The following is a 227347-nucleotide window of genomic DNA, read 5'->3' as shown; positions in this document are numbered from 1 at the left end:
TTTCGAGGACATGGGTTGGCCCTTGTTGCGGGTCTGGGCGAACGAGCGGCGTGAGGAGGCTGAACTGACAGGCCACTGGCGCGGCACCGCCCTTGAGCTGTGGTGCGCCTTGTTCTTCGAGCGGCGCCGCTATCGTCATGGTGGGGACGGCGATCCGACCGGATCTGACCTAGAGCTCCTTGATAGGCTCTGTGCCACCCTGCGTGAGAAGTTACAGAGGATAAGCGCAGATGAGCGAGCACTTATCCTCCACTTCATGACACAGACATACCGTCCGAAGCGTCTGCTCCACTAAGGGTGGCCTATGCTGGGCAACATCATCGATCATCGAACTGACCCGACGAATCCGCATATCGATGCCGTCTTCGAGCCCTCCATCAATGACGATGGCCGACGAGGGGACGGTATCAAGCATTTTGACTATGACCGCACGGTCACCAGCGGAAAATATTTCTCGGTAACCTGGCAGTATGACACGTCGATCCGTGATGCTGTCATACGCGCTGAAACCGAGTGGCCGTTCGAGGTGACAGTCTATGCCTACGATCAGGGCTCAGCCCCGGCAGGGTAGGGAGTGAAGCCGGCCGCAAACCCTAACGAACTCTGCGCGTTCAGGTGGCCAGAACTCCAGTAACAAAAGAGCTATGTGATCTTCTTGCAACCCATTGTAAGGTCTCGCAAAATTTTTGGAATCTTTGCTCGGAAATCCATAATCGTCACCTTCGGCTTCCATAAATGGAAACCGATCAGAAATAGGCGGCAGAGTTCTCATCCCCAGAGCTGGATCAGGCCGAGAACCGAATTCTGAGAGCAGTGCTCTCTCGGGAGAGGTAAGCAATTTGCAGGTGTAGGTGTCGCGATCGAAGGAGCGGGATGCCAGTGATTTGCCGGCACTCAAATGCCTCAAGTTGCAAGGGATTAAATTCTTAGGAACATCGCTTACGTTTGATATTGGCATGCTGTTCGTCGCCTTCAGCGCGGCCCAGTAGGAGGCATTTCATTCGGCGGGATAGCGGGTTACTTTTCCCGAAAATCTAGTGCAGGGTGGCTCTCAGATTAGCGCAGAATTTGCAGTGTCTGACACGCCAATGTGACAAAGGACGATCTCAAATGTGCAATCGTCTGCCATAACTTACTGTAATCTATAGTCTTTTACCAAGCCGCAAAAAAGAAGGTGGACCAGAGAGTAGTATAATTATAAATAGCGCTGTGTGACAGCGGGGCGGTTCATGCCTAGTGCCGGTATCAGCGTCGAGCAGATCCTCAAATCGGAAGGGCCATGCCTTTCCTCTCGAGTATGTGCGGTACTCGAAGCACGCGGGATTACACCGCAGGCGGCCCGACAACGGGTATCCCGCGCGAATGGTCCCGTGAAACGCCTTCAGGGATTGGTGTTCCCTCGCGGGGTGCGCTTCCTTTATCACCAATCTGCGTTCAACTCGCCGGCCTACTGGGAGGCGCTAGTCCGGGACATCAGCGAGGCAGGCCCTGCTTACGCCCCGGCGCTCGGCGCGCTCGCAGCACGCGGGGGGATCGTGCCGCTCGCGCATTTTGACATTGTTAGTGGGGCGCCAGTACTCCAGCGCGGCCAGATCGCCAGTGCGACTGTGTTGGAGAGGCTGATGGCAGTTCGCTTGGTCGAGCAATGCGAGGTGCCCGGGATTGGCCTTTGCGTCGCACTTGCGGGCAATGGGTTTTTCGACCGTATAAGCGACACCCAGCTGAAGGCCCGGCTCCTCACCGAGAAGATCCTGCTGCTCGCGGTCAAGGATTGGGCGCGTAAACTCGGTATGGCAAGCTACGACAAGATTGCACATCGCATGGACGACGGTTCCGATCCGCCGAAAGTTGGAACATTCCGCTGGGACCTCGCTGGCCCATCGTACCTTGGCCCGATGACGCGGCGCGAGGTAAACGGCAAGCCGAAGCCAGGATTCCTGGTTTGCGACGCGCTAGTGGGCAGTGACGTTGATGAGATCGCCATTTCAGCCTTCGTACGTAAGTATCAACTCCTCAGCTATTTGCGTCGAGTGCCGCCGGTGCTCCCGTTGCTCATCGCTGATCGGTTCACGCGCGAGGCATTTCGCCTTGGCCGGTCGCACGGGATCATGATGGCGACTCCGGGAACGCTCTTCGGACGCGAAGTAGCACAAGGCTTGGCGTCTCTGCTCGTGACCTTAAACAAGGCCGCTGCTGTCGCTGCAAAGAACCCAGAGGTCGTGGGCGAGCTTTTCGATAAGCTTTCGAGTATCGAGGGTGCAGCAGCGAACCTGCGGGGTGCGCTGTTCGAAATGCTGGTGGGCCACTGTGTCCAGAAGCGCGAAGATGGGCTCATAGATATCGGCAAGCGTTTGGTCGATAAGACGACGGGCAGGGATGCCGACGTTGACGTGTTTCGCGTAAAGGAACACCGTGAGGTCTGGTGCTACGAGTGCAAGGGGCACCAGCCGACCGAAGTTGTCGGGTTGCCGGCCGTGGAGCGCTGGCTAAAAGACCGTGTGCCTGTCATGCACGCTGCGCTGAAAGGCGAGGAACGGTTTCAGGGTTGCATATTCCACTACGAGTATTGGACTTGCGGCAGCTTCTCCCCAGAGGCGACTGCTTTTCTGAACGCGGCTGCAAAACAGATCAAGAAGTATCGAATTGCTTGGCAGGACGGGCCGGCTGTACGCCAGTACGCAGCGAGCATTCGGCCGAGCACAGTTCTTAAGGTTCTGGACGAGCACTTCTTCAAGCACCCAGTGTCCAAACTAGACCGCAGGTACGATGGCTACGCCTCCCTGCGCGAGATTACACTGGATATGGAGTTGGAGGATTTTGGGGACAACCAAGATTGGGATGACGAAGACCTTGAAGCGTAACCAGTTGGCGCTTGATACAGCTGCCAAACTATCGCTTTAGACAAGCGTGCATGGGCACCTCCAACCCACCAATGGCAAGCCATAGCCGCTGTCAGAGAAAGTAATGGCCAAGTTCCGTGCCACACTCTGAAGCGCGAAGGCTGAAGGGCTGCTGGATGACGATGATCTGGACGACGAGGACAAACGAGGCATCGAACCTAGCTGTTCGTGCCTTGAACACCGTGGATTCGGAGGAATATCGCCGGTGATTTCCCGTCGAACTCGCCAGGGATTAGGTTCACGCTGATCGCCGCGGTATGATCGCACTTGAGGTTATCGAGACATCGGAAAACTGCTCCCGCTCCCTATCAAAGAGCGTCCCCGCTTTGAAGTAGCAGCGCTGGACAAATTCCATTGTCGCGCCTCCGGCCTCTTCGCAGACGTTGAAGAAATGCTTCCGAAAAGCGGTGGCATTCTGGTGGTACGCATCAAGCGGCACCATGACCGTCCAGATCAGCGTCCGGAGCTGGAAGAAATATTCGACCCTAATCTGTTCATCGTCCTGGATCTCCGTCGATATGAGCTCCAAGTCCTCAGCACCTTCGAGATCCTCGACTGAGAAGCTCTCGATAGCGTTCAAGCAGTGCTCGGGGATGTCCGCGGCACTGAGAAAGCTCCTCACCCGGTCCAGCGATAGTCTCCCTAGCGCTGCGACCGCGGCATCACTTCCCATTGACTCCAGCTCCTCACCCCATGACTCGAGAAAGAGCTCGCGCTGTTCCTCGGTCAATACGCGCTTTCGCCCGTCGAGCTCCGAAGCGGGCACCGAGTCGGCCAGGAGCTTACTCTCCTCGTCGGACAGCCTGAGGGTGATATCGCCCCACGGGTTGCGCTCGACATCGCCCTTCAGCCTCACTTGGCCAAGAGCCTTAGCGCCGAGGAGGCTGACAGTCCCATTGGCTTGCATTTTTGGGATCGCGCTTTTGACACGCAGACGAATGGCCTCCCAGATCAATGTGACATAGGAGGGGCCGCCCTCGAATGAAGACGACAGAATTCCCACTAGATTGCCGTCGGCGTTGACGACCGCGCCACCACTCATTCCGCCCGCCGTGTCCATGTTCACTTCGAAGCAGGGGGACGCCATGCGCTCGCCGCGACCATTAGGGTAGGCTGCCGTCACCAAGCCGGACGATATCAAAGGCGTGACGAGCGCTGCGCTGTCCTCGATCGCTTGGTGCCGAAATCCAATCGCCCAGAGCCGCTCGCCAATGAGCGGGAGCGCGACCTGCATAGGGGCGACCATGAGCGGGAAATTAGAGTGAGCCTCGGAATTTAGGGTGCAGCTCACGAGGGACATCTCAGAAAAGACTGTTCGGCGCTCATCGAATTCGCTTCGCTTCGACAATGTAACAACGTCGATCGGGAGCCACGCACGCGTCCCACTGGGCAGAAATGTTAAAAAGACCGGGCCGACACCTTTCCGCGGAAATTCATCGAGCACATGGGTCGCCGTTACCAGCAGCCCCGGACCGATCATCACGCCACTACCCAGCACGGTAAGGCCTTCCTCGTCCAAGCGAGCGACAGCAACGAGCGCATCGCCGGCCTCGTGTAATGAGTGTAGAGGACCTATGCCGTCTTCAGCCGTGAAGATAGCTGTCCTCCAGGACAGTTCCAGATCAGATAGAGCCGGGTTTGCTGGTGTAATAAGCACGGAATGGGGCAAGCGATAAGGCTCCTGCTGAGGTCTAGAGCATCGGGCCCAAAAGTGGGTTTGCACTTTTGGGGTTGACCGGATGCTCTCTTCTAGAGGGAGCGCATCGTTCGTTGTGGAAAACCGGGTCCACAATTCCGACCAATTCTGCGCTAGCAAGAATCGGGAGTCACATGGGCTATCTTTTCGCACTTGGTATCAGTCATTCAGGTCAACTTACCTCGTATAATGGACGCTTCAGCACTTACTGAAAGCAGCCAACGTATGGCTCCATGCCACTCCAATCAGGCTCGACGGTGGTCCAAAAGAGTAGTACAAATGCTTGCGGTAGGCGGCACATAAGCTATTGGTTTTATTCGGAAATAGGGAGAGGTCGTACAATCCTCTCCTGGGCACCAACTTTCTCGTTGGTGTCGTCCGTGACAGACCAACACATCCTTAGAACAAGATTTCAAGGCTTCTGCGGGATCCCTGCTTTCATACCGGGATCTCACGCATGACGGTTTCCGATAGCTTGTCGTTATAGATCTGCGGCTCGCGGCCCGTCTCGCGAAGCGTGCCTGTCAAGGCGCGCGATCGACCATCACGCTTTCGATATTCATTCGCGCCTCGGGAGCCGTCACCGGCTGATCGGGCTCATTGGCTGCTGTCGCGATTGTGGCCTCTGTCCTCGAACAGGCAGACGAGAATGAAGAGGCTGAGAACCGCCGTCAGTTGGGCGATGTTCTCGATGAAAGCCGGCAGACTGTCGCGAAAGGGTCCGCTGGCGAGGACCGAGAGTACCAGGATGGGAACGGCCGCCCAGATCATCATGCTCACCTCCAAGGCCGAGAGAGTTACCTAACGCGACCTTCCTGAACGGAATCTGTATGGCCGGGCGCCGTGCCGGTGGCGACGTCTCCGCCGTGATCTTCAGATCCGGCCCGCCTCGGGCATGGCCAACATTTGCATTTGCTCTGGATTGAAGGGTTTTGGGTTCTATAACCCTGCGCCTTGTGAATTGCGGAGGAAGCGCCCTTGTCGACGTCCAGGTCCGGGACTCCCGAAATCTTCGTCGGCAATGGCGAGATGGCCGCGCTGATGCGGGCCAAGGACTGGATCCGGACACCCCTGGGCCCGCCGGAGCAATGGCCGGAGGCACTGAAGGTCGCCACGCGGATTCTGCTGACGTCGCGCTTCGAGATGTGGCTCGGCTGGGGTCCGGAGATCGCCTTCCTCTATAACGATGCCTATCGCCCTACGCTCGGTCTCAAGCATCCCGATTCCCTGGCGAAGCCCACCCGCGAGCTCTGGGCCGAGATCTGGGAGGACGTCGAGCCCCGGCTGCGCGAGGTCTATGAACGCGGCGAGGCGACGTTCGACCGCGCCCTGCTCCTGATCCTGGAGCGCAACGGCTACCCGGAGGAGACCTATCACACCTTCTCCTACAGCCCGGTGCTCGATGACGATGGGCGTGTCGGCGGCGTGTTCTGTGCGGTGTCGGAAGACACCGACCGCATCATCAACGAGCGCCGCCTCAGTTCGCTGCGCGTGCTCGCGAGCGGGTTGGCGGCGGCCGACAGCCGCAAGGCGGTCCTGCAGGCCGCGCAGGCCGGCCTCGCGGCCAACCCGCAGGATCTGCCCTTCACGCTGACCTACCTGTTCGAGGACGACGGCGCGGCCCGGCTCGCCTTCACCACGGGCTTCTTCAGCGGACACGCCGCCGCGCCCCAGTACCTCGATCCGTCCGCGCCGAGCCCTTGGCCGCTCAACCGACCCGAGGCGGTGATCGAGCTCTCCGGCGTCGCGGACCTGCCCATGGGAGCCTGGAGCCGTCCGCCGGCCCAGGCCGTCGTCGTGCCGCTGATCGGGCAGGGCAAGGAAGCGCCGATCGGGGCCATGGTCGTCGGCCTCAATCCTCACCGTCCGTTCGACGCCGAATATCTCGGCTTCCTCAAGCTCGTGGCCGGGCAGGTGTCGTCGAGCCTCGCCAGCGCCGATGCCTACGAGGCGGAGCATCGGCGGGCTCTCGCCCTGGCCGAGGCCCTGGGCATGCGCCAGCAGGCCGCGAAGGCCCTGGAGGAGATCAATGCGCGGCTGGAATCCGAGGTGGAGCTTCGCACGGCCGAACGCGACCGCTTGCGCGCCCTGTTCCAGCGCGCTCCCGGGTTCATGTGCGTCCTGCAGGGGCCTGAACTCGTCTTCGAATTCATGAACGAATCCTACCAGCAGCTGGTCGGGCACCGCGACCTCACCGGGCTTCCGGTTCGAAAGGCGCTTCCGGAAATCGCAGGCCAGGGATTCTTCGAGATCCTCGACGAGGTCTATCGGACGGGCGAGCCATTCGTCGGCCGCAACATGCCCGTCCATATTCAGCGCGAGCCCGGCGGCCCGCTGGAACAGCGATTCGTGAACCTGGTCTACCAGCCGATCGTCGAGGCCGACGGGTCCGTCTCGGGAATCTTCGCCGAGGGGCACGACGTCACCCACCAGATGCGGGCCGAAAATGCGCTGCGCCAGCTGAACGAGACCCTGGAGCAGCAGGTCAAGGAACGCACGCACGAACGCGACCTCGTCTGGCGCATGAGCCAGGATCTCTTCGTGCTCTGCGGCTTCGACGGACATTACCGCAGCCTGAATCCGGCATGGATGGAGGCGCTCGGCTATCCGGCCGCGGAGCTTATCGGCATGCCGTTCGATGCTCTCGCCCATCCGGACGACGTAAGCGCCGTCAGAACGCAGTTCGACCGCCTTGCGGAGGGCCAGACCGTTCGCGACTTCGATATCCGCATGCGCAGGAAGGACGGCGAATACCGCTGGTTCAGCTGGTTCTGCGTGCCGGAGGGCGATCAGTTCTACGCGGCGGGCCGCGACATCACCGAACGCAAGCAGCTCGAGGAGCACCTGCGAAACTCACAAAAGATGGAGGCCCTGGGGCAGCTCACCGGCGGCGTCGCGCATGACTTCAACAACCTGCTTCAGGTCATCAGCGGCAATCTGCAGCTTCTCTCCAAGGACATCGCAGGCAACACGCGCGCCGAAACGCGGGTCCAGAACGCACTCGCCGGCGTATCGCGCGGCGCCAAGCTGGCCGCCCAGCTCCTCGCTTTCGGCAGACGTCAGCCGCTGGAGCCCAAGGTCGTCAATATCGGGCGCTTCATCAAGGGCATGGACGACATGTTGCGCCGGGCGCTGGGCGAGGAGATCGAAATCGAGACGGTGGTCTCGGGGGGATTGTGGAACACACAGGTCGATCCGGGGCAGATCGAGAATGCGATTCTGAACCTGGCGATCAATGCCCGGGACGCCATGGACGGCCGGGGACGCCTGACCATCGAAGCCGGCAATGCCCTGCTCGACGACCGCTATGCCCTCCAGCACGACGTGGGGGCCGGTCAATACGTGATGCTCGCGGTGACGGATACCGGAAGCGGCATCCCGCCCTCGATCCTGGACCGGGTGTTCGATCCCTTTTTCAGCACCAAGCCGGAAGGAAAGGGCACGGGACTCGGCCTGTCGATGGTCTACGGTTTCGTCAGGCAATCCGGCGGACATATCAAGCTCTACAGCGAGATCGGCCAGGGCACGACCGTGAAGATCTATCTCCCGCGGGTGCATGACCAGGAGGATGTGCTCACCGATCTTCGCACCGTGCCGGTGCAGGGCGGAACCGAGACGATCCTGGTGGTGGAAGACGACGACGAGGTCCGCGAGACCGCGGTCGCGCTCCTGTCGGACCTCGGCTATCGCGTGCTCAAGGCCCGCGACGCCACAAGCGCCCTGAGCGTGATCGAGAGCGGGCTGGACATCGATCTCCTGTTCACGGACGTGGTCATGCCCGGGCCGTTGCGGAGCCCTGAACTGGCCCGCAAGGCACGGCTGCGCCTGCCTCATATCGCAGTGCTGTTCACCTCGGGCTATACGGAAAACGCCATCGTGCACGGCGGTCGCCTCGATCCCGGCGTGGAGCTTCTGCCGAAGCCGTATTCGCGGGAGGATCTGGCCCGCAAGATCCGGCATGTCCTGGCCAATCAGCAGCAGCGCAACCGCGCCGCGTCTCCTCCGCCGCCCCATGTCGAGGCGCGGGCGGAAACGGCCGGAAACGCCACGCGTTGGACCGTTCTGCTGGTCGAGGACGATGATCTGATCAGGAGCAGCACGGCCGAGATGCTGCTCGATCTCGGCCATGAGGTGGTGCAGGCCAAGGATGCGGCGTCGGCCCTGAAGGTGCTCGAAACCGAGGCCGTCGACCTTCTGGTCACCGATGTCGGGCTTCCCGATTCGTCCGGGACGAAGCTGGCTCAGCAAGCCGTGGAATCCCGCCCGGGCCTGGGTCTGGTCTTCGCGACCGGAGACGAAGCCTTGCCCGTCGAACAGAACGCGGCGCGCGCGGTGCTGCTGGTCAAGCCCTATGGCGACCAGGATCTGGCGCAGGCTCTGACCGCTGCCGTTTCCAGAGCAAAGTCCGATGCGGCGGAATGAGCCGCTGCATCGCTAAGGTCGGTCGTACCGCCAAGCAGGCACGCTTCGACCGATTCCGGTCTGAGGCGAACGGCCGTCGGGCTCGACATCGGGGATCGTGAGGCCTGTGAGAGAGTCACGCATGTGTGATTCTCCCTCCCTGGTAGCGCCCAACCGGCGGTCTATATGCCCCGTCAGAGGATGCTCTCTCAGACGTGCCGTTCGGCGCTGCGCTTGAGGCTGGGCAGCATGGTTGGGTGTGCGCATGGCGAAGCCTTCAAAGCGCCGATCCAAGGTCCTTGGCGGAGCGGTCCGCCTCCTCGTCGCCTGTGTTCTTCTTGCTGCCGCGTACGGGATCTGGATCGCCGTCGACCGGTCCCAACCGCGTCAGAACACGGCGCGGCAGGACCCGCTCCCCGTGCCTGTCCAGGTCGCCGCTGCGGCGCGTTCCAAAGTGCCCATCTACGCCATCGGTCTGGGCTCGGTGCAGGCCTACAACACCGTCACGGTCCGCTCGCGCGTCGACGGGGAAGTTCAGAAGATCGCCTTCGAGGAGGGGCAGATGGTGAAAGAGGGCGATCTGCTCGTTCAGATCGATCCTCGGCCCTTCCAGGCCATGCTCGACCAGGCCGCCGCCAAGAAGGCGCAGGATGAAGCGCAGCTCGCCAACGCCAAGCTCGACCTCGCCCGCTACAACGAACTGGCGACGCGCAGCTATGCATCCAAGCAGCAGGTCGACACGCAACAGGCCACCGTCAACCAGATCACGGCTCAGATCCAGGGCGATCAGGCGCAGATCGACAGCGCCCGGACGCAGCTCGGCTACACCACGATCCGGTCGCCCATCGCCGGGCGCACGGGCTTGCGTCTCGTCGACCAGGGCAACATCGTCCGGACGACGGATCCCGGGGGGATCGTGACGGTCGCGCAAATCCAGCCGATCTCGATTCTCTATACCTTGCCGGAGCAGATTCTGCCGGCGGTTCAGAAGGCGCAGGCGGCGGGGCCGGTGGCGGTGTGGGCGCTGGCGCAGGGGGAAAAGTCCGTTCTGGCGCAAGGCACGCTGGCGCTGGTCAACAACGAGATCGATCAGGCGAGCGGCACGATCAAACTGAAGGCTTCCTTCGAAAACAAGGACCAGGTCCTCTGGCCCGGACAATCCGTAACCGTGCGAACTCTTCTCGAGAGCATGGATGCGCTCACCGTGCCCGCCGATGCCGTTCAACGGACACAGCAGGGGCTCGCGGTCTATGTCGTCCGGGCGGATGACACGGCTGAGTTTCGCCCCGTTGACGTCGGCCCGATCACGCAAGGCGTCGCGGTCATCAAAAGCGGCCTGTCCGAAGGCGATCAGGTCGTGACCTCGGGTCAGTACCGGCTCCAGCCCGGAGCGAAGATCCACAAGGCGGAGGACCGGCCATCGCAGGCGCCGGGCACCGCCGGAAACGCGAAAACGCAGAGCGTCTCCACCGATTAGGGAGGCCATCCATGGCCTATAGCCCGAGCACAGAAGGCGTCTCCGGCAGCCGCGGCGGCATCTCCGGTCCCTTCATCCGCAGGCCGATCGGAACCTCGCTTCTCATGCTGGGACTCCTCTTCGTGGGAGCCGTCGCCTATCCCTTCCTGCCGGTCGCGCCGTTGCCGCAGGTCGATTTCCCCACCATTCAGGTGAGCGCGGCTCTTCCGGGAGCCAGTCCGGAAACCATGGCGTCCTCGGTTGCGCAGCCTCTGGAACGGCAATTCTCGCAGATCCCGGGCGTGACGCAGATCACCTCGACGAGCACGCTCGGGACGACGGCGATCACCGTTCAGTTCGAGCTCAGCCGCAATATCGACGCGGCCGCGCAGGACATTCAGGCCGGGATCAATGCGGCGAGCGGCCAGTTGCCGAAGAACCTGCCGAACGCTCCCGTCTATCGCAAGGTCAATCCTGCCGATGCGCCCATCCTCATCATCGGTGTCGGTTCGGACACGCTGCCCCTCTCCGAGGTTGACGACAACGCGGATACGAAGATGGCCCAGCAGATCAGCCAGATGCCGGGCATCGCGCAGGTGAATATCGGCGGCGAGCAGAAGCCGGCCGTGCGGGTTCAGATCGATCCTGCCCGCCTGGCCGCAAAGGGGCTCTCCCTCGAAGACGTGCGGGACAAGATCGCCGTATCCACCGTCGACAGTCCCAAGGGCAGCATCAACGGGGCGACGCGGTCCTTCACGATCTACAGCAACGATCAGCTCGCCGCCGCGGCCCAGTGGAACGACGTCATCGTGGCGTACCGCAACGGCGCGCCGATCCGGATCCGCGACATCGGACAGGCCGTGGACGGCCCCGAGGATACGCTCAAAGCCGCATGGGCGAACGGCCGCCGCGCGGTTCTCCTGATCGTGTTCAAGCAGCCGGGCGCCAATGTCATCGAGACCGTCGACCGCGTCAGGGCCGAGCTGCCTCGCCTCCAGGCTGCGCTGCCGCCGAGCATCAAGGTCGATGTCCTGAGCGACCGCACGCAAACGATCCGCGCCTCGGTGGCGGACGTGCAGATGACGCTGCTGTTGACGATCGCCCTCGTGGTGATGGTGATCTTCCTGTTCCTCAGGAGCCTGTGGGCGACCATCATTCCGAGCGTGACGGTGCCGCTGGCGCTCCTTGGAACGGCGGCGGCGATGTATGTCCTGGGCTACAGCCTCGACAACCTGTCCCTGATGGCGCTCACGATCGCGGTCGGCTTCGTCGTCGACGATGCGATCGTGATGACGGAGAACATTGTCCGCCATCTGGAGGGTGGCATGACGCCCATGCAGGCAGCGCTCAAGGGCGCTGGGGAGATCGGATTCACGATCATATCGATCAGTCTGTCCCTCGTGGCGGTCTTCATTCCGCTGCTGCTCATGGGCGGCGTTGTCGGTCGCCTGTTTCGCGAATTCTCCGTGACGGTGACGATGACCATCGCCATTTCCGCCCTGGTGTCCCTGACGCTCGCGCCGATGTTGGCCTCGCGCTTCCTGAAGGACGAAAAGCATGCACGCCATGGCCGCCTCTACATGCTCATGGAGGCGATGTTCGACGGCATCCTGCGCGCCTACGAGCGAGGGCTCGACCGGGTTCTCCGGCACTCCGCCCTGACCTTGCTCGTCTTCTTCCTGACGGTGGCGGCCTCGGTCTATCTCTACGTCATCATCCCGAAAGGCTTCTTCCCGCAGCAGGACACCGGCCTCATCACCGGCATCTCCGAGGCCAGCCAGAACGTCTCCTTCAAGGAGATGTCGCAGATTCAGCAGGCGTTCGGCGGAATCATCGCCCAGGATCCCGACGTGGCGAGCGTCGCTATGTTCGTCGGCTCGGGAGGAGGGCAGAGCCTCAACAATGGCCGCGTCTTCATCGCTCTCAAGCCCCGCCCGGAGCGGAAGTCGTCCGCTGCGCAGATCATCAATCGCCTGCGCCCGCAGATCGCCAAAGTCCAGGGTGGAGCCCTGTTCCTGCAGGCGGCGCAGGACATCAATGTCGGCGGGCGTCCGACGCGGACACAGTTCCAGTACACGATCCAGGACGCCAATCTCGCGGAGCTCGACGAATGGGCTCCGAAGCTTCTCGAAAAGTTCAGACAGCTCCCCGAGCTGCAGGACGTCGCGACCGACCAGCAGACGAATGGAGGCACGCTGACCCTCGAGATCGACAGGGATCAGGCATCCCGCTTCGGCTTCGATCCGCAATTGATCGACGATACGATCTATGATGCCTTCGGTCAGCGGCAGGTGGCGCAATACTTCACGCAGCTCAACAGCTACCACGTCATCCTGGAGGTCCTGCCTGAGCTGCAGGGCAATCCGGAGACGCTGGAGCAGATTCACCTGCGCTCGCCGCTGACGGGGCAGCAGGTGCCGCTCTCCGTCCTGGCCCGGTGGACCACGCGTCCGGTCGCCCCCCTCTCGGTCAGCCACCAGGGTCAGTTTCCGGCCGTCACCCTCAGTTTCAACCTGGCGCCGGGGATTGCCCTGGGGCAGGCGACGGCGGCCATCGAGCGCGCCCGCCTGGAGATGGGGGCGCCGGGCGCGCTGATCGGAAATTTCCAGGGGAATGCCCAGGCGTTTCAGCAATCGACCCAGTCCACGCCGTATCTGATCGCGGCGGCGCTCGTGGTCATCTATGTCATCCTGGGCGTCTTGTACGAGAGCTACATCCACCCTCTGACGATCCTGTCCACGCTTCCGTCGGCGGGCCTCGGTGCGCTGGCGACGCTGATGCTGTTCCATGTCGACTTCAGCCTGATCGCCCTGATCGGCGTCATCCTGCTGATCGGAATCGTGAAGAAGAACGGCATCATGCTCGTCGATTTCGCCATCGAGGCCGAGCGGGAGGAAGGCCTTTCGCCCAAGGAGGCGATCCGCAAGGCCTGCCTTCTGCGGTTCCGGCCCATCATGATGACGACGATGGCGGCCATCCTGAGCGGCCTGCCGCTGATGATCGGCGCGGGCACCGGCGCAGAGATCCGGCAGCCGCTCGGATACGCCATGGTCGGCGGTCTGGTGGTCAGCCAGGCCCTGACGCTTTTCACGACGCCGGTGATCTATCTCTATCTCGACCGCTTCTCCAGGTGGCTCGCGCATTCGTTCAGGAGGGCTCCGGCAGCGGCCGGATCGGCGCAGGCGGAAACCTGAGACACGGTTCGATGGAGGCCGGATTATTCCTGGCCGCGCTCGCGCCGGCGCCGCTCCACCTCCTGCTTGATCAGCACATCCAGGATTTCGCTCGGCACTGCCTTCGAGGGGCGGCTGTTGATGGCGCGCAGGCGCTCGGTGTCGAATTTCGGCTCGCGGTTGACGGTGAGCAGGCCGTTGGTCTCCTGGGCGGTGTCGGCCAGCTGCGTATAGCAGAAGCCTGCGAGGGCGGTGGACGCCAGGAGAGCATCGACGAGTTCCTCGTAGCGCGCGAGCAGCGCGTCGGCGCTGGCGAACTGGCCGTAGCCGAACCAGTCCTCGCTGGCTTCGGGCACGAATCCGAGTCCGCCGAACTCGCTGATGACGATCGGCTCGTCGGTCATCTCGGCGCCTTCTCCGAGCAGGGGATGATGATGCGGGCGCACATGGCGGAACGTGCGCTCGATGGTTTCGCGATCCGCGTAGCGTTCGCGCAGCATCTCGCCGGTGGGTGCGTAATCGTGCACGCCGAACACGTCGCCGACCGCATGCTGCCAGCCGTCGTTGCCGATCACGGGGCGCGTGGGGTCGAGCGCCCGGGTGAGGTGATAGAGCGCCCGCACGAAATCGCGCTGCTGGGCCGAACGGTCGAGATCGGGCACGCCCCAGCTCTCGTTCAGGGGAACCCAGGTGATGATGCAGGGATGATTATAGTCGCGCCTGACGGCCTCGAGCCACTCGCGCGTCAGCATCTCCGCCGCGCGGTCCGAATACACGTAGGCGTTGGCGGCCTCGCTCCAGACGAGCATGCCGAGCCTGTCGCACCAGTAGAGGAACCGGGGATCCTCGATCTTCTGGTGAATGCGGATGCCGTTGAAGCCCAGCGATTGAGCAAGCTCCACCTCCCGCTTGAGCGCATCCGCGTCCGGAGCGGCGAGAAGCGAGTCGGGCCAGTAGTTCTGCGCCAGCACCAGCCGCAGAAAGATCGGGATCCCGTTGATGATGAAGCGCCCGTCGCGGGCCTCGATCCGGCGCAGGCCGAAATAGCTCTCGACCCGGTCGACGACCGCGCCGCTATCGTCGAGCAGCTCTATCGCGGCCTCGATGAGGTTGGGATGCTCCGGCGCCCAGAGCAGCGTGCGGCGTCGGCGGATCGCCGCGTCGTTGATGTCGAGGAGGAGATCGCGCCGGAGTTCGCGGCTGGGCAGGAGGCATGTGTCGTCGATCAATGTGCGCGTGGGCCGGTCACCCCGCAGCCGCACGCGAACGCGCCAGCCTTCGGGAGGCGGCCGGTCCAGCCTGAGGACCAGCCTTACGCCGAACCGGTCGACATCGGGCGTCCAGCGGAGCTCCGCGATCGCCACCCGCGGCACCGGTTCGAGCCAGACCGGTTGCCAGATGCCGGTCGTGCGATGATACCAGATATAGCCGGGCTGTTCCTCCCAGTATTGCTTGCCGCGCGGTTGCTGTAGGTCGCGCGGCTCGTCTTCGGCGCGCACGACGATCACCTGGGGGTCTCCAGGGACGAGCAGCGAGGTGATATCCGCCGAGAACGGCGTCTGTCCGCCGACATGCTCGACCGCCATGCGGCCGTTGACCCAGACGATGGCCCTGTAGTCGACCGCCCCGAAGTGGAGCAGGAGCCGGCTTCGGCGGACGTCTTCGTCGATGTGGATTTCGCGACGGTACCAGACCACCCGGTGAAAGCCCGTCTCGTGGATGCCGGATCGTTCGCTCTCGGGCGGGAAGGGGACCGTGATCTCGTGCCCGAAAGGCTCCGTCCGCTCGAACCAGCGCTCGACGAGCCCGCAATCGCCGTCGTCGAAGGCGAAACCCCAGGGACCGCACAGATCGATCCAGCGATCGCGGCGCAGGTGCGGGCGGGGATGAAGATCAGCCGGGGAGATCGTCTCATTCATCTCGTCTGCTCGCTGTTCCTGAGGGCCGTCAGTACCGGCCTTTCATAATGCGATGATCGGCGGGAGGAGTGGTCAAGGTCAGGCGATGCTGCGCCGGCTGTGCTTGTGAGCCTGCCCTGTCGCGAGCCGAATCCGCCTCGCGCGGGGGCGCAGTTCCGCATCCTGTTTCGCCGTTGCGATCCTCCTGGCCGAGGGTGTCCCGATCGGCGCCGACCTGCCGTGCGGGTCGGGAGGGATCAGTCTGGTTCGGCATGGCTTGCCTCCCCTGTGGTCGGACCGTGCGGTTGAACGCTGGAACGACGCTCCGTCGCCAACCAACGCGCGAGGGCGGGGGAGGTTCTTGAGCGGCGGACCGGGTGCAACTTTCTCGCTCCGGAGCCGTTTCCTAGGCTGGATCACATGCGGCCGAGGTTCGTCCACGGCCCAACCGCTGTGCTGCAGTGGAAGCACTGACGCCCAAGGGATGGCCTCGGCATGACCCAAGCGCTCCCGTCACGATCCCAGCTCCGCCGCTTGACCGCGCCCGATGCATTCTGGTGGTCCACCGGCATCGAGGACACCTTCATCACCGCGCCGCATCCCGTGACCGGCAGGACGCTCGACGAATATGAACTGACGGGCCATTACGACCGATGGCACAGCGATCTCGGCCTTATGGCCGAACTCGGCGTGCCCTGCGCCCGCTACGGCGTTCCTTGGCATCGCATCCAGCCCCAACCGGACATCTGGGATTGGACATTTCCGGACGAGACCCTGGAGCGGCTGCTCGAACTCGGGATCGAGCCTCAGGTCGACTTGGTTCATTACGGCCTGCCGTCCTGGATCGAAGGCGCGTTCCTCCATCCCGACTATCCGAAGCTCGTCGCCGAATACGCGGCACGCCTCGCGGAGCGCTTTCGCGGGCGCATCACCTGGTACACGCCGCTCAACGAGCCCCGCATCACAGGCTGGTATTGCGGACGCCTCGGCTGGTGGCCGCCGTTCCGGCGCAGCTGGCCCGGCTTCGTGGCGCTGATGCTGGCGATCGCCAAGGGAATGGTCGAGACCGTGAGGGCGCTGGAGAGTGTCGATCCGGAGATCGTTCCCTATTTCGTCGACGCCACCGATCTCTTCGACACGGACGACCCCATCTTTGAGAGCGAGGCCCAGCTTCGGCAGGAGATCGTCTTCCTCGCCCTCGATCTCGTCTCGGGGCGGATCGGCGAGCGTCATCCGCTGTGGTCCTGGCTCTTGAAGAATGGCGCGCGCGAGACCGACCTCGCCTGGTTCCACGATCATGCCGTCGCGCTTCCGGTCATCGGCCTGAATCTCTACCCGATGTTCACGCAGAAGAAGCTGCTGCGGGATGCCGGGGGGCGCTTTCGCATCCGCATGCCTTACGCGGGGGCCGATCTCGTGATTTGTCTCGGCCGTCTCTACTTCGAGCGGTACGGCGTGCCGCTGATGATCTCGGAGACGGCCTCCATGGGCTCTCTGCGCCGCAGGCTCGACTGGCTCGAGCGTTCGGTCGCGGCGACGCGGCAGCTGCGCGCCGAAGGCGTTCCGCTCGTGGGATATACCTGGTGGCCGATGTTCTCCCTCGTCACATGGGCCTATCGCCAAGGCCGCCGCCCGGTGACGGACCATCTGGCTCCGATGGGATTGTGGGACATCGTTCCGGACGAGGAGGATCCCCTGCGCCGGGTGCAAACGCCCGCAATGGAGGCCTACCGGAAGCTCGCAAGGGGCGGGATTGAAGCTGTCGGCATGCTGTCGGTTGCTTCGGCTCCTGTAGCCGCATCGCGGTGAAAAGACAGAGGAATGCAGAATGTTTCGCAGCTTCTTTCTTGCCGGCTTCGAAGGGTCGACAGGCTATAACCGCCATGGACACTGGTTCGACCAGGTCGTCGCGACGGGACACGACAGAACCGTCGACGAGGATTATCGGCAGCTCGCGGCGCTCGGGCTTCACGGCGCGCGCGAGACCATCCGGTGGCCGCTGGTCGATCGGGGCAAGGGGCGCTACGACTTCTCGACGGTCGAGCCCTTCGTCGCGGCGGCGCGGCGCCACGGCGTCGAGGTGATCTGGGATCTCTTCCATTACGGCTATCCGCGGGAGCTCGATCCCCTGAGCGGGGATTTTCCGAAGCGCTTCTCCGACTATTGCTACGCCATCGGCCGCTACATCGCCCGGCGCACGGAGGGCACCTGCGCCTTCACTCCGGTGAACGAACCCTCGTTCATGGCCTATGCCGGGGGAGAGAAGGGGCTGTTTGCACCCCACGTGACGGGGCGCGGCTGGGATCTGAAGGTCGCGCTCGCCCGCACCGCGATCGAGGGTATCAACGCCCTCTGGGCGGCCTGCCCCGAAGCCCGCATCGTCAATGTCGATCCCCTGTGCCGGGTGGCCTGCCCGCTCGATCGTCCGCACCTGGAGGACGAGGTGCGCGACTTCAACGAGCGTCTCGTGTTCCAGAGCTGGGACATGCTGTGCGGGGCGCTCCTGCCCGAACTCGGCGGCAGCCGCGAGCATCTCGATGTGGTGGGCATCAATTACTACTGGACGAACCAGTGGGAATGGGGCGGTCTCGCGCGCGAGGATGGCGTGATTCCGCCGCTCGCCGACGACGATTCGCGGCGCTGGTCCTTGGGCGATCTCGTTCGCTCCGTATGGGAGCGTTACGGGGGAGAGGTGATGATCACGGAGACCAGCCATATCGGCGACAATCGCGCCCGCTGGCTGCACGAAGTCGCGAAGGAATCGGAGGCCCTCCTGCGCGAGCGCGTTCCGATCCGGGGCGCATGCCTCTACCCGATCCTCGGCATGCCGGAATGGCACGACCCCGACATCTGGACGCCGATGGGCCTCTGGGATCCGGTGTGCCACCGCGACCCTTGCGGAGAGCGGCTGATCTGCGGGCCCATGCTGGAGGCGCTTCGGTCCGTGCGCCACCTCGACCGGCTACACCACGCCGTCCTCACGCGCGCGGGCAGGGCTGTCGGGGATGGGAAGGGCGCAACGCGACCGATGGCGGCCGAATAGGTCCTGGAGCTCCCATCGCGAAACCCGGGACGGATACGCTCTTCGCCCATGCGGGAGTGCTTCTTCACGAACGGCGGATCAGCGCGCGGATTCGCGAGGGCGGATGCTCTCGTAATAGCGCGATACGGCGTCGATATCGTCGGAGGTCAATTTTCCGGCGATCTCCCGCATGACGGCGGACATGTCGTTCTTGCGCGTTCCCGATTTGAAGGCCGACAGCTGCCCCGATGCATATCCGGCCCATTGGCCCTCGAGCCCGGGATAAAGGGGAGGCTCCCCGACTCCGTCCGGCCCATGGCAATTGCCGCAGGCCTGCACCCCGACTTCGCCGTTCCCGACCGAGGGAATGCCGCTCAGCGCAAGATCATGCCCGCGCTTTTCCATGTCGGGGCGCAGCTGACCCGGAGCCGCCAGTCGGTTCGGCAGGCCCGCGTAATAAGCTGCCGCATCCTGCCTTTCCTGCTCGGAGAGCGCCTGCGCGATCGGCGTCATGAAATCGTTGGGCCGCGATCCGTCGGCATAGTTCTGCAGCTGCTTGTACAGATAGGCGGCGGATTGGCCGGTCAGCCGTGGGAACGGCCCCGTCGAATTGCCTTCGCCGAATGGGCCGTGACACTGGCTGCAGGGCGCGGCTCCGTTCGGGTTGCCCTGAGCGGCAAGGGTTGCGCCGCGCTGCGGGTCGGGAGCCGAAAGAGCCTGGGCGCGGACGCCGCTTGCAACCGGCAGGCATGCCGCCGACGCGGCGACGAGGAGGAAGGCCGGTCTCATGGCTGCACCAGAGCGGCAGGGGCGGAAAGATAGTGATTCTTGATCGCATCGGCCGTCCAATAGGCGAGCGCTCCGACTGTGTCCGTCGGGTTGTAGGACGCATTCTGCGGGAACAGGGCCGAGCCGGTCACGAAAACGTTCGGCACATCCCAGCTCTGTCCATAGCGGTTGCAGGCGCTCGTCTTCGGGTCCGTTCCCATGATCGCGCCGCCCGTATTGTGCGTCGTCTGGTACGGCACGACCGAGTAGGGCGCGGTGCGTGGATTGACGACGATCTGGCGTGCGCCCATGCGCTCGGCGATCTCTCCCGCGCGGGATGTCACATAATGGGACATGCGCAGATCGTTCTCGGGAAAATCGAACGTGATCCGCAGGAGCGGCTGACCGAACGCATCCTTGTAGGTGGGGTCGAGGTCGACGTAGTTCGTGCGCCGTGCGCAGGATTGACCATGCACCTGAAGGCCGCCCGAATGGTTGTAGTGCCTGGCGACGGCCTGCTTCCATTCCTGGCCCCATCGCGGCGTTCCCGGGGGAACGGGATGATACTCGATCGGCCTCGCACCCGTGGTGTAGGCGCAGATATAGGCGCCGCCGATGAAGCCGAGCTTCGCGTGATCGAAGTTGTCGCTCACGTAGTCGGAGATCACGGTGCCCAATGCGCCCGCGCCCATGAACTGGTTGAGTTCGACGTCCTCGTCGTAGAAGAGCGAGACGGACCCCATGGTCTGATAGGCATAGTTGCGCCCGACATTGCCCTCGCCCGTGGAAGGGTCGTAGGGCTTGCCGATGCCGGAGAGCAGCATGAGCCGCGGATTGTGGAACGCGAAAGCCGAAAGCACCACGAGCTCGGCGGGCTGTACGGTTTCCTGTCCGGTCGTGAGATCGATATAGGTGACGCCCGTCGCATACTTGCCGTCCGGCGTCAGGTTGACCCGCGTCACGTGCGAATTCGTGCGCAGCTCGAAATTCGCCTGCTGCAGCACCACCGGCAGCAATGTCGTCTGCGGGCTCGATTTCGCGAAGTGCTCGCAACCGAAACGCTCGCAATAGCCGCACACCATGCAGGGTTCGAGCCGCACGCCTTCGGGGTTGGTGTAGGCGCGCGTCATGTTGGAGCTGGGCACCTGATAGGGGCTGTAGCCGAGCTCCATGGCGGCCTTGGCGAAGAGCACGCCGAGATAGGCGGGAGCCGTGGGCGGGTTGGGATAATCGCGGCTGCGTTTTGCCTCGAAGGGATTGCCGCCGGGCCTGATCTCGCCGCCGACATTGCCCGCATAGCCTCCGACGCCGAGCAGATACTCGAACCGGTCGTAATGCGGCTCCAGGTCCTCGTAGGACAGCCCCCAATCCTGGATCGTCAGTTCCTCCGGAATGAAGTCGCGTCCGTAGCGCTCCTCGTGATGGCTGCGCATGCGGAAGTCTTCGGGCTGGAACCGGAAGGTCTGTCCGTTCCAGTGCACGCCCGCACCGCCGAGATCCGTGCCGGGCAGGAACGAGCCGAGCTGGCGCATGGGGAGAGCCTTCTGGTCCGGCGTGTTCCTGAACGTCACCGTTTCCTGGGACAGGTCCTGCATGAGCCCGTGCCGCACCGCAAAGGCGAGTTCGTCGTGCATGCTCGGGCTTTGAAAATCCGGCACGGTGTTGCGCGCGCGGCCTCGCTCCAGGCCCACCATCTTGACGCTGCTGTCCTTGAGTTCGCGGGCGATGATGGCGGCGGTGAAGCCCATCCCGACGAACACCACATCGACGGACGGAAGGGTTCTAGCCACGGCGATGCACTCCGCTGTTGAACTCGGGCAATCCTCCCGGCATGGGGTGATGCTCCTGTCTCGACTGCGCGATCGACATCGGCTCGCGCGTGAAGCGCTGGCCGTGGTCGGTGTAAATGCCGAGATAGGTGGCGTAGGCGCCGGGAAAGCCGATCATGCGCCAGCCCACCATGTCGCGATTGCCGCCATACATGGGGTCGGAGAAGAAGCCCTCGATGGTGTTGGCGAGAAGAGTCTCGAAGAACACGTCCGACGGTACGCCGGACAGGTCCATCTTGCCGGCTTCGAGATCGCGCAGGACCCCGTCCTGATCGTCGGGGCCGAGGCGGGAGAAAGCGGAAGCGGGCGCATTCTTCGCGCCGGTTGGGGCACGCGTTTTCAGTTGCTCGTCCAGGCTCGTGATCGAGGTGCGGTAGAGCTGCGCGGGCGTGAGCGCGAGTTGATAGCCCTGGCTCGGGAGTCCGGTTTCCCACGGACCGGAACGGTAGAGGCGCGCCCCCTGTCCGTAAGCGCCCGCGAGCTGAAGGTCGATATAATTCGGCACGCCCGCGCCCACGGCGCCGGTCCATTGCGGATCGGGCGGGATCAGCCTGTCGACGGCGGATTCGATGAAAGCGGCCTCGAGGGCGTTGAAGAACCGGTAGGGCGCGCGCTTAGCCGGCCTGGGCTGCGCCTGCTGCCGCGCAGGAGGATGAGGCGGGCTTTGCCGAGGCTGGGCTTTGAGTTCCGCGGGAAGGGCGGCGCTCGCGCCGATCACGCCTGCTGCGCGGAAAAGATTACGGCGGGAGATGTCGCTCATGCTCGGCTCCGTGTCGGAACGGCTGACGTCGGACGGCTCTACTCGGAAAATCCCTTCGGCAGCGCGGCGGGACTGGAACGGCCCGCGCATCGGCTCCGCGCCGTTTCATCCTGGATGGCATCGCAGGCGAGCTGGACCTGCGGGATCGTCACGGGCCCCGCCATGCCGAAGACGTCCGGCGCGCGGGAGCGCATGTCCTGCGGGAGCGGCTCGCCCTGAACGGATTTGCCGGAGGGCACCGAAGCCACGTCCTCCGTGGAAAGAAGAGGAGGGGGATGCGGGCTCGTGTGCGGGGCCTGGGTCGAGGTTGTGCTTTCCTGTCCCTGGGCGAAAGCAGCGCCGCCGCATGCGGCGGTCATGAACCATCCGACGAGCACCGGCAGCAGGAAGGACCTTGGCATTGGACCTGAAGACTGGGCAATGGGCACGGCAGTCATGAGGGGCTCCCCATGCGCGGCAAACACAATCATTGCGCGGGCCGGAGTGATCCTGTGTCTAGAACGAACGAGGTGCTCGATTGATCCCGTCTTCGGCTCAGCCAGAGGGGGTAGGGCAGAGGCGATGAGATCGCATCGCCCCAATCACCGGCACGGCTCGGTGGATTCGAGACAGAGCGTCAGACGCGTCAGGGCCTCATGCCAGGCGTCGATGGCGGCGGGCCGGTTGTCGGGCGAGGCCATCCGCATGGCCGAGTAGGCATCGCGGATGCCGCTCAGACGCTGGCGCAGCCCGCCGATGTTGCTGGCCTCGTCGCTGTATCGGGCCACGATGGACCGCGGCATCGCGGCGATCTCGAGCAGGCACTCGTTGATCATGCAGGCGATATTGGCCTCCGGCGGAATTCCCTGGCTGCTCTCGACGCGCTGAAAAATATCGTAGTTCTGCCCATCGGACGTCGTGAGAACGAAGAAGCCGCCATACCCGCTCTCGATATTCTCCACGACGGCGGGGCGACCCGCTCCACCCGCCTGTGCAGAGGCGCATGAAAGCCAAAGGGACAGGACCAACGCGGGGATCGCGCAAATCGCCGACAGCACGCGTCCGAATGCGGCATCACCCATTGATCGCACCTCCTCGGAGGGATGTGGATGATGAGCGATCCGGGTCAATAGACGGCGGAACGCTTATGCGGAAACCGATTGAGAGACCGCTATCCTGGACCGGGGCAGCGGGTCGTCCGCTACCCCGTTTTCGACAGGAACAATACTCTCCTCGTAAGGTTGAATTCCAACGCGAGAGATATGACTGCGGATAGGGATCCGCACGCTTGGCGTTTGCCTCAAGACATCAAACACACCAGGGGAGCGCAGATGCGAGAATTTGCGCCATCCAAGCAGTTCGAGGCTCTCGGCACGTGGAGGGCTCTCCTGCTGGCTTTCGCTGTTTCTTGGTGCCCGCTCGGCCCTTCGCTGGCGCAGTCTCCCCCCGGCCAATCCGCACCCGACCTCGCTGCCCTGTCGCAGGACGACAAGCAGTGGCCGATGGCGATGAAGAATTACGCCGCGACGCGTTTCAGCGGTCTCGACCAGATCAATGCCGGCAATGTCGGGCAACTGAAGCTCGCCTGGACGTTCTCAGTCGGCGCCGACCGTGGGCAGGAAGCCGCTCCTCTCGTCGTTGACGGCACGATGTACGTGGTGGCGCCTTATGCCGGTCCCTATCCGAACCGGGTGTTTGCGCTCGACGCCACAACGGGTGAGCTGAAGTGGTGGTATGCGCCCAAGCCCAATCCTGCCGCGGAAGGCGTCGCCTGCTGCGACGTGGTCAACCGGGGCCTTGCCTATGACAACGGCAAGATCTTTCTCAACACGCTCGACCTCCACACGGTCGCTCTCGACGCGCAGACGGGGAAAGAGCTATGGGTGGCCACGCTCGGGGACATCAATCTCGGCGAGACGGTGACGATGGCGCCGCTCGTGGCCAAGGGAAAGGTCCTGGTCGGCAACAGCGGCGGTGAAATGGGCGTTCGCGGCTGGTTGACCGCCCTCGATGAGAATACGGGAAAGATCGTCTGGCGCGCCTATGGAACAGGGCCGGATTCGGACGTGCTCATCGGCCCCGACTTCAAGCCCCGTTACGACTGGATGAGGGGCAAGGACCTCGGCGTGAAGACCTGGCCGACCGATGGGTGGAAGACGGGCGGGGCAACCGTCTGGGGGTGGCTCTCCTACGATCCCGAGCTCAACCTTGTCTATTACGGAACGGGCAATCCAGGCCCGTGGAATTCCAATCAGCGGCCCGGCGATAACCTCTGGGCCGCGACCGTGTTCGCGCGCGATATCGACACGGGAGCCGCGAAATGGGCCTACCAGACCGCCCCTCACGATCTCTGGGATCATGACAGTGTCAATGAAGCTGTTCTCATCGATCTTGAGATTGACGGCAGGATGCGCAAGACGCTCATCCATCCGGGCCGGACCGGCTACATGTTCGTGCTGGATCGGACGAACGGGGAGGTGATCTCAGCGGAGCCCTACGAGACCGTCACGGTCTACAAGGGCGTCGACATGAAGACTGGGCGTCTTGAGCCGAACCACGAGAAGGAGCCGACCCTCGGAAAGATTGTCGAGGACGTATGCCCCGCGCCGCCCGGTGCGAAGGACTGGCAGCCGAGCGCCTGGTCGCCGCGCACGAAGCTCCTGTATGTGCCGCATCAGCATCTTTGCGCCACCTTCAAGACGGGAGAGGCCGGCTACATCACAGGCACGCCCTATGTGGGCGCGACGGTGGACATGTATGCGGGGCCGGGTGGCCATCGCGGCGAGTTCATGGCCTGGGATCCGGTCAAGAAGACCAAGGTCTGGGCCATCACCGAACGCTTTCCCGTCTGGAGCGGAGCGCTGGTGACGGCGGGCGACATCGCGTTCTATGGAACCATGGACCGTTGGCTCAAGGCCGTGGACGCCAAGAGCGGCAAGGTCCTATGGCAGTTCCGCGGCGGATCGGGCTTCATCGGTCAACCGGTCACCTACATGGGCAACGACGGCGTGCAATACGTCGCCATCATGTCCGGCGTCGGTGGATGGCCCGGCGTGGTGGCCAACGCGGAGATTGATCCGCGGGTGAGGAACGGAGCGCTTGGGTTCACGGGCGCGATGCAGGATCTGCCAGCCCATACGGTGGGGGGCAGCTCACTCCTGGTCTTCGCGTTGCCGCCAAAGGCCGAGGCCGGCGGTACGGGTGCGGCCCCTGCAGGCGTACCTGCACCCGTAGCTCCCACTGCCCCACCCACTCCAACTCCTGCGGCTCCTGCGCAGCAAAACGGGTCCGGTCAGTGATCGACTTCAGGGAGGTCGGGATGGTCGGTTCATCGAAGGCAAGGCTCTTTCGGATGAGCGGCATCGGACCGATGACGGATATCGGCCGAGTGCTCCTGTTGGGTCTCTTCGGGCTGATCTCTTGGGCCGCAGGTGTTTCGGCTCAGCAGCCGGAGCCTCCACCCCCGCAGGCGCCCCCGCCTGCGGTCGGGCTGCCGACGGAACCCAATCCGGCTGAGACCCCCGAACCCAAGCCTCCCCAGTCGTCGTCGCCACAGCAGGGGCAGGGCACGCTCGGCATGGGCGTGCCGACGCAATCCTACACGGGCGCGAGCGGAGCGGCGAAGCTCCTCGCGACGCCGGTCTCGCGCCTCTTTCCGGGCAACGTGCCGATCAAACCCAGTCTTCAAAGTCCCGTAGGCGACAGCCAGGAGGCGGCACAGCGCGGCATGCAGTATTTCCGGGCGTTCAACTGTGTCGGGTGCCATGCTCCCAACGGCGCCGGCGGGATGGGGCCGTCACTCAGCAACAGCACCTTCATCTACGGCTCGGAGCCGGCGCAGATCTACCTGACCATCTACCAGGGCCGCCCGCGCGGCATGCCATCCTGGGGCGGCATGCTGCCCGATACCGCCATCTGGGATCTCGTTGCCTATGTCCGGAGCATCAGCCGGGAACCCTCCCAGCAATGGGGCAAGACCGTGTCGCCACAGATGCCGCAGATCGAGCAAGTGCCCGCGGAATACGTCAGCACCGTCAATCCTTGGGAGCACACCGAGGCGTTCAGCAATGGCCAGAAGCCGAACAGCGCGAAATAGGGAACGCGCCCGTTTCAGGGAAGGGCGGGCGAGGCACATCGCCTTCCTGGCCACGCCTCCCCTGGTCCTGACATTCTTGCCCTCGCACGTGCGAGCCGATGCGCCGATGACGTATCTGCGCACATTCGGCGGCTTCAAGGGTGAACAGATCACGACGTTGATCTGGGGGCTGCTGATCCTGTCGATCGTCGTGGTCGTGATCACCAGCGCGCTCGTGCTCGTCGGCATCCTGATCCGGCGCTCGCCCAGGCCTGCGTCGGCGGCGGGCCGGGAGCCCGTCGGGGAGCATGGCAATGGATTGGCCTGGATCTATATCGGCGTCGGCGTTTCCACGATCGCCCTCATCGGGGCGATGGTCTGGAACGGCTACACCATGGCGGCCGTCAACCGGCCGCCCCGTGATCCTGCCGTCACGATCGAGGTGCGGGGGCATCAATGGTGGTGGGACGTGCGCTACATGAGCAAGGACAGCTCGCGCATCTTCGAAACCGCCAACGAGATCCACATCCCTGTGGGAGAGCCGGTCGAGTTCCGGCTGACCACGGTCGACGTGATCCATTCGTTCTGGATACCGGCGCTCGGCGACAAGGTCGATCTGATCCCCAACCAGACCAACAGCCAGTGGCTGGAGGCGTCGCAGCCGGGAATCTATCGCGGCCAGTGCTCGGAATATTGCGGCCAGCAGCATGCGCATATGGGGCTGATCGTCGTGGCCGATGAACCGGCCGATTTTCAGTCATGGTGGGACAGGCAGCTTCAGCCCGCCGCCGCGCCCGCAGGCCAGCAGGCCGAGCAGGGGGAAACCCTGTTCGTCCTGCGCTGCGGCGCATGCCACAGCATCCGCGGCACGCGCGCCGGCGGACGGCTGGGCCCCAATCTGTCTCATCTGATGAGCCGGAACGCCATCGCGGCAGGCACCCTGCCGAACAATCCGGCCTATCTTTCGGGATGGATCGCCAATCCGCAGACCATGAAGCCCGGCAATCTCATGCCCAATCTCGATCTGTCGGGCCCGGAGCTTGCGAGCATCCGCACCTATCTCGAGGCGCAGAAATAGGGAGAGACCCCGTGGCGGTTGGAACATACGAACGCTCTCCCGGAATGAGAACCGCCGACGACGAATCGACAGTCGGGTCGAAGCTAGAGCGGATCTGGAAGACGAAGCCCGGACTCGGCGGATGGCTGTCCACGGTGGACCATAAGGAACTCGGCATCCGCTACATCGCCACGTCGTTCGTGTTCCTGATCCTGGGCGGCATCGAAGCGCTGGTCATGCGCGTGCAGCTCGCCCAGCCGAACCTGCATGTGCTGACGCCGGAGCAGTACGACCAGCTCTTCTCGATGCACGGGATCACGATGATCTTCCTCTATGCGCAGCCGGTTCTGACCGGCTTCAGCGCCTATCTGTTCCCGTTGATTCTGGGCACCCGCGATCTCGCTTTCCCGCGCCTCAACGCCTTCTCCTATTGGGTTTATCTGGCAGCCGGGCTCTTCATGTATGCGAGCTTCCTTGTCGCGTCCGCGCCCAATGACGGGTGGTTCAATTATCCGCCCTACGCCCTCAAGCCCTATAATCCCGGCCCTAACATGGATTTCTATGCCCTGGGCATGATCCTGCTCGGGATCTCGACCACGGCGGGCGCCATCAATTTCCTCGTCACGGTCCTGCGGACCCGGGCTCCGGGCATGTCGATCAACCGCCTCCCGATCCTGACATGGGGCACCACCACCACGTCGGTGGGAATTCTTCTGTCGATGCCGGCGGTGAGCCTCGCCTTCTTCATGCTCTGGCTCGACCGGCAGTTCGGAACCCACTTCTTCGATCCGAGCGCGCGCGGGCAGCCGCTGCTGTGGCAGCACCTCTTCTGGCTCTTCGCGCATCCGTGGGTCTATATCGTCGTGCTTCCGGCCATGGGCATCGTCTCCGATGCGCTGCCGATCTTCTGCCGCCGTCCACTCGTGGGCTACACGGTCGTCGTGCTCGGCACCGTCGCCACCATGGTGATGGGCTTCGGCGTGTGGCTGCACCACATGTTCGCCACCGGCCTGCCGTTCCTGGCCCTGTCGTTCTTCAGCGGCGCGTCGTTCGTCATCACCGTTCCGAGCGCCGTCGCCGTCTTCGCCTGGATCGCGACCATCTGGACAGGTCGGCCCGTCATCACCACGGCCTTCCTGTTCTTTGCTGGCTTCATCTCGATGTTCGTGATCGGCGGCGTGTCGGGCGTGATGACGGCCTCGGTCGCGGCCGACCGTCAGCTCACGGATACCTATTTCGTCGTGGCGCACATTCATTACGTGCTGATCGGCATCAATCTCTTTCCGGTGATGGGCGGCTTGTACGTCTGGTTCCCCAAGATGACGGGCCGCCTGCTGAGCGAACGCTTGGGCAAGTGGAATTTCTGGACCGTTCTGATCGGGTTCAATCTGGCGTTCCTGCCCATGCACTGGACCGGTCTCGCGGGCATGCCGAGGCGCATCTACACCTACCAGGAGGGCATGGGCTGGGACACGGTGAACCTGACCACCTCCATCGGAGCCTTCGTTCTCGCGGTCGGCGTGCTGCTCCTTCTCGTGAACATCGTCGTGAGCCTGCGCCACGGCGCTGTCGCCGGACCCAATCCCTGGGACGGGCCGACGCTCGAATGGGCAATTCCATCCCCGCCGCCGCCATACAACTTCGCCGTCATTCCCGCCGTCGCGAGCCGCCACCCGCTGTGGGAGGACAGGCTGGCCGAAGGGATGGGGCATTCGTCCGTCCATCGCGGCCTGGTCCTCGACGACGGGAAGGAGATGCTCGCGACGACGGCCCTCGATGCCGAGCCCGACGCCATTTTGAAACTGCCTGAGGATTCCTACACGCCGCTCGTCCTCACCATCGTGATGACGGCCGGTTTCGCGGGCCTTCTGCTGCACTGGTGGGTGTTCGCGGGGATCTGCGCCTGGCTCGTGTTCATGAGCATCCTGATATGGCTGTGGCCCGAGCCCACGCTCGGCCAGACGGCGAGGTGGCACTGATGAGCGACGCTGTTCTCCAGGCTGGGTCCACGCGCATCGAGCCGCTGCCCGTCGGCAGCATCGGCCACAAGGCTTCGGGCTGGTGGGGCATGCTGACTATCATCATGACGGAGGGTGCGCTCTTCTCCTACCTGCTCTTCAGCTATTATTATTTCACCGTCCAATACGGGCGCGAGTGGCTGCCGAGCGAACTGCCCAAATTCCGGCTGTCGCTTCCCAACACCATCATTCTGCTCGTGAGCAGCCTTGCCGTCTGGTGGGGCGAGCGCGGCGCCAAGCGGGGCGCGCGAGGGCAGCTGCTCCTCGGGCTGCTCGGCGGCTTCATCCTCGGTGCGGCCTTCGTGACGATCCAGCTCTTCGAGTGGAAGGACAAGCCGTTCACGTATTCGTCGAGCTCCTACGGCTCGCTCTATTTCACCATCACCGGCTTTCACATGGCGCATGTGATCGCGGGCCTCGTGATGCTTCTCGCCCTGCTCGTCTGGTCGCTCATGCGCTATTTCGATGCCGAGCGCAACGCGCCCGTCTCGATCGGGGCGATCTACTGGCACTTCGTGGATGCCGTTTGGCTGACCGTGTTCTTCAGCCTCTACATCACACCATATCTGGGGTGAGCCATGCCCGAGACCGTGATGAAGGCCTACCATATCGAGCACCCCGCTCCTCACGGCGGCGCCGTCGGCATGGGCCTGCTCTGGACCGGCCTTCTCGCTCCTCCGGCCGCCTGGAGCATCCAACTGCTCGTGAACTATGGTCTTGCGAGCTATGCCTGCTTCCCCCGCGAGTTCCTGCGGGCGACGGTGCTTCCCGGGTGGGAGTGGGTGATGGCCGTTCTCGTCGCCGTGAACATCGCCGCCCTGGCGATCGCCTGCGCCGGAACGGCGATCTCCTACAGGAACTGGCGGCGAACGAGCGAGGAGGCGTCAGGCGATCATCACCGTCTGCTGCAGGCGGGCGAAGGCCGCACGCGCTTTCTCGCCGTGTGGGGCATCTGGTCCGGCGTCTGGTTCGCCATCGCCATCATCTTCGATACGATCGCTGTCTTCTCGGTGCCCCTATGCGGACGTTGAGGTTCCCCACGCTCCTGGCCGCCGCCTGCGCGATCGCGCAACCCGCCTGCGCCCATGCTTTCCGCCCGGACGGCAGCCTGTCCTGGAATGGCGAGGGCTGGATCGTCGCGTCGCTTGCGCTCGCACCCGCGCTCTATGCGCTCGGCGTCCGGACCATGAAGGCGCGGATGCGCTCCCGGCATCCCATCGGGCGGGCCGAGATCCTTGCCTTCGCAGGCGGCATCGCGTCCCTCGTCGCGGCGCTGCTCTCGCCTCTCGGCACGGTGAGCGAGCAGCTTTTCTCAGGACATATGCTCCAGCACCTCACTCTCATGCTGGTCGCCGCGCCGCTTTTCGTATGGTCGCGGCCCTTGATCGTTTTTCTCTGGGCGTTGCCGCGCGGCGGAAGAAAGACGCTCGGACGGCTCTGGGGGCGCGGTGGCCTGGGACGCTTCTTCAAGCTCCTCACGGCGCCGCTGTCGGTCTGGATCTGGTTCTGCGGTCTCTTCGCGTTCTGGCATCTGCCCAAACCTTACACCTGGGCGCTGGAGAGCGAGTCAGTGCATATTCTCGAGCATCTCTGCTTCTTCGTCAGTTCCTTTGCGTTCTGGTCCGTGGTGATCGAGCCTTCCGGGCGCCGGCGCCTCGACTACGGGGCGACGCTGCTCTTCGTCGCCACCGCCGCCATTCTGAGCGCTCTGCCCGGCGCGCTGATGGTCCTGACCTCGCGGGCCTTCTATCCCGTGCACGCAGAAGGAGCCGCCCGATGGGGGCTGACTCTCCTGGAGGATCAGCATCTGGCAGGCCTGATCATGTGGATCCCGGCGGGCTTCGTCTACATGGCCGCCATCGCCATCCTCTTTGTGCTGTGGCTGCGTGCCGCCGAGAAGCGCGCCGTGGCCAACATGCACCGGATCGCCGCCCTGACGTCGACCTTGGCTCTGCTTCTCCTCGTCTCCGGCTGCGAGGAGGTTACGGGCGAGACATCCGCTGCAAGCATGACAGCCTCTCCGACGAGTTTCGGGGGCGACCCTGGGCGCGGAGCCGCCGAGATCGCCCGGGTCGGTTGCGGATCCTGCCACACCATTCCCGGAATCACCGGCGCGAACGGGCTCGTCGGACCCCCGCTCACCATGATGGGGCGCCGGATCTATGTGGCGGGGCTTCTGCGCAACACGCCGGACAACATGATCACGTGGCTGAGAGACCCGCAGAGGATCGTTCCCGGCAACGCCATGCCGAACATGGGGCTGCAGGACCAGCAGGCGCGCGACATCGCGGCCTATCTCTATACCCTGCAATAGGGAGGAACGATCGATCATGCCCTTGGCCGAAGACAGGACCGCCCGCACTGACCGCCCTGGTCCCTGGACTCTGTGGGTCTGGTGTCTCTCCCGGCTCGGGAAGCTCGATTGGGTAACGGCGCTCGCCCTCCTGCTCACCGTCGCAGGATGGAGCCTGATATGGGCACGGGCTCTTCTGATTACCGAGGCCGTTCCCCTCTGGCTCGGATCGATCATGTTCGTCTGCGGACTGGCGCTGATCCCGTTCATGCCGGATCCCTGAGGCCGCGTGATCGCTCTCGGCCGAGAGCGATCATCCGCCATGCTGCTTCCTGAGCCGGTCGAGAAGGGTCATGACGGGGCCGGCGCTGATCCCATAGACGAAGACCGAAAGAAGCACGGCGAGCGCTGTGATCCTCCAGAGCCGCTCCGGATCCGCCGCGTGGCCTTCATTGATCGCGTAGGCCGTGTAGTAGAGCGAGCCGAGCCCCCGGATGCCGAAGAAGCCGATTGCGAGACGCACGGGCATCGGGCGTCCGGAACCGATGAAGGCGAGGAGCATGGCGAGCGGGCGCAGAAGGAAGAGAACCATCAGCGCAAAGACGACCTCGCTTGCCGAGAGCGAGGCAATCACCCCCTCGGCGAGCGCGCCGCCGAACAAGGTCAGGATCAGGATCGAGACGAGCTGCTCGATCTGTTCGGCCGAGCTGTGAATGTCGCGGGTATAGGTGATGTTCTTCGTCGTGTTGCGGATCGTCGCGGCTGCCGTGAAGACGGCCACGAACCCATAGCACCGCGTGACCTCCGCCGCGCCGTAGACGAGGAGCGCGACTCCGACCGCAGCCAGGCCGTTGTTGGATTGGGAGAGGCGAAACTGCTCCGGAAGATGCTGGTTGATCCATGTGACGGCTCGGCCGATGGCGAGTCCCAGACCGATGGCCGCGCCGATCATCCAAAGGTCGTCGACGAGAATCCAATGCCCGAACCATCCGGGCTCGCCTGAGCCTTTGAGAAGAACGAGGCCCAGGGTCACGAAGGGATAGGCCAGACCGTCGTTCAGCCCTGCCTCAGAAGTCAGCGCGAATCGAACCTCCCCTTCCTCGCCGGTTCCCGGCGGGCCGACCTGCACGTTCGACGCGAGAACGGGATCGGTCGGCGCGAGGATGCCTGCGAGCAGGATCGCCGTTGCGAGCGGAAGATCGAGCAGCCACAGGCCGCAGGCGGCAATCGCGGCGATGGACAGCGGCATGCCGAGCCCGAGCGTACGCCAGGTGCTCGACCAGGTTTTGAGGCTGAACGGACGATCGATCTTCAGGCCCGCTCCCATGACAGCAATGACGAGGACGAATTCCAGCAGGACCTCGGCGAGCTTGCTGTAGGTGGCGAAGAATCGTCCAGCCGGCATGGAAAAGAAGAAGGCATAGCCGAACGCGACGGCGAGCATCGGCATGCTCAGGGGAAATCTGCGCAGGAAAACAGGGAGCCAGACGACGCTCAGGACGATAAAGCCAAGGGTTAGAAAGCCGAAGAGCTGGACCTGATGCGCCATGTGAAAGCCCAGGATGCGTGGTCTCGAAGGGCATAGACCGAAAATGCCTTGCTCCGGGAGAAGCCCGTCTTCAGGAGTATCCGGTCGATCGGCACTTGTGGGGCGACGCTCACCATCGCTAATTCCCGGGTTCGGAATCCGTCGACGTGCAGATTCCTCCGATGGGACATTGGGCGACGTCTGCGGTTCTGACCCAGACGGGTCGTGCCGTGAGCGGACGGCTGCAGAAGCTGGAGTCGCGAACGTAGCGATCGTAGGTCGTGGGTCCCGTATGCAGAACGATCGCTCCTCGGGACGCGACGAGCTGTCGGGCCTGTGCGCATGTCATGTTCAGCGTTGTGGCGTATGGCTGCGCCATGACGCCTGTCGACAGGCTCGCGAGGGTGAGGGAGGCGAGAAGGGCTTTCATGAAGCGGATCCCGACGGCTGCCTGGAGAGAAGAAGGAAACACGCCCCGACTCCTCGCTGTTCCCGCATGCGGGATCACAGACGGGTCCCTTCGCCGCTTCATGAGTCGCCGTGTTCAGGCCCTATCTGAGCGAATCGCCCTGATTTCCGTTCGATGAGCCCCCGGAAGCCGCCTGGAAGGCGGCGAGGGATTCGTCGAGATGCCGGGGCGACCGCGTCCCGGTCAGGATGACGCCCTTGAACGATTGCTCCAGGATGAAGGCGAGGGCCTCCCTCAGAGGGCCCGCTCTGTCGCCGGCCTCGTCCGGGATCATCCGGCCCATGTCGAAGGGGCGGTTGACCAGCACGCGCATGCCCGCGTCCTGCGCCATGGCAAAGGCGGGCGCCATGTTCGGGGACAGCCGGTTGTAGGGAAGCTGGATGACGGCGTAGGCTCCCGATGCGCAGGCAAGGCGCGCTGCATCGAGATCGCTGACGCTGGCTCCGAAGGTCGCGACGCCGTTGGACCGCGCATAGGCGATGGCTCGCTCTACGTCCTTCGACGCGAGAGCCGCCGCGCTCGCCTTGTGGATCTGGAGGAGGTCGATGCGCCCGAGCCGCTCCAGGCTCCTGTCCAGGCTCCGGCACAGGGCATCGTAGGAATGGTCCGTGAAGCCGCTCTGCTCCGCGGCGTTCCAGTGCTCGCCCATCTTCGTGCTGACGGTGAGCTGCGAGGCCCCTGCTCCCTGGCTTCTCAGAAAGCTCCCGAAAATCCGTTCGCTGGTACCGTAGGCCGGGGCCGTGTCGAAGAACGTGATCCCTTGCGAGACCGCGTGATGGAGGAGGGCAAGCGCATCCTCCTCCGTCGGCGGCTTTCCCTCGCGATAGCCCCACGCCCGGCCGATGGACAGGAGACCGAGGCCCAGGCTGACGGGAGCGATGTCCATGGTGCCGTTCATGGCTGCGCGACTTTCGGGTGGAAGAAGGATTGCGGCTTCACATCCTCCATCCGGAAGACGCCGCTCCCCGCGATGACCTGCCCGGTGCCGAGGCGGAGATTGCGGGCCGTGCCGTGGCCCTTCAGGAGGGCGCCGCGGCGGTCGGGGTCCGGATCGCGGAACGATCCGCCGGCGGCGAGAGTGCAAGTGTCGACCGCGATCGGGCCGAGGAGCTGGCTGCCGGATCCCAAAGTGGTGTCGCCGAAGACCGAGGCGCCGCCCTGATAGCGGCCGTGATCCCCGATGGCGATGCGCGCGCCTGGGCGGTTGGCCTTTGCGGTGAAGCCTCCGCCTTCTCCGAAAAGATTGAAGCCGCCGATCGTGAGCGTGCCCGTTTCGGCGGCAAGCCAGGTGTTCGAATGGAACGTGTTGCCGTCGCCGATGAGCAGCGCGCCGGGAACCGAGCAATGAAGGGTCACGCAGGGATAGAACACGTTTCCTGTTCCGATCCGCGCATGGGCGCAATGAGGGTGGAGAAAGGATCCAGGACAACGTTGCCCCGCTCCGCGAGGGCCAGCACCGCCTCGATACCGAGAAGACCGAGAGCGCGGCGTGCCTCGTCGATTGTTGCGATCACGCTCGATCCAGGCTCCATCGCTTCCTTGCGCTCCCTCGGCGAATTCCAGGTCGTGAGCGAGTTAAGACGCGCAGCGCCACGGCTGCAAGCGGGTTCAGTCGCTCACAGCTGATGGGCTGTCGCTCATTGCGGACGGGGTGCCGGCATCCAGGGGCTTGGAGGGAGGCTGGGCGCGATCAGGCTCACGCCGAAGACGTCGCAGAGCCTGTCGGGGCTCAGCACCGCATCGGCCTGGCCTCGCGCCACGAGGCGGCCCACCTGCATGAGAACCAGGCTGTCCCCGGCATCGGCGGCGAGCTGGAGGTCATGGAGCACGGCGAGGATGGTCAAGCCGTCCCGCGCAAGGCTTCTGGCTGCGTTCAGCAGCGCGAGCTGGTGCTTGAGGTCGAGGCTGGCGATGGGCTCGTCGAGAAACAGGACCTGCCGCGTCTCGACGGTGCGGCCCGCTTCGAGCTGGGCCAGGACCCGCGCGAAATGGACCCTCTGTCGCTCGCCGCCCGAGAGCGTCTGATAATTGCGGCGCGCGAGGTGCGCCACGTCGGCCTGTTCGAGGGCGCCGAGGACGATGCGCTGCCGGTCGCCGCGGCTCAAGCCGCGGCCGATGCCTTCGACCCCGAGCCGGGTGACCTCGAAGGCCGAAAAGGGAAAGCCGAGCTCGGAGGCCTGCGGCATGACGGCCCGTCGATGGGCCAGGCGCCACGCCGGGATCGTGCGAAGCGGGCGTCCATCGAGCAGGACCTCGCCCTCGCTGGGAGAGAGCTCGCCGCACAACACCCGCAGGAGAGTCGATTTTCCCGCGCCGTTGGGACCGACGACGATGGTGACCGTCCCGCTCTCGACGACCAGGTCGATGCCCTCGATCAGCGCGCGTCCGCCAGCCTTGTAAGTGACGGCTCTTGCTTCCAGGATCGCGCTCACAGGACGATCCTTCCCTGACGGCGCAGCAGCAGCCACAGGAAGAACGGCGCGCCGAAGGCGGCGGTGAGAATGCCGATGGGCAATTCCGCGGGCGCCGCGACGGTGCGCGCCACGGTGTCGGCGGCCACGAGCAGCGCGGCGCCGAGGAGCGCGGAGGCCGGCAGCAGCATGCGGTGGTCGGGCCCCGCGACGAGACGCAGGACATGCGGCACGACGATGCCGACGAAGCCGATCATGCCGGCGCAGGCGACCGATGCACCGACGGCAACCGCCACGAGCAGGATCGCCGCCGCCTTCACCCGCTGCACCGGCACGCCGAGGTGAAAGGCCTCCGCTTCTCCGAGAGCGAGCGCATTGAGGCCGCGCGCCAGGAAGGGCGTGACGACAAGAACCGGAAGGATCAACGGCGCCGCGACGGCGACCTTGGTCCATGTGGCGCCGCTGAGCGAGCCGAGGGACCAAAATGAGAGATCGCGCAATTGCCGGTCGTCGCTGAGATAAGCGAGAAAGCCCATGAGGGCCCCCGACAGCGCGCCGAAGGCGATGCCCGCGAGCAGCATCACGGCGATCGAGGTGCGCCCCTGACGCGTGGCGACGAGATAGAGACCCATGGTGGTGATCAGGCCGCCCGCGAAGGCGCCGATGGGTAGCGCGCTGAAAGGAAGCGGACCGATCAAGGGCGCAAGCAGAGTATCGCCGACGACGATCGTGGCGGCCGCGGCGAGCGCCGCGCCTGCGGACACGCCGACAAGGCCGGGATCGGCGAGAGGGTTGCGGAAGAGGCCTTGCATGAGCGCGCCGGAGCTGCTCAGCGCCGCGCCGATCAGGAGCCCGAGCAGCAGGCGAGGCAGACGCACCTGCAGGATGATCAGCGCATCGCCGGACGATGCGGACGAGTGCCCGGTGACGATGCTCAGAACGCGCCGCAAGGGAACGCCCGTCGCTCCCGCGCCCAGGGCCGCGATGCCGGTGAGCGCGAGCAGAAGAACGAGCGCCGTCATCAGCAGAGGATTGCGGCTTTGCACCGGCGCGAAGCCGTGTCCGCCCGTCGCAAGCCTCGTCATGGTTGTCCGGCCTCGCCGATCTGATCGGGGTGCAGGGCGGCCATGAGATCGCGCGCGGCGGCTGGCGTCCGCGGTCCGAATCCGAGGAGATAGAGCGAATCCATCACCACGAGCCTGCGTGTCCCGGCGGCGGGCACGGCGGCGAAAGCCGGGAGCGCGAAGGGGTCCTGCGCCGCGCCGCCGGGGCCCTGGTCCATCATCACGATGGCTTCGGGAGCGGCCGCGATGAGGCCTTCATCGGACATGGGCTTCCAGCCGCTCAGCGAGGATGCCGCGTTGGTGGCCCCTGCAAGGGCCAGGATCGCGTCCGCCGTCGTGTTCTGCCCGCCGACGAGAGGGCGGCCGTTCTGAAGCGACAGCACGAACAGCGCGCGTGCGGGACGCGTGATGCGAGCCTTCGCCTCCGCCAGTTGCGTGAAGGCTTCCTCGATCTCGCGGATCAGGGCCGCGCCGCGCTCAGGGAGACCGAGCGTTCGTGCGATCACTTCGACGCGCGCGACGATTCCCGCGGCGCTCGGCTGGTCGGGAACACGCACCACGGTCACGCCCGCCTGCTCGATCAGGCGAAGCGCATCGGGCGGGCCCGCGCCTTCCGCGGCGAGCACGAGCGAGGGAGCGAGCGACAGCACGCCCTCCGCGCCGAGGGCGCGGACATAGCCGACATTCGCCTTCGTCTTGAGAGCCTCGGGAGGATAGAGGCTGGTGGAATCGACCCCGACGATCTCGGAATCCTGCTTGAGCCGGTAAAGGATCTCGGTCACCGCGCCGCCGATGCTGACGATCCGGCGGGCGGGGGCTGCGGCCCTGGCGTGACGCGCAACGAGCATCACGGCGGGGCTGGCGATGAGGGCGCGGCGGGAGAGCGTCATGACAACGGTCCTTACTTCGTCAGAATGAGTTTGCCGTTCGCCGTGACCCGCAGGCGATAGCGCTCGCCGCGATGCACAAGCACCACCTCGCGTTCCGTCCCAATCAGGCTTGCGACGTCGATCTCCCGCATGGGGGCAGGCCTGTCGCCCTTGGAATCCGATGGAGGCAGGGTGTGCACGGCTTTCTCCAGTTTTTATACGTTCTAAATTCAATGCTTGGAAGTCTTCTCATGTATTCGCAGTTTAGAATTGTGTAAAACTAGCGAAGCACGAGTCTCTATTGACGCGGTTACTTGATTTGGATATCGGATGTAAAGCCTCTTCCGACAGGCAAGAAGGCGATAGCCAGCCAGCGTGAATTCACTTCCGCGCGAGCCAGCCAGTCATCAAGAAAAACATCGTTAAAGACTGGAATCGTCAGGATGATTACCTTCCTGCGCGAAGGCCTTCGCGCGTCTACTTCACCCTTTGCTCTTCTCGTTCTCGCGCCTCTGGCGGGCGTTTCGTTTGGCTCGGACGCGCAGGCGCAACCCGCGCCGAATGCGGAAGCCACGCTGGAGCTCGATACGATCACCGTGACCTCCGGGAAGACCGAGGACCGGGCGATCAACGATCTGGCCGGATCGAGCGTGGTCACGCGCCGTCAGATCGACCTGCTGCAATCCTCCCGCGTCTCCGACGTTCTTCAGGGCGTGCCGGGCGTCGCCGTGCAGGAGACGGGCACCGATCCCGGGCAGGCGGTCAACATCCGCGGCCTGCAGGATTTCGGCCGCGTGAACGTGCTCGTCGATGGAGCGCGGCAGGATTATCAGGTGAGCGGCCACGGCGCGAACGGCACCTTCTATCTCGACCCTGAACTGATCGGGCAGGTGGACGTGGTGCGCGGGCCGGTTTCCACCGTCTATGGCTCAGGGACCATCGGGGGCGTCGCCTCGTTCCGGACCCGCACCATCGACGACATTCTGACACCCGATGAGCGATACGGCGCGGCGCAGAAACTCGGGCTCGGGACGAACGGCGCGGGTGTCGTCACCAACAGCATGGCCGGTGCCCGCATCGGCACGGCCGCGGACGTGTTTGGGCAATTCGTCTACCGCAACACCAACAATTATCGCGACGGCGACGGCAACACGGTTCCGGATTCCGATTCCGAACTGACGTCGGGCCTGTTCAAGTTCAATCTCTTCCCGACGGACGGCCATGCCTTGAGCGGTTCCGCCCTGCTGCAGAACTATGCCTTCACGAACAACGGCGACACCAGCGTCGGAACCCGGTTCAGGAACGATGTCACGGCCAATACCTATACACTCGGCTACCGCTTCAGCCGGCCCGACAACCCTTGGCTCAATCTGAGCGTGAAGGGATACTACACCACGACCGAGGATCATAAGCGGGTCGTGACGCCGAGCAGAACCTACGGCTCCCTCGGGGTGGAGCCGGGCGATCCCCTCGATTACAGCATGGAGACGCTCGGCTTCGACATCAGCAACACGTCGCGCTTCGAAGCCTTCGGTTTGGGGCATGCGCTGACCTTCGGCATCGACGGCGCGCGCGACCGGGGCGAAACCCTCGATCGCGCGGGCGGCTACGGCGCGGCCTTCACGCCGTCCGGCGAACGCAGCCTGTTCGGCGGCTTCGTTCAGGACGAGGTGCGCGTCACGCCCTGGCTGCGAGCCATCGGCGCCCTGCGCTTCGACAGCTATGAACTGAATGGCGGCGGCATCAGCGCGGATGGCTCGCGCGTGTCTCCGAAGATCACGCTGGGCGTGGAGCCGGTGAAAGGGATCGAGTTCTACGGTACGTATGCCGAAGGCTATCGCGCGCCGTCGATCACGGAAACCCTCATCCAGGGCTCCCATCCGTTCCCGATCTTCAACATCCTGCCCAATCCCGACCTCCGGCCCGAGGTCGCGCACAACCTCGAAGCGGGCGTGAACGTGCAGTACGACGACGTGCTGAGGGCCGGCGACAGCGTCCGCGCCAAGGCTTCCGTGTTCCAGAACAGGATCGACGACTACATCGACTCCGTCGCGGTCGGGCCGGTCTACAATGTGCCGGTCGTTCCGGGCATGCCGGTCGAGGCGTGCGCCTTTGCTCCGTATCTGTGCCTCATCGGGATTCAGGATCAGCAATATCGGAACATCGCCAGAGCCCGGCTGCAGGGTGCGGAGCTCGAAGCGGCGTATGACTGGGGCGGCGGCTTCGTGACCATCGCGGGTACCCTCATCGAGGGCAGGAACGACATCACAGGCGATCCCTTGAACTCCGTCGTTCCCAATCGCATCAGCACCACGTTCGGCCTGAGGCTGCTCGACGACAAGCTCACGGTGGGCACGCGCCTGACATTCGTCGATTCCAGCAAGAAGAACGTGACAAACCCGACGTCCGGCTACGGGCTCGTCGATCTCTTCGCGTCCTATCGCTACGACGAGACCATCAGCGGCGACATCACAATCCAGAATCTCTTCGACCGGCAATACACGCAGTACCTGAACAGCGAGCCGAGCCCCGGCCTGACGGCGAAGTTCGGACTGACGGTGAAGTTCGCCAGCCGCTGATTCCCAACCCTCACACCTGATCCAAGGAGATTCTATTCGATGTTCATCGCCATGAACCGGTTCAAGGTCCTCAAGGACGCACGGGAAAAATTCGAGGAGCGCTGGCTTTCGCGCGAGAGCTACCTGCACGAGCTCGACGGCTTCCTGGAATTCCACATGCTGCGCGGGCCGGAGCGTGAGGACCACGTGCTCTATTCCTCGCACACCCTGTGGGCCACTAAGGCGCATTTCGAGGCCTGGACGCGCTCCGACCAGTTCCGCGCGTCGCATACCCGCGCCAGCACCGCCGGCAACGGGCCCCTGACCCTCGGCCACCCGGAATTCGAGGGTTTCGAGGTGTTCCAGACCATCCGGCAAACTCGGAAGGAAGCCTGGTGACCACGATGGCGACAGGACAGGATACGGACGCCCTGATCCGGCAGGATCTCGCAGCAAAGCCCGACGGGGTTCTGGAGACGATCGCGGACACGCGCGGCGTGCCGCTTCAGCAGGTTCTCGACTGCCTCGGGCAGGAAGCGGCCGCGGGCGTTCCGGGCGCTCTTTTCGAAAGGATCTGGGAGGATCTGACCTCCTGGGGCGACATCACCTTCGTGGTTCACACCCGCGACGGCGTGTTCGAATGCAAGGGCGGCGTGCCGCCGGGAACGTCCGGGCGCGGCTATTTCAACATCCACGGCGACAGCCCCATCGGCGGCCATCTGCGCATGGATCGCTGCCGCGCGATCTATTTCGTCGACCGCCCGTTCTTCGGCAAGCGCTCCTGCTCCGTGCAGTTCGTGAACGAGGAGGGCGGGGTGATGTTCAAGATCTTCGTCGGACGAAACGAGGATCGCAGCCTTAAAGAAGATCAGCTCGTCCGGTTCGAGGCCCTGCGCGCCGGTTGTCTCGACCATGCGCAGGCCCTAGGATCAGGAGCATGACGCAGAAAGATCCGACCCTGCCCGTAGACGACGAGGCGCGGCTTCTCGCCAAGAAGCTCATGCGCACCGCGCGCTCCGGCGCGCTCGCCACGAACGGCGCCGACGAGGGCATGCCCTTCGCCAGCCTCGTGGCGGTGGGCACCGATCTCGACGGCTCCCCTGTGATCCTCACGTCGCAGCTCTCGATTCACACCCGACTGCTCGCGGCAGACGAGCGCTGCTCCCTGCTGCTTTTCGCGATTGGCAAGGGCGATCCGCTGGCTCATCCGCGCCTGACCCTGCTCACCCGGGCCGAGCGGCTGGAGCGCGGCTCGGACAGGGCGCAGCAGGTTCGCCGCCGCTATCTGCTGCAGCATCCCAAAGCCGCGCTGTATGTGGACTTTCCCGATTTCGCCTTCTGGCGCCTGAACGTCGCTTCGGGCAGCCTCAACGGCGGTTTCGGCCGTGCCTATCGCATGGCGCGGGAAGACCTGCTCACCGACCTCTCCGCCTTTCCGGGCTTCGCGGAGCTGGAGGCCGGCGCGGTGGAGCACATGAACGAGGACCACGCCGAGGCTGTGGCGCATTATGCGACGAAGCTCTGCGGCGCCCGCGAAGGCGCGTGGCGGCTGATCGGCATCGATCCGGAAGGATTGCAGCTGGCCCTGGGCGACGAGCTGCTGCGGCTGCCGTTCCCGCGTCCGCTGCAAGGGCCGGAAGAGCTGCGCCCCATGCTCGTCGATCTCGCGAAGGAGGCGCGGGGCAAGACTGTGTAAGCAGAGGCCCGGAAAAGAGCCTGCGGGAGGGGTCACGACGATCGCACGATGTTCGGCAGGGCCTGGGCCAGGGCATCTGGATTGAAGGGTTTTTCCCAGCGCGGCACATTCGCATAGGCGGCCGGCACCGAGGATGGATCGTAGCCGGTCGCGAAGACGAACGGGATGCCGCGCTCCGCGAGGGCGTCAGCCACGGGGAAAACCTCTTCGCCGCGCAGGTTGATATCGAGAACGGCGGCGTCGATGCTTTCGCCGGAAGAGAGCAGCCGCAACGCCCTATCGCGCTTCGGCACCGGGCCGACGACCTCCGCGCCGAGCTTTTCGAGGGCCCTCGCCATGTCGTCGGCGATGAAATATTCGTCCTCAACCACGAGAACCCGGTAGCGGGCGAGCGCTCCCTTCTTGGCAGGATCCGTCATGGCCTCTCCTCCTCGTCCGAACCTACGGGAGCTTCCGCTCTCGTGATTAAGTCGTCTTCGGGGCTTTCCGAATAACATAGTTTAATCGCGCGCCGTTCCCTGTCCTCTATGCTCATTGACGTAAGAGGCGACCCGGCAATGGCAGGTTCCCTGATCCGCAAACTGGAGCATTTCGCGAGGGTCTCAGGCGGCGAGAAGCGGCCTCTCGGTGGTGCATGGAACGGCGCGCTGCAGGACATGCGGGCGTCCCGTGCCGCCGTCTTGCGGGAAATGCCTTCAAGGAGATGCCACTCGCCATCCGAACCCGAAATCCATTCAGAGGCTGTCCTCTTCAACGACAGCGGCTTGCATCATGGCGGCCAGGGACACGGGACGGATGCCACCGATGAGAGAGATGTGACGATACCTGATCGCGTGGAAGCCTTGCCCCCGCCGTCGGTCGAGATAAGCGCATGGAACAGCCCCGTCCCAAGATGATCTCCTGGCCCGCCGGCACCGGCGAGATGGCGGAACGGATCCGGGTTCACGATTGGGCATCGACTCCGCTGGGATCTGCCGAGACCTGGCCGCAGAGCCTGAAGACGACCATCGATCTCCTGCTGCCCAGCGGGTTTCCGATGATTGCCCTCTGGGGACCGCAGCTCATCCAGGTCTACAATGACGGTTATCGTGATCTCATGGGTCTCAAGCACCCGGCAGGATTGGGGCAGCCGACCCGTGAATGCTGGCCCGAGGTCTGGCACATCAACGAACCGATCTATCGTCGGATCCGGGCAGGCGAGACGCTCACCTTCGAGAACGGACTCTATCCGCTCGCCCGTTCGGGCCGCCTCGAGGATGCCTGGTTCACCCTGACCTACAGCCCGATCCGGGACGAAACCGGCGCCATCACCGGGGTGCTCGTGACGCTGATCGAGACGACGGGCCGCGTCCTCGCGGAGCGTGCGTTGCGCGAGAGCGAGCAGCGCTACCGCGCGCTCTTCGATTCGATGGACGAGGCCTATGCGGTGGTCGAGGTCATGCACGATGCCGCGAAAGGGTGGAACGACTTCCTGTTCCTGGAAGTGAATTCCGCCTTCATGAAGCATACCGGCATGCCGTATCCCGTCGGGCGCACGGCCACGCAGATTCTCGGAACGCCCAATCCGCACTGGGCTGAAATCTACGGCCGCGTTGTCGAATCCGGAGAGCCGATCCGTTTCGAGGAAGCCGAGTTGACCCTCGGGCGCGTCTTCGACCTCAACGTCTTCCGCCTCGGCGGACCAGGAAGTCGGCGGGTGGCGGTGCTCTTCACGAACGTCTCCGAGCGCAAGCGTTCGGAAGCCGCGCTGCGAAAGAGCCAAGAGCGGCTGCGCCGGGTTCTGGAAACGGAAGCCGTGGGCGTGCTGTTCTTCGATCGCGAGGGAACGCTCATCGATGCCAACGACGTGTTTCTGAGACTGACCGGCTGGTCGCGGGAGGACATGGAGGCTGGCAGCCTCGACTGGCAGCGGATGACCCCGCCCGAATGCGCAACCGAGAGCGAAGCGCAGATGCGGACCCTGCTCGAGACGGGGCGCATCGGTCCTTACGAGAAAGAATATCTGTGCAAGGACGGCAGCCACTCCTGGATGCTGTTCGCCGGCCGCGATCTGGGGGACGGCACCATCGTGGAGTTCGCCATCGATATCAACGCTCTCAAGAAGGCAGAGGATGCGTTGCGCGACAGCGAGGCGCGGTTCCGGGGACTCGTCGAGGGGCTTGCGCAGGCGGTCTGGGAAACCAATGCGGACGGCGTCGTCGTCGAGGACAGTCCGACCTGGCGCGCCTACACCGGGCAAACGCAGGAGGAATGGCTGGGTGACGGCTGGCTGGATGCGATCCATCCCGACGATCGCGATTATGCCGAACGGCAATGGCGGGAGGCGGTCGTCGCCCGACGGGAGCTCGATGCGGAGTTCCGGCTCCGGCGCGCCGGCGGCGGTTGGCAATGGACGAATGTCCGCGCCGTTCCGCTGCTCGGACCCAAAAGCCGCGTGCGCAAATGGGTCGGCATGAACATCGACATCGGCGCTCGGAAGGAGGCCGAGGCCGCGCTGCGCGACAGCGAGGAGCGGTTCCGCCTGGTTGTCGAAAATGCCCATGATTATGCGATTTTCATCACTGATCCGCAGGACCGGATCAGCGATTGGTTTCCGGGAGCGGAGACGGTTTTCGGCTGGAGCGCGGAGGAAATCATCGGCCGGTCCGGCGCTGTCATCTTCACCCCCCAGGATCGCGAGGCGGGCGAGCCGGAAAAGGAGATCGAGATCGCCCGCACGGGAGGCACCGCTGCGAACCGGCGCTGGCATTTGCGTAAGGATGGGCGAAGGGTCTTCATCGAGGGCAGCGTCGCGGCCCTGCGCCGGCAGGACGGCAGCCTGCAGGGCTTTCTCAAGATCGGCCAGGACGTCACCGAGCGTCGGGCGTATGAGGAGACGCTGAAGGCGAGCGAGCGGCATGCCAAGTTCCTGCTGGCGGAGCTCCAGCACCGCGTGAGAAATACCCTCGGCGTGATCCGCTCCATCGCGCGCCGGACGGCGGAAACCAGCGAGACGGCGGAGGATTACGCCATGCATCTCGAGGGCCGCATCGATGCCTTCGCCCGGGTCCAGGCCGCCGTCACCCGCGATCCGGAGGCGGGGCTCGATCTCGAAATGCTGGTGGCCGACGAGCTGCGCGCCGTGGCGGCCCACGAAGGCGAGCAGGTGAAGAGCATTTCCGGCCCCAGGATGCGCCTCCAGCCGAAATCCGCCGAGACGCTCGCTCTTGCCGTTCATGAGCTGGCGACGAACGCCGTCAAATACGGGGCGCTCGCCGCACCGGAGGGGCGCATCGAGGTCGCCTGGAGCGTCGATTCATCGGGCGGCCACCCGCGGCTCGTCTTTCGATGGATCGAGACGGGGGTGCCCCTTGCCAATGCCCGGCCGAGGCGGCGCGGGTTCGGGACCGAGCTGATCGAGCGCACTCTGAACTATGAGCTCGGCGGCGAGGCGCAGCTGGATTTCACGCCCGACGGCCTTCACTGCACCATCGTCCTGCCCGTGGACGCGCACCTCTTCCTGCTCGATCGGAAGAACCGCCGGCACGATTGAGGCACCGGACGAGAAACCGTCCTCATGCCCGATGCGCTGGAATTGCTTTCTCTGGCGTGGAATCCGCGTGTGCCTTCGCCTCGCCGGATATTTGAACGGAGAGCCGGAACCCCTTCGCCGAAATGGGTTCTCGTCTCCCGATCGTGCCCTCAGGCCGGGCGCCCGGCGTCAAGCCGAGAGGTGCATGTAGAGCGCAGCCCTGACGAGGCGGTCGGGGCCGATATCGTCCTGCGCGTTGAACTTCATCAGTTCGGCGAGCCGGCGGCGGGCGCGGTTGATGCGGCTCTTGATCGTACCGATGTTCGTGCCGCAGATCCGCGCGGCGTCCTCATAGGTCAGACCCTCCGCCGTCACGAGCAGAAGCGCCTCGCGCTGATCGATGGGAAGCTGGCCGAGCGCCTTCAGCATATCGTCGAAATCGAGACGCGATCCCTGCTCGGGCATCACGGCGACCTTCTCGGCCCATGCGCCGTCCGGATCCTCGACCTCGCGCTTCCTGCGCCGGACCTGCGTGAGAAAATCGTTGCGCAAGATCGTGAAGAGCCAAGCCTGCATGCTGGTGCCGGGCTGGAATTTATCGAGATTGCTCAAGCCCTTCAGAAGAGCCGCCTGCACCAGGTCGTCCGCGCGGTCGACATTGCCGCAGAGCGAGATCGCAAAGGCGCGCAGGTGAGGAATGGCGGCAAGCATCTGCTCCTTCGAGGGGGTCTCTGCCGCCATTACGCATTCCTTCCAATCTCAGAACCCAAGACCAGACGTCTCCTGGACGGACGGCGCATTAACCTATGTGAAGCGCAACTGCATTCTGGTGAAACGGGCTTATCGGGCGAATATGGCCGAAGAAGGCGGCAAGTCCTCACATGCATTGCATGTCTCATGGTGCGATTAAGTCATTTTCATGCTGCGACCGCCACTCGGACTTTAGTTTTGCCTCGAAGGGGTTAAGCTTTTGCCAAGTCCTAAAATTACATAAGTGAATGAGGTTCCGGTCCTTCTCGCCGATATTCGCCTTTGGACTGCCAGATGTGATTCTCCCGATCCAGGTCCCCGCCTATCGCCCTGCGGGCTCATCACGGTCCCTGTGGCCCACCTGACAGGTATGCACATCCAATGACGCTGACCCGCTGCATGATCGTCGAGGACCAGGCCCTGATCGGCATGTCACTCGAAGCGTTTCTCGAAGATGCCGGCTTCAGGGTGGAAGGACCCTTCCCGAGCAGCGCTCAGGCCATGCGCTGGCTTGAAACCGAGACGCCGGACATCGCGCTTCTCGACGTCATGCTCAAGGACGGCACGTCGCTGGAGATCGCCCGCGTTTTGAAGAGCCGGGGCATTCCCTTCGTGATCTATTCCGGACTGCCGCCGGCAAGGCAGGGGCCGTCCGAATTGCAGGGCGTGCCGTGGCTCGAGAAACCCGTCAGCCGGGAGGTCCTGGCGGCCGCTCTCGATGGACTTCTGGCCGAACGGCAACCCTCCGCCATGCCGGGCGGATGATGGCACGAGGGGGGGTCCGAGCCGAAATATCGAAGGCGGCCGTGCGACGCATCACGGGACAAAGCGGACCCGGGTTCCCGCTCCGAAGGGCGCGCTGCTTGGGTCGTGAGCATCGGATTGATTCCAAAAGCGGATTCCACTTTGCTCCGCGATGGTCTAGAGCCGGATTCCGGCAGCTTTCCCAGGTGGCTTACCTTCCATGACGACACGCTTTCATCGCGGCGACCTGCCCGCGGATTATCAGCCAGGCCCCGCGATCGCGATCGATACCGAGACGCTCGGCCTCAACCCGCACCGGGACCGGCTCTGCGTGGTCCAGATCTCGAAGGGCGACGGGGACGCCGACGTGGTCCAGATCCTGAAGGACGGCCCGGCCCCGGAGAACCTGATCCGCGTCCTGGCCGATGAGAGCGTGCTCAAGATCTTCCATTATGCCCGCTTTGATCTCGCGGTGCTCTTCCATGCCTTCGCGGTGATGCCGCGGCCCGTCTATTGCACCAAGGTGGCTTCGAGGCTGGTGCGCACCTACACGGACCGGCACGGCCTTAAGGACCTCGCGCGGGAGCTCCTCGGGGTCGAATTGTCCAAGCAGCAGCAATCCTCCGACTGGGGGGCCGAAACCCTCACCCCGGCCCAGCTCGATTATGCGGCCTCCGACGTGCTGCATCTCCATGCCCTCAAGGACAAGCTCGACCAGAGGCTGGAGCGGGAGAATCGCCTCGGCATCGCCCATCAATGCTTCTCGTTCCTGCCGACAAGAGCCCAGCTCGACCTGCTCGGCTGGCCCGATACCGATATTTTCGCCCATAGTTGACGCAGGCTTAAACTTTCCCGCATAAAACCCATATCCGTCATAACATCGCCATCACCGCTGGGCATGGCGCCAAGTCGCGATGAGACGGTAAGGGATTGGATTAAACGTGGCGGGATTCCAGGGCACCACGATGCAGAGTGGCCCGGCCTCGAGGCCGGCCGCGCGCGCGCGCGCCTTCCGGCAGGCCAGACGCCATTCCCGCTGGGTGCGCTTCGCCAAGATCGCCATCCCCCTGGGATCCGTTCTGTCCATGGCGGCCGTGGCTCTCTTCGCGTATCTGGAGCCCTTCGCCCAGATCGAGAACCTGAGCTTCGACCATATCGGGGTCAACGGCACGAACGTGACCATGGAGGCCCCCAAGCTCACCGGGTTCAAGAACGACAACCGGCCCTACGAGGTCACGGCCAGCGCCGCCACGCAGGACGTGCGCAAGCCCAATTTCGTGGAGCTGAAGGATTTGAAGGCCCGCATCGTCACCGACGAGAAGGGCAGCGTCGCCAGGCTCGAGGCGATTGTCGGCGTGCTCGACACCCAGAAGGAGCAGATGAACCTGCAGCAGAGCGTCCGGGTGACGACGGATGCGGGCCAGGAAGTCCAGATGCGCTCCGCCTTCGTGGATTTCAAATCCGGCGGAGTGACGTCCAACGAGCCCGTCACCGTGATCCTCGGCGGCAACGGCCGGATCGAGGCCGAAGGGCTCAGGGTCATCGACAACGGCAAGGTTCTGAGCTTCAAGGGGCGGGTTCGCACCACCTTCACCCCGTCGTCCTCCGAGCCTGCGGCTTCTGCCCCGGCCGGGGCCGATTCCACGGCCCCCGTCTCTCCTCCTGCCGCCCCCAAGGCGGCCCAACCGACAAGTGTTCGTCCATGATGAGTTTCGCACGTCACGCGCTCGCTCTTGCGCTTCTCGTTCCGGCAGCGACCTCCGCCGCCTGGGCCCAGGCCTCGAAGGAGCGCGCGGTGGGCTTCGGCAATTTCGGCTCCAGCAAGGAGCCGATCAAGATCGACGCCAACAAGCTCGACGTGTTCGACAAGGAAGGCCGGGCGGTCTTCTCCGGGGACGTGGTGGCGGTTCAGGGCGAGAGCACCATGAAATGCACCGCCATGACCGTGTTCTACGAGCAGAGAAGCGAAGGCGGCGCCGCGCAGCCTGCCGCTGCCGCAGCCCAGGGGCCGAGCGAGAGCGCGATCAAGAAGATCGACTGCAAGGGGCCCGTCACCATCGTGTCCAAGACCCAGGTCGCCACCGGCGACAACGCCACGTTCGACCGGGGAGCCAACAAAATCCTGCTGATCGGCAACGCCGCGCTGAGCGATGGTCCGAATGTGACCCGCGGCGAGCGCGTCGTCTACGACATCAACACGGGCGTCGCGAGCATCGACACCAAGCCCGGCGGCCGGGTCAGGGCGCTGTTCGTGCCCGGCAGCGGCGGACCGGCTCCGACCGGAGCCGGCAACGCCAAGCCCAAGCCGTAATGTCATGGCAAGGCCGGAGGGTGTCCGGCCTTCTCCTTCTGGTGATGGATCTTTCGTGAAACCTCTTTTCAACCGCGCCCCATCCGCACAGGCGGACATGCCGACCCTGGTCCGCCCATCGACAGGCCCGGCGCCGCATGTCGTCGCCCGCCCGGAGGACAAGGGCGTCTTCGGCGGCCCGGGCATCCTGGCCGTCAAGGGCTTGCAGAAGAGCTATCGCGGCCGCACGGTGGTGCAGGACGCAGGCCTGAACGTGCGCGCCGGCGAGGCGGTGGGGCTTCTCGGCCCCAACGGCGCGGGCAAGACCACGATCTTCTACATGATCACCGGCCTCGTGCAGGCGGATCGCGGCGTCATCAGCCTCGACGGGCACGACGTGACGGGCCTTCCCATGTACCGCCGCGCCCGCCTCGGAATCGGCTATCTGCCGCAGGAGGCCTCGATCTTCCGCGGCCTGAGCGTGGAAGACAATATCCGGGCCGTCCTGGAGATCGTGGAGCCGAGCCGCAAGGAACGCGAACGCAAGCTCGACGCGCTGCTCGACGAGTTCAACATCACCCGGCTGCGCAAGGCGCCGTCCATCGCGCTGTCGGGCGGCGAGCGCCGCCGCTGCGAGATCGCCCGCGCGCTTGCGGGCGAGCCCACCTTCATGCTCCTCGACGAGCCCTTCGCCGGCATCGACCCGATCGCGGTCGGCGACATCCAGAATCTCGTGCGCCATCTGACCCGCCGCGGCCTCGGCGTGCTGATCACGGACCATAACGTGCGCGAGACGCTGGGCCTCATCGACCGGGCCTATATCATCCATTCCGGCCGCGTGCTCACCGAGGGAGCGCCGGACGCCATCGTCGCCAACGAGGAAGTGCGCCGCCTCTATCTGGGCGAGGATTTCCGCCTTTGAGCGGGAGGCGGGCGGGACGAACCGCCTTTTGACGGTCAGGCCCTTATCGCGGTAAAAGAAACGGGCGTGTAAAATCGTGCCGGTCTCATGCTGGGTGCCGTGATGAGTTCGATCCAACGGCTTGAGCTGCGCCAGGGCCAATCCCTGACGATGACTCCCCAGCTCGTGCAATCCATCAAGCTGCTGCAGCTCTCCCAGGCGGAGCTGGCCGCCTATGTGGCAGCGGAGCTCGAGCGCAATCCGCTCCTGCAGGAAGCAGAGGCCCATGGGGATGCGCCGCTTCCGAGCCTCGCCGATTTCCTGCGCGCCAAGCAGAGACATGCGCATGCCCAGGGGCGGATGATTCCGGGCCCGCTGCCGGCTCGGGCGGAGAGTGGGGCGGGAGCGTCGATGCCCGGCTCGACCTCCCATTCCGAGCTGAAACCCGAACTCGAGGCGACGCTCGCGGGTCCCCGGAGCCTGACGGACGCTCTCGAAACCCAGCTCGATCTCGGCTCCGCCGATCCTGCGTTGCGCGAGATCGGCCGGTATCTGATCCATGCCCTCGACGAGGCCGGATATCTCACCGAAGAGCTGGAACAGGTGGCGGAGAGGCTCGACGTGCCGCTTGGCCGGGCCGAGGCCGCCCTGCGGCTCATCCAAACCTTCGAGCCGTCCGGAATTGGCGCGAGGAGCCTGAGGGAATGCCTGGAGATCCAGCTCAAGGAGCGCGACCGGCTCGATCCCGCCATGCAGATCCTGCTCTCGCGCCTCGATCTCGTGGCCCGGCAGGACTTCGCTGCCCTTCAGAGGCTCTGCGGCGTGGATCGGGAGGATCTCGCGGACATGCTCGCCGAGATCCGCCGCCTGGAGCCCAGGCCCGGCCTTGCCTTCGCGGCCGCCTCCATCGACCTGCTCGTTCCGGACGTGCTGGTGCGCCAGGCGGCGGATGGCGGCTTCGTCGTGGAGCTCAATCCCGACACGCTCCCGCGCATCCTGCTCAACCGGACCTATTACGCCGAGGTGGCGAAGGCGGTGCGAAGGAGCGAGGACAAGGCCTTCCTCTCGGATTGCCTTCAGGGCGCGAACTGGCTCACCCGCAGCCTCGAACAGCGGGCCGGGACCATTCTGACCGTCGCGACCGAGATCGTTCGCCGGCAGGAGGAGTTTTTCCGCCAGGGCATCGCGGCCCTGCGCCCCCTGACCCTGAAAAGCGTCGCCGAAGCCGTCGGGATGCACGAATCCACCATCTCCCGCGTGACAGCCAACAAGGCGATTGGTTTCGGCGGCATCACGCGCCCCATGAGATTCTTTTTCGGTGCGGCGACGGGTGAGGGGGAGCATGCGGCCAGGGCCGTGCGCCACCGCATCCGCCAGCTCATCGAGGCCGAAGCGCCCGACCAGGTGCTCTCGGACGAGGCGCTGGCCCGGACTCTGAAGACCGAAGGCATCGAGGTCGCCCGGCGGACCGTCGCCAAATACCGGGAAACACTGCGAATTCCTTCATCGGCCGAGCGCCGGAGGAGGAGAGACGCGTGAGGATGACATGATGCTCGAAGAGGCTTGCTTTGCCGCCGGTTCAGGTCATCATGCGCTTAATCAGTCCCATCCAACTGGGCTCTTGTAGAGGGAGATCGCCATGTCGCTGAGGGTTTCGGGCAAGAATCTCGATATCGGTGAGGCGCTCCGATCCCAGGTGGTGGCGCGCATGGCGGACGCCATGTCGAAATATTTCGACGGCGGCTATTCCGGCCATGTCACGGTCGCCAGGGACGGCACGGGATTTCGGACCGATTGCGTGCTTCACCTGACCTCCGGCATCACCATCGAAGCATCCGGAGCCGCCCATGACGCTTACGCGAGCTTCGACCAGTCGGCGATTCGCATCGAGAAACGTCTGCGCCGCTACAAGCAGCGGCTGAAAGAGCACGCCAGTCCGGGCAACGGGCGCGAGATCGGTCTGGAGGCACCCTACGCCGTTTTCGAGGCTCCCACCGACGAGGCTTTCGAAGAGGGAGGCTATCATCCTGTCGTCATTGCGGAAACAACGAAGCCGCTCCACCGTTTCTCGGTCAGCGACGCCGTGATGCAGCTCGATCTGACCGGGGCCGCGGCTCTCGTGTTCATCCATGCTAGCACCGGCCGCGTTAACGTCGTATACCGCCGCGGCGACGGGGCGATCGGTTGGGTCGACCCGCCGCCCGCTCAGCCCTGACGGGGATTACTCCGTCTGGGCCTGGTTTTGCCTGGAACGGTGGATGGCTTTGAAGGCTTCACACCTTAACGCAGCGTGATCGATGCCCTTGCTGGATTTCCTAGACCCCCAGGCCGTTCTCCCCGCCTTGCGTGTGAGCGGCAAAAAGCAGGCTCTTCAGGAGCTGGCCACCCATGCGGCCAAACTCACCGGCCTGTCCGAGAACGCCATCTACGAGGCTCTTCTCCAGCGCGAGCGCCTCGGCTCCACCGGGATCGGCGAAGGGATCGCCATTCCGCACGGTAAGCTGCCCGGACTGACCCGCATCTTCGGCCTGGTCGCCCGGCTGGAAAAGCCGATCGATTTCGAAGCCCTCGACGGCCAGCAGGTGGACGTGCTCTTCCTGCTCCTCGCGCCGGAGGGCGCGGGGGCGGACCATCTGAAGGCCCTGGCCCGGGTCGCGCGGGTGCTGCGCGAGCCCGGCCTCATCGAGCGGGTGCGCGCCACCCGGGACGCGGCCGCTCTCTACGCCATCATGACCGAGCTGCCGAAGGCGGCCTGACCGCACCGCAAAGACGCCAACTTCACGCAAGCTAGCCGGATTATTGTCCTCTCAATAAAGAGGGAGAATCGGGGCAATGCTGACTCGTGCTGGGTTGCGTTGGCCGTCTGTCAGGGTGCGCGTCGCAACCCTGAGCGGCGTCATGGTGTTGGGTTTCGCGGTGATCGGCGCCGTGTTTCAGATCGGCCGAAGCGAGGTGGAAAGCGCCCTCGTTACGCAGCAGACCTACTTCGCCTTGGCCGAAAAGGCCTACCAGTTCCGCGGACGCGCCGATGCGCTGAAGGCGGTGGCCCAGGATTGGACCGCGACCCGGCAGGGCCATCACGGCCAAGCCTTCTTCGATCAGCAGAAGGCCCTTGCCGCAGAGCTTGCGGCGATGGCCACGGCTCCGGGAGCCACACTGATCGAGGAGGAGATCAAGGAGCTCGCGCAGCAATCGGCAAGCCTGGGCGAGCAGGGTTCGGCTCTCGACAAGCTCTATACCAGCATCGGCTACAGGGTGAACGAGGGAGCTCTGGGACGTCTTCTCTCTGCGGAGGACGATCTCGAAAAACTGGTCAGGCCGCTTACCGGGAACGGTGATGTGGCCGCTTTCCGTTTATGGGCCGCCACGCTGGGCATGTTCCGGCAGGAAGCCCGCGTCAGGCACGTCATGGACGAGACCCTGCTGGGCGCCTTCGAGGTCGATCAGGGCCGCTTCACGCGCGCTCTGGCGCAGCTTCCCGCGGAAGTCGCTGCCGAGAAGGCCTCGGTCGAGCAGGCGGGTGAAGCCTACCGGACCGCTTTCGGCGCCTGGGCCGAGCTGGAGCAGCAGGTGTCCGGCCAGGGCGAGCGCCTGAAAGGGCAGTTCGATCTGCTCGTGCCGTTCCTCGAACAGCTCCTCACGAAGGTCCATGCGCAAGCCGAGCAGACAGCCGAGGCCCTCACGGCCTCTCAGCAGCGCACGTTCACGCTGATCCTCTGGGCCATGGGCGTCACCCTGCTTTTGGGGCTCGCGCTCAATGTCCTCGTCGGGCGGTCGATCTCCCTGCCGCTGACCCGTCTCCAGCAGGCCATGCAGCGTCTGGCCGACGGCGATGCCGGAATCGAGGTGCCCTCCACAGGCGCTTCCGACGAAATCGGCGCGATGGCCCGCACGGTCCTGGTCTTCCGCGACAATGCTCGGGAGCGTGAGCGGCTGACCCAGGAGCAGGAAGGGCAGGCTGCCTTCGAGGCCCGCCGCGCCCAGGCCATTGCCGAGGCTATCGCGCGCTTCGACGCCTCCGTGGAGGAGATCCTCGCGGAAGTCCGCCGCGCGACCGGCGAACTCGCCGCGGCTTCGGGGCAGCTGGAGAGCTCTTCCCATCAGGTGACCCAGCAGGCGCAGGTCGCCGGCAGCGTCTCCTCCCGCACGTCGCAGAACATCGCGACGGTGGCGAGCGCCGCCGAGGAGCTGGATGCCTCGCTTGCCGAGGTGGCGGCTCGGACGAGCGCCTCGGCGGAAGCGTCCCAGCGCGCCGTCTCCGAGGCGCGGGGCGCCTCCGGCAGCATGACGGTCCTGGCGGAAGCGACGTCCCATATCGGGCAGGTGGCCGACCTCATCCGGTCCATCGCTTCGCAGACGAACCTGCTGGCGCTCAACGCCACCATCGAGGCGGCGCGCGCCGGCGAGGCCGGCAAGGGCTTCGCGGTCGTGGCGGCAGAAGTGAAGGACCTGGCAGGCCAGACCGCCAAGGCGACCGAGGAGATCGCGCGGCAGATCGAGGCGGTTCAGGCCGCCTCCCGCGAGACGCTCGTGGCGCTCGGCTCCGTGCAGGCCTCCGTGGACGATCTCGCCGGCGTCGTGTCCGCGGTCGCGGGAACGGTGAGCCAGCAGACGGTGGCGGTGTCTGACATCGCGCGCTCCGTCTCGCAGGTCTCGTCGGAAGCGCAGGCCGGGACCTCCGCCATCGAGACCACGGAGACCGTTGCGGTCCATTCGCTCGATGCCGCCCGTGCCGTCGCGAACCTGTCCGCGGCGCTGGACAGCCAAGCCGAGCGTCTCGGCCGCGAGATCCACCAGTTCCTCGCCAGCGTCAGGGCCGCCTGACGCTGGATTGTGCAGATATGCTCCATCGTCATCTCCGGCCTTGTGCCGGGGATCCACGTCTTGGGAGCGCGGTGTTTCTCAAGACGTGGATGGCCGGATCAAGTCCGGCCATGACGGGACTGGAGCGTCATCGCTTGCTGCCTTATGTCAGCTCCGCAGTCCATCATCCCTGTGAATGGGCTCAGGGGCGGTCGGCCAGCTCCCAGACGAGCTGCACGTTGGCGGTGTAGCGGATCGTCGCCGGGGGCACGAGCGGGATGGAATCCGCCTCCTTGGCGGCCATCTGCATGCGCATCATGGGTTGCGGCTCGAAGGGGTGGGCTGAGCCGTCGCGGATCTCGATCAGCCGCCCTAAAGCGACGCCCGCTGCGGCGGCATAGACCTCGGCTTGGCGCTTTGCGTCCCGTACGGCTGCCTCCCGGGCCTTGTCCCCGCCTTCTTCCTGGCGGTCGAGTCCGAAGGACACCGATTGGAAGGTCATGTCGCCGCTCGCCAGAATCTCGCCTGCGAGCTGACCGACACCATCGATGTTGCGGGTCTTGATGCGCAGCTGGTGATTGGCCGAGAACTTCGGCACCTTGATCTCCCGCCCGTCGGGGCCGAGCCGCGGGGGCGTCTGGAAGACCTGGAAATTTGCCGTCTGGATGTCGTCCCTCTTGATCCCGAGCCCCTGGATTCGCGCCAGCACACGCTCCGTGCCCGCACGATTTGCGCTGGATGCCTGTGCGACCGTGTCCCCGGTCGTCTCCACGCTGACATGGATGGTGGCGAAATCCGGCTTCAGCTCAGCTTCTCCGGTCCCCGTGACGCTGATGGTCGGCTGGCGTGGGGCAGGCGATTGGGCGAAAGCGGCGGAGGCGAGGCCGATGACAAGAGCGGCGGCGAGAGCAAGGCGCATGGTCATGAATGTCCTTATCAGCAAACGACAACTCCGCCCGGAGGCGGAGTTGAAAGGGCATTCCATGGTGTCAGGGCAAACCTGAGCGGGCGATTAACGGCCCGTCTTCACCCGGGTCCAGAGGCGGGTGACGGTGCGCTGCGAGCGCTCGTCATAGGCCGTGTTGGTGAAGAGGCGCTTCATGGTGGCGTCGTCCGGGTAAATGCCGGGATTGTCGAGAATCGCCGGATCCACATGCTGCTTGGCGGCCAGATTGCCCGAGGCGTAGGACACGTAGTTCGTGTTCATGGCGGCGATCTCGGGCCGCATCATAAAGTTGATGAACTCGTGCGCCTCGGCCACGTTCTTGGCATCCGCCGGGATCACGAAGCTGTCGAACCACATCAGGGCGCCTTCGCGCGGGATCACATAGGCGACCTCAACGCCGTTCTTGGCTTCCTCGGCCCGGGTCTTGGCCTGGATCATGTCGCCCGAATAGCCTACCGCCACGCAGATGTCGCCGTTGGCGAGGGCGTTGATGTATTCGGAGGAGTGGAACTTCTGGATGTTGCCGCGGATGCGGAACAGAGCGTCGCCCGCCTTGTTCAGGTCCTCGGTGCGCTTGGAATCGGGGTTCAGCCCCAGATAGGCCAGCACGCCGGGGAAGAGATCCTCAGGTGAGTCCAGCATGTAGATGCCGCAGCTCTTGAGCTTCGAGGCGATCTCCGGCTTCATCACCAGGTCCCAGGTGTTGAGCGGCATGTCGCCGAGGATTTCCTTCACCTTCTTGACGTTCAGGCCGATGCCGGTGGTGCCCCACATGTAGTTCACGGCATATTGGTTGCCCGGATCGAACACGGAGAGGTTCTTCGAGATCTCCGGCCACTGGTTCGACAGGTTCGGCAACTTCGACTTGTCGAGCTTCTGGAACACCTTGGCGCCGATCAGGCGCTGCACGAACGGGCCCGACGGCACGACGATGTCGTAGCCCGACTTGCCGGCGAGCAGCTTCGTCTCGACGATCTCGTTGTTGTCGTAGGTGTCGTAGACCACCTTGATGCCGGTTTCCTTCGTAAACTCGTCCAGCGCCTTGGGATCCACGTAGTCGGACCAGTTGTAGACGTTGACCACACGCTCTTGAGCGGCGGCGGCGGTGACAAGGCCGAAGCCCAGAGCAACCGAAGCGAGAAGACGGATCATCAGGGGAGGGAACTCCTTGGAAAGAGGGAAAAAGCCGTGGCCGGCTAGACGCTTACTTGAAGTCCTATTGTCCCCCGCGTCAAGGCCGCTCGGGACGAGGCTGTGAACGGGTGAGCGAAGGAAGACGTTCGGCTCCGTCGCTCATCCCACCGGCAGCGCGCCTAGCGCCTCAAGCCGCCCGTTTGACCGCCTTCGCCAAGCGCTCCAACCCCGCGTCGAGGGTCGAATCCTTCTTGGCGAAGCAGAAGCGCACCACGTTCTTCACCGCGCCCTCCGCATAGAAGGCCGAGACCGGGATCGCGGCGACGCCGTGCTCCAGGACGAGGCGGCGGCAGAAGGCCACGTCGTCGGTCTCGCCGAGGGCCGAGATGTCGATATTGACGAAATAGGTACCCTGGCTCGGGATCACGTCGAAGCCGAGCGTCCTCAAGCCTTCCGTGAAGCGGTCGCGGCTGCGGGCGAAGGTCTTGCGCATGCCTTCGAAATACGCATCGTCCTTGGCCAGCCCGTAGGCCACGGCGGACTGGAGGTTCGGCGGGGTGGTGAAGGTGAGGAACTGGTGGGATTTCGCCAGCACCTTCATGATGTGGGGAGCGGCCGCCACGAAGCCCACCTTCCAGCCCGTGAGGCTGAAGATCTTTCCGGCCGAGCCGATCTTCACCGAGCGGTCGCGCATGCCGTCCAGCCCGAGAACCGGCTGGTGCCGGATGCCATCGAACACCACGTGCTCCCACACCTCGTCCGAGATCGCGATGGCATCGAACTTGCGGCAGAATGCGGCGAGGAGGTTGAGGTCCTCGGCCGAGAACACGGTCGCCGTGGGATTGAGCGGATTGTTGAATACCACCGCCTTGGTCTTCGGCGAGAAGGCCCGCGACAGAGCTTCCTCGGTGAGCCGGAAATGCGGCGGCTGGAGCGTGACGAATTTCGGCACGCCGCCAGCGAGACGCACCAGCGGCAGATACGCGTCGTACATGGGCTCGAAGAGCACTACCTCGTCGCCGGGCTCCACGATCCCGAGGATCGCGCCCGCGAGCGCCTCGGTCGCGCCGGAGGTCACCATCACCTCCGTGTTCGCATCGAGATCGAGATCCTGCCAATGCTTGTAGTGAGCGGCGATGGCCGAGCGCAGCTCCGGAATGCCCATCATCGAGGGATATTGGTTGTAGCCGTTGAGCACCGCGTCCGCGGCCGCGCGCCGCACGTCCTCCGGCCCGGGATCGTCCGGGAAGCCCTGGCCGAGATTGATCGCGCCGGTTTCCCGGGCCAGGCTCGACATGACTTCGAAGACGGTGGTGGGCAGGTTCGCGAACAGACGGTTCATGCCGGTCCCTCGATCGGTGTGCGGTGATGGGGATGCGTTCGTATCACGGAAGAGCCGCAGGATTGAACCTGTAACAAAGAGTGACACCCGGCGGCGCTGTTGCTATCCGGGACGGGACAACATCAATTCGTTCATGCGTCCGTCCCGGCTGCCCCTCATCCTTGGCCTCATGCTCCTCGTCGGGGGGCTGAGCCTCGCTTCCCTCGTCATCGGGCCGGCCCCGATCGCGCCCGTCCGGGCCTTGACGGCGCTCGTCTCCGATCAGGGCAGCGCGACCATCGTGGTGCGCGACATCCGCCTGCCGCGGACGCTGCTGGCTCTTCTCATCGGCTGGATCTTCGGGCTCACCGGGGCGGGGCTGCAGGGGCTGCTCCGCAATCCGCTCGCCGACACGGCCGTGTTCGGCGCGCCGCAGGCCGCCGCCTTCGGGGCGGTGCTGGTGATCTATTCCGGTTTGGTGGGGGCCCTGTCCTGGGCGCTGCCGTTCGCCGCGATCCTGGGCGCGCTCGCCTCGGTGGCGCTCGTCGTGGCGGTCGCCGGTCGCAAGGCGACCGTGGCGGTGCTCGTTCTGTCGGGCCTGGCGATCGGAAGCCTCGCAGGGGCGGGAACCTCGCTCGCCATCAGCCTCTCGTCCAATCCCTTCGCCGTCACCGAAATCGTGTTCTGGCTCCTCGGCTCCTTCGAGGACCGCTCCGTCACGCATGTCTGGCTCGCGGCGCCCTTCATCCTCGTCGCCTCGGCGCTCGTCCTGGCCTCTTCGAACGGCTTGCGGGCGCTGGCCCTCGGCGAAGAGACGGCGCGCAGCCTCGGCGCGAACGTCATGCGCCTGCGGCTTCTCCTCGTGGCGGGAGCGGCCATCGGCACAGGCGCTTCGGTGGCCGTGGCGGGGTCCATCGGCTTCGTGGGCCTCGTCGCGCCTCATCTGATTCGCCCCTTCGTGGGATACGACCCGGCCCGCACCCTCGTGCCGTCCGGCCTCGTCGGCGCAGCGCTCCTGCTCGCGGCCGATTGCGCCGTGCGGCTCATCCCATCGCAGACGGAGATCAAGGTCGGGGTCCTCACGGCCATTCTCGGGGTGCCGTTCTTCCTCTGGGTCATCGCCCGCCGCAAGGCGGAGCTCGCGGAGATGCCCCTATGACCGAGCTCCGGGCCCGGGGCCTCTCCGTCGATCTCGGCCGCCGCCATGCGCTCTCGAGCGTCGATCTCACCCTGCGTCCGGGCCGCCTCACGGCGATCGTCGGCCCCAACGGCGCGGGCAAGACGACGCTCATGCGCACGCTCGCGGGCCTTCTGGAGCCCAGCTCAGGGCAGGTGAGCCTCGATGGGCGGCCGGTCGCACGCATGAAGGCCGGGGAGCGGGCGCGCTCCATCGCTTACCTGCCGCAGGGCGGCAGCGTCGCCTGGCCGCTCCCCGTCTCAGACGTCGTCGCCCTCGGGCGCCTGCCGCATGGCGAGAGGCCCGGCAGCCTGTCTCCGCCCGGGCACGCGGCTGTCGCCGCCGCCCTTCAGGCGGTGGGCCTCGAAGGCTTCGAGGATCGGGCCGCGACGGAACTGTCGGGGGGCGAGCGCGCGCGCGTGCTTCTGGCCCGCGCCTTGGCGACGCAGGCGCCGGTGCTCCTGGCCGACGAGCCCGTCGCGGCGCTCGATCCGCGCCACCAGCTCATCGTGCTGGATGTGCTGAAGAGCCAAGCCCGGACCGGCAGAACGGCGGTCGTCATCATGCACGACCTGACCTTGGCCGCACGCTTCGCAGATGAGATCATTCTTCTGGACCGAGGGAAGGTCGCCGCCTCGGGGCTGCCGGAAACGGTTTTGACCGAGGAGGGACTCGCCGCCCATTTCGGCATTCAGGCCCATGTCTCCCGCGACGGGGGACATCTCATCGTGGTGGCGGAGCGTCCGCTTCCGGGGCCGGGACAGACGGGCTGAGGATCCGAAGCGAGGTGATAGTCTTACATTGACAAAGACGCGAGCGGGATCGATACCCCCACTTCAACTGATGGCAGGACAATGAATCGGCAGGGTTTCAAGAAAGCGCTTATCGTCGTGCACGACCTCGTCATGACGGGCGTCGCCGTCGTCGTGACCTTTTTCGTCCGCTTCGAGGGCCCGCACCTGGCTGAGCGCCTGGTCTATCTGCCGGCCTTCCTGCCGTTCTTCATCGTCTTCGCGAGCATCGTCTACTGGTTCTTCCATCTCTACCGGTCCAAGTGGCGCTTCGCCTCCCTGCCGGACCTCTTCAACATTTTTCGGGCCTCGACCGTTCTGGCGCTGACGCTGCTGGTCATCGACTACATCGTTCTCTCGCCCCAGCTCTTCGGTTCCTTCTTCTTCGGCAAGATCACCATCGCCCTCTATTGGCTGATTCAGATGTTCCTGCTGGGAGGCCCGCGTCTGGCGTTCCGCTATTTCAAATACGCCCGCTCCCGCAATACCCTCGACCGGAACGCGAGCACGCCGACCCTGCTCCTGGGCCGGGGCACCGATATCGAGATGATCCTCCGCGCCATCGAGACGGGGACGGTCAAGAAGATGCGCCCGATGGGCATCCTGTCGTACCGCGCCGACGATCTCGGGCAGTCGATCCGTGGCGTGCCGGTCCTGGGCACCTTCGCCGATCTCGATCAGGTCGTGCAGGATTTCCAGGAGCGGGGAGACGTCATTCGGCGTCTCGTGGCGACTCCGAGCGCCCTCTCGCCGGAGGCTCATCCGGACATGCTGCTGGCCCGCTCCCGCCGGCTCGGCCTGCCTCTCGTGCGCGTCACGAGCCTGGGCGAGGGAATGCGGGACGCGGAGCTGGCGCCGCTGGAGATCGAGGATCTCCTGCTGCGGCCGACCGTGCAAATCGACCGGCGGCGTCTCGAGACCTTCATTCGCGGCAAGCGCGTGCTCGTCACCGGCGGCGGCGGCTCCATCGGGTCTGAAATCTGCACCCGGGTGGTGGCCTTCGGGGCCAGCGATCTCATGATCGTGGAGAGCTCGGAGCCGTCCCTGTACCACATCCTCGAGAACCCGACGCTCCTCTCCAGCGACACCAACGTCGACGGCGTCATCGCCGATGTGCGCGACCGGGAGCGGATCCGCCAGATCATGGGCGATTTCGCCCCCGACGTGGTCTTCCACGCCGCCGCCCTCAAGCATGTCCCCTATCTCGAGCGGAACTGGACCGAGGGCGTGAAGACCAACGTGTTCGGCTCCGTGAACGTGGCCGATGCCGCTGTGGAAGCCGGGGTCGGCCAGATCGTGATCATCTCCACCGACAAGGCCATCGATCCCGTTTCCATGCTCGGCGCGACCAAGCGCCTGGCCGAGATGTACGCCCAGGCCCTCGATGCGGAGTTCCGGGCCCATAACGGCGCGCCGCGCCTCATCGCCGTGCGCTTCGGCAACGTGCTCGGCTCGGTCGGGTCGGTGGTGCCGAAGTTCAAGGCGCAGATCGCCCGCGGCGGGCCGGTCACCGTCACGCATCCCGACATGGTGCGCTACTTCATGACCACCCGCGAGGCGGCCGACCTGGTGCTGACCTCCGCCTCGCACGCGGATGACGGGCGGCGCATCCCCTCCCACGAGCAGGTTTCCTACGAGCGCGCTTCGGTCTACGTGCTGAAGATGGGTCAGCCCGTGCGCATCTACGAGCTCGCCGAGCGCATGATCCGCCTCGCCGGCTACGAGCCCGGGGACGATATCGAGATCGCCGTCATGGGAACCCGTCCGGGCGAGCGCCTGCACGAGATCCTGTTCGCCCGGGACGAGCCCATGGCCGAGATCGGCATCGACGGCGTCATGGCGGCCAAGCCCATCTTCGCGGACCGGGCCAAGGTCGGCCAGTGGCTCGATGCCCTGGACGAGGCCATCGCCGCGGGCGACCGGGCGGCGGCCGAGCGGGTGTTCGAGGAGGCAATTCCCGAATTCAAGCGCCGGAAGCAGAGTCTCCCGCCTGCCGCGCCAGCCGAGCCAGCCCGTCTGGCGTCCGGTTGACCGGCTGCCAGCCGAGGGACTTCAGCGCCTCCGGGCTCGCGACGAGAGAGCCGGCGAGGCGCTGATAGGCTTCCGCCCTTCCCATCAGCGTTGCCACCGCGCCGAGCGCGAAGGAGGGCACGGGAAGGAGGCCCGGGCCGCGCCCCAGCCCCTGGCGCAGGGCCGCGATGATCTCGGGCACGGTCACGGGTTCCGGATCCGCCGCGATGAACGGTCGCCTCAAGGGACCTTCCGCCCTCAGGAGGGTGTCGAGGGCTGCCGTCAGATTGTCGAGCGAGAGCAGCGAGCGTCGGGCCTTCAGGCCGCCGAGGGGCAGGGGCAGGGAGGAGCGGGCGAGATCCAGGAGAGCCGCCATGTTGCCCTTCACGCCGGGCCCATAGACGAGAACCGGGCGAAGCGCCGCCCAGTCCAGCCCGAGTTCGGCCAGGCCCCTTTCCGCTTCGAGCTTTGAGCGGCCATAGGCGTCCGTGGGTTCCGGGGCCATGGCTTCCGTAAGGACTCCCTCGGCCACCGGGCCGCTCTGCGCCCGGATGGAGGACAGGAAGACGAAGCGTTTGACGCCCGTCCGCTCCGCCGCCTGGGCGAGCTTGATGGTCGCTTGCGTGTTGATGGCGCGGTAATCGTCGTCGGGGCGGCCGGACATGGCATGGGCGAGGCCCGCCGAATGAACCATCATGTCCACGTCGCGCAGGGCCGCCGCCATGTTCTGCGGCGAGGCGATGTCGCCGATCACGGCGCTCGACGCGCCCTCCGGCACCTCCGAGGGGCGGCGCAGGAGCACGCGGACGCGATAGCCGCGCTTCGGCAGCTCGGCGAGGAGATGGCGGCCGATGAAGCCCGTTGAGCCGGTGAGAGCGATCAAGGGGGCATTCATCGGGAAACCTCCACGGTGGCCGTCGTGCGGGGATGGGAAAAGCGCCGGAGAACCAGGCTGACGAGAACGGCCCCTGCAGCGAGGGCCGCCATCTGCACAACGCCCGAGGGCCAGAGAAGTGTCACGGCCGCGAGGCCGGCCAGCGCCAGATTGAGCACGAACACATGCGTGATGACGGACAGGACCGGAAAGCCGTTGTCCGTGGCGCGCTGGTAGAAATGGCTGCGATGCGCCTCCCACACGCGCTCGCCCTTCGCGAGGCGGCGGAACAGGGTGATGGTGGCATCCATCAGGTAATAGAGCGGCAGCAGGATCGCGGCGGCGAGCGCCCCCGTTCCGGCAAGTTCGAGCAGCATCCAGCCAACGAGCAGGCCGATGGACAGCGACCCGACATCGCCCAGGAAGATCTTCGCGACAGGTTTGTTGAAGGGAGCAAAGCCGAGAAGAGCACCGCAGAGAGCCGCCGCGAGAACGGCGACCCACATCGGCAGGAGACCGACCGGACCGAGACCTGCGATGAGTGCCGTGAGGGGCACCATTTCAGAGACCGTCATCCAGTCCAGGCCGTCCATGAAGTTCACGAGATTCACGAACCAAACGCCGCCGAAAACGAGAAGAAGGCGCTCCAGGACGGGCGGGATGGTCTCGGGGAAAAGGCGAATGCCCGGCTGCAAGACCACCATCAGAACGACGATGAACTGCAAGCAGAGCCGGAACCAAACAGGCATCGGCCTGATGTCGTCGGCGGCCCCGACGACAGCAAAGGCTGTCGCTGCCCCCAGGACGATCAGGAACTCGAACAAGGGCAGGACGAGAAAGAGGGCCGCGCCTCCGGACACGAAGATCGTCGCAATCAGAATCCCGATGCCCGCGCCTTGCGGCGTGGGCGTCTTGTGGCTCGAACGCGCATTGGGTCGCGCCAGTGCATACCGGATCAGCAGCGGCTTCAAAGCATGGGTGAGAACCGCCGAGAGGATCGCCGCCGCAATCAAGGACAATACGACGATCATCTCACGCCCCGTGATATTCGCGATACCACCGGACGAATCGATTGACGCCCTCCGCCAGCGAGGTCGAGGGCGCGAAGCCCACGTCACGGCGCAGGTCCGTCACATCGGCGCGCGTCTCCAAAACGTCGCCGGGCGGCAGGGGCACGTCCACGCGGTTGGCCTTCCGGCCCAAGGCGTTCTCGATCAGGGCGATCAGGTCGTTCACCTCTTCCGGGCTGTCGTTGCCGATGTTGTACACCCGGTGCGGCGCCGCGCTCGTGGCCGGGTCCGGATGCTCGGCATCCCAGGTCGGATCTGCCGCGGGCGCTTTGTCCACCAATCGCACGATGCCTTCCACGATGTCGTCCACATAGGTGAAATCGCGCCAGACCTTGCCCGCATTGGCCACCTGGATCTCGCGGCCCTCGGCGATGGCATGGGTGAATTTGTACACGGCCATATCGGGTCTGCCCCAGGGGCCGTAGACGGTGAAAAAGCGCAGGCCCGTGCTGGGAAGGCCGAACAGCGCGGCATAGGAATGGGCCATCATCTCATTGGCCTTCTTGGTGGCCGCATAGAGGCTGATCGGGTGCTCGGTGCTCTCATGCTCGGAGAACGGCAGATTGCGGTTCGCGCCGTAGACCGAGCTCGACGAGGCATAGACCAGGTGCCGGGCTCCCCCGTGGCGGCAGGCCTCCAGCATGTTCATGAAGCCGATCAGGTTCGACGAGGCGTAGGGCATGGGATCGACGAAACGCACGCCGGGCTGGGCGGCGAGATGGATCACGCGCTCGAAGCGGTGGCGCCGGAAGAGGTCGTGCACGGCCTGCGCATCGGAGAGGTCGACCCGCTCGCCCGAAAAGAGGTTGCGCGGGGCGAGCCTGGCGAAGCGGGCCTCCTTGAGGGCGACGTCGTAATAGGGGGTGAAGCAATCGACGCCCACCACCTGGCGGCCCTGCGCCAGCAGGCGCTCGGCCACGTGATAGCCGATGAAGCCGGCCGCTCCGGTCACGAGGATGGGTGTCGACATGAAGAATCCGCCCGATGCTCACTCTGTTCGTGAGCGCATCGTGAGACGCGGACAACCGGATCCACTCGTCCGCCCGATGCGCTAGACGGCGGGCACCTTAGCGGCCTTCGGGCAATCCGCAACCGCTTCTCTGCCGGAGGCGTCCAGGATCACCGATTGCCGCTCGCGCGCCACGAAGGCGCTCGGCATCACCGTCTGCATTTCGGCTTCCAGGGCGCGGATGAAGGCATCGTCGTGGCCCGGATAGAGGTGGAAGATGGCGATGGCCTTCACGCCCGCAGCCTTGGCGAGCTCCACGCCCTTCTCCCAGGTGGAGTGCCCCCAGCCCCGGCAGCGCGGATATTCGGCTTCGGAGAACATCCCGTCATAGATCATGAGGTCCGTGTCACGCACGAAATCCGCGAGGGGCTGATCCGGCCACGCTTCGGTATGCTCCACGTCGCTGATGTAGCAGACGCTGCGTCTGCCGTAACGGAAACGGTAGCCCGTCGCCCCGCCCGGATGGTTCAGGGAATGGGTGTCGACGACGGCGCCATCGTCGAAGGTCAGGGTTTCCCCGGCCTTGAAGCCCACATGCTCGAACCGGGCCGGAAACTGGCTCAGGCGCACTGGAAAGAGCGGCGGCGAGAACAGCTTGTCGAGGGAATCCATGGCGCTGTCGCCATCGAGATTGCCGCAATAGGTGCGCACCAGCCGCTCCTTGGTGAGAGCGGGCTTGAAGAACGGCAGGCCGCCCACGTGATCGAGATGCAGGTGGCTGAAGAGAATGTCGATCGTGTCGGGCACGTCCTCGCCGAGCGCGCCGCCCAGGGCCGAGATGCCGGTTCCTGCATCGACGATGAAGAGGCGCTCGCCGCAGCGGATTTCCACGCAGGCCGTGTGACCGCCGAATTCCATGAACTGAGGCCCGGAAGCGCAAGTGGAGCCGCGGGTGCCCCAAAAGCGGACCTGAAGCGCGTCAGAAGATGCAACTCGGCTTACCATTCGTGAATCATGCCCGGTCGAAAACCCCGTTTCAGTGCGGTACCGCACATGCCGATCAAATGACCTCAGGAAATTCCGGATAGCAAGTGCAGGTCTTCATGCACTCAGTGCCTCCAGTTGTCGCGTGCGGGGAGCCAGGACGGGCTCACCGCGCTCGAAATGGATAACGGCATCGAAGGGCGGATGATCCATGGCCGGGGAAACGGAGGGCGTCACGACGATCAGCCCGCGCCCGACCATGGTCCGCCGAAGGGCCGTCACCAGACGGTCGGCGGCAGGGCCCGGCAGGCCGTCGAGCGCCCGCTGGACCACGAGAATGCTCGGCCGGCGCACGAGGCAGCGCACCAGATCGACGGCGGCGATCTCGGTCAGGGTCAGGTCGTCGCCCTGAACGTCGATCGGAAGATCCAGGCCGATGCGCGACACGTCGCCATCGAGGCCCCGCTCGGTGAGCACGCGGCGGATGACGCCCTGCACGGCCTCGGCCGCGCCGGCCTGATCGGCGGCGATGCGCCCGAAAAGCAGGTTGTCCTGCACGCTCGCCGCCGAACAGAAGCTCGATCTGTCGTAGAATTCGATCGACGGTTTCAGGCTGACCGGCAGCATGCGGGCGAAATCGCCGCGCGCCGTCAGGATCCGCGCTTCGAGCGCCTCGTCGAGCAGGCCCAGGCGATGGCGGCTTTCGTTGTAGCGCAGGGCGAGACCGATCAGGCGCTCCTGATCGCGCCCCGGCCGCCTCTGGCCGCTCTGGCGCTCCACGAGGTCCTGGAAATAGGGGCGGTCGGCGGCGGAGAAGAACGAGAAGCGCTCGAAGAGCGGATGCCCGTCCGGAACGTCGGCGAAGATTTCCACCATGCTCGACGCGATGGAGAGGCCGATCTGGCTCAGGGCTTTCGTGAGATCGTTCGCCTCGAGGATGGCGCGGACGTAAGGGTGGGCGGAGAGCCTGCCCTCCCGGAACGTGTCGCCCACCGGCTTTCCGAACAGAAGGTTCTCGCCGATCGTGGCGTAGCGGTTGTAGCGCGCGGCATCGAAGGGGTCGACGAAGCGGTCGAGGCCTTCGTCCCTCAAGGCGTCCTGCACGAACCGCCGCGCCTCCACGATGGCCGCCGCAGTCGCGGTCTCGCGCTTGGGGTCGAGGGTCCCGGACAGGCCGCGCGCATGGGTGAGCCGGTCGAGGCCCGTGACGGCGATGGCTTCCGAGAGACGATGTTCGAGTTCCTCCGCGGGAGCCCGGCAGCCGTAGAGAAGGTTCTCCCGCAGGCTGCCCTCGATGAGCACGGTGTCTCCCGCGAATGCGATGCGCTGGCTGCGTTCGAAGGGGTTGGCCTCGGCCAAGTCCACGCCGCCAAAGGTGATGCGTCCGACCGACGGGTGAATCTGACCGCTCACGAGGGCGGCGAGCAGCCGCGGACCGGAATCGCCTTCGCCGACGAGGGCGACATGGGACGGGAAGGCCAGGTTCAGGTTGACGGAGGTAATCCGCGCGCCGCTGGCGGGGTCGTAGGCCGAGACGCCCCGGGCCACGAGCGCGCCGTTCTCAGGAAGCGGGGCCTTGCCCTTCTTGACCTCGCGCGGCTTAAGGGCGGACAGGCTCTGTCCGACATCGGTCAGCAGGGCGCGGGCGCGCGCCGCCATGCGCTGCCATTGCACGATCTCGCGCACCCCATAGGCCGCGAGCGCGGAAGCGAGTGCGCAGGCCGCCACGGTGCCAGCGGTCAGCGGGCGCGCCTGCGCGAACCAAGCCCCGAGCGCCAGCACCGCCACGGGCGCGAGCATCAGAACGACGGCCGAGGTGGAATCGACGAGGGCCAGCCGGTATTCGCGCCGCATCACGGGACGATGCCCTTCGTCGAGGAGGCTGCGCACCCGGTCCCGCTCGTAATAGCCCGTGCCGTGGGCGCGCATGGCCGGAATGCGGTGTTCGAGACCGGCGAGGATCCCTTCGGCGACCACGCCTTCCCTGTTGCGCGCATAGGTGGCGTCGAAGCGCAGGAGCGCCCGCCGGGCGTTCAGGACGGCGCCGACCGCGAGGACCACGGCGAGGGTGGCGCCCAGGGCCCAGTCCATGACGAGCACATAGGCGAAGGACAGCCCGATCATGCCCCCGAGCTTGACCGGAACGAAGAGACTGAGGCCGAGCACCGAGTTCTCGCGGGCCAAGCCATGGGCGGCAAGCGCCGTGGCGGTCGTAAGATCGTCCTGCGCCGAGGGAGGAGCCTTGAGGATGGCTTCGAGCGCCTGCGCGCGAAGCGCCGCCAAGGCGCGGGAGCCGATGCTCACGCCGATCCAGTCCAGCGGGATCAGCAGCAGCGCGATCAGGAGCGGGATGAGGAGGATGCCGCCGATGGACGCGAGCGCGAGGGCCTCGGGATGGAGCGCGAACCCCGGAAACAGGACGAGCGGCTCCGGCCAGAGGCTGGCCGGAGGCGTGAAAACGATCCGCAGCAGGGCGGCCGGGGCGGCGCGGTCTCCCGAAACGGCCCGCTCCACGACGGCGCGGATCAGTTCGAGGCCGCCGAGCAGGAGGAGGCCCGACAGGGCCAGAAGCGCGAAACCCAGCACATGACGGAGCGGAGAGGTTTTCCACGCCAGGCGCAGCGGATCGCGCTCCATGACATCTCCTTGGGGATAGTTTGCGTAGGCCGAAGAACGCTTGGATCGAATGCGAGGAGGAAACTAGCGAAGGCTCATCGCTCCGACCAGTCCAAACTCCGCCTTTCGCCCCTCGCCGCTGCGGTTTTCGCCTCTATGTCCCCACCAGATGCGTCTCCAGAGAGGGTGATCGGACTTCGATATGTCATCGTCCCTGCCGGTCGATCCGGTTTTCCATCTCGTCCTCGAGGCTCCCGGGCGTGCGCCGTCGCCTGCCTTGCCGAGCCGCCTGAAGAGGCTCTTCAAGGAGCTCGCCCAGGCGGATCCGGAGCACCCGGTGGAGGAGATCGAGGACCAGATCTGGATGTTGTGGAGCTCTCACGAGGACCGCTTGGCGGAGGAGACGCTGGCAGCGGCGGTGGAGGCCATCGCATCGGGCGAGCTCCAAAAGGCCAAGCCCCTGCTCGACCATCTCGTGGCCAAGCATCCCGACTGGGCCGAGGCCTGGAACAAGCGTGCGACGCTCGCCTATATCGAGAAGCGCGATGCGGACAGCCTGCTCGACATCGCCCAGACCCTGCAGCTGGAGCCCCGCCATTTCGGAGCCCTATCGGGCTTCGGCAACGTCTGCCTGCGCCATGGCCATCTCAACGAGGCCCGCGCAGCCTTTCAGATCGCGCTCGCCCTCAATCCGCACATGGAGGAGCTGCGGGACATCCTGGAGAATCTGTCTCCGCACAACCTGATGCTGCATTAGGCAAACGTCGTCCCGACGCGCGACATTGCTGCCGTTGCAGGCCGGGGAAGAGAGGCCCTACTCTGCCCCCATGTCCGAATCGTCTGCCCTGCGCACCTCCAGCATCATCCTTCCCACTGACGGACGGCAATCGCCGGTGGCCGCCGGCGTTCAGCGCGGCGTGCGCCGGCTCTTCGCCGAACTCGGCCACGTGACCCTGCCGGAATTCACGCTCGCCAGCGGACGGCGCGCCGACCTCATCGCGCTCGCGCCCGACGGCGTGCTCACGATCGTCGAGATCAAGTCGAGCGTCGCGGATTTCCGCTCCGACCGGAAATGGCCTGATTACGCGGATTTCTGCGACCGGTTCTATTTCGCCGTGCCGGAGACGGTGCCGTTCGACATTCTTCCGGAGGACCGGGGCCTGATCGTCGCCGACAGCTTCGGGGCAGCGGTGCTGCGGGAAGCCGCGCACCATCCGCTCGCCGGCGCGCGACGCAAGGCGGTGACCCTGCGTTTCGCCCATGCGGCCGCGTCGGCTCTGCATGCGCTGGCCGATCCGGACAGGATCGCGGACGGACGTTTGTAAGGCGGAACTCAGCGCGGTGCGCGCTTGGCGAGGATGCGTTGCAGGGTGCGGCGGTGCATGTTGAGACGGCGCGCGGTTTCCGAGACGTTGCGGCCGCACAGCTCATAGACCCGCTGGATATGCTCCCAGCGAACCCGGTCCGCGGACATGGGGTTTTCCGGCGGCAGGGCGCGCTCCCCCGGCTGTGCCATGAGGGCCGCGTGAATCTCGTCCGCGTCGGCGGGCTTGGCGAGGTAGTCGAACGCGCCCATCTTCACCGCCGTCACGGCGGTGGCGATGTTGCCGTATCCGGTGAGAATCACGCCGCGGGCGTCGGGACGGCGGTTCTTCAGCCGCTCGATGACGTCGAGACCGTTGCCGTCGCTGAGCCGCATGTCGATGACGGCGAAGGCCGGAGGGTCGCTGTCGATCGCGGCAATGCCGTCGGCCACGCTTTCGGCGACGCGCACCTGATAGCCGCGGCCTTCCATGGCGCGGGCGAGACGGGTCGAGAAGGGCCGGTCGTCATCCACGATCAAGAGGCTCTTATCGGCACGATCCTCGAACGCAACGGGTGCGTCGGCCATCAGAACATCTCCTTGCATAATGGAATCATTCCTTCCTGAAACAGGCCGAGCGGCCTGCCCTAGATATGGGAATTCTTCCCCTGTTCTTTGAGAGACCCCTTGGATTCTCCCTGCGGCGAAATCGCCGCACCCTGTTCAAACGCATGACGGGGCCAAACGATCCGTGCGACCGCTCCCGTTGCCGGCGGAGCGGCGTTGGTCAGGGTCAGTTCCGCCCCCGAGCGCTCGATCAGCGTCTTGGCGATGAAGAGGCCTAAGCCCAATCCTCCTCCCTCGTCGTTGTTGGCCTCGGTCCGCTCCGCCGCGCTGCGGGTCGTGACATAGGGTTCTCCCACCCGCAGCAGGATATCGGGCGCATAGCCCGGCCCGTCATCGCGGATCTCGATGAAAACCTCGTGAGGCGTCCAGCGGGCATCGATGGTGACCTGGCTTTCGGCAAAGTCCGTCGCGTTGTCGAGGATGTTGGACAGGCCGTAGACGACGCCGGGGTTGCGCCGGCCCACGGGTTCGGGTCCTTCGCCATGCGCCGAGACACGCACGTCGAAACCCACGGCGCGCTGCGGCTCGACGATCGCCTCGACGAGGTGGCTGAGCGACACGGTTTCCAGGAAACCTTCCTCGTCCTCCTCTCCCATGGAGGTGAGCTTGGTCAGGATCGAGCGGCAGCGGTCCACCTGTTCCTGGAGAAGCCGCAGATCCTCCGCGACGGGACCCTGCTTCGGCAGCGCGTGGCCGAGTTCCTTGGACACGAGGGCGATGGTGGCGAGGGGCGTTCCGAGCTCATGGGCCGCGGCTGCGGCGAGGCCGTCGAGCTGCGAGAGGTGCTGCTCGCGGGCGAGAACGAGTTCCGTCGCCGCAAGCGCCTGGGCGAGCTGCCGCGCCTCCTCGGCGACGCGCCAGGCATAGATCCCGGTGAAGACGGTGCCCAGGAGAATCGCCGTCCAAATCCCTGAAACGTAGAGGAACGGAAGGCTGAAATCCTGGCCGGGAAACCAGGGCAGGGGCTTGTGGGTGAGCACGAGAATAGTGGCGCAGCCGACGGCCAGCAGGCCGAGCGCGAGGGTTCGCTCGGGCGTCAGGGCCGTCGCCGAGATCAGCACCGGAGCGAGGAAAAGCATCGCGAACGGGTTTTCCAGCCCGCCCGTAAGGTAAAGCAGCGCCGCGAGCTGCAGGATGTCGAATCCGAGCAGGGCCGTGGCCGCATTGTCGCTGAGCCGGTGGCTCGCGGGATATTGGATGCGCAGCAGCAGGTTGGTCCATACGGATGCGGCGATGATGAGGAAGCACAGCTCGAAGGGGAGGGGGAATCCGAGGCCGAACCGCACCGCCGCCACCGCCGCCGACTGTCCCGTCACCGCGAGCCAGCGCAGCCTGACCAGCGTGTCCAGACGCAATTGACGAGGCGACGGCTTGGGACTTTTGGATGAGATGGCGGCCATGAATCAACAGAATAGGGCCTTCGGGGCGTTCGCCAAGCAACAGGATAAAGGTCAGGAATCCTAAGCTGGGACGTGGCCACTGATTCGAAGGGAGTAAAGCCCTATTGAACTCAGTTATTTTGATAATGGCGTTGCAATGAGCGAAAGGAACTTTAATCTTTAAATTACGGTTGAGGATAAAGCCTACCCCGTCGCGCGGGAGAAATCAGGCGCCCAGCCTTTGGGGATGTAAAATGAATTTGTCTTATTACTGGTATGATACGGCGCACTGGCTTCTGACACCCGCCCGCGCAGCTTCGGATATTACAAAGCTCTTTTTCGACAACCCGGTCAATCCGCTCAACAACACGCCGTACGGACGCACCGTTTCCGCCGCCTGCGAACTCTTCGAGCGGACCACCCGCCGCTACACCAAACCCGAATTCGGCCTCGGCACCACCGCCCTCGGCAACGAGCTGGTGCCCGTGATCGAGGAGGTCGTGTGGGAGCGCCCCTTCTGCCGGGTGGTCTCCTTCAGGCGCGATCATGCGATCGCCGAGAATCAGCCCAAGCTCCTGATCGTCGCGCCGATGTCCGGCCATTACGCCACGCTTCTGCGGGGCACCGTGGAGGCCTTTCTCCCCACCCATCGGGTGATGATCACGGATTGGGCGGATGCGAGCATGGTGCCTCTCGCCGAGGGCCGCTTCGATCTCGATGATTACATCGATTATCTGAAGGCGATGTTCCGGCAGCTCGGCCCGGACCTTCATGTGATGGCCGTGTGCCAGCCGGCCGTCCCGGTGGTGGCCGCGGTCGCCCGCCTCGAGGCCGAGAACGACCCTGCCGTTCCGCGTTCCATGATCCTCATGGGCGGCCCGATCGATACCCGCCGCTCGCCCACGGCCGTGAACCGGCTGGCCGAGGAGCGCGGCATCGAGTGGTTCAAGCAGCATTGCATCGCCAAGGTGCCGCCGAGCCATCCCGGCTTCTGGCGCGACGTCTATCCGGGCTTCCTCCAATTGTCCGGCTTCATGGCCATGAACATCGACCGGCATCTCACCGCCCATTGGGAGATGTTCAATCACCTCGTGGAGGGCGACGGCGATTCGGCCGAGAAGCATCGCGACTTCTACGACGAATATCTCGCCGTCATGGATCTCACCGCCGAATTCTACCTGCAGACGGTCGACAAGGTCTTCGTCAAGCAGGAGCTGCCCAAGGGCGAGATGATGCACCGGGACGAGCCGGTAGACCTCAAGGCGATTCGCCGCTGCGCCATCATGGCCATCGAAGGCGAGAGGGACGACATTTCGGGCGTCGGCCAGACCTTGGCCGCTCTCGACTTGACCCCTAATCTTCCCTCGGACAAGAAACTCTATCACCTTCAGGCCGGGGTCGGTCATTATGGCGTCTTCAACGGTTCTCGGTTCAGGGCTCAAATCGCTCCTCGAATCGTTGAATTCATTGAGAATCAGGGCTGAGAACCAGCCCGGGCGGCCGCGTCAAGAGCCTGAATCTGTTCTTGATCTGTTCCTGGGAGCGGCAAACGGCTGCGCTGACAGAATCGACGTGAGCGGGCAGATTGCGGACATGAAATCCGCTCTGTTCCGCCGCGTTCCTGCGGACCCGCCACATCTTAAGGTTAGCTACGAGGGCCAGTCGTTCAAGGTGGCCCTGAAACGCCGCCCGACCGCCAAGCGAATCACGCTGCGCGTCTCCCACGCGACCGGCGAGGTCGTGCTCACGATCCCCGAGCGCACCGATGTGGGCCTCGCCCAGAAATTCGCCGACAGCCATGGGGAATGGATCGCAAGCCGCCTGGCCAAGGTGCCGGACCGGGTGCTGTTCGAGCCGGGCGCAGTCGTGCCCCTGCGCGGCGTGCTGCACCGCATCGTCCACTGGTCTTCGATTCGCGGGCTGACCCAGGCCGCCCGCGACAGTGCGGGCGAGCCGATCATCGCCGTCACGGGCGAGGCCACCCATGTGGCCCGCCGCGTGCGCGACTTCCTCGAAGCCGAGGCCAGGCGCGACTTCGCAGCCGCCGTGAAAAAGCATACGGCTCAGCTCGGCATACCCGCCAAGCGGATCACCGTGCGCGACACCAAGAGCCGCTGGGGTTCCTGCTCGGCCAATGGAGCGCTCAACTTTTCCTGGCGTCTCGTCATGGCCCCGCCCTTCGTTCTGGACTACCTCGCCGCCCACGAGGTCGCTCACCTGCGCGAGCTCAATCATTCCCAGCGCTTCTGGAAGATCACCTATCAGCTCTGTCCGCGTACCGACGAGGCGGAGGCCTGGCTCAAGACCTATGGCAGCGCCCTGCACCGTATCGGTTGAGGGCGCAGGCCCATCCGCGCCCTGATTTTGACACCCCTTCCTGGTAGAAGGATGATGTGACCAGGGCACTGGCCCGAAGATCCGGACACGGTCGATGTGGTCCAAGCAGGATCGGGAGCGCGAGCTTCGCGCTCTTCTGACGGCAATCGAAGCGGCCGATGAGCCGCGGAAGAGTCTTGTGGCAAAGACCCTGCGGGAAGCCTGCCCTCGGCTCCAATCGAGCGCCCAGTCCAATGAAACCGTCGACAGGCTGTTTTCGGCGCAGGCCTGGTTGGATCTGGGCATATGGCTGATCGGTTGGGAATTGCCCGATTGGCGCCTCCATCGCGTATCATGCGACGACAGCCGGTGGAGCTGCATGGTCACCCTGCGAGGCCTCGCGCTCAACTGGGTTGAGGACGTCGTCGAATATCAGCACGACAATTTGGCGCTTGCGATCCTCGGTGCCCTTGTCGAGGCCCAGCTTCTGCGAGTAAAAGAGCCGACGTCGAGCAACGTTATCTCTTTCAGAAAGGCGGGGTCGCGCGGCGCCGCGCCCGGCGGCTCCAAGGCCAGCACGGACGACTAGAACGATGTTCCCCGCACAAGGGCTAGGCAATGCCTGCAGTGATCGAAGACCAGACGGTCGGGCCTAAAGCCTCGCCCGCGGCCCCTCACCGTCCCGGTCTCGGGACGCTGGCGCTCGGGACGCTCGGCGTGGTCTACGGCGATATCGGCACGAGCCCGCTTTATGCGCTCAAGGAATCGCTCACCGCGGCGGCCGGAGGCGGCGCCGTCACCCGCCCGATGGTCTTCGGCATCGTGTCGCTGATCCTGTGGGCCCTGATCGTCATCGTCACGGTCAAGTACGTGCTGTTCATCCTGCGGGCCGACAACAACGGCGAGGGCGGAACGCTCACCCTCATGGCGCTGGCGCAGAAGGTAATGGGGCACAACGTCTTCGCCATCACCCTGCTCGGAATGGTCGGAGCCGCGCTGTTTTACGGCGACGCCATCATCACCCCGGCCATTTCGGTGCTTTCGGCCATCGAAGGCCTGACAGTCATCTCAACCGATTTCTCACGCTACGTCCTGCCGCTGAGCCTCGTGATCCTGGTCGGCCTCTTCTCCATCCAGAGCCGGGGCACGGCCCGCGTCGCGGCCTGGTTCGGGCCGATCACGGGCGTCTGGTTCCTCTTGATGGCCCTGGGCGGCGCCGTCCACATCGTCGACGATCCCAGCATCATGGCCGCGATCAGCCCGACTTACGGCATCGCCTTCCTCGCCACGCATGGGACGACCGGCCTGCTGGCGCTCGGCGCCGTGTTCCTCGCGGTCACGGGGGCGGAGGCGCTTTACGCGGACATGGGGCATTTCGGGCGAAAACCCATCCAGGTCGCCTGGCTCGCCCTCGTGCTGCCGTGCCTCGCCATCAATTATATCGGGCAGGGGGCCCTGCTGCTGGCCCATCCGGACAGGATCGAGAACCCCTTCTTCCTGCTCTATCCGGATTGGGCGCTGCTCCCGATGGTCGGCATGGCGGCGATCGCGACCATCATCGCCAGCCAGGCCGTCATCACCGGGGCCTTCTCCATGACGCAGCAGGCGATCCAGCTAGGGCTTCTGCCGCGCATGGAAATCCGCTGGACCTCCGAGACGGAGAAGGGGCAGATCTACGTGCCGCGGATGAATGCGATGCTTCTGGTCGCGGTCGTCTTCCTGGTCATCCTCTTCAAGAGCTCCAGCGCCCTGGCCCATGCCTATGGGCTGGCCGTGACCGGCACGATGGTGGTGACCGCCATCATGGCGTTCGTCGTCGTCTGGAAATTCTGGAAGTGGCCGCTTTGGCTGTCGGCCGCCGTGGTCGCGCCGTTCCTCATCGTCGATTTGGTCTTTCTCGTCGCGAACGCCCTCAAGATTCCGCAAGGCGGCTGGATGCCGCTTCTCGTGGGCGCGGCCTTGATGACGCTCATGCTCACCTGGCGGCGGGGCACACGCCTCCTGTTCGACAAGACCCGCAAGACGGACGTGCCGCTCGTCGAGCTCATCGCCATGCTGCAGAAAAGCCAGCCCTACCACGTGAGGGGCACGGCCGTGTTCATGACGGGCGATCCCGAGACGGCCCCATCGGCGCTTCTGCACAATCTCAAGCACAATAAGATCCTGCACGAGCAGAACGTGATCCTGACGGTGAAGACTGCGGACGCACCGCGCATTCCCGACCATGAGCGGGTCCACATCGAGTCTCTCGGCGACTCGTTCTGGCGCGCGACCATGAGCTTCGGCTACATGGAAACGCCGAACATTCCGCGCGGGCTCGCCCTCCTGCGCAAGCAGGGCCTCAGGTTCGACATCATGACGACGTCGTTCTTCGTCTCGCGCCGTTCGATCCGGCCCGCACTCCACAGTGGCATGCCACGCTGGCAGGACAAGCTGTTCATCACGCTTGCCAAATCCGCCAGCGACGCCACCAAGTTCTTCCAGATCCCCACCGACCGCGTGGTGGAGGTAGGCACGCAGGTGACCGTGTGATGAGGCGTTCGAGCCTCATCACTGAAGAATGATGGTGCCGCCCAGATGGCTGATGACCGCTCCCGTGGGTTCGGCACTTCTTCCGAAGCGCGATAGGATGAAGTCGCTCTTCCTGCCCTCGACGCTGTGCAGGGTCGGGTGAAGGTCTGCCGGATCTCTGCCGTCCATCGTCAGGAGTGGAGAGAGGTCGAACCGCGCCGTCCAGGTCTCGCCTTCGACGTTGAGAAACTGCCCCTCGAGGGAGAGCGTCACGCTTGTCGAGGAACTCCTGACCGTGTGCGATTTGTCCTGATCGAAGTCGAAGGCGAAATCGTTGAGGATCGTGATCGTCTCGGCCCGAATGATGTCGAGTTTCCTGAAGACGAGGAATTCCGGTTTCTGGATTTCAGGAGCACGGGAGGCGGGTTCCGCAGAAACGTCGGAGACATCGAGACTGGTTTCCACCGCCTTGGCCCGCGCCGTTTGGCTATAGGCGGTCACCTTCTCGGCGCTCAGAGGCCCTACAACGGCGACGATCATGAGAACGGCCCCCGTAAGCGGGACGAGGCGGATGTCGAAGGGCCGCCGGACGAGGGCGGACGCCGCGAGGAAAATCGCGCCGATGATGATCAGGATCAGCCAATAACGTTCCTCGGTGACGCCATAGGCATCGACGCGAATGGCGGTCGCGTGCGTCAGCAGCACCAGAGGGATCAATGTGCTCGCGAGCCACGAGCGGCGGAACACGGACCGGACCCTTGCCAAGAATGCGCGGGGGCCTGACGCGAGGAGGTAAGTTCCGTATCCGAGCGTCAGATAGAGCGGGACGATCGTGCCGATCTGCCCTTTCGGCAATTCGCCGGCAACCGCGATGCGTAGGGCATAGAGATGGAGGACCGCGCCGAAAACCAGGATCAGAGGGATCAGCAGAGCGTCTGCCAAGACGGTGACGGCGCGCAGCAGAATATTGTCGTGATCCTCCTTGATCGCACCGATCGTGACGGGCGCCACGAGAGTCAGCCAGAGCAACGGAAAGGCGAAGACAATGACGCCGATGCCCAGCGTCATTTCGAATTTTTCGACGGGCCACCCCAGCAAGGTGTCGATGGTGAAGAACACGATTGCGCCGCCTGCGAGAACGACGCCCAAGGCGATGAGGCTGATGGCGAGACTGGCAATGAGATGGGCATTGGCGAGCCAGAAGCCGCTCACCCCGCGCCGCGCGGCGATGCCCGCCGTGACCGACATGAGACACACGAGTGCCAGGAGGAGAGGCGGGACCGTGTAGTCTCGGAACTCGAACCAGAACAGAAGCGAGAAGCCGATCAGGAATCCCGCGCCCTCGGCGAGAATACGGGCCCGGACACTTTGTCCGGCTGCAGCAAAAGCCGCGATGACGGCCGTGAAGAACGACAGGATCAGCGCAAACGGGACATCATCGAACTTCCCGGAGAATCTCTCTATCCACTGGCTGCCGAAAATCGCGACAAGAATGCCGAGGGTCGCAAGGCTTGCGGCCAGGATGGCGAACGGGAAGCGGCGAATGGCGAGCTCGAGGTGAGAACGAGCGGACGTCGAGAGCAGGGACATTTACGCGGATCGACTCTTTGTGTGATAAAGTTACTTTATCCATTGGGTGCCGGCTGGAGCAAGGGGCTTTCGTTCCTTGAGAGCCCGTGAGAGAACAACCTCCTCGGTCTGCCTCCGAGCCCTCCACTTCCGATCCGGCCCATTCCATGCTCAAGCCCGATACCCTGGCCCTGACCGTCGTTCTGGCGCTGCTCACCGCGCTCGGTCCTCTCTCGACGGACATGTATCTGCCGTCCCTGCCGGCGATCGCGGCGGGCCTGCAGGCGACCACGGGGCAGACGCAGATGACGTTGTCCGCCTTCCTTCTGGGCTTCGCGGCGGGGCAATTCTTCTATGGGCCGGTTTCGGACCGCGCCGGACGAAAGCCCGTGCTGCTCTTCGGACTGGGGCTCTTTGCGGTCGCGAGCCTCATCTGCGCGCTCGCGCCCAGTATCGAAATCCTGATCGGCGCCCGGTTTCTCCAGGCGCTCGGCGCCTCGGGTCCCATCGTGCTCGGACGCGCCATCGTGCGCGATTTCTACGAGGGGCCGCGCGCCGGACGGGAATTGTCCCGCATGGGTACGATCATGGGCGTCGTGCCCGCGCTCGCGCCGGTTCTCGGCGGCCTGATCGCGCAATTCTACGAGTGGCGGGCCACCTTCGCCGTCATGCTGATCTGTGGCATCGCGCTGGCCGCGACGGTCCTGCTGCGGCTGCCGGAGAGCATCCGGGTGAAATCCAATGCGCCGCTCTCCTTCGCGGCGATCCTGAAGGGATTCGCTGCGCTGCTGCGGCACCCCGCCTATCGCACCTATGTGAGCTTTTCCATGCTCGCCTATGGCGGGCTCTTCGCCTTCATCTCCGGCTCGTCTTTCGTGCTGCAGGAGATGTACGGCCTGGATGAGCTGGCCTTCGCCTTCTCCTTCGCCTTCGTGGTCATGGGCTACATCACCGGCACGTTCCTGGCGCAGCATCTCGTCGGACGGCACGGGCTCGACGGCACGATCCGGTTCGGCGTGACCAGTCTCGCGATCGGCGGCGCGCTGATGTTCGTGCTCGTCCTCTCCGGTGTGCCGTCGTCCTTCGCCATCACCGGACCGATGGCGATCTACGCCCTGGGCGTCGGCCTCACCATGCCGCAGGCGATGGCCTCGGCCATGATGCCGTTCCCGGAGCGCGCGGGAGCGGCCTCGTCCCTGCTCGGAATCTGCCAGATGACCTTCGCGGCGATCCTCGGCATCGTCCTCGGCCAGAATCTCGGCGGCTCCGCCCTGCCACTTCCCGCCATCATCGCGACGACGGGCGTTCTGGCTCTGGTCCGCTTCCTGAGCACCGGACGGGCACGGCGGGGATAATCAGTCCGTCATGGCATCGGAATGACAAAGCCCAGCCGCGAGTAGCGGCTGGGCTTGAAACATCGGACGTGCAATCGCCCCCTGTCCGATGCTCTGACGAGAGGCGGCTTCTTCGGCGTCAGACGACGAAGAAGCTCTCGTACGTCAATGCGGGCTTCAGGCCGTTTGGATTGATCGTGGCGATCAGCACGGGAGCGACATCCCGCTTGAGGCCGCTGGCGCCGTCCGCATCGTAGTAGAGCTTGCCCGTGGCCTGATCGTAGATGATACGGTCGTCCGCATCGCGGGCCGCCGTGCCGACCACGAAGGCATTGGCGCTCAGGACACCAAGGCCAAGGCCCGTGAAGGCCGTGTGAGACAGAGAGATCCGGTCTCCTTCGATGACGCTGAAGTCCAGGATTGCGTCCGCATTGCTCTTTGTCGGAACCACGTCGAAGACGAAGACATCCGCCCCTGAACCGCCCGTCAGCTCATCACGGCCGTCGCCGCCGTTCAGGATGTCGTCTCCATCCATGCCGTTGAGGACGTCGCTCTGGCTGCCGCCGAGGAGCAGATCGTTCGCCCAGGTTCCGGTCGCGTTCTCGCGGCTGACGTCCTTGACCTTGATCGTGATAGTCTGGGTCGTCGTCGCCATCCCGTCGCTGACCGCGACGACGATGTCGAACGAGCTGTGCTGCTCGTAATCGATGACGCCTTTGACCCGCAGCTCGTTGTTGACGATCTCGACCTTTCCGCCGGCGTTGTCGAGCAGAGAGTAAACCAGCGCGTCTCCGTTGGCATCGATGGCGGATAGGGTGCCGATGAGCGTGCCGAGACCGACGTTTTCCTGAACGAGCGTATTGGACAATTTGATGCTCGTCGGAGCCTTGTTGACATCCGCGACATTGATCGCGATGTCGCCGGATGCCGTTCCGCCGCGCCCGTCCGAGACCACCACCGTGTAGGTGAAAGTCGTGTCCTGCGACACCTGGATGAGGTTCGAGTCGCGGACCTTGACGGCTCCGTTCACGATCTCGAACCGACCGTCATCGCTGACGGTGCTGCCGTTGCTGAACGTGTAGGTGAGCGCGTCGTGATTGGGATCCAAGGCGGAAAGCGTGCCGACTTGAGTTCCCGTCAGGACGTGATCCGTGATCGAACCGCCGATGAGGGTGGGGACCGTCGGATTCTCGTTCACCGTGTGCACGGAATAGACCCGGCCGGCAAAGGTCGGGCCGACCGATGCACCGGCCTCATCCGTCACGGTGATGTAGAAGTTGGTCTGCTCGATGCTGCCGTTCGGCGCGTCGGGACGGTCGGTCGGGTTGAATTGGAGGGCCCGGACCGCCGCCTGAACCTGATCAAGGGTTCCGGTGATGGTGAACACCCCGGTCGCCGCATCGTAAATGCCGCCATCGACGGGCACGAGAACGCCCTTGCTCGCCGTATCAAGGGTGATCCGAACGGTCAGGACGTCGCCTGAGTTGGTGTCATTGATCGTGACACCGCCGAAGGGGGCGACGAGATTCGTGTTCTCGTCGTCGCCGATCGTGCGATCCGCATAGGAAATCGAGAGCGTGGGAGCCCGGTCCGCGGCAACGGAGTCCACCGAGATGTTGGAGTTCGATGTTCCAGACAGGCCCTCGCTGTCGAGGACCCTGATGGTGAAGGTGGTGTGCCAGACGGCCCCGACCGCATCGTAAGGACGGTCGAGCGGGTTGAACTGCAGCGCCCAGATGGCGGCGGTGACCTGCTCGGCCGTGCCCGTGATCGTGTAGGTGTAGGTTGCCGGATCGTAGCTGCCGCCGCCCAGATTCTCGAACGAGCCGACCGTGTCTCCCCTGACGCCCGTGTCGATCAAGATCGATACGGTGACGCTCGGGCTGTCGTCCGTGACCGTCACGGTCGAGAAGGGCGACACGAGGCCCGTGTCCTGGACGGTCAGGGTGACCGGCTCGGAGGCGCCGTCAATCACGGGAGCCTGATTGCTGCCGCTGCCGACGCTGCCGTCGCCGACCAGGATGATGTTCTCGATATTCGCGAGCTTGCTGCCATCGAAGTTCCTCACGGAGACATAGGCGGTGTCGTTGCCGCCGGTGAGACCGTCCATTTCCATCGGCAGATCGCCGAGATCGTCGATGTAATAGACGTCGTCGCCCAGGCCGCCGATCATCGTGTCATTGCCGTCGCCGCCGCGCAGGATATTGGCCTCGTCATTTCCCGTCAGACGGTTGTCGAGGGCGTTGCCGGTGAGATTGACTATAGCCGGGCCTTTTGCGACCGCATGCTCGATCCATGTGTCGAGAGTATAATCGATCCACGTCTCGACAGTGTCGATCCCGCCGTTCTCATCCTCGACGATGACGTCGGTCGCAGAGTCGCGCCGATACAGATCGTTGCCGGCGCCGCCGATCATCCTGTCGGTGTAGCGGAATCCGTAGCCATCCAGAGTATCGTTGCCGTCGCCGCCGATCAGGGTGTTCGATCCGTACGAGCCGACCAGAAGATCGTCTCCCGATCCTCCGTCCAAAGTGTCGTTGCCATTGGCGCCGTAGAGCCTGTCGTTGCCGGCGCCGCCGCTGAGCGACACGGAATTGGCCCCCGCCGAGATGGTATCGTCGAAGGACGTTCCGATCAGGGTTTGGATTTTGATGACCTGCTGGGTCCAGCCAATAGAGCCGTTCAGGAAGACGGAAACATACCCGGTGCTCCCCAGCGTGGCATTGATCTTGCCCTTCGTGTAGTTCTCGTAGCTGAGGACTGTGCTGGCATTCCCCCAGATCGTATCGTTTCCGCCCGACCCATAGACCGTGTCTGCACCGGAAGTGGCGGTCACATAATTGTCGCCAGCGCCCGTGTAGATGATATCGTTACCGAGGCCACCGTCGATGTCCAAGGGCATGTTTCCAGCCTGGATCGTGTCATTGCCGCTGCTGCCGAAAACGCGGTAGACGGTCAGCAGGGTGTCTTCCCCCTGGCCGGTCGCTGTTCCGTTCCCGGAAGCGCCGAAAGTGACGTTGACCGCAGAGCTCCCGAAGAAAGCAACGCTTCCGTTGGAAAGGACGTCGTTCCCCGCGCCACCCGAAAGGGTGTCGCGGTATCCGCTGCCGACGAGCGTGTCGTTCCCCTCGCCGCCATAGAAGATCCTCGCGGTCGAGGAGCCCGCAGCGTAGATGTAGTCGTCGTTGACGGAGCCATACACCCCCTCGATCCCGGCATAGGTGTCGAGATTGCCCCATGTATCGGTTCCGGTCATGGACTGATAGGTCATGGAGCCGAGCGTGAGCGTCGTGTTGCTGAGGTTCACGACGATGCCCTGGCTTCCCGTCTCGGTCTCATAATGGACCAAGTCGAAGCCGTCGCCTCCATCCAGGAGGTCGCCCCCGGCTCCGCCGTAGAGCTGGTCGTTGTCGTTCTGGCCATAGAGCTGGTCGTCGCCCTCGCCGCCGCGGAGGGTGTCATCGCCCCAATCGCCGTAGATCGTCTGGGACGACGTGCTGGTCTCGTCTCCCAGGTCGTTGTCGAATTCGTCACCCTGGATGACGGACTGGACCTGAACGCCCGCGATCGTCATCGAACCATCCTCGGCCGCCACGGACAGGATGTCGCTCTCCGCTGCTTCGAGATTCAGTTGAGCGTCTTTGAGAACGCTCTCAAGATCAGACCTATCCATGAAAGCCCCCTTCATTCGGCTGTGATCCCGGACGGTTCTCCGGGCTGGATAGATCAGCTCTAAACTATCAGGTTTCAGCCTCTACTCTCCAAACAGGGGGGCTTCCCGGCGCCTCCACTGATCGCAGAGACGCCAAGTTTGCGAAATATCGTTTCACGACAAGGAGATTCGGAGAGGCTGCCGAGGGAATGACTCTTTTGCAAGACGCACTTGCGAAAAAGCAGATCAGGCAATCTGTCGCCCCGCCCTATCGCTCGGACCTCCGGTTCCGAGCGGTGGGGCCACAAGGTCAGGTCATGGGATTGGTCCGATGCGCTAGAGCATCGGGCCCAAAAGTGGATCTGCACTTTTGGAATCTATCCGATGCTCCCTCTAAAGGCAGCGCATCGATTATACGGAAAACCGGGTCCACTTTTCACTGACGTGGCCCAGCGGGTCGCTGCGCGGCCCGCTGGGTCCGTACGATGCGCTAGGCGGCGGCCTCGGCGAGGATATCGGCCGCCCGATGGTCGCCAGGGACGCCGTCGATCAGGATGACGTCTCCTTGGGAATTTCCGGTCCGCAGGGGCAGAATTTCGCGATAGGCGGCGGAGGCGTACCAGTCGCGGGCGCGAGACATGTCCGGGAATTCCACCACGATCAGGTCCCCCGACCATGCTCCTTCAAGCCGCTCCACAGGGCCGCCATGGATGATGAACCGGCCATCGAACGGAGCAAGCGTCGCGTCGATCTTCTCAAGATACGTGACGATCTCCGGTCCCATGACGACATCGTGCAGGCGGGCGACGGCATAGGCTGACATGGCATGCTCCTTTGGCTTGACGATGAAGCCAGCATGCCGCCTTTAGGGAGGCGTGGCGATTACCTCCGAGGTCATGAGGAGCGCTCAGGCATAGAGCTTCGTCATGCAAATCCGACGTGAGAGCTGCCTCAAGCCCTGTTGCGGCAAACCTGATTTATTATAAATATATTACATAATTTCGACAAGGGAGTGGCACAGGCGTGAGCTACGACTACATGTTCTTCCGACCTACCCACCGGCTCATCTCTCACGAGGAGATCGATGAAGATACGATCATTCCTTTTGAATCGAGCAAAGAGATCTTAGTGCTTTTGCAAAAAGTCTATCCAGGCGCATCCGTCGATGCCGAAGGTGATGGCTGGCTTGATCCTGTTGAATATGCCGGTGCGCTCCACTTTTCCGATGAAGAGCATCGTGTCTTCCATGTTTCCCACCTCCGGCGGGATGATGTGCAGAAGCTCTGCAATGTACTCGGGTTGAATGCCTTCGACGGTCAGACGATGGAGTTGATCCAACCCGAGTAGATTTTTGTCATTTCAAAGCCCGAAAAGCTTCTCGAAGAAGTTCTTCTCGCGGCTGACCCGGCGCTGCGGCTGAGGCTGCGGCTGGACCCAGGCGGTGTCGCCGTTCCCGGCATTGGCATAGCGCGGATCGGCTCCGGAATCCGCGACGGGCACGTCGTCGCGGAAGCGTTCCATGCCGGGCAGCGACACGGGCTGCTTGTCCTTCAGGGCGACCTTCATGAAGCTGTGCCACACCTCCCTCGGCAGGTTGCCTCCGCTCACCTTCTTGGTGAGCGCGCCATCGTCGTTGCCGAGCCAGACGCCCGCCACGAGATTGCCCGTGAAGCCCACGAACCACGCGTCCTTGTAGTCGTTGGTCGTTCCGGTCTTGCCGGCCATCGGCCAGCCCGGGATCTGCGCGGCCCTGGCCGTGCCGATCACGAAGGTGTTGTGCATCATCTCGTTCATCATCGCGACCGCGGACGGATCGATGACGCGGCCAAGCGCTCCCGCGGAGGCAGGGCGCTTGTAGACGATCTTGTCGTCGAGCGTTTTGACCTCGGAGATCACGTAAGGCGTCACCCCGGTGCCGCCATTGGCGAAGGCCGCATAGGCGCCGACGAGTTCGAGCGGCGTGACTTCGGACGTGCCGAGCGCGAGCGAGCCGTTCGCCTGGATCGGCGAGGTGATCCCGAGCCGCTGCGCGGTCTGCGCCACGTTCTTCGGCCCGACCTCCATGTTGAGCTTGACGGCGATGGTGTTGAGCGAAAGGGCCAGGGCGTCGCGCAGGGCGACGGGGCCGCGATACTTGCGATCGTAGTTCTGCGGGTTCCAGCCCTTGTAGCTGACGGGGCCGTCCTCGACGACCGTGTCGGGGGTATAGCCCCGCTCGATGGCCGTCAGATAGACGAAGGGCTTGAAGGACGAGCCCGGCTGGCGGCGGGCGGAGGTGGCCCGGTTGAACTGGCTCGATTCGTAGTTGCGGCCGCCGACCAGGGCCTGGACGCCGCCATCGGGCCTCATGGCCACGAAGGCGCCCTGGCTCACGTTGAATTTCTGGCCCTTGGCGTTGAGCTCGTCCACCAGCGCGTGCTCCGCGGCGGCCTGCAGCTTGGGATCGATCGTGGTGAACACGGCGATGTCCGTGTCGATCGTGCCGACGAAATCGTCGAGCACGTCCATCACGTAATCGGCCGCGTAATTGGCGGAGCCCGCCCCGTTCGGGCGCACGGGCTCGGCGGGCTGGCCGAGCGCGGTCTTGGTCATGTCCGGCGTGATGAAGCCGAGCTCGTTCATCGCCGCGATCACGAGCTGAGCGCGGGCCTTCGCGCCTTCCGGATTGCGGTTGGGCGCGAGCCGGGAGGGCGACTGCACGAGGCCCGCGAGCACGGCGGCCTCCGAGAGGGAGACGTTGCGCGCGGATTTGCCGTAATAGCGCTGTGCGGCCGCCTCGACCCCATAGGCGCCGGCGCCGAAATAGACGCGGTTGAGGTAGAGTTCGAGGATCTGGTCCTTCGAGTAGTTGCGTTCCAGCCAGAGCGCGAGGATCGCCTCCTGGATCTTGCGCGAGGCGGTGCGCTCCTGGGTGAGGAAGAGGTTCTTGGCGAGCTGCTGGGTCAGCGTCGAGCCGCCCTGGGTGAGGCCGCCGCGGGCGAAGTTGCGGTAGACCGCGCGGGCGATGCCCATCGGGTCGATGCCGAAATGGTCGTAGAAGCGCCGGTCCTCGATGGCGACGAAGGCCTTCGGGAGATAGGGCGGCAGCTCCTTCAGGGTGACGGTGCGCCCGCCCGTCTCGCCGCGGTTCGTGATCAGCGAGCCGTCGCCCGCCATGATGGCGATGTTCGGAGGACGCTTCGGAACGGTGAGCTGGTCGATGGGCGGCAGCTGCGAGGCGTAATAGGCCACCACGCCGCCGACGGCGATGACGCCCCAGAGGCCGAGCACGACGCCCGCATAGACGAGCTTGCCGAGGAACGAGCGGCCCTTGCGCTTGGATTTTCTGGGACGGGAGCCGCGACGCAGGGGCTTGTCGCCGTCGTCGCGCCTGGAACTCCGCCGTTTCGCCATGGATGATCCCCCTGCCCGGTCTTCGGGCGAGAGGTGAAAGTCCAGCTCCCCCGCATCGGCGGCTGGCGCATCGAAAACCGGCTCCCGCCGGTCACGTCCGTTCGCCACGTCTCTTCTAACCCCGCATTCGTTCGATGCCGGTTCGATTCCGGCCTTCACGCTCTGGAGCACTCTAATTGTGGCGGTTTAAGGGGCGGTTAAACCCTGAAACATTGGAACTGCCGAGGTCGCACCGCGTTCGCTGCCCTATGAGCGCTTACGTCATCGTGATGGCGGGCTTCGGGGTCGTCGTCCTGCTGACGGCCTGGCTCCCCATGGTTCTGAAGGAACTGCCCCTGTCCCTGCCGATCTTCTGCATCGGCTTCGGGGCGCTCATCTTCGCCATACCCGACCTGCCGGGGGTCATGCCCCATCCCATGGAGCAGCTCCCCCTCGTCGAGCGGTCGAGCGAGCTGGTCGTGATCATCTCGCTGATGGGTGCGGGCCTGAAGATCGACCGGCCCTTCGGCTGGAGGCGGTGGACCTTCACCTGGCGGCTGCTCGGAATCGCCATGCCGCTGACGATTCTGGGGCTCGCCTGGCTCGGCTACAGCCTTCTGGGCCTGAGCGTGGCCTCCGCGGTTCTGCTGGCCGGGGCCCTGGCGCCGACCGATCCGGTCCTGGCGAGCGACGTGCAGGTGGGGCCGCCGAGGAGCGGGCAGGAGGACGAGGTGCGCTTCACGCTGACGTCCGAGGCCGGGCTCAACGACGGCCTCGCCTTTCCCTTCGTCCTGCTCGCAATCTTCCTGGCCCAGGAGGCCAGCGTGACATCCCTGGCCGAATGGTTCGCCTATGCGGTGCTGTGGAAGATCGCGGCCGGCATCGCCATGGGCTATGCGGTGGGACGCGTCCTCGGCTGGCTCACCTTCCATCTGCCGAACCGGGCCAAGCTGTCGCGCACCGGTTCCGGCTTCGTGGCGCTGGGCATCACGTGCCTGGCCTATGGCGCAACGGAGATCGTGAGGGGATACGGCTTCCTCGCCGTCTTCGTGGCCGCGCTGGCGCTGCGCGCCACCAAGCGGGAGGATTCCTATCACGAGAAGCTGCACGATTTCGCCGAAGAGCTCGAACGCCTGCTCATGATGGCGCTTCTGGTGCTTCTCGGCGGGATGATGACCGGCGGGCAGCTCTTCCGGGCCTTGAACTGGGAGGCGGTGATCTTCGGCTTGCTGGCGCTGTTCGTGATCCGGCCGCTCGCCGGCTGGATCGGCCTCATCGGAACCAAGCCCCCGGCGGGAGAAAGGCTGGCGATCAGCTTCTTCGGAATCCGCGGGCTCGGCTCGATCTATTATCTCGCCTATGCCCTGGGGCATCAGGAATTCGACCAGGCGGACATGCTCTGGAGCACGGCGGGCTTCGTCATCCTCGTGTCCATCGTGCTCCACGGCATCACGGTGACGCCGGTGATGCGCCGCCTCGATCAGCGGCGAAGTCTCGCGGCGCGAATGTCGTGATCATTCGGCCGCGAGCGGCAGCTCGCCCGTGTCCGGATCGGCCTCTGCGAGATCGTGGATGCGGCGCAGATCGCTGACGAAGGCCTCGTAGGCCTCGCGCTTCGTCGCCTCGTCGGGCAGGCGCAGCAGATAGCTGGGATGCACCGTGACGTAACCCCGGTAAGGGCCGAACTGAGCGCGCCCGCGCGAGCGGGAAATGGGCGTGGACTTGCCGGTCAGGGCGAGAAGAGCCGTTCCGCCGAGCGCCACCACGAGCTTGGGACGCACCAGCTCCAGCTCCTTCATCAGCCAGGGCCGGTAATGCTTCACCTCGCCGGTGGTGGGCTTCGCATGGATGCGGCGATGGCCGCGCTGCTCGAATTTGAAATGCTTCACCGCGTTGGTGAGATACGCCTTCGAGCGGTCGATGCCGGCGTCCCGCAGGGCCTTGTCGAAGAGCTTGCCGGCCGGTCCAACGAAGGGGCGCCCCTGCAGGTCCTCCTGATCGCCGGGCTGCTCGCCGACGAAGACGATGTCCGCATGCTTCGGCCCTTCGCCGAACACCGCCTGCGTGGCGCCGGGCACCAGCGGCCCCGCCTTCGCGATGATGGCGTTGAGCTCTTCGAGCGTCCTGGGCTCCTGATCCCACATGGCCTCGAGGGCGCGTTCGGGCGTGCGTTTGGCAGGCATGGTGGCCTCCTGTTCGATCATGGCGTCAACGCGCTGGGAGGCGCTTTGGATCAGACCCGGGATGGACGCGGTCTCCGGGAGGTTGCGCCAATATTTCTTCGGCATCTCGGCGCGCATGGCGGTGGGGTTTACCCGCGCGGGGTTGAACACGCTCTCGTAATAGCCACGCCAGCCCTCCTCGTAGCCGTCCTCCGCCGGGGCATCCTCGCGCCGCCCGGGCGGACCGAAGCTCAGCTCCCGCCGATCCCAGCGCATGGAGCCTATGGGCGTCAGAATCGTCCAGTCGAGGGAGCGGAAGCGGTCGATGAAGAACGGAGCCGAGGCTTCGAGAATGAAATGCTCCGGCTCGTACCAGGCGGCGAAGCGTTCGAGATGCTCGGCTCTCATGCGCCGAAAGCGCACGAAGGCGTACATCTTGTGGAGGTCGCGGCGGACGGCGCGGGCCATGCTGTCGATGCGATGCACGAGCGGATCGCTCGCGATCTCCAGAAGATCGCGCTCGCCGTTCAGGACGCGCCAGACGAGCTCGTAGAGCAGGGCGTAGCGCTCCGGGTCGGCGTGGCACACGCCAAGTTCGATGAGGCGCGCCACGCTTCTCGGCAGTGAAACCGGCGGCGCATCGCGCAGGGCGTCGTCGCCGAAAAGGCCCGGAGCCTCGTCGAGCGACCAGACGATGTGCTGCGGTGCGAGCTCCTCGAAGGTCAACCAGCGCACGGCGCGCCGAAAGCCGTCGAGATCCGCGTGGTTCTTCAAGGTGATTCGGTGCAGGCTCATGCGAACAGGCTCAGTTGGCGGGGCTTCTCGATCAGGCGTTCGCGCAGGTCCTGCCGGTCGAGATTCGCCTTCGGATGATGATCGACGGTGACGAGGAAAGGCTTGGCGCGCCTGAGGCCCGAGGTCAGGCGCGCCACGTCTTCCAGCCGCAGCGCGGTGTGCCGCCGCGCCGTCACGATCTTGTCCACCGCGCGGGCGCCGAGGCCCGGCACGCGCAGCAGCATCTCGCGCGCGGCGCTGTTCACGTCCACGGGAAAGAGCTGGCGGTTCTTGAGCGCCCAGGCGAGCTTGGGGTCGATTTCGAGGTCGAGCATGCCCTTCTCGCCGCTCGCCGCGATCTCCTCCGCTTGGAAGCCGTAATAGCGCATCAGCCAATCGGCCTGGTACAGCCTGCTCTCGCGCAGCAGCGGCGGCGGCTTCAGCGGCAGGACGGCGCTCGAATCCGGAATCGGGCTGAAGGCGGAGTAATACACGCGCTTCATGTCGTAGCGGCCGTAGAGCCTGGCCGAGGTGCGCAGCACCTGAGTATCGGTCGTGTCGTCCGCGCCGACGATCATCTGCGTCGTCTGTCCCGCGGGCGAGAAATGGCGGCGCTCCTCGCGCGCTTCCTCGATGCGCTCGAACATCTGCGCCATGGCGCCCTCGATGGATGCGCCGTCCTTCTCCGGCGCCAGCCGCTCCAGGCTCTTGTCCGTCGGCAGTTCGAGATTGATGGACAGGCGATCCGCCCAGAGACCCGCTTCCTCGATGAGCCAGGGGCTCGCCTCCGGGATCGTCTTCAGGTGGATATAGCCGCGAAATCCGTGCTCGCGGCGCAGCTTTTTCGCCACCAGCAGCATCTGCTCCATCGTGTAGTCGGGTGAGCGGATGATCCCCGACGACAGGAACAGGCCTTCGATGTAGTTGCGCTTGTAGAACGCGAGGGTGAGCGTCACCACCTCGTCGACGGAAAACTTCGCGCGCCTCACATTGGACGAGCGCCGGTTCACGCAATAGGCGCAGTCGAACAGGCAGTAATTGGTCAGAAGGATCTTGAGCAGGGAGACGCAGCGCCCGTCCGGCGTATAGGCGTGGCAGATGCCGGCGCCCGTGGTGGAGCCCAGGCCGTCGATGTCGGCCTTGCGCCCGGGGGCGCCGGAGGAGGAGCAGGAGGCGTCGTATTTCGCGGCGTCCGCCAGGATCCGCAGCTTTCGGCTCAGCTTTTCGTCCATGGAATCAGAGGTCTTCCGCTGGATTGTTCGTGATTTGTTCTAGCATGGAAATGGGCCGATTCGGAAACGGACCGGGCGAGGCGGAGGGTCGCACGGACAGGAATCCGCCCGTGGCGGGACATGGGGCGCTCGTCGGTTCTCGGTTCTGCCGAGGGCGCCATGGCCGTTCGGCTGTCCGGCACGCCGCCTGTCAAGAACTGCAAAGAACTAAAGCGTATTAACCCTCAATAACAGGGGCGCGGAAAGACAATCACATTGCAATGAAACGTGTTCCCGACCACGAATACTCGACCAGTAATCGTGGCGTTTCATATCGAACGGAGAAAAGAGGGTCGCCGCCCATTCCGGGTGCTGAAAGCAGGCTTCCCGTTCGGACAAAAGGGTGTGATGCCTGGAGGACCATTAAGATGAAGCCTTTTAAGAGTCTTCTCCTCGGAACGATGGCGGGCCTCGCCACCGTCGCCGGGGCCCATGCAGCCGATATGCCTGTCGCAAAAGCTGCTCCTGTCGAATACGTTCGTGTCTGCTCCACCTACGGCAACGGATTTTTCTACATTCCGGGGACGGAGACCTGCCTGCGGGTCGGCGGCCGTGCGCGTGCCGAGTACCTGTCCAGTTCCACCTATGATCGCGACCAGGATGCGATCGGTTTCTACATTCGCGGCCGCATTCAGCTCGACGTCCGCACGGCGACCGCCTACGGCCTGCTGCGCACGTTCGTCCGCTACGAGATCACCCGTCGGACGGGAACGCCGTTCAACCTCTTCGGCGGAACGGCTGGCGTCAGCAACGGCATCCCAAACACCGGAACCATTTCCACGTCGCCTCAGGTTGCCGAAGCCTTCATCCAGTTCGCAGGGCTGACCGCCGGTCGCGCGGTTTCGTTCTTCTCCGACGGTGACCTGCCGACCGAGCACTTCGGCACCTTGCGGTTCGACGACGCCCCCGACGTGAACCTGCTGGCCTACACCTTCTCCTTCGGCAACGGCTTCTCGGCGACCCTGTCCCTCGAAGATCCCGACGACCGTCGCCTGAGCGGTTTCATTCCAGGGGGAATTGCCGCGACCCAGCTCTTCTATGGGGGCGACCGCATGCCCGACGTTGTCGGCAACATCAAATATGTGGGAACCTGGGGGAACGCTCAGCTCTCCGGCGCGGTCCATCAGCTCAGAAGCCTGGCTCTCACCAACCCGATCGGCGGACCCGTCATTTTTGGTCCGGGCATCGCCGACTCGATCCCGGATACCGAATACGGCTTCGCCGTCGCGGGCTATTTGAGCTTCAAGCTCCCGCAGCTCGCCGCGGGCGATGCCCTGTGGCTTGCCGCGACCTATACGGACGGGGCCCTCGCCTACATGAACGGCGGTAATTCCGTCACCGCCATCGACCCGATCAACGAGCTCGGCGCGTCCGGCGCGGTCGGCATGGTCGACGCCTATATCGATCCGGTCACGGGGGACATCAAACGCGGTCGCGGCTGGTCCATCGCCGGCGGCTTCCGCCACTACTGGTCGCCGGAGGTCCGCCAGTCGATCTTCGGCTCATACATGCGGGTCGAGTACGGAGGCGGCGCTTCCGCGATCGCTCCAGGCGGGTTCTCCGTGGGCCTTACCGACTTCAACGAACTGCGTCTTGGATCGAACGTCATCTGGTCGCCGGTGTCCGGCCTCGATCTCGGACTCGAAATCATATACGCCAAGATCGATCCCCGGGGCGACGTGTTCGTTCCGTCGAGCGTCGCGGAGCTTCCCGGGACCATCAAAAACTCTTCGCATGCGTGGGAAGGGCGAGTGCGCGTGCAGCGCGACTTCTGAGCCGCCTTCGGCAGGAACGAGCGAAACCCCGGCGCAGACCGCCGGGGTTTTTGTATGCAATCCCCGTGATCACAGGAGCGCGATCACGGGTGTCGACGAGGAACACCGATCCGGGGATCCCACTTGGTTTCATAGCCCTCGAAAGGAGGCGCGCATGACCAAAGCTCTCTTCACAACTCTCACCGCTACGATGTTCGGTGCAGTCCTCGCCCTTGCTGGATCCGTCACCGACTCCCACGCACAAGTCCAAACGCCCGACAACACCGCTGCGCTGCTCAAGACGGCGCAATACGCGCAGCAGGCTGCGCCGCACCATCGAACGGTCCACCAGAGGCGCGTGAGCCGCAGGACGATCATCGAGGAAGAGCCCATCACCACGGGCTCGATCGGTGTACCGCCGATGACCGCGCCCTATCCTCCGTCCCAGGAGTGGCCACCCTGTCTGGAAGGACCGCCCAGGTGCACGGCCGCGGGCTATCCCAATCTCGGCTATATCAGGCGCCTGGAGGGATACCCGTTCTAGAGGAACCGCCGGCCGGCTCGCCCCGGATATGTCACACCGCAGGCGAGCCGATCGAGGCTGCTCGGATGCTTCCGGTCGTGGGCGGGGTGTACGAGCGAAGCTGAACGCCGGAAAACAGGACGTTCACGGGAGCCTTCTGCAGACTTCGGCATTCTGAAGAAGCCGGCCTGATCATGGCCGGCGAACAGAAGGAGGATACGATGCGTCCATCCCATCTCGCAGCCATCACGGCTCTCGGTCTGCTGTTGGCCTCACCCGTTCTGGCGCAGACCGCCGCGCCCGGCACCAGCGCTCCGGCCAAGCCGCCCGCAAGCACGGCCGCACCGGCGCCCGCCGCGAAGCCCATGCCCGGCACGACCTCTTCCGTCAGCAAGCTCATCGACATCAACACGGCTTCCAAGGACGATCTCGACAAGCTGCCCCAGATCGGCTCCGCCCGGGCCGAAGCGATCATCAAGGGCCGCCCCTACAAGGCGAAGAGCGATCTCGTCGACAAGAAGATCATTCCTCAGAATGCTTATGATGCGATCAAGGATCGCATCATCGCGCACCAGAAATCATAAATCCCGCAAAGAGAAAGGGGCCCGTCAGGGCCCCTTTCCCATGTCTGCCGCCGGGTTAGCGGTTGTACTTGAACTCGGGCATGCCCTTGAGCTGATCCTTGGTCATGTTGACCATGGCGTGGTCGGGCGCCGAGCGATCCGCGGTGGTGCTCGTACCGGCCACGGAACCGGTGGTGTTCGGAGCGGTCGCGGTGCCGGCCGTGCCGGTGGTCGTATTGGCGGCCGAAGCATTGGCGCGCGGCTCGTTCACGAACTTGACCTGTTCGTACGGAATGGCGACGTCATGCTCGCCCATGCCCAGGAAGCCGCCGACGCCAACCACCACGGCCTGGATCTTGCCGCTCTGGTCGACCAGCAATTCGCTGATGTCGCCGATCTTCTCGTTGTTGTTGTTGTAGACGTTCAGACCCTCGAGCTTCGAGGCGCGCCACTGGCCGGGCTGCATCTGCGTCATGGCGCTGCTGCTGCTCGTGCTGGACGAGCCGGTGGTGGTGTTCATCGCCGGGGCAGAGCTGGCCGGGGGGTTCGTCGTCGAGCTGGAGCCGGACGAGGTCTGAGCGAGAGCAGGAGCCGCGATCAGAGCCGAACCGAGAAGAGCCACTGCGAGATGTTTCACAACCATGAGTATTCCTCCTAAGCGTGAGAGTACGGCGTGAAGCGCCGCTTGGTGTCTCAACGGGCCAAGTGGGAATTGGTTCTGTCGATCGGCCCACAGAATCGCGAGCGTTCAAAAAAGATGGCCGGGACGAGCCCGGCCACGATGACGCAAATGCGGTCGATGTCACGCCAACGTGAACTCCATGGTGATCTCGGCGTTGAGTACTTTCGATACCGGGCAATTCTTCTCGGCCGTGCGGGCGAGTTCCTCGAACTTGGCGCGGTCGATTCCCGGAACGTTGGCATTGAGCGTGAGAGCCGATTTCGTGATCACGAACCCGCCGTCCTGCTGCTCGATGGAGACCACGGCTTCGGTGGACAGTTCCGTCGGCGTGAAGCCCGCTCCCTGCAGCTGGAAGGCAAGCGCCATGGTGAAGCAGCCCGCATGCGCGGCCGCGATCAGCTCCTCGGGATTGGTGCCTTTCTCGTTCTCGAACCGGGTCTTGAAGGAATAGGGGGTGGACGACAGCACGCCCGAATCCGATGTCAGCTGCCCGGAACCTTCCTTGCCCGTGCCCTGCCAGACGGCTCTTGCCTTGCGGTTCATCGCGATCTCCTTTGAAGGTTGACGGTGCTGATGTAGGACAAGGCTCACCGGACTCCAGCCTGGATCCCGCAAAACGGCTTCGTCGCTGCGTCAGCCTTCTCGAGTTCGGCCGAATGAGGCATGTCCATGGTTCCTCTCCAATCCCGCCTGCGGCCCAGGCTGTTCGGTTCGACTCTCCTGGCGATCGTCGTTTACGCCCTCCTGCCGCAGGCTTGGGGAGCGGTCTCGCGGTTCCTGGTGGCGTGGGATGTCGGCATTTTCTGTTACCTGACGCTGGCCTGGATCATGGCGGTGCGTTCGACCACCGCCAAGATGCAACGGCGGGCGGCCGAGGAAGACGAGAAGGCGGTGGTCTTCCTCATCCTGACCCTGTCCGCCGCTGTGACCAGTCTCGCGGCCATCGCCATGGAGCTGTACGGGATCCATAATGCAGGGCGGCAGGAGGTTTTCCGTCTGGCGATCGCAGGGGTCACGATCCTGTGCTCCTGGTTCTTCGTGCATACGATCTATGCCATTCACTACGCCCACGAGTATTACGGCGACGAAGGCGAGCGGAGGGGCTTGATCTTTCCTCACGACGACAAGCCCGATTATTGGGACTTCCTGTACTTTTCGTTCAATTTCGGCGCGGCCGCCCAGACCTCGGACGTGGTGATCATCTCCAAGCGTATGCGCCGCTTGAGCCTGTCGCATTCGATCTTGGCGTTCCTGTTCAACACCACCATCTTGGCCCTTGCCGTGAACGTGGGAGCGGGGCTGCTGTAGCGCATCCTGCGGTCTCCGGCACCGCTCTCGACGACGGCTCGTCCAAGCAGGAAGCTTCGCATCTCCATTGCCTTGCGTGCGTGAACGCCTCAGATTGATCCGATGTCCATATCCTCCCATTCCGCCGCCCCGACGATCGAGACGGAGCGGCTCCTCCTTCGCACGCACAGCATCGCCGACTTCACGGAAAGTCTCGCGCTCTGGCGCGATCCGGAGGTGACGCGCTTCATCGGCGGCAGGCCCTTCACCCAGGAGGAAATCTGGGGCCGCCTCGTTCGCTACGTGGGGCATTGGGCGCTCATGGGCTTCGGCTATTGGGCGGTCGAGGAAAAGAGCACCGGCCGTTTCCTCGGCGAGGTCGGGTTCGCCGATTTCAAGCGGAACATCGAGCCCTCGTTCGACGGCATGCCGGAGGTCGGGTGGATGATCGCGCCGCGCGCTCATGGCAGGGGCTACGCCACCGAGGCCGTGCGCGCGGCCATCGCCTGGGGCGACGCCCACTTCGAAGGCAAGAGGACCGTCTGCATCATCGACCCGGACAACTTTCCCTCGATCCGCGTCGCCGAGAAATGCGGATACCGCGAGCTGCTGCGCACGACCTACAAGGATCATCCGATGATCATGTTCGTGCGGGACAATCCGGAGGGTTAGGCTTCCGGATCGTCGCCCTCGCCGTCGACGACGCTGCGCGCCACGTCGAAGCGGAACCCGGCGCGGGCCATGGCCGCGAGGTCCTTGTCGCGGTAGGGCGCGCGCTCTCCGGGGCGATAGGGGCCGAGCCTGCGGCGGCGGGCGAAGGCGTGGGCCGCCTTCTCCTCGTCGTCCTCCTCGCCGTCGTCGAGCGCCGCGGCGATGGTGCCGCGGTCGACGCCCTTGGCCGAGAGCTTCGCCTGGATGGCGCGCGCCGAGCCGCCGCGACGGCGCAGGGTGGCCACCCGCGCCTGCGCGTAGCGCGTGTCGTCGATGAGGCCGGTGCGCAGGCTCTTGGCCACCACCTCGTCGATCATCTCCTGAAACTCCGCCGGATCCTCGCCGCGCAGGCGGCAGCGCTTGTCGACCTTGCGCTTCAGGACGCGGCGCAGGTTCTCGGCGGAGGAGGCATAGCGTTCGAGATAGGCGAGCGCAGCCCGCTGCAGATAGGCGGGCGTGACCTTTCTCGGGGGCTTCCGGACGGGCTTGTCGTCCGTCATACCTTGTCGGCCTCGGGCGGAAGGGAGGTCTCGCCCGGCTTCTCCACCTGACCCTTGCGCTGCAACTGGAGAGCCACGAACCAGCAGAGGGAGGCCCAGGCCGCGCCGACGGCCCAGCCGGCGAGCACGTCGCTCGGCCAGTGCACGCCGAGATACACGCGGCTCGCTCCGACGAGGAGGGTCAGGACGATGGCGAGCCCCATGATGAAGGCACTGATGCGGCGGCTCTTCTCCACCCGGGCGAGGAGAGCGCCCAGTGTCAGATAGGTGATGGCCGACAGCATGGCATGGCCGCTCGGGAAGCTCGCGGTGTAGACCCGCGTCGCATGCGGAACGAGGTCGGGCCGGGGCCGCTCGAAGCCGAGCTTCAGGCCCGTCGAGAGGAGCGCGCCGCCGACGACCGAGACGAGCACGAGCAGGGCGGCGGCGCGTTTTCCCGCCATCAGCAGATAGGCGACCGCCGCCGCCGTCAGCAGCGTGAGGATCGCGTAGCCGCCGAGTCCCGTGAAGTCCCGCGCGGCTTCCTCCAGCCAGCCGGGGCCGATGGGATCGGCGAGATTCTGAGGATTGCGCAGGGCCAGCAGAATGGTGCTGTCGAAGGCATGGGTCTCGCCCTCGAGAACCTCGCCGGCCAGGGCGATGAAGGCCCAGGCGAACAGGCCGCAGGCGGCCATGGAGACGAGCGGCCCGATTTCGTTCAGCCGGAAGCGAAGCCACAGGCTCCTGACGGGGGCGATGTATCTGTTCATGCCCGCCGGAAATAGGGGCGGGCGGCGATCCGGCGAGGTCATGCCAAACCTCAAGGTCAAAGCCCGAGCCGTCCGCGCCATCCCTTTGGCGCGTCGATGCGGGTCAGCGCCAGCCATTCGGCCATCAGGCGAAGCTCGTCGCCGAGAGCGGGGGCGACCTCGTCCGGCGTCACGCCGGCTTCGGGATGGATCGAGTGGACGACGAGAGCGCCCCTGGCGCGGTCCGCCTTGAGGTCCACGCGGCCGACGATGCTTTCGCCGAGCAGGAAAGGCAGGCAGTAATAGCCGAATTCGCGCTTCTCGGCGGGCGTGTAGATCTCGATCCGGTACCGGAAATCGAACAGGCGCTCCGTGCGCGTGCGCTCCCAGACGATGGGATCGAAGGGCGAGACGAGGGAGCGCGCCTCGATCCGGCGCGGAAATCTCGCCTGCGGATCGAGATAGACTGGCCCGCTCCAGCCTTCGACGGTGACCGGAACGAGATCGCCCGCCTCCACGAGCTCGGGGATGCGGGCCTTCGCGTCCTGGGCCTCCAGGCGGAAATAATCGCGCAGGCAGCGCTCGGTGGCGATGCCGAGCGCCTGGATCGAGCGTCTCAGCAGCTCGCGCTGCGCTTCGTCCTCGGCGGGCGTGGGCGCGTTCAGCACCTCGGACGGCAGGGCCCGCTCCGGAAGGTCGTAGATGCGCTCGAAGCCGCGCCGCGTCGCGGTCGTCACCTCTCCGGCCCAGAACAGCCATTCGAGGGCGCGCTTGCCGTCGCTCCAGCCCCACCAGGCGCCTTGGCCCTTGCCGCCGATGGAGAGGTCGCCCGCGCCCATCGGCCCCTGCGTTTGGATCTCCCGCCGCACCTCCTCGATGAAGGCGCGCTTCTCCCGGCCGAATCGCGCGAGCCCGCCATAGATGCCCTCGCCCCTGGCGGCGCGCGCCATGCGCCAGCGGAACAGGGGGTGGAGGTCGAGGGAGATCAGCGAGGCTTCGTGTCCCCAATACTCGAACGTCTCCCGTTTCCTCGGATGATAGGCGAGCCTTTCGAGCAGCTCCCGGTCATAGGCTCCGAGCCGGGAAAAGAGCGGCATGTAATGGGCGCGCACCAGCACGTTCACCGAATCGATCTGCAGCAGGTGCGAGCGTTTCAGCAGGCGTTTCACATGGCGGGCACTCGCGCCGTCCGGCCGCGCCTCGTGAAATCCTTGGGCGGCGAGGGCGATGCGGCGGGCCTGGGCGAGGGAGAGTTTTGTGCGGGCGGTCATGAGGTCGATCGAAACAGGCGTCCAGCTAACGTGACCGCGGCGTTTCCGGCAAGGGCCTTGTGCGCGGCGCGACCGCGAGCGCCGTCGCCATGAAGCCGGCGAGCTTGAGGGCCGCGACCGCCATGTGCCCCGTCTCCCACCGGTTGCGGATCGCGACGAAGTCTTCGGGCACCGGGCCGGGCTGCCATGTGGCGAGCACTTCGTTCGCAGGCCGGACCCAGCCGAACCAGAGGGCGAGGCCCAGCGAGAAGAGGAGACAGCCCGCCAGGGCCGGCCGCCGCCGGCCGCGGTCGTGCCATAGCAGAAACGCCAGAACGCCCGTCGCTGCGATCGCCGCGACGTCGAGAGGCCCGCCGATGAGGGCGAAGAGTGCGAACTGGCCGTTGAAGACCGTCGCCTCGCGCCACAGCTCCGGTGGCCACACGGTCAGGCGCGGCGGCGCTTCCAGGACATGGGCGAAGGAGGGGCCCAGGCTCAGGGCCGCCAGGGTGAGAGCCACAAGGCTCCAGAGTCGAAGCATCGCGCCGATCCTTTCACGAAACCCCGTGGGAAACACCCCATTGCGGGAACCGTTCTCTCCGGCGGCCGTCGTCGCTCCTGCGGGGTGCTCGGATTCGGCGCACAGCCACTTCCGGCGCATATCTGCCTTGCAATAGGATTTGAGACAAACCCGCGCCGATCTCTTAGACGGGCGAGCCCAACCGCGAAGGATGAAGATGGACCAGCCAGCCCCCCAGGCCGCGAGAGGCCATGCAGCTCCGGCCCTGAGCCATGCCGAGATCCGCACGATCATCATCGGCATCATGCTCGCGATGCTGCTGGCGGCCCTCGACCAGACCATCATCGCGACGGCGCTTCCCACCATCGGCCGCGAACTCGGCGACCTGGAGCACCTGCCCTGGGTGGTGACGGTCTATCTTTTGACGTCCACGGCGGTCACGCCGCTCTACGGGAAGTTCAGCGACAGCCACGGCCGGCGGGGCACCATGCTGATCGGCATCGTGATCTTCATTCTCGGTTCGATCGCCTGCGCGGCAGCGCCTAACATGCTCGTGCTCATCCTCGCGCGCGGCCTCCAGGGGCTCGGGGGAGGCGGCCTGATCGCCCTCGCCCAGACCATCGTGGCCGATATCGTGGCTCCTAGGGAGCGGGGGAAATATCAGGTCTATTTCGCCAGCGTCTTCATGACGGCGAGCCTCGTCGGCCCGGTGCTCGGCGGGTTCTTCGCGGAGCATCTCCACTGGTCGGTGATCTTCTGGATCAACCTGCCGCTCGGCCTCATCGCCTTTTTCCTCGTCTTCCACAGCCTCAAGAAGCTGCCGCGCCACGACCGCCCGCATAAGCTCGACCTCCTCGGTGCCCTGCTGCTCGTCGGCGCGACGGTTTCGCTGCTCCTGGCTCTGAGCTGGGGCGGCCTGCGCTATCCCTGGCTGTCCCTGCCGATCTTCGGTCTCGTCCTGGGCTCCCTGGTCCTGTGGGGCCTGTTCGCGATCCGCATGCGCCTTGCGCCGGAGCCGCTGATCCCGCCGGGCGTGCTGCACAATCCGGTGGTGCGCATGGGCGTGCTCTCCGCCTGCTTCGGCATGGGCACCTATATCGGGCTCACCATCTACCTGCCGGTCTATTTCGAGGCCGTGCGCGGGCTCTCGGCCTCCGTATCGGGGCTGGCGCTCATTCCGCTCATGGTCGGAACCGTCTGCGGCGCCACGGTCTCCGGGCGCAGCATGGCCAAGGTGAAGCATTACAAGCGCATGCCCATGATCGGCCTGTTCGTTGCCATGGTGGCGACGGGCCTGCTCGCGGCTTTCGCGCACAATCTGCCGCTCGCCCTGGTGGAGGTGCTGCTCGCGGTCATCAGCATCGGTCTCGGCACGCTGCTCCCGGTCTCCACGGTCGCGATCCAGAACGCGGTGCTGCCGCACGAGCTCGGCACCGCGACGGGCACGGCCAATTTCTTCCGTTCCCTCGGCGGCGCGCTCATCGTCGCCGTGTTCGGCGCCATCGTGCTCAGCGGCTCGGGGCTTTCGGGCGCGGCGAGCTTCGAGACCCTGGCGGGCGCGGCGGCGCAGAGCGGCGTCGATCTCGCCGATATCTTCGCCTACGTCTTTGCCGCGGCCGTCGCGGGCTTCGGCCTGGCGCTGGCCTTCCTGCTCGCCATGGAGGAGCGGCCCCTGCGCGGCGGCGCCGTGAAGGCGGCGGAGGCGGCTATCGCGGACTAGCGGAGCTCAAATCCGGTTTCGGATGAGGATCCACGCGGCGGCGAGAACGATCAGAAGCACGAGAATGAGGCCGGTCGTTTCGAAAACGGCCTGGGCCCGCTGCTCGGCGGCCGAGCGCTCCGAGGACCGGCACGTCGGGAACGGAGGGAAGAACGCCGGGAGCCAGGACGTTCGCCATGAGATCGGGCGGCATGGGTCCCTCCGGACGGCTTGCGCGAAAATCTCAGCTTGGCCTTGGTCGTGGCCGGAAACGTGGCCGGTTTCCGTCAAACCTGCGGCGTCATGCCTGGGGATAGCCTCGCAAGGCTGTGGAGGAGTGCGCCGGGGCGGACACTTTCGGGAGCTTTGCCGTGTTAGCGCATCGTGCGGAGAGGCGGGCCCGAAAGGGCATTCCCCTTTCGGGTCCGATGCTCTAGGACCGGAACGAATTTCGAACATGGACGAGGGAGGCTGATGAAGGTCGGCATCGACATGGGGGCGGTTTCCTCCGCCCCCGGAGGACAGAGGGCTCAGCTCGATCTGGAAGAGCTTTTGGCGACGCGTCTGCTCGTCCAGGGGAATTCCGGGTCCGGCAAATCCCACCTCCTGCGCCGCCTTCTCGAGCAGAGCGCGTCCCTCGTCCAGCAGGCCGTCATCGACCCGGAGGGCGATTTCGTCACGCTCGCCGACAAGTTCGGCCATGTGGTGGTGGATGCCTCCCGCTCCGAGGGCGACATCCAGCGCATCGCCGCCCGGGTGCGCCAGCACCGGGTCTCGGTGGTCCTGAGCCTGGAGGGCCTCGACGCCGAGGCGCAGATGCGCTGCGCCGCCGCCTTCCTGGGCGGCCTCTTCGATGCGGAGCGCGATTTCTGGTATCCCATGCTCGTGGTGGTGGACGAGGCGCAGCTCTTCGCGCCTGCCGCCGCCGGCGAGGTGTCGGACGAGGCCAGAAAAGTTTCGCTCGGCGCGATGACCAACCTCATGTGCCGCGGCCGCAAGCGCGGGCTTGCGGGCATCATCGCCACCCAGCGCCTCGCGAAGCTCGCCAAGAACGTGGCGGCGGAAGCCTCGAACTTCCTCATGGGCCGCACCTTCCTCGACATCGACATGGCCCGCGCCGCCGACCTTCTGGGCATGGAGCGCCGCCAGGCCGAGATGTTCCGCGATCTCGAGCGCGGCCATTTCGTGGCGCTCGGCCCCGCGCTCTCGCGCCGTCCGCTGCCGATCCGCATCGGCGAGGTGGAAACCGCCGCCCGCTCGGGTTCCTTCAAGCTCATGCCGCTGCCCGAACAGCCGAAGGCGGATGCGCGCGACCTCATCTTCACGCCGGGCGAGGACGAGATGGCCGCCCGCCCGGTCCTGCCGCGCCGCGCTCCGCCTCCGCCGCCCGCGCCCTCCACCAACGATCTCCTGGCCCAGCTCGCCCGCACCCGCGCGGCGGCGGCGCCGGAGCCCCAGGCCGAGGAGGTCACGGAGGAGACAAAGGCCGAGCGCGAGGCCGCGCTCGACGCGATCCTGCGCGAGATTCTGGACGATCCCGAGGCCGCCTTCCGGTCCGTGGCCGTGCTCTATCAGGATTTCCTCGTGCGTTGCCGCATCCGCCGCATCTCCGGCGAGCCCCTGAACCTGAACACCTTCCGCCGCCGCCTCGCGGTCGCGCGCGCCGGCGTCGACACCGCCACGGCCGAGGGCACCGAATGGGACCGCGCCGTCGCCTTCGCGGGGGCGCTCGAGGAGGATATCCAGGGCGTCTATCTGCTCATCGCCCGCGCGGCGATGGAAGGCTCCGCCTGCCCGCCTGACGGCGAGATCGCCCGCGCCTGCGGCAGCCGGTCGCCCGGCCGCGCGCGCCGCCTCATCGCCTATATGGAGACCCGCAACATCGTCGTGACCCGCAACGACCCGCGGGGCCTGCGCATCATCGCGCTCCCCGATCTCGGATGGGAGACGGGACCGGGCGACCCGAACGCGTTCGAGGAACCGGTCTCCACGCCGGACACGCGGGATCTGTTCGCAGCGGGGTAGACCCTTCTCCCGCGCGGGAGGAGCCATGAGCGCCAGACGTCTTCCGTGTAGCCTTCCCCAGCGCTAAAAGACCCAACGTCATAAAAACGAGAAGCATGCCCATGCAGAACGATCCCTTGAGCCTCGATGAAATCACCCGTCGCGTCGAAGCGAAGGCCGCCGATTACTGCGCCCTGAGCGACCGCATCTGGGCGATGCCGGAACTCGCCTTCGAGGAGCACCGCTCGGTCGCCGAGCAGATCGCCATGCTCGCGCGCGAGGGCTTCCGCATCACGGAAAACGTGGGCGGCATGGCCACCGCCTTCATCGCGGAATATGGCAGCGGCGGTCCCGTCGTCGGGATCCTGGGCGAGTTCGACGCGCTGCCCGATCTCGCCCAGGTGTCGGGCGTGACCGAGCACAGGCCGACCACGAAGGGCGCGCCCGGCCACGGCTGCGGGCACAATCTCCTCGGCTCCGGCTCGGCGCTCGCGGCGGTGGCTCTGAAGGACGCGCTGGAGGCGGAAGGCATCGCCGGGACGGTGCGCTATTACGGCTGTCCGGCGGAAGAGAGCGGCTCGGGCAAGACCTTCATGGCGCGCGAAGGGCTCTTCCACGATCTCGACGCCGCCTTCTGCTGGCATCCGAGCGTGGTCAACGAGGTGCAGACCACCTCGTCGCTCGCCTGCATCCAGGCCTATTTCCGCTTCACGGGCCGCGCGGCCCATGCGGCGGCCGCTCCCCATGTAGGCCGCAGCGCGCTCGACGCGGTGGAGCTCATGAACGTGGGCGTGAACTACATGCGCGAGCACATGCCCTCCGACGCGCGCGTGCATTACGCCATCACCAACACGGGCGGCGATGCGCCGAACGTGGTGCAGGCCTATGCGGAATCGCTCTATCTCGTGCGTTCGCCGCATCTGCCCGATGCGGAGCGCCTGTTCGAGCGCGTGAAGAAGATCGCCCAGGGCGCGGCCCTGATGACGGAAACGTCCTTCACGGTGCAGATCACGGATGCGACGTCGAACGTAGTGCCCAACAAGGTGCTGCAGGAGGTCATGTACGAGAACATGAAGCGTCTCGGCGGCCCGGGCTTCGACGACAGGGATTATGTTTTCGCCGGAGAGCTGCAGAAGACGGCGCTCACCCGGGAGGAGATCCTCGCGAGCGTCACCCCGCACGACCGGTCGCTCGCCGCCGAGGTGCTGCATGACGGGCTTCTCTCCATGCCGACCCGGGAGGAGGTCCAGATGGGCACCACCGATGTGGGCGACGTGAGCTGGATCGTCCCGACCGTGCAATGCCATACGGCCTGCTTCGCCATTGGAACCCCGTTCCACACCTGGCAGCTCGTCGCTCAGGGCAACCTGCCTGCGGCTCACAAGGGCATGGTGCTCGCCGCCAAGGCCATGGCCACCACGGCGGCCGATTGCCTGCGCAATCCGGATATCATCGCCCGCGCCAAGGCGGAGCTGAAGGAGCGCACGGGCGGACGCTCTTACGTCTGCCCGATCCCGCCGGAGGTGACGCCGGACGATCTGCGCGCCAAGGCTGCCTGATCACGGGGCTACAAACTTGCAAGGATCTCGCCCGTATGGGCCCGAGATCCTTGCATTTCGGCAAGACGCTATTGGCGCGTGGCCGGGTCGAACTCTGGCCGGCCCGGCCTTATCTTCCGGTCAACACCCATGGAGCATTCCCATGAAACTGACCGGAATTCATCATCTCACCGCCGTCACAGCCGACGCATCCGGCAATCACGCCTTCTACACGCAGGCCCTCGGCCTGCGGCTCGTGAAGAAGACCGTGAACCAGGACGACGTGAGCGCCTATCACCTCTTCTACGCGGACGGACAGGCCACGCCCGGCACGGACATCACCTTCTTCGACTGGCCCGTGACGCGCGAGCGGCGCGGTACGCACAGCATTAGCCGCACGGGCCTGCGCGTGAACGGCGAGAAGGCTCTGCAATGGTGGAAGGACCGCCTGGCCTCCCTCAACATCGCGCATGACCCGATCGTCGAGCGCGACGGACGGCTCGTCCTGGACTTCGAGGATTTCGAGGGGCAGCGCCTGAGTCTCGTCGACGACGGCGGCCGGGGCGAGGCGCATCCGTGGGAGCGCAGCCCCGTTCCGGCGGAATACCAGATCCGGGGCCTCGGCCCGATCACCATCTCCGTTCCGAAGCCGGAGCGCACGGCCCTCGTGCTGACCGCCGCCATGGATATGCGGGCGACGCGCGAATACCGCATCGGCGACGCCCCCGTTCATGTGTTCGAGATGGGGGAGGGCGGGCCCGCCGCGGAGCTGCACATGGCGGTAGAGCCTCATCTGCCGTTCGCGCAGCCGGGCGCCGGCGGCGTGCACCACGTGGCGTTCCGCACCCCGAACGAGCAGACCTATCAGGAATGCTGGGAGCGCCTGCAAACCTTGCGCGCGCCGTCGAGTGGCCCGGTGGACCGCTACTATTTCCGCAGCCTCTATTTCCGCGAGCCCAACGGCATCCTGTTCGAGATCGCCACCGACGGCCCGGGCTTCGCCACGGACGAGCCGATGGAGACGCTCGGCGAACGTCTTGCGCTGCCGCCTTTCCTTGAGCCGCGTCGTGCGGAGATCGAGGCGGGCCTGAAGCCGCTGGCGGCGTGAAAGCCCCCGTGTCGCGTTCCAAGCCGCCTTGCCGTCCTGGCAAGGCGGTCCGGATCAGCGGCAATGGGCGCGGTCATTGACCAAAAGGAAATAGGCGCGGGACCTTGCCATAAGCGAGGTGCAATCGTATATCGATCTATATTACGTAATAACGTCCGTATAGACCATCGTCTTCCCGGATAAATAAAGTTTTACCAGACCCCATATAAACGTGTATTTACTGAGCACTACGATGGGGCTGATGATGTCTAAATTTAAAGCGAGAGCTCTTTTTTTATGTGCGCTCGTCGCGCTCTCGGCATGGTTTGGAACCACGATTGCGGAAGCCGCGTCGCTTCCCATGCCTACGGAAAAGCCCATTCTGACCATTTCGGGCAAGATTGCCGTCACTAACAAAGGCGACACGGCGGAGTTCGACCGGCCCATGCTGGAAGCCATGGGCATGGAAACCTTCACGACCTCGACCCCGTGGTATGCGGGTCCGACGAAATTCGAAGGCATACCGATCGCGAAGATCCTGGACAGGCTCGGCGCCTCGGGCCAGCACCTCATGGTGGTTGCCCTCAATGACTACAGCAGCGACGTCCCGGTCGCGGACGTCCGAAAGTACAAGGTTCTTCTCGCACTCAAGGTGAACGGAGAATATATTTCCGTCCGCGACAAGGGCCCTATCTTCATCATCTATCCCTTCGATACGGATCCCGACCTCCAGCACCAGACCTATTACGGCCGCTCGGTGTGGCAGGTGTCCAAAATCGTCGTGAAATAACGCCAATTCTGGGCACTTCGGAGAATTAGGCTTGTCGCTGCGCACGCTCAAATTGGTGCTTGCCGTTGTCATTGCCGGCTTCATCGTGTCCGCGGCCTACATCTCGATTCTCATCGTCGAGCGTCAGGATGTGCTCAAACATGTCGCGCGCTACAACACGCCTTGGCACGCCGCGCAGGCCGTGCACGAGTTCACGCGGCTGGAGCAGCGCCTGAGCGCCTTCGCGGCTCATGATCCGACGGTCTCTCACGATGAGGTCGCGCTGCGCTACGACATCATCGTGAGCCGAACCAATCTGCTCTTTGCGGGCGATTTCCGGGAATTCCTCTATTCCGCTCCCGAATGGCTCACCGTGGCCCAGGAGCTGGATAAGACGCTCAAGGAAATCCAGCCCGAGATCAATCAGCTGGACCGGCCGGATGCCGCGATGAGGGCCCTCAAGGCGCTGGAGCCGTTGGAGATCAAGCTCGCGGGCCTCGCGGCTGCGGCCAATCATTACGGCGGACAGCGTGCCGAGCAGGATCAGCACGAGCTGATCCGCCTGCATTGGCTGTTTTCGAGCCTGGCGGCCGGACTGATCGTTTTCGGCTTGTTCCTGCTGGCGCTGCTGGGATGGCACAACAGGCTGCTGGAGCGGGCGCACAACGAGCTGCGGCTTTACGCCGACAACTTCGAGAACATTTCCGCAAAACTGGAGAAGACCAACAAGGCGCTCAGCAGCGCCTACGAGGAACTGCAGCTTCGCAACGAAGCCCTGCAGGCCCAGGAGCACGAGCTCAGGATGCAGAACGAGCGCTTCGATGCCGCGCTCAACAACATGTCCCATGGCCTCTGCATGGTGGACGATTCCGAGCACATCATCGTCTTCAACGCGCGCTTCGCGGAACTCTTCGGCATCGACAGAACCGTGCAGCCCGGAGTCACGCTCGGCCACCTGATCGGCCAGGCGGAGGCGCAGGGCTGCGAGGGGGCAGGGCCCCTGCGCGGCATCGTGGCCGAGCAGCAGGAGCTCATGCGCAAGAGGCAGCAGTTCGGCTTCATCCACGAGGAGCCCGACGGGCAGACCTTCGCCATCTCCCATCAGCCCATGTCCAACGGCGGCTGGGTGGCGACCTACGAGGACATTACGGAGCGCCGGCAGGCGGAATCGCAAATCGCCTACATGGCCCATCACGACGCGCTCACCGATCTCGCCAATCGGGTGCTCTTCCGCCAGCAGCTGGAACACGCTCTCGCGGAAACCGGGCGCGAGCGGCTGAAGATGGCGGTTCTCTGCCTCGATCTCGATCGCTTCAAGGATGTGAACGATTCCCTCGGCCACGAGACGGGCGACGCGCTTCTCAAGCTCGTGGCCGAGAGGCTTCGCAGCTGCATCCGCCCGCAGGACGTGGTTGCGCGTCTCGGCGGCGACGAGTTCGCGATCCTGCAGCTCGCCATCGACGATCAGCAGGATTGCGCGGCCCTCGCCACGCGCATCGTCGAGACCGTCAGCATGCCTTACGATCTCGAGGGGCAGGAAATCGTCATCGGGACCAGCATCGGCATCGCCGTCGCCTCCGAGGGAAATCTCTCGCCCGATCAGCTTCTCAAGCAGGCGGACCTCGCACTCTACCGCGCCAAGGCCGACGGACGGGCGACCTACCGCTTCTTCGAGCCGGAGATGGACGCGGAGCTGCAGGCCCGCCGCCTCCTCGAAACCGACCTGCGCAAGGCTCTCGTGAATCGCGAATTCGAGCTGTATTTCCAGCCGCAGGTCAATGTGCGCGCGAACGAGATCGGAGGCTACGAGGCGCTTCTGCGCTGGCAGCATCCCGAGCGCGGCATGATCTCGCCCGCCGAGTTCATCCCGGTAGCCGAGGATATCGGCCTGATCTCGCCCCTGGGCGACTGGGTGCTGGAGCAGGCCTGCCTGGTGGCCACCGGATGGCCCAAGGATATCAAGGTCGCGGTGAACCTCTCGCCCGTGCAGTTCCGCAACAAGACCCTCGTGCAGAGCGTGAGCCGCGCCCTGGCCCGCTCCGGCCTGGCGCCGGATCGGCTGGAGCTGGAGGTCACGGAATCGGTTCTTCTGCAGGACAACGAGCTGACGGTCGCGACATTGCACCAGCTGCGCCGCATGGGCGTGCGCATCGCCATGGACGATTTCGGCACCGGCTATTCCTCGCTCAGCTATCTGCGCAGCTTCCCCTTCGACAAGATCAAGATCGACCAGAGCTTCGTGCGCGAGCTCTCCTCCCGCGCGGATTGCCTGGCGATCGTGCGCTCGATCGCGGGGCTGGGCGCCAGCCTGGGCATGTCGACCGTCGCCGAGGGAGTCGAAACGGAGGACCAGTTCCTTCAGATCACGGCGGCCGGATGCACCGAGGTGCAAGGCTACTTCTTCGGGCGGCCCAAGCCTGCCTCCGAACTCGTTCACACGCTCGCGACCAAGAAGCGAAAAGCGGAAGTCGCCTGACGCGAGCGGTCAATCCCATCACAGACAGGAGCAGGACCCATGAAGACCTATTGCGAATTCACGTTCGAAGCCGCCCACTCCGTGCATCCTTATTCCGGCCTGCATGGGCACACCTTCATCGTCAAGCTCACCTTCGGCGGCCCGGTCGACGAGGTCTATGGCTGGCCCGTCAATCTCTACGACGTGGAGAACTATATCAAGGAGATCAAAGGCGAGCACGGTTCCGGCCTGGACCATGGCAACCTGGATCTCAATCCCGAGATCGGCGTCGCTTCCCTCGAGAACGTCACCACCTACATCTGGCGCAAGGTGAAGGAGCGCTTCCCGAATCTCGAAGAGGTCGAGCTCAAGCGCGGCATGTCGGGGTCGTCGGAAGGCTGCATCTATCGCGGCGAGACGGCGCCGGCCGATCTCGCGGCGTGAATTTTCACCACGTGCGGCGCCTGAAGATTTCTTCTTCGAGCGCCGCGCGTTCGAACCTTACCGGCCCACGCCGAAGGAATACGACACGGTGAGGCCGAGGCCGATCTGATTCTCGGAGCCGAACTCCTGAACGATCGGGCTGTCCGCCGCATCGCCCACGAGGCGCTTATAGGTCACGAAAGCCGTCGTCGTCCATTGCTCCGACCAAGTGTAGGATGCGCTCGCGGTCGCTCCGACGGAGGTGATGCCGCCGGACGGGCGGTAAGCCCAGACCTGTCCGTTCAGCGCGGCCTCCTCGGGCGTCACGCCGAAATAGGTGCGCGTGAACTCTCCGTCGCCGAGCGACAGGCGCGGGCCGGCCGAGACGGTGAAGGCTCCGTAGGTCTGAACCCAATCGAGGCCCAGATCGGCGACGAAGCCGTGATGCCCGTTGATGCCGTGACGGATCTCGGCGCGGGCGCGCAGGAAGTCCGCGGGCCAGTATTCCACGAACAGGCCGGGCTCGACTGCCCAGTTGATCTTGTCGAGGCCGACGAGCCGCCTGTCGTCCTGCAAGTAGCGTCCCCCCACGAACCGGCCGACCGCGCCGATGCGCAGCGTCGAATCGTCCAGGAACGAGAAGCTCACCCCGTCGTCAGGAGCGCTGAAGCGCTCGACCGTTCCCGCCCGGCGCAGGCTGAAGGACGGATAGCCGACGAAGCTCAGGTCGTCCGCGCCCGGATAGGTGGGCTGCGCCTGCAGATTGGCCTTCAGCGTCACGATCCAGCCAGTGGGACTGTCAGGCAGGATCGTGAAGAACGGATCCGCCGCCTGAGCCGACACCGAACCCGCGCCTGCGAGCAGTAACGTGGCAAGGGCGAGCGATTTCGGGAGGCGCATGGTTCGTCACCGTATGTGCGTGATCGGGGCTCCGTCCTGACGGCAAACGCCGGTGAGGTCAAGCCGTCCCGCGGCCGACACTATGATTTGGATCAAGGCACGGTGAACGAAAGGCGAGCGAGAATGGTGTCCGGCATCAAGGAGATTAGCCGTGAACAAAGATCTCAAGCTTCCCCACGACGGATTGATTCTGGTCAGCGACGGGCGCAAGGCGCTGTTCCTGAGGAACCAGGGAGACGATGTCTACCTGAACCTCCAGGTCGAGCGGGTGCTTCAGGCTCCGGACGATTCGCCGGCGCCGGGGGCGGAGAATCCCGGCCCCCGCGGCGAGCGCCATGTCATCGAGCAGCCCGATCACCAGGATCAGGCCGAGCGTCGGTTCGCCACGACGGTCGCCGATGCGATCAATGTCGTCTGCGCGAGTGCGGATGTGAAAGCCATCGTGGTGGCGGCGCCCCCGCGCACCCTGGCGCAGCTGCGGACCCACTTCTCGGATGCAGCGAAGCAGAAGATCCTCGCGGAAGTGAACAAGGACCTGACGAAGCATCCCGTCTATGAAATCGAGCAGCATCTGACGGCGCGCGCCTGAGGCGCCGCGCAGGGGGCTTGCCGAAGGCCGGCCCCCTGCTCAGAACTTTTCGCCTTCCCGGGCGGTTGTCGGATGAAACGATGAGGAGAAGGCTTCCTTGACCGCGATTGCCAGCAGCCGCCCGCAGCCCGACGAGTTCTATCCGAAACCGCCCCCGACGGAGCCGGTTCCGGGCATTCCGACGCCGCCCGAAACGCCCATGCAGCCGGACGCGCCGAGCGTTCCGTCATCCCTCCCCGAGCAGCCGCCCGAGCCGGACAGGCCGGTGATCCATCCGACACCCCAGCCTGAGGTGCCTTAGAGCATCGTGCGGCCCGTCGGGTCCGCGCGGAACGATGCTCTCTTCTAAGGAGAAGGCATCGGATCTGCCCCAAAAGTGCAAATCTACTTTTGGGTCCGATGCTTTAGGCGAGCAGGCTCGCGGCGAAGCGCGCGCAGACGAGCACGAGGAAGATGCCAAAGGCGACTTCGAGCCGGCGCTTCGAGAGCCGATGGGCGAGCCGCGCGCCCACGGGCGCTATCCAGGCGCTGGTGGGGATGAAGAGAAGGAGGCCGATGAGGGAGACGTAGCCCAGCGCCAGGGGCGGCTGGAAGGCCACGACGTTCGGGTAATCCGCCATGTGCGGCCAGCCTGCGTAGATGTAGCCGATCGCGCCGGGAATCGAGATCAGGATGCCGAGGCCGGACGATGTCGCCACCGCCTGATGGATAGGCCGGTTGTAGAAGGTCATGAACAGGTTGGAGAGCTGTCCGCCGCCGATCCCCATGAGCGCGGAAAGGACGCCGATAAGCCCGCCATAGGCCACCATGATGGGCTTGGCCGGCATGTCGAGGCCGAGCCGCCAAGTGTCCTTGCCGAAGAGCAGGCGGATGGCGGAGATGCCCGCCACCACCACGAACACGCCCTTGAACAGCTCGGCCGGCGCGAACCGGGCGATGAAGCTGCCGACCACGACCCCCAGCACGACGGGCACGGCCCACACCCTCAGGATCGACATATCGACCGCTCCCTTGGCCCGGTGCGCATTGAAGGAGCGGATCGATGTCGGAACGATGATGGCGAGCGAGGTGCCGACGCAGAGCGGCATCCGCACCTCGTCGGGAACCTCGATGAGCCGGAACAGCTCATAGAGGATCGGCACCGCCACGGCCCCGCCGCCGACGCCAAACACGCCCGCGAGGAGCCCGGTGAGGGCGCCCGCCCCGAGCAGCGCGACCACGAGCCAGGCGAGATCGAAGAGAGAGATGCCGAACATGAGAAGATCACCGAAGAGCGGACGGGAAGCGCCTGTCTCAAGGTCATGAGACCTCCGCTTGCTAAAGCAAGGCCGCGGCCAAGGGAATTGGCCTAAAGAGAAAGACTTCCTGTTCGCGTCACAGGCTCCCGGATTTCCGGGCGGTCCGGCGGAGACGGCGCCGTCAGGTGGCGCTGCTCTCCACCCGCAGATTGTTCTGCACGTGCCGCACGCCCGAGGCGAGCTCGGCGAGATCCTCGGCGCGGTACTTGAGGCCGCGGCTCGCCACGGTGCCGGAGAGCGTCACCTCGCCGTCCGTCACCGCCACCTCCAGGTTCGAGGCGTCGATGAAGCGGTCTTCCGTCAGGCGCTCGCACACGTCCTCGTGAATGCGCTCGTCGGAGCGCTTGTAGCCCTTCGGGCCGCGTCCGCGATGGGGACCGGACATGCCACGACCCGTATCGCGTCCCATGTCGTGCCCGCCGCGCAGATCCGGATCGTTCGGATCGCGATCTCCAAGGGCGCCGAGGCCCGAGCGATAGCGCGCATAAGCGGGCGCAAAGCCTTCGTCGTCGCGGGGTCCGCCATGGCCATCGTCGATCACGCCGCCGGAGAACTCGGCGGCATCGCTGCCGTAGCCGCCGGGATATTCCCGGCCTTCGCCGCGGAAGCCGACGGCCCCGGATGGAACGTCGCCATAGCCGTTGTCGTCGTTATAGGGGTTCCGGTTCCTGCGGCGGGTGTCTACCATGGCTTGAGCTCCTGTCCTGTGCCAAGTCCTGTTCTGTGCCAAGAGCAACAACCCGATCCCTCCCAGGTTCCCAGCCCATGAAAGCCGCGCAACGCATCAGGTTGTTCGAGACGATTTTCGCCCGCGACGGCGGCCGCTGCGTCTATTGCGGCGTGGAAACGCACCGCTTGGGCAAGGGCTTGAGCCGCTCGCCCGCTCTCGCCACGCTCGATCATGTGGTGCCCCGCTCCATGGGCGGGCCGCTCACCCCCACCAATCTCGTGCTCGCCTGCCAAGCCTGCAACAACCGCCGCGGCGTCATGGATGCGCAAGCGTTCCGCGCTCTCGGAAGGCGCGGACTTTCATCCTGATCGTGGAACGTGCGCTCCTGGCCGGACGTTCGGCAGAGGGCGGAGATCCTGGGTAAGGAGCGATCATGAATATCGAAGACAAGGTGCGCGAGGCGATCGTCGCCGAGCTGCGGCGACAGGCGGAAGCGGGAAGCCAGGGCCTGCGCGTCGACATGCGAGAGGCCGAGACGATGACGATCGAGGGCCGCGTCAACCTGGATGAACTGGCGATGGCGGTTGTGGGCTCGCTCGCGGGCGGACCTTAAACGCGCTGCCCGTCGCCGCCCGATGATGGGAGACGGCGGGCGTGGGCGTTCCTGTGATGGTTCCCGCCGCGCACTCAGGCCGGGAGGGACGCCTTGGGCGGCAGCGGGAACAGGCTGATGAACCGTTCGGCCAAGGCCCTGTCGCCCTCCACCGTCAGCACGCCTGCGCTTTCCAGAGCATTCAGCGGCTGGCCGCCATAGATGGCGCCGGCCATCACCGGTGGCGCTCCGGTGAAGATCAGGTCCGCATTGTCCACCGGCCCGCGCGCGATCTCGATCCGCCCCCCGGCGAGATGCGCGAGGAAGGTCTCGGCCTCATTCAGGCGAAAGCCGATTCGTGCGTCAAGGCCTTCCGCCCTTCGGGAATCCAGCATCGTGCGCAGCGACAGGACGAAGGAGGCGACGCTGAACGGCAGGGTCGGGTCGTGCAGGGGCGAGCGGGCGGCCCAGCGGCCGAGCGCCTGGAAGATCGGCTCGCTCTCGTAGCCCCAAGACGTCAGCTCGTAGACCTGCACGGAAGCCGGCGGCGGCAGCTTGCGGCGGACGAGGATGCCTGCCGCCTCCAGCCCTTCGAGCCGCTGGGTCAGCACGTTCGCGCTGATGCCCGGCAGGCTCTCGCGCAGATCGCTGAACCGTTTCGGCCCGAGCATCAGCTCGCGCATGACCAGCAGGGCCCAGCGCTCCCCCACCAGATCGAGCGCATGGGCCGCCGCGCAGGCGTCCTCGTAGTGGCGCCTCGGCCGCGTTTCCGGTTCGTTAGTTATTTTTTCTAACTTCATAGTTGCAATTTATAACTTTGTCTGGAATCAATGTCAAAACCAGAAGGGGAGGAAGCCATGCCGAAACTCATATTCGTGAACCTACCGGTCGCCGATCTCGACCGCGCCAATGCGTTCTACGAGGCCATCGGAGCCGTCAAGAACCCGCAGTTCAGCGATCACACCGCCACCTGCATGGTCTTCTCCGAGACCATCCATGCGATGCTGCTGACCCACGACAAGTTCCGCCAGTTCACGCCGAAAAGGATCGCCGACGCGCGCGAGACGACCGAGGTGCTGATCTGCCTGTCAGCCGACAGCCGCGAGGAGGTCGACGGCATCCTCGCGAAAGCCGCCGCAGCGGGCGGCCGGGCCGATCCCGGCCCCAAGCAGGATTACGGCTTCATGTACGGCCGCAGCTTCGAGGACCCGGACGGCCATATCTGGGAAGTGATGTGGATGGACGTGGAGGCAGCCAAGACGGCCATGGCCGAAACGGCGACCGCATAAGAACGAGCCGCCGCAGGAGAGGACATGCCAATGACCAGCGAGACCGCCACTCATGAATTGTCGATCACCCGGCTGATCGATGCATCGCCCGAAACCGTCTATCGCGTCTGGACCGAACGCACCGCCGAATGGTGGGCGCCGCGTCCCTACACGACCCCGGAGGTCCATATGGATCTGCGTCCCGGCGGGCGAGGCCTGATGGCCATGCGGGCCCCCGACGGAACCGATCTGCCGCGCGAGGAGGGCGTGTTCCTCGAAGTCGTTCCCAACCGCAAGCTCGTGTTCAGCAATGCCTTCAGGGCCGGATGGATTCCGCAGGATCCGTTCATGGTGGTGATCGTCACCTTCGATCCCGAAGGATCCGGCACCCGTTATACGGCGCGCGTTCGCCACTGGAGCGAGGAGGCGAAGAAGCAGCACGAGTCCATGGGCTTCCATGAAGGATGGGGCATCGTCGCAGGCCAGCTCGCCGCCCTCGCGGAAGGTCGCGCGATTCCCGAAGCGGCGTGACCGGTGGAGAATGCCATGAGCTATGTCGACGGATTCGTCATTCCCGTGCCGACCGGAAACCGGGAGGCCTATCACGCGGCGGCGGCGAGAGCCGCGCCGGTCTTCAAGGAATACGGCGCGCTTCGCATCGTGGAGTGCTGGGGCGACGACCTGCCCGACGGCACGATCACCGACTTCAAGGGCGCGGTGAAGGCGCAGGACGGCGAGAACATCGTCTTTTCCTGGATCATGTGGCCCTCCAAGGAGGCGCGCGATGAAGCCTACAAGACGCTGCTGAGCGATCCCCGGCTCGCCGAAAACGACATGCCCTTCGACACGAAGCGCCTGATCTTCGGCGGCTTCCAGGTCATCCTGGACACGCAGGAGCAGGCATGATGTCCAAGATCGCCCCCTGCCTGTGGTTCAACGGCAAAGCGGAGGAGGCCGCGAGGTTCTACGTGTCCCTCCTGCCCGACTCGCGCATTGACGCCGTCCTTCCCTACACGGTCGAGACCCCCGGCGGATCGCCAGGCGACGTGATGCTGGTGGAATTCACGCTCGCCGGCCTGCGCTACATGGCGCTGAACGGCGGGTCCTCCTTCCAAATCACGCCGGCCGTCTCGTTCTTCGTCAGTTGCGCCGATCAGGAGGAGGTCGACCGGCTGTGGGAGGCCCTGTCGGTCGGCGGCACGCCCATGCAATGCGGCTGGATCACCGATCGCTACGGCGTCTCCTGGCAGATCGTGCCGGAAGCGTTCATCCGCATGGTGAAGGACGAGGATCCCGCAAAGGTCCGCAGGGTCACCGAGGCGATGCTGACGATGGTCAAGCTCGATGTCGGCGCCCTGGAGAAGGCGTATCGAGGACAGCCGGCGGCGTGAGCCGAACGAAGCCGTCGACACCCGGCGAGGCGGTTCGAAGCTGCCTCGCTATCTCTTCGCGCTCACCTTCTGGTGCTCTTCGAGGTAGCTGCGCAGCGATTGCCCGGCCCCTTCGATATGTTTCTTCAGGAGCGTGCAGGCCGCGCCGATCTTGCCTTGCGAGCACAGTTCGAGAATGTCCGCATGCTCGGCGGCGGCGCGCTCCATGCCCTGCGTCAGCGAGAGCTGGAGGCGCGTGTGCCGATCGCTCTCCTGCAGGAGGTTCGCGATGATGGCGAGCGAGCGCGGCTGTTTCGCGTGCTGATAGAGCACCATGTGGAACTCGGTGTTCAGCTCGCCCCAGCGGCTGATATGCATGGCGCGCAGCTCTGAGCTGTATTCCTGCAGGATCTCGTTCAGGCGCTTGTAATCGGCTTCCGTGAGGCGCGGAGCCGAAGCCTTGAGCAGGCGCGGCTCCAGCAGGGCCCGCAACTCGAACAGCTCGTCGATTTCTTCCGTTGAGAGCTCCGAGACGATAGCGCCCCGATGAGGGTGGATCTTCACCAGCCCCTCCGCCTCGAGCTGCATCAGGGCTTCGCGGACCGGGATGCGGCTGACGCCGAATTCCGCCGCCAGGGCGTCCTGGCGGAGCTGGAAGCCCGAGCCGAATTCCCCGTCGACGATCCGGCGCCGCAGCTCCTCCGCGACGGCGGAGGAGATGGTCCTGTGCTGAAGGGATTTCTGGGCGGGTCTGGAAGGCGGCATGGCGACTGACAATTCTGTAACATACGAGGAAGGAGCGCGATCTTATTGCTCTTTGGCGAAAGAGCTAGAGACCCCGGCTTGACATCGGCGATTTTATACAATCTACATTGGCCGAGTTCAACGCCTCATCGCAGGAGCTAAGAGCACAATGGCGAAGAAAATCGGCTGGGAAGGCGTCTTCCCCGCAGTGACCACCCAGTTCAAGCCGAATTACGAGCTGGACCTCGATGCCACCGCCAAGGTCATGGAGGGCCTGATCCGTGACGGCGTCTCCGGCCTCATCGTCTGCGGCACCGTCGGCGAGAACACCTCCCTGTCGCGCTCGGAGAAGGTCGCCATCATGGAAACGGCGAAGGCCGTCTCGCGCGGCCGGGTGCCGGTGATCGCCGGCATCGCCGAGTTCACGACGGCTTTCGCCTCTGAGGTCGCGAAGGAAGCCGCGCGCGTCGGGCTCGACGGCATCATGGTGATGCCCGCTCTCGTCTATTCCTCGAAGCCGCACGAGACGGCCGCGCATTTCCGCGGCGTCTCCAAGGCGACCGATCTGCCGGTGATGGTCTACAACAACCCGCCGATCTACAAGAACGACGTGACGCCCGACATCCTGGCCTCGCTCGCCGATTGCGAGACCATCGTATGCTTCAAGGATTCCTCCGGCGACACGCGCCGCTTCACGGACGTGAAGAACATGGTCGGCGACCGCTTCGTGATGTTCGCCGGCCTGGACGACGTGGTGGTGGAGAGCGTCATGCTCGGCGCGGCCGGCTGGATCTCCGGCATGTCGAATGCCTTCCCGCAGGAGGGCGAGACCCTGTTCCGCCTCGCGAAGGCCGCCCGCTATGAGGAGGCCCGTGCCCTCTACGAGTGGTTCATGCCGCTGCTGCATCTCGATGCCCGTCCGGATCTCGTCCAGTGCATCAAGCTCTGCGAGGAGATCATGGGCCGTGGTTCCTCGCTCACCCGTCCGCCGCGCCTTCCGCTCGGTGACCAGGATCGCGCCTATGTGGAGGCGATCATGGACAAGGCGCTGAAGAACCGTCCGGCGCTTCCCGATGTGGGATTGAAGCCCGCGGCCTGATAAGATCACGGCGGGGGAGACTTAGGTCTCCTCCGCCTCTTTTTTCTCTGACCCTTCACGACACGAGTTCGAGCCCAAGAGCGAAGCCATGGCGCGTCACACCTTTTTCTGCATCGACGGTCACACCTGCGGCAATCCGGTCCGCGTAGTGGGCGGCGGCAGCATTCCCCAGCTCAAAGGGGAGACGATGTTCGAGAGGCGCCAGCACTTCCTGGCGGAATACGACTGGATCCGCACGGGCCTCATGTTCGAGCCGCGCGGGCACGACATGATGTCGGGCTCCATCCTCTATCCGCCGACGCGTCCCGATTGCGATGTGGGCATTCTCTTCATCGAGACCTCCGGCTGCCTGCCCATGTGCGGCCACGGCACCATCGGCACGGTGACCATCGCCCTCGAAAACGGGCTGATCCACCCGAAGACTCCGGGCCTGCTCCGGCTCGACACTCCGGCTGGCGTCGTCGAGGCGCGCTACGAGCAGAACGGTCCCTTCATCGAGAGCGTGCGCATCACCAATATTCCCTCGTTCCTCTATGGCACCGGCTACGAGGTCGAGGTCGAGGGCCTCGGCCACCTCATGGTGGACGTGGCCTATGGCGGCAATTTCTACGCCATCGTCGAACCCCAGGCGCTCTATTCGGATCTGGCGGACGTGAATCCGTCCGACATCCTGCGCTGGAGCCCGAAGCTGCGCGAGGCCTTCAACGCGCGCTACACGATCGCACATCCCGAGAACCCGGACATCAATCGCCTCACGCACGTTCTGTGGACCGGCAAGGCCCAGACGCCCGGCGGCACGGCGCGCAACGCGGTCTTCTACGGCGACAAGGCGATCGACCGTTCGCCCTGCGGCACGGGAACCTCCGCGCGCATGGCGCATCTGGCCGCGCGCGGCGCGCTGAAGGAAGGTGACGCCTTCGTGCACGAGAGCATCATCGGCTCCACCTTCACCGGCCGCATCGAAGGCCGCGCGAAGGTCGGCGACCGCGACGCGATCATCCCCTCCATCGAGGGCTGGGCGCGGGTCATCGGGTTCAACACCATCTTCATCGACGACCGCGATCCGTTCGCGAACGGATTCCAGGTCGTCGACCAGAGCCGTTCCGCCTAAACAGGGCAAGGCTTTCCACGGGCGGCTCGTTGCGGGCCGCCCTTGTCCGTCAGGATTCTCCGACAACAGGTTTCATGATGCGGATTGCCATCGTTGGTGCAGGTATCGTCGGCCTTACGGCCGCCCACGCGCTTCTCGACAAGGGTCACCAGGTGATCCTCGTCGATCCCGGAAACAATCAGCAGCGACCTACGGACGGCAATGCGGGCTGGATCGCCGACATGGACGTGATGCCGCTGGCCTCGCCCAAGGCGTGGCGCAACCTTCCCCGCTGGATGATGGACCCGCTCGGCCCGCTCACCATCAGGCCGTCCTATCTTCCGGCGCTGACGCCCTGGCTGGCGCGGTTCGTGCTGGCGTCGTCTCCCGCCCGCATCAAATCCAGCATCGTCGCCATCCGCGCAATCAACGCGCAGGCCCTGCCGGCCTGGAGAGAGCGCCTCTCGTCGCTCGGCCTGGACGGGCATCTGCGCGAGAAAGGCATCCTGTCCGCCTGGCGCGACCGCAACCGCTTCCTGCAGGCTCAGGACATCATCGACCGCCAGAAGGCCTTCGGCATTCCGCTCGAGGTTCTCGGGCCGCGCGAACTCGCCGACCTCGAACCCGCGCTGCACAACATCGAAGCGGCGGTTCTCTATTCGGGTTCGTGCCACGTATCCGATCCCGCGCTCCTCGCCTCCGATCTGCTGCGGCTCGCGATCGAGCGCGGCGCCGTGCGGGTCGAGGGCAGGGCTCTCGCCGTCCGGCCCGCGAACGACGCCGTTCACGTCCACACGGACGCGGCGGAGACGATCGTGGCGGCGGACCGCGTACTGATCTCCGCCGGCGTCTGGTCCCGGGAACTCGCCAAGCAGCTCGGCGACCGCATTCCGCTCGACACCGAGCGCGGTTACAACGCCACCTATGCGAAGGGCGCGTTCGGCCTCAATCGCCCCGTCATGTTCGAAGGCGAAGGCTTCGTCGCCTCGACGCTCGACACGGGCGACCGGGTCGGCGGAGCCGTCGAATTCGCGGGCACGCAGGCGCCGCCCAATCATGAGCGCACCTCCGCCATGATCACGCGTCTCAAGCGCTTCCTGCCGCATCTCGATGCCGACCAGCCGGCGAGGCGCTGGATGGGCTTCAGGCCGTCCATTCCGGATTCTCTTCCTGTGATCGGGCAGGCCTCGCGGGACAAGCGCGTGCTTTATGCCTTCGGGCACGGCCATCACGGGCTGACGCAGGCCGCGATCACGTCGCGTCTCGTGGCGGAGCTGGTCGATGGAGCGCCCGCGACGATCGAGCTGAAGCCGTTCTCGGCGCAGCGTTTCTGACGTGACGCTCACGTAAACGAAACGCGCGCGCCTCATTCATCGTGATGCGCATGCGTCCGGTTCCGTGTCGGCGATGGTCCGGCCGTCGCCGGTCCTCGTCTCATTCTTTTGGCTGATCTCCGGGCGCGGGCGCTCAGACATTAGGCGAAGTGAAACAAATTTCATATTGCAAATTGTATCCAATATGCGGATGTTGCGACACCTGACCTCGGGGAAGCTGCCGGGCTCGGAGACGAAACAATCAGAGGACGAACGATGAAACTGAGGACAACAGCGGCCGCACTTCTTCTCGGCATGATCGCCGCCATGCCGGCCAAAGCGGACAAGCTCGACGATATCATCGCCTCCGGCGTGCTGCGCTGCGCCGTGACGCTCGACTTCCCGCCCATGGGATCGCGTGACGAGAAGAACCAGCCGATCGGTTTCGACGTGGATACCTGCAACGATCTCGCCAAGGTGCTCGGCGTGAAGGCCGAGATCGTCGAGACCCCGTTCCCGGACCGCATCCCGGCCCTCGTCTCCGATCGCGCGGACGTGGGTGTCGCCTCGACCTCCGACACGCTGGAGCGCGCCAAGACGATCGGCTTCTCGATCCCCTACTTCGCCTTCAAAATGGTCGTCCTCACCAAGGAAGGAACGGGCATCGACACCTATGAGAGCCTGAAGGGCAAGAAGACCGGCTCGACCTCCGGCACCTTCGAGGCGATTGCGCTGGAGAAGGACGTCAAGAAGTGGGGCACCGGTTCGTTCCGCCCCTACCAGACCCAGGCCGACGTGTTCCTCGCCATGCAGCAGGGCCAGATCGACGCCACCGTCGTCACGAACACCGTGGCGCAGGCGACGGTGAAGTCCGGCAAGTTCAAGGGCTTCGTGGTCAAGGGCGACGCGCCTTACGTGACCGACTATGTCGCTCTCATCGGTCTGCGCCAGGAGCAGGGCCTGCTCAACTACCTCAACCTCTTCGTGAACCAGCAGGTTCGCACGGGCCGCTATCAGGAACTGTACGACAAGTGGGTGGGCGGCGGCGAAGCCCCCGACCTGACCGTCAAGGGCGTCTATCGCTGACGAGCCGTTGAACGGGCGGAGGCCGAGCAGCGCCTCCGCCCTTTGACGCAATGCAGGTGTTGGGACCGCACCCATTATGTTGAATTATACATTTCACTGGCGCCCGGCGCTGAACGCTCTGCCAGACATGCTGTCCGGCGCGTGGGTGTCGCTCCAGATCGCCGTGCTGTCGATGGTGATCGGCGTCGTCTTCGCCGTGTTCCTGGCGCTCGGCCGCCAATCGAACAACAAGCTCTTTTACGGTTTCTCGACCGGCTGGGTCGAATTCGCGCGCAACACGCCGGCCCTGTTCCAGGTCTATATGACGTATTTCGGACTGGGCTCCTTCGGCATCCATCTCGATTCCTACGTGGCGCTTCTCGCGGGCATCGCCTTCAACAACGCAGGCTATCTCGCGGAGACCTTCCGCGGCGGCCTTCGCGCCATCCCGGACACGCAGACGCGCGCCGCGCGTTCGCTCGGCATGACCGCGCCGCAGGCGTTTCGCCTGATCGTGCTGCCGCAGATGTTCCGGATCGTCTTCTATCCCATGTCCAACCAGATGGTCTGGGCGCTCCTGATGACGTCTCTCGGCGTCACGGTCGGCCTCAACACGGACCTCACCGGCGTCACGCAGGATCTGAACGTGCGCACGTTCCGCACCTTCGAGTTCTTCGCCATCGCGGCCGTCATCTACTACCTCATGGCCAAACTCATCACCCTCTCGTCGCGCCTCTTCGCCTGGCGCCTGTTCCGGTACTGAGGAGACGGCGATGTTCGAGACAAGTCTCACCTGGAACGACTTCCTCTTCCTTCTTCAGGGTGCGGGAACGACGCTTGCCATCACCTTCTGGGCTGTCCTGGGCGGCACCATCTTAGGGATGCTCTTCGGCCTCGTCCGCGCCTCCGCGCCGTGGTGGCTGAACATTCCCGTCGGCTTCGTGCTGGATATTCTCCGCTCGGTGCCGCTCCTGATCCAGTTCGTGCTCGCGAACTCGTTCAAGTCCATCCTCAAGCTCAACGTGACGGCCTTCACGGTGGGCTGCGTGGTGCTCGCGCTCTACACGGCGGCCTATTGCGCGGAGATCGTGCGCGGCGGCATCCTGGCCGTTCCGCCGACGACCCGAAGGGCGGCCCGTTCGCTCGGCATGACCTACACCCAGGATCTGACGAACATCGTCTTCCCCATGGCGATGCGTGTTGCGCTCCCGAGCTGGATCGGCCTCACGCTCGGCGTCATGAAGGATACGGCGCTCGTTCTCTGGATCGGCATCGTCGAGCTGCTGCGGTCGTCGCAGATCATCGTGACGCGCATCCAGGAGCCGCTCTTTGTTTTGTCGATTGCAGGCCTGATCTATTTCCTCATGAGCTTCCCGATTGCCCGGCTCGGGGCGCGGCTCGAAAAGCGGTGGCGTGAAAATGATTGAGTTAAAGGACGTTCGTAAGTCTTTCGGTGCCCTCGAAGTGCTCAAGGGCGTCAGCCTCACGGTTCAAAAAGGGGAAGTGCTGTCCGTCATCGGCGGCTCGGGCTCGGGCAAGTCCACGATGCTCATGTGCATCAACGGCCTCGAGCCGATCCAGGGCGGGCAGATCCTCGTCGACGGCATCGATGTCCATGCGCGCGGCACGGATCTCAACAAGCTGCGCCAGAAGATCGGCATCGTCTTCCAGCAATGGAACGCCTTTCCGCATCTCACCGTCCTCGAGAACGTGATGCTCGCGCCGCGCAAGGTGCTGGGCAAGAGCAAGCGGGAGGCGGAGGAGATCGCCGTCAAGCAGCTCACCCATGTGGGCCTCGGCGAGAAGCTGAAGGTGTATCCCTCCAGGCTCTCCGGCGGCCAGCAGCAGCGCATGGCGATCGCGCGGGCGCTGGCCATGTCGCCGGACTACATGCTTTTCGACGAGGTGACCTCCGCGCTCGATCCGCAACTCGTCGGCGAGGTGCTGGACACCCTCAAGATGCTGTCCGAAGAGGGCATGACCATGATCCTCGTCACCCACGAGATCCGCTTCGCGCGCGACGTGTCAGACCGGGTGGCGTTCTTCCACAAGGGCCTGATCCACGAGATCGGCACGCCCGAGCAGGTGATCGGACATCCGCAGAAGCCCGAGACGATCGAGTTCCTGAAATCGGTGCTCTGACGGCGCGGGGCAGCGCGCCCCGCACCGGATCCTTCACTCAGACCCTTCCCTGAACCGGAGAGTTCAATGCGCACGTCGAAAGTCGTTCATGTGGTCAGCTGCCATGCGGAAGGAGAGGTGGGCGACGTGATCGTGGGCGGCGTCGCGCCGCCGCCCGGCGACACGATCTGGGAGCAGTCGCGGTTCATCGCCGAGGACGAGACGCTCCGCAACTTCGTGCTGAACGAACCGCGCGGGGGTGTCTTCCGGCATGTGAACCTTCTCGTGCCCCCGAAGAATCCGAAAGCCCAGATGGGCTGGATCATCATGGAGCCCGCCGACACGCCGCCCATGTCGGGCTCCAACTCCATCTGCGTGTCCACCGTCCTGCTCGACACCGGCATCATTCCCATGCAGGAGCCGGTCACCCGCATGGTTCTCGAGCCACCGGGCGGCCTCATCGAGGTCGAGGCCGAATGCAGGAACGGCAAGGCCGAGCGCATCCGGGTCCGCAACGTCTCTTCCTTCGCCGACAAGCTCGACGTGAAGCTCGAAGTCGAAGGCGTGGGCACGCTCATCGTGGACACGGCCTATGGCGGCGACAGCTTCGTGATCGCCGATGCGAAGGCGCTCGGCTTCGCGATCCGCCCCGACGAGGCGAAGGATCTGGCGGAGGTCGGCATGAAGATCACCCGCGCGGCCAATGAGCAGATCGGCTTCCGCCATCCGGAGCTTCCCGGCTGGAACCACATCTCCTTCTGCCAGATCGCGGCGCCCCTCGTCGAACGGGACGGTGTCGCGCATGGCGCCAACGCCGTCGTGGTGCGCCCCGGCAAGATCGACCGCTCGCCGACGGGAACGGGCTGCTCGGCCCGCATGGCGGTGCTTCATGCGCGCGGAATCCTGAAGGTCGGCGATAGCTTCGTGGGCCGCTCGATCATCGATTCCGAGTTCATCTGCCGCATCGAGGACGAGGTGACGGTGGGCGGCAGGCCCGGCATCATCCCGATGATCTCCGGGCGCGCCTGGATCACGGGCACCCACCAGCACATGCTCGATCCCGACGATCCGTGGCCGGCCGGCTATCGGTTGTCGGATACCTGGCCGCAGATGTAAAAGACATCCGCTTTTTCAGAAACCATCGGAACCGAACGGAACAAGACAAGGCATGACCGAAGAAGTTTCCCTCTCGTTGGACGAGGTCCGGCGTCTCAGCATCGACGTTCTCAAGGCAGGCGGTCTCTCCGACGAGCATGCGCAGGCCATCGCAGGCGTCGTCTATGCCGGTCAGCGCGACGAGTGCCATTCGCATGGCATGTACCGGCTGCTCGGCTGCGTGCGCTCGGTGAAGGAGGGCAAGGTCGATCCCGACGCCGTTCCGGACGTGGTGGACCACGCGCCCGCAATCGTGCGTGTCGATGCCCATTTCGGCTTCTCTCCGCTCGCCTTCGAGCGCGGCAGGCCGCTTCTCGTCGAGAAGGCGCGCCGCACGGGCCTCGCTGCGCTCGCGATCAACAACTGCTTCCATTTCTCGGCCCTCTGGCCGGAGGTGGAGGCGATCAGCGCCGAGGGACTCGTGGCGCTCGCCATGACGCCGAGCCACAGCTGGGTCGCGCCCGCGGGCGGCAGGAAGCCCGTGTTCGGCACGAACCCGATCGCCTTCGCCTGGCCGCGTCCCGATGGGCCGCCCTTCGTCTTCGACTTCGCCACCAGCGCCATCGCGCGCGGCGAGATCGAGCTGCATCGGCGCGCGGGCAAGCCCATTCCCACCGGCTGGGCCATCGATTCCGAAGGCAATCCCACCACCGACGCGACCGCGGCGCTCGCGGGCGCCATGCTCACCTTCGGCAGCCACAAGGGCTCGGCGCTCTCCGCCATGATCGAGCTCATGGCCGGTCCTCTGATCGGCGACATGACGAGCGCGGAATCCATGGCCTTCGACGAGGGCGTGGGCGCCGCTCCCTGCCATGGCGAACTGATCCTCGCCTTCGATCCCAAGGTGTTCCTGGGAGCCGATGCGGAGCAGCATGTGGCCCGCGCCGAGACGATGTTCGACGCCATCGTGGGCCAGGGCGCGCGCCTGCCGTCCCAGCGCCGCTACGAGGCCCGCGAGCGCAGCAAGGCGAACGGCGTGCGCATTCCCAAGGCACTCTACGACGACCTGCAGGCTCTCCTGCCGCGCTGACGAAAGGAACCGCTATGGACACCGCCATGAACGAAGCCGTCTTCTCGGGCACCGCCTTCGTTCGCGGCGCGGCCGCAGGCGAGGTCATTTCCAGCGATGTGGAGCTGAGCTTCTGGGGTGGCGTCGATCCGGTCACCGGCGAGGTGATCGACCGTCACCATCCCTTGAGCGGCCGGATCCTCACGGGCAAGATCCTCACCATCCCCGGCGGGCGCGGCTCCTGTTCGGGCAGCGGCGTGATTCTCGAGCTGCTCCTCAACGGCAAGGGCCCCGCCGCCATGGTGATCGAGCGGGCGGACGACATCCTGACGCTCGGCGTCATGATCGCCGAGGAGGTCTTCGGGCAATCGATCCCCGTCGTCATCCTCGACCCCGAGGATTTCCGCCGGGTGGCGGTGGCGCGTCATGCGCGCGTCGACGGCGCTCGCGTCGCATGCGGCGAGCGGCCCGACGGCCTGCCGGCAATCTCCGACACTCGCGCCATACCCGAGCCGCCCGCCTCCCGCATGGCGCTGACGGAGGCCGACAGGGCCTTCCTGAGCGGCGCCCACGGCAAGGCCGCCCAGGTCGCGATGAAGATCGTCCTGCGCATGGCGGAGCTGCAGGGCGCTGACCGGCTGATCGATGTGACGCAGGCCCATATCGACGGCTGCATCTATACGGGTCCGGGCTCCCTCAGGTTCGCCGAGCAACTGCGCGACTGGGGCGGAAAGGTCGCTGTGCCGACCACGCTCAATTCCATCTCGGTCGATCATCGCCGCTGGCGGTCGCAAGGCATCGATCCGGCGTTCGGAGAACCCGCGAGCCGGCTCGGCGACGCCTATGTGGATATGGGCGCGAGGCCGACCTTCACCTGCGCGCCCTATCTCCTCGACAGCGCCCCGGCACAAGACGAGCAGATCGTCTGGGCGGAATCGAACGCCGTCGTCTACGCCAACAGCGTGCTCGGCGCGCGGACGATGAAATATCCCGATTACCTGGACATCTGCATCGCGCTCACCGGCCGCGCGCCGCTCGCCGGATGCCATCTGGAGAGCAGCCGCCGCGCCGCTCTGCGGATCGACCTTCCGACCCTCGGCCACCTCGACGATTCGTTCTATCCGCTCCTCGGCTACCACGTGGGTCTTCTCGCGGCGAACCGGATTCCCGTCATCACGGGGCTGGAGAAGGCTTCACCCTCGCAGGACGACCTGAAGGCCTTCGGCGCCGCCTTCGCGACCACGTCGAGCGCGCCGATGTTCCACATCGTCGGCGTGACGCCCGAGGCGGCGAGCCTGGAGGACGCAACCGGCTGGGCCGACGTTCCGGCCATCGCCGTCGGCGTCGAGGATCTCGCCCGGAGCTGGGACGAACTCGACAACGCGACGGAGGCGTCCGTTGATCTCGTGTCGCTCGGCAATCCGCATTTCTCGTTCCGTGAATGCGAGAAGCTCGCGGAGCTGTGCCGGGGCCGGACGAAGCATAGGGACGTGGCCCTGGTCGTCACCTGCGGGCGCGCCACGTACGACAGGGCGCGCGAAGCCGGCATCCTGTCGGAGCTGGAACGGTTCGGCGTGCAGGTCGTCACGGATACGTGCTGGTGCATGATCATCGAGCCGGTCATCCCGCCGCGGGCGAAGACGATCATGACCAATTCCGGCAAATACGCCCATTACGGTCCCGGACTCACCGGGCGCAGCTTCCACTTCGGCAGCCTTGAGGCCTGTGTCGAGGCGGCCTGCACGGGCCTTGCCGACGGCAGTCGCCCCCTCTGGCTGCACGCTGACTGAGCGTTCCTGCTTTCGCGGAGAAGTTCAGCTTCGCGCAAGCTCGGTTTGCGAGAAGCGGGGGTGATGGGCGATTCCAAGCAGAGTGTCGCCACTCCTCCAAAACCGCAGATGAGCCAATTGATCACTCCCACGCAGCGCGAGATCTTTTTCGATCCCGACTCTTTCATCGTTTCGAAAACAGACCTGAAAGGCAGGCTGACCTACACGAACCGGATGTTCTGCGAGATCGCCGGATACGCGGAGAAGGACCTCCTGGGGCAACAGCACAGCATCATCCGTCATCCGGACATGCCGCGCGCCGTCTTCAAGCTCCTGTGGGACGCAATCCAGGACGGCCGGGAGATTTTCGCCTACGTGAAGAACATGGCGAAGAACGGCGATCACTACTGGGTCTTCGCCCATGTGACGCCGTCCTACGACAGCAATCAGAAGCTCTGCGGCTATCATTCCAACCGCCGTGTGCCGAAGCGCGACGTGGTGGAAAAGATCATCACGCCGTTCTACGCCGAGCTCACGCGCATCGAAGCCTCCTTCCGCAATTCCAAGGAGGGGCTTGCGGCCTCCCACCGGCACCTCATGCAAACCGCCACCGCGAACAAGGCCAGCTATGATGAATTTGTCTTCTCTCTCTAAGGCAAGCATCGGCTTCGCCGTCGCGGCCCTCGCGGTCACCGGGCAGGCCATCGCGTCCGCCGTCACCGGCTCCATGCCCTCGATCACGGTGCTCGTCGCCGATGCGGGCTTCATCTTCGGCGGCTTTATGCTGCTGCGCTCGTACCGTGCGATCGCGACCGCGACCGACGTCATCGAGCGGATCGGGCACGGCGATTTCGAGACCCGGGTCATCGGTAGCCGGGAAGGCGGCGCGCTCGGCAAGCTTCACGCCACCGTCAACGACACGACGGACCGGGTCGACGCCTATATCCGCGAGTCCTCGGCGGCCATGAACGCCGTTCGCAACAACCAGTATTTCCGGCGCATCCTGCCCGATGGGCTCCATGGGGCGCTGCTCAACGGCGCGACCACCATCAACGAGGCGTCTCACGTGATCGAGGTCCGTCTGGCGGCCTTCAATCACTCGACGGCGGAGTTCGAGCAGGCGATCAACACGATCGTCCAGGCCCTCTCGCAATCCTCCGCGAACATGAGCACCATGGCCTCGGTGCTGCAGGAAGGTGCGACCCTCACCGACGACCGCACGAGCCTCGTCGCATCGACGGCGGCCGACATGGCCGTCAACGTGCAGACCGTCGCCGCGGCCGTCACGCAGCTCGCCGCCTCCGCGCAGGAGATCGGAACGGAGGCCGACCATTCCGCCACGCGCGCCCGGCAGGCGGCCGAGGAGGCGCAATCCACGGGCGCCATCGTCAACAGCCTGAACAACGCCGTTGAGCGCATCAGCACCGTGGTGGGCCTCATCACCAGCATCGCCGAGCAAACCAATCTGCTGGCGCTCAACGCCACCATCGAAGCCGCGCGCGCGGGCGAGGCCGGCAAGGGTTTCGCGGTCGTGGCCCAGGAGGTGAAGGCACTGGCCACCCAGACCGCCAAGGCGACGGAAGAGATCACGCGGGAGATCGCGGAACTGCGCTCCGCCTCCACGGCGGCCGTGTCCGCCGTGTCTGAGATCTCCACCATCGTGGCGGATATCGATCACGCCACGTCGCGCATCGCGCAGAGCATCAGCGGGCAGACCGCCGCCACCGCCGAGATCGCGCGCAGCGTCGAGCAGACCTCGGTGGGGACGCAAGGCGTCACCGAGAACATCCACAGCGTGAGCCAGAACACGGCCGAGACCAAGCAGCTCGCGGGCTCCGTCCTCGATACGTCGCGGCAGGTGGGCGTTCAGGGCGACCGTCTGGCCGAGGAAGTGCGCAAGTTCCTCGTCTCCCTGCGGCGCGGCCCCATGGAGCGCCAGCAGAACGAGACCGGTCCGCAGACGAGCGACGACGACAGCCGCGTGCACCGGCTGGCCCGCGCGGCCTGAGGCCGATCAGAGCATGAAGCCCCGCTCCATGAGAGCGCGGGCTTCGGCCCGCTCCCCGTCATCCCCGCGCAGAGGCGGACTGCGACGTCACGCAGGGAGGCCTCCGGCGGCCCCGGGCGCCAGGCGCCCGCGCATGTAAGCCTGCGGGCTGCATCCCATCCCGGTCCGGAACGCGTACACGAATGCCGAGGTCGAGCCGTAGCCGAGTTCCATGGCCGTTCGGGTCACGTCGAGACCCCCGCCCATGAGCTCGATGGCTTTGAACAGCCGCAGGCGGCGGCGCCAGGAGCGCAGGCTCATGCCCATTTCCGCCTCGAAGCGGCGGGCGAGCGTCCGTTCCGACATGCCGAGTTCCCGGCCCCAGGCCTCGGGCCCGCGCGGATCGGCCGGGTCCGCGGAGAGCGCCTCGCACAGCATCGTCAGGGGTGATCCCCCGCGCGGCCAGGGGAGCGCGCCCGGGATCGGGCTGGCGCGCCGGAGCTGGTCCAGGATCAGGCCCGTCACGCGGCTGTCATAGCCGTCGCGATCCTCCTCCCCCTCGATCGCCGTGGCCTCGACGATGAGAGCCTTGAGTAATGGCGTGACGCCGAACACGGTCGCGCTCGACGGCAGGCCGCGACCGGCCTCGTCGGCGATCCAGAGACTGCGGAACTCGGCCCCGAGCAGGGATCCGACCCGATGCCGCAGGCCTGTCGGCAGCCATACGGCCTGCTCGGGCGAGATCACGAAGGACTGCCCCTCCACCGCCACCGTCAGCACGCCGGAAATCGCGTACACCATCTGGTTCCAGGGATGCGCATGTTCGGGAAAGAAATGGCGCGCCGGGATCGACTGAGCCCGCACGGTGATCGGTTGAGGCGGGCCCAGGCCGAGCGGGGCCTGGATGACCTGCCATGCCATGGCGCGCCTCCAGTTTGGCAGATATTCTACATCATTTGGCAGATTGTCAAAATACGGACAAGCGGTGATCGCGTATAAACCGCCTGAGCGAGCACCGATGCCTGCCCGATCCCGGAACGAGGAACCTGCCATGACCCCCATCGACAGCCGCGGCCTGCCCCTGTCGACCACGTCCGATCTCGCGGCCGAACGCTACCGGCATGGGGTCGACCTGCTCCTCTCGGCCTGGCCCGGCGCTGCGGAGGCCCTGGAGGACGCCGTCGCGGCCGACCCGGACTTCGCTCTCGCCCACGCGGCCCGCGCGCGCCTGCACGCGATCCGGTCGGAACCGGCGCAGGCCCGCGCACGGATAGCGGCGGCGGAGGAGATCGTCGCGCGGCGCGGGAGCGAGCGGGAACGCAGCCACGTGGAGATCCTGTCGCTGGCCGTCAACGGCCAGCCGGCCAAGGCGCTGGAGCGGGCGTTCGCGCATGCCGACACCTGGCCGCGGGACGTGCTGATCCTGTCGCTGCCGCTCGGCGCCTTCGGCCTCTTCGCCTTCTCCGGCATGGCGGACCACGACCAGGCGCGCGTCGATCTCTGCGAACGCCACGCCCGGCATTTCGATGCCGACGATTGGTGGTTCCTGACCTACCGGGGCTGGGCTCATGCCGAGAACGGCAACGTCGCGCATGGCCGGGCGCTCACGCAGCGCGGCTACGACCTGCGGATCGAGAACGCCAACGCGGCGCATGCCCTCTCTCACGCCCTCTACGAGGGCGGCGCGCACGAGGACGCGGAGCGGCTGATCGCCGAGTGGCTGCCGCGCTACGACCGCTCCGGCACCCTTCATGGCCACATCGCCTGGCACTCGGCGCTGGGGGCTCTCGAGCGGGGCGATCCCGAGCAGGCGCTTGCGATCTATGCGGATTACATCCAGCCGTCGGTGACGGCCGGGATGCCGGTCAACGTGGTCAGCGACACCGCCTCCTTCCTGTGGCGGCTGAAGGCCTATGGCCACACGGTGCCGGCGGGGCTGTGGGAGGCGGCGGCCGCCTATTCCGGGAGCTACTTCCAGACGGCCGGTTTCGCCTTCGCCGATATCCACATGGCCATCCTCGCGGCGGCGACCGGCGACAGGGCCGCGATCGAACAGCGCGTCGCAACGCTGACGGGGCTGATCGAGGCGGAGACCCTCGCCGCCGGGTCCGTGGTGCCGTCGATCTGCCGCGCCGCGCTGGCTTTCGCGGAGGAGGATTATGCCGGGTGCGCGTGCATCCTGGGGCCGGTCGCGGGCGAGGTCGTGCGCATCGGCGGCAGCGGGGCCCAGCGCGAGATGATCGAGGACATGCTGCTGCTGGCCCTGATGCGCAGCGGCGAGACCGCGAAGGCCCGTGAGCTTCTCGACCGCCGCCTGCACCGCCGCCCTTCGCCGCGCGACACGCGCTGGCACGGCCTGATCGCAGCCTGAGGATTTCACATGTCACATGCTGATGCCAATGCCGCGGCCGGCCTCGCGCCCGCGACGCGATCCGGAGATGCGGATGTCCTGAGGCTCGCCGTCGCGCAGGCGCTCGCGGGGGCGAACTCGGCGGTCGTCTATGCCACCGGCGCCATCGTCGGCAACATGCTCGCCCCGAGCAAGGCGCTGGCGACGCTGCCGATCTCGGTTTTCGTGGTGGGGATGGCGGCCTGCACCCTGCCGGCCGGGGCCATCGCCCGGCGGCACGGCCGCCGCGCGGCGTTCCTCACGGGAACGGGCTGTGGCGTGCTCGTCGGGCTGCTGGCCGCCCTGGCCATCGTGCTGGGCTCGTTCTGGTTGTTCTGCGCAGCCACGTTCTTCGGCGGGGCCTATGCCGCCGTGGTGCTCTCGTTCCGCTTCGCCGCCGCCGATTGCGTCCCGCCGGAGCGGCGTGCGCGGGCGCTGTCCGCCGTCATGGCGGGCGGAGTGTTCGCCGGAATCATCGGTCCGCAGCTCGTCACCTACACCATGGACCTGTGGCAGCCTTACATGTTTGCGGCGACGTTCCTGGCGCAGGCCGCGATCGCGGCCGTGTCCGCCCTCGTCCTGCTCGGGGTCCGGGTTCCGATGCCTACGGCGGCGGAGGTCGCCGGCGGCCGCCCGCTCGGTGTCATCGTGCGACAGCCCCGCTTCATCACCGCCGTGATCTGCGGGGTGGTCTCCTATACGCTCATGAACTTCATCATGACGGCCGCGCCGTTGGCGATGCGCCTGTGCGGCCTGTCGCAGGAATTGTCCAACCTCGGCCTGCAATGGCACATCATCGCCATGTACGGTCCGGGCTTCTTCACCGGCCGGCTGATCACGCGCTTCGGCGCGCCCCGGGTGGTGGCCGCCGGATTGGCCCTGACGGCCATATCCGCCGCCATCGGGCTGACGGGCGTGGATGTGGCGCATTTCTGGCTGACCCTGATCCTGCTCGGCCTCGGGTGGAACTTCGGCTTCGTGGGCGCGTCGGCGCTCGTGCTCGAGTGTCACCGTCCGGAAGAGCGGACACGGGTGCAGTCGCTCAACGACTTCCTGGTGTTCGGGACGATGGCCCTGGGCTCCTTCTCGTCCGGCAGCCTTCTGACGTCTTATGGCTGGGACATTGTGCTCTGGGTGTCGTTCCTGCCCCTCGCGGTGGCGGTCGCGGCTCTCGCCGTCACGGCATCGTCCCGCGCCAGCCGCGCGGCGTGTTGAGACGCGCGGCCTTTTTCGCAAGGGTGAAGGCAAGGATGAAGGACGGTAGGGGCCGATGCGCTGATCTAACGAGTGGAGCATCGGATCAATCCCAAAAGTGAAAGTCCACTTCTGGGTCCGATGCTCTAGAAGCGGTAGTGCAGCCGCACGCAGCCCTTGTCGATCACCTGCGCGCTGACGAGAGTCGGGCTCGCGCGAAAGCCGGTGAGCGGAAAGAGCGGTCGGCCGCCGCCCAGCATTTCCGGGATGACGTAGATCTCGATCTCGTCCAGCGCCCCGCGCTCGAGGAACGCCATCTGCAACTCACCGCCGCCCAGCATCCACACGTCGCCGTCATCCAGCTCGCGAAGTTCGCGAATCAGCGCATCGACGTCGCTGCGGACCTCCAGTGGACCTTTGGGATCGTCGATCGACCGCGACGTGACGACGATCACGCGCTTGTCTGCGTAGGCCCAGGGGGAAGGATCCCGCGCCAGGAAATCATACGTCCCCCGTCCCATCACCACGGTGCGGATGCGCTTGAGGAAAGCACGGTAGTCGTGCTCGCCGAGGTTCATGTCGTCGTATTTGAACAGCCAGTCGAGACTGTCGTCCCCGGTGGCGATCAGCCCATCGAGGCTGGTGGCGATATAGCCCAGGATCCTGGGCATGGTGGCCTCCGTTGATTAGTAAATGAATGTACGTTTATATATCGTCATGGCAAGACCCAAGACGATTCCCGACGAGCAGGTGCTCAATACTCTCTTCGAAGCGCTCATGGAGAGCGGGCCCGACGGACTCACCTTCACCCGCGCGGCGCTAGCCTGCGGTCTCTCGCCGGCAACCCTGGTCCAGCGCTACGGCGCCCGGGAGACACTGGTTCAGGCTATTCTGCTGCGGGCCTGGGACCGGCTGGACGCAGAGACCGAGGCAGCGGACGCGGAGGAGGCACCGACGCCCGAAGGCGCGATCAGCCTGCTGCTGCGCCTCATGCCGCCCGAAACCGCGGAACGCGACGCGAGCAACGGCCTGCTGCTCCTGCGGGAAGATCTGCGCAATCCCGTCCTGCGCAGCCGCGGCGCGGCCTGGGGCCACCGCCTGGCCGAAGCTCTCGGCCGCCGCCTTTCAAAGGATCGGGCGCAGGGACTACGCCTCGGTTGGCAGATGGCGAGCCTTTGGCAGGGCGCCCATACGTGGTGGGCCTTCACGCGCGAGGAGCCGCCGGACCAGGCGATCAGGCGGGCGTTGGAGGAGTGGATCGCGGGATTGAAATGACCGCTGTCGGCACAGGGCAGACGAAGGCCGAAGTTCCGTGCTTGCAGGTAAGCCGACCTTCATGAGGCCACGCGCATCGGCTCCAGTTTGACCCGCTTCGAACCTGGCGACAAGCTTCGGCAGAACCCCCGCTGTGCGAGTGACAGCGACCACAGTGAGCTCAGGGCGGACATCGATGCCGAGGGGGCACGGGCCGCGCCGATCCACATCCCTTGTCAAAGGGAAGCGCCCACATATGTCGGTGCCGTGTCACTTGGCTGCGAGTGACAAACCTTGGAACCGGGACAGTCCGGGCCCACTTAAGCGGAGGTCGAGCAGGTCTCGGGGTTTTGGAGGACGATTACGTGGGTGACACTCTCGCACGCCTGAAGAGCGGGGTTGAAGGACTGGACACGGTGCTCTGTGGCGGTCTGATCGATGGCTCGGCTTACATCGTCCAAGGACGCCCGGGCGCTGGAAAGACCATCCTGGCGAACCAGATCGCGTTCACGCAGGCAGCCTTAGGTCGCAGGGTCCTCTATGTGACGCTCCTGGCAGAGACCCACGAACGTTTGTTCCAATCGCTTTCGGCCCTTGACTTCTATGACGCTGCCAAAGTGGGCAACGGCATCAACTTCGTCAGTGTTTTTCAAACGCTTAGGAGTGAAGGGCTCGGCGAGGTCGTCGAGACGCTACGGCAGGAAATCAAGCGGCAGAAGGCCAACCTGCTGATCTTCGACGGCCTCTTGAATGCCCGCGACACAGCAGGCAGTGATCTTGATGTCAAAACCTTTGTCGCGGAACTGCAATCGCATGCGGCCTTCGCCCACTGCACCGTTCTGTTCCTGACCAGCGCGCAGATCGACGATTCCAGCCCGGAACATACCATGGTCGACGGAGTGATTGAGCTCTCCGAGCAAACGACCGGCGTGCGGACCGTGCGGCAGCTCCGGGTCCGCAAGTCGCGAGGCAGCGCGGCCATCGGGGGCTACCATCAATATGTGATTTCGGACAGCGGGGTCACGATCTACCCGCGGATGGAGGCAGTCCTTGCCCGTCCGACGAATGATCATGATCCCGATCTCAAGCGCGTCCCCACCGGCATTGCCGGCCTCGATTCCATCATAGGGCAGGGGTTGCCGCAATCGTCCGTTACCCTCCTGATGGGCCCGACAGGCAGCGGAAAGACAACGTTCGGGCTGAACTTTCTCAGTCAGGCAACCGACAAGGAGCCAGCGCTTCATTTCGGATTTTACGAGACACCCGCGCGGCTGGCGCTCAAGGGCCGCTCCGTCGGTGTGGACATCGCGGCTCTGGTCGAGGGCGGCATGCTTGAGGTCATCTGGCAGCCCTTGACCGAAAACCTGCTGGACGAACTCGGTCATCGGCTGCTGGATGCCGTTCGCCGGCGTGGGGTCAAGCGCCTGTTCATTGATGGCTTAGGCGGCTTCCAGCGCGCGGCAGTCCCGCCAGAACGGCTGGTCGAATATCTTGCGGCTCTGACGAACGAACTTCGGGCTCTGGGCGTCACCACGCTTGCCACATGGGAAATGAGGGACCTCTTCGGCTCTCAGATTACGAATCCCTCTCCGGAATTTTCGGGCATCATCGACAACCTTCTCCTGCTGCGTCAGACGGAGCTTCAGTCTGAGCTCCATCGTGTGCTGGCTGTGATCAAAGTCCGCGACAGCGCGTTCGACCCACGCCTTTATGAAGTGAAGATCACCGAGCGCGGGCTCGCCATCGGTCAGCGGCTGCAAGAGGTGGAAGGTGCCCTCACCGGCACGGCCCATCCCACCTCCACCGGCCGTCAGACGTGATTGCGAACGAGGACGCTGCATTGTGACAAAGATCCTGGTCGTCGATGACGAGTTTCTTGTAGCCGACATGGTGACATGCCTGCTGGAGGACGAAGGGTACGAGGTGGCGCAGGCGCCTCATGGACGCCGAGCCTTGGCCATGATCAAAGCGGAGCGCCCGGGGCTCGTCATTACCGATTTCATGATGCCGCTCATGACAGGTCTCGAGTTGGCCGAAACGCTAAAGTCCCTGCCGGAGTATCGCGATGTTCCGGTGATTCTGATGAGTGGGGCGCAAGGGGCGATCGCGCGGGACCGCCACGATCTGTTCGCGGCTGTCTTCGATAAACCTTTTCAGAATGGTCGCCTGCTCGAGACAGTGCGGGAGCTCATCGGCACAGCTTCGTAGGCGTGCCGGTGAGCCTAGAGCTGATTCCCCTTACGTGGAATCAGCTCTCTTTTCTGATTGCCGCACTTTTCAACGGCGAACCGGATCCACTTCGCCGAAAAGTGCTCTAAGGTTTCGTGAGGCAGCTGCGCAGCGCTCGAGAGCAGTCCTCATTGACGGGCCGGCAGACGTACGGTCGAGCTTGATCTATTCCCGACCTTCAAGCCGTTTTGTCTTAAAATGGAAAGGCAATGTCCCTCAACATTGAGGCGACAGTGCTTTCTCATGCTTCTATAATTGTCATCGCGTCCTACGAGGGCCTTGACGCGTGTCGAACGCCGCCCACGTCAAGCGTCCTTCACCTTGACCCAAGGAGCGCGTGTTATGAAATCACTGAGACTGATGACGTTCGCCGCCCTTTTACTTGGTGCCTGGCTCGGGATGGCCTCACTGGAGCAGGGCCGGATCGGCTTCGCGCCCGCTGAGGCAGCGCAGGGCTGCGGCCCTGGCTTTCACCGGGGCCCCTATGGCTATTGTCGACCGAACTACTACCGCGGCTATTATGCTGCGCCCCGCTACTACTACCGTGGCGGCTACTACGGGCCGCGGTACTATGGCTACCGTCGCCCCTATTATGGCCGCCGATACTACGGCTATCCTAGGGCTTATTACCGTCGGCGGTACTAGAGCATTTTTCGGCGAAGTGGATCCGGTTCGCAGAAAAATATGCGGCATTTCAAACAGAAGAGCTGATTCCACGTAAGGGGAAACAGCTCTAAAGCATCGGACCTAAAAGCGGATTTGCACTTTTGGGGCGGATCCGATGCATTCTCCTGAGAAGAGAGCATCGCGCGGCCTCCGCAGCGGTCGGATTTATGCTGAGCGTAGTTTCCGCTGGCGGTAACGCAATCCGCCAGAGAATTTGGGTTTGCCGAAGCCGTGCGGCGGCTTCTGGCGCAAGGCGGAAAGTGGACTTGCACTTTTGGCACCCATCCGATGCTCCCCTCTCTGGAAGAGCGCATCGTTCATGCCGCCCGCTGGGTCCGCACGATGCGCCAGAGCCGTTCCCACTTGCGTGGAAAGATGCACGTCAATCAGCATCTTCGAGCATCGGACGTGGGGACGATTTCTCGTCCGATGCTTCAGGGAATGGGAGCCCGCCGTTGTGTCCGGGCGCGAATAGCCCCGCGCTTCCCGATGGAAGGCGGGGCTTTGATCGAATGCGTTCCTGAGGGCGCGGCGAGGCTCGGGATCGTTCGTGCAGCCCATAGGTGTACGAAACGGAGAGTCGGGCTCGTCGCCGATTCGAGTCAGGATACCCCGGGCTGGAGTCAGACTTTCATGCCCGAGGATATGACACGCGTCCCTTACACGTCGAGATTCGCCACCGAGAGCGCGTTCTCCTGGATGAATTCGCGGCGGGGTTCCACCACGTCGCCCATGAGCTTCACGAACAGGTCGTCGGCGTCGGTCGTGTCCTTCACCTTGACCTGCAGCAGCGAGCGCACGTTGCGGTCGAGGGTGGTCTCCCAGAGCTGCTGGGCAGTCATCTCGCCGAGGCCTTTGTAGCGCTGGAGCTGCAGGCCCTTGCGGCCGTAGGCGATCACGGCGTTGAACAGGGAGAGCGGACCGTCGATCTGCATCTCGTCGCTCTTGCGCACGAGCTTCGCCGGCTTGGCGTAGACGTCCTGCAGCGACGTGGAGCGCTCGTCGAGCTTCTTCGCCTCCTGGCTCGCGATCAGGGCCTGATCGAGAACCGCCGTCTGCGTCACGCCGCGCACGGTGCGCGAGAAGGCATAGCCGCCTTCGCTCACCTCGCCCGTCCATCCGCGCTCGAGCTCCTCGGAGATCGCATCGAGGCGCGTGGCGATGTAGGCCGCCGCCGCGGGACCCCGCTCGGGATCCTCCACCACATCGGGGCGCAGCGCGCCGGCGATCGCCGCCTGCTCGACGGCCTTGCGGTTGTAGCGGGTGTGCAGGTTGTTCAGAACCTGGCGCACGAGACGCGCCTCGTCGATCAGGCCCTTGAGCTGATCGCCCTGGAATTCCAGGCCGCTTTCGAGCTGCAGGGCCGCGCCTTCGATGCCCGCGTCGATGAGGTAGTCCTCCAGCGCGCGCTCGTCCTTGAGGTAGATCGAGGACTTGCCTCGGGTCGCCTTGTAGAGCGGCGGCTGCGCGATGTAGAGGTGCCCGCGCTCGATCAGCTCCGGCATCTGACGGAAGAAGAACGTGAGCAGCAGCGTGCGGATGTGCGAGCCGTCCACGTCCGCGTCCGTCATGATGATGATGCGGTGGTAGCGCAGCTTCTCGACGTTGAACTCCTCGCGGCCGATGCCGGTGCCCAGCGCCGTGATCAGCGTGCCGATCTCCTGCGACGACAGCATCTTGTCGAAGCGCGCCCGCTCCACGTTGAGGATCTTGCCGCGCAGGGGCAGCACGGCCTGGAAGGCGCGGTCGCGGCCCTGCTTGGCTGAACCGCCGGCCGAGTCGCCCTCCACGAGGATGAGCTCGCATTTCGAGGGATCGCGCTCCTGGCAATCGGCGAGCTTGCCCGGCAGCGATGCCACGTCGAGCGCGCCCTTGCGGCGGGTGAGCTCGCGCGCCTTGCGGGCGGCCTCGCGGGCGGCGGCGGCTTCGACCACCTTGCCGACGAGGGTGCGGGCCTCCTGCGGGTGCTCCTCGAGCCAGTTGTTGAGCGCCTCGTTCACCACGTTCTCGACCGCGGGCCGCACCTCGGAGGAGACGAGCTTGTCCTTGGTCTGCGACGAGAACTTCGGATCGGGCACCTTCACCGACACGACGGCGGTCAGGCCCTCGCGGCAATCGTCGCCGGTGAGCGAAACCTTCTCCTTCTTCGTCATGCCGGAGGATTCGGCATAGCCGTTCACCTGGCGGGTGAGCGCCGCGCGGAAGCCCGCGAGATGCGTGCCGCCATCCCGCTGCGGGATGTTGTTGGTGAAGCAGAGTACGTTCTCGTGGTACGAGTCGTTCCACCAGAGCGCCACTTCCACGCCGATGCCGTCCTTCTCGGAGCGGATCATCACCGGCTGCGGGATCAGCGGGGTCTTGGCGCGGTCGAGATAGCGCACGAACGCCTCCACGCCGCCCTCGTACATCAGCTCCTCGCGCTTGTGCTCCGCATGGCGCTTGTCGGTGAGCACGATGCGCACGCCCGAGTTCAGGAACGCCAGCTCGCGCAGGCGATGCTCGAGGGTGGCGTAGTCGAACTCCACCATGGTGAAGGTCTCAGGGGAGGGCAGGAAGGTCACTTCCGTGCCGCGCTTGTCGGGCGCGTCCCCCACCACCGCGAGCGGAGCCGCGGCGTCGCCGTGGCGGAACTCCATGAAGTGTTCCTTGCCGTTGCGATAGATGCGCAGGCGCAGCCAGGTCGAGAGCGCGTTCACCACGGACACGCCCACGCCGTGCAGGCCGCCGGATACCTTGTAGGAGTTCTGGTCGAACTTACCGCCGGCATGGAGCTGGGTCATGATGACCTCGGCCGCCGAGACGCCTTCGCCGGCGTGGATGTCGGTGGGAATGCCGCGGCCGTTGTCGGTGACGGTCACCGAGCCGTCGGCGTTGAGCGTGACGGTGACTTCCGTTGCGTGACCGGCCAGAGCCTCGTCGATGGCGTTGTCCACCACCTCGTAGACCATGTGGTGCAGGCCCGAGCCGTCATCGGTATCGCCGATATACATGCCCGGCCGCTTGCGTACCGCATCAAGGCCCTTGAGCACCTTGATCGATTCCGCGCCATAGGCGTCGGCATTCACGTTGATAGCAGGTTCGGCCATTTGGGATCCTTCAAGGCGCAGCGGAAAGAAGGAGGGGCGCGCCAGGGGTTTGATTCGTCAGATCAGATATTTAGTGACGATTGGTTGAAATTTCACCCCCGCGCGCCTACGCGCGCGTGGAAAGGGGCCGAAAAATCCACGGAAAAGTGCCGATTCAGGGACTTCGAGGGGTGGTTCTTTGTCTCAGGAGACTCCGGAGGCTCTTCAGCGCGAGAAAGCCGAAAACAAGCGCGAGCGTTCCCCGGATCGGGCCGGCCTGCTCGACCGTCACGCCATCTTCCGTATCGTAACAGCGGCCAAGCACGTTGAAACAATCCCGCCAGCGCCAATAACGGTCGTGAAAGGCGTATGCGCAGGCAAGGCTCACGCACGACCAGAGCATGAACCGGGCGGTTGCCATTGCCCGTCAGCGGGCCGCCATGGTTGCCGCCGCCCCCGCCATGGCCGCGCCCGTAGTACGGTTGAGGATGCGGATCGCCCTTGGGCTGGTGAAGAGCCGGCGCGCGCGGGTCGCGAGCAGAATATAGCCGCCGAACACCACCGCGAGCACGCTCAGCGTCGCCACCACCAGCTCCAGATAGCCCAGCATCGTGATCCTGGTGAGATCGAGGAAGGTGGGCAGAAGCGCGAGATAGAACACGATGGATTTCGGGTTGCTCAATGTCACAGCAAATCCGCTCAGGAACAGCCGGATGGGGGGCTCGCTCTTCTCGTGAATCTCAATGACCGAAACTGTTGCAGGAGTGATCCAGAGCTTATAGGCGATGAACAACAGGTACGCCGCCCCCGCGTATCGAATCACCAGAAACACCCATTGAAACGCCTGCGCGAGCGCGGCCAGGCCCAAAACGGCGCAGGTCAGCCACACGACGCTGCCGGCCGCCATGCCTGCCCCGAACGGAATCGCTTCCCGTGCCCCTCGTCCCAGGACGCGCGCGACGAGAGCCGTGATGCTCGGTCCCGGAGAAACGGCAGCAATGAAGAGAGGGGAAACGAAGAGGAGCAGACCTGACAGATCCATGGAAGATCATCCGAGGAGCGCAGAATTGCGCTCTAATACAACATAACAAAAAATGCTCTTCAGCTCCAGCGGATTCGATGGCTACGATCAAAGGTGCCTCCGCAACGAGAATATGCTGCCCTTGTTGATGCTCCTACCGCACCGCGACGGCCGCTGCGGCACCGGCCATGACTGTCCCCGTGGCGCGGTTGAGGACGCGGATGGCGCCGGGGCTGGTGAAGAGCCTGCGGGCCCGGGACGCGAGCACGATGTAGCCGCCGAACACCACCGCAAGCACGGCCAAGGCGACGAGAGCGAGTTCCGCATAGCCCAGCATCGTGATCCTGGTGAGATCGAGGAAGGTGGGCAGGAGCGCGAGATAGAACACCATGGACTTCGGATTGCCGAGCGTGAGCGCCAGCCCGCCGAACAGGAGCTTCGCCGGATGCTCGGCCCTCTCCTCGGCCTCGACCTCCCGCGCCGTGGCGGGAGCCGTCCAGAGCTTGTAGGCGATGTAGAGCAGATAGGCCGCGCCAGCGTATTTGATCGCCAGGAAGACCTCATGGAAGGTCTGGGCCAGGGCGGCGAGCCCTAAGACCGCGCAGGTGAGCCAGACCACGTCGCCCAGGGCGATTCCGATGCTGAAGGGCACTGCCTCCTTCGGGCCGCGTTCGAGCACCCGCGCCACGATGGCGGCAATCCCCGGACCGGGAGAGGCCGCGGCAATGAAGAGCGCGGACGAGAACAGGATCAGACCTGCGAGTTCCATGGGTTGTCCTCGGCTAGAGCTGTTTCCCCTTGCGTGGAATCATCTCTTTTCTTTGCTTTGCCGCATTTTTGACGGCGAACCGGATCCACTTCGCCGAAAAATGCTCTAGTCGACGATGAAGAGCTTCGCGCCGATGGTCGATTGGGTCCGGTGAGCCGCGGTCTGATCGGCAACTTGGAAGCTCTGACCCGGCAGAAGCGTGAAGACCCGCCCATCCTCGAGCTCGGTGACAAGCTCACCTTCGAGAACGAACAGGATATGACCTTTGCTGCACCAATGATCTGCCCGATATTCCGGCGAATACTCCACCAGGCGCACGCGAATGTCGTTGAACTGCTGGGTGTGCCAGATCGCCTGGCCTGTCTCCCCGGGATAGACAACCGGGTCGACACGAGACCAATCCGTCATGCAGAAGGGAATGTCCGACAGTTTCATGGGGCGCCCTGGATTGTAATAATGTGTCCAGGGGTAACATGCAGGAGATCGGCGCGTCCGTCCAGTTCCTGGAAGAGGCTCGGATCCGCGCCTGTCATCCAGACCTGTCCGCCCAGTGATTCCAACGCTGCGAAGAGTCCCGCGCGGCGGCGCGGGTCGAGATGGGCGGCGACCTCGTCGAGGAGCACGAACGGGGCGATGCCGCTCATGCTGGCCACCAGGCGCGCATGGGCGAGCACGAGACCAATGAGAAGGGCCTTCTGCTCACCTGTAGAGGCGGTATTGGCGGCAATGTCTTTGGGGCCGTGGCGCACGAGCAGGTCCGAGGCCTGCGGGCCGATGAGGGTTCGTCCGGCGGCGCGGTCGCGGGCACGATGATCGCGCAGGATTGCGCGGTAGCGGTCCTCGGCGTCGACGGCGGGAAGCGTGGCGACCAGTGTGTCGATCTCGCCTTCGATGGTCATCGTCGCGAAGGGGAAGGGGGATTCCTCCTCGCGGGTCTCCAGGATCAGCTGGCTGAGCCGCTGGACGGTCTCGCGCCGCGCCGCGGCGACCGCGATGGCAAGCTCCGCCACCTCACGCTCCAAGGCATCGAGCCACAGACGGTCGTCGGGGTTTTCCTCCAGCACGCGGTTGCGGGAGCGCAGCGCACGCTCCAGGGCATTCACCCGGGTGCCGTGCTCCGCGTCCACCGCGAGCACCAGGCGGTCGAGGAAGCGGCGGCGGTCACCGGCCGGACCGCGAAACAAGGCATCGAGATCGGGCGTGAGCCAGACGACCCGCAGGAATTCGGCGAAGGCCGTCGGCGAAGAAGCCGCCGTGCCGTCGATCCGGCACAGGCGGGAGGCGCGGCCATTGTCTCCCTGCGGCTCGAGGCCGGTGCCGAGGCGGTGCTCGCCGTAAGCGGTATCGAGGGCGAGCGAAACGGCAAAGGATCCGGGACCGCCCTGGCGGGCCATGTCGCCGAGCTCTGCGCGGCGCAGGCCCCGTCCCGGCATGAAAAGGGAGATCGCCTCCAGCACATTGGTCTTGCCTGCCCCGTTCTCGCCTACGAGCGCCACGAGCTGGCGCGAGACGGAAAGGTCCAGGCTCGCATAGGTGCGGAAATCCTGGAGGATCAGGCGAACGATTCGGGAGGCGGCGACGGGAGAAGCGGACATGCGTCCCCTTCTTTCAGGAGAGAGCCTGAAAGATCAAGCGTTGGCACGGCCAAAGCGCATTTTACGATTGTTCCCGAACTCTTCCTTCGTCATGGCCGGGCCAAGCCCGACCGTTCCGATCCGAAGATCGCCGCGTCTTTCCCTCGGGATCACCGGCGCAAGGCCGGTGACGACGCGAGTTTCAGCGCAGCGACTCTTACACGCGCATCGGCATCAGGACGTAGAGCGCGGATGCGCCTTCGCGATCCTGGATGAGGGTGGGCGAGCCCGGGTCGGCGAGCTTGAAGAGGGCCGTATCGCCGTCGAGCTGGGACGTGATGTCGAGCAGGTACTTGGCGTTGAAGCCGATGTCGATGGGACCGGAATCGTAATCGACCTCGATCTCTTCCGTCGCGCTGCCCGAATCCGGATTGTTGACGGTGAGCGTCAGGCGTCCGTCGGCGAGCGCCAGCTTCACGGCGCGGCCCCGCTCCGAGGAGATCGTGGAGACGCGGTCGACGGCCTTGGCGAAATCGCCGCGCTCGACCACGAGGACCTTGTCGTTGCCGGACGGAATGACGCGCTGGTAATCCGGGAAGGTACCGTCGATGAGCTTGGAGGTCAGCACCACGCCGTCGAAGGTCAGGCGGACCTTCGCCGAGGACAGCTCGACGGTGATGCTCTCCGATCCGTCCTCGACGAGCTTGACGATCTCAGCCACGGCCTTGCGCGGAATGATCACGCCGGGCATGCCTTCCGAGCCCGTGGGCGCGGGCAGCTCCACGCGGGCGAGGCGATGGCCGTCGGTGGCGACTGCGCGCATCACGAGCGATCCGCCCGCATCCAGCGTGTGGAGATAGATGCCGTTGAGGTAGTAGCGCGTTTCTTCCGTCGAGATCGCGAACTGCGTCTTTTCGATCAGGCGCTTGAGATCGGCAGCCGTCAAGGTGAAGCGGTGCGGAAGGTCGCCGGCGGCGAGATCCGGGAAGTCGCTCTCGGGCAGCGCCTGCAGCATGAAGCGCGAGCGGCCCGAGCGGATCTGCATCTGGCCCATGTCGGCGGTCATCTCGAGGGAGACCTGAGCGCCGTCCGGGAGCTTCCGCACGATGTCGTAGATCATGTAGGCGGGCACCGTGGTGGAGCCTGCCTCCGTGATATCGGCGGGAATTGTTTCCGTGACCTCGATGTCGAGGTCCGTCGCACGTAGGCGCAAGGCGCCGTCCTCGGCGCGCAGGAGCACGTTCGACAGGATCGGGATGGTGTTGCGGCGCTCGACGACGCGGTGCACGTGCCCCAGCGCCTTCAGAAGAGCGGCGCGCTCAACAGTAACTCTCATAACGCGACACCTATTGTCGGTGAAATTCTTGGCCTGTCACCAATGCGACAAGCGGAGCGGCAAGATTGGCGTCTGTTGCCGGAGAAAGCAAGGCCACAGGTTTGGACCGTTCCGGGTGGGGGCTTCCTGCCGCCTCGGAAGGGCTTACTCCTGGAGCATCCGCTTGAGCAACTCGACCTCGTCGGACAGGGCATGGTCCTCGCCGAGCGCCTTTTCGATCTTGCGCACTGCATGGAGCACGGTGGTGTGATCGCGGCCGCCGAAGCGGCGACCGATCTCCGGCAGGGAACGCAACGTCAGCACCTTGGACAGGTACATGGCGATCTGTCGCGGACGCACCACGGCGGCGGTGCGGCGTTCCGAAAGGATGTCCGAGCGGGAGACGTTGTAGCGCGAGGCCACGAGCTTCTGGATATCCTCGATCTTCACCCGCTTCGGCTCGCGATTGCGCACGAGGTCGCGGATCGCGGTCTCGGCGGTCTCGAGGGTGATGGCCGAGCCGGTGAGCGTGGCATGGGCCAGGAGGCGGTTCACCGCGCCTTCGAGATCGCGGCCGTTCGCCGTGATCGAACGGGCCACGTAGGCGATGACGTTGGGGCCCACCTCGAAGGTGGGATGAATGGCTTTGACGGCCTCGATGCGGGTGGAGAGGATCGAGGTGCGAAGGGCCTCGTCCAGCGCCGTGACCTCGACCACGAGGCCACCCGCGAGGCGCGAGCGCACGCGCTCGTCCAGATTCTCCAGATCCGCCGGCGGACGGTCGGCGGCGATCACGATCTGACGGCCCGCGTCGATGAGTGCGTTGAGCGTGTGGCCGAATTCCTGCTGGATCTGCTTGCCCTGAATGAACTGCACGTCGTCGATGATGAGCAGATCGATCCCGCGCAGGCGCTCCTTGAAGGCCAGCGACGTCTGTGCCTTCAGGGATGCGACGAAGCCGTACATGAAACGGTCCGCGGTGAGATAGATGACGCGCCGGCCCTGGGTGCGCATCTGATGGCCGATGGCGTGGAGCAGATGGGTCTTGCCGAGGCCCACGCCCGCATGAAGGTAAAGCGGATTGTAGATCACCTGACCGTTCGGCGCATGGGCCACCCGATCGGCGGCAGCATGCGCCAGGGCGTTGGAGCGGCCGACGATGAAGCTCTCGAAGGTCAGGCGCGGATCGAGCGGCGCGCCGCCGAGATCCGAATTCTCCGTCCGTTCCTCCTGAGGGATTGCGAGCGACGGCGCCTTGGGCTCGCTGGCCTGAACGGCCATCGGCATGGAAGCCGGCGTGTTCGGGCGGACGGCCTCGTTGGGACGGCGCTGGGAAGCCGCCTCGCGGCCGATCGTGTTGCGCACGCCGATCGCCACGCGCTCCACGTCCTTGGTTTCGGAGCGGTAGACCGACAGGACCCGGTCGGCATAGTGCGACTCGATCCAGCTCTTCAGGAACCGGGTCGGCACCGTCAGATAGGCGCAGCCGTCCATCACCGTGTCCAGCTCCAGGCGGCCGAACCAGCTGGCGAAGATATCTTCGCCCAGCTCGGCACGCAGGCGACGCTTGACCCGCGTCCAGACATCCGATGCCGTTTGCTCGCCAGAAGCCTCCATGCCGCTCTCACTGGCAGCGGCAAAGGCGCGATGGTCCTCGCTGCGATACATCAAATTTCCTCCACGAGGCTTCGCCGGATTTGGCGAAAACCCCCACGCATGACCCGTTCTGAACAGAAAAGCAGCCCTGATTCACAGGTTGTTCAGAACGTGGCGCCCCCAATTGTACTAAAGATTATCGAACCGCTTTGAAGTCGAGGCAGTCGGAAAACGCTACCATCCGGACATCCTATCAAGCTCTACCAAGACTACCTCTGAGGAAGACACGTGCTTGCGCTTGCTTCTTGTTAGAATGAAACAAAGCCCTGACCCCATGGTTGTTTTCTATAGCTTGGGACTTGAACGGATGACTTCACGGCGAGCCGTTGAAGCAGGATGACCATATACAGGCTGGGGAAGGGCGCGCAACATGGTCGAGTCGACAGGCGTCCCGGGAGGAGCCCAAAAAGGCTCCACAGACCCGTCCACAGGTTTTGGGGTGCGGCGATAAAGTCCTGACTCTACAACTGATTCACAGTGTCGCCCCGGGTTGTTTCAGCCCCCGAAAAAAGCTTGTTCCGCAACCTTGATTCAGGATCGATTCGGCTCACGATGGAGTGTGATTCCGATGCTTCGCGAACCTTTGCCTGCTAAACTACTGATCGGCATCGTCATTTCATGTGCATTTTGAATCCACGACATGTGGATTCTCACCCTGTTTTTCAGGGATAAAGTCAAGCTCCCGTGTGGATAAAAGGCGGGCGAAAAGCTGCTACCGGAACCCTTCTGTTGGCTCCTCCGCCGGATGACGGGAGGGGAGCCCCTTTCGGGCGGCCTGAAACGGTCGGCAAGGCCAGGGAAGCGTGGCCGTGGCCCAGTCGCCGCCGTGCGGCAGGAGCGGCGCTCAGCGGCGCGGTAATGAGAGGTCGAGGGCCTTCGAGGGCTGCTCCGCCGCAAGGCTTCCAAGGCCCCCTGGAGGATCGGACATGAAAAGTGGATCTGCACTTTTGAGTCCCCTCCGATGCTCCAATCTTTCGAAGGGCGTATCGTTCAAGCGGGCCCGCCGGGTCTGCACAATGCGCTCAGCGGCCCTCTTCAAGAGGGATCATCGAGGGGGGCTCGGTCGTCGAAATGGGCGCGGCGCTCGCGTTTCTCCGGCTAAGGGCTAGAGCATCGGACACAAAAGTGGACTTGCACTTTTGGGATCAATCCGATGCTCCACCCTCTAAGCAGCGCATCGTTCGGAGCGGAAAACCGGGTCCACTTTTCCGCACGATGCGCTAGGCCGGAATCCTACTGGGGCCCGGCTCGTTCCGGAGGGCAGGGCTTGTGCCGGAAAATGATACAAATCGGAGAAGAAAGGGGCGGGCCAGGCAGCAAAAAACCCGGCCGTTGGGCCGGGTTCGATCATCGTCGCGATGGCCTGAGAGCGATTTAGGCGCTCAGGGCCTTGATGCGGCTCGTCAGGCGCGAAACCTTCCGCGAGGCGGTGTTCTTGTGCACGATGCCCTTCTGGGCAGCGCGCATCACTTCCGGCTCGGCGGCGCGAAGAGCGGCGAAGGCTTCGGTCTGGTTGCCGGAGGCGATCGCCTCCTCGACCTTGCGGATGAACGTCCGCATGCGGCTGCGACGCGACTTGTTGATCGCGGTGCGCTTCGCAATCTTGCGGGTCATCTTCTTGGCGGACACGGTGTTGGCCATGGCCAATCCTCGTTTGTTAAAAGTCCGACGCGACAAGCCCGGCTTGGAGCCCCGTCAGCGATCGGTTGATGAATGGAAACCGAAGAGCCCGCGGACGCGCAGGCTCGTGTGGGGCGGCTTATAGACGTGATCCTTCGGAACGTCAATGTCCGTGGGCCTTCGCGTGTCAAAAAAGCGCCGGGAGGCTTCCGAGCGTCCCTTCCGACAGGATCAGGCGCCACGGATTGGCCGGATCGAGGAGGAGTCTCAGCGCCATGGCGGCCGAGACCAGAACCAGCAGTGGGCGGATGATCCGGCTCCCCAGACGCATCGCGAGCCGCGAGCCCACCTGCGCCCCGAGAAACGAGGCTCCGGCCATGACGAGACCCACCGGCCAGATCACGGCTCCGGTCGCCGCATAGAGAAGAAGACTGCCCAGGTTGCTCGCAAGGTTCAGGAGCTTGGTATGGGCGGTGGCCCGAACCACCCCGTAGCCGAGGAGCGTCACGAAGGCGAGCATATAGAAGGAGCCGGCGCCAGGTCCGAAAATCCCGTCATAGAAGCCTATGGCAACCGGGGCGGTGGCGCCGAAGGCAAACGCCGTCATCCGGGCATGGGCGTCCTCGTCCTTCACTTTGCGCGACAGGGCGAAATAGAAGGCGATGGCGATCAGGAGCACCGGGATCAGCATCTGCAGAAGGGATTGCGGCAGGAAGCGCACGCAGAGCGCGCCCACGATCCCGCTCACGAAAGCCACGGCCGCGAAGCCCCAAGCCTTGCGCCAGTCGATCAGCTCGCGGCGTCCGAAGGTATAAGTGGCGGATGCCGCTGCGAAGGCGCCCTGCACCTTGTTGGTGGCGATGGCGCTCGCCGGACTCAGGCCCGCGAGCATGAGAGCGGGCACCGTGAGGAGGCCGCCGCCGCCTGCGATGGAATCCACGAAGCCTGCGAAAAAAGAGATCGCGGCGAGCGCCGCGATCATGTCGAAGCCGATATCCGGCACGGCTATTGGTCCACGGTTACTGGTCTTTGAAATCGGCCGCGCGCTTTTCCACGAAGGCGGCCATGCCTTCCTTCTGGTCGGCGGTGGCGAACATGGCGTGGAACACCCGCCGCTCGAAGCGGATGCCCTCGGACAGGGACACCTCGTCGGCGCGATTGATGGTTTCCTTCGTCATCATGGTGATGGGCAGCGACAGGGCCGCGATGGTCTCCGCCGTCTTCATGGTTTCGGGCATGAGCTCCGCGAGGGGCACCACCCGTGCGACGAGTCCGGAGCGCTCGGCCTCCTCCGCGCCCATCATCCGTCCGGTGAGGCACATCTCCATGGCCTTGGCCCGGCCGATGAGGCGGGTGAGGCGCTGCGTGCCGCCCATGCCGGGCATGACGCCCAGCTTGATCTCGGGCTGGCCGAACTTGGCGTTGTCGGCCGCGATGATGAAATCGCACATCATGGCGAACTCGCAGCCGCCGCCCAGCGCGAAGCCCGCTACCGCGGCGATCATCGGCTTGCGGCGGCCCGCCACCTTCTCCCAGCCGGAGAACTGGTTGTCGAGATAGATCTGCGGATAGGCGAGGGATGCCATTTCCTTGATGTCGGCCCCGGCCGCGAAGGCCTTCTCGGATCCGGTGACCACGATGCAGCCGATCGTCGGATCGGCCTCGAAGGCGTCGAGGGCCTGGTTCACCTCGTTCAGGAGAGACGAGTTGAGGGCATTGAGTGCCTGGGGTCGGTTGAGGGTGATGAGACCCACCTTGCCGCGCGTCTCGACGATGATCGTTTCATAGGCCATGGCCGCCATCTCCGCTGTTCCGTCCCTGGGTTACGGGAGGCGGCGGGGCTCGGCAAGTCCCTATCGACGTCCCCGATACCAAGGAGCCATGCCTTCAGCTCGATGCGGCCTCCAAGGCGGGATGGCCGGGCTTGCCCGGCCATGAATGACGATATGGATCGGATTATTCGACCACCTTGCGGTACAGATGCCAGGTCGCGTGCCCGAGGATCGGCAGCACCACGGCCAGCCCGATGAAGAGCGGAATGAAGCCGATGACGAGCGCCAGGGCGACGATGAGCGCCCAGACGACCATGGGGCCAGGATTGGCGGCCACCGCCCTGAAGGACGCGAGGATCGCGGGGATCGCGCCCACGTCCCGGTCGAGCAGGAGCGGGAAGGAAATCACGCTCAAGGAGAAGACGGCGGCGCTGAAGAGGAAGCCGAGGGCATTGCCCACGATGATGAGGATCCAGCCGTTCCGGGTGGTGAAGACCTCATGCAGGAAGGTGCTCATGGAATCGGGGGCGTGCCAGCCGAACAGCGACTGGTAGAGCGCCTGAGCCATCATGAGCCAGGCGATGAAGATCACCATGAGCAGAACGCCGAGGGCCGCGATGGATCCGATGGAATGCGAGCGGAAGACATTGGAGACGCTGCCCACGGACACCTCCTGCCCGCGCTCGCGCTCGCGGCTGATCTCGTAGAGGCCCACGGCGGCGAGCGGGCCCACGAGGGCGAAGCCCGACATCAGCGGGAAGAGGAGCGGCAGCATGTTGTTGCCGAAGGCGAGCCCTGCGAAGAACACGCCGAGGATGGGGTACAGCAGGCCGATGAAGAAGAGATGGGTCGGAGCGGCCCAGAAATCCGCAGAGCCCCGCCTCAAGGCATCCACGAGATCGGAGGTGCCGATCCTGCGGATCGTGAGGTGCTCCGATACCGGGTCGCGCTGGATGTGGGAAACGACGTCAATCTTGGCCATGGCAGTCCCTCCTGAACCTCGAGTTCAAGCGGTCGCGAGCCTGTCCTGCAGAAGATGCCGACGGTGAAGGTCGCAACCTGCAAGCAACAAGAATCTATGCCTTTTCAGGCTTTTTCGGGGAGCCCGCGACCTTGGCCGATCACATTATCGAGCGCGGGGCCGCTTCTGGCAGACCGGGCAATAGAAGGTGGACCGGCCGGATTGCACCAGACGCGTGACCGTGCCGGTGCATTCGGGCGTCATGCAGGGCTCTCCCTCCCGGTCGTAGACGCGGAAGGAGTGCTGGAAATAGCCGAGCGAGCCGTCCACCTGGGCATGATCCCTCAAGGTGGAGCCGCCCGCCGTCACCGCTTCCGAGAGAACGTCCCGGATCACCTCCGCCAGCCGATGCGCCTTGTCCGTCGGCTTGCCGGCCTTGGTGGCGAGCGACCCCGCAGGGGCTTCCGGGTGAAGGCCGGTGCGGAACAGAGCTTCGCAGACATAGATGTTGCCGAGACCCGCGATCAGGCGCTGGTCGAGGAGGGCGGCCTTCAGCGGTGCCCGCTTGCCCGCGAACAGATCGGCGATGACATCCCCCGAGAGTTCGTTGCCGAGAGGTTCGATGCCCATCTCCGCGAAATGCCGGCAGGTTTCGATCCCGGACCGGGGCACCAGATCCATGAAGCCGAAGCGGCGGGCGTCGTTGTAGGTGACGCTCGCCCCGTTGGAGAGCTGGAAGATCACGTGATCGTGGGCGTTGAGGCCTCCGTGCTCGTGGTGGAACTCTCCCGGCATCCGGGTCGCTCCCGCTTGCGTCACCAGGAAGCGGCCGGACATGCCGAGATGCATGATCAGCACCTCCCCGGAGGAGAGATCGGCGAGCAGATACTTGGCCCGGCGCCCCAGAGCCCTAACCTCCTGTCCTTCCAGACGCTCCGCGAAGCGTTCGGGGAACGGAAAGCGCAGGTCCGGACGGCGTTGCACCACCTTGGTGAAGCGGGCGCCCACCATGGCGGGTTCCAAGCCCCGCCGGACGGTTTCGACTTCGGGCAGTTCGGGCATCAACCATCTCTTCGGTTCTTAGGAGCCCTTACATAGCCATCGGGCCCCGGTTCCGCTATGGATCGCGTTTGGAATGCGACGAGAAGGTTATCGAGGATCATGACCGACGAGAACACCCATTTCGGGTTTCAGTCCGTGCCCCTGGGCGAGAAGCAGGACCGCGTGAACGAGGTCTTCCGCTCGGTGGCGAGCCGCTACGACCTCATGAACGACCTCATGTCCGCGGGGCTCCATCGCCTCTGGAAGGACAGCCTCATCTCCACCCTGCGCCCGCCCCGCGACCGCGCCTTCCGCCATCTGGACGTGGCCGGCGGCACCGGCGACGTGGCCTTCCGCATTCTCGATGCGGGCGGGCCGCAGACCCATGTGACCGTGCTCGACATCAACGGCGAGATGCTGAAGGTCGGCGCCGAGCGTGCCGGCCACCGCTATGACGGCCGCATCGATTTCGTCGAGGCCAATGCGGAAGAGCTGCCCCTCGAATCCAACACCTTCGACGCCTACACGATCGCCTTCGGCATCCGGAACGTGCCGCGCATCGACGCGGCCCTGCGCGAGGCGCACCGGGTGCTGAAGCCCGGCGGGCGCTTTCTCTGCCTCGAATTCTCGAAGGTGGACGTGCCGCTCCTCGACAGGATCTACGACGCCTATTCCTTCAACGTGATCCCGCGCATGGGCCAGATGGTGACGGGGGATGCGGAATCCTACCAGTATCTCGTGGAATCGATCCGCAAGTTCCCGCCGCCCGCCGCCTTCGCGCGGATGATCGAGGAGGCAGGGTTCAAGCGCGTCACCTATCGCCAGCTCACCGCAGGCGTGGTCGCCATTCATTCCGGCTGGAAGATCTGACACGTGATCGGCAGCATCGTCCATCTCGCGCGAAACCTGCGCGCCGGCTTCATTCTCGCCCGTGAAGGGGCTCTCGGGCTCTTCGATCCGAGCGCATTGCCGCCGTCCGCGCGCCTCGGCCTCAAACTGGCGCGAACCATCGAGCGGCGGCAGCCGGAGGACGGCTCGGCGCGTCTGTCCAAGGCGCTCACAAGGCTCGGCCCTTCCTATGTGAAGTTCGGCCAGTTCCTCGCGACACGTCCCGACATTGTGGGCGTCGCGGCCGCGCGCGACCTGGAGCGCCTGCAGGACCGGATGCCTCCGTTTCCGCGCGCCCAGGCCGTCGCCGTGATCGAGGCGGCTCTAGGCCGCCCCATCGGCGACCTCTTCCTCGATTTCAGCGAGCCCCTGGCTGCGGCTTCCATCGCCCAGGTGCACAAGGCGCGCATCCGCACGCCGGAGGGCGAGGAAACGGTCGCCGTGAAGGTGGTGCGCCCCGGCGTCCGCGAGGGTTTCGCCCGCGACCTCCAGGCCATGCGCGCGGCGGCACGCCTCTTCGAGCGCATGGTGCCCGATGCGCGCCGCCTGAGGCCCATGGAGGTGGTGGAGACCCTGGCGCGCTCCGTCTCCGTCGAGATGGATCTGCGCCTCGAAGCCGCCGCTGTCTCCGAACTGGCCGAGAACACGAAGGACGATCCCGATTTCCGCGTGCCGAAGCCGGAATGGGATCTCACGGCCCGGGACGTGCTCACCACCACCTGGATCGACGGTATCCGCCTCAACGACATCGAAGGCATCGAGCGAGCAGGCTTCGACCGCGAGGCGCTCGCGCGCACGGTGATTCAGTCCTTCCTGCGCCATGCCATCCGCGACGGCTATTTTCATGCCGACATGCATCCCGGCAACCTGTTCGTGGATCGGGAGGGCCGTCTCGTCGCCGTGGATTTCGGCATCATGGGGCGTTTGGGCCTCAAGGAGCGGCGCTTCCTGGCGGAGATCCTTCTCGGCTTCATCCGCCGCGATTACCTGCGGGTCGCGCAGGTGCATTTCGAGGCCGGCTATGTGCCGCCGCACCATTCGGTGGAGGATTTCGCGCAGGCGATCCGCGCCATCGGCGAGCCGATCCACGATCGGCGCGCCGACGAGATCTCGATGGCGAAGCTGCTGACGCTGCTGTTCGAGATCACGGCCCTGTTCGACATGGCGACGCGCACGGAACTCGTGATGCTGCAGAAGACCATGGTCGTGGTGGAAGGCGTCGCGCGCGCGCTCGATCCCAAGCTCGACATGTGGACCACTTCCGAGCCGGTGGTGCGCGACTGGATCGAGCGCAATCTCGGCCCCCTGGGCCGCGTCGAGCAGGCGGGCCGCGGTTTGTGGACGCTCGCCGGCGTCATCGGCGACCTGCCGGATCTGGCGTTGCGCGCCGAGCGGGTCCTCAACCAGATGGAGGACATGACCGCCAAGGGCGTCGCCCTCGACCGGGACAGCATCGCCGCCATCGGGCGCGCCGAGGCGCGCGGCAACCGCTGGGGCGTAGCCGCCTTGTGGATCATCGCCGTCTCGTTGATGATCATGTTGCTCAGAGGTTTCTCATGACGCTGTCCGGCAAACGCATTCTCCTCGTCATCGGCGGGGGGATCGCGGCCTACAAGTCCCTCGACCTGATCCGCCGCCTGCGCGAGCGGGGCGCGTCGGTGCGCTGCATCCTCACCCATGGTGCGCAGCAGTTCATCACGCCGCTGGCGGTCTCGGCCCTCACGGGGCAGCGCACGCATACGGATCTCTTCGACCGGGAGGACGAGGCCGATATCGGGCACATCAAGCTGGCGCGCGATGCGGATCTCGTCGTGGTCGCGCCTGCCACCGCCAATCTCATGGCGAAGATGGCGGGCGGGCACGCGGATGATCTCGCCTCCACGGTCCTGCTCGCCACCACATTGCCCATCCTGATCGCGCCCGCCATGAACGTGCGCATGTGGCTGCATCCGGCCACGCAGCGCAATCTCAAGACACTGCAGAGCGACGGCGTTCATACGGTCGGGCCGAACGAGGGCGCGATGGCGGAGGCCGAAACCGGTCCCGGCCGCATGGCCGAGCCTCTTGAAATCGCGGCGGCCGTCGAGCGCCTGCTGGCTCCCTCCGGCCCGCTCGCGGGCCGCCATGTGATCGTGACGTCGGGGCCGACGCACGAGCCGATCGATCCGGTGCGCTACATCGCCAATCGCTCCTCGGGCAAGCAGGGCCATGCGATCGCAAAGGCGGCGGCGGCGGCGGGCGCGCGCGTGACCTTGATTTCCGGTCCCGTCGATCTGCCCGATCCCGCCGGGGTCACGACCGTGCATGTGGAGAGTGCACGCGAGATGCTGGACGCCGTGGAGAAGGCGCTGCCCGCCGATATCGGCATCTTCGCCGCCGCCGTCGCCGACTGGCGCGTGGCGAATGCGGGCGAGCAGAAGATCAAGAAGAAGGACGGCGCGCTGCCGAGCCTGTCTCTGACCGAGAACCCAGACATTCTCGCCACGATCTCGCATCTGACGCAGAAGCGTCCCGCGCTCATGGTGGGCTTTGCCGCCGAAACCGAGAACGTGATCGAACATGCGAAGCAGAAGCTCGCGAAGAAGGGCTGCGATCTCATCCTCGCCAATGACGTGTCGCCTGCAACCGGCGTGATGGGCGGTGAAAGCAATACGGTGCATCTCGTAACGTCATCTGGCGTCGAGACTTGGCCGACGCTCTCGAAGACGGAGGTCGCCGAACGTCTCGTCGCGCATGTGGGCGCTTTGCTCGGAGACCGGAAGCCATGACGCACGTGCTGCGCATCCAGCGCCTGCCCCACGGCGCCGACCTGCCGCTGCCGCGCTATGAGACCGCGGGCGCCGCAGGCATGGATCTGATCGCCGCCAATCCGGCGGATGCACCAATGGTTCTGGTTCCAATGGAGCGCAGGCTCATCCCCACGGGCCTCGTCATCCAGCTGGAGCAGGGCTTCGAGGCTCAGGTGCGGCCGCGTTCGGGCCTTGCTCTCAAGCACGGCGTGACGGTTCTCAACGCGCCCGGCACCATCGATGCGGATTATCGCGGCGAGGTGCAGGTGTTGCTCGTCAATTTCGGGGCGGAGCCTTTCGCCATCGCGCGCGGCATGCGCATCGCGCAGATGATCGTTGTGCCCGTGAGCCATGTGGACGTGGTGGAGGTTGCCGATGTCGACCATACGGCGCGGGCCGCGGGCGGGTTCGGATCGACGGGGCTGAACTGAAAGGCACGCGATGAACTTCCTCTCTCGCCGCTCCCTGCTCGCGATCGCTGCCGTCACCGACGTCGCGCTCCATGCGCGTCCGATGCCTGTTTCGGCGAAGGCGCTCGCCGCCCGGCACAACCTGCCGCCGCGTTATCTGGAGCCGGTGCTGCAGGCCCTGGTGCGGCAGGGAATTCTCAAAGGCGTGCGCGGACCGCGTGGTGGTTACGAACTCGCCCGCGAGCGTCGGCGCATCACGGCGGGAGATATCGTGCGCATCGCCATGGCGGCGCAGGAGGACGATGGCGATACCCCGCTTCCGGAATCCCGTCTCGCCGAAGCGGTTGTGGCCCCGCTTGTGATGAAGGGGACGGAGGCCTTTCTGTCCGAGCTCGACCAGGTGACCGTGGAGGATCTGTGCAACCGGGCCCAGGACGAAGCCGTTGTCGAACCGAGCACACCGATCGATTTCACTATATAGATTGTGAATTAAGCCAATTATCGACACTTGTTGCGAAAAGGACTAGGATCCTGCCATTTCATGGAGGATCTTATGGCTGACACTTTCAACGCCTCGAACGCCGATACGAAGCCCGGCCGCGGGCGCATCTACGGCTCCATCACCGACACTATCGGCCATACCCCGCTCGTGCGCCTCAACCGGCTGCCGAAGGAACACTGGGTCGATGCGGAGATCCTCCTCAAGCTCGAGTTCTTCAATCCGATCTCCAGCGTGAAGGATCGTATCGGCGTCAACATGATCGACGCCATGGAAGCCTCGGGCCAGATCAAGCCCGGCGCGACGCTGATCGAGCCGACCTCCGGCAATACCGGCATCGCGCTCGCCTTCGTGGCGGCCGCGCGCGGCTACCGCCTGATCCTCGTGATGCCTGAAACCATGTCCATCGAGCGGCGCAAGATGCTGGCCTTTCTCGGCGCCGAGATCGATCTCACCCCCGGCCCGCAGGGCATGAAGGGTGCGATTGCCCGCGCGGAGGAGCTGCTCAAGGAAATTCCGGGCTCCGTCATTCCGCAGCAGTTCAAGAATCCGGCAAATCCCGAGATTCACCGCAAGACGACGGCGGAGGAGATCTGGAACGACACCCAAGGCCAGCTCGATGCCTTCGTAGCCGGCGTCGGCACCGGCGGCACCATCACGGGCGTGGCTCAGGTCATCAAGCCGCGCCTGCCGGCCATGAAGGTATTCGCGGTGGAGCCTGAGGATTCCCCCGTGCTCTCCGGCGGCCAGCCCGGTCCCCACAAGATCCAGGGCATCGGTGCCGGTTTCGTGCCGGATGTGCTCGACCGCTCCCTCATCGACGGCGTGATCACCATCGGCAACCAGACCGCCTTCGATACGGCCCGCAGGCTTGCCAAGCTGGAAGGCATTCCCGGAGGCATCTCCACGGGCGCCAATGTGGCGGCCGCCCTGGAGATCGCAGCCCGTCCCGAGTTCAAGGGCAAGCGCATCGTCACGGTCGCGCCGTCCTTCGCCGAGCGCTACCTCTCGACGCCCTTGTTTGAGGGGCTGTGAGGTTCATCCGGTTCTAACCGAAGAAGGGCGGCCTCAGGGCCGTCCTTTTCATGTCCCGTCGGATCGGCCGCGCCGCTTCCTGATGATCGGCGCCGAGCCCTGGCCGGGGCGGCAAGTGACGCGTGGGATGTCAGCGAGAGAGGCCAATCTCTCGTCTTACGATACGTTATAACTTGTATATTGCGACGAGGTCTGAGATGACTTGGTGAGATGACTTGGCCGGAATCCGCTTCTGGCAATTCGAAGGAGAGGCTCGGCCATGACGATCTATACGCTCTCGATCAACGACTACCTCGCCCGGAATCCGCGCTGGTTCTCCCTCGAGGACGTTGTCACCATCGCCGACACGGCCGATAACTTTAGCACCTTCCTCACGGCCACCCTCGTGGACGAGATGCGGTCGAACCGGGTCGACTTCTTCCATTCGACCGAGGGCGCCCTCGTCCTCGACGTGGCGAAATTCCGCGCCATGGGCGGCGTGATCAGCGTCTTGCTCGGCGATGATGTCAGGCTGGTGGATACCGCCCCTGGCATCAACGATCTCACTTACTTCGAATTTCAGGACCTCGCGGGGAGCTTCGACATCATCGACGCGACCAGCAACGATGCGGAAGTGCGCATCAGTGGGGGGCAAGCCCAGTTTCTGCTCTCGGGGCAGATGACGATGGCCGCCGACGACAATGTGAGGCTTCAGGCCACGACCGGCGGCGAGCTTGCCAACATCCTCAACGATACGGCGAAGCTGCGAACTCTGATCGACAAGAACGTCGATGTCTTCGGCCTTAACGGTTTCGATTCAGTCGAAATGAGTCTGGCATCGGCTCTTATCCTCGCAGGGGCCGTATCCGCTTCTCTGGATTCAACCCTCGTCGCGACCGTCGGGGCTTTGGATTTCTCAACCCTGTCGGCGGATGCCATCCGACAGTTCGGCCTCAAGAATATAGACTATCTCAGTAGCGGCTCGAGCCAGCTCGTCTTACGCGCGGATCAGGCCGCCGCATTGGCTGAGACCGTCTCTCTTTCTTGTGTTCCTACCTGGGAGCGCCCCAGCAACGATGTTCAGGTGATCGTCAAAGACACCTCCGCCAATTTAGCCACCCTTTCCGGGCAGCATATCGCGGCTCTCGACGCCAAGAACGTCGATTTTCTCGAAAGCACCGACGCGAACGGCGCCCTCGCCCTCACGGCGACCCAGTTCTCCGCCCTGCTCACGACCCAGAGGCTGGCCGTGAAGCCCGCCACGGTGGCAACCCTGTCGGACACGGGCACCGCCATCGGCACCGCCCTCGCGGCGATGGCCGACCTGACGTCCGACCAATGGCAGAGGATATTTTCCAAAGGCATCGACGCCATCGATGCCACCGATGAGGGCAGCATCGAGCTGTCCGTCGGGACATTACGGAGCATCTCCTGGGCGTTTACGGCGAACGATACGGTGGTGTTGAAGGATACTCCGGAGGCGCTCAACGGCCTTGCAGGCAGCGACTTCGAAGGACTGGCCGGCCGCGGCATCGACATCCTCGATTCCACAACAGGATCCTTCGCGCTCTCCCAGCAGTTTTTCAACCTGCTCGGCTCCGTTGGATTTGCGGCGGACGACACCGTGACGGTGAACCAGTTCTCAGGCAACGACGTCGCCAACTTTTCGACGCAAGCCATCGCAGGACTGGACGCCCGGGGCGTCGACGTGGTCGATGTCGCCGGTTCGAATAATCATTTCGGCCTCTCGGCGGAGCAGATCGCGGCTTTCGCCAGGACCGCGTCCTTTGGCCTCTCGGCGGACGAAATCGTGGTGCTAGCCGACAACGGCTCGGCCATCACGGCAACCTTCAATGCGCTCACCGTCGCGCAGATCGGCACCCTTGCCGCCAAGGGCATCGATGTCATCGATGCCGTTGGTTTTGACGAGCCCGAAGCGTTCAGCCTGTCCGTGGCCAAGTTCGGCGCGCTCGGCAGCGTGGCCCTGCAAGCCAGTGATGTCGTCACCCTTATCGACACGGGGGCGGCCTTCGCGGGTCTGAGCGCCGCTCAGATTGCGGGGCTTTCCGGCAGAGGCATCGATGCCTTCGATGCCTCCAACAACCGCGTGGCCCTGTCGCTCGCCCAGTTCAATGCGCTTGGCACGCTGCGTCTGGCCCTGGAGGACATCTTCGACGTGCGCGGCACCTCGAACGCCGACACCATGCTCGGCAAGGCCAACAAGGAGACGATCCTCGGCCTGGCCGGCAATGATCGGCTCAACGGCGGCGCAGGCAACGACACCCTCTCCGGTGGCAGCGGCAAGGACATCCTGACTGGCGGCAGCGGCTATGACCGCTTCCGGTTCGATGCCGCGCTCAATGCCAGGACCAATCTTGACACGGTCACCGACTGGAGGAACGGCTACGACAGGTTCCTGCTCGACGATGCGGTCTTCAAGAAGATGGGCACCGGCACGGCGACCGGCCGGGCTCTCAGCAGCAAGTTCTTCGCCTTTGGGGCACGCAAGGACAAGGACGACTATCTCTCCTACGATCCCAAGACGGGCAAGGTGTCCTACGACGCGGACGGGATCGGCACCAAATACAAGGCCATCGACTTCCTTCAGCTGCAGAAGGGCCTCAGCGCCAAGGCCCTCAATGCCGGAGACTTCCTGATCGTGTGAACTTTCCGGCGGCTCCTGCAGCTGAAGGAAATCCAGGCGGCTTAAGGCCGCCTGTCTGCTCGAAACGGGCTCTCCCGAACATGCGGCTGGCACATCCATGATCCCGCAAGCGTAGCCAGAACTTCCCGGATTGCCCTGGGTTCTCCTTGAGACAGCTGAATTCAGGCGACGTTTCAAGGAGTTCATCATGGTGGAGCGCAAGGCGCCTCATTCGTTGAAAGACCAGGACGCGGACCAGATCCGCAACGAGCAGCGGGGCGGCGACGACAGCCCTATCGATCCGAACCGGGATGGCGGGCCCGAGGGCAACGCCACGATGCGCCGCGTCTGGAGCGAGCCGGGCGGCGAGGCTTACGATTACCGGCAGGGCCGGACAGGACAGACGAGCCAGGCCGGCATTGACGGCCATGACGAACTCACCGCCGCCGAGACGCCCGAGGCCACGAAGCATCTGAGTGATGCGACGCTCTCGCCGAAGGACAAGGATGCGACAGCCGAAGCCATCGAGCGTGCGACAGCCGTCAACGGCAAGGACCAGGGCTGACAGGAGAGCGCCATGGGCAATGCAGGCTACGGCAACCACACCGAGGACACGAAGAAGCGCGTCGATCCCGAACGTCCGGATCCGAATGCGGGTCGCAGGGGCTCGCCCGAGGACAAGCCGGGCGGCGCCCCGCCGGCGGTCGGCCCGCACGGCAAGCCGTCGCTGACCAATCCGGATGCGACGCCCGGCACGGGAGCCCTGCCGGATGTCGGCGACCGCGACGGAACCGATTCCACCAGTTCGTGACAGGATCCGATCATGGCGCAGAATCCAAACTCCGGACCGCGTGTTCCCACGGAGCGCCCCGACCCGGAATCGGCGGACCGCAATCCGCGTCCCGGGTCCGAGGACCGGCCGGGCTTCGATCTCGGCGGCTCGGTCGATGAGGCCAACGCGACCGGCACCGGCTCCAGCACCATTCCCGGCGGCCCGAAGGGCGGTCCATCACACGGGACCGACGCGGGCGGCCGCGCCACCGGTCTTACCGATCCCAGCGGCTCGCGTTCGCTCGGAAACGAGGGCGATGCCGATTCGAAATCCGGCTCCGGACCGACGAACGGCTCCGGCGGCCCCACCTGATGACAGGAAAGGAACAAGCAGCGATGGCTCGATCCGACAACAAGTCCGACCAGGCGACCGAGAAGGACATCAACGCTCCGCGCCTGACGCCGCAGGGCCGCGAGAACCCCGATGCGTCCGGCGAGGATTCCACCAATCCCATGGGCGAGGGTGCGAAGAAGGGACAGAGCGACAAGGCCGAAGGGTGAAGGCTCTTCACGTCATCACCGGCCTTGTGCCGGCGATTCCAATTGCCTGAAATGCAGCATTCTGATCGGGATGGCCGGGACGAGCCCGGCCATGACGAGTTGCCAAGTATGTGACCAGCGACACGAAAAAGGCCGCCTCGAAAGGCGGCCTTTGGTTTGTCTCCCGACGCAGATGTTACGCGCTCAGCGCTTCCTTCTGCTTCTCGGCGCGCTTGCGGTCGTTCGGGTCGAGGATCGCCTTGCGGATGCGGATCGACTTCGGCGTGACTTCCACGAGCTCGTCGTCCTCGATCCAGGCGAGTGAGCGCTCGAGGGTCATGCGGATCGGAGGCGTGAGCCGCACCGCTTCGTCCTTGGAGGTCGTGCGGATGTTGGTGAGCTTCTTGCCCTTCAGCACGTTCACCTCGAGGTCGTTCTCGCGGTTGTGCTCGCCGACGATCATGCCCTGATAAACCTTCCAGCCGGGCTCGATCATCATCGGGCCGCGATCTTCGAGGTTCCACAGCGCATAGGCCACCGCCTCGCCCGAGTCGTTGGAGATCAGCACGCCGTTGCGGCGGCCTGCGATCTCGCCCTTATAGGGCTCGTAGGCGTGGAACAGGCGGTTCATGATGGCCGTGCCGCGGGTATCGGTCAGAAGCTCGCTCTGGTAGCCGATGAGGCCGCGGGTCGGAGCGTAGAACACGAGGCGCTGGCGGTTGCCGCCCGAGGGGCGCATCTCGACCATTTCGGCGCGGCGCTCGGACATCTTCTGCACCACGACGCCGGAAAACTCCTCGTCCACGTCGATCACCACTTCCTCGACAGGCTCGAGAAGCTGGCCGTTCTCGTCCTTCTCGAACACCACGCGGGGACGCGACACGGCGAGCTCGAAGCCCTCGCGGCGCATGGTCTCGATGAGGATGGCGAGCTGCAATTCGCCGCGGCCCGAGACGTAGAACGAGTCCTTGTCGGCGGCTTCCTCGATCTTGAGGGTCACGTTGCCTTCCGCTTCCTTGAACAGGCGGTCGCGGATCATGCGGCTCGTCACCTTGTCGCCTTCGGTGCCCGCCAGCGGGCTGTCGTTGACGATGAACGACATGGTCACGGTCGGCGGATCGATCGGCTGAGCCTGGATCGGGATCTCGTTCTCGGGCGCGCAGAAGGTATCGGCCACCGAGCCCTTCACAAGGCCCGCGATGGAGACGATGTCGCCGGCCTCGCCCACGTCGATGGGCTGACGCTCCAGGCCGCGGAAGGCCAGGATCTTTGACACGCGGCCGTTTTCCACCACGTTGCCTTCGCGGTCGAGAACCTTGATCGCCTGGTTCGGCCTCACCGTGCCGGAGCTGATGCGGCCCGTGACGATCCGGCCCAGGAAGGGGTTGGATTCGAGCAGCGTGCCGAGCATACGGAACGGGCCTTCCTCGGTCTTGGCCGGGGGCACGTGATCAAGCACGAGGTCGAAGAGCGGGGCCAAGCCCTGGTCGCTCGGGCCTTCAGGGGACTTCGCCATCCATCCGTTGCGGCCCGACCCGTAGAGGATCGGGAAGTCGAGCTGCTCGTCGGTGGCGTCGAGCGCCGCGAAGAGGTCGAACACCTCGTTGATCACTTCCTGATGGCGGGCATCGGGACGATCGATCTTGTTGATGGCGACGATGGGACGCAGGCCGATCTTCAGGGCCTTCGAGACCACGAACTTGGTCTGCGGCATCGGGCCTTCCGCAGCGTCAACGAGCACGATGGCGCCGTCGACCATGCTCAGGATGCGCTCGACCTCGCCGCCGAAATCGGCGTGGCCGGGGGTGTCGACGATGTTGATGCGGGTGTCCTTCCAGACCACCGAGGTAGCCTTGGCCAGGATGGTGATGCCGCGCTCCTTCTCGATGTCGTTGGAATCCATCGCGCGCTCTTCGACGCGCTGGTTCTCGCGGAAGGCGCCGGATTGCTGGAGGAGCTTGTCGACGAGAGTGGTCTTGCCGTGGTCGACGTGGGCGATGATGGCGATATTGCGTAGTTTCATAAGGGGTCTTTCAAGGCAAAGAGGCCCGGCACGCGGCGGATGTCCCCGCGCCCCTGGCTCGTACCGGGCGAAGAAATTGATGGACTTGCAATATAGTGATTAGTCTGCGGCGGCAATAGGGCGTACCATCGTCGCAGGCTCCAAGGGCTCAAAAACCGGCTCAAAAACCGCTCGGCATGGCGGATCTTCAGGTCCGGAACCGCCAATCCGGGCGGATACTGCGCACCATCATCATCTCACCGAGATTCTCGGGCGTCAGGAGCCCGACGAGCCGCTGGTCCTGATTCAGCACGAGCAGAGCCGGAGCCTTGGCCTTGTTGAGCAGGGTGATGGCGGCCTCGAAAGGCTGCCATTCCTGAACCGTCGGCAGGTCGCGGGTCATCACGTCCAGGACCGGGGTCGTGGGGCCTCCCTGCCGGAGGGCCACGATCAGGCCGTCGCGGGTCAGGAGCCCGCGTGGATGGCCGGTGCCGTCGACCACGGGGAATTCCTTCTGCGAGGTGCGCAGCATCAGGTCGACGGCGTCATCGAGGGTCGAGGAGGTCGTCAGGGTCTCGACGGAGCTGATCATCCCCGCGTGCACGGGCAACCCTTGGGTTGCGCCCCGGAACGACACGTCCTGCGCCTCTGCGGAGGCGGCGACATAGATGAACAGGGCGATGATGATCAGCATCGGGTTGCCGAAGAGCCCGAGCAGAGCGAACAGAAAGGCCGCGCCCTGGCCGATCCGCGCCGCCGCGCGGGTGGCGTCGGCATAGTTCATGCGCATGGCGAGAAGCGCCCTCAGGACCCGTCCGCCATCCATGGGAAAGGCCGGGATCATGTTGAACACCACCAGGAAGATATTGGCGGCGGCCAGCCGCACCATGATGCCCGCGTGCGGGTTTTCGAGCGCCGTGGTGGCGGCGGTGTCGATGCGTAAACCCAGCACGAGAATGATCGCGGCTGCGATGACCACGTTCACCAGGGGCCCCGCCACCGCGACCACCAGCTCCTCGCGCGGCTTATCGGGGATCCGCTCCAGGCTCGCGATGCCGCCGATGGGCCAGAGCGTCACCTCCGGCGTCTTGATGCCGTAGCGCTTGGCCGCAAGGATGTGCCCGAACTCATGGGCCAGGACGCAGGCGAAGAGCAGCACCATGAACACCACGCCTTCGATGGCGGCGGCCTGACCTCCCGCTTGCCACTGCCCCGCACCGATCCAGATCAGGAACAGCAGGAAGGTCACGTGAATGCGCACCTCGGTGCCGGCGATGCGCGCGACGGGAATGGACCAGGGCATGGGTATCTCCAGGCGGATCTCCTAGGCTCAAGGTAGGGTGGAAGAGGCGCTTTCCAAAGTCAGGAGAAGTACGGTCCCGTGCGTCCAGACACCGGGCGGCGATCATGTGAGAAACGTCACAGACCGGCGCTCCCCTCGGGAGGACGCTGAAGCCGTTCGTCGGCAGGAAGATCCTGTGACGCAAGGCCCTGCGACGAACGTGGCGACGATCGGACCACCACCGGCGCTGATCGCGCGAGGGAACGCCGAGGCTTCGCGCAGGGCAGCAGACGATTCACTGAAGCCAGAACGGGTTCCTGCAGGCTCTCGGATTGTTTCTGCCTGCGGCCCGTTCGGCCGAAACGGGAGGCTTCCCATGATGTCCCGTCCCCTGAAGCGTTCGTTCCCGGCCGCGTCCGTCCTCCTCATGACGGGCACGGCCACGGCCCTCGTTCTTGCAACCTCCGTCGCCGCCTGTCCGCTGGGCGATCACAACAGCCCGCGCGTGAAGCTCCTCCACGGGCTGAGCCACGCTCCGGCCTCGCGGATGACGATGGCGCAGGCTGATCATCAGGCCCATCCCCAGCCGCCGGCGCGCAACGAGCTTGGAGCCTATAGCCGCGATCTGCCGAAGGGGGCTGCGGCTCCGCGCGCCGGGGAGCGGCCTCCGCTCTACGGGAACCTGGGCCGGTTCACCTGGACCGGCGTCGGCCCCACGATGCCGGAGGCGCGCGCCTATTTCGACCAGGGCTACCGTCTCGGCTGGGGCTTCAACCATGCTGAAGCGGCCCGCGCCTTCAGGGCGGCGCAGGAGCTCGATCCGGGTTGCGCCATGTGCCTCTGGGGCGAGGCCTGGGTCCTCGGGCCCCATATCAACTACCCGATGGAGGCGGACGCCAACGCCCGTGCGCTCGTCCTGCTGGACCAGGCGAGGCGGCTCGCGTCAGGGGACGCGCTGCAGGCCGCCCTGATCGAGGCTCTCTCGCAGCGGCATTCGGCCGATCCGAGCGCGGATCGCAAGGCGCTGGATCTCGCCTATGCGGATGCGATGGAGGCCGTGCAGGCCCGCTTTCCGGACGATCCCCACGTCGCTCTCCTGACCGCGGACGCGCTCATGAATCTCAGCCCCTGGGATTACTGGACCGACGGGGGCAAGACTCCGAAAGGCAGAAGCGGGCGGATGATTGAACTCATCGAGGGCGTACTCGGCGAGCAGCAGGTGGGATCGCTCAGGGCGGCGCCCGACCATCCGGGGGCGATCCATCTCTATATCCACGCCGTCGAGGCCTCCGACCACCCGGAGCGCGCGGCGGCGCACGCGACCCGGCTTGCGGCCCTGATGCCCGGAGCCGGGCATCTGGTGCATATGCCGAGCCATATCTGGTATCGCCTAGGCCGCTGGCGGGAGAGCCTGGACGCGAACGTGCAGGCCGCCGCCGTCGACGAGGCGCTGCTCGGGCAGGGCGGCGCGAGCCTGCTCTATGCGGAGGGCTACTACGCCCACAACGTTCACTTCGTGATGGCGTCGGCCCTCATGGGCGGGGACGGAGCGACCGCCGTCGCGGCGGCCGAGAAGCTCGGCGGCCTGGTGTCGGATCGCACCCAGCGCGAGGTTCCCTGGACGCAGCCCATCGCCGCGGCGGTGTATACGGCCCATGCGCGCTTCTCGGAGGCGGACAAGGTGCTGGCTCTGCCCGCGCCGGACACGACCTTCCCCTTCGTGCGCGCCACCTGGCACTACGCCCGCGGCGTCGTCCTGGCGCGGCTCGGGCGGGACGACGAGGCGCGGGCGGAGGCGGCGGCCATCGCGGCCCTGGCGATGACGCCCGAGGTCATGGCGCTGCCCGACCTCGGCGTCCCGGGACCGGACGTGCTCGCCATCGAGGCGAAGGTCATCGAGGCGCGGATCGCCCAGGCCAAGGGCGATCCCGCGGCGGCCGCGGCGCAGTTCGCGGAAGCCGCCGCGATCCAGGACCGGCTGCCCTATATGGAGCCGCCCTTCTGGTACTACCCGGTGCAACAGTCGCTCGGCGCCGCCTTGCTCCAGCAGGGCAAGCCGGAAGAGGCGCAGGCCGCCTTCCGCGAGGCGATCCAGCGCGCGACCAACAACGGCTGGGCCGCCGCCGGATTGCTGCAGGCGGCCGAGGCGCGGGGCGATGCGGCGGCCGTCGAGGAGGCCAGGGCGCTCATGAACAAGAACTGGTTCGGCAAGGACCATCCGTCCCTCGACCGGCTCTGATCCCCGGATCAAGTCCGGGGACGGCCATGACGAGAGTGTGGTGACGAGGTGAGAGGGCTCAGACCCAGACAATTCTCCCCGTCATCCCCGGCCTTGAGCCGGGGATCCACGTCTTTACGCCGCCGCGGTTCTCAAGACGTGGATGGCCGGGTCAAGCCCGGCCATGACGAGAGGAGAGCCATCGAAGGCTACGTCGGTGGAGGGGAATGACGCCAGCCGCCTCTCGCCCATTGACCCCTCACCCCCGTTGCGTGTTACCTCGTCACCGGAGCCGGACGCATCCGGTTCCGGGGTCTAGTAAGCCTCTTCCGCAAGCGGCCGGTATCGGCCGTGAACGATGCCTTCCCAGCTATGGCCGGGGAGGCGATGGCGCATGTCCAGGGCGAAAGCCTAAAGGTCATCGCGGCCGTCTTGCGGCGGTCTTACTACTCCCCGACCACCAGCAGCGCTGGTGGTCGCTTCAATTCAGGGAGTGCCGCCATGTTCTTTCGCCGCAAACCGAAGCCGCCGCTCGTGCAGGCGGAAAAGCTGGTCCAGGAGGCTGTCGCCCTCGTGTACCGCTACTGGCGCGACACGGATTACCGGCCGAGCCCACGAGATCTGAAAGCGTTTCAGCGGTTGGAGATCCTGCTCGACCGCAGCCACGCCACCGTGCGCCGCCTCACGATCCGCATGGAGCGGCGCTTCCGCGGCGCGCCGGAGGTGAACGAGAGCAAGTGGTCGCGCTGAGCCGCCGTCACACCCGCTCGAGGCTGCGGTGCGGCTCAGGCGGCAATGTGATGGTGATCCCATCGCCGGGCCGAACCTCGCCACCTCTCAGAACGATCCCCATCACGCCTGACTTGCGAACGATCCGTCCTTCGCCATCGCGATCGAGCACGGCAGCCATGAGGCCTTTCCGGAAGCGGTCGATCTGGACGCAAGGGTTGCGCAGGCCGGTCAGTTCGACCACGGCGGACACGCCGAGATGCAGCCGTGCGCCAACGGGGAGGGCAAGCAGGTCGATCCCGCGCGTGGTGATGTTTTCGCCCATCTCTCCCCGCGCGACGGAAAAGCCTTTCGCAGCCAGGTCTCGGAAGAGTTCCGCGTGAATGAGATGAACCTGACGCAGGTTCGGCTGGGTCGGATCGACTTTGACGCGGGAGCGGTGTTTCACCGTCTCTCCCGCATGGGCGTCACCGTCGACGCCCAGCCCGGCCACGAGCCGAATGCACTCCGCATTCGGCTTGGAGAAGGAATGCGCCGGGCTGCGACTGACGGCAACGACCGACGCATCCATGGTCTTACAGCCCGAGCTTCTTCTTGCGCTGGGCCAGGGTACGCAGGCGCAGGGCGTTGAGCTTGATGAAGCCTGCGGCGTCGCGGTGGTCGTAGGCGACCGCGCCTTCCTCGAAGGTCACGAGGTCCTGGTCGTAGAGCGTGTAGGGGCTCTCGCGGCCGATGAGGTGGACGCCGCCCTTGTAGAGCTTCAGCTTCACTTCGCCGGTGACGAATTCCTGAGACCGGTCGATGAGCGCCTGCAGCATCTCGCGCTCAGGGCTGAACCAGAAGCCGTTGTAGATGAGCTCTGCGTATTTCGGCATCAGCTCGTCCTTCAGGTGCGCCGCGCCGCGGTCGAGCGTGATCGACTCGATGCCGCGATGGGCGAGGTGAAGGATCGTGCCGCCGGGCGTCTCGTACATGCCGCGGCTCTTCATGCCGACGAACCGGTTCTCGACCAGGTCGAGGCGGCCGATGCCGTTGATGCGTCCGAGCTCGTTGAGCTTCGCCAGCAGATCGGCCGGGCCCATCTTCTTGCCGTCGATGGCGACCGGGTCGCCCTTCTCGAAGGTGATGGAGATCACCGTCGGCTTGTCGGGAGCGGTTTCGGGATCGTTGGTGCGCGAATAGACGTAATCCGGCACTTCCATCGCGGGATCCTCCAGCACCTTGCCCTCGGAGGAGGCGTGCAGGAGGTTGGCGTCGACGGAGAAGGGGGCCTCGCCGCGCTTGTCCTTGGCGATCGGGATCTGATGGGCCTCGGCGAAGGCGATGAGCTGTTCGCGGGAGCGCAGGTCCCATTCGCGCCAGGGGGCGATCACGGTCACATCGGGCTTCAAGGCATAATAGCCGAGCTCGAAGCGCACCTGGTCGTTGCCCTTGCCCGTCGCGCCATGGGAGACCGCGTCGGCGCCGACCTTCTCGGCGATCTCGATCTGCTTCTTGGCGATCAGCGGGCGGGCGATGGAGGTGCCGAGCAGGTACAGGCCCTCGTATTGCGCGTTGGCGCGGAACATCGGGAACACGTAGTCGCGCACGAACTCGTCGCGCAGGTCCTCGATGAAGATGTTCTCCGGCTTGATGCCGAGCAGTTCGGCTTTCTTGCGGGCGGGCTCCAGCTCCTCGCCCTGGCCGAGATCGGCGGTGAAGGTCACCACCTCGCAGCCATAGGTGGTCTGCAGCCACTTGAGGATGATGGAGGTGTCGAGGCCGCCGGAATAGGCGAGCACGACCTTGTTCACGCGCTTCTCAGCCATAGTCGATGTTCCAGAGTGAAAGGGTGCCAGCGACTTAGCCGGGAAGCGTCGGAAGTGCAACCGAGAGCTTCCGGAGGCCTTGCGCTTGCGAGGTTTGGAGATCAGATGATACAGGTCTCTTATGAAATATTATAAAGTACTAATAACGGTCGCTCTGTCCTGGATCCTGTGCCTGCCGCCAATGGTCTCTCGGGCCCAAGACGCGACGGCCGGGGAGGCTCTTCCGTATCGAACTGGCCCGCTGGAGGTCCTGAGCAGCCCGCAGGACTTTGCAGGGCGGGATGTTGAGCTTCTCTGCTGGGTTTCGATGAAAGAGCTGAACGAGGGACGCTGCCCAGCCTACAGCGAAACCGGGCAACGCCAGGGCGACATCAAGGTCAATATTGGCGCAGTATCCGAACGGGAGCGCGCTTTCGTGTCCGCTCACTGCGTCAATCAGGGCGAACCGATCCGGTGCTTGGTCCTTATCGCAGGTAAAGTGTCGGTGAGCGACGACGGCATTCCGTCGATCTTGGCTCCAAAGCTGGAGTGACCTTTTGGCTTCTGGGATCGTCCATCCCGTGGGACAGGGGCCGACGGGGATCGATGCTCCCGAACTCTGCTGACACTCTGCTGACACCTCGGAAAGTCATGCTTCTCCCGCATTCCTGCCCGTAACGGCAAGGTCTGCCCAAGGAGCAAGCGATGCTTTAGCGGTTTCTCCGAAGGCAAGGAGAGGTCCATGATCCGCCGCCCGTTTTTCGAGTTCTGGTACGAATTCGCCTCGCCCTATTCCTATCTGGCGGCCATGCGCATCGAGCAGGCGGCCGAGGAGGCGGGCGTGGAGCTCGTGTGGCGGCCGTTCCTGCTGGGTCCGATCTTCAAGGCTCAAGGGTGGGAGACGTCGCCCTTCAACCTCTACCCGTCCAAGGGCCGCTACATGTGGCGGGACATGGAGCGGGAGGCGGTGCGCTTCGGCCTTCCCCTCTACAAACCCAATCCCTTCCCGCAGAACACGCTTCCGGCGGCCCGCATCGCCTTGCTCGGCCTCGACAAGGGCTGGACGCCGGTCTTCACCAAGGCGGTCTACATGGCCGAGTTCGGCGAGGGGCGCGATATCTCCGATCCGCAGGTGCTCTCCGGCATCCTGTCCGGCCTCGGGCTCGACCCGGAGGTGGTCGTCCGCGAGGCCTATTCCGATACCAACAAGAGCCGCCTGCGCCGCCTGAACGACGAGGCTCTCTCCCGCGGCGTCATCGGCGCGCCGACCTTCTTCGCCGAGGACGGGGAGATGTTCTGGGGCAACGACCGGCTGGAGCAGGCGCTCGAATGGGCCGCCACGCAGGCCCGGCGTTCGGAGGTCCCGCTCTAGGTGGGTTAGCCTTTAGTATAAGACATTCTGAGATTCTCCACTCGCTAATTTCGCAGCCGTTACAAGTATTTGGCACGATACCAGCGGCAAAGCTCCAGTTCTCGCGTTCGGAACCGGGCTGTTTGACGTAGCGTCATGGCGGGCGTATGTCCGCCGGAAATACAACGCTGCAGTGGAACGCCAACGCTGCCGCTTCTTTCTCACAAAATTTGAGCCTCTTCTCAGGCCATGCGCTCTCCCGGCGCGGGGGAGGGCATGCATTATTGGAAAGCACGAACTTATGCTGATGAAAAACAGCGTCGCCGATCGCAGGCATCGCCTGAAATCGATCCTCGGCGGATCGGCGGGCAACATGGTCGAATGGTACGATTGGTACGTCTATTCCGCCTTCACCCTCTATTTCGCCCCGATCTTCTTCCCCAAGGGTGACCAGACCGCGCAGCTCCTGAGCGCGGCGGCGGTTTTCGCCGTCGGCTTCCTCATGCGGCCCATCGGGGCCTGGATCATGGGGATCTATGCGGACCGCAAGGGGCGCAAAGCCGGTCTGACCCTCTCCGTGACGCTCATGTGCACCGGCTCGCTGATGATCGCCGTCACGCCCGGCTATGACAGCATCGGCGTGCTGGCTCCCGTGATCCTGGTCCTGGCGCGCCTGCTCCAGGGCATCAGCGTGGGCGGCGAATACGGCGCCAGCGCCACCTACTTGAGCGAGATGGCCGGCAAGAGCCGCCGCGGCTTCTTCTCCAGCTTCCAGTACGTGACGCTGATCTCGGGCCAGCTCCTGGCGCTCGGCGTGCTGCTGATCCTTCAGCAGGTCATGTCCGAGCAGGCTCTCGAGGCCTGGGGGTGGCGCATTCCCTTCTTCATCGGCGGCATCCTGGCCGTGGTGGTGTTCTATCTCCGGCGCGGTCTGGCCGAGACGGAATCCTACAAGAACGCCCAGGACGGAAAGGCGCCCCGCTCCAGCGGTGTCGCGCTCTTCACGAAATATCCCCGCGAGGCCTTCACGGTGATCGCGCTCACGGCCGGCGGCACGCTCGCCTTCTATGCCTACACCACCTACCTGCAGAAGTTCCTGGTCAACACCTCCGGCTTCTCCCGCGAGACGGCGAGCCAGATCACGGCGGCCGCCCTTTTCGTGTTCATGCTGCTGCAGCCGGTGGCGGGCTCTCTGTCGGACCGCATCGGGCGCAAGCCGATCATGGTCGGTTTCGGCGTTCTCGGCGTACTGTTCACCTACCTGATCTTCTCGACCCTCGCTGGCACCAGCAATCCCTACACGGCCTTCGCGCTGGCTCTGGCGGCGCTCGTGATCGTCACCGGCTACACCTCCATCAACGCGGTGGTGAAGGCGGAGATGTTCCCGGCCCATATCCGCGCCCTCGGCGTGGCCTTGCCCTATGCGCTGGCCAACACGGTCTTCGGCGGCACGGCCGAATACGTGGCTCTCTGGTTCAAGCAGGCCGGCATGGAGTACGGCTTCTTCGTCTACGTGACGATCATGATCGGCCTCTCCCTCATCGTGTATCTGCGCATGAAGGATACCCGGGACCACAGCCTGATCCACGAGGATTGAGGCGTCCTTGCCGCCCCTTGGGCCTCCCGGCCGGCGGTTTGGGAGGCCCAAGGGCTTGAAAGCCTTGTGATCCCAGGCCATTTGGGATAAAGGAACGCCGATCCGATAGACATTCACGGTGTGCCGTGTTCGAGGGTGGCCGATATGCGCCCCTGAGGTGTTCCGCTAAGGTCTTGAAGATCAATGCGTTTCCGTCCGCCGATGATACGCCGGCCCGCTCTTTGAAGCGGCACGCCTGGGACACGGCCCTCAAGGGGGCGTCCCTGGCGGCGGCGGAGGGAAACGGCCCGTTCACACGAGCCGCCGGCGTTGCCCCTTAAACGAGGGCCATTCAGGAGAACATATGTCTGCAGCTTTCCAACAGCCGAGCCGTGAAGATTTTGCTGCTCTGCTCGAAGAATCCTTCCGCACGTCCGAGATCAACGAAGGCTCGGTGGTGAAGGGTAAGGTGGTCGCCATCGAGAAGGATGTCGCGGTCATCGATATCGGCGCGAAGACCGAGGGTCGCGTCGCTCTGAAAGAATTCACCGGCCCGAACCGCGACCGTGAGATCAAGGTCGGCGACGAGGTCGAGGTTTATGTCGAGCGCATCGAGAATGCGCTGGGCGAGGCCGTCATCTCCCGTGACAAGGCCCGCCGCGAAGAGTCGTGGGTGAAGCTCGAGAAGGCCTTCGAGGCCGGCGAGCGCGTCAACGGCACCATCTTCAACCAGGTCAAGGGCGGCTACACGGTCGACCTCGACGGCGCCGTGGCGTTCCTGCCCCGCTCGCAGGTCGACATCCGTCCCGTCCGCGACGTCACCCCGCTTATGGGCGTGGCCCAGCCGTTCCAGATCCTCAAGATGGATCGCCGCCGCGGCAACATCGTCGTGTCGCGCCGCACGGTTCTCGAGGAGAGCCGCGCCGAGCAGCGCTCCGAGCTCGTGGCGAACCTCGAAGAGGGTCAGGTCATCGACGGCGTGGTCAAGAACATCACCGAATACGGTGCGTTCGTTGACCTCGGCGGCATCGACGGCCTCCTGCACGTCACCGACATGGCGTGGCGCCGCGTGAACCATCCGTCCGAGGTGGTGACCATCGGTCAGACGGTGAAGGTGAAGATCATCAAGATCAACCACGAGACGCACCGCATCTCGCTGGGCATCAAGCAGCTCCTGGCCGATCCGTGGGAAGGCATCGCCGCCCGCTATCCGGTCGGAGCCAAGCTGAAGGGCCGCGTCACGAACATCACCGATTACGGTGCGTTCGTTGAGCTCGAGCCCGGCATCGAAGGCCTGATCCACGTCTCCGAGATGTCCTGGACGAAGAAGAACGTCCACCCCGGCAAGATCATCTCCACCTCTCAGGAGGTTGAGGTCGTGATCCTCGAGGTCGATCAGGTGAAGCGCCGCATCTCGCTGGGTCTGAAGCAGACGCTGCAGAACCCGTGGGAGGCTTTCGCCGAGAAGCACCCTGTCGGCTCCGTCGTCGAGGGCGAGGTGAAGAACAAGACCGAGTTCGGTCTCTTCATCGGCCTCGAGAACGACGTCGACGGCATGGTCCACCTCTCGGACCTCGACTGGAACCGTCCGGGCGAGCAGGTCATCGACGACTTCAAGAAGGGCGACATGGTTCGCGCTCAGGTTCTCGACGTGGACGTCGAGAAGGAGCGCATCTCGCTCGGTATCAAGCAGCTGGCCGGCGATCCCTTCGCCGAGGCCGGCGAGCTGAAGAAGGGCCAGATCGTCACCTGCGAGGTTCTCGAGGTGAAGGACGGCGGCCTGGAGGTGAAGCTGGTCGACACCGACCTCAGCACCTTCATCAAGCGCTCCGAGCTCGCTCGCGACCGCGCCGATCAGCGTCCCGAGCGCTTCGCTCCGGGCGAGAAGATCGACGCCCGCGTCACGCAGTTCGACCGCAAGGCTCGCCGCGTCACCGTCTCCATCAAGGCCCTCGAGGTCGCTGAGGAGAAGGAGGCCATGGCTCAGTACGGCTCGGCCGACTCGGGCGCGTCGCTCGGCGACATCCTGGGCGCGGCTCTCAAGGCCCGTACCGACAAGAAGTAATCGAGCTCCGATCTTTCAGAGCCTGATGGATCCCCGGGCCTCGGCCCGGGGATTTTCTTTTTTGCGGGCGGCCGCCCGATCCGGCATAGCCCTTGGGTTGACCCGCCTCCTGTCGCCCTATCTGCCTTGGCAGCGAAGCTTTTGCCCCAGTTTTCGGGCTTCGCATCGATTATGCGGAAAACCGGGTCCACTTTTCCGCACGATGCGCTAGGGTGCCGCCTCCGTACGTGAGTGAACCGAGTCAGAGACGAACCAATGTCCATCGATGCCGAAGCCATTGCCGACCGCCGCCGCCTGCGCCGCAAGCTGTCCTTCTGGCGCATCGCCGGCTTCTCAGGATTGATCGCCGCCGTCGCCGCCCTGGGCTATGCCGCCGCGGACCGCATGGGCTTTGGCGCCGTGCAGCACCAGATCGCCCGCATCTCGATCGGCGGCGTGATCACCGGCAACCAGCGCCTCGCGGAGCTGATGGAGCGGGTCGGGGATTCCAGCCTCGTCTCCGGCGTCGTGATTTCCGTCAACAGCCCCGGGGGCACCACGACGGGCTCCGAGGAGCTTTTCCGGAACATCCGCCGTCTCTCGGAGAAGAAGCCGGTCGTCACCTTCGTGGAAGGCACGGCGGCCTCCGGCGGCTACATCACGGCCATCGCCTCCGATTACATTGTCGCCCGGGAAACCTCCCTCGTGGGCTCCATCGGCGTGCTGTTCCAGTACCCGGATGTTTCCGGCCTCCTGGGAAATGTCGGGGTGAAGGTGGAGACGATCAAATCCGCTCCCCTCAAGGCGGAGCCGAATCCCTTCACGCCAACGTCGCCTGAGGCCCGCGCGGCCATACAGTCCGTCGTCGGCGATACTTACGATTGGTTCAAGACGCTCGTGCGCGAGCGCCGCCACATGAACGAGGGCGAGCTCGCGGCCGCCTCCACGGGCCAGGTGTTCAGCGGCCGTCAAGGCGTTCCCATGAAGCTCGTCGACAAGCTCGGCAGCGAGAGGGATGCGGTGGCCTGGCTCGAGACCGAGAAGGGCGTCGCCAAGAACCTCCCGATTCGCGACTGGAAGCCGCGCTCCGACCGTGACTTCTCCATCTTCGCCGTGGCTGCGGCGACGGTGGACCTCCTCGGCTTCGAGAGTGCGGCGCAAGCCTTGCGTCGCGCGGATACTCACGTTGAGGCAGCGCAGCTTGACGGGCTGCTGGCCGTCTGGCAACCTTCAGAAAAATAAAGCATCGTCAAAGATATAGCTTCCAATGATCAAATCAGAACTGGTGCTCAAGCTCGCTGAGCAGAACCCGCATTTGTATCAACGCGACGTGGAAAAGATCGTGAATGCGATTCTCGACACGATCGCGGATGCGCTGGCTCGGGGCGACCGGGTGGAACTGCGCGGCTTCGGAGCCTTCTCCGTCAAGAAGCGTGACGCTCGCACCGGCCGCAACCCTCGCACGGGCGAATCCGTTTCCATTTCCGAAAAGGTCGTCCCGGTCTTCAAGACGGGCAAGGAAATGCGACAGCGGCTCAATGCCCCGGCTTCGAAGGTGCTGAAGGCCGCCGCTGCCCAATAACGCTCGAGAGGTGCTCGTGATTCGCTTTCTGAAGGCGCTCATTCTTCTGCCGGTTGCGCTTCTGGTCGTGTTGCTCGCAGTCGCGAACCGCGCTCCCGTGACCCTGTCGCTGGATCCGTTTTCCAAGGACGCGCCTGAATTTGCGGCTCAGATGCCTCTATTCGCCGTGATCTTCGCCGCCGTCATGGTCGGCGTCGTCATCGGCGGCACGGCGAGCTGGCTGGCCCAGGGCAAGACCCGCAAGGCCCGCCGCCGCTTTCGCCGTGAGGCCGATCAACTGCGCCACGAGACCGAGCGCCTGCGCAGCCAGAACGCGGCGGCGGGCCTGCCGGCCACCTTGCCCTCTCCGCAATCGCACAGCTTCTAGCGGTCCCGGGGCCACATTCGTCCATGCGTGTCATATCGTCAGCCGAGATCGATCGGGCTCTCACCTTTCCGGCTCTGGTCGATGCTCTCGCCGAAGCCTTCCGCAGCGACATGGTCACGCCGGTTCGGCACCATCACGAGATCGAGCGGGCAGGCGCCCACGGAACGCTGCTGCTGATGCCGTCATGGACAGGCCCCGCCGCACGGGACGGGTTCGTCGGCGTGAAGGTGGTTTCCGTCTTTCCGGACAACGGGGCGAGGAATCTCCCCAGCGTCATGGGATCGTACCTTCTGATGAACGGGGAGACCGGCGAGCCTGTCGCGGTCCTCGACGGCACGCGCCTCACCGTCTGGCGTACGGCTGCGGCTTCCGCCCTCGCCGCTCGGCATCTGGCCCGTGCCGATTCCGCCCGGATGGTGATGGTGGGATCGGGCGCGCTCGCGCCCTTCCTGATCCGTGCGCATGCGAGCCAGCGACCCATCCGCGAGGTCTCTCTGTGGAATCACAGGCCCGAGAAGGCCGAAGCCCTCGCCGCCGAGCTTCGGGCCGAGGGCCTGCCCGTGACGGCGGTCACGGATCTCGAAGGGGCGGTGCGCGAAGCCGATCTCGTGTCCTGCGCCACGCTGTCCACCACGCCCATCGTGAAGGGCGCATGGCTGAAGGAGGGCGCGCATCTCGATCTCGTGGGCGCCTTCAACCTGAAGATGCGGGAGGCCGACGACGAGGCTCTGCGCAGGGCGCAGGTCTATGTCGATACGCAAGCCGCCAAGTCCGAGGGCGGGGATGTGGCCGTCTCCCTCCAGAAGGGAGCGATCTCCGAGGAGCACGTGCGCGGCACCCTCTTCGATCTCTGTCGCAACCCGCCGCAGCGGAACGAGAAGGCCATCACCCTGTTCAAATCGGTCGGCACGGCCCTGGAGGATTTGGCTGCGGCGATACTGGTGTGGCGTTTGTTGCCCAAAACGTCGTAAAACAGACCCATGAACAATCTGATCAAGATTTGCGGGCTCTCGACCCCCGAAACCTTGGCGGCTGCGCTCGATGCCGGCGCGGACATGGTGGGTTTCGTGCGCTTTCCGAAGAGCCCCCGCCACGTGACCCTCGATCTCGGCCACCGCCTGTCCCTGCAGGCGAGGGGCCGTGCCCAGCGGGTCGTGCTTCTGGTCGATCCCGGCGACGAGGAGATCGCGCAGGCCGTCGAGGCCATCAACCCTGACCTGATCCAGCTGCATGGACGCGAGAGCCCCGAGCGCGTCGCCGAGATCCGTTCCATGGTCCGCAGGCCCGTCATGAAGGCCTTCGGGATCGCCGAAAAGGCCGATCTGGCCGCTCTCCTTCCCTATGCGGGAGGCGTCGATCACATCCTGCTCGACGCAAAGCCGCCCCGGACGGCGGGCGCTTTGCCCGGCGGCAACGGCATCTCCTTCGACTGGACCCTCCTGAATGGGCTTGACCCGGCTCTCCCCATCATGTTGTCAGGGGGGCTCAACCCCGACAACGTGGCGGAGGCCATCCGGCTCAGCAGGCCCAAGGCCGTCGACGTTTCATCGGGGGTGGAAAGCGGACCGGGCCTGAAGGACCCGGCGAGGATCGAAGCCTTCGTCAAGGCAGCCCGGACAGCATTCGCTGTCCAGCAATAAAGGAAGAACGCATTTCCTTTCGGAAAACCGGCAGCCACTTTTCCGGGAAATGCTCAATTTAAGGCAGGACAGGCCCGTGTCAGCTCAAGCCCAACCCAATTCCTTCCGCACCGGTCCCGACGAGCGCGGGCATTTCGGTCAGTTCGGCGGACGCTTCGTCGCCGAGACCCTGATGCCCAACATCCTCGAGCTGGAGAAGGCCTACAACGAGGCCAGGAACGATCCGGCCTTCCATGCGGACATGGAGTATTTCTCCAAGCACTATATCGGCCGTCCGAGCCCGCTCTATTTCGCGGAGCGCATGACCGATCATCTTCGGGACGTTTCTACGGCCTCCGGCCTATCGGGCGGCGCGAAGATCTACTTCAAGCGCGAAGAGCTGAACCACACCGGCGCGCACAAGGTGAACAACGTGCTGGGCCAGATCCTTCTCGCCCGCCGCATGGGCAAGAAGCGCATCATCGCCGAAACCGGCGCGGGCCAGCACGGGGTCGCCACCGCCACCCTCTGCGCGCGCTTCGGTCTCGAATGCATCGTCTACATGGGCGCGGTCGACGTGGAGCGGCAGAAGCCCAACGTGTTCCGCATGAACATGCTGGGCGCCAAGGTGGTCCCGGTGCAGTCGGGCACGCGGACGCTCAAGGACGCCATGAACGAGGCCTTGCGCGACTGGGTGACCAATGTCGCCGACACGTTCTACTGCATTGGCACGGTGGCGGGCCCGCATCCCTATCCGGCCATGGTGCGCGATTTCCAATGCGTGATCGGCGAGGAGACCCGCAAGCAGATGATGGAGGCCGAAGGTCGCCTGCCGGATTCGCTCGTCGCCTGCATCGGCGGCGGCTCCAACGCCATTGGACTGTTCCATCCCTTCCTCGACGACAAGAGCGTGGAGATCTACGGCGTGGAGGCTGCGGGCCATGGCCTCGACAAGCTCCATGCGGCCTCGCTCACGGGCGGCCGTCCGGGCGTGCTGCATGGCAACCGCACATATCTCCTCATGAACCATGACGGGCAGATCAACGATGCCCACTCGATCTCGGCGGGCCTCGACTATCCCGGCATCGGGCCGGAGCACGCCTGGCTCCACGAAATGGGCCGCGTCAACTACATCTCCGCCACCGACGAGGAGGCGCTGGAGGCCTTCCAGCTCTGCTCGCGCCTCGAGGGCATCCTGCCCGCTCTGGAGCCCAGCCACGCGCTCGCGAAGGTGATCGAGCTCGCGCCCAAGAAGCCGAAGGACCATCTGATGGTGATCAACATCAGCGGCCGCGGCGACAAGGACCTGTTCCAGATCGCCGAGCATCTGGGGATCAAGATCGCGTAAAACTCCGCTCGTCATGGCCGGGCCTGTCCCGGCCATCCCCGTCCTGGAAACCGCCGCGCCGGAAGACGTGGATACCCGCGACAAGCGCGGGCATGACGGCAGCGTTAAACGGTTTCATCCCGTCTCCCTCCCGTGCTAAAGACCCGCCCATGACCAAGCGTATCGAAGCCCGTTTTGAACAATGCCGTGCGGAAGGCCGCGCCGCTCTCGTGACCTACATCATGGCGGGAGACCCGGATCCGGAGACCTCCCTCGAGATCCTGAAGAGCCTGCCCAAGGCCGGCGCCGACATCGTCGAGTTCGGCCTGCCCTTCACGGATCCCATGGCCGACGGTCCGGCGATCCAGGCGGCGGGCCTGCGCGCCCTGAAGATGGGCCAGGATACGGTCAAGACCCTCGATCTCATCCGCCGCTTCCGGGCCGAGGATCAGGACACGCCCGTGATCCTCATGGGCTATTTCAACCCGATCTTCGTCTATGGCGTCGACCGGTTCCTGAATGACGCAAAAGAAGCTGGAGTCGATGGCCTGATCGTCGTGGATCTTCCGCCGGAAGAGGACGACGAGCTGTGCCTGCCGGCCCTGAAGGCGGGTCTCGCCTTCATTCGCTTGGCCACTCCGACCACGGATGATGCGCGGCTTCCGGCGGTGCTCGCCAACACGGCGGGGTTCGTTTATTACGTTTCCATCACCGGCATCACCGGCGCTGCGACCCCCGATTTCGGCAAGGTCGCCTCGGCGGTGGAGCGCATCAAGCAGCACACGCCTCTGCCGGTCGTGGTGGGCTTCGGGGTGAAGAGCGGCGCGCATGCGGCGGCGGTGGCCAAGGGCGCGGACGGTGTCGTGGTGGGCTCGGCCCTGATCAGCGTGCTGAAGGATACGCTCGACGAACAGGGCCGCGCGACCTCGCGCTCGGTCGAGGCCGTCACCACTTTGGTGAAGGAATTGAGCGAAGGCGTGCGCTCGGTGTCGAAGCGCGCGGCTGCATAAAGATTACTGACCGTCATGCCCGCACCTGTTGCGGGCCTCCACGCCTTCGATCGCGTGTACAGACGGGGATGGCCGGGACACACCCGGCCATGACGAGAGGATTGAAGCGATGAACTGGATTTCCGAAGTCGTCCGTCCGAAGATCAAGACGCTCTTCAAGCGCGAGACGCCGGACAATCTCTGGATCAAGTGCCCGGATACGGGGCAGGTGGTCTTCCACAAGGACGTGGAGGCGAACCAGTGGGTCATCCCCGGTTCCAACCATCACATGCGCATCTCGGCCACGCAGCGCCTCCAGCTCATGTTCGACGGGGGCACCTGGCTCGACGTGGCGCTTCCGGAAGTGGCCGTCGATCCGCTGAAGTTCCGTGACGAGAAGCGTTACATCGACCGCCTGAAGGACGCTCGCACCAAGACGGGCCAGCAGGACGCCTTCAAGGTTGGCTTCGGCCGCGTCGACGAGCTGCCGATGACCATCGCCGTGCAGGATTTCGGCTTCATGGGCGGCTCGCTGGGCATGGCGGCGGGCGAGGCCTTCATCAAGGGCGCCGAGACGGCCCTCGACAAGAAGACGCCCTTCGTGCTCTTCGCCGGCTCCGGCGGCGCGCGCATGCAGGAGGGGATTCTCTCCCTCATGCAGATGCCGCGCACCACGGTGGCGATCCGCCGTCTGCGGGATGCGCGCCTGCCCTATATCGTCGTGCTCACGAATCCCACCACCGGCGGCGTCACCGCATCCTATGCCATGCTGGGCGACGTGCATCTCGCCGAGCCCGGCGCGCTCATCGGCTTTGCTGGTCCGCGCGTCATCGAGCAGACCATCCGCGAGAAGCTGCCCGACGGCTTCCAGCGTTCCGAATACCTGAAGGAGCACGGCATGGTCGACATGGTGGTGCACCGCCATGACCTGAAGCCGACGATCGCCCGCCTCTCGCGTCTGTTCATGAAGGCTCCGGCGGCTCCGACCGAGAGCAAGACCACGACCGATGTCGCGGCTGCGGCCGAGTAAGTGAGGGCATCGTCCTGACCTTTAGCGGGGCAGGCTTACCAGGTGGGAACGAGGCCTCTTTAGCCGAATTCCACAAAGGCAACTCTGTGAATTACGCAATCTGCTTGGTTTGAATCTGCCGGCGCGCTTTCAAGCGGGAGAGCATGCTTGAACATGAGCCTTGATCCGTGCGGCTTGCGCCTCCGCAATCAGGGTTTTGGCGGCAGCCCGATGGTCGGATGGCCTGCGATCAGGCCTCCGTTCCTCTTCCGAAACTCCGACTGCCTCTCCTCTGTAGCAAGGCCATCTTTTCAGCCTTCCAGCCAAGGTTCTTATAATTTACCTTAGCATTTACTGCCCGAGATCTAGATTTTCTGGAACATGGGGTGCTGGAATCGGATATTTACGTGGGAATATCCCGAATAGGCGCAGCGGATTTCCTTGGATACTGTGATGGCACCGGCGCCGTTTCTTTTGCCCCTGCGGGCCGGATCTCAAAGCGCCCTCATGGGAAGAGAGGCGCTTTCTTTTTGCCAAGACGGGCTATTCACGATGAGCGGCTTGGGCTGGTGCGCCCACACACGAGCGTCATCGGAGCCTTTGAACAATGGTCCTGCCTGTGTGAGACGGATCCGTTTAGAGGAACTTTTCATTGAGCAGCAGAGAGATCGTGCCGCGAAGTTCCGCTGACCCAGACGAGCAGCACCGTAAGGTTGAAGCAGTGGAGGCCCAGCTTGTCCGATACGTAAGAGTATTCAACATCGTCATGCTGATGCTGTCGCTACTGGCGGCAACTGGGCTCGTCGCCTTCGCCGTCTATCTTGCGTATCTCTAAGTCCTTTCTGATCAGGGGCAGCGTGGGAAGTCGTCCTGGGTTGCCAAGTCGACGAACTCAATCAGAAGCGCCTCGATCCGAGTCCTGTCGATCTCCGCAAGGTTGACCGTCAAGCGTTTGGTCTCTTTCGGCAGGTACATGTAAAGATGAGCAGTTCCATTCGCCGATAAATCAGCCTCCAGTGACCGGGTTGTTTTCTTTCCGTCCATATAAAAATCGAGGCGACCACGGCCAATCGATTCGTAGGGATCGGGCAAGTATTTATGCGGGACGTTCTCGCTTACTCGGACCTCGGCGCCGATCAACGCAATCTTCTTATTCAGTGCAGACAGAATAGACGAAATGCTCTCGCGGATTTGGAGCCATTTCTTCAGAGTTGCATACTTTCTCAGTGTTCTCGCATCTGCTTCCTGGGCGTATCTCTCGCCTTCAGCCGAAAGATCTCGCTGCTCAAACCGCTCACGGTAGAGGATCCGCTGGAGCGACTTTTTGTTGTCTGCTTTGCTCACGTACCATCTCTCCAGCGCCCAGATAATCATCCTGGTCGCTGCATTCCAACCTACTCCATCGATGGTTATACCAGAAGTTCGCATTGCAGGTGGAAACGGTGCATGTTTCTTGATTGCTGGTGCAGATGTAGCCCCAGCTGTGCTCAGGCGGGGCTTGCTGGTGAAAGCCATCGGGTGAGGACTATGCCGATCGGCTGATCCATCCGCAAATTTGCCGGTTGGCGGGCGCCCTAATTTGAGCATCCTGATGAGGAGCGGAATTCTCAGTTATTTGGGGAGTGTTGTCCTCATAAGTATTTGAAAATCCTCATTGACCACCATGGGGCTACTCGCGCATGCGTCCTTTGCTTGTGTCGGAGGAAACAACGGCAGAAGCGCAAAATGAGAATGCCGAACGCGTCGAGAAGTTAGCGGATCTTCAGGGGCCCTGCGGATTGCAGATGCCATTTTAAGAATGACAGACGATCAGGTGGGGCATGTCATGGATGGTCTATCGAGAGCTATAGAAGCCGAGGCACGTATGAAGGCCGATGCCTTGAGCTCAAGGTCAAGAAGTCGCGGACTGCGGCGCATGATATTGATTGTAACCGAGGATGGCGGCACGGTCTCTTCAGTAGGAATGGTCGGGTTGTCCAGGAGCCGGGGCTTCTCCGATTCCAATGTACACCAAATCGGGTGAAAACTCCGAAGGTGTGAAATCGTAGATTCCGCCGATTAATCTAAGTTCAATAGTGTGAGATCGAGCCGCGCTCTCAGGCTCTCTTCCCCTCTCAGGCGGTAAGTGCTAGTCCCGGCGTCTTGAAGGGAATGAGGAAGTCAACGATGGGTGTTAGCGGTGCGTATGAATCTTCCGATGCGCTGATCGCGCGTTTTCTCGCCCTGCACCCGAAGACCATCGATCTGTCACTCGGGCGCATCCAGCGGCTTCTCGCAAAGCTCGGTCATCCCGAGCGCCGTTTGCCGCCCGTCATCCATGTGGCGGGCACTAACGGCAAGGGCTCCACGATCGCCTTCATGCGGGCGATCCTGGAGAGCGCGGGCCTCGCCGTTCATGTCTATACCTCGCCGCATCTCGTGCGCTTCCACGAGCGCATCCGTCTCGGGCGGTTCGGCGGCGGGCAGTATGTCAGCGAGGATCGCCTCGTCGAAGCCTTCCGCCGCTGCGAAGCCGTGAATGCGGGGGAGCCGATCACCGTGTTCGAGATCACCACCGCCGCGGCGCTGCTGATCTTCTCGGAAGAACCTGCCGACGTGCTGCTGCTCGAAGTCGGGCTCGGCGGGCGCTTCGACGCCACGAACGTCATCGACAGGCCCGCTGCCGCCGTGGTGACGCCGATCGGGCACGATCACGCGGAATATCTCGGCACGACGCTCGAAGCCATCGCCAAGGAGAAGGCCGGCATTTTCAAGCGCGGCTGCCCGGCCATCATCGCTCCGCAGGATTACGTGGAAGCCGATCAGACCCTGCACGATGAAGCGGAGCGCATCGGCGCCGCCCCGCTGCTCATCGGCCAGCAGGATTTCTCCATCCACGAAGAGGGCGGCCGTCTCGTCTATCAGGACGAGAAGGGGCTGCTCGACCTGCCGCGTCCGAAGCTCATCGGGCGGCATCAGTTCACCAATGCGGGCACGGCCATCGCGGCTCTGCGGGCGGCCGGCTTCGAGCAGTTCGAGACCTCCGCCTTCGAGGCGGGCCTCACCCGCGCGGAATGGCCCGGACGGCTGCAGCGTCTCTCCAAGGGGCGCTTGCCGGAGGTCGCGCCGCAGGGCAGCGAGTTGTGGCTCGACGGCGGGCACAACATCGATGGCGGGCGCGTTCTGGCCGCGGCCATGGCCGATCAGAGCGAACGCAGCGATGCGCCGCTCGTGCTGATCGCCGGCATGCTCGGCACCAAGGATTCGCAGGCCTTTTTCAAGAACTTCTCCGGCCTCGCGCGGGAGGTGATCGCCGTGCCGATCTCCGGACAGATCGCGGCGCGCCCCGCCGAGGAAGTAGCTGCCATTGCCGCGAGCGTCGGGCTTACCACCTCGGTTGCACCGAGCGTCGAATCCGCATTGGCCTCGCTCCACAACTACGTTTGGGAACGCCCGCCCCGTGTCCTGATCTGCGGTTCGCTCTATCTGGCAGGTGAGGTGCTGGCAGCCAACGGAACGCTGCCCGAATAAGGAAAGCGGCCATGGCCACCAAAATCTACGTCAACCTGCCGGTGAAAGACCTTCAGCGGTCGGTGCGGTTTTTCCAAACCATGGGCTTCGGCTTCAACCCGCAACTCAGCGACGAGACCGCCGCCTGCATGGCGATCTCCGACGACATCTTCGCCATGCTGCTCACCGAGGCGAAGTTCCGCGAGGTTGCGCGCAGGCCCGTCGCCGACACGACCAAGATGACCGAGGTGCTCACCTGCCTCTCCGTGGAAAGCAGGAGGCGGGTGGACCAGCTGGTGGACAGGGCCCTGGCGCAGGGCGGCCGGGAAATGCGGGAGCCGGAGGATCACGGCTTCATGTTCGGCCGCAGCTTCAGCGATCTCGACGGGCATATCTGGGAGATCGTCTACATGGATCAGGATGCCGTGGACCGCACGTGAAGCGGTCATGAAAAAGGGGCCGAGAAGGCCCCTTTCCTTAAGGTCATGCTCGTTGAGCGGATCAGGCGGAGGCCTGAATCCACTTGGTGAGGTCGCCCTTCGGGGCGGCGCCGATCTTCTGGGCCACCACCTGGCCGCCCTTGAACATCATGAGCGCGGGAATCGAGCGGATGCCGAGCTGCGAGGCGATCTGCGGGTTCTCGTCCACATTCACCTTCGCGATCTTCACCTTGCCGGCCATTTCGTTGGAAATCTCTTCCAGAGCCGGGCCGATCATGCGGCACGGGCCGCACCACTCGGCCCAGAAATCGACCACGACGGGCTCGGAGGATTGCAGGACGTCCTGCTGGAAGCTTGCGTCGGTCACCTTAACGGTCGCCATCACATCACCTTTGAATTTTGATACAGCGACTCACCCGAGCCGCTCGACGATAGAGCCAAGGTAAGAACGGCGGATCCGGGAATCAAGCAAGGGCTATCTTCCCCTCACGCCGCTTCGATGAGGGTAAGGGCCGATTCCAGTTCGGGTTCCATCAGCTCGTGGATGACCGGCCCCGCCGTCCAGACCAGGAAGGTGCGGATGCGCTTGTCCGGGTAGATCTCCGCGAGCAACGTCCGGTAGAGCGCGAGCTGGGCGACATAGCTCTGGGGGGGCTTCTGCCCGGGCCTGGGGGCACGGGCCGTGGTCTTGAAATCGGCCACCAGAACCTCGCGGTCCAGGACCGCAAGGCGGTCGATCTGGCCGGAAACCATGAGTGCTCCATCCGCCGTCGACACCTTGCCCGCAATGGGCGCCTCCGCCCGGGAGCCCGGCCCGAACAGCGCCTTCAGGTCCTCATGCTCCAGGACGCCGAGGGCGTTGGCGATCACCGCCTCGCAGATCTCGGGGGCGAGCCGGGGGGCCCGGGCCCGCACATAGGCCCGCGCGAGGGCCTCCCGGTGCTCCGGGCCCAAGGCGGGGAGGCGTTCCAGCAGGGCATGGACCAGGGTGCCCCGCAGCCGCGCCTCGGGGGCATAGGGGCCGTCTCCGGGCCGGGTCATGCGCTCGGCCGCTCCCAGGGCGCTGGAAGGACGAATCGGCGGCAAGGGTTCGGGCTCCGGGCGCACCGGCAGCCTCAGCCAATCCGGTACCTCGAAGGGCTCGAGCGGCACAACATCCGATTCGGCCGCGAGGGTGCGCGCGAGCGGCGAGCCTTCGCGCCAGAGCTCGATGGGGCCATAGGGAGCTTCGCTGCGCTCCAGGCCACCGGCCTTCTCGACGAGCCCATGGCGGATCATCTCGCACCAGGCCTCCTGCGGCGAGTCCTTGCGCCCCGTGAGATAGGGCGCGATCACCAGCCGGTCCTTGGCGCGGGTCATGGCCACGTAGAGAAGACGATTGTGCTCCTCGTAGCCCTTGGCGTGCAGGAGATCGCGCGCCTCCTCCATGACGCCGCAATCGGCGCTCTTGCCGGGAGCCCAGACGGGAATCGTATCGCCGATCTTCGTCTGCAGCTGCAGCAGCGGCGGATCGCGGCCGAGCACCTCGCAGCCGTCGATGAGAATGACGATCGGCGCCTCCAGGCCCTTGGCGCCGTGCACCGTCATGACGCGCACTTCGTTGTTCACGGAATCGAGATCGCGCTTGATGGTGTGCGATGCGGATTCGAAGCGGTTGATGAAGACGGTGAGCGAGGGCGTCTCCGTCATCTCCGACTGATGAGCGAAGCAAAGGAACGCGTCGATGGCGTCGCCCGCTTCGCTGCCCAGCCGCGCCACGAGCTGCGAGCGTCCGCCGCGCGGGCCGAGCAGGGTGGCGAAGAAGCCGAAGGGGCCATGTTGCCCCGCAAGGTCGCGCCAGGCCTGCAACGCCTCGCAACCGCGCTTCGCCTTCGCGTCGCCCGCTTCCGCGTGGCGGTGCAAAGCGGCATGCAGCGACTCGTCGTCCGCGCGATCGGCGGCGATGCGAATGAGATCATCGTCGGTGAGGCCGACGAGCGGTGATTTCAGCGCGGTCGCGAGCGTCAGGTCGTCGTCCGGCAGCAGAGCCGCGCGTCCCGCCGCCACGAGATCGAGCACGGCGATATGCTCGCCGATATTGAGCCGGTCCGCGCCCGCCACGGGCACGCCTGCTTCCTTCAATGCGCGGATCACCGCCTCGAAGGCCGCGCCGCGCTTGCGCACGAGAACGAGCACGTCGCCCGCACTCCAGACGCGGCCGTTCTCGTCGCCCTTGCTCGTCCAGCATTTCACCGCCTGCGCGACGCGACGCGCCACGACGACGGGCGGCGATTGCTGCTCAGGCTCGTCGACGGGAAGAACCCAAGCTTCGGGCTCCTCCTCCTCGGCGGGCGTCTCGGTCGGCCAGAGTTCCACGAGGCCCGGCGCATGCGGGCGGGCGCTCTCGTGCACCGTGCCGATGGCCTTGTCCTCGAAGGACAGGCCCTTGAAGTTCTTCTCGACCGCGAAGGTGGCGTCCACCGCCGAGAGAACGGCTTTCGTGGAGCGGAAGGACATGGTGAGAGACACGTCCTCGAAGTGAAGCTCGGCGTTTCTCGCCTCCTTCATCCAGCTCTTGCGCGTCAGTTCGAATTCGAGAGGAACCGCTCCCTGGAAGCCGTAGATCGATTGCTTGGGGTCGCCCACCGCGAAGCGCGTGCGGATGCGCCCGCCTGATGCGCCTTCGCCTGCGGTGAAGTCCTCCGTGATCTTGCGCAGGATCTCCCATTGCTGCGGGTTCGTGTCCTGCGCCTCGTCGATCAGCACATGGTCGATGCCGCGATCGAGCTTGTAGAGCACCCAGGCCGTATCGCCGCGCGAGAGCAGCGCCAGCGTCTTGTCGATGAGATCCTGGAAGTCGAGGGCGCCGAGCCGCATCTTCGCCTGTTCGACGCGGTCGTGAATCTCGGCAGCCAGCAGAAAGAGCGCCCGCGTGCGTTCGAGCGCACGCGCGGCCTTGCGCTTGTCCATGAGCCGCCAGAGGCGGCTTTGCTCGTCGAGCAGCCGCTCCTTTAGTGCGGGATCCACCGACTTGGTGACGAGGCGCGATTCCGCGCGCGGCAGGCCGTCGGATTCCTTCAGGAAGACGGACAGATAATGCTTGAGCTTCTCGGCAGGATCGCTTGCCTCCGCCGCCGCGATGAAGGAGGCCGCACGCTCCTGATCGGTGGCCTTCCCGGTCATCAAATCCTGTGCGACAGCCGGCCAACTCTCCGGCGCAAAGCCGCCCTCCAGCATCGCCTGCTCGATGCCCGCAAGCGTCTCGTCGCCCGTCAGGCCGAGCTCCCGCTGCAATCGCGCGATGCCCGTGGAATCGTGGAGGAAGGACTTGCAGCGCAGAGCTGCGTTGAGCGCGGCGGTGAGTGCATCGCCCACGGCATCCACGCTGATGATGTCGAGCGCGTCCTTCAGGTAAGGGAAATTGCCGTTCGAGGCATCCGCCAGCACGTTCTTCACGGCCTGCGCCAGCATCTCGTCGGTCTGGCTCTCGTCCAGAACGGCGAAGCGCGCCGGCACGTTGGCCTCGAACGGCACGAGATGCAAAAGCCGCTCACAGAAGGCGTGAATGGTATCGATCTTCAGTCCGCCCGGCGTTTCGACGGCGCGCGCGAAGAGCGTGCGGGCGAGCTTCACCTGTTGGCGCGTGGGCTTTGCGCCTTCGAGTTCCGTGAGTTCCGCGACGAGGCTCTCCTCGTCCATGGTCACCCAGCGTCCCAGCCGCTCGAACACGCGGATCGCCATGTTGGCGGCAGCGGCCTTGGTGAAGGTGAGGCAGAGAATGCGGCCAGGCAGGGAGCCGGAGAGCAGCAGGCGCACGACCCGGTCCGTGAGCACCTTCGTCTTGCCCGCGCCCGCGTTCGCCGACACCCACGCGGATGCGCGCGGGTTCGCGGCGCGCCGCTGCGCGTCCTTGGTGTAATCGGGAATGACGAGATCGTTGCTCATTCGCCGCCCTCGGCCCCACCGGCGCTCGCCAGCGACCATTCCTTCACGCGCGCCAGATGATCGTATTCGGAGAAGCGCCGCGCATATTTCGGGAAAGGCCGCGAGACGTAAGCCGCCTCGCCCTTCACGAAGCGCGCGATCATGCCCTCGAAGCGGCGGCGATGTTCTTCCACGATCTCGGGCACCGAGCGCTCCTCGTCCCGTCCTGGCTTGATCTCGCGCGGCTTGATCGGCTCGCGTCCTCCGGTCGTGTGGACATAGACGAGATCCGGCGTCTCCTTCGCCATCGCCAAGCCTTTGAAGGCCCCCTTCATCAGCATCATCGCTTCCAGCGTCAGCTGCGGCGAAAAGCCGGCATAGACCTCGCGCACGCCCGGCGGCTGGCCCGTCTTGAAATCGATGATCGTGAAGCCGCCGTCCCGACGCTGTTCGATCCGGTCCGCGCGGGCGCGAAGATTGAAGACGGAACCGTCCGGCATTGGGATCGCGAGCCTGCCCGAACGCTCGGCATGGACTTTCGCAATGTCGGGACGGCGCATCTGTTCCCAGTCCACGAACGCGATGGCGAGGCGCTCGAAACGGGGCCACCACTCCGCATAGAGCTCGGGATAGGCTTCCCTGATCTCCGTGAAGGCCTCCTCGCCGAGATCCAAGAGGATCTCGTGCGCATGAGCCGGCAGGTGTTCTGGAAAGCGCTCGGCGAATTGACCGACCACGTCATGGATGATCGTGCCGCGCTCCGCCGCGCTCGGCGCGACCGCGATCGCCTCCAGCGCGTCGAGCTTGAGAACGTGGCGCGCGAAGATCGAATAGGGATCGCGCACCAGCGTCTCCACTTCCGTGACGCTCAAGGAGCGCGGGAAGAGAGCGGGGTCGGGCTTGGGGCGCGGACGCGGGAGCGCAGGCGCCGGTTCCGGCGTATCGAGAGTGCGCGCGAGGCGGCGGTAATACTCGCCTGCCTTCACCATGCCCTCCCACACCTCCTTGCCGGTGAAGGCCTTGAGGCGCTGCAGGAAGCGCGAGGGCACCATCGGCGAGCCGTCGCGTTTGTGTGCGCGGGTGATCACCACGTCGTGCGTGCCGAGCGCCTGCACGAAATCATGGGCCGTCTGACCGATGCGCCGCTCCGGCGGCATCAGGCCGACGCGGGCGCGCATGGGCCGATTGAGGAACGCGTCCGTGACCGTGCGCGGCGGCCAGGTGCCCTCGTCCAGGCCGCCGAGCACGACGCGGTCGACGGTGAGGAGACGCGCCTCCAGGAGGCCGAGGATCTTCAGGCGTCGATGGGTGGAGCGCGGGGAGGGGCTCAGGGAGCGCTGCTTGGCGAGCGCGGTGAAGAAGGCAGGGTAATCGACGAAGCGGCCGACGAGCGGATGGCCTTCCTCTTCCCGGATGTCGGAGTTCTCGAGATCGTCGAAGAGCGCGGCCAGCGGCTCGAGGGACGGTTCGCTGTCGCCCTCTTCGTCCTCCGGCTGCGCGCAGAGAAGCGTGAAGGCCCGCCGATGACGCTCCACGAGGGTCATGAGATCGAGGCGGTCCTCGCCATGGGCGGAGGGCGTGAAGGTCTCGAAGGTGAGGCCGAGACGCTGCAGCAGCGTGTCGGCGAGATCCCAATCCGCCTCGGTGAGACGCGCGCGTGGCCGGGGCGTGCGGTGGTCCTTCCCGCGACGGCGCGCAGCGAGCGCAGCGCGCATGCCCTCGATGCCGGGCGCAGGCGCAGGGCCGCGCAGCACGCCGATTTCGAGAATGCTGGCGGCGTGTTCGACGGTGGCGCGCGGGAAGCCCAGACGCACGAGCGGATGCGCGAGTAGCGACAGCAGGCGAACGGGGCTCAGGTCGTCGGCTGCCGCCTCCGCCGTCAGGCGCGCGAGCCGTCCGGCGGGCGTGTCGGACAACGGAATTCCCGCCGAATCCTCCACGCTCAATCCCCAGCGGGCGAGTTCCGCTGTCACGCGCGACGCCAAGGCGCGGTCGGGCGTGACGAGCGCCGCAGTCTTGTGCGGGTGAACGAGGGTTTCCCGCAGGGCGATGGCGATGGCGAAGGCTTCCTCGCGCTCGTCCGCAGCCTCGATGATGGTGATGCCGTCGCAGCCGCCGCGGCTCATGGCCAGACGCTCTTCCGGCGTGATGAGCGCCCAGCGGTCCGTGGTGTCGGCGGGACGGAGCGCTTCCGACAGCAGATGGTTGCGCGCGCGCGCCGGCTCCGGCGGCTCGCCGAGAAGGGTGATCGCGGAGCGCGGAATGCGCAGGTGCCTGTCGACGAGACGGCGCAGGGACGCCTGTGGATGCCCGTGCACCGGATCGTTGTCGTCGTCGCCCGCGCCGCCGATGGTGGCCCAGCTCTCCTCATCGAGGTCCGTGTCGAGGCCGGGAAGCACGATGGCGCCGCGCGGCAGGCGCGCGATGACGGCCATCAGGTTGGCGGTGGCGGGTACGGAACCCGTGGAGCCCGCGACGATGATGGGATGGCCCGGCCGTTCGCGGGACAGCCTTTGCGCCTCCGCTTCGAGGAGCGCCGTGCGCCGTTGCGCGGGATCGCTCGCCTGACGCTCGGCGAGAATCATGGGCCAGTTCTCCCTCGCAATCTGCACGAAGTGGCGCGTGATCTCGAAGTATTTCGAGTAGTCCGAATCGACGGCGAGTTCGAGCGCATGCCAATCGATGCCTTCCGTCGTGAAGGCATCCATCAGCGTTTCCAGATCGCCCGCCAGATTCACCGCATCCGCTGGGGAGGCTGGCACCATGAAGGGCACTTCGGGGCCGAGCTGCAGGAGAGCGCGGTCCACCTGAGCCGACCAGCGCTGCACGAGGCGGGTGAGAATGAGGCGGCGTTCCAGCGGCGGGATCGGCGGCTTCAGGCTCGCGGCCTCCGCCAGCGGCGTGCCTTCCAGCCCGGTCAGCTCGAATTCCGCTTCGTCCGTCTCGCCCAGGGGCACGATGCGCGGCAGGAGCTGGGCGCGACCTGCACCGCGCTCCGCCAGAAGCGCGATCAGCGCACGGGTGGCGCGGCGGGTCGGAACGTAGATCGTGACGTCGGCGAGCGCCGTAGGATCGTCGGCGAGCGGGCCGACGAGGCGGCCTTCAAGCAGCGCGTCCACGAGGGTCGGCAGAAAGGCGCAACCCGGAGGGATTGAAAAGACGCGCGGCTGGCTCGACACAACGACACCTCATCGCTTGTTCGCGGCAAGGCACTTTTCCGCCTCGGCAATGGTGTGAGGCTCTCCAACATGCAGCCATTGGCCTTCCAGAGGCAAGCCGTAGAGGCGGCCATTCGCGATGGCGCGGTCGTAGAAAGCGTTGGCCGAGAAGGCCCCCTCGGGCGTCCCCTTCACGAGGTCCGGCTTCACGATCGCCACGCCCGCGTAGACGAAATCGGCATGCGGGTCGCTTCCCCGGCGACGCAGACGGCCGTCCGGATCGCGATGAAAGTCGCCGTAGCCCTCGTAGCCAACACTTGTGGATAACGGGGCGACGAGCATCAGAATGTCCATGCGCTCGGGCTCCCAGGCGGCCACGAGGCGCTTGAGATTCGGCTCGCTGCCTTCGATCCACATGGAATCGGAATTGAAGGTGATGAAGGGATCATGTCCCAGAAGGGGCAGCGCCTTCTTCACCCCGCCCCCGGTTTCGAGGAGCCTGTCGCGCTCGTCGGAAATCACGATCTGCGGGGAGGTCCGGGTGCGCAGGTGCGCTTCCAGCATGTCCGCGAAGTGATGCACGTTCACCACCACCTTGCCGATGCCCGCCTCGTGCAGCCTGTCGAGCGCAAAGTCGATCAGGCTCTCGCCCGCCACCTTCACGAGCGGTTTGGGCATGCTCGCCGTGATCGGCAGCATGCGCGTGCCGAGGCCCGCGGCGAGAATGATGGCGGTATGGGGCCGGCGATGGGGAGGATGGGACACGGGAAAAATGCTCAAGCGGAAGGAGGCGGCTCATCGTCGTGCGGGATGAGCCGGGGGAGATAGTTCTCATACCAGGCCTTGAGCTTCGCCAAGGCGGGATGCGCCAGGTTGCGGATGAGATAGGCTTCGATCCGCGGCAGGTGCTTCAGGTAATGGGGCTTGCCGTCGCGCCGGTCGAGGCGGGCGAAAATGCCGAGGATCTTGGTGGCGCGCTGCGCCGCCATGATCGCGTAGGCGCGGGCGAAGGCCGATACGTCGAAGGCGGGATCCGCGCCTTTGCGCTCTCGGGCATAGAGGCCGATGAGCTTGAGTTCGAGATCGGCCGGCACGGTGATGCGCGCATCCTGGAGCAGGGAGGCGACGTCATAGGCGGGAGAGCCCAGAACCGCGTCCTGGAAGTCGATGAGGCCCACGCGCTGCAGGCCCTCGCGGTCCGCCATCCAGATCAGGTTGGGCGAATGATAATCGCGCAGGGTCCAGGTCGTCGGACCTGCGAGAATTTCACCGAGCGCCTCCGTCCAGAGATTGAGGAACTCCGCGCGCGCCGAGCCCGAGAGTTGCGTGCCGACGATGTGCGGCACGTACCAGTCGGCGAGAAGCTCCACCTCGATCAGAAGCGCTTCGAGATCGTAGGGAGGAATCTCGTGCTCGATCCCGTCCGCCACCGGCAGCACCTGCGGCAGTTCGGTGCTGTGGAGCTTGACGAGCAGGCGCGTGGCCTCCGCATAGCGCTCCGGGATCGGGCCGTTCTCGTCGGTCACGGGATCGGCGCCCAGATCTTCAATCAGCAGGAGGCCCGCATCGAGATCCTCGCCGTAGATGTAGGGCGCGCTCAAGCCCAATGCGCGCAGGCCCTTGTCCATGGCCACGAAGGCATGCACCGTCTCCGCGAGCTTCGCAATGGTCGTGTAGGGCTTGCCGCGCCGCACGGGCGGGCCGACGGGCCGGGGCGGCGAGATCATGAGCAGCGCGGTTTCGCCGTTCATCTTGATCAGCCGCTCGTAGGATCGGATCACAGATGCGTCGCTCGGCATCGGCAGGCGGACCGCATCCGACCAGCCGCAGCGATCCACCAGGTTGCGGAACGCCTTGATGCGCTGGAGCCGCGCGGCGAAGGTGCCCGTGCCGGTGAGCATGGCGACACGCCCATGGCCTCCGCGCGCGAAATCGAGACGGATGTCGAGGTGGTCGGCGTTCAGCGCGCCCTCGGCGCGTTCGGGCCATTCCACCAGTGCGATCGCGTTCTCTGTCATCTCCTCCCAGCCCAGCTCCACCAGTTCGTAGCCGCCCGAGAGGCGGTAGAAATCGGCGTGGACGATGGGGCAGACCAGGCCGTCATAGACCTGCATCAGGGTGAAGGTGGGGCTCGGGACCTCGAGTTCCGGTTCATCCGCCAGGGTGCGCACGAGGGCGCGCGCGAAGGTGGTCTTGCCGGCTCCGAGATCGCCGGAGAGGGTCACGAGATCGCCCGGTCTCAGTTCCTCGGCGAGCTTGCGCGCGAAATCCTCCGTGGCCTCGTGATCGGGAAGTGTCACGATCCACGCGGCTTGGGAAACATCCTGCTCGGACATGAGGGCCAATCCATTCACCATCGCTTGAGTCCTACTCGGCGGCTATAGGAGTTAGCGCAGATGAGACGGATCCGCCATCAGAAGGCGATTCCTGCCGCTCATTGGGGAAGATGCAGGTCACCGTGGTGCCCTGGCCCTGCGCCGAGGTGAGCTCGATGCGTCCGCCATGAAGCTCCACGAAGGAGCGCACGATGGAGAGCCCCAAGCCGACGCCCCGGTGGCGGGTGCCCAAGGTGTGGCTCTCGAACCGCTCGAAGATGCGCGCCTTGATCTCCGGCGGGATGCCGCGGCCCTGATCCTTCACGTCGAAGATCACCTCGCTGCCGCGCTTCCGGGCCGAGACCGTGATGGTCTGTCCCGGCGAGGAGAAGCCGACCGCATTGGACAGCAGGTTGAAGAGGATCTGCCGCACGCGCTTGCCGTCCGCCACGAAGGTTCCGATATCGTCCGGCGTGTCGATGACGAGGTGGAGCGAGGATTCCGCGAGCCGGTCCTCCAGACCGCGCATGGCGGCCTCGATGGTGGAGCGGATGTCCACGATTTCCGGCGTGAGCTCCAGGGATCCGGTGTCGATGGATGCGAGGTCGAGAATGTCGTTGAGGATCGCCAGCAGCGCCGCCGAGGAGCGCATGATGTGATCCGCATAATCGCGCTGGCGCGGATTGAGCGCGCCCACGGTCTCGTCGCCGAGGAGCTGGGTGAACCCGATGATGTTGGTGAGCGGCGAGCGCAGCTCATAGGACACATGGTGCACGAACTCGTCGCGAAGCCGCGAGGCGCGCTCCAGCGCCTCGTTGCGTTCGGTCAGCGCGCGCTCCACGTTCACGCTCGCTGTCACGTCGGTGAAGCTCAGGAGAGTCGCACCGTCCGGCAGAGGCTGCGCTGTGCAATCGAGCGCAGTGCCGTCACGGCGCTCGAAGCGGCACGAATGGCCCATGCGCATGTCGGCGAGGCCCACGACGGCGCCGCGAATGTCGATCCACGGCTCCTCCTGAGGCGCCAGCAGACGGCAGATCTTGATGATGGCGTCCACATGAGGATTCTGCGCGGGCATGTCAGGTGGCAGATTCCACATGTCCGCGAAAGCGCGGTTATGCAGCTTGAGGCGCCCGTCCGAACCGAACACGGCCACGCCCTCTTTCAGCGTGTTGAGCGTCTCGCCCTGAACCTGCGTCAGTGAGTTGACCTGCGAAGCGAGTTCGAAACGCTCGCTGACGTCGTCGAACAGGTAGGTCACGCCGCCTTGCGGATTGGGGTTGGTCACCACGCGCAGGGTGCGCCGATCCGGAAGATGCCACCAGGTTTCCTGTTGTTCGACGGAACGGTAGCCCGTGAGAAAATCCGCCTTCCATGCGCGGAAGTCTGCCTGCTCCGGCAACTTGCGCGCGGCGCGCAGACGATCGAGCACTTCGCCGTCCGTCGGGCGTGAGGACAGGAACGCCGCATCGAGGCCCCAGAGCTGCTGATACGCGGCGTTGCTGAAGATCAGGTGCTGAGCCGCATCGAAGATCGCGACCGCTGTCGGCAACTGATCGAGCGTGCGCACATGCGCATCCATCTGTCGCTGCAGATCGTTGCGCACGGCTTCCAGTTCGGAGACGTCCACCGCGATGCCCGCGCTGCCGCCGGATGTGGGCCGCTCGATCACGTCGAGCACGGCGCGCTGGCCTGCGACCACCGCGGTCACGCGCGCCGCATAGGTCGCTCCGTTCCTGCGCTGGCGGCTCGCCTCGTCGCGGGCCCGCTCGCTCAGGAGCTCGATGGAACGGGAGGTCGCATCGTCGAGATCCTGTGCCTCGACGGCGCGCAGATAGGCCTGGTTCGCCCAGATCAGCCTGTCGTCCGAATCGCGGATCCAGAGCGGATAGGCCACGTCGTCGAGGAGCATGGTCATGGAGCGCAGGTCGCTGCGCGCGGTCGCGAGCTCCGCCCGCGTCCTGAGCAGGTCCGCCCGGTCGCCCGTGACGTCGCGCAGGCGCAGGATCGCGCGGCCGCCGATGGTGCGACCTTCCACGTCGATGAAGCGGTCGAAGAGCGTATGCGCCACCTGCCGGAAGGCTTCTCCGCGCTGCTTGAGCTGCTCGAGCGAGGCTTCCGCCGCAGCGGCGTCGCCCGGCTGCATCCAGGTGCCGAAGGCGAGGGCCCGCTGCGCGGGAGCGCCCTCGCCGATGATGGACGGGTCGCCCTGGAAGCGCGGCTCGCTGTCCCGGCCCTGCCAGCTGACCAGCAGCTGCCGCTCGGAGCCCATGAGCAGGGTCGCGAGATCGTCCGAACCGCGCAGAGCCGCAAGCTCTTTGCGCAGAGCGCGCTCCACGCGCGCCGAGCGGCGCCGCTCGATCATCAGCAGGAGCGAGGTGATGGTGGTGAGCGAGACGAGCCCCATGAAGAGGCCGAACGCCGCCGCGCTGTGGAGATTCAGGCCATAGAGATAATCGAGGAGAGCGGAGGCCTGCTCCACGACGGAGAAGGAAGGGGCGGCGGCAAGAGCCGTTTGCGATGTCCCGGACAACAGCGTCAGGCCCAAGGACACGCGGGCGAAGCCTGCGAGGATTCCTGCCTCGTCTCGGCTGCCTGTGTTGCGTTTCCCTTGCCGGGCCATGCCGTGCGGTCCTCCCAATGCTTTGCGGCCTCAATGAAACGGCCAAGTGTGTTCATGCCTCCGGAGCCTTCTTGAGTGCTCCAGAGGAGATACCGCCTACGCATGAACGGAACTTCCGGCATGGTTTTCGAATAAAACCGCGGTATCGCCGGTCGAATCGCATTCACTCTAGACCACGCTCGACTCCGCCAGGAAGAGGGTTAACGTTGTCTTAATCTTCCTTTGGAGAAGCTGTGAGCAATTGGTGGATCGATATTGCAATCGAGACACACACATGCCGTTGCGTCATCGATATCGATTCGACGACGGCCGCATGAAAAAAGCCCGGCGCTGAGCCGGGCTTTCTGGATACTTCCGTAACGGAAGTTGCGATCAATAGCGATAATGATCCGGCTTGAACGGACCGGCCTCGGAGACGCCGATGTAAGCTGCCTGATCGGGACGGAGCTTCGTGAGCTTCACGCCGATCTTCTCGAGGTGGAGCGAAGCCACCTTCTCGTCCAGGTGCTTGGGCAGGGTGTAGACCTTGCGCTCGTACTTGCCCTGGTTCGTGAAGAGTTCGATCTGCGCGAGCGTCTGGTTCGTGAAGGAGGCCGACATCACGAAGGAGGGGTGGCCCATGGCGTTGCCGAGATTCACGAGGCGGCCTTCCGAGAGCAGGATGATGCGGTGCCCGTCGGCGAACTCGATCTCGTCCACCTGCGGCTTGATGTTGGTCCACTTGAGGTTCTTGAGGGCCGCGACCTGGATCTCGTTGTCGAAGTGGCCGATGTTGCAGACGATGGCGCGGTCCTTCATCGCACGCATGTGCTCGATGGTGATCACGTCCTTGTTGCCGGTGGCCGTGACGAAGATGTCGGCGCGCGGAGCCGCGTCCTCCATCGTCGTGACCTCATAGCCTTCCATGGCGGCCTGGAGCGCGCAGATCGGATCGACCTCCGACACCAGCACCCGGCAGCCGGCCTGGCGGAGCGAAGCGGCCGAGCCCTTGCCCACGTCGCCGAAGCCGGCGACCATGGCGACCTTGCCGGCCATCATCACGTCCGTGCCGCGGCGGATGCCGTCCACCAGCGACTCGCGGCAGCCGTAGAGATTGTCGAACTTTGACTTCGTCACCGAGTCGTTCACGTTGATTGCCGGGAAGAGGAGCTTGCCGTCCTTTTCCATGATGTAGAGGCGGTGAACGCCGGTGGTGGTCTCTTCCGAGACGCCCTTGATCGAGGCGGCGAGCTGGGCGAACCAGCCCTTCGGCTTTTCCGAGAGCAGCCGCTTGATGAGAGCAAAGAAAACTTCCTCTTCCTCGGAGCCCGGCTTGTCGAGAAAGGCGGTATCGCCCTGTTCGGCGCGCAGGCCCAGATGGACCAGCATCGTGGCGTCGCCGCCATCGTCGAGGATCATGTTCGGCATGCCGCCGTCGTGCCAGTCGAACAGCTTGGCGGTGTAGTCCCAGTATTCCTTCAGGGTCTCGCCCTTATAGGCGAAGACCGGGATGCCGGCGGCGGCGATGGCGGCCGCGGCGTGGTCCTGGGTGGAGTAGATGTTGCAGGAGACCCAGCGGATGTCGGCGCCGAGAGCCTTCAAGGTCTCGATCAGCACCGCCGTCTGGATGGTCATGTGCAGCGAGCCGGCGATCCGGGCGCCCTTCAGAGGCTGCTTCGGTCCGTATTCCTCGCGCACGGCCATGAGGCCCGGCATCTCGGTCTCGGCGATCGAGATTTCCTTGCGGCCGAAATCGGCCAAGCCGATGTCTTTGACGATGTAGTCCTGAGCCATGATGGCCTCCATGCACCCGATGATTTTTCCTTGGCGCACGTCTCTACCAGAGCGGCGCCCTGGAGGCAATCAAGATATAAAGATGTCTTTATATGTCGAGGCCGGGCTCTACTCGTCCTCGCCGAACCTGCCGGCGACGAGATCGTCGATGGCCTGGAGGCAGGCTGCCGCGTCGGGGCCCTTGGCGGTCACGGTAATGGTGGTGCCCTGGGCCGCGGCCAAGGTCAGGAGGCCCATGATGGAGCGGCCCCCCACGGTCTCGCCGCAGCGGGTCACGGTGACGTCCGAATCGAAGCGCTCGACGGTCTGGACGAACTTGGCCGAGGCACGGGCATGCAGGCCCCGGCGGTTGACAATCGGAAGCTCGCGGGCCTCGGCTCCCTCGGGCACAGGAGCGGGGGGACAATCCTGGTCGAGGGGTTGATCCATGGTTCTTATTTTCCCGACAGAACGCGCGAGGCGATGTTGATGTATTTCCGCCCGGCCTCCTGGGCGTGCGAAACCGCGTCTCCCAGCGGCTCCTCGTCGCGCACGGAAGCCAGCTTGATGAGCATGGGCAGGTTGATCCCGGCGACCACCTCGACGGAGCCGCCATTCATGCAGGACAGGGCGAGATTCGAGGGGGTACCCCCGAACATATCGGTCAGGACCACGACGCCCTGGCCCGAATTGACCCGGCACACGGCGGCCATGATGTCCTTGCGCCGTGTCTCCATGTCGTCGTCGGGGCCGATCGTGATCGTCTCAAGCTGCTCTTGAGGACCCACCACATGCTCAAGCGCGGCTCTGAACTCCGTCGCGAGCTGCCCGTGGGTGACGAGCACCATTCCAATCATAATGTTCCAGGTCCGAACGCTCCGAGAGCGGAGCCGCTATTTTGTGCACTGCGAAGCCAAGCGCAAGAGCATTGAGAGGAAAAGTTCATCACAGTGTCACGACCGTGTCGCAAACACCACTCAGGCGCCCCAGGGCGATGCTTGCGAAGCTTGCCCCGGCTCGCATGCGGATGCGAGGGATCATGACGCCGCACAGAACAATGTTGCCATCGTCCGCTTCCGGGAAGCGCGGCGGGTCCTCGCTCAGGTCGATCACAAGGCGGATGACGGCGGCGGGCTCATAGGGCTGGCGGGTGATCCCCAGGCCATGGATCTCGAGATGTCCGGCGAGAGGCTCCACCGGGCTTCCCAACAAGCGTCCGTGCTCGGCGCGGAGACTGGTTCTGTCGTCGCTCACGAGGCAGCCGAACCGACCGCTCTGGAGCGCGTGAAGCACCATTTCCCGCGCCAGGGTCGACTTGCCGGAGCCGGACCGGCCCCGGATCAGGACGCCCGCCTCACCGATGACGACGCAGGAGGCATGCACGGTTTCGGGCGTGCTCAAGGCGTCCTCTCCCCCTGAGCGGTCCGGGCCTGGCCCTGCCTGCCTGTTTCCTTCCTGCCCTGGTCTTTCCTGCCCTTCGGATGCTCGGCGGCCGGAAGGCGGATGACGAAGCGGGCGCCGAGCCGCCGCGGCTCGCCCTCCTCGTCAGGGGGGCCGAGGCGGTTCTCGGCGCGGATCGTGCCGCGATGGGCCTCGATGATCTGGCGCGAGATGGAAAGCCCCAGGCCCGAATTCTGGCCGAAGCCCTGCTCGGGGCGGTCCGTGTAGAAGCGCTCGAAGATCCGGTCGAGGGCATCGGGCTCGATGCCGGGGCCGCTGTCCTCCACCAGGATCTCGACCCCGGCCTTGCGCCGCCTCAGGGTCACGCGCACCGATGCGTTGGGCGGCGAGAAGGAGCGGGCATTGTCGATGAGATTGTTGAAGACCTGACCGAGGCGGCTGTCGTGGCCGAGCACCAGGAACGCATCGCGGCCGCGCGTATGGCTTTCGATGGTGAGTTCGATGAGCGGATCGTGCTCCTGCCGGCGCTCGTTGGCCACCGACACGACCGCTTCGAGCAGGCGGGCCATATCGACGGGTTCAGCGTCTGCGCGGGCAAGCTCGGCGTCGAGGCGCGAGGCGTCGGAAATGTCGCTGATGAGGCGGTCGAGGCGCCGCACGTCGTGCTGGATGATCGACATGAGCCGCTCGCGGGATTCGTCGCTGCGGGCCAGCGGCAGGGTTTCCACGGCGCTCCGCAGGGAGGTGAGCGGGTTCTTCAGCTCGTGCGCCACGTCCGCCGCGAAGCTTTCGATGGCGTCGATGCGGTTGTAGAGCGCCTTCGTCATGTCGCGCAGGGCGCCGGAGAGATGGCCGATCTCGTCGGAGCGGTTGGTGAAGTCCGGGATCTCCTGGCGCGACTTGGTGCCCCAGCGGACGCGCTCCGCCGCTTCCGCCAGGCGGCGGACGGGACCCGCGATCGCGCCGGCCAGGAAGAGCGAGAGGACCATCATGACCACCGCCGCCACCAGGAACACCTGGAGCAGGGCGAACCGCTCGGAGGCAATGATGGCGTCGATGTCGCCCTCCTGCGTGGAGAGCAGCAGCACGCCCTGGACGGTGCGGAAACGCTGGACCGGCACGGCCACGGAGACGATGGTTTCGCCGCGGTTGTTGACGCGCACCACGCTCGATTGCTGGCCGGAGAAGGCCTGCTGCACCTCCGGCAGGGATTTCCCGTTGACGGGGCCCGCCTCTTCGAGGACGGGCCGTTTGGTGCGCCGGAACATCTTGCGCACGCTGTTCCAGGTGCGCTCGATGAAGCTCGTCGTGTCCTCCACGTTGCCGACCGGCGGCAGGTCCATGCGCAGGATGTCGCCGCGGGAATAGAAATTGCGGGAATCGAGCAGGAGGAGGCCGTCGCGGTCGAAGATCCGGGCGCGGGTCTGGGTCGGCGTCACGAGCCGCCGCAGCAGGGGCGCGACCCGTTCCGGGTTGATGGAGAATTCGAGAGAGGAGAGGCTCTCGTCGTGCAGGCGCTCCGTCTCGCCCGCCTGCATCTGCAGAAGCTGGTCGGGGTCGAGGGTGATGGTGTTGGTTTCCACCGTCGCCGAGCTGGCGATGGCGCCGGCGATGATCTCGCCCTGCGTGAGCAGGCTTTGCACCCGGGCTTCGATCAACCCTTCCCGGAACTGGTTGAGATACAGGAAGCCGACGAGCAGGGCCACGAGGCCCGCGAGGTTGAGCACCACGATGCGCCGGGTCAGGCTCGATGAGGCGCGTTGCGAGAGCATGCGGCCGCAATGTTTCAGCCGCGCCAGGATGCCGCGAGGAGCAGGCGGATCGTCTGTCGCCGCCTCGGCGTGGATGGGATCAGCCTTCATGCCACTTCATTCAGGTATGATCCGAAAGGGTTTCGGACCATACCCGTCTTTCCTGGTTGTCCCTTGCCTTCGAGGGGCAAGTCCTGCAGGCATCAGGCTTCCTTGAAACGGTAGCCGACGCCGTAAAGGGTCTCGATCATTTCGAAACTCTGGTCAACCGCTTTGAATTTCTTGCGCAAGCGCTTGATGTGGCTGTCGATCGTGCGGTCGTCCACATAGACCTGATCGTCATAAGCCGCGTCCATGAGCGCGTTGCGGCTTTTCACCACGCCGGGGCGGGTCGCCAGGGCCTGGAGGATCAGGAACTCGGTGACGGTGAGCGTGACGGGCTCGCCCTTCCAGGTGCAGGCATGACGCTCCGGATCCATCTTCAGCTGGCCGCGCTCCAGGGCCTTCGGATCGGTTTCCTTGGGAACGCTCTGGTCCTTGGGCGCGAAACGGCGCAGCACCGCCTTCACGCGTTCCACCAGAAGGCGCTGAGAGAACGGCTTCCGGATGAAATCGTCCGCGCCCATCTTCAGGCCGAACAGCTCGTCGATCTCCTCGTCCTTGGAGGTCAGGAAGATCACGGGCAGGTCGGACTTCTGACGCAGGCGGCGCAGGAGCTCCATGCCGTCCATGCGCGGCATCTTGATGTCGAAGATGGCAAGGTCCGGAGGGGCGTGCTTCAGGCCGTCGAGAGCCGAGGCTCCGTCGGTATAGGTCTGGATGCGGTAGCCCTCTGCCTCGAGGGCAATCGAAACGGAAGTCAGGATGTTGCGATCGTCGTCGACAAGAGCGATCGTGGGCATGAACTCTTCCTTGGCTGACACGGACGAGGGTCGCGTGACGTATCGTTCGATAACGCAGACGGCCTCGAATCGTGCCCAACTGCGCCTTACTGATGGCATAATTATGGTTGCCGCAGCTCCAAGCGAGGGGCGGAACGAACGGATAGTGGTGTTTAGGAAGTTCCGGTTCAACGGGAGATGAACAAACAGGCGGCTGTTTTGTGGTCTGCCGGCCGTGGTCGATGGGGCGTATTGGGTCCCAAAAAGCATGGCAGGGCGGGGCTGCGACCCGTCAATTCTCCGAAAGAATTGCAGCCAATGTCGGAAAATCCGGCCCGATCTGCTCGGAAGGTCTAGCGTCGCGAAAAATAGAATGCCATGGAATGGCTCGGTTGACGGCTTGGCCGTCTGACCTAAACATCATTGGTTCAGGCGATTTGACGGGGAGTGACACCCGCCTTGTCTGAATGTATCAATATGACAGCCATCGGAAGGCGGCACCTCCGGCCGCCTGACCTTCGGCGACCAGGAGAAGTTTTCCGTGGATAACATCGGCGTCTTCAACAGCGCTCAAGGCGCGGAGGCTATCGGCTTCCGCAATCTCAAGAAAGTCTACTGGAACCTCGAAGCTCCCGCACTTTACGAGCATTCACTGACCCGGGGCGAGACCAGGCTCGTGAAGGGAGGCGCTCTCCTGGCGGAGACCGGCGTGCATACGGGCCGCTCCCCCAAGGACAAGGTCGTGGTGCGCGACGAGGCTACCGAGAGCTCCGTCTGGTGGGACAACAACGGCGCCATCACGTCCGGAAACTTCGATGCCCTGCTGCAGGATTTCCTCGCCCATGCCGAGGGCCGGGAGCTGTTCGCCCAGGATCTCTACGGTGGCGCTGATCCCGCCTACCGGGTCAAGGCGCGCGTCTTCACGGAATTCGCCTGGCATTCCCTGTTCATCCGCAACCTGCTGATCCGCCCGGAGATGGGCGAGCTCAGGGACTACGTGCCCGGCCTCACCATCATCGATCTTCCATCCTTCAAGGCGGATCCGGCCCGTCACGGGTGCCGCTCCGAGACGGTCATCGCCTGCGACTTCACCCGCAAGATCGTGCTCATCGGCGGCACGTCCTATGCCGGCGAGATGAAGAAGTCCGTCTTCACCTATCTCAACTACGTGCTGCCCGCGCAGAACGTCATGCCCATGCATTGCTCCGCCAATGTGGGCCGCGAGGGTGACGTGGCCGTGTTCTTCGGCCTCTCCGGCACCGGCAAGACGACCCTGTCCGCCGACCCGAACCGTGTCCTCCTCGGCGACGACGAGCACGGCTGGGGGCCGAACGGCGTGTTCAATTTCGAAGGCGGCTGCTACGCCAAGACCATCCGCCTCTCTCGTGAGGCGGAGCCGGAGATCTTCGCCACCACCGAGCGCTTCGGCACGGTTCTGGAAAACGTGGTGGTCGATCCCATCACCCGCATGCCCGATTTCGACGATGCGTCGAAGACGGAGAACACCCGCTGCGCCTATCCGCTCGATTTCATTCCCAATGCAAGCGCCACGGGCCGCGCAGGCATTCCGAAGAACATCGTGATGCTCACCTGCGATGCGTTCGGCGTCCTGCCTCCCATCGCCAAGCTCACCCCTGCCGAGGCGATGTATCACTTCCTCTCCGGCTATACCGCGAAGGTGGCGGGCACGGAGAAGGGTGTGAAGGATCCCGAAGCGACCTTCTCCACCTGCTTCGGCGCGCCCTTCATGCCGCGCCACCCGTCCGAATACGGCAACCTGCTGCGCGATCTGATCGCCAAGCACTCGGTGGATTGCTGGCTGGTCAACACGGGTTGGACCGGCGGCAAGTACGGGGTCGGCCGCCGCATGCCGATCCGCGTGACGCGCCGTCTGCTGACGGCGGCGCTCGACGGTTCGCTCTCCCGTGCCGATTTCCGCCGCGATCCCTATTTCGGTTTCGCGGTGCCGACCTCGGTGCCCGGCGTCGAGCCGCACATCCTTTATCCCGTCAAGACCTGGCAGGATAAGGCCGAGTTCGCCGAGACGGCGAAGCGCCTGATCGCCATGTTCAACGAGAACTTCAAGCGCTTCGAGGGGCATGTCGATTCCGACGTGCGCCGCGCTGCGCCGCAGATGTCGATCGCCGCCTGACGGCCTGACATCGCAACGACAAAAGGCGGCGGCTTTCGGGCCGCCGTTTTGCATTGAGGGAGTTGAATGGACGTACTCGTCATTGGAGCCGGCGTCGTAGGCTTGGCCTCCGCCCGCGCCCTGGCCCTGCGCGGCCATAACGTCATCGTCGCGGAGAAGACCGGCGGCATCGGCAACGGCGTCTCCTCGCGCAACAGCGAGGTGATCCATGGGGGCATGTATTACCCAGCGGACTCTCTGCGGGCCCGTCACTGCGTGAACGGGCGCCGGATGCTCTACGCCTTCTGCGAGAGCCACGGCGTGCCGCACAAGAAATGCGGCAAGCTCATCGTGGCGACCAACGATCTCGAGCAGGCGAAGATCGAGGGCATCTACGAGCAGGGCGTCGCCAACGGCGTCGAGGGGCTTTCCTTCCTGACGGGCGAAGAGGCGACGGCCCTGGAGCCGAACCTCTCCTGCACCGGCGCGGTGCTTTCGCGCGAAACCGGGATCATCGACAGCCATGCGCTCATGCTCGCGCTCCAGGGCGATCTCGAATCCGCCGGCGGCATGATCGCTTTCCATGCGCCGGTGGATCGGATCGCGCGGAATGGAACGGGGTGGAACGTGGTTGTCGGGGGCGCGGAGCCCGCAGAGATCGCCGTCGACGCCGTGGTCAACGCGGCGGGCCTGGGCGCGCAGGCCCTCGCGCGGACGACGGAGGGCTATGCGCCGGAGCGCATTCCGCCGCTCGTGCTGGCCAAGGGCAATTATTTCGGCTGCCTCGGCAAACCCGCTTTCTCGCGCCTGATCTATCCCGCCCCTGTCGATGGCGGGCTGGGCACGCATGTGACGCTCGATCTCGCGGGGCGCATGCGCTTTGGACCCGATGTGGAATGGATCGACCGCGAGATCTACGAGGTCGATCCGGGCCGCGCGGAGAGCTTCTATGCCTCGATCCGGCGCTACTGGCCGGGACTGCCCGACGGAGCGCTGGTGCCCGATTATTCGGGGATACGCCCGAAGCTCACGGGACCCGGCGAGAAGGCGGCGGATTTCATGATCGAGGGACCGGAGGAGCATGGGCTGTCCGGTCTTGTGCATCTGTTCGGGATCGAGAGCCCGGGATTGACCTCTTGCCTGTCGCTCGCCGAGGACGTGGCGGAGCGGCTGAGTGCTTAGAGTGGCCTGACAATTCCCTCACTGATGGCCGAGTCTGACTCAGCCATCGACGTCTTGGAACCGCAACGTCGGAAGATAGGGATCCCCGGGACGAGCCCGGGGATGACGCATACGATCAGCCCCTGAAGAACAGAAGCGTCGCGACCAGGAAGATCGGCACCAGGATGCCACCCGACCAGAGGAGATACCCGAAGAAGCTCGGCATCTTCACGCCGCCCTGACGGGCAATCGCATAGACCATGAAGTTGGGTGCGTTGCCGATATAGGAGTTCGCGCCCATGAACACGGACCCGGCGGAGACCGCGGCAAGGGTCAGGGCGCCGGTGGTCATCAGCGCCTGCGGATCGCCGCCGGCGAGCTCGAAGAACACGAGATAGGTCGGCGCGTTGTCGAGGAACGATGACAGGCCGCCGGTGAGCCAGAAATAGGCGGCGTTGTTGGCGCTGCCGTCCGGGTTCGTCACCAGGGCGACGAGGGGTGCGAAGGCACCGTCCGCGCCGGCCTTGAGCATCGCGAGCACCGGAATGATGGTGATGAAGATGCCGGCGAAAAGCTTCGCCACTTCCTGGATCGGTCCCCAGGAGAAGCCGTTCTCCAGGCGGTTCGCTTTCGGCGTGAGCGTGAGCGAGACGATCGTCACGACGATCATGATGAGATCGCGCAGCGCATTGGCGAGTTCGATCTCGGCGCCCAGCACCGTCACGCGCCCAAGGTCCATGGTGGCGCTCATGAGGATCGCGGCGATGATGACGAGGATCAGTAGGAAGTTGATGCCCCCCTTCACGCGGACCGGATTGTCGGGCGTCGGATCGGGAGTCATGTGGCCTTCCTTCCTGTAGATCACCGTGTCGATCACGAAGAACAGCGCGAGGAGGACGCCGGCGACGAAAAGCGTCTCCGGGAAGAGATGCGTGGTGGTCCAGAAGAAGTCGACGCCGCGCAGGAAGCCGAGGAAGAGCGGCGGGTCGCCGAGCGGCGTGAGCGAGCCGCCGACATTCGAGACCAGGAAGATGAAGAACACGAAGACGTGGACATTGTGCCTGCGGTCGTCATTGGCGCGCAGCATGGGCCGGATCATCACCATGGATGCGCCGGTGGTGCCGATGAAGCTCGCGAGCACCGTGCCGATGGCGAGCAGCAGGGTGTTCGTGCCGGGGGAGCCATGCAGGTTGCCCCGCACCAGGATGCCGCCCGCCACCGTGAAGAGCGCGAGAAGCAGCAGGATGAACGGAACATATTCGAGAAGCGCCGTGTGGGAGAGCGCATGGAGCGCTGTCGTCGGGCTAAGGAGGGCTGCCATGGGCACGAGCACCAGCAGGCCCCAGACGGCCGCGATCTTGCCCTGGTGATGCTCCCAGAAATGACCGGCGACCAGAGGGAACAAGGCGATGGAGAGCAGGATTCCGGCAAAGGGCAGGGCCCAGACGGGACCCAAGGCCGCCCCATCGAGTTCCGCCGCGAAGGCGGCTTGAGGGAGCACGGTCAGGGCAGCGGCTGCGAGTGCCGCGCTGGAGATGCGTCGCATGGTTCGGATTCCCCCTCGCCGGCGCTCCGGCATGTCTGTGATGTTGAGGCACGGTTTAAGGGAAGGCGTGGCCGGCCGCAACGGCATCGCCGTTAACCGGCTGTTCACCATGAGAGGAAGAGACTACAACAGAATTACAAATTATTGCTGCGCCTGGGGTTGTGGAGCCGATGTGCCGCTTTCTTGCCTACCGGGGAGAGCCGATCTTCCTTGATGAACTCGTCTGCGCCCCGGCGCATTCGCTGGTCCATCAGTCCCTTCATGCGGTCGAGGCCAAGACGGAGACGAACGGCGACGGCTTCGGCATCGGCTGGTACGGGGAGCGCAAGGAGCCCGGCATCTATCGCGAGGTGCGCCCCGCCTGGTCCGACGAGAACCTGCGGAGCCTGTGCGCGCAGGTGCGCTCCGGCCACTTCTTCGCTCATGTGCGGGCCTCCACCGGCACCTCCACGACGCGGGCCAATTGTCATCCCTTCTCCCATGGCCGCCACCTCTTCATGCATAACGGCCAGATCGGTGGATACAGGCATATCAAGCGGCGGCTCGAGGCCATGATCCCGGACGAGCTCTATGACCGCCGCCAGGGCACGACGGATTCCGAGGCGATCTTCCTCGTGGCCTTGGCCAATGGGCTTGCGGAGGAACCCGTGCGAGCCATGGCGCAGACCCTGAAGCAGGTGCGCCGGCTCATGGACGGGGCGGGCATCGCGGAGGCCCTGCGCTTCACCGCCGCTTTCACCGACGGCGAAAACCTCTGGGCCTTTCGCTGGGCATGCGACGCCAAGCCGCCGACGCTCTATTTCCGGGAGGAGAAGGGCAATCTGCTCGTCGTCTCCGAACCCATCGACGACAAGACCAAGGGCTGGCGAGAGGTGCCGAAGGGTTGCTGCCTCGTGGCGCGGACGGGCCAATCCGTGGCCGTGCATTGCCTCAACGAAGCCATGGCGCAGATCGCGGCATAGGGGCTTTCCCGGCGAAGCGTGCCGGTTCCGCGACAGGCAGAGCAGGTCTCGTCTTCAGCCGAGGATCAGTTCAGGGAGCCGCTCGCACCGGACAGAAGCGGCAGGAGAGCGCCTCTGAGCTCCTCCATCTGCCTCTGGGTTTCCGTCCGGGCGCTGTCCGCATCGGGATTGATCAAGGCGCGCAGGCGGGCGTTCTCGGCAGCGAGACGGTCGTTCTCGGCCATGAGGATCGCCACTTTCTCCTCGGCGATCCGCAGGCGCGTCTGGGCTTCGTTGCGCTCCTGCTCCCGTAGCTGCACCCGGTCGCGCCACAGACGGACCGCAGCGGTCTCCGTTTCCTTGATCATGAACGCCTCCTCGGAAGGTCGAAAGGTGACAGCCGGACCAGCCTCGGTCCGCTCGCAGCTCTATCACGGCGTGAGCGCAAAAGCCTCTCAGCCGGATCCTCGGCGCGAGATCGGCGGACAGGCGGCACATCTCTGCTCCACATTGCGCCACAGCGATTAACGGATCGTTGCCGGAACACCGGCGTGACAGGCGCTATCCCCTTGCCGCATCGCGCGGATCTGTGCTTCCGCGCGAGCGATCGTAAGGGTCAGCCATCCAGTTCCGGATAATGCCGGAAGATACCCTCCTCGTTGAAGGGGATGCGGCGGGGGCTTGCGAGGTACGCCTTGATGCGCGGCCGTCGGCCGACGGCCCTGTGCAGGGCCGCGACCCGCGGCACATCCTTGAGCACACGCCCCATGGCGTTCGGAAAAGCGTAGGACAATCCCTCGATCACCTGGAACAGGGACAGATCGGCGTAGGTGACCCGGTTGCCGACGAGATGCGCATCGCCCGCTGGATTACGGGCGAGGATCGTCTCGAACCAGTCCAGAAATTTCGGGATGCGGTTTTCGCGAAACTCGGCGGATCGCCGCAGGGCCTCGGCCCTCTGGTCCTCGTAATAGAGGCTGACCGCGACCGGATGATGCGTGTCGTGCGCTTCTGCCACGAGATCGGTGATGGTGAGCTGGATCTGATGCGTCCACAGCCCGCCTGCCGGGTCCTTCGGCGCAAGATCGTGCCGTGCGCCCAGGTAAAGCAGGATCGCCGCCGTCTGCCCGATGACGGCCTCGCCGTCCTTCAGGAAGGGTGGCGCGAAGGGCGGATGCCCGGCATGCTCGATCATTCGTATCAACACGGCGACGCCTTCCGATTCCCGCGCCGCATCGATGTAATCGGCCCCCGCTTCCTCAAGGGCAAGGCGCACGAACTCGCCACGTCCCTGGATGGTCGGCCAGTAGTAGAGTTCGTAAGGCATGGTCTGCTCCGAACTGATCCCTGCAATCATGCGTGACCGGCCTGATTCGGAAAACCCGGTCGTGGGCAAGTGCGCCAAGAAAAAAGCGCCCTTTCGGGGCGCTTTCGGTTCGGAGCGGAACGGCGCTTGCTCAGATGACGAAGAACTCGGCGTAGGTCATCTTGAGGCCCTTGGCGAGGGTGGCGATCAGCACCTGCTTGGATGATCCGGTGCCGTCCGCATCGTAGTAGAGATAGCCTTTGGCAGGATCGTAGATGATGCGGTCGCTGGCATCGTGCGCCTTGGCGCCTGTCCAGAAGGCGGAAGCCGCGAGCTTCCTCGGGCTCGAGACCGAGCCGGAGCCCAGCTTGGTGAACACAGCGTTCTCCAGGTAGATCGAGTCATAGCTCACATTGTAGTCGGCGATCTTGTCCAGGTTGGACGAGGATGGCTTGGTGCTGAACACGAAGATGTCCTTGCCCGACCCGCCGTAGAGCGTGTCCTTGCCCGCCCCGCCGTTGATCTTGTTGGCTCCGGCATTGCCCTTGATCGTGTTGGCCTGCGCATTGCCGGTCAGGTTGATCGCGCCGCTGCCGCTGGCATAGAGCTTCTCGATGTAGGACGACAGGGTATAGCTCACGCTGGCATAGACCAGGTCCGCCGTGCCGCCGGTCGACGTTTCCACGACGACATCGCTGGTGTCGTTGATGGAGTAGGTATCGTTGCCCGCACCGCCTTCGAGCTTGTTGGTGCCTGTGCTGCCGGCGATGGTGTCGTTGAACTTGGAGCCGATGACGTTCTCGAAATTCTTGTAGGTGTCACCTGCCGCATCACCGGCTGAGCCGGATTCCGTGCTGAGATTGACCGAAACGCCCCCGGTCGTCGTCCCCTTGAAGGTCAACGTATCGATGCCCTCGCCGCCGTCCAGATTGTCGCCAGTGTGTTCAGAGGGAGCGTAGACATCATTGTGGGCGGTCCCGACCACCGTGACGCTCGTTGTGCGCGCATCGACGATCGTCGTGGAGGTCAGGCCATTGCCGATCGTCTGGTCGTTCCAGGATACAGCAAGGCGGCCATCCGCCGTTTCGGAGATCGAGGGCGTTTTCTGGGAGCCGAAGCTGTCGACGGCTGCCCTTCCATTCACCTTCAGAGCAGGCCCCGCGACGCCATTCGCATCGACGATACGGACATAAACATCGCCCTGGTCACCTGCCGACGCATCCGCCGCAATATAGGCAAGTGCGAAGCCGCCACTTCTGAGAGCCGTGACGCTGACACAATCGAAATCCGAATTGGGCTTGGCTCCCGCGATGTCCACCGCGCTGACAAAGCCTCCATTCGCGTCGTAGAGACGGGCCTCGATACCCGTTGCGCCCTTGTCGACGATGACGGCAAAGGCGCCGGTCAGAGCACCGGTCGCGGGATCCTTCAGCGCCACAACGTCGCTCTTGATACCTGCGGAAACGGTCGTCGCAGCCCCGACCTGATCGCCGTCGATGATCGAGAACGAGATGCTGCCGTTCGAAAAAAAGGAAACGAGATGTTTCGTGCCACCGAGCCAAGCGACATCCGGATCGCGGACACCGGAGGCTGAGGAGACGCTCACGGCACTGCCCAACGGTACGCCCAGCGCGTTATGCTGAAGGAGCCTGATCGTATTCGTTCCGGAAATGTCTTCCACAAAGACCGTCGTCCAACCGTTATCACCGTTGGGCGCCATCTGCGCCCCATCCATCTGGACAGCCGCATTCTCGGTCAGATCGGTATTCGCCGAGCCGTCGTGATTGAATGTCTGGTTCCGTAGGAGCCGCCCGCCCGTAGTCAGGGTCTCCGTCCAGGTAATGGCGAAGCCGCCGTCGGTGCCAACGGCCGTGACATCGGCGAATTGCTGAGCGCGACCTCCGTCGAAAACGAAATGGACGCCGCCATTCTTGACGCCATTCCCGTCATAGAGCTGGAACGCGATTTTGGTGTTCTCGCGCCATGTCACCACATAACCACCGTTCGGCAGCATCGCGATGGCGTCCCGGTCGGTGCCGGAAGCCCGGGCGGCATCCTCGATGCCCCAAATCTTGAACGTCATTTCGGTCTCCTGAAACTAAGGCTGTTCGAATGGCCGCGGATCGTCGAGTGTCGAAGGGAATGGGCGGATTGCGCAGTTCGTTACCGGCGCAACTTGAGGCGCTGGGAGAGCGTGCGTTGCAAGGCCCTCGAAGCAACTTGACTATGGGCTATAGGATTCGACCCGAGGGGTCACAACTCTCCGTTCAGAGAGGTGCGACCGTTAGGAGAGGTGCTTCCCGACTCCAGGCAGAGCCGCATCCGGCGTCAGCGATTGTCCTCGCATCATGAAGGTTCTTCTCAACGACAAGGAACCAATAGACCTTACGGCCAAGCTCGACTGTGTGCTGAAGCACATGATCCAGATATCCGCGATTTGCGGAACCAGATCTTCCGTAAGGGAATGTTCGTCGGAAAGCGTTTTGCAGAAATGACTGCCTATCGCGGCGTGTCGCTGTGCAACGTCACGGCCGTGTTAAGCCGATCCCTGCAGCATATTGCCGTTCAGGTGCATGTGCGGCCTCGGAGCCGCACTTCCGTAATCGCACCGGCTCAAATCCTGTTCGGCGAAGCGGATCCGCTTCGCCGTCCAAGAATGCAGGCTAACCAAGACGAGAGATGTCTCCGCGCAAGTGGAAAACGCCTAGTGCGCCTCGTCCCAGTTCTGCGCGGCGCGGGCTTCCACGGCGAGCGGAACCTTGAGGGTCACGGCGGGGAAGGGCGCTTCCGTCATCACGCGGGAGATCACCGGCAGCGTCGCCTCCACCTCGTCGTTGGGCGCTTCGAACACCAGTTCGTCGTGCACCTGCAGCAGCATGCGCGCGGAGAGGCGCTCGGCTTTGAGCGCATCCTCCATGCGGATCATGGCGCGGCGGATGATGTCGGCGGCGGTGCCCTGGATCGGCGCATTGATGGCCTGACGCTCAACGCCCGCGCGTTCGGACGGGTTGCTCGAGCGGATCTGCGGGTAGTGGCACACGCGCCCGAAGAGCGTGGTCACGTAGCCCTTGTCCTTACAAGCCTTCTTCGTCTCGTCGATATAGGTGCGGATGCCCGGGAAGCGCTCGAAATACTGCTTGATGAAGGCGGAGGCCTCGGCGTTCGGAATGCCGAGCCGCGTGGCGAGCCCGAAGGCGGAGATGCCGTAGATGATGCCGAAATTAATGGTCTTCGCCTGACGGCGCAGGTCCGGCGTCATCTTGTCGAGCGGCACGCCGAACATGGCGGATGCGGTCGCCGCGTGAATGTCCTGCCCCTTCGCGAAGGCTTCCTGCAATTGCGGAATGTCCGCGATGTGGGCCAGGATGCGCAGCTCGATCTGGCTGTAGTCGGCCGATATGATCTTGTGGCCCGGCGGCGCGATGAAGGCCGTTCGGATCTTGCGGCCTGCTTCCGTGCGGATCGGAATGTTCTGCAGGTTCGGATCGGACGAGGACAGGCGGCCCGTCGTGGTGGCTGCGAGCGAGAAGGAGGTGTGCACCCGCTTCGTCTCGGGATGCATATGCTCCTGCAACGTATCCGTGTAGGTCGATTTCAGCTTGGAGAGCTGACGCCATTCGAGGATCTTCGCGGGCAGCTCGTGGCCGGCCTGCGCCAGCTCGTCGAGCAGGGTCGCGGGCGTCGCCCATTGGCCGGAGGGCGTCTTCTTGGCGCCGGGCAGGCCCATCTTGCCGAAGAGAATGTCGCCGATCTGCTTCGGGCTTCCCAAGGCGAATTTCTCGCCCGCCATCTCGTGGATCTCGTCTTCGAGACGCGCGAGCGTCTGCGAGAAATCGCCGGACAGGCGGCTCAGGATCTGCCGGTCCACGAGGATGCCGCGCATCTCCATGCGGGCGATCACGTCGACGAGCGGGCGCTCGAGCGTCTCATAGACCGTGGCGCGATGCTCGGCGGTGAGGCGGGGCTTGAGGATCTGCCAGAGGCGCAAGGTGACGTCCGCGTCCTCCGCTGCATAGGCCGTCGCCTTGGAGATCTCGACCTTGTCGAAGGTCACCTTGTTCCGGCCCGTGCCCGCCACGTCCGAGAAGGTGATCGGCGCATGGCCGAGATGGCGGCGGGACAATTCGTCCATGCCGTGCGAGCCCTTTCCGGCGTCGAGCACGTAGGAGATCAGCATCGTGTCGTCGATGGGACGGACATCGATGTTGTGGCGCTTGAACACGATCCAGTCGTATTTCAGGTTCTGCCCGATCTTGAGAACGGACGGGTCCTCCAGCATCGGCCGAACGGCATCGAGCGCGTCGGTCACCGAAAGCTGACCCTTCACGAGCCCGCCGCCGAAGAGATCGGATTCATCACGGTGCTGCAGCGGCACGTAACAGGCCTTGCCTGGCTCCAGCGCCAGCGAGAAACCCACGATATCAGCGCGGTTCGCGTCGAGATCGCTCGTCTCCGTGTCGACGGCGACATAGCCCTGCGCAATCGCTTGAGCGGCCCATTCCTTGAGCCGGTCGAGGCTCGTGACGGTCTCGTAGGACGACACGTCGAAAGGCGTGGACGAGGCTTCCGTCGCGCGTTTTCCGGCAAGCTGAGATGGCGTTCCAACGCCTTCAAAGGGTTTGCGAGCCGTGGCCGTCTCCGGTAGGTCGAGCCCTGCGAATGGATCGACCTCGCCTGAGATCGCTTCACCCTTTTCGAACAGGGGAGGCTCCGTCTCCGCTCCTGCAAATCGGCCGTTGCGCTCCCACCTGATCGCCTCGCCGCCCGGCATCAGCCGCGGGTCGGGTTCGATGGCGGCGGGATCGGCGTCATAGAGTTCCGCCACGCGGCGCGTGAGCGTGCTGAACTCCATGGCCTTGAGGAAGCCGACGAGCGTCTTCGGATCGGGTTCGGGCACCCGCAGATCGTCGAGCGGCACGGGCACGGGCGCTTCGCAATCGAGCGTCACGAGCTTCTTGGACAGGCGCGCGGCTTCCGCGTTGTTGATCAGCGTCTCGCGGCGCTTGGGCTGCTTGATCTCGTTCGCGCGTTCCAGCAGCGTTTCGAGATCGCCATATTCCTTGATGAGCTGTGCCGCCGTCTTGAGGCCGATGCCCGGCACGCCCGGCACGTTGTCCGAGGTGTCGCCCATGAGGGCCAGCACATCGCCGATCTTTTCCGGCGGAATGCCTTCCCACTTCTCGATCACGGCGGCTTCGTCGAGATTGCGCTCGGGCCGGTAGCCGGGCTTGCCCTTGGAGCCGGATTCGAAATCGTAGAAGCACACCTTGGGACCGACGAGCTGCATCAGGTCCTTGTCGGAGGAGATGATGAGCACGTCTGCGCCGCGCGCCTTGGCCTGCTGGGTATAGGTGGCGATCAGATCGTCCGCCTCGTAGCGCTGAAGTTCCACCGGCTCGAGGCCGAAGGCGCGGATCGCCTCGCGCATCAGCGGCATCTGGACCTTCAGGTCCTCCGGGGCGTCGGGGCGGTGGCCCTTGTAATCCTCATAGAGTTCCTTGCGGAACGACCCCTCGGACTTGTCGAGCACGATGGCCAGATGGGTGGGCTTCAGGCCCGCCGCGCCGTCGCGCATGAACTGCAGGAGCTTGGTGACGAACAGGCGCACGGCCCCCGTCGGCATGCCGTCCGAGCTGCGGGAATTGTACTTCTGGTCCTGGTTCATGGACTGGAAGTAGGCCCGGAAGATGAAGGAGGAGCCGTCGACGAGGAAGATGTGATCGCCGGCTTGGACGGGACGGGAGGAAGCCATGGGTCTCGTTCGTGGAGGAAATCGACCCCTTACAGATAGTGGTTTCATCGCCGCCTGGCTACGTCCGGCGCGCCATTATGCAGCCTTGAGCCGCGCGAGATCCAGGTCGAGCTCCCTGAGCGCCTGCATCACCACGCCTTCGGTCAGGAGGTCGAGGGAGGATTCCACCACGTGGATGGCGGCGAGCGCCCTGAGCTCCGGAATGGTCTGCGCTTCGAGGGCCGCCTCGAAGGAGGAGCGGAGCAGGTCCATGGCCCGGGTGCCGGGGCCGCAGAGCACGATATGGTCGGGCTCCAGGGTCTGGATCAGGATGCCCACCGCATCGCCCAGAACCTCGCCGGCTTCGCGGAAGAGGTTGAGGAGGGCGGGGTCGCCCGACCGGGCCTGCTCCACGACGGCGCTCATCGCCGCCTCGCCGGGGAGCAGAAGATTGGGGGCGGGGCGGTGGTCGATCAGCTGCGCATCCCGGTGCAAGGCGTAATCGGCGAGATAGGCCTCGATGCAGCCGCGTCCGCCGCAGCGGCATTGCGGTCCGCCCCGGCGCAGGCGCACATGGCCGAACTCGCTGCCGCCGAAACGCGCGCCGCGATAGAGCTCTCCCTGGATGAGAAAGCCCATGCCGACGCCATCGCCCACCATCAGGCAGGCGGTTCTGCCCGAGCGGAAGTCGGGATTGCGCTGCGCGATGGCGAAGGCCATGGCGCTGGCGTCGTTCTCGATAAGGACGGGCTTGCCGAGCCGCCCGCCCAGGCCCGCGGCGAGGGGCAGGTCGCGGGTGCCGAGCACCGGGCTCCAGGCGACGACCCCGTCGCGGGTGTCCACATAGCCCTGGCAGGCGAGGCCGATGGCCTTCACGTCGGATGCGCCGCTCTCCCTGGCAAAGGTGGAAACGGTGTCCGCCAGAACATCCATCAGTTCCTCGGCTTCGAGGTTTCTCAGGGGCCGCTCGATATGGCGGCTCGCCCGGTTGCGTCCCGCGCTGTCCACCAGCCTCAGTTCGACGCGGTTGAAGCCGGTCCACACGCCGATCACGGATCCCAAGGACTCGGCGAAGAACAGGCGTGTCTTGGGGCGCCCCCGGATGAGGCCCGTCCCCTGGTCCGCCGTTTCCTCGGCAACGAGAATGCCCTCGTCGAGCAGGCTAGCCGTCAGCTCCGAGACGCTCGCCGGGCTCATGCCGAGATGCTGGCCGATCTCCACGCGCGCCATGGGGCCTTTACGGCGCAACGCATCCAGGAGGCGGCGGCGTGTGGCTTCGCGAGGGGAGAGGGAGAGCATGGTCATCGCTGCTATTTCTTCATGAAATGAATAAAACAGGGCGGGGTAAAAGGGATATCCAACCAAATAATGAGAGCTTTGCCGCTTGAAGGCAAAAAGAGAGCGGATAATTATTTTCCTGCTCGAACAATAAAACATGGCAGCGTGAGCCACGCCTGTCGATCTCATCAGGGAAGACAGCCTGCCATGAGCACAGGGCCCAGAGGGACAATAACGGGCCCAGGAGGAAACCCATGGTATCCAAGAAGCATGCTCTCATCAGCCTTGCCGCCCTGGCCCTTTCGGTAGGCGCGGCCTTTGCCCAGGGCAAGGGCCCGGTCGTCGGCGTCAGCTGGTCGAACTTCCAGGAGGAGCGCTGGAAGACTGACGAGGCCGCCATCAAGGCAGCGGTCGAAAAGGCTGGCGGCACCTATGTGTCGGCGGATGCGCAATCGTCGCCCGCCAAGCAGCTCACCGATATCGAAAGCCTGATCTCCCGCGGCGCCAAGGCCCTGATCGTGCTGGCCCAGGACGCGGACGCCGTGCGTCCCGCCATCGAGAAGGCTGTGGCCGAGGGCATTCCGGTCGTGGGTTATGATCGCCTGATCGAGATCCCGCAGGCCTTCTATCTCACCTTCGACAACGTCGAGGTGGGCCGCCTCCAGGCGCGCGAGGTGTTCAAGGTGAAGCCCGAGGGCAATTACGTGTTCATCAAGGGCTCGGGCGCCGACCCGAACGCCAACTTCCTGTTCCAGGGAGCCATGGAAGTGCTCAAGCCTGCGATCGACGCGGGCAAGATCAAGAATGTGGGCGAGGCCTACACGGACGGCTGGCTCCCCGCCAACGCGCAGCGGAACATGGAGCAGTTCCTCACCAAGAACAACAACAAGGTCGATGCGGTGGTCGCGGCCAATGACGGTACCGCAGGCGGCGCCATCGCGGCGCTCGCCGCCCAGGGGCTCGCGGGCTCCGTGCCGGTATCTGGCCAGGACGCTGACAAGGCCGCCCTGAACCGGGTCGCGCTCGGCACGCAGACCGTGACCGTGTTCAAAGATGCCCGCGAACTCGGCCGCAACGCCGCCGAAATCGCGATCCAGCTCGCCGGCGGGAAGAAGCTCACCGAGATTCAGGGGGCGAAATCCTGGAATCAGGGACCGAAGAAGCAGAACATGACGGCTCTCTTCCTCACGCCCGTCGCGATCACGAAGGACAATCTCGACGTGGTCATCAACGCGGGCTGGGCATCGAAGGAGGTCGTCTGCCAAGGCGTGAAGCCCGGCACGGTGAAGGCCTGCAACTAAGATTGCTCCGATGGGCCGCTCCCGTGCCATCCCCGGCCGGGAGCTGCCAGAACCGCTGAGTCGAGGGGGATCCATGGGCCTTGCGCGATGGATCCCTTTTCCTGCTTCGCCTCGTCTTGGACAACACCTCATTGATGAGCGGCGCGATGCCATGAACGCACCTGTTGCCACGACCGCCCAGCCGCCGAGCACCGCTTCCGGCTCGCTGCTGTCGAAGCTCGAGATTGATGTCCGCATGCTCGGGATGATCGCGGCGCTCGCCGTGATCTGGATCGGGTTCGATCTGTTGTCAGGCGGGGTTTTCCTGACGCCGCGAAATCTCTGGAACCTGTCGGTGCAGACGGCTTCCGTCGCGATCATGGCGACCGGCATGGTGCTGGTCATCGTCACACGCAATATCGATCTCTCGGTCGGAGCCATCCTCGGCGTCGTTGGCATGATCATCGGCGTCGCACAGGCGCAATGGCTGCCGTCCTATCTCGGCTTCGAACATCCGCTGACGGCTCCTCTCGTGGTGCTGCTCGCGGTGCTGGTCGGCGGCGCGATCGGCCTCTTCCAGGGCTGGCTCATCGCCTATCTCGGCATTCCTTCCTTCATCGTCACCCTCGGCGGCCTGCTCGTGTGGCGCGGCGCGGCCTGGTGGGTCACGACGGGCCAGACCGTCGCGCCCATGGACAGCCGCTTCAAGGCGTTCGGGGGCGGGGTCGAAGGCGCGCTTGGCGCGACCGCCACCTGGATCATCGCGGCCATCGCCTGCGGGCTCATCGTCATCGGTCTCGGCCTGTCCCGTCGTCGCCGGTTGAGCTTCGGCTTCCCGGTGCGTCCCGGCTGGGCGGATGCGGTGATCGCACTCGTTGCCTGCGGCGCGGTCCTGGCAGCCGCCGCCGTCGCCAATGCCTATCCCCTGCCGGCCGGCACGGCCCGCACCTGGGCGGAGGCGAATGGCATTCCGTGGCCCGAAGGCGGCCTGTTCATCCCGCATGGCGTAGCGCTGCCGGTGCTGATCGCCGTGATGGTGGGCCTCGTCATGACCTTCATCGCCACACGCCGCCGCTTCGGCCGCTATGTATTCGCCATCGGCGGCAATCCGGAGGCGGCGGAACTGTCCGGCATCAATACGCGCTGGACGCTGATGAAGGTCTTCGGCCTCATGGGCCTGCTCTGCGGCATCTCGGCCTGCATCTCCACGGCGCGTCTCAACGCAGCCACCAATGCGGCGGGCACTCTCGACGAGCTTTATGTGATCGCCTCCGCCGTGATCGGCGGCACCTCGCTCGCAGGCGGCATCGGCACCATCGCGGGCGCGATGCTCGGCGCACTCGTCATGCAGTCGCTGCAATCCGGCATGGTGCTGCTCGGGGTCGATACGCCCTTGCAGAACATCGTCGTCGGCGCAGTGCTCGTGCTGGCGGTGTGGGTCGACGGCCTCTATCGCCGCCGCATCAAATGAGAGGGGAGCGGATCATGCAAGCCAATGAAGCGACGCCTCTCGTCGAGATGCGCAACATCTCCATCGCCTTCGGCGGCATCAAGGCCGTGGACGACGTGTCCATCGACCTGCGCCCCGGCGAGGTGGTGGGACTGCTCGGCCACAACGGTGCGGGCAAGTCGACGCTCATCAAGATTCTCTCCGGCGCCTATCGGCCCGACGCGGGCGAGATCTACGTGAACGGCGAGCACGCCGATATTTCCACGCCACGGGATGCCAAGCGCTACGGCATCGAGACGATCTATCAGACGCTGGCCCTGGCCGACAACATCGACGCGGCGGGCAACATCTTTCTCGGTCGCGAGGTCCTGACGCCCTACGGAACCCTCGACGATGCGGCGATGGAGGCCGAGACCCGCAAGGTGATGGCGCGCCTCAATCCGCATTTCCGCCGCTTCAAGGAGCCGGTGAAGGCGCTCTCCGGCGGCCAGCGGCAGTCGGTGGCGATCGCGCGTGCGATCTACTTCAATGCCCGCGTGCTGATCATGGATGAGCCCACGGCGGCGCTCGGCCCCGCCGAGACGCAGCAGGTCGCGGATCTGGTGCTGCAATTGAAGAAGGAGGGCATCGGCATCTTCCTCATCAGCCACGACATCCACGACGTGTTCGGCCTTGCCGACCGGGTGAGCGTGATGAAGAACGGCAAGCTCGTGGGCTCCGCCAACGTGCAGGACGTCACGCAGGACGAAGTGCTCGGCATGATCATTCTGGGCAAGTGCCCGCCCGGCGCGACGCCGGGGCCAGGCGCGAGTTAAATCTTATCGGCAATGAGAGTCTGGGATGTGTCGCTTGAGATCCCCCAGCTCGGCTCAACGGAGATCTCGCGTTAGGTCAGAGCAGCGGCCTCAGGGAGAGAGCGCCTTCGCAAGGCGCTCGTCCTTGGCGAGCCGCGCTTGCAACTTGGGGGTATAGCTGGTCGCCATGAAGGTTTGTACCTGAGGCAGCATGTTCTCGGTAAATTTGGCCATCTTCTTGGCGACTCGCGAGCCAACGGGCGATCTGTAAAACTCGTACAAGGCTCCAATTTCCTCTTCGCTGAACTCCTTCTTATAGAGGTTTGCGAGGAAAACAGCGAATTCGGGTTTCAGATTGGTCAGTTCATCCGCCGCGACGTCGGCAACGTAGTTGGCGATTTCTGGGGTGAATTTGTTCGACGTTTTCTTGAGCTGCTCGACCATCATCGGTTTGAACCCCGCAAACGCAGTATCCATGACCTTTCCAAAGTCGCTGATCTCAAGGAGGTACTTAACCTTTTCGTCGACTGAGCCTGTCTGAGCTGCGGCCGGCAGGGGCAGAGCAAGCAGGGTCAGAAGCAGGAGTGAGCGGATAGGTTGAATCACGATGAAGCTCCAGGCATATGCAATTTTATATCATTTTATTGCACGGTTGGCTGGAACCTTCAACTGCCCGACGAGCTATCGAGGCGAAGCCGCTGATGCGCTGGATGGCATGCTGAGCCTGTTATCGGCCTCTGACGCTTCCGCTTCTTCCTTCTGACGCACCGTCTCCATCGTGTCCTGGCGCACCAGGAGGCAAAGAACCGCGAGCGGAACGCCGAGGGCCGCCGTGCCGGTGAAGAGCAGGGGATAGCCGTAAGCATCCACCACCGCGCCGGATGCGCCGCCGATGAGTTTTCCCGGAAGCGCATAGAGCGAGCTGAGAAGAGCATATTGCGTGGCGGCAAAGCCGGGCGAGGTGAGTCCCGACATATAGGCCACCAACGCCGCGCCCGCGAAGCCTTGCGCGAAATTGTCGATGCTGATGGTGAGCGTCAGGCCGGTGAGGGTGGCGTGGCCAGCGGCGAGCCAGGAGAACATCCCATTCGATCCGGCGGCGAGAAGGGCCCCGATCAGCAGAGTCCACCAGAGGCCGAGCCGCGTCAGCGCGAGGCCGCCGCCGAAGGCGCCGATGATGCCGATCCAGACTCCGTAGAGCTTCGAGATGCTGGCGATGTCAGACTTGCTGAAGCCGAGGTCGATATAGAGCGGGTTCGCCATGATCCCGGCCATGAAATCGGGCAGGCGGTAGCAGGCGATCAGCGCCAGGATCGGGATGAGCATCATCCGCTTGCGCTGGAAGAGATCGGCGAGGGGCTCGACGATGGCCTGGGCAAAGGGAGGGTTCTTGCGAACCCGGAGGTCGTCGATGCGCGGTGCGAGCAGGGTGCCGACGAGCCCGACGCCCATGAGCGCGGCCATGGAGAGATAGGCGCTCGACCAGTTCACGAGTTCGGCGATGTAGAGCGCGCCTGCGCCCGCGCAGAGCAGCGCCAAGCGATAGCCGAGCTGGAGACTTGCCGCCATCATGCCCTGGCGCTCGGTGGGCGCCGCGTCGATGCGCCAGCCGTCGATCACCACATCCTGCGTGGCCGAGAAGAAGGCGATCAACACGGCGCAGACGATGGTGAGGGGCAGGCTGGTCGTCGGACCCGTCAGGGCCATGCCGATGAGGGCCGCCATCACGCCGAGCTGTGCCAGAGCCATCCACCCGCGGCGGCGGCCGAGCAGGCGGGCGAGAACCGGAACGTCATAGCGGTCGACGATGGGTGCCCAGAGAAACTTGAGGGAATAAGCCAGCCCGACCCAGCTCATCAGGCCGATGATCGTGAGAGAAATGCCCGCTTCCCTAAGCCAGGTGGAAAGCGTGCTGAAGACGAGCAGGAAAGGCAGGCCCGAGGAAAACCCTAAGGGCAGCATGAGCGCGATGCGTCCGTCGGTCAGAACGTCTTTGAGCGAAAGTCGGCGTTTGGCTTGGACCATGAACGGCTCGGTCGGGTTGAGGGCGGACCTGCCTTCAAGGCGCGATCCGCGAAAGCTGGCGCTTGAGCCCATGGGGGAGTTAAGGGGCCTTGGCGATTTGGGTCGCCGCGTCCTGCCTGGCGTGATGGGGCGATCTCACCAGGGTCTGGATCGCCTCTGCGACCTGATCGGCGAGGCAATCATATCCCTTGTCGCTCATGTGGAAACCGTCGCTCGAGAGCATCGCGCGCAGTTCCTCGGCCGACTGGCTGTTCCAGTCCTGCATCAGCGCATAGCGGGAGAAGACGGGAATCTGCCTCTCGCGACCGAGCGTGCTCACCATCCGCACGAACTGTTCGTAGCGGCTCAGGTCCTTGATCGCGGGGAAATATTGCTGGTCGAGGAGAATGAGGCTGGCTCCACTGGTCTTCACGGCCGTGATGCCGCGTTCCAGGATGGCCCGGAACTCGCCTTCGCTCACGCCCTTGATGGCGTCGTTCGTGCCTACCTGCCAGATGACCAGATCGAAGGTCTGGGTCTTAAGCGCCGCTTCGAGCCTTTCTACGGTCTGAACGCCCGTCTCGCCGCCTTTCCCGGAGTTGACGACGGAAATGTCGCCTTTCCAGTCCTCGCTCAATTCGTCTTCGAGCTGGGCGGGATAGGCATGATCGGGTGACGAGGCGCCGATGCCCTCTGTCGAGGACGAGCCGATGGCGAGAATGCGGATGGGTTCATGGCGGGCAAGCTTGGCGCCGAGGGCCGCCGCGGGCGCATAAGTCGTGAAGACCTGACGTTTCGCGTCGCAATCGGCGCTGCTTGAAGCCGCTGCTGCCGATGAGCCAAACAATGCAAGATTTAAGACGAGAGCCGCCCCTGTGAAGCCGACAATCCGAGCCCCTTTGCCTGCCCTTGTTTCCGAGCAGTCAGGTTTTGTCTGTTCCATTCGAGATATCGCGCCAGTGCCAGAAGACCAATGATACCAAGAATGGTGAATACCATACCGATGATCTGCGGACTAGCAGACGATTTGACTGCGGCAAGCGTCATGATGACTTGCCCGAGGGCGCTCAAGAGCGATCCGACGGCAAAGATCGTGAGGCCGTTCTGCCCGAGACGAACAAGGTCGGGTCCAATGGCCGTCTTTTTGAGAGCGTCTCCGAGTCCGAACTGGGCCACCAGATAGGCCAGCGCCAGGAAGTGAAGCATGCGGGCCACGCCAAGGTCGTGCTTGACGAGATCGAGCTTGGCCATGGCGATCTCGTAGGTCCAGGGCATCAGGCCGAAACCCGCCGTCATCGCGACAAGCGACAGGAGAACGATGGCGAATGCGCCGGCGGCGAGGGCTCTCCTGTAGGGGACTGGTCTTTCCAGCATCAGGAGCCCCGTCACGATTCCAAGCGTAAACAGAAACTGCCACGCGAACGGGTTGAAGAACCAGGTTCCGGGCTCCGGCCAGCTGTGGAGTGTCAGGATGCCGGCGCGCGCCAGGAGGTACACTCCTGCGGAGACCAGAAGTGCAAGGCCCGCATGGACCCGCGCCAGGACGAGCGCCACGGGAGCCCAGAGCATCAGCGCGATATAAAGCGGAAGAATATTGAAATAGCCGAGCTGATGGCCGAGCAGGATGATTCCGGTGATGCCCTTGGCCGTATCGCCGAAGACGGCGTTGCGCCCGTGCTCCTCGATGAGGCCGATCTCCTCGCTCAGTTCATAACCGATCGAAAAGACGGCGATCGCTCCGGCCGTGAGAAGAAGATGAACCCGATAGAGCTTGAAAGCGCGCTGCAGACATTGCTTTACGACACCGAACAGATCGCCCTGTGGCAGGCGAGGTCCGTAGACGAGAGCGATCGACAGGCCGGAGATGAAGATGAAGGCCTCCGTCGAATCGGAGAGACCGAAATTGCGCGGCGTGATGTGCTCGATGAGATTGCCCGGGATGTGGTTGACGAAGATGATCACCAGCACGAGGCCGCGCCAGAAATCAATTGTCGTGTTCCGTACCGAGGCTGCCATCGACCTGCTCTTCAAATCTGTACAGTGCTAAAAACGCCAAGCTGGCAAAAGGTTGCCCCGGCGCATTGCAAAGGCTGATGCAGTCGAACGCATCTATGAATGCTTCGACCTTATCATTGGGGCTAGCGGAGGGCGAATTACAAAAAATTCATCTTCAGCGCGGCTGAAGCTCGGAATCATTCTCTGATTCCTCGACCGCTTTGTAGAGCTTGGTCAGGAAGACCTCAAGAGCTTGCTCGGGCGGACAGTCCTTCTCCGTGAGAACGCGCAGGCCCCATTGTTCCAGGACTGCCTGCTCCACCGGATTGGATCGCAACATGAAAACATAGGATTGCGGCCGGTCGCGCTCATAGCCCGATCCATGCCACGTCCTCCAGAGCCGGTGCATGAGAAAGCGGATGTTGAGATCTGTCATGCTGTAACCGATGAACAGGATCGTCTTGCCGAGCGAATCCGAGCGGAACTTGATATCGAGGGGCGACTCGAAAGACAGGCGGTCGAGATAATCGGTTTCGGCGATCACGATGGAATCGTCCTCATCGAAATCGCCGTGATATTTCACGATCTGCGGTATGCCCTCACGAATACGGGCAATGTCCTTGGCATTGACGATCTTGACGTAGTCCTTGCCCTGAAGATCGAAGGCGGTCTCCAGGTTCCTGTCGAAATTCGTCGTGTAGATGATGGAAAAATCGAGCTTGCAGATGAGCTCGTGCACCCTGGAGGCCTTGAGCTTTTCCTCCGGAATAGTCCAATTTCGGTCCATCCAGCTGCGCAAGGGACCAATGCTGCCCTGCTTGATGCGATAATATTCGGCGAGCGCCAAATAGTTCAGTTCGCCGTCCTTGAAGCTCGATGCATCGAGGCGGAGTTCGTCCGCCACGTGTTTGATCAGGGTGCTCCAGGAAGGCAGCCCTACGGTCATCGATACGCCGGCCCCGGCGAACAGAATGGCCTGCCGCCTCCTGATAGCTTCGACCAGATCTTCCAGCACGTTGATAAGGCTCCCTGCAACGGACTCCTGCCCATAACGCTCAAACTGCGCTCTCAGGCTCAAAGACAATGGATAACTTGAGCGTTTCGTGTGTTGTTGTAGGACATTGCGACTTCAGACAGGAGGAAGCCGGACGTGACAGCCTATCGGATCAAGCAGATCGACACCGTCTACGAGGGTTGGCGCAAGCTCCTGAACCTGACGGTCCAGATGCCGGATGGGCGGACCATGATCCGCGAGGTGCTCAACAGTGGCGATGCCGCGGCCGTCCTTCCCTACGATCTGGAGCGGCGGAAAGTGATCCTCGTCCGGCAATTTCGCGCGCCCGTCATGCACATGGAAGGGCATCCGGATTTTCTGGAGGCGGTGGCGGGCCTCCTCGACGAGGACGAGCCCGAGATGTGCGCCAGGCGCGAGAGCATGGAGGAGGCCGGATTGCGGATCGAGCGTCTGGAGCCCCTCGGCCGGTTCTGGTCCGCGCCCGGAGCCACCACGGAGCGGCTGCACCTCTTCCTCGCACCGTACACGCAAGCCGACCGCGTTGCCGATGGCGGCGGCCTGGCCGACGAGCACGAGGAGATCGAGGTGCTGGAGATCGGCTTCGACGACCTTGCAGGCCTCCTGGCCGATAACACCATTGCCGACATGAAGACCATGGTGCTCGTGCAGGCGCTGCAATTGCGGCACCCGCACGCTTTCGGGACGATCTAGCCGAGGCGCTCGGCGTGCCAGCGCAGGTGATCCTCGATGAAGGTGCTGATGAAGAAATAGGAATGGTCGTACCCTTCCTGCCTGCGCAGGGTGAGGGGCTGGCCGGCCTTCGCGCAGGCCTCCTCCAGAAGCTGCGGCTTCAGCTGGCTATCGAGGAAGGTGTCGGCGGTGCCCTGATCGACCAGGATCTCGGGCACGCGAGCGCCGCCCTCGATCAGCGCGCAGGCATCATAGTCGCGCCAGGCGGATCGGTCCGAGCCGATGTAGTTCGACAGCGCCTTCTCGCCCCACGGGCAGTTCAGGGGCGAGGCGATCGGTGCGAAGGCCGAGACGGCCTTGAAGCGCCCCGGGTTGCGTAAGGCGATGGTGAGCGCCCCGTGTCCGCCCATGGAATGACCCATGATGCCCTGCCGCTGCATGTCGGCGGGCAGGTCTTCCGCCACGAGGGACGGCAGCTCGCGTTCGATATAGGAGCGCATGCGGTAGTGCTTCGCCCAGGGTTCCTGCACGGCATCGACGTAGAAGCCTGCCCCGAGGCCGAAATCATAGGCCCCCTCGGGATCGTCCGGCACACCTTCGCCGCGCGGGCTCGTGTCCGGCGCGATGAGGATGAGACCGAGCTCCGAGGCGACGCGCTGCGCGCCGGCTTTGACGGTGAAGTTCTCTTCCGTGCAGGTCAGGCCCGAGAGGAACCACACCACAGGTACCTTGCCCTTTGCGGCCTGCGGCGGAACATAG

At 64.8% G+C, this 227347-nt stretch carries 205 protein-coding genes (1 of these 205 cut by a window edge); 115 read left to right on the top strand and 90 right to left on the bottom strand.

Features of this window, described 5'->3' with window-relative positions; genetic code table 11:
- The 3 genes from ACS5Q0_RS01025 to ACS5Q0_RS01015 form a co-directional block, all read left to right on the top strand.
- Positions 1–295, top strand: partial view of a hypothetical protein gene (locus tag ACS5Q0_RS01025; RefSeq protein ID WP_473124737.1) — the 3' portion only. It extends 131 nt beyond the left edge of the window; only the last 295 of its 426 coding nucleotides appear in the window; the start codon falls outside the window, past its left edge; the stop codon is at positions 293–295.
- A gap of 9 nt (positions 296–304) precedes the next feature.
- On the top strand, positions 305–571 hold the full coding sequence (locus ACS5Q0_RS01020; protein WP_473124736.1) for a hypothetical protein: 267 nt from the start codon (positions 305–307) through the stop codon (positions 569–571).
- Between the two features lie 799 nt (positions 572–1370).
- Complete coding sequence (locus ACS5Q0_RS01015) at positions 1371–2861, top strand: hypothetical protein (RefSeq protein ID WP_473124735.1); 1491 nt, start codon at positions 1371–1373, stop codon at positions 2859–2861.
- 277 nt (positions 2862–3138) lie between these two features.
- Here ACS5Q0_RS01015 and ACS5Q0_RS01010 read toward each other — a convergent pair whose 3' ends face one another.
- Together ACS5Q0_RS01010 and ACS5Q0_RS01005 are read right to left on the bottom strand one after the other, a co-directional pair.
- Positions 3139–4569, bottom strand: a complete 1431-nt coding sequence (locus tag ACS5Q0_RS01010) for a trypsin-like serine peptidase (RefSeq protein WP_473124734.1) — start codon at positions 4567–4569, stop codon at positions 3139–3141.
- Positions 4570–5193: 624 nt separating this feature from the next.
- Positions 5194–5370 carry a hypothetical protein gene (locus ACS5Q0_RS01005; protein WP_473124733.1) on the bottom strand — a complete coding sequence of 59 codons (177 nt, stop codon included), beginning with the start codon at positions 5368–5370 and terminating at the stop codon, positions 5194–5196.
- 255 nt (positions 5371–5625) lie between these two features.
- Between ACS5Q0_RS01005 and ACS5Q0_RS01000 the strand changes: the two genes are divergently transcribed.
- The 3 genes from ACS5Q0_RS01000 to ACS5Q0_RS00990 all read left to right on the top strand — a co-directional run bounded on the left by ACS5Q0_RS01000 (position 5626) and on the right by ACS5Q0_RS00990 (position 13647).
- Positions 5626–9018 (top strand): PAS domain-containing protein, encoded by a 3393-nt coding sequence (locus ACS5Q0_RS01000; protein WP_473124988.1) that lies wholly within the window; start codon positions 5626–5628, stop codon positions 9016–9018.
- 244 nt (positions 9019–9262) lie between these two features.
- The gene (locus ACS5Q0_RS00995; protein ID WP_473124732.1) at positions 9263–10474 is read left to right on the top strand and encodes an efflux RND transporter periplasmic adaptor subunit; all 1212 of its coding nucleotides are present in this window, start codon (positions 9263–9265) and stop codon (positions 10472–10474) included.
- A gap of 11 nt (positions 10475–10485) precedes the next feature.
- Positions 10486–13647, top strand: coding sequence for a multidrug efflux RND transporter permease subunit (locus ACS5Q0_RS00990; protein WP_473124731.1), 3162 nt, complete (start codon positions 10486–10488; stop codon positions 13645–13647).
- A 23-nt stretch (positions 13648–13670) separates the two neighbouring features.
- On the opposite strand, the gene ACS5Q0_RS00985 is transcribed toward ACS5Q0_RS00990, so the two are convergent.
- Together ACS5Q0_RS00985 and ACS5Q0_RS00980 are read right to left on the bottom strand one after the other, a co-directional pair.
- Positions 13671–15545 (bottom strand): glycoside hydrolase family 2 protein, encoded by a 1875-nt coding sequence (locus ACS5Q0_RS00985; protein WP_473124730.1) that lies wholly within the window; start codon positions 15543–15545, stop codon positions 13671–13673.
- 28 nt (positions 15546–15573) lie between these two features.
- Entirely contained in the window at positions 15574–15798 is a 225-nt protein-coding gene (locus ACS5Q0_RS00980; protein WP_473124729.1) for a hypothetical protein, read from the bottom strand.
- A 221-nt stretch (positions 15799–16019) separates the two neighbouring features.
- Here ACS5Q0_RS00980 and ACS5Q0_RS00975 point away from each other — a divergent pair, with 221 nt between their 5' ends.
- Together ACS5Q0_RS00975 and ACS5Q0_RS00970 are read left to right on the top strand one after the other, a co-directional pair.
- The gene (locus tag ACS5Q0_RS00975) at positions 16020–17333 is read left to right on the top strand and encodes a family 1 glycosylhydrolase (protein ID WP_473124728.1); all 1314 of its coding nucleotides are present in this window, start codon (positions 16020–16022) and stop codon (positions 17331–17333) included.
- 19 nt (positions 17334–17352) lie between these two features.
- Entirely contained in the window at positions 17353–18567 is a 1215-nt protein-coding gene (locus ACS5Q0_RS00970; RefSeq protein ID WP_473124727.1) for a glycoside hydrolase, read from the top strand.
- A 78-nt stretch (positions 18568–18645) separates the two neighbouring features.
- Here ACS5Q0_RS00970 and ACS5Q0_RS00965 read toward each other — a convergent pair whose 3' ends face one another.
- From ACS5Q0_RS00965 to ACS5Q0_RS00945, 5 genes are all read right to left on the bottom strand, one after another.
- Positions 18646–19335, bottom strand: a complete 690-nt coding sequence (locus tag ACS5Q0_RS00965) for a c-type cytochrome (protein ID WP_473124726.1) — start codon at positions 19333–19335, stop codon at positions 18646–18648.
- A complete protein-coding gene (locus ACS5Q0_RS00960; RefSeq protein WP_473124725.1) occupies positions 19332–21104 on the bottom strand; it encodes a GMC family oxidoreductase in 1773 nt (590 codons plus the stop codon). Before ACS5Q0_RS00960 ends, ACS5Q0_RS00965 begins: the two co-directional genes overlap by 4 nt.
- Positions 21097–21903, bottom strand: coding sequence for a gluconate 2-dehydrogenase subunit 3 family protein (locus ACS5Q0_RS00955; RefSeq protein ID WP_473124724.1), 807 nt, complete (start codon positions 21901–21903; stop codon positions 21097–21099). The genes ACS5Q0_RS00960 and ACS5Q0_RS00955 overlap by 8 nt, the downstream gene beginning before the upstream one ends.
- Positions 21904–21941: 38 nt before the next feature.
- Positions 21942–22340, bottom strand: coding sequence for a hypothetical protein (locus ACS5Q0_RS00950; protein ID WP_473124723.1), 399 nt, complete (start codon positions 22338–22340; stop codon positions 21942–21944).
- Between the two features lie 144 nt (positions 22341–22484).
- Complete coding sequence (locus tag ACS5Q0_RS00945; protein ID WP_473124722.1) at positions 22485–22964, bottom strand: hypothetical protein; 480 nt, start codon at positions 22962–22964, stop codon at positions 22485–22487.
- Between the two features lie 249 nt (positions 22965–23213).
- Here ACS5Q0_RS00945 and ACS5Q0_RS00940 point away from each other — a divergent pair, with 249 nt between their 5' ends.
- The 8 genes from ACS5Q0_RS00940 to ACS5Q0_RS00905 all read left to right on the top strand — a co-directional run bounded on the left by ACS5Q0_RS00940 (position 23214) and on the right by ACS5Q0_RS00905 (position 31608).
- Positions 23214–25181, top strand: coding sequence for a PQQ-dependent dehydrogenase, methanol/ethanol family (locus ACS5Q0_RS00940; protein ID WP_473124721.1), 1968 nt, complete (start codon positions 23214–23216; stop codon positions 25179–25181).
- Positions 25182–25201: 20 nt separating this feature from the next.
- Positions 25202–25978: a c-type cytochrome gene (locus ACS5Q0_RS00935; RefSeq protein ID WP_473124720.1), complete on the top strand. Its 777-nt coding sequence runs from the start codon at positions 25202–25204 to the stop codon at positions 25976–25978.
- A gap of 106 nt (positions 25979–26084) precedes the next feature.
- A complete protein-coding gene (coxB, locus tag ACS5Q0_RS00930; protein WP_473124719.1) occupies positions 26085–27035 on the top strand; it encodes a cytochrome c oxidase subunit II in 951 nt (316 codons plus the stop codon).
- A gap of 44 nt (positions 27036–27079) precedes the next feature.
- The gene (gene ctaD, locus ACS5Q0_RS00925) at positions 27080–28993 is read left to right on the top strand and encodes a cytochrome c oxidase subunit I (protein ID WP_473124987.1); all 1914 of its coding nucleotides are present in this window, start codon (positions 27080–27082) and stop codon (positions 28991–28993) included.
- On the top strand, positions 28993–29607 hold the full coding sequence (locus ACS5Q0_RS00920; RefSeq protein WP_473124718.1) for a cytochrome c oxidase subunit 3: 615 nt from the start codon (positions 28993–28995) through the stop codon (positions 29605–29607). Before ctaD ends, ACS5Q0_RS00920 begins: the two co-directional genes overlap by 1 nt.
- A gap of 3 nt (positions 29608–29610) precedes the next feature.
- Entirely contained in the window at positions 29611–30063 is a 453-nt protein-coding gene (locus tag ACS5Q0_RS00915; RefSeq protein ID WP_473124717.1) for a hypothetical protein, read from the top strand.
- The gene (locus ACS5Q0_RS00910) at positions 30051–31346 is read left to right on the top strand and encodes a cytochrome c oxidase assembly protein (RefSeq protein ID WP_473124716.1); all 1296 of its coding nucleotides are present in this window, start codon (positions 30051–30053) and stop codon (positions 31344–31346) included. Before ACS5Q0_RS00915 ends, ACS5Q0_RS00910 begins: the two co-directional genes overlap by 13 nt.
- Positions 31347–31362: 16 nt before the next feature.
- On the top strand, positions 31363–31608 hold the full coding sequence (locus ACS5Q0_RS00905; RefSeq protein ID WP_473124715.1) for a hypothetical protein: 246 nt from the start codon (positions 31363–31365) through the stop codon (positions 31606–31608).
- 30 nt (positions 31609–31638) lie between these two features.
- Here ACS5Q0_RS00905 and ACS5Q0_RS00900 read toward each other — a convergent pair whose 3' ends face one another.
- The 9 genes from ACS5Q0_RS00900 to hemP form a co-directional block, all read right to left on the bottom strand.
- Positions 31639–32874 carry a cation:proton antiporter gene (locus ACS5Q0_RS00900; protein ID WP_473124714.1) on the bottom strand — a complete coding sequence of 412 codons (1236 nt, stop codon included), beginning with the start codon at positions 32872–32874 and terminating at the stop codon, positions 31639–31641.
- A gap of 118 nt (positions 32875–32992) precedes the next feature.
- Positions 32993–33325, bottom strand: a complete 333-nt coding sequence (locus ACS5Q0_RS00895; protein WP_473124713.1) for a hypothetical protein — start codon at positions 33323–33325, stop codon at positions 32993–32995.
- 79 nt (positions 33326–33404) lie between these two features.
- Complete coding sequence (locus tag ACS5Q0_RS00890) at positions 33405–34208, bottom strand: aldo/keto reductase (protein WP_473124712.1); 804 nt, start codon at positions 34206–34208, stop codon at positions 33405–33407.
- A gap of 8 nt (positions 34209–34216) precedes the next feature.
- Positions 34217–34693 carry an AraC family transcriptional regulator gene (locus tag ACS5Q0_RS00885; RefSeq protein WP_473124711.1) on the bottom strand — a complete coding sequence of 159 codons (477 nt, stop codon included), beginning with the start codon at positions 34691–34693 and terminating at the stop codon, positions 34217–34219.
- Positions 34675–34836, bottom strand: a complete 162-nt coding sequence (locus ACS5Q0_RS00880; protein WP_473124710.1) for a hypothetical protein — start codon at positions 34834–34836, stop codon at positions 34675–34677. The genes ACS5Q0_RS00885 and ACS5Q0_RS00880 overlap by 19 nt, the downstream gene beginning before the upstream one ends.
- Before the next feature lie 123 nt (positions 34837–34959).
- Positions 34960–35754, bottom strand: coding sequence for a heme ABC transporter ATP-binding protein (locus tag ACS5Q0_RS00875; RefSeq protein ID WP_473124709.1), 795 nt, complete (start codon positions 35752–35754; stop codon positions 34960–34962).
- Entirely contained in the window at positions 35751–36818 is a 1068-nt protein-coding gene (locus ACS5Q0_RS00870) for a FecCD family ABC transporter permease (protein WP_473124708.1), read from the bottom strand. Before ACS5Q0_RS00870 ends, ACS5Q0_RS00875 begins: the two co-directional genes overlap by 4 nt.
- Positions 36815–37687: a heme/hemin ABC transporter substrate-binding protein gene (locus ACS5Q0_RS00865; RefSeq protein WP_473124707.1), complete on the bottom strand. Its 873-nt coding sequence runs from the start codon at positions 37685–37687 to the stop codon at positions 36815–36817. The genes ACS5Q0_RS00870 and ACS5Q0_RS00865 overlap by 4 nt, the downstream gene beginning before the upstream one ends.
- Before the next feature lie 11 nt (positions 37688–37698).
- The gene (gene hemP, locus ACS5Q0_RS00860; RefSeq protein ID WP_473124706.1) at positions 37699–37866 is read right to left on the bottom strand and encodes a hemin uptake protein HemP; all 168 of its coding nucleotides are present in this window, start codon (positions 37864–37866) and stop codon (positions 37699–37701) included.
- Positions 37867–38109: 243 nt separating this feature from the next.
- On the opposite strand from hemP, the gene ACS5Q0_RS00855 reads away from it, so the two are divergent.
- From ACS5Q0_RS00855 to ACS5Q0_RS00840, 4 genes are read left to right on the top strand one after another with little or no spacing between them, the layout of a single operon-like run.
- Positions 38110–40245 (top strand): TonB-dependent hemoglobin/transferrin/lactoferrin family receptor, encoded by a 2136-nt coding sequence (locus tag ACS5Q0_RS00855; protein WP_473124705.1) that lies wholly within the window; start codon positions 38110–38112, stop codon positions 40243–40245.
- Between the two features lie 39 nt (positions 40246–40284).
- Positions 40285–40623 carry a heme-degrading protein HmuQ gene (gene hmuQ / locus ACS5Q0_RS00850; RefSeq protein WP_473124704.1) on the top strand — a complete coding sequence of 113 codons (339 nt, stop codon included), beginning with the start codon at positions 40285–40287 and terminating at the stop codon, positions 40621–40623.
- 5 nt (positions 40624–40628) lie between these two features.
- Complete coding sequence (gene hutX / locus ACS5Q0_RS00845; protein WP_473124703.1) at positions 40629–41165, top strand: heme utilization cystosolic carrier protein HutX; 537 nt, start codon at positions 40629–40631, stop codon at positions 41163–41165.
- On the top strand, positions 41162–41920 hold the full coding sequence (locus tag ACS5Q0_RS00840) for a HugZ family pyridoxamine 5'-phosphate oxidase (protein WP_473124702.1): 759 nt from the start codon (positions 41162–41164) through the stop codon (positions 41918–41920). Before hutX ends, ACS5Q0_RS00840 begins: the two co-directional genes overlap by 4 nt.
- A gap of 32 nt (positions 41921–41952) precedes the next feature.
- On the opposite strand, the gene ACS5Q0_RS00835 is transcribed toward ACS5Q0_RS00840, so the two are convergent.
- The gene (locus ACS5Q0_RS00835) at positions 41953–42339 is read right to left on the bottom strand and encodes a response regulator (protein WP_473124701.1); all 387 of its coding nucleotides are present in this window, start codon (positions 42337–42339) and stop codon (positions 41953–41955) included.
- A gap of 452 nt (positions 42340–42791) precedes the next feature.
- Here ACS5Q0_RS00835 and ACS5Q0_RS00830 point away from each other — a divergent pair, with 452 nt between their 5' ends.
- On the top strand, positions 42792–45452 hold the full coding sequence (locus ACS5Q0_RS00830) for a PAS domain S-box protein (protein WP_473124700.1): 2661 nt from the start codon (positions 42792–42794) through the stop codon (positions 45450–45452).
- A gap of 168 nt (positions 45453–45620) precedes the next feature.
- On the opposite strand, the gene ACS5Q0_RS00825 is transcribed toward ACS5Q0_RS00830, so the two are convergent.
- The gene (locus ACS5Q0_RS00825; protein WP_473124699.1) at positions 45621–46172 is read right to left on the bottom strand and encodes a sigma-70 family RNA polymerase sigma factor; all 552 of its coding nucleotides are present in this window, start codon (positions 46170–46172) and stop codon (positions 45621–45623) included.
- A gap of 390 nt (positions 46173–46562) precedes the next feature.
- Between ACS5Q0_RS00825 and ACS5Q0_RS00820 the strand changes: the two genes are divergently transcribed.
- The 9 genes from ACS5Q0_RS00820 (at position 46563) to ACS5Q0_RS00780 (ending at position 54940) form a co-directional block, all read left to right on the top strand.
- On the top strand, positions 46563–46946 hold the full coding sequence (locus tag ACS5Q0_RS00820; protein ID WP_473124698.1) for a response regulator: 384 nt from the start codon (positions 46563–46565) through the stop codon (positions 46944–46946).
- A gap of 199 nt (positions 46947–47145) precedes the next feature.
- The gene (locus ACS5Q0_RS00815) at positions 47146–47760 is read left to right on the top strand and encodes a ribonuclease D (protein WP_473124697.1); all 615 of its coding nucleotides are present in this window, start codon (positions 47146–47148) and stop codon (positions 47758–47760) included.
- 106 nt (positions 47761–47866) lie between these two features.
- Entirely contained in the window at positions 47867–48631 is a 765-nt protein-coding gene (gene lptC, locus ACS5Q0_RS00810; RefSeq protein WP_473124696.1) for an LPS export ABC transporter periplasmic protein LptC, read from the top strand.
- Complete coding sequence (locus tag ACS5Q0_RS00805) at positions 48628–49236, top strand: LptA/OstA family protein (protein ID WP_473124695.1); 609 nt, start codon at positions 48628–48630, stop codon at positions 49234–49236. Before lptC ends, ACS5Q0_RS00805 begins: the two co-directional genes overlap by 4 nt.
- Before the next feature lie 97 nt (positions 49237–49333).
- Positions 49334–50137, top strand: a complete 804-nt coding sequence (gene lptB, locus ACS5Q0_RS00800) for an LPS export ABC transporter ATP-binding protein (protein ID WP_473124986.1) — start codon at positions 49334–49336, stop codon at positions 50135–50137.
- 102 nt (positions 50138–50239) lie between these two features.
- Positions 50240–51655 carry an RNA polymerase factor sigma-54 gene (gene rpoN, locus ACS5Q0_RS00795; RefSeq protein ID WP_473124694.1) on the top strand — a complete coding sequence of 472 codons (1416 nt, stop codon included), beginning with the start codon at positions 50240–50242 and terminating at the stop codon, positions 51653–51655.
- A 100-nt stretch (positions 51656–51755) separates the two neighbouring features.
- Positions 51756–52331 (top strand): ribosome hibernation-promoting factor, HPF/YfiA family, encoded by a 576-nt coding sequence (gene hpf / locus ACS5Q0_RS00790; RefSeq protein ID WP_473124693.1) that lies wholly within the window; start codon positions 51756–51758, stop codon positions 52329–52331.
- An 82-nt stretch (positions 52332–52413) separates the two neighbouring features.
- Positions 52414–52872, top strand: a complete 459-nt coding sequence (gene ptsN / locus ACS5Q0_RS00785; RefSeq protein WP_473124692.1) for a PTS IIA-like nitrogen regulatory protein PtsN — start codon at positions 52414–52416, stop codon at positions 52870–52872.
- Positions 52873–52948: 76 nt separating this feature from the next.
- Positions 52949–54940: a methyl-accepting chemotaxis protein gene (locus ACS5Q0_RS00780; RefSeq protein WP_473124691.1), complete on the top strand. Its 1992-nt coding sequence runs from the start codon at positions 52949–52951 to the stop codon at positions 54938–54940.
- Between the two features lie 181 nt (positions 54941–55121).
- Here the strand turns inward: ACS5Q0_RS00780 and ACS5Q0_RS00775 are convergent, their stop codons facing one another.
- From ACS5Q0_RS00775 to ACS5Q0_RS00765, 3 genes are all read right to left on the bottom strand, one after another.
- Positions 55122–55844: an SIMPL domain-containing protein gene (locus tag ACS5Q0_RS00775; RefSeq protein WP_473124690.1), complete on the bottom strand. Its 723-nt coding sequence runs from the start codon at positions 55842–55844 to the stop codon at positions 55122–55124.
- A gap of 87 nt (positions 55845–55931) precedes the next feature.
- Complete coding sequence (locus ACS5Q0_RS00770; RefSeq protein WP_473124689.1) at positions 55932–57017, bottom strand: polyamine ABC transporter substrate-binding protein; 1086 nt, start codon at positions 57015–57017, stop codon at positions 55932–55934.
- Positions 57018–57186: 169 nt separating this feature from the next.
- Positions 57187–58341: an aminotransferase gene (locus ACS5Q0_RS00765; protein WP_473124688.1), complete on the bottom strand. Its 1155-nt coding sequence runs from the start codon at positions 58339–58341 to the stop codon at positions 57187–57189.
- Between the two features lie 133 nt (positions 58342–58474).
- Here ACS5Q0_RS00765 and ACS5Q0_RS00760 point away from each other — a divergent pair, with 133 nt between their 5' ends.
- From ACS5Q0_RS00760 to ACS5Q0_RS00750, 3 genes are all read left to right on the top strand, one after another.
- On the top strand, positions 58475–59479 hold the full coding sequence (locus ACS5Q0_RS00760) for a FecCD family ABC transporter permease (RefSeq protein ID WP_473124687.1): 1005 nt from the start codon (positions 58475–58477) through the stop codon (positions 59477–59479).
- Positions 59476–60270 carry an ABC transporter ATP-binding protein gene (locus ACS5Q0_RS00755; RefSeq protein WP_473124686.1) on the top strand — a complete coding sequence of 265 codons (795 nt, stop codon included), beginning with the start codon at positions 59476–59478 and terminating at the stop codon, positions 60268–60270. The genes ACS5Q0_RS00760 and ACS5Q0_RS00755 overlap by 4 nt, the downstream gene beginning before the upstream one ends.
- Before the next feature lie 81 nt (positions 60271–60351).
- Complete coding sequence (locus tag ACS5Q0_RS00750; protein ID WP_473124685.1) at positions 60352–62319, top strand: SDR family NAD(P)-dependent oxidoreductase; 1968 nt, start codon at positions 60352–60354, stop codon at positions 62317–62319.
- On the opposite strand, the gene ACS5Q0_RS00745 is transcribed toward ACS5Q0_RS00750, so the two are convergent.
- The 5 genes from ACS5Q0_RS00745 to ACS5Q0_RS00725 form a co-directional block, all read right to left on the bottom strand.
- The gene (locus tag ACS5Q0_RS00745; protein WP_473124684.1) at positions 62252–63193 is read right to left on the bottom strand and encodes an NAD-dependent epimerase/dehydratase family protein; all 942 of its coding nucleotides are present in this window, start codon (positions 63191–63193) and stop codon (positions 62252–62254) included. The genes ACS5Q0_RS00750 and ACS5Q0_RS00745 overlap by 68 nt on opposite strands.
- Entirely contained in the window at positions 63190–64203 is a 1014-nt protein-coding gene (locus ACS5Q0_RS00740; protein ID WP_473124683.1) for an MraY family glycosyltransferase, read from the bottom strand. The genes ACS5Q0_RS00745 and ACS5Q0_RS00740 overlap by 4 nt, the downstream gene beginning before the upstream one ends.
- Position 64204: 1 nt before the next feature.
- Positions 64205–65212 (bottom strand): NAD-dependent epimerase/dehydratase family protein, encoded by a 1008-nt coding sequence (locus tag ACS5Q0_RS00735; protein ID WP_473124682.1) that lies wholly within the window; start codon positions 65210–65212, stop codon positions 64205–64207.
- A gap of 81 nt (positions 65213–65293) precedes the next feature.
- The gene (locus ACS5Q0_RS00730; protein WP_473124681.1) at positions 65294–66196 is read right to left on the bottom strand and encodes an MBL fold metallo-hydrolase; all 903 of its coding nucleotides are present in this window, start codon (positions 66194–66196) and stop codon (positions 65294–65296) included.
- A 96-nt stretch (positions 66197–66292) separates the two neighbouring features.
- Positions 66293–68812 carry an ABC transporter ATP-binding protein gene (locus ACS5Q0_RS00725; RefSeq protein ID WP_473124680.1) on the bottom strand — a complete coding sequence of 840 codons (2520 nt, stop codon included), beginning with the start codon at positions 68810–68812 and terminating at the stop codon, positions 66293–66295.
- Between the two features lie 181 nt (positions 68813–68993).
- Between ACS5Q0_RS00725 and ACS5Q0_RS00720 the strand changes: the two genes are divergently transcribed.
- Entirely contained in the window at positions 68994–69548 is a 555-nt protein-coding gene (locus ACS5Q0_RS00720; protein WP_473124679.1) for a hypothetical protein, read from the top strand.
- Positions 69549–69618: 70 nt separating this feature from the next.
- Positions 69619–70116: an MmcB family DNA repair protein gene (locus ACS5Q0_RS00715; protein ID WP_473124678.1), complete on the top strand. Its 498-nt coding sequence runs from the start codon at positions 69619–69621 to the stop codon at positions 70114–70116.
- Positions 70117–70124: 8 nt separating this feature from the next.
- On the opposite strand, the gene ACS5Q0_RS00710 is transcribed toward ACS5Q0_RS00715, so the two are convergent.
- Complete coding sequence (locus ACS5Q0_RS00710; protein ID WP_370439135.1) at positions 70125–70682, bottom strand: ActR/PrrA/RegA family redox response regulator transcription factor; 558 nt, start codon at positions 70680–70682, stop codon at positions 70125–70127.
- A gap of 59 nt (positions 70683–70741) precedes the next feature.
- A complete protein-coding gene (locus ACS5Q0_RS00705; RefSeq protein ID WP_473124677.1) occupies positions 70742–72121 on the bottom strand; it encodes an ActS/PrrB/RegB family redox-sensitive histidine kinase in 1380 nt (459 codons plus the stop codon).
- A 233-nt stretch (positions 72122–72354) separates the two neighbouring features.
- Between ACS5Q0_RS00705 and ACS5Q0_RS00700 the strand changes: the two genes are divergently transcribed.
- The 4 genes from ACS5Q0_RS00700 to ACS5Q0_RS00685 all read left to right on the top strand — a co-directional run bounded on the left by ACS5Q0_RS00700 (position 72355) and on the right by ACS5Q0_RS00685 (position 76948).
- Positions 72355–73584 carry a polyhydroxyalkanoate depolymerase gene (locus tag ACS5Q0_RS00700; RefSeq protein ID WP_473124676.1) on the top strand — a complete coding sequence of 410 codons (1230 nt, stop codon included), beginning with the start codon at positions 72355–72357 and terminating at the stop codon, positions 73582–73584.
- Positions 73585–73693: 109 nt separating this feature from the next.
- Positions 73694–74437, top strand: coding sequence for a M48 family metallopeptidase (locus ACS5Q0_RS00695; protein ID WP_473124675.1), 744 nt, complete (start codon positions 73694–73696; stop codon positions 74435–74437).
- 178 nt (positions 74438–74615) lie between these two features.
- Positions 74616–75005 carry a hypothetical protein gene (locus ACS5Q0_RS00690; RefSeq protein WP_473124674.1) on the top strand — a complete coding sequence of 130 codons (390 nt, stop codon included), beginning with the start codon at positions 74616–74618 and terminating at the stop codon, positions 75003–75005.
- Positions 75006–75043: 38 nt separating this feature from the next.
- On the top strand, positions 75044–76948 hold the full coding sequence (locus ACS5Q0_RS00685; protein ID WP_473124985.1) for a potassium transporter Kup: 1905 nt from the start codon (positions 75044–75046) through the stop codon (positions 76946–76948).
- 18 nt (positions 76949–76966) lie between these two features.
- On the opposite strand, the gene ACS5Q0_RS00680 is transcribed toward ACS5Q0_RS00685, so the two are convergent.
- Entirely contained in the window at positions 76967–78517 is a 1551-nt protein-coding gene (locus tag ACS5Q0_RS00680) for a DUF4153 domain-containing protein (RefSeq protein ID WP_473124673.1), read from the bottom strand.
- Between the two features lie 86 nt (positions 78518–78603).
- Between ACS5Q0_RS00680 and ACS5Q0_RS00675 the strand changes: the two genes are divergently transcribed.
- Complete coding sequence (locus ACS5Q0_RS00675) at positions 78604–79851, top strand: multidrug effflux MFS transporter (RefSeq protein WP_473124672.1); 1248 nt, start codon at positions 78604–78606, stop codon at positions 79849–79851.
- Positions 79852–79969: 118 nt separating this feature from the next.
- On the opposite strand, the gene ACS5Q0_RS00670 is transcribed toward ACS5Q0_RS00675, so the two are convergent.
- Positions 79970–83503, bottom strand: a complete 3534-nt coding sequence (locus ACS5Q0_RS00670) for a hypothetical protein (protein WP_473124671.1) — start codon at positions 83501–83503, stop codon at positions 79970–79972.
- A gap of 469 nt (positions 83504–83972) precedes the next feature.
- Complete coding sequence (locus ACS5Q0_RS00665; protein WP_473124670.1) at positions 83973–84305, bottom strand: DUF1330 domain-containing protein; 333 nt, start codon at positions 84303–84305, stop codon at positions 83973–83975.
- 200 nt (positions 84306–84505) lie between these two features.
- Here ACS5Q0_RS00665 and ACS5Q0_RS00660 point away from each other — a divergent pair, with 200 nt between their 5' ends.
- Positions 84506–84829, top strand: a complete 324-nt coding sequence (locus tag ACS5Q0_RS00660; RefSeq protein ID WP_473124669.1) for a hypothetical protein — start codon at positions 84506–84508, stop codon at positions 84827–84829.
- Between the two features lie 12 nt (positions 84830–84841).
- Here ACS5Q0_RS00660 and ACS5Q0_RS00655 read toward each other — a convergent pair whose 3' ends face one another.
- Positions 84842–86983 (bottom strand): transglycosylase domain-containing protein, encoded by a 2142-nt coding sequence (locus ACS5Q0_RS00655; protein ID WP_473124668.1) that lies wholly within the window; start codon positions 86981–86983, stop codon positions 84842–84844.
- 140 nt (positions 86984–87123) lie between these two features.
- Here ACS5Q0_RS00655 and ACS5Q0_RS00650 point away from each other — a divergent pair, with 140 nt between their 5' ends.
- A complete protein-coding gene (locus ACS5Q0_RS00650) occupies positions 87124–88368 on the top strand; it encodes a cation:proton antiporter (protein ID WP_473124667.1) in 1245 nt (414 codons plus the stop codon).
- Here ACS5Q0_RS00650 and ACS5Q0_RS00645 read toward each other — a convergent pair whose 3' ends face one another.
- Together ACS5Q0_RS00645 and ACS5Q0_RS00640 are read right to left on the bottom strand one after the other, a co-directional pair.
- Positions 88369–89811, bottom strand: coding sequence for a UdgX family uracil-DNA binding protein (locus ACS5Q0_RS00645; protein ID WP_473124666.1), 1443 nt, complete (start codon positions 89809–89811; stop codon positions 88369–88371).
- Positions 89808–91022, bottom strand: a complete 1215-nt coding sequence (locus tag ACS5Q0_RS00640) for a putative DNA modification/repair radical SAM protein (protein WP_473124665.1) — start codon at positions 91020–91022, stop codon at positions 89808–89810. Before ACS5Q0_RS00640 ends, ACS5Q0_RS00645 begins: the two co-directional genes overlap by 4 nt.
- Positions 91023–91429: 407 nt before the next feature.
- On the opposite strand from ACS5Q0_RS00640, the gene ACS5Q0_RS00635 reads away from it, so the two are divergent.
- The 3 genes from ACS5Q0_RS00635 to ACS5Q0_RS00625 all read left to right on the top strand — a co-directional run bounded on the left by ACS5Q0_RS00635 (position 91430) and on the right by ACS5Q0_RS00625 (position 93922).
- Positions 91430–92836, top strand: a complete 1407-nt coding sequence (locus tag ACS5Q0_RS00635; protein WP_473124664.1) for a porin — start codon at positions 91430–91432, stop codon at positions 92834–92836.
- A gap of 154 nt (positions 92837–92990) precedes the next feature.
- On the top strand, positions 92991–93359 hold the full coding sequence (locus ACS5Q0_RS00630; RefSeq protein WP_473124663.1) for a hypothetical protein: 369 nt from the start codon (positions 92991–92993) through the stop codon (positions 93357–93359).
- Between the two features lie 200 nt (positions 93360–93559).
- Positions 93560–93922, top strand: a complete 363-nt coding sequence (locus tag ACS5Q0_RS00625; RefSeq protein WP_473124662.1) for a ComEA family DNA-binding protein — start codon at positions 93560–93562, stop codon at positions 93920–93922.
- A 55-nt stretch (positions 93923–93977) separates the two neighbouring features.
- Here ACS5Q0_RS00625 and ACS5Q0_RS00620 read toward each other — a convergent pair whose 3' ends face one another.
- The gene (locus ACS5Q0_RS00620) at positions 93978–94376 is read right to left on the bottom strand and encodes a PRC-barrel domain-containing protein (RefSeq protein WP_473124661.1); all 399 of its coding nucleotides are present in this window, start codon (positions 94374–94376) and stop codon (positions 93978–93980) included.
- 327 nt (positions 94377–94703) lie between these two features.
- Positions 94704–95126: an OsmC family protein gene (locus ACS5Q0_RS00615; RefSeq protein ID WP_473124660.1), complete on the bottom strand. Its 423-nt coding sequence runs from the start codon at positions 95124–95126 to the stop codon at positions 94704–94706.
- Positions 95127–95252: 126 nt separating this feature from the next.
- Between ACS5Q0_RS00615 and ACS5Q0_RS00610 the strand changes: the two genes are divergently transcribed.
- Positions 95253–95891 (top strand): DUF1345 domain-containing protein, encoded by a 639-nt coding sequence (locus ACS5Q0_RS00610; RefSeq protein ID WP_473124659.1) that lies wholly within the window; start codon positions 95253–95255, stop codon positions 95889–95891.
- Positions 95892–95993: 102 nt separating this feature from the next.
- Entirely contained in the window at positions 95994–96542 is a 549-nt protein-coding gene (locus ACS5Q0_RS00605) for a GNAT family N-acetyltransferase (RefSeq protein WP_473124658.1), read from the top strand.
- Here the strand turns inward: ACS5Q0_RS00605 and ACS5Q0_RS00600 are convergent.
- The 4 genes from ACS5Q0_RS00600 to ACS5Q0_RS00585 are packed head-to-tail and all read right to left on the bottom strand — an operon-like array spanning position 96539 to position 99600.
- Positions 96539–97081 (bottom strand): regulatory protein RecX, encoded by a 543-nt coding sequence (locus tag ACS5Q0_RS00600; RefSeq protein ID WP_473124657.1) that lies wholly within the window; start codon positions 97079–97081, stop codon positions 96539–96541. The genes ACS5Q0_RS00605 and ACS5Q0_RS00600 overlap by 4 nt on opposite strands.
- Positions 97078–97830, bottom strand: a complete 753-nt coding sequence (locus tag ACS5Q0_RS00595) for a phosphatase PAP2 family protein (protein ID WP_473124984.1) — start codon at positions 97828–97830, stop codon at positions 97078–97080. The genes ACS5Q0_RS00600 and ACS5Q0_RS00595 overlap by 4 nt, the downstream gene beginning before the upstream one ends.
- Positions 97831–97886: 56 nt before the next feature.
- Positions 97887–99080: a winged helix-turn-helix domain-containing protein gene (locus ACS5Q0_RS00590; RefSeq protein WP_473124656.1), complete on the bottom strand. Its 1194-nt coding sequence runs from the start codon at positions 99078–99080 to the stop codon at positions 97887–97889.
- A gap of 25 nt (positions 99081–99105) precedes the next feature.
- Positions 99106–99600: a DUF1772 domain-containing protein gene (locus ACS5Q0_RS00585; RefSeq protein WP_473124655.1), complete on the bottom strand. Its 495-nt coding sequence runs from the start codon at positions 99598–99600 to the stop codon at positions 99106–99108.
- Between the two features lie 196 nt (positions 99601–99796).
- Here ACS5Q0_RS00585 and ACS5Q0_RS00580 point away from each other — a divergent pair, with 196 nt between their 5' ends.
- The 7 genes from ACS5Q0_RS00580 (at position 99797) to ACS5Q0_RS00550 (ending at position 109575) form a co-directional block, all read left to right on the top strand.
- Entirely contained in the window at positions 99797–101299 is a 1503-nt protein-coding gene (locus ACS5Q0_RS00580) for an MDR family MFS transporter (RefSeq protein WP_473124654.1), read from the top strand.
- 453 nt (positions 101300–101752) lie between these two features.
- Positions 101753–103303, top strand: a complete 1551-nt coding sequence (locus ACS5Q0_RS00575; protein WP_473124653.1) for a helicase HerA domain-containing protein — start codon at positions 101753–101755, stop codon at positions 103301–103303.
- 101 nt (positions 103304–103404) lie between these two features.
- Positions 103405–104841, top strand: coding sequence for a M20 family metallopeptidase (locus ACS5Q0_RS00570; RefSeq protein WP_473124652.1), 1437 nt, complete (start codon positions 103405–103407; stop codon positions 104839–104841).
- Between the two features lie 142 nt (positions 104842–104983).
- Positions 104984–105928 (top strand): ring-cleaving dioxygenase, encoded by a 945-nt coding sequence (locus ACS5Q0_RS00565; RefSeq protein WP_473124651.1) that lies wholly within the window; start codon positions 104984–104986, stop codon positions 105926–105928.
- Between the two features lie 241 nt (positions 105929–106169).
- Positions 106170–106697 (top strand): putative pterin-binding protein, encoded by a 528-nt coding sequence (locus tag ACS5Q0_RS00560; protein WP_473124650.1) that lies wholly within the window; start codon positions 106170–106172, stop codon positions 106695–106697.
- Positions 106698–106728: 31 nt separating this feature from the next.
- Positions 106729–109152: a putative bifunctional diguanylate cyclase/phosphodiesterase gene (locus tag ACS5Q0_RS00555; RefSeq protein ID WP_473124649.1), complete on the top strand. Its 2424-nt coding sequence runs from the start codon at positions 106729–106731 to the stop codon at positions 109150–109152.
- Between the two features lie 39 nt (positions 109153–109191).
- A complete protein-coding gene (locus ACS5Q0_RS00550) occupies positions 109192–109575 on the top strand; it encodes a 6-carboxytetrahydropterin synthase (RefSeq protein ID WP_473124648.1) in 384 nt (127 codons plus the stop codon).
- Between the two features lie 57 nt (positions 109576–109632).
- Here the strand turns inward: ACS5Q0_RS00550 and ACS5Q0_RS00545 are convergent, their stop codons facing one another.
- On the bottom strand, positions 109633–110454 hold the full coding sequence (locus tag ACS5Q0_RS00545; protein WP_473124647.1) for a MipA/OmpV family protein: 822 nt from the start codon (positions 110452–110454) through the stop codon (positions 109633–109635).
- A gap of 151 nt (positions 110455–110605) precedes the next feature.
- Between ACS5Q0_RS00545 and ACS5Q0_RS00540 the strand changes: the two genes are divergently transcribed.
- Complete coding sequence (locus ACS5Q0_RS00540) at positions 110606–111043, top strand: host attachment protein (protein ID WP_473124646.1); 438 nt, start codon at positions 110606–110608, stop codon at positions 111041–111043.
- Positions 111044–111140: 97 nt separating this feature from the next.
- Positions 111141–111344 (top strand): hypothetical protein, encoded by a 204-nt coding sequence (locus ACS5Q0_RS00535; RefSeq protein WP_473124645.1) that lies wholly within the window; start codon positions 111141–111143, stop codon positions 111342–111344.
- Positions 111345–111447: 103 nt separating this feature from the next.
- On the opposite strand, the gene ACS5Q0_RS00530 is transcribed toward ACS5Q0_RS00535, so the two are convergent.
- Entirely contained in the window at positions 111448–112299 is an 852-nt protein-coding gene (locus ACS5Q0_RS00530; protein ID WP_473124644.1) for a sulfite exporter TauE/SafE family protein, read from the bottom strand.
- A 163-nt stretch (positions 112300–112462) separates the two neighbouring features.
- A complete protein-coding gene (locus tag ACS5Q0_RS00525; protein WP_473124643.1) occupies positions 112463–113029 on the bottom strand; it encodes a BON domain-containing protein in 567 nt (188 codons plus the stop codon).
- 77 nt (positions 113030–113106) lie between these two features.
- Between ACS5Q0_RS00525 and ACS5Q0_RS00520 the strand changes: the two genes are divergently transcribed.
- Together ACS5Q0_RS00520 and ACS5Q0_RS00515 are read left to right on the top strand one after the other, a co-directional pair.
- Positions 113107–113379, top strand: a complete 273-nt coding sequence (locus ACS5Q0_RS00520; protein WP_473124642.1) for an HNH endonuclease — start codon at positions 113107–113109, stop codon at positions 113377–113379.
- Between the two features lie 65 nt (positions 113380–113444).
- Positions 113445–113624, top strand: a complete 180-nt coding sequence (locus tag ACS5Q0_RS00515; protein WP_473124641.1) for a hypothetical protein — start codon at positions 113445–113447, stop codon at positions 113622–113624.
- A gap of 74 nt (positions 113625–113698) precedes the next feature.
- Here ACS5Q0_RS00515 and ACS5Q0_RS00510 read toward each other — a convergent pair whose 3' ends face one another.
- Positions 113699–114403: a winged helix-turn-helix transcriptional regulator gene (locus tag ACS5Q0_RS00510; protein ID WP_473124640.1), complete on the bottom strand. Its 705-nt coding sequence runs from the start codon at positions 114401–114403 to the stop codon at positions 113699–113701.
- A 57-nt stretch (positions 114404–114460) separates the two neighbouring features.
- Between ACS5Q0_RS00510 and ACS5Q0_RS00505 the strand changes: the two genes are divergently transcribed.
- Genes ACS5Q0_RS00505 through ACS5Q0_RS00490 form a run of 4 tightly spaced genes read left to right on the top strand, consistent with a single transcriptional unit; the run spans position 114461 to position 116262 of the window.
- Complete coding sequence (locus ACS5Q0_RS00505) at positions 114461–114892, top strand: VOC family protein (RefSeq protein ID WP_473124639.1); 432 nt, start codon at positions 114461–114463, stop codon at positions 114890–114892.
- A 30-nt stretch (positions 114893–114922) separates the two neighbouring features.
- Positions 114923–115402 carry an SRPBCC family protein gene (locus tag ACS5Q0_RS00500; protein WP_473124983.1) on the top strand — a complete coding sequence of 160 codons (480 nt, stop codon included), beginning with the start codon at positions 114923–114925 and terminating at the stop codon, positions 115400–115402.
- A 15-nt stretch (positions 115403–115417) separates the two neighbouring features.
- Complete coding sequence (locus ACS5Q0_RS00495; RefSeq protein ID WP_473124638.1) at positions 115418–115777, top strand: DUF1428 domain-containing protein; 360 nt, start codon at positions 115418–115420, stop codon at positions 115775–115777.
- Positions 115777–116262 carry a VOC family protein gene (locus ACS5Q0_RS00490; RefSeq protein ID WP_473124982.1) on the top strand — a complete coding sequence of 162 codons (486 nt, stop codon included), beginning with the start codon at positions 115777–115779 and terminating at the stop codon, positions 116260–116262. The genes ACS5Q0_RS00495 and ACS5Q0_RS00490 overlap by 1 nt, the downstream gene beginning before the upstream one ends.
- Before the next feature lie 48 nt (positions 116263–116310).
- Here the strand turns inward: ACS5Q0_RS00490 and ACS5Q0_RS00485 are convergent, their stop codons facing one another.
- Positions 116311–117006 (bottom strand): GntR family transcriptional regulator, encoded by a 696-nt coding sequence (locus ACS5Q0_RS00485; protein WP_473124637.1) that lies wholly within the window; start codon positions 117004–117006, stop codon positions 116311–116313.
- A gap of 148 nt (positions 117007–117154) precedes the next feature.
- Between ACS5Q0_RS00485 and ACS5Q0_RS00480 the strand changes: the two genes are divergently transcribed.
- The 12 genes from ACS5Q0_RS00480 (at position 117155) to ACS5Q0_RS00425 (ending at position 129614) form a co-directional block, all read left to right on the top strand.
- On the top strand, positions 117155–118084 hold the full coding sequence (locus tag ACS5Q0_RS00480) for a dihydrodipicolinate synthase family protein (protein ID WP_473124636.1): 930 nt from the start codon (positions 117155–117157) through the stop codon (positions 118082–118084).
- An 88-nt stretch (positions 118085–118172) separates the two neighbouring features.
- Entirely contained in the window at positions 118173–119195 is a 1023-nt protein-coding gene (locus ACS5Q0_RS00475; RefSeq protein ID WP_473124635.1) for a 4-hydroxyproline epimerase, read from the top strand.
- A 74-nt stretch (positions 119196–119269) separates the two neighbouring features.
- On the top strand, positions 119270–120508 hold the full coding sequence (locus ACS5Q0_RS00470; RefSeq protein ID WP_473124634.1) for an NAD(P)/FAD-dependent oxidoreductase: 1239 nt from the start codon (positions 119270–119272) through the stop codon (positions 120506–120508).
- Positions 120509–120763: 255 nt separating this feature from the next.
- Positions 120764–121573 carry an ABC transporter substrate-binding protein gene (locus ACS5Q0_RS00465; protein ID WP_473124633.1) on the top strand — a complete coding sequence of 270 codons (810 nt, stop codon included), beginning with the start codon at positions 120764–120766 and terminating at the stop codon, positions 121571–121573.
- A 76-nt stretch (positions 121574–121649) separates the two neighbouring features.
- Positions 121650–122315 carry an amino acid ABC transporter permease gene (locus ACS5Q0_RS00460; RefSeq protein ID WP_473124632.1) on the top strand — a complete coding sequence of 222 codons (666 nt, stop codon included), beginning with the start codon at positions 121650–121652 and terminating at the stop codon, positions 122313–122315.
- A 10-nt stretch (positions 122316–122325) separates the two neighbouring features.
- Positions 122326–122979 (top strand): amino acid ABC transporter permease, encoded by a 654-nt coding sequence (locus tag ACS5Q0_RS00455; protein ID WP_473124631.1) that lies wholly within the window; start codon positions 122326–122328, stop codon positions 122977–122979.
- Positions 122972–123694 carry an amino acid ABC transporter ATP-binding protein gene (locus ACS5Q0_RS00450; protein ID WP_473124630.1) on the top strand — a complete coding sequence of 241 codons (723 nt, stop codon included), beginning with the start codon at positions 122972–122974 and terminating at the stop codon, positions 123692–123694. The genes ACS5Q0_RS00455 and ACS5Q0_RS00450 overlap by 8 nt, the downstream gene beginning before the upstream one ends.
- Before the next feature lie 66 nt (positions 123695–123760).
- Complete coding sequence (locus tag ACS5Q0_RS00445) at positions 123761–124789, top strand: trans-3-hydroxy-L-proline dehydratase (protein WP_473124629.1); 1029 nt, start codon at positions 123761–123763, stop codon at positions 124787–124789.
- A 52-nt stretch (positions 124790–124841) separates the two neighbouring features.
- Entirely contained in the window at positions 124842–125858 is a 1017-nt protein-coding gene (locus ACS5Q0_RS00440; protein ID WP_473124628.1) for an Ldh family oxidoreductase, read from the top strand.
- A gap of 26 nt (positions 125859–125884) precedes the next feature.
- Entirely contained in the window at positions 125885–127627 is a 1743-nt protein-coding gene (lhpI, locus tag ACS5Q0_RS00435) for a cis-3-hydroxy-L-proline dehydratase (RefSeq protein ID WP_473124627.1), read from the top strand.
- A gap of 108 nt (positions 127628–127735) precedes the next feature.
- Complete coding sequence (locus tag ACS5Q0_RS00430; RefSeq protein ID WP_473124981.1) at positions 127736–128260, top strand: PAS domain-containing protein; 525 nt, start codon at positions 127736–127738, stop codon at positions 128258–128260.
- Positions 128235–129614 (top strand): methyl-accepting chemotaxis protein, encoded by a 1380-nt coding sequence (locus tag ACS5Q0_RS00425; protein WP_473124626.1) that lies wholly within the window; start codon positions 128235–128237, stop codon positions 129612–129614. Before ACS5Q0_RS00430 ends, ACS5Q0_RS00425 begins: the two co-directional genes overlap by 26 nt.
- 87 nt (positions 129615–129701) lie before the next feature.
- On the opposite strand, the gene ACS5Q0_RS00420 is transcribed toward ACS5Q0_RS00425, so the two are convergent.
- A complete protein-coding gene (locus ACS5Q0_RS00420) occupies positions 129702–130514 on the bottom strand; it encodes an AraC family transcriptional regulator (RefSeq protein ID WP_473124625.1) in 813 nt (270 codons plus the stop codon).
- Positions 130515–130644: 130 nt separating this feature from the next.
- Between ACS5Q0_RS00420 and ACS5Q0_RS00415 the strand changes: the two genes are divergently transcribed.
- Together ACS5Q0_RS00415 and ACS5Q0_RS00410 are read left to right on the top strand one after the other, a co-directional pair.
- Positions 130645–131964 carry a tetratricopeptide repeat protein gene (locus ACS5Q0_RS00415; protein ID WP_473124980.1) on the top strand — a complete coding sequence of 440 codons (1320 nt, stop codon included), beginning with the start codon at positions 130645–130647 and terminating at the stop codon, positions 131962–131964.
- 9 nt (positions 131965–131973) lie between these two features.
- Positions 131974–133197: an MFS transporter gene (locus ACS5Q0_RS00410; protein ID WP_473124624.1), complete on the top strand. Its 1224-nt coding sequence runs from the start codon at positions 131974–131976 to the stop codon at positions 133195–133197.
- Positions 133198–133322: 125 nt separating this feature from the next.
- Here ACS5Q0_RS00410 and ACS5Q0_RS00405 read toward each other — a convergent pair whose 3' ends face one another.
- Positions 133323–133847: a dihydrofolate reductase family protein gene (locus ACS5Q0_RS00405; RefSeq protein WP_473124623.1), complete on the bottom strand. Its 525-nt coding sequence runs from the start codon at positions 133845–133847 to the stop codon at positions 133323–133325.
- A gap of 46 nt (positions 133848–133893) precedes the next feature.
- Here ACS5Q0_RS00405 and ACS5Q0_RS00400 point away from each other — a divergent pair, with 46 nt between their 5' ends.
- The 4 genes from ACS5Q0_RS00400 (at position 133894) to ACS5Q0_RS00385 (ending at position 137304) form a co-directional block, all read left to right on the top strand.
- Entirely contained in the window at positions 133894–134451 is a 558-nt protein-coding gene (locus ACS5Q0_RS00400; protein ID WP_473124979.1) for a TetR/AcrR family transcriptional regulator, read from the top strand.
- A gap of 263 nt (positions 134452–134714) precedes the next feature.
- Positions 134715–136250, top strand: a complete 1536-nt coding sequence (locus ACS5Q0_RS00395) for a DUF7125 family protein (protein WP_473124622.1) — start codon at positions 134715–134717, stop codon at positions 136248–136250.
- A gap of 22 nt (positions 136251–136272) precedes the next feature.
- Positions 136273–136638 carry a response regulator gene (locus tag ACS5Q0_RS00390; protein ID WP_473124621.1) on the top strand — a complete coding sequence of 122 codons (366 nt, stop codon included), beginning with the start codon at positions 136273–136275 and terminating at the stop codon, positions 136636–136638.
- A gap of 363 nt (positions 136639–137001) precedes the next feature.
- Positions 137002–137304, top strand: coding sequence for a GCG_CRPN prefix-to-repeats domain-containing protein (locus tag ACS5Q0_RS00385; protein ID WP_473124620.1), 303 nt, complete (start codon positions 137002–137004; stop codon positions 137302–137304).
- A gap of 680 nt (positions 137305–137984) precedes the next feature.
- Here the strand turns inward: ACS5Q0_RS00385 and gyrB are convergent.
- The 12 genes from gyrB to mutM form a co-directional block, all read right to left on the bottom strand.
- On the bottom strand, positions 137985–140411 hold the full coding sequence (gene gyrB / locus ACS5Q0_RS00380; protein ID WP_473124619.1) for a DNA topoisomerase (ATP-hydrolyzing) subunit B: 2427 nt from the start codon (positions 140409–140411) through the stop codon (positions 137985–137987).
- Positions 140412–140817: 406 nt separating this feature from the next.
- Positions 140818–141432 carry a LysE family translocator gene (locus ACS5Q0_RS00375; RefSeq protein ID WP_473124618.1) on the bottom strand — a complete coding sequence of 205 codons (615 nt, stop codon included), beginning with the start codon at positions 141430–141432 and terminating at the stop codon, positions 140818–140820.
- A 133-nt stretch (positions 141433–141565) separates the two neighbouring features.
- Positions 141566–142180, bottom strand: coding sequence for a LysE family translocator (locus tag ACS5Q0_RS00370; RefSeq protein WP_473124617.1), 615 nt, complete (start codon positions 142178–142180; stop codon positions 141566–141568).
- Positions 142181–142285: 105 nt separating this feature from the next.
- A complete protein-coding gene (locus ACS5Q0_RS00365; protein WP_473124616.1) occupies positions 142286–142615 on the bottom strand; it encodes a DHCW motif cupin fold protein in 330 nt (109 codons plus the stop codon).
- Positions 142612–143775: a DNA replication/repair protein RecF gene (gene recF, locus ACS5Q0_RS00360; protein ID WP_473124615.1), complete on the bottom strand. Its 1164-nt coding sequence runs from the start codon at positions 143773–143775 to the stop codon at positions 142612–142614. The genes ACS5Q0_RS00365 and recF overlap by 4 nt, the downstream gene beginning before the upstream one ends.
- 196 nt (positions 143776–143971) lie before the next feature.
- On the bottom strand, positions 143972–145090 hold the full coding sequence (gene dnaN, locus ACS5Q0_RS00355; RefSeq protein WP_473124614.1) for a DNA polymerase III subunit beta: 1119 nt from the start codon (positions 145088–145090) through the stop codon (positions 143972–143974).
- 144 nt (positions 145091–145234) lie between these two features.
- Positions 145235–146686, bottom strand: coding sequence for a chromosomal replication initiator protein DnaA (gene dnaA / locus ACS5Q0_RS00350; protein WP_473124978.1), 1452 nt, complete (start codon positions 146684–146686; stop codon positions 145235–145237).
- A 1413-nt stretch (positions 146687–148099) separates the two neighbouring features.
- The gene (gene rpsT, locus ACS5Q0_RS00345) at positions 148100–148366 is read right to left on the bottom strand and encodes a 30S ribosomal protein S20 (RefSeq protein WP_160884582.1); all 267 of its coding nucleotides are present in this window, start codon (positions 148364–148366) and stop codon (positions 148100–148102) included.
- 166 nt (positions 148367–148532) lie between these two features.
- On the bottom strand, positions 148533–149348 hold the full coding sequence (locus ACS5Q0_RS00340; protein ID WP_473124613.1) for a TSUP family transporter: 816 nt from the start codon (positions 149346–149348) through the stop codon (positions 148533–148535).
- A 16-nt stretch (positions 149349–149364) separates the two neighbouring features.
- A complete protein-coding gene (locus tag ACS5Q0_RS00335) occupies positions 149365–150138 on the bottom strand; it encodes an enoyl-CoA hydratase (RefSeq protein WP_473124612.1) in 774 nt (257 codons plus the stop codon).
- Between the two features lie 163 nt (positions 150139–150301).
- Positions 150302–151099, bottom strand: coding sequence for a DUF2189 domain-containing protein (locus ACS5Q0_RS00330; RefSeq protein ID WP_473124611.1), 798 nt, complete (start codon positions 151097–151099; stop codon positions 150302–150304).
- A 144-nt stretch (positions 151100–151243) separates the two neighbouring features.
- A complete protein-coding gene (gene mutM / locus ACS5Q0_RS00325; RefSeq protein WP_473124610.1) occupies positions 151244–152140 on the bottom strand; it encodes a bifunctional DNA-formamidopyrimidine glycosylase/DNA-(apurinic or apyrimidinic site) lyase in 897 nt (298 codons plus the stop codon).
- A gap of 99 nt (positions 152141–152239) precedes the next feature.
- Between mutM and ubiE the strand changes: the two genes are divergently transcribed.
- From ubiE to ACS5Q0_RS00270, 11 genes are all read left to right on the top strand, one after another.
- On the top strand, positions 152240–152989 hold the full coding sequence (gene ubiE, locus ACS5Q0_RS00320; protein WP_473124609.1) for a bifunctional demethylmenaquinone methyltransferase/2-methoxy-6-polyprenyl-1,4-benzoquinol methylase UbiE: 750 nt from the start codon (positions 152240–152242) through the stop codon (positions 152987–152989).
- Between the two features lie 3 nt (positions 152990–152992).
- Positions 152993–154567 carry a 2-polyprenylphenol 6-hydroxylase gene (gene ubiB / locus ACS5Q0_RS00315; protein WP_473124608.1) on the top strand — a complete coding sequence of 525 codons (1575 nt, stop codon included), beginning with the start codon at positions 152993–152995 and terminating at the stop codon, positions 154565–154567.
- Complete coding sequence (gene coaBC, locus ACS5Q0_RS00310; RefSeq protein WP_473124607.1) at positions 154564–155775, top strand: bifunctional phosphopantothenoylcysteine decarboxylase/phosphopantothenate--cysteine ligase CoaBC; 1212 nt, start codon at positions 154564–154566, stop codon at positions 155773–155775. The genes ubiB and coaBC overlap by 4 nt, the downstream gene beginning before the upstream one ends.
- Positions 155772–156227: a dUTP diphosphatase gene (dut, locus tag ACS5Q0_RS00305; protein WP_473124606.1), complete on the top strand. Its 456-nt coding sequence runs from the start codon at positions 155772–155774 to the stop codon at positions 156225–156227. The genes coaBC and dut overlap by 4 nt, the downstream gene beginning before the upstream one ends.
- A 10-nt stretch (positions 156228–156237) precedes the next feature.
- Positions 156238–156687, top strand: a complete 450-nt coding sequence (locus tag ACS5Q0_RS00300) for an RrF2 family transcriptional regulator (RefSeq protein WP_473124605.1) — start codon at positions 156238–156240, stop codon at positions 156685–156687.
- A 72-nt stretch (positions 156688–156759) separates the two neighbouring features.
- Positions 156760–157740: a cysteine synthase A gene (cysK, locus tag ACS5Q0_RS00295; RefSeq protein ID WP_473124604.1), complete on the top strand. Its 981-nt coding sequence runs from the start codon at positions 156760–156762 to the stop codon at positions 157738–157740.
- A 259-nt stretch (positions 157741–157999) separates the two neighbouring features.
- Positions 158000–160384: a calcium-binding protein gene (locus tag ACS5Q0_RS00290; RefSeq protein ID WP_473124603.1), complete on the top strand. Its 2385-nt coding sequence runs from the start codon at positions 158000–158002 to the stop codon at positions 160382–160384.
- A gap of 187 nt (positions 160385–160571) precedes the next feature.
- A complete protein-coding gene (locus ACS5Q0_RS00285; RefSeq protein ID WP_473124602.1) occupies positions 160572–160928 on the top strand; it encodes a hypothetical protein in 357 nt (118 codons plus the stop codon).
- Between the two features lie 12 nt (positions 160929–160940).
- Positions 160941–161174 carry a hypothetical protein gene (locus tag ACS5Q0_RS00280; protein WP_473124601.1) on the top strand — a complete coding sequence of 78 codons (234 nt, stop codon included), beginning with the start codon at positions 160941–160943 and terminating at the stop codon, positions 161172–161174.
- A gap of 12 nt (positions 161175–161186) precedes the next feature.
- A complete protein-coding gene (locus ACS5Q0_RS00275) occupies positions 161187–161507 on the top strand; it encodes a hypothetical protein (protein WP_473124600.1) in 321 nt (106 codons plus the stop codon).
- A 23-nt stretch (positions 161508–161530) separates the two neighbouring features.
- Entirely contained in the window at positions 161531–161695 is a 165-nt protein-coding gene (locus ACS5Q0_RS00270) for a hypothetical protein (RefSeq protein ID WP_473124599.1), read from the top strand.
- 175 nt (positions 161696–161870) lie between these two features.
- Here ACS5Q0_RS00270 and typA read toward each other — a convergent pair whose 3' ends face one another.
- Positions 161871–163697 carry a translational GTPase TypA gene (gene typA / locus ACS5Q0_RS00265; protein WP_473124598.1) on the bottom strand — a complete coding sequence of 609 codons (1827 nt, stop codon included), beginning with the start codon at positions 163695–163697 and terminating at the stop codon, positions 161871–161873.
- A 187-nt stretch (positions 163698–163884) separates the two neighbouring features.
- Positions 163885–164979 carry a site-2 protease family protein gene (locus tag ACS5Q0_RS00260; protein ID WP_473124597.1) on the bottom strand — a complete coding sequence of 365 codons (1095 nt, stop codon included), beginning with the start codon at positions 164977–164979 and terminating at the stop codon, positions 163885–163887.
- A gap of 355 nt (positions 164980–165334) precedes the next feature.
- Between ACS5Q0_RS00260 and ACS5Q0_RS00255 the strand changes: the two genes are divergently transcribed.
- Together ACS5Q0_RS00255 and ACS5Q0_RS00250 are read left to right on the top strand one after the other, a co-directional pair.
- Positions 165335–167197 (top strand): hypothetical protein, encoded by a 1863-nt coding sequence (locus ACS5Q0_RS00255; RefSeq protein ID WP_473124596.1) that lies wholly within the window; start codon positions 165335–165337, stop codon positions 167195–167197.
- Positions 167198–167677: 480 nt separating this feature from the next.
- Positions 167678–167926 (top strand): hypothetical protein, encoded by a 249-nt coding sequence (locus ACS5Q0_RS00250; protein WP_473124595.1) that lies wholly within the window; start codon positions 167678–167680, stop codon positions 167924–167926.
- 7 nt (positions 167927–167933) lie between these two features.
- Here the strand turns inward: ACS5Q0_RS00250 and ACS5Q0_RS00245 are convergent, their stop codons facing one another.
- Both ACS5Q0_RS00245 and ACS5Q0_RS00240 read right to left on the bottom strand, forming a co-directional pair.
- Positions 167934–168476, bottom strand: a complete 543-nt coding sequence (locus ACS5Q0_RS00245) for an MOSC domain-containing protein (RefSeq protein WP_473124594.1) — start codon at positions 168474–168476, stop codon at positions 167934–167936.
- Positions 168477–168480: 4 nt separating this feature from the next.
- The gene (locus tag ACS5Q0_RS00240; RefSeq protein ID WP_473124593.1) at positions 168481–169713 is read right to left on the bottom strand and encodes an argininosuccinate synthase; all 1233 of its coding nucleotides are present in this window, start codon (positions 169711–169713) and stop codon (positions 168481–168483) included.
- 307 nt (positions 169714–170020) lie between these two features.
- Here ACS5Q0_RS00240 and ACS5Q0_RS00235 point away from each other — a divergent pair, with 307 nt between their 5' ends.
- The 13 genes from ACS5Q0_RS00235 to ACS5Q0_RS00175 all read left to right on the top strand — a co-directional run bounded on the left by ACS5Q0_RS00235 (position 170021) and on the right by ACS5Q0_RS00175 (position 182391).
- Positions 170021–170245, top strand: a complete 225-nt coding sequence (locus ACS5Q0_RS00235) for a hypothetical protein (RefSeq protein ID WP_473124592.1) — start codon at positions 170021–170023, stop codon at positions 170243–170245.
- A 189-nt stretch (positions 170246–170434) separates the two neighbouring features.
- Entirely contained in the window at positions 170435–171064 is a 630-nt protein-coding gene (locus tag ACS5Q0_RS00230) for a DsbA family protein (protein WP_473124591.1), read from the top strand.
- Between the two features lie 280 nt (positions 171065–171344).
- Positions 171345–172640, top strand: a complete 1296-nt coding sequence (locus tag ACS5Q0_RS00225) for an MFS transporter (protein WP_473124590.1) — start codon at positions 171345–171347, stop codon at positions 172638–172640.
- A gap of 343 nt (positions 172641–172983) precedes the next feature.
- Entirely contained in the window at positions 172984–174684 is a 1701-nt protein-coding gene (gene rpsA / locus ACS5Q0_RS00220; protein WP_473124589.1) for a 30S ribosomal protein S1, read from the top strand.
- Positions 174685–174939: 255 nt separating this feature from the next.
- Positions 174940–175905: a signal peptide peptidase SppA gene (gene sppA, locus ACS5Q0_RS00215; protein WP_473124588.1), complete on the top strand. Its 966-nt coding sequence runs from the start codon at positions 174940–174942 to the stop codon at positions 175903–175905.
- A 25-nt stretch (positions 175906–175930) separates the two neighbouring features.
- Complete coding sequence (gene ihfB, locus ACS5Q0_RS00210; RefSeq protein ID WP_370439046.1) at positions 175931–176245, top strand: integration host factor subunit beta; 315 nt, start codon at positions 175931–175933, stop codon at positions 176243–176245.
- Between the two features lie 16 nt (positions 176246–176261).
- Positions 176262–176612, top strand: coding sequence for a LapA family protein (locus ACS5Q0_RS00205; protein ID WP_473124587.1), 351 nt, complete (start codon positions 176262–176264; stop codon positions 176610–176612).
- 23 nt (positions 176613–176635) lie between these two features.
- Positions 176636–177583 (top strand): bifunctional Delta(1)-pyrroline-2-carboxylate/Delta(1)-piperideine-2-carboxylate reductase, encoded by a 948-nt coding sequence (lhpI, locus tag ACS5Q0_RS00200; RefSeq protein WP_473124586.1) that lies wholly within the window; start codon positions 176636–176638, stop codon positions 177581–177583.
- A gap of 9 nt (positions 177584–177592) precedes the next feature.
- A complete protein-coding gene (locus ACS5Q0_RS00195; protein WP_473124585.1) occupies positions 177593–178252 on the top strand; it encodes a phosphoribosylanthranilate isomerase in 660 nt (219 codons plus the stop codon).
- 76 nt (positions 178253–178328) lie between these two features.
- Positions 178329–179579 carry a tryptophan synthase subunit beta gene (gene trpB, locus ACS5Q0_RS00190; protein ID WP_473124584.1) on the top strand — a complete coding sequence of 417 codons (1251 nt, stop codon included), beginning with the start codon at positions 178329–178331 and terminating at the stop codon, positions 179577–179579.
- A gap of 149 nt (positions 179580–179728) precedes the next feature.
- Positions 179729–180568, top strand: a complete 840-nt coding sequence (gene trpA / locus ACS5Q0_RS00185; protein WP_473124583.1) for a tryptophan synthase subunit alpha — start codon at positions 179729–179731, stop codon at positions 180566–180568.
- A 109-nt stretch (positions 180569–180677) separates the two neighbouring features.
- Positions 180678–181577: an acetyl-CoA carboxylase, carboxyltransferase subunit beta gene (accD, locus tag ACS5Q0_RS00180; protein ID WP_473124582.1), complete on the top strand. Its 900-nt coding sequence runs from the start codon at positions 180678–180680 to the stop codon at positions 181575–181577.
- Positions 181578–182226: 649 nt separating this feature from the next.
- Positions 182227–182391, top strand: a complete 165-nt coding sequence (locus ACS5Q0_RS00175) for a hypothetical protein (protein WP_473124581.1) — start codon at positions 182227–182229, stop codon at positions 182389–182391.
- An 11-nt stretch (positions 182392–182402) separates the two neighbouring features.
- On the opposite strand, the gene ACS5Q0_RS00170 is transcribed toward ACS5Q0_RS00175, so the two are convergent.
- Positions 182403–182900, bottom strand: a complete 498-nt coding sequence (locus ACS5Q0_RS00170; protein WP_473124580.1) for a hypothetical protein — start codon at positions 182898–182900, stop codon at positions 182403–182405.
- 822 nt (positions 182901–183722) lie between these two features.
- Here ACS5Q0_RS00170 and ACS5Q0_RS00165 point away from each other — a divergent pair.
- Both ACS5Q0_RS00165 and ACS5Q0_RS00160 read left to right on the top strand, forming a co-directional pair.
- Positions 183723–185066 carry a bifunctional folylpolyglutamate synthase/dihydrofolate synthase gene (locus ACS5Q0_RS00165; RefSeq protein ID WP_473124579.1) on the top strand — a complete coding sequence of 448 codons (1344 nt, stop codon included), beginning with the start codon at positions 183723–183725 and terminating at the stop codon, positions 185064–185066.
- An 11-nt stretch (positions 185067–185077) separates the two neighbouring features.
- Complete coding sequence (locus tag ACS5Q0_RS00160) at positions 185078–185485, top strand: VOC family protein (protein ID WP_473124578.1); 408 nt, start codon at positions 185078–185080, stop codon at positions 185483–185485.
- A gap of 61 nt (positions 185486–185546) precedes the next feature.
- On the opposite strand, the gene trxA is transcribed toward ACS5Q0_RS00160, so the two are convergent.
- From trxA to ACS5Q0_RS00100, 12 genes are all read right to left on the bottom strand, one after another.
- Positions 185547–185867: a thioredoxin gene (trxA, locus tag ACS5Q0_RS00155; RefSeq protein WP_473124577.1), complete on the bottom strand. Its 321-nt coding sequence runs from the start codon at positions 185865–185867 to the stop codon at positions 185547–185549.
- A 104-nt stretch (positions 185868–185971) separates the two neighbouring features.
- Positions 185972–189409 carry a double-strand break repair helicase AddA gene (gene addA / locus ACS5Q0_RS00150; RefSeq protein ID WP_473124576.1) on the bottom strand — a complete coding sequence of 1146 codons (3438 nt, stop codon included), beginning with the start codon at positions 189407–189409 and terminating at the stop codon, positions 185972–185974.
- The gene (gene addB, locus ACS5Q0_RS00145) at positions 189406–192567 is read right to left on the bottom strand and encodes a double-strand break repair protein AddB (protein WP_473124575.1); all 3162 of its coding nucleotides are present in this window, start codon (positions 192565–192567) and stop codon (positions 189406–189408) included. Before addB ends, addA begins: the two co-directional genes overlap by 4 nt.
- Positions 192568–192576: 9 nt before the next feature.
- The gene (locus tag ACS5Q0_RS00140; RefSeq protein WP_473124977.1) at positions 192577–193245 is read right to left on the bottom strand and encodes a nucleotidyltransferase family protein; all 669 of its coding nucleotides are present in this window, start codon (positions 193243–193245) and stop codon (positions 192577–192579) included.
- Between the two features lie 77 nt (positions 193246–193322).
- Positions 193323–194882, bottom strand: coding sequence for a tRNA (adenosine(37)-N6)-threonylcarbamoyltransferase complex ATPase subunit type 1 TsaE (gene tsaE / locus ACS5Q0_RS00135; protein WP_473124574.1), 1560 nt, complete (start codon positions 194880–194882; stop codon positions 193323–193325).
- Positions 194883–194913: 31 nt separating this feature from the next.
- Complete coding sequence (locus ACS5Q0_RS00130) at positions 194914–197481, bottom strand: PAS-domain containing protein (protein ID WP_473124573.1); 2568 nt, start codon at positions 197479–197481, stop codon at positions 194914–194916.
- A gap of 372 nt (positions 197482–197853) precedes the next feature.
- Positions 197854–199254 (bottom strand): adenosylhomocysteinase, encoded by a 1401-nt coding sequence (ahcY, locus tag ACS5Q0_RS00125; RefSeq protein ID WP_473124572.1) that lies wholly within the window; start codon positions 199252–199254, stop codon positions 197854–197856.
- Positions 199255–199362: 108 nt separating this feature from the next.
- Positions 199363–199683: an HPr family phosphocarrier protein gene (locus ACS5Q0_RS00120; RefSeq protein ID WP_473124571.1), complete on the bottom strand. Its 321-nt coding sequence runs from the start codon at positions 199681–199683 to the stop codon at positions 199363–199365.
- 5 nt (positions 199684–199688) lie between these two features.
- A complete protein-coding gene (locus ACS5Q0_RS00115; RefSeq protein ID WP_370439029.1) occupies positions 199689–200090 on the bottom strand; it encodes a PTS sugar transporter subunit IIA in 402 nt (133 codons plus the stop codon).
- A gap of 88 nt (positions 200091–200178) precedes the next feature.
- The gene (locus tag ACS5Q0_RS00110) at positions 200179–200634 is read right to left on the bottom strand and encodes an HPr kinase/phosphorylase (RefSeq protein WP_473124570.1); all 456 of its coding nucleotides are present in this window, start codon (positions 200632–200634) and stop codon (positions 200179–200181) included.
- Positions 200631–202496 carry a stimulus-sensing domain-containing protein gene (locus ACS5Q0_RS00105; protein ID WP_473124569.1) on the bottom strand — a complete coding sequence of 622 codons (1866 nt, stop codon included), beginning with the start codon at positions 202494–202496 and terminating at the stop codon, positions 200631–200633. Before ACS5Q0_RS00105 ends, ACS5Q0_RS00110 begins: the two co-directional genes overlap by 4 nt.
- Positions 202497–202588: 92 nt before the next feature.
- Positions 202589–203287, bottom strand: a complete 699-nt coding sequence (locus ACS5Q0_RS00100; protein WP_473124568.1) for a response regulator transcription factor — start codon at positions 203285–203287, stop codon at positions 202589–202591.
- 520 nt (positions 203288–203807) lie between these two features.
- Here ACS5Q0_RS00100 and ACS5Q0_RS00095 point away from each other — a divergent pair.
- Positions 203808–205418 carry a phosphoenolpyruvate carboxykinase gene (locus ACS5Q0_RS00095; RefSeq protein WP_473124567.1) on the top strand — a complete coding sequence of 537 codons (1611 nt, stop codon included), beginning with the start codon at positions 203808–203810 and terminating at the stop codon, positions 205416–205418.
- A gap of 66 nt (positions 205419–205484) precedes the next feature.
- Positions 205485–206579, top strand: a complete 1095-nt coding sequence (locus tag ACS5Q0_RS00090) for an NAD(P)/FAD-dependent oxidoreductase (protein ID WP_473124566.1) — start codon at positions 205485–205487, stop codon at positions 206577–206579.
- A gap of 115 nt (positions 206580–206694) precedes the next feature.
- On the opposite strand, the gene ACS5Q0_RS00085 is transcribed toward ACS5Q0_RS00090, so the two are convergent.
- Positions 206695–208104 carry a sodium:proton antiporter gene (locus ACS5Q0_RS00085; RefSeq protein WP_473124565.1) on the bottom strand — a complete coding sequence of 470 codons (1410 nt, stop codon included), beginning with the start codon at positions 208102–208104 and terminating at the stop codon, positions 206695–206697.
- Between the two features lie 170 nt (positions 208105–208274).
- Here ACS5Q0_RS00085 and ACS5Q0_RS00080 point away from each other — a divergent pair, with 170 nt between their 5' ends.
- Complete coding sequence (locus tag ACS5Q0_RS00080; RefSeq protein WP_473124564.1) at positions 208275–209066, top strand: class II glutamine amidotransferase; 792 nt, start codon at positions 208275–208277, stop codon at positions 209064–209066.
- Between the two features lie 65 nt (positions 209067–209131).
- Here ACS5Q0_RS00080 and ACS5Q0_RS00075 read toward each other — a convergent pair whose 3' ends face one another.
- The 5 genes from ACS5Q0_RS00075 to ACS5Q0_RS00055 all read right to left on the bottom strand — a co-directional run bounded on the left by ACS5Q0_RS00075 (position 209132) and on the right by ACS5Q0_RS00055 (position 217387).
- Positions 209132–209413, bottom strand: coding sequence for a hypothetical protein (locus ACS5Q0_RS00075; protein ID WP_473124563.1), 282 nt, complete (start codon positions 209411–209413; stop codon positions 209132–209134).
- Positions 209414–209661: 248 nt separating this feature from the next.
- Complete coding sequence (locus ACS5Q0_RS00070; RefSeq protein ID WP_473124562.1) at positions 209662–210372, bottom strand: glutathione S-transferase; 711 nt, start codon at positions 210370–210372, stop codon at positions 209662–209664.
- Positions 210373–210502: 130 nt separating this feature from the next.
- Entirely contained in the window at positions 210503–212434 is a 1932-nt protein-coding gene (locus tag ACS5Q0_RS00065) for a calcium-binding protein (protein ID WP_473124561.1), read from the bottom strand.
- 621 nt (positions 212435–213055) lie between these two features.
- Positions 213056–216103, bottom strand: a complete 3048-nt coding sequence (gene polA, locus ACS5Q0_RS00060; RefSeq protein WP_473124560.1) for a DNA polymerase I — start codon at positions 216101–216103, stop codon at positions 213056–213058.
- 75 nt (positions 216104–216178) lie between these two features.
- Complete coding sequence (locus ACS5Q0_RS00055) at positions 216179–217387, bottom strand: ROK family protein (RefSeq protein ID WP_473124559.1); 1209 nt, start codon at positions 217385–217387, stop codon at positions 216179–216181.
- A gap of 227 nt (positions 217388–217614) precedes the next feature.
- Between ACS5Q0_RS00055 and xylF the strand changes: the two genes are divergently transcribed.
- From xylF to ACS5Q0_RS00040, 3 genes are all read left to right on the top strand, one after another.
- On the top strand, positions 217615–218661 hold the full coding sequence (gene xylF, locus ACS5Q0_RS00050; protein ID WP_473124558.1) for a D-xylose ABC transporter substrate-binding protein: 1047 nt from the start codon (positions 217615–217617) through the stop codon (positions 218659–218661).
- Positions 218662–218812: 151 nt separating this feature from the next.
- Positions 218813–220111: a sugar ABC transporter permease gene (locus tag ACS5Q0_RS00045; protein ID WP_473124557.1), complete on the top strand. Its 1299-nt coding sequence runs from the start codon at positions 218813–218815 to the stop codon at positions 220109–220111.
- A gap of 14 nt (positions 220112–220125) precedes the next feature.
- On the top strand, positions 220126–220905 hold the full coding sequence (locus tag ACS5Q0_RS00040) for an ATP-binding cassette domain-containing protein (protein ID WP_473124556.1): 780 nt from the start codon (positions 220126–220128) through the stop codon (positions 220903–220905).
- Positions 220906–220995: 90 nt separating this feature from the next.
- Here the strand turns inward: ACS5Q0_RS00040 and ACS5Q0_RS00035 are convergent, their stop codons facing one another.
- The 5 genes from ACS5Q0_RS00035 to ACS5Q0_RS00015 form a co-directional block, all read right to left on the bottom strand.
- Positions 220996–221490 (bottom strand): DUF2059 domain-containing protein, encoded by a 495-nt coding sequence (locus ACS5Q0_RS00035; protein ID WP_473124555.1) that lies wholly within the window; start codon positions 221488–221490, stop codon positions 220996–220998.
- Between the two features lie 75 nt (positions 221491–221565).
- Positions 221566–222909: an AmpG family muropeptide MFS transporter gene (locus ACS5Q0_RS00030; protein WP_473124554.1), complete on the bottom strand. Its 1344-nt coding sequence runs from the start codon at positions 222907–222909 to the stop codon at positions 221566–221568.
- Between the two features lie 79 nt (positions 222910–222988).
- On the bottom strand, positions 222989–223735 hold the full coding sequence (locus tag ACS5Q0_RS00025) for an SGNH/GDSL hydrolase family protein (RefSeq protein ID WP_473124553.1): 747 nt from the start codon (positions 223733–223735) through the stop codon (positions 222989–222991).
- A gap of 8 nt (positions 223736–223743) precedes the next feature.
- Positions 223744–224904, bottom strand: coding sequence for an OpgC family protein (locus ACS5Q0_RS00020; RefSeq protein ID WP_473124552.1), 1161 nt, complete (start codon positions 224902–224904; stop codon positions 223744–223746).
- Positions 224905–225058: 154 nt separating this feature from the next.
- Positions 225059–225898: an SIR2 family NAD-dependent protein deacylase gene (locus ACS5Q0_RS00015; RefSeq protein ID WP_473124551.1), complete on the bottom strand. Its 840-nt coding sequence runs from the start codon at positions 225896–225898 to the stop codon at positions 225059–225061.
- 135 nt (positions 225899–226033) lie between these two features.
- Between ACS5Q0_RS00015 and ACS5Q0_RS00010 the strand changes: the two genes are divergently transcribed.
- Positions 226034–226609 carry an NUDIX domain-containing protein gene (locus ACS5Q0_RS00010; RefSeq protein ID WP_473124550.1) on the top strand — a complete coding sequence of 192 codons (576 nt, stop codon included), beginning with the start codon at positions 226034–226036 and terminating at the stop codon, positions 226607–226609.
- On the opposite strand, the gene fghA is transcribed toward ACS5Q0_RS00010, so the two are convergent.
- On the bottom strand, positions 226606–227347 hold a 742-nt coding region (gene fghA, locus ACS5Q0_RS00005), incomplete at its 5' end, for an S-formylglutathione hydrolase (protein WP_473124549.1). The two genes, ACS5Q0_RS00010 and fghA, sit on opposite strands and share 4 nt — an antisense overlap.

Source organism: Microvirga sp. HS2, from assembly GCF_055792805.1.
Note: the sequence above shows the minus strand (reverse complement) of the source record. Positions and strands in the feature narration are given on the sequence as shown.

Coding starts and splice junctions, on each gene's coding strand:
- ACS5Q0_RS01020 (WP_473124736.1), top strand. CDS start 305: ATGCTGGGCAACATCATCGATCATCGAACTGACCCGACGAATCCGCAT.
- ACS5Q0_RS01005 (WP_473124733.1), bottom strand. CDS start 5,370: ATGATGATCTGGGCGGCCGTTCCCATCCTGGTACTCTCGGTCCTCGCC.
- ACS5Q0_RS01000 (WP_473124988.1), top strand. CDS start 5,626: ATGGCCGCGCTGATGCGGGCCAAGGACTGGATCCGGACACCCCTGGGC.
- ACS5Q0_RS00995 (WP_473124732.1), top strand. CDS start 9,263: ATGGCGAAGCCTTCAAAGCGCCGATCCAAGGTCCTTGGCGGAGCGGTC.
- ACS5Q0_RS00990 (WP_473124731.1), top strand. CDS start 10,486: ATGGCCTATAGCCCGAGCACAGAAGGCGTCTCCGGCAGCCGCGGCGGC.
- ACS5Q0_RS00985 (WP_473124730.1), bottom strand. CDS start 15,545: ATGAATGAGACGATCTCCCCGGCTGATCTTCATCCCCGCCCGCACCTG.
- ACS5Q0_RS00980 (WP_473124729.1), bottom strand. CDS start 15,798: ATGCCGAACCAGACTGATCCCTCCCGACCCGCACGGCAGGTCGGCGCC.
- ACS5Q0_RS00975 (WP_473124728.1), top strand. CDS start 16,020: ATGACCCAAGCGCTCCCGTCACGATCCCAGCTCCGCCGCTTGACCGCG.
- ACS5Q0_RS00970 (WP_473124727.1), top strand. CDS start 17,353: ATGTTTCGCAGCTTCTTTCTTGCCGGCTTCGAAGGGTCGACAGGCTAT.
- ACS5Q0_RS00965 (WP_473124726.1), bottom strand. CDS start 19,335: ATGAGACCGGCCTTCCTCCTCGTCGCCGCGTCGGCGGCATGCCTGCCG.
- ACS5Q0_RS00955 (WP_473124724.1), bottom strand. CDS start 21,903: ATGAGCGACATCTCCCGCCGTAATCTTTTCCGCGCAGCAGGCGTGATC.
- ACS5Q0_RS00950 (WP_473124723.1), bottom strand. CDS start 22,340: ATGACTGCCGTGCCCATTGCCCAGTCTTCAGGTCCAATGCCAAGGTCC.
- ACS5Q0_RS00945 (WP_473124722.1), bottom strand. CDS start 22,964: ATGGGTGATGCCGCATTCGGACGCGTGCTGTCGGCGATTTGCGCGATC.
- ACS5Q0_RS00940 (WP_473124721.1), top strand. CDS start 23,214: ATGCGAGAATTTGCGCCATCCAAGCAGTTCGAGGCTCTCGGCACGTGG.
- ACS5Q0_RS00935 (WP_473124720.1), top strand. CDS start 25,202: ATGGTCGGTTCATCGAAGGCAAGGCTCTTTCGGATGAGCGGCATCGGA.
- coxB (WP_473124719.1), top strand. CDS start 26,085: ATGACGTATCTGCGCACATTCGGCGGCTTCAAGGGTGAACAGATCACG.
- ctaD (WP_473124987.1), top strand. CDS start 27,080: ATGAGAACCGCCGACGACGAATCGACAGTCGGGTCGAAGCTAGAGCGG.
- ACS5Q0_RS00920 (WP_473124718.1), top strand. CDS start 28,993: ATGAGCGACGCTGTTCTCCAGGCTGGGTCCACGCGCATCGAGCCGCTG.
- ACS5Q0_RS00915 (WP_473124717.1), top strand. CDS start 29,611: ATGCCCGAGACCGTGATGAAGGCCTACCATATCGAGCACCCCGCTCCT.
- ACS5Q0_RS00910 (WP_473124716.1), top strand. CDS start 30,051: ATGCGGACGTTGAGGTTCCCCACGCTCCTGGCCGCCGCCTGCGCGATC.
- ACS5Q0_RS00905 (WP_473124715.1), top strand. CDS start 31,363: ATGCCCTTGGCCGAAGACAGGACCGCCCGCACTGACCGCCCTGGTCCC.
- ACS5Q0_RS00900 (WP_473124714.1), bottom strand. CDS start 32,874: ATGGCGCATCAGGTCCAGCTCTTCGGCTTTCTAACCCTTGGCTTTATC.
- ACS5Q0_RS00890 (WP_473124712.1), bottom strand. CDS start 34,208: ATGGACATCGCTCCCGTCAGCCTGGGCCTCGGTCTCCTGTCCATCGGC.
- ACS5Q0_RS00870 (WP_473124708.1), bottom strand. CDS start 36,818: ATGACGAGGCTTGCGACGGGCGGACACGGCTTCGCGCCGGTGCAAAGC.
- ACS5Q0_RS00865 (WP_473124707.1), bottom strand. CDS start 37,687: ATGACGCTCTCCCGCCGCGCCCTCATCGCCAGCCCCGCCGTGATGCTC.
- ACS5Q0_RS00855 (WP_473124705.1), top strand. CDS start 38,110: ATGATTACCTTCCTGCGCGAAGGCCTTCGCGCGTCTACTTCACCCTTT.
- hmuQ (WP_473124704.1), top strand. CDS start 40,285: ATGTTCATCGCCATGAACCGGTTCAAGGTCCTCAAGGACGCACGGGAA.
- hutX (WP_473124703.1), top strand. CDS start 40,629: ATGGCGACAGGACAGGATACGGACGCCCTGATCCGGCAGGATCTCGCA.
- ACS5Q0_RS00840 (WP_473124702.1), top strand. CDS start 41,162: ATGACGCAGAAAGATCCGACCCTGCCCGTAGACGACGAGGCGCGGCTT.
- ACS5Q0_RS00835 (WP_473124701.1), bottom strand. CDS start 42,339: ATGACGGATCCTGCCAAGAAGGGAGCGCTCGCCCGCTACCGGGTTCTC.
- ACS5Q0_RS00830 (WP_473124700.1), top strand. CDS start 42,792: ATGGAACAGCCCCGTCCCAAGATGATCTCCTGGCCCGCCGGCACCGGC.
- ACS5Q0_RS00825 (WP_473124699.1), bottom strand. CDS start 46,172: ATGGCGGCAGAGACCCCCTCGAAGGAGCAGATGCTTGCCGCCATTCCT.
- ACS5Q0_RS00820 (WP_473124698.1), top strand. CDS start 46,563: ATGACGCTGACCCGCTGCATGATCGTCGAGGACCAGGCCCTGATCGGC.
- ACS5Q0_RS00815 (WP_473124697.1), top strand. CDS start 47,146: ATGACGACACGCTTTCATCGCGGCGACCTGCCCGCGGATTATCAGCCA.
- ACS5Q0_RS00805 (WP_473124695.1), top strand. CDS start 48,628: ATGATGAGTTTCGCACGTCACGCGCTCGCTCTTGCGCTTCTCGTTCCG.
- lptB (WP_473124986.1), top strand. CDS start 49,334: ATGCCGACCCTGGTCCGCCCATCGACAGGCCCGGCGCCGCATGTCGTC.
- rpoN (WP_473124694.1), top strand. CDS start 50,240: ATGAGTTCGATCCAACGGCTTGAGCTGCGCCAGGGCCAATCCCTGACG.
- hpf (WP_473124693.1), top strand. CDS start 51,756: ATGTCGCTGAGGGTTTCGGGCAAGAATCTCGATATCGGTGAGGCGCTC.
- ptsN (WP_473124692.1), top strand. CDS start 52,414: ATGCCCTTGCTGGATTTCCTAGACCCCCAGGCCGTTCTCCCCGCCTTG.
- ACS5Q0_RS00780 (WP_473124691.1), top strand. CDS start 52,949: ATGCTGACTCGTGCTGGGTTGCGTTGGCCGTCTGTCAGGGTGCGCGTC.
- ACS5Q0_RS00775 (WP_473124690.1), bottom strand. CDS start 55,844: ATGACCATGCGCCTTGCTCTCGCCGCCGCTCTTGTCATCGGCCTCGCC.
- ACS5Q0_RS00770 (WP_473124689.1), bottom strand. CDS start 57,017: ATGATCCGTCTTCTCGCTTCGGTTGCTCTGGGCTTCGGCCTTGTCACC.
- ACS5Q0_RS00765 (WP_473124688.1), bottom strand. CDS start 58,341: ATGAACCGTCTGTTCGCGAACCTGCCCACCACCGTCTTCGAAGTCATG.
- ACS5Q0_RS00760 (WP_473124687.1), top strand. CDS start 58,475: ATGCGTCCGTCCCGGCTGCCCCTCATCCTTGGCCTCATGCTCCTCGTC.
- ACS5Q0_RS00755 (WP_473124686.1), top strand. CDS start 59,476: ATGACCGAGCTCCGGGCCCGGGGCCTCTCCGTCGATCTCGGCCGCCGC.
- ACS5Q0_RS00750 (WP_473124685.1), top strand. CDS start 60,352: ATGAATCGGCAGGGTTTCAAGAAAGCGCTTATCGTCGTGCACGACCTC.
- ACS5Q0_RS00745 (WP_473124684.1), bottom strand. CDS start 63,193: ATGAATGCCCCCTTGATCGCTCTCACCGGCTCAACGGGCTTCATCGGC.
- ACS5Q0_RS00740 (WP_473124683.1), bottom strand. CDS start 64,203: ATGATCGTCGTATTGTCCTTGATTGCGGCGGCGATCCTCTCGGCGGTT.
- ACS5Q0_RS00735 (WP_473124682.1), bottom strand. CDS start 65,212: ATGTCGACACCCATCCTCGTGACCGGAGCGGCCGGCTTCATCGGCTAT.
- ACS5Q0_RS00730 (WP_473124681.1), bottom strand. CDS start 66,196: ATGGTAAGCCGAGTTGCATCTTCTGACGCGCTTCAGGTCCGCTTTTGG.
- ACS5Q0_RS00725 (WP_473124680.1), bottom strand. CDS start 68,812: ATGGAGCGCGATCCGCTGCGCCTGGCGTGGAAAACCTCTCCGCTCCGT.
- ACS5Q0_RS00720 (WP_473124679.1), top strand. CDS start 68,994: ATGTCATCGTCCCTGCCGGTCGATCCGGTTTTCCATCTCGTCCTCGAG.
- ACS5Q0_RS00715 (WP_473124678.1), top strand. CDS start 69,619: ATGTCCGAATCGTCTGCCCTGCGCACCTCCAGCATCATCCTTCCCACT.
- ACS5Q0_RS00710 (WP_370439135.1), bottom strand. CDS start 70,682: ATGGCCGACGCACCCGTTGCGTTCGAGGATCGTGCCGATAAGAGCCTC.
- ACS5Q0_RS00705 (WP_473124677.1), bottom strand. CDS start 72,121: ATGGCCGCCATCTCATCCAAAAGTCCCAAGCCGTCGCCTCGTCAATTG.
- ACS5Q0_RS00700 (WP_473124676.1), top strand. CDS start 72,355: ATGAATTTGTCTTATTACTGGTATGATACGGCGCACTGGCTTCTGACA.
- ACS5Q0_RS00695 (WP_473124675.1), top strand. CDS start 73,694: ATGAAATCCGCTCTGTTCCGCCGCGTTCCTGCGGACCCGCCACATCTT.
- ACS5Q0_RS00680 (WP_473124673.1), bottom strand. CDS start 78,517: ATGTCCCTGCTCTCGACGTCCGCTCGTTCTCACCTCGAGCTCGCCATT.
- ACS5Q0_RS00670 (WP_473124671.1), bottom strand. CDS start 83,503: ATGGATAGGTCTGATCTTGAGAGCGTTCTCAAAGACGCTCAACTGAAT.
- ACS5Q0_RS00665 (WP_473124670.1), bottom strand. CDS start 84,305: ATGTCAGCCTATGCCGTCGCCCGCCTGCACGATGTCGTCATGGGACCG.
- ACS5Q0_RS00650 (WP_473124667.1), top strand. CDS start 87,124: ATGAGCGCTTACGTCATCGTGATGGCGGGCTTCGGGGTCGTCGTCCTG.
- ACS5Q0_RS00645 (WP_473124666.1), bottom strand. CDS start 89,811: ATGAGCCTGCACCGAATCACCTTGAAGAACCACGCGGATCTCGACGGC.
- ACS5Q0_RS00640 (WP_473124665.1), bottom strand. CDS start 91,022: ATGGACGAAAAGCTGAGCCGAAAGCTGCGGATCCTGGCGGACGCCGCG.
- ACS5Q0_RS00635 (WP_473124664.1), top strand. CDS start 91,430: ATGAAGCCTTTTAAGAGTCTTCTCCTCGGAACGATGGCGGGCCTCGCC.
- ACS5Q0_RS00630 (WP_473124663.1), top strand. CDS start 92,991: ATGACCAAAGCTCTCTTCACAACTCTCACCGCTACGATGTTCGGTGCA.
- ACS5Q0_RS00625 (WP_473124662.1), top strand. CDS start 93,560: ATGCGTCCATCCCATCTCGCAGCCATCACGGCTCTCGGTCTGCTGTTG.
- ACS5Q0_RS00620 (WP_473124661.1), bottom strand. CDS start 94,376: ATGACGCAGATGCAGCCCGGCCAGTGGCGCGCCTCGAAGCTCGAGGGT.
- ACS5Q0_RS00615 (WP_473124660.1), bottom strand. CDS start 95,126: ATGAACCGCAAGGCAAGAGCCGTCTGGCAGGGCACGGGCAAGGAAGGT.
- ACS5Q0_RS00610 (WP_473124659.1), top strand. CDS start 95,253: ATGGTTCCTCTCCAATCCCGCCTGCGGCCCAGGCTGTTCGGTTCGACT.
- ACS5Q0_RS00605 (WP_473124658.1), top strand. CDS start 95,994: ATGTCCATATCCTCCCATTCCGCCGCCCCGACGATCGAGACGGAGCGG.
- ACS5Q0_RS00600 (WP_473124657.1), bottom strand. CDS start 97,081: ATGACGGACGACAAGCCCGTCCGGAAGCCCCCGAGAAAGGTCACGCCC.
- ACS5Q0_RS00595 (WP_473124984.1), bottom strand. CDS start 97,830: ATGAACAGATACATCGCCCCCGTCAGGAGCCTGTGGCTTCGCTTCCGG.
- ACS5Q0_RS00590 (WP_473124656.1), bottom strand. CDS start 99,080: ATGACCGCCCGCACAAAACTCTCCCTCGCCCAGGCCCGCCGCATCGCC.
- ACS5Q0_RS00585 (WP_473124655.1), bottom strand. CDS start 99,600: ATGCTTCGACTCTGGAGCCTTGTGGCTCTCACCCTGGCGGCCCTGAGC.
- ACS5Q0_RS00580 (WP_473124654.1), top strand. CDS start 99,797: ATGGACCAGCCAGCCCCCCAGGCCGCGAGAGGCCATGCAGCTCCGGCC.
- ACS5Q0_RS00575 (WP_473124653.1), top strand. CDS start 101,753: ATGAAGGTCGGCATCGACATGGGGGCGGTTTCCTCCGCCCCCGGAGGA.
- ACS5Q0_RS00570 (WP_473124652.1), top strand. CDS start 103,405: ATGCAGAACGATCCCTTGAGCCTCGATGAAATCACCCGTCGCGTCGAA.
- ACS5Q0_RS00565 (WP_473124651.1), top strand. CDS start 104,984: ATGAAACTGACCGGAATTCATCATCTCACCGCCGTCACAGCCGACGCA.
- ACS5Q0_RS00560 (WP_473124650.1), top strand. CDS start 106,170: ATGATGTCTAAATTTAAAGCGAGAGCTCTTTTTTTATGTGCGCTCGTC.
- ACS5Q0_RS00550 (WP_473124648.1), top strand. CDS start 109,192: ATGAAGACCTATTGCGAATTCACGTTCGAAGCCGCCCACTCCGTGCAT.
- ACS5Q0_RS00545 (WP_473124647.1), bottom strand. CDS start 110,454: ATGCGCCTCCCGAAATCGCTCGCCCTTGCCACGTTACTGCTCGCAGGC.
- ACS5Q0_RS00530 (WP_473124644.1), bottom strand. CDS start 112,299: ATGTTCGGCATCTCTCTCTTCGATCTCGCCTGGCTCGTGGTCGCGCTG.
- ACS5Q0_RS00525 (WP_473124643.1), bottom strand. CDS start 113,029: ATGGTAGACACCCGCCGCAGGAACCGGAACCCCTATAACGACGACAAC.
- ACS5Q0_RS00520 (WP_473124642.1), top strand. CDS start 113,107: ATGAAAGCCGCGCAACGCATCAGGTTGTTCGAGACGATTTTCGCCCGC.
- ACS5Q0_RS00515 (WP_473124641.1), top strand. CDS start 113,445: ATGAATATCGAAGACAAGGTGCGCGAGGCGATCGTCGCCGAGCTGCGG.
- ACS5Q0_RS00510 (WP_473124640.1), bottom strand. CDS start 114,403: ATGAAGTTAGAAAAAATAACTAACGAACCGGAAACGCGGCCGAGGCGC.
- ACS5Q0_RS00505 (WP_473124639.1), top strand. CDS start 114,461: ATGCCGAAACTCATATTCGTGAACCTACCGGTCGCCGATCTCGACCGC.
- ACS5Q0_RS00500 (WP_473124983.1), top strand. CDS start 114,923: ATGACCAGCGAGACCGCCACTCATGAATTGTCGATCACCCGGCTGATC.
- ACS5Q0_RS00495 (WP_473124638.1), top strand. CDS start 115,418: ATGAGCTATGTCGACGGATTCGTCATTCCCGTGCCGACCGGAAACCGG.
- ACS5Q0_RS00490 (WP_473124982.1), top strand. CDS start 115,777: ATGTCCAAGATCGCCCCCTGCCTGTGGTTCAACGGCAAAGCGGAGGAG.
- ACS5Q0_RS00485 (WP_473124637.1), bottom strand. CDS start 117,006: ATGCCGCCTTCCAGACCCGCCCAGAAATCCCTTCAGCACAGGACCATC.
- ACS5Q0_RS00480 (WP_473124636.1), top strand. CDS start 117,155: ATGGCGAAGAAAATCGGCTGGGAAGGCGTCTTCCCCGCAGTGACCACC.
- ACS5Q0_RS00475 (WP_473124635.1), top strand. CDS start 118,173: ATGGCGCGTCACACCTTTTTCTGCATCGACGGTCACACCTGCGGCAAT.
- ACS5Q0_RS00470 (WP_473124634.1), top strand. CDS start 119,270: ATGATGCGGATTGCCATCGTTGGTGCAGGTATCGTCGGCCTTACGGCC.
- ACS5Q0_RS00465 (WP_473124633.1), top strand. CDS start 120,764: ATGAAACTGAGGACAACAGCGGCCGCACTTCTTCTCGGCATGATCGCC.
- ACS5Q0_RS00460 (WP_473124632.1), top strand. CDS start 121,650: ATGTTGAATTATACATTTCACTGGCGCCCGGCGCTGAACGCTCTGCCA.
- ACS5Q0_RS00455 (WP_473124631.1), top strand. CDS start 122,326: ATGTTCGAGACAAGTCTCACCTGGAACGACTTCCTCTTCCTTCTTCAG.
- ACS5Q0_RS00450 (WP_473124630.1), top strand. CDS start 122,972: ATGATTGAGTTAAAGGACGTTCGTAAGTCTTTCGGTGCCCTCGAAGTG.
- ACS5Q0_RS00445 (WP_473124629.1), top strand. CDS start 123,761: ATGCGCACGTCGAAAGTCGTTCATGTGGTCAGCTGCCATGCGGAAGGA.
- ACS5Q0_RS00440 (WP_473124628.1), top strand. CDS start 124,842: ATGACCGAAGAAGTTTCCCTCTCGTTGGACGAGGTCCGGCGTCTCAGC.
- lhpI (WP_473124627.1), top strand. CDS start 125,885: ATGAACGAAGCCGTCTTCTCGGGCACCGCCTTCGTTCGCGGCGCGGCC.
- ACS5Q0_RS00430 (WP_473124981.1), top strand. CDS start 127,736: ATGAGCCAATTGATCACTCCCACGCAGCGCGAGATCTTTTTCGATCCC.
- ACS5Q0_RS00425 (WP_473124626.1), top strand. CDS start 128,235: ATGATGAATTTGTCTTCTCTCTCTAAGGCAAGCATCGGCTTCGCCGTC.
- ACS5Q0_RS00420 (WP_473124625.1), bottom strand. CDS start 130,514: ATGGCATGGCAGGTCATCCAGGCCCCGCTCGGCCTGGGCCCGCCTCAA.
- ACS5Q0_RS00415 (WP_473124980.1), top strand. CDS start 130,645: ATGACCCCCATCGACAGCCGCGGCCTGCCCCTGTCGACCACGTCCGAT.
- ACS5Q0_RS00410 (WP_473124624.1), top strand. CDS start 131,974: ATGTCACATGCTGATGCCAATGCCGCGGCCGGCCTCGCGCCCGCGACG.
- ACS5Q0_RS00405 (WP_473124623.1), bottom strand. CDS start 133,847: ATGCCCAGGATCCTGGGCTATATCGCCACCAGCCTCGATGGGCTGATC.
- ACS5Q0_RS00400 (WP_473124979.1), top strand. CDS start 133,894: ATGGCAAGACCCAAGACGATTCCCGACGAGCAGGTGCTCAATACTCTC.
- ACS5Q0_RS00385 (WP_473124620.1), top strand. CDS start 137,002: ATGAAATCACTGAGACTGATGACGTTCGCCGCCCTTTTACTTGGTGCC.
- gyrB (WP_473124619.1), bottom strand. CDS start 140,411: ATGGCCGAACCTGCTATCAACGTGAATGCCGACGCCTATGGCGCGGAA.
- ACS5Q0_RS00375 (WP_473124618.1), bottom strand. CDS start 141,432: ATGGATCTGTCAGGTCTGCTCCTCTTCGTTTCCCCTCTCTTCATTGCT.
- ACS5Q0_RS00370 (WP_473124617.1), bottom strand. CDS start 142,180: ATGGAACTCGCAGGTCTGATCCTGTTCTCGTCCGCGCTCTTCATTGCC.
- ACS5Q0_RS00365 (WP_473124616.1), bottom strand. CDS start 142,615: ATGAAACTGTCGGACATTCCCTTCTGCATGACGGATTGGTCTCGTGTC.
- recF (WP_473124615.1), bottom strand. CDS start 143,775: ATGTCCGCTTCTCCCGTCGCCGCCTCCCGAATCGTTCGCCTGATCCTC.
- dnaN (WP_473124614.1), bottom strand. CDS start 145,090: ATGAGAGTTACTGTTGAGCGCGCCGCTCTTCTGAAGGCGCTGGGGCAC.
- dnaA (WP_473124978.1), bottom strand. CDS start 146,686: ATGGAGGCTTCTGGCGAGCAAACGGCATCGGATGTCTGGACGCGGGTC.
- rpsT (WP_160884582.1), bottom strand. CDS start 148,366: ATGGCCAACACCGTGTCCGCCAAGAAGATGACCCGCAAGATTGCGAAG.
- ACS5Q0_RS00335 (WP_473124612.1), bottom strand. CDS start 150,138: ATGGCCTATGAAACGATCATCGTCGAGACGCGCGGCAAGGTGGGTCTC.
- ACS5Q0_RS00330 (WP_473124611.1), bottom strand. CDS start 151,099: ATGGCCAAGATTGACGTCGTTTCCCACATCCAGCGCGACCCGGTATCG.
- mutM (WP_473124610.1), bottom strand. CDS start 152,140: ATGCCCGAACTGCCCGAAGTCGAAACCGTCCGGCGGGGCTTGGAACCC.
- ubiE (WP_473124609.1), top strand. CDS start 152,240: ATGACCGACGAGAACACCCATTTCGGGTTTCAGTCCGTGCCCCTGGGC.
- coaBC (WP_473124607.1), top strand. CDS start 154,564: ATGACGCTGTCCGGCAAACGCATTCTCCTCGTCATCGGCGGGGGGATC.
- dut (WP_473124606.1), top strand. CDS start 155,772: ATGACGCACGTGCTGCGCATCCAGCGCCTGCCCCACGGCGCCGACCTG.
- ACS5Q0_RS00300 (WP_473124605.1), top strand. CDS start 156,238: ATGAACTTCCTCTCTCGCCGCTCCCTGCTCGCGATCGCTGCCGTCACC.
- cysK (WP_473124604.1), top strand. CDS start 156,760: ATGGCTGACACTTTCAACGCCTCGAACGCCGATACGAAGCCCGGCCGC.
- ACS5Q0_RS00290 (WP_473124603.1), top strand. CDS start 158,000: ATGACGATCTATACGCTCTCGATCAACGACTACCTCGCCCGGAATCCG.
- ACS5Q0_RS00285 (WP_473124602.1), top strand. CDS start 160,572: ATGGTGGAGCGCAAGGCGCCTCATTCGTTGAAAGACCAGGACGCGGAC.
- ACS5Q0_RS00280 (WP_473124601.1), top strand. CDS start 160,941: ATGGGCAATGCAGGCTACGGCAACCACACCGAGGACACGAAGAAGCGC.
- ACS5Q0_RS00275 (WP_473124600.1), top strand. CDS start 161,187: ATGGCGCAGAATCCAAACTCCGGACCGCGTGTTCCCACGGAGCGCCCC.
- ACS5Q0_RS00270 (WP_473124599.1), top strand. CDS start 161,531: ATGGCTCGATCCGACAACAAGTCCGACCAGGCGACCGAGAAGGACATC.
- typA (WP_473124598.1), bottom strand. CDS start 163,697: ATGAAACTACGCAATATCGCCATCATCGCCCACGTCGACCACGGCAAG.
- ACS5Q0_RS00260 (WP_473124597.1), bottom strand. CDS start 164,979: ATGCCCTGGTCCATTCCCGTCGCGCGCATCGCCGGCACCGAGGTGCGC.
- ACS5Q0_RS00255 (WP_473124596.1), top strand. CDS start 165,335: ATGATGTCCCGTCCCCTGAAGCGTTCGTTCCCGGCCGCGTCCGTCCTC.
- ACS5Q0_RS00250 (WP_473124595.1), top strand. CDS start 167,678: ATGTTCTTTCGCCGCAAACCGAAGCCGCCGCTCGTGCAGGCGGAAAAG.
- ACS5Q0_RS00245 (WP_473124594.1), bottom strand. CDS start 168,476: ATGGATGCGTCGGTCGTTGCCGTCAGTCGCAGCCCGGCGCATTCCTTC.
- ACS5Q0_RS00240 (WP_473124593.1), bottom strand. CDS start 169,713: ATGGCTGAGAAGCGCGTGAACAAGGTCGTGCTCGCCTATTCCGGCGGC.
- ACS5Q0_RS00235 (WP_473124592.1), top strand. CDS start 170,021: ATGAAAGAGCTGAACGAGGGACGCTGCCCAGCCTACAGCGAAACCGGG.
- ACS5Q0_RS00230 (WP_473124591.1), top strand. CDS start 170,435: ATGATCCGCCGCCCGTTTTTCGAGTTCTGGTACGAATTCGCCTCGCCC.
- ACS5Q0_RS00225 (WP_473124590.1), top strand. CDS start 171,345: ATGCTGATGAAAAACAGCGTCGCCGATCGCAGGCATCGCCTGAAATCG.
- rpsA (WP_473124589.1), top strand. CDS start 172,984: ATGTCTGCAGCTTTCCAACAGCCGAGCCGTGAAGATTTTGCTGCTCTG.
- sppA (WP_473124588.1), top strand. CDS start 174,940: ATGTCCATCGATGCCGAAGCCATTGCCGACCGCCGCCGCCTGCGCCGC.
- ihfB (WP_370439046.1), top strand. CDS start 175,931: ATGATCAAATCAGAACTGGTGCTCAAGCTCGCTGAGCAGAACCCGCAT.
- lhpI (WP_473124586.1), top strand. CDS start 176,636: ATGCGTGTCATATCGTCAGCCGAGATCGATCGGGCTCTCACCTTTCCG.
- ACS5Q0_RS00195 (WP_473124585.1), top strand. CDS start 177,593: ATGAACAATCTGATCAAGATTTGCGGGCTCTCGACCCCCGAAACCTTG.
- trpA (WP_473124583.1), top strand. CDS start 179,729: ATGACCAAGCGTATCGAAGCCCGTTTTGAACAATGCCGTGCGGAAGGC.
- accD (WP_473124582.1), top strand. CDS start 180,678: ATGAACTGGATTTCCGAAGTCGTCCGTCCGAAGATCAAGACGCTCTTC.
- ACS5Q0_RS00165 (WP_473124579.1), top strand. CDS start 183,723: ATGGGTGTTAGCGGTGCGTATGAATCTTCCGATGCGCTGATCGCGCGT.
- ACS5Q0_RS00160 (WP_473124578.1), top strand. CDS start 185,078: ATGGCCACCAAAATCTACGTCAACCTGCCGGTGAAAGACCTTCAGCGG.
- trxA (WP_473124577.1), bottom strand. CDS start 185,867: ATGGCGACCGTTAAGGTGACCGACGCAAGCTTCCAGCAGGACGTCCTG.
- addA (WP_473124576.1), bottom strand. CDS start 189,409: ATGAGCAACGATCTCGTCATTCCCGATTACACCAAGGACGCGCAGCGG.
- ACS5Q0_RS00140 (WP_473124977.1), bottom strand. CDS start 193,245: ATGCTGCCGATCACGGCGAGCATGCCCAAACCGCTCGTGAAGGTGGCG.
- tsaE (WP_473124574.1), bottom strand. CDS start 194,882: ATGTCCGAGCAGGATGTTTCCCAAGCCGCGTGGATCGTGACACTTCCC.
- ACS5Q0_RS00130 (WP_473124573.1), bottom strand. CDS start 197,481: ATGGCCCGGCAAGGGAAACGCAACACAGGCAGCCGAGACGAGGCAGGA.
- ahcY (WP_473124572.1), bottom strand. CDS start 199,254: ATGGCTCAGGACTACATCGTCAAAGACATCGGCTTGGCCGATTTCGGC.
- ACS5Q0_RS00120 (WP_473124571.1), bottom strand. CDS start 199,683: ATGGATCAACCCCTCGACCAGGATTGTCCCCCCGCTCCTGTGCCCGAG.
- ACS5Q0_RS00115 (WP_370439029.1), bottom strand. CDS start 200,090: ATGATTGGAATGGTGCTCGTCACCCACGGGCAGCTCGCGACGGAGTTC.
- ACS5Q0_RS00105 (WP_473124569.1), bottom strand. CDS start 202,496: ATGAAGGCTGATCCCATCCACGCCGAGGCGGCGACAGACGATCCGCCT.
- ACS5Q0_RS00100 (WP_473124568.1), bottom strand. CDS start 203,287: ATGCCCACGATCGCTCTTGTCGACGACGATCGCAACATCCTGACTTCC.
- ACS5Q0_RS00090 (WP_473124566.1), top strand. CDS start 205,485: ATGGACGTACTCGTCATTGGAGCCGGCGTCGTAGGCTTGGCCTCCGCC.
- ACS5Q0_RS00085 (WP_473124565.1), bottom strand. CDS start 208,104: ATGCGACGCATCTCCAGCGCGGCACTCGCAGCCGCTGCCCTGACCGTG.
- ACS5Q0_RS00080 (WP_473124564.1), top strand. CDS start 208,275: ATGTGCCGCTTTCTTGCCTACCGGGGAGAGCCGATCTTCCTTGATGAA.
- ACS5Q0_RS00075 (WP_473124563.1), bottom strand. CDS start 209,413: ATGATCAAGGAAACGGAGACCGCTGCGGTCCGTCTGTGGCGCGACCGG.
- ACS5Q0_RS00070 (WP_473124562.1), bottom strand. CDS start 210,372: ATGCCTTACGAACTCTACTACTGGCCGACCATCCAGGGACGTGGCGAG.
- ACS5Q0_RS00065 (WP_473124561.1), bottom strand. CDS start 212,434: ATGACGTTCAAGATTTGGGGCATCGAGGATGCCGCCCGGGCTTCCGGC.
- polA (WP_473124560.1), bottom strand. CDS start 216,103: ATGGCTTCCTCCCGTCCCGTCCAAGCCGGCGATCACATCTTCCTCGTC.
- ACS5Q0_RS00055 (WP_473124559.1), bottom strand. CDS start 217,387: ATGACCATGCTCTCCCTCTCCCCTCGCGAAGCCACACGCCGCCGCCTC.
- xylF (WP_473124558.1), top strand. CDS start 217,615: ATGGTATCCAAGAAGCATGCTCTCATCAGCCTTGCCGCCCTGGCCCTT.
- ACS5Q0_RS00045 (WP_473124557.1), top strand. CDS start 218,813: ATGAACGCACCTGTTGCCACGACCGCCCAGCCGCCGAGCACCGCTTCC.
- ACS5Q0_RS00040 (WP_473124556.1), top strand. CDS start 220,126: ATGCAAGCCAATGAAGCGACGCCTCTCGTCGAGATGCGCAACATCTCC.
- ACS5Q0_RS00030 (WP_473124554.1), bottom strand. CDS start 222,909: ATGGTCCAAGCCAAACGCCGACTTTCGCTCAAAGACGTTCTGACCGAC.
- ACS5Q0_RS00020 (WP_473124552.1), bottom strand. CDS start 224,904: ATGGCAGCCTCGGTACGGAACACGACAATTGATTTCTGGCGCGGCCTC.